Annotated in this window: 207 protein-coding genes, 6 tRNA genes, 6 rRNA genes and 1 pseudogene (2 of these 220 only partly in view); 76 read left to right on the top strand and 144 right to left on the bottom strand. The window is 41.5% G+C overall.

Annotated elements, in window-relative coordinates:
- From F887_RS16530 to F887_RS16565, 8 genes are all read right to left on the bottom strand, one after another.
- Positions 1-1,441 carry the 5' portion of a hypothetical protein gene (locus F887_RS16530; protein ID WP_005291237.1) on the bottom strand. The gene continues 47 nt to the left of window position 1, outside the view, so 1,441 of the gene's 1,488 nt are visible here — the first part of the coding sequence; it begins with the start codon at positions 1,439-1,441; its stop codon lies beyond the left edge, outside the window.
- 115 nt (positions 1,442-1,556) lie between these two features.
- Positions 1,557-3,641 carry an AAA family ATPase gene (locus F887_RS16535; protein WP_005291234.1) on the bottom strand — a complete coding sequence of 695 codons (2,085 nt, stop codon included), beginning with the start codon at positions 3,639-3,641 and terminating at the stop codon, positions 1,557-1,559.
- A 72-nt stretch (positions 3,642-3,713) separates the two neighbouring features.
- On the bottom strand, positions 3,714-5,579 hold the full coding sequence (locus F887_RS16540; protein ID WP_228129819.1) for a hypothetical protein: 1,866 nt from the start codon (positions 5,577-5,579) through the stop codon (positions 3,714-3,716).
- A 27-nt stretch (positions 5,580-5,606) separates the two neighbouring features.
- Complete coding sequence (locus tag F887_RS16545) at positions 5,607-7,052, bottom strand: hypothetical protein (RefSeq protein WP_005291228.1); 1,446 nt, start codon at positions 7,050-7,052, stop codon at positions 5,607-5,609.
- Entirely contained in the window at positions 7,022-8,077 is a 1,056-nt protein-coding gene (locus F887_RS16550) for a TniQ family protein (RefSeq protein ID WP_005291226.1), read from the bottom strand. Before F887_RS16550 ends, F887_RS16545 begins: the two co-directional genes overlap by 31 nt.
- Positions 8,074-8,985: a TniB family NTP-binding protein gene (locus tag F887_RS16555; RefSeq protein WP_005291222.1), complete on the bottom strand. Its 912-nt coding sequence runs from the start codon at positions 8,983-8,985 to the stop codon at positions 8,074-8,076. The genes F887_RS16550 and F887_RS16555 overlap by 4 nt, the downstream gene beginning before the upstream one ends.
- A gap of 10 nt (positions 8,986-8,995) precedes the next feature.
- Positions 8,996-10,900: a Mu transposase C-terminal domain-containing protein gene (locus tag F887_RS16560; RefSeq protein ID WP_228129818.1), complete on the bottom strand. Its 1,905-nt coding sequence runs from the start codon at positions 10,898-10,900 to the stop codon at positions 8,996-8,998.
- Complete coding sequence (locus tag F887_RS16565; RefSeq protein ID WP_005291218.1) at positions 10,897-11,598, bottom strand: heteromeric transposase endonuclease subunit TnsA; 702 nt, start codon at positions 11,596-11,598, stop codon at positions 10,897-10,899. The genes F887_RS16560 and F887_RS16565 overlap by 4 nt, the downstream gene beginning before the upstream one ends.
- Positions 11,599-11,751: 153 nt before the next feature.
- Here F887_RS16565 and F887_RS16570 point away from each other — a divergent pair.
- Positions 11,752-12,402 (top strand): annotated as a pseudogene (locus F887_RS16570) (ATP-binding protein); the annotation flags it as partial.
- A 40-nt stretch (positions 12,403-12,442) separates the two neighbouring features.
- Here F887_RS16570 and F887_RS16575 read toward each other — a convergent pair.
- Positions 12,443-13,231, bottom strand: coding sequence for a TorF family putative porin (locus tag F887_RS16575; RefSeq protein ID WP_005291212.1), 789 nt, complete (start codon positions 13,229-13,231; stop codon positions 12,443-12,445).
- Positions 13,232-13,625: 394 nt separating this feature from the next.
- Here F887_RS16575 and F887_RS16580 point away from each other — a divergent pair, with 394 nt between their 5' ends.
- Positions 13,626-14,390, top strand: coding sequence for a sulfite exporter TauE/SafE family protein (locus F887_RS16580; RefSeq protein ID WP_032862701.1), 765 nt, complete (start codon positions 13,626-13,628; stop codon positions 14,388-14,390).
- A gap of 115 nt (positions 14,391-14,505) precedes the next feature.
- Here the strand turns inward: F887_RS16580 and F887_RS16585 are convergent, their stop codons facing one another.
- The gene (locus tag F887_RS16585; RefSeq protein WP_005291206.1) at positions 14,506-15,279 is read right to left on the bottom strand and encodes a TorF family putative porin; all 774 of its coding nucleotides are present in this window, start codon (positions 15,277-15,279) and stop codon (positions 14,506-14,508) included.
- Between the two features lie 740 nt (positions 15,280-16,019).
- Here F887_RS16585 and F887_RS16590 point away from each other — a divergent pair.
- On the top strand, positions 16,020-17,291 hold the full coding sequence (locus tag F887_RS16590) for an OprD family outer membrane porin (protein ID WP_005291202.1): 1,272 nt from the start codon (positions 16,020-16,022) through the stop codon (positions 17,289-17,291).
- A 101-nt stretch (positions 17,292-17,392) separates the two neighbouring features.
- Here F887_RS16590 and ppa read toward each other — a convergent pair whose 3' ends face one another.
- Positions 17,393-17,920, bottom strand: coding sequence for an inorganic diphosphatase (gene ppa, locus F887_RS16595; RefSeq protein ID WP_004656389.1), 528 nt, complete (start codon positions 17,918-17,920; stop codon positions 17,393-17,395).
- 114 nt (positions 17,921-18,034) lie between these two features.
- Positions 18,035-18,433: an MAPEG family protein gene (locus F887_RS16600; protein WP_005291200.1), complete on the bottom strand. Its 399-nt coding sequence runs from the start codon at positions 18,431-18,433 to the stop codon at positions 18,035-18,037.
- A 150-nt stretch (positions 18,434-18,583) separates the two neighbouring features.
- Here F887_RS16600 and F887_RS16605 point away from each other — a divergent pair, with 150 nt between their 5' ends.
- Complete coding sequence (locus F887_RS16605; protein WP_005291197.1) at positions 18,584-18,976, top strand: hypothetical protein; 393 nt, start codon at positions 18,584-18,586, stop codon at positions 18,974-18,976.
- Between the two features lie 76 nt (positions 18,977-19,052).
- Here the strand turns inward: F887_RS16605 and F887_RS16610 are convergent, their stop codons facing one another.
- From F887_RS16610 to F887_RS16635, 6 genes are all read right to left on the bottom strand, one after another.
- On the bottom strand, positions 19,053-20,732 hold the full coding sequence (locus F887_RS16610; protein WP_005291193.1) for a long-chain-fatty-acid--CoA ligase: 1,680 nt from the start codon (positions 20,730-20,732) through the stop codon (positions 19,053-19,055).
- A gap of 156 nt (positions 20,733-20,888) precedes the next feature.
- A complete protein-coding gene (gene parC, locus F887_RS16615; RefSeq protein WP_005291190.1) occupies positions 20,889-23,108 on the bottom strand; it encodes a DNA topoisomerase IV subunit A in 2,220 nt (739 codons plus the stop codon).
- 115 nt (positions 23,109-23,223) lie between these two features.
- A complete protein-coding gene (locus tag F887_RS16620) occupies positions 23,224-23,862 on the bottom strand; it encodes a tetratricopeptide repeat protein (protein ID WP_005291188.1) in 639 nt (212 codons plus the stop codon).
- A 102-nt stretch (positions 23,863-23,964) separates the two neighbouring features.
- Positions 23,965-24,609 (bottom strand): trimeric intracellular cation channel family protein, encoded by a 645-nt coding sequence (locus F887_RS16625; protein WP_004802075.1) that lies wholly within the window; start codon positions 24,607-24,609, stop codon positions 23,965-23,967.
- Positions 24,610-24,661: 52 nt separating this feature from the next.
- Positions 24,662-25,132 carry a YchJ family protein gene (locus F887_RS16630; protein WP_005291185.1) on the bottom strand — a complete coding sequence of 157 codons (471 nt, stop codon included), beginning with the start codon at positions 25,130-25,132 and terminating at the stop codon, positions 24,662-24,664.
- Positions 25,133-25,218: 86 nt separating this feature from the next.
- On the bottom strand, positions 25,219-26,796 hold the full coding sequence (locus F887_RS16635; RefSeq protein ID WP_005291182.1) for a TerC family protein: 1,578 nt from the start codon (positions 26,794-26,796) through the stop codon (positions 25,219-25,221).
- A gap of 325 nt (positions 26,797-27,121) precedes the next feature.
- Between F887_RS16635 and F887_RS16640 the strand changes: the two genes are divergently transcribed.
- Positions 27,122-27,748: an LOG family protein gene (locus F887_RS16640; protein ID WP_005291180.1), complete on the top strand. Its 627-nt coding sequence runs from the start codon at positions 27,122-27,124 to the stop codon at positions 27,746-27,748.
- 53 nt (positions 27,749-27,801) lie between these two features.
- On the opposite strand, the gene F887_RS16645 is transcribed toward F887_RS16640, so the two are convergent.
- Positions 27,802-29,589, bottom strand: coding sequence for a choice-of-anchor I family protein (locus F887_RS16645; protein WP_005291178.1), 1,788 nt, complete (start codon positions 29,587-29,589; stop codon positions 27,802-27,804).
- Positions 29,590-29,753: 164 nt separating this feature from the next.
- Between F887_RS16645 and mdtD the strand changes: the two genes are divergently transcribed.
- The 9 genes from mdtD to F887_RS16690 all read left to right on the top strand — a co-directional run bounded on the left by mdtD (position 29,754) and on the right by F887_RS16690 (position 38,634).
- Positions 29,754-31,142: a multidrug transporter subunit MdtD gene (gene mdtD, locus F887_RS16650; protein ID WP_005291176.1), complete on the top strand. Its 1,389-nt coding sequence runs from the start codon at positions 29,754-29,756 to the stop codon at positions 31,140-31,142.
- Positions 31,143-31,185: 43 nt separating this feature from the next.
- Complete coding sequence (locus tag F887_RS16655; RefSeq protein WP_005291174.1) at positions 31,186-32,154, top strand: hypothetical protein; 969 nt, start codon at positions 31,186-31,188, stop codon at positions 32,152-32,154.
- A 10-nt stretch (positions 32,155-32,164) separates the two neighbouring features.
- Positions 32,165-32,926: a glycoside hydrolase family 25 protein gene (locus F887_RS16660; protein ID WP_005291172.1), complete on the top strand. Its 762-nt coding sequence runs from the start codon at positions 32,165-32,167 to the stop codon at positions 32,924-32,926.
- Entirely contained in the window at positions 32,916-33,983 is a 1,068-nt protein-coding gene (gene dinB / locus F887_RS16665) for a DNA polymerase IV (RefSeq protein WP_005291167.1), read from the top strand. The genes F887_RS16660 and dinB overlap by 11 nt, the downstream gene beginning before the upstream one ends.
- A gap of 304 nt (positions 33,984-34,287) precedes the next feature.
- Entirely contained in the window at positions 34,288-35,007 is a 720-nt protein-coding gene (gene creB, locus F887_RS16670) for a two-component system response regulator CreB (RefSeq protein ID WP_005291164.1), read from the top strand.
- A 3-nt stretch (positions 35,008-35,010) separates the two neighbouring features.
- Complete coding sequence (gene creC, locus F887_RS16675) at positions 35,011-36,477, top strand: two-component system sensor histidine kinase CreC (RefSeq protein ID WP_005291161.1); 1,467 nt, start codon at positions 35,011-35,013, stop codon at positions 36,475-36,477.
- Between the two features lie 77 nt (positions 36,478-36,554).
- Positions 36,555-37,943 (top strand): cell envelope integrity protein CreD, encoded by a 1,389-nt coding sequence (creD, locus tag F887_RS16680; protein WP_005291158.1) that lies wholly within the window; start codon positions 36,555-36,557, stop codon positions 37,941-37,943.
- 59 nt (positions 37,944-38,002) lie between these two features.
- Entirely contained in the window at positions 38,003-38,206 is a 204-nt protein-coding gene (locus tag F887_RS18750) for a hypothetical protein (RefSeq protein WP_005291155.1), read from the top strand.
- 74 nt (positions 38,207-38,280) lie between these two features.
- Complete coding sequence (locus F887_RS16690) at positions 38,281-38,634, top strand: RidA family protein (RefSeq protein ID WP_005291153.1); 354 nt, start codon at positions 38,281-38,283, stop codon at positions 38,632-38,634.
- Here F887_RS16690 and F887_RS16695 read toward each other — a convergent pair.
- The 6 genes from F887_RS16695 to F887_RS16720 form a co-directional block, all read right to left on the bottom strand.
- Positions 38,631-39,173: a DUF2726 domain-containing protein gene (locus F887_RS16695; RefSeq protein WP_005291150.1), complete on the bottom strand. Its 543-nt coding sequence runs from the start codon at positions 39,171-39,173 to the stop codon at positions 38,631-38,633. The two genes, F887_RS16690 and F887_RS16695, sit on opposite strands and share 4 nt — an antisense overlap.
- Positions 39,174-39,479: 306 nt before the next feature.
- The gene (locus F887_RS16700) at positions 39,480-41,861 is read right to left on the bottom strand and encodes a YgiQ family radical SAM protein (RefSeq protein ID WP_005291147.1); all 2,382 of its coding nucleotides are present in this window, start codon (positions 41,859-41,861) and stop codon (positions 39,480-39,482) included.
- A gap of 167 nt (positions 41,862-42,028) precedes the next feature.
- The gene (locus F887_RS16705; protein WP_005291145.1) at positions 42,029-42,538 is read right to left on the bottom strand and encodes a hypothetical protein; all 510 of its coding nucleotides are present in this window, start codon (positions 42,536-42,538) and stop codon (positions 42,029-42,031) included.
- An 84-nt stretch (positions 42,539-42,622) separates the two neighbouring features.
- On the bottom strand, positions 42,623-43,846 hold the full coding sequence (locus tag F887_RS16710; protein ID WP_005291142.1) for an MFS transporter: 1,224 nt from the start codon (positions 43,844-43,846) through the stop codon (positions 42,623-42,625).
- 79 nt (positions 43,847-43,925) lie between these two features.
- Positions 43,926-45,179 (bottom strand): esterase-like activity of phytase family protein, encoded by a 1,254-nt coding sequence (locus tag F887_RS16715; protein WP_171067379.1) that lies wholly within the window; start codon positions 45,177-45,179, stop codon positions 43,926-43,928.
- A gap of 153 nt (positions 45,180-45,332) precedes the next feature.
- Positions 45,333-45,737 carry a helix-turn-helix domain-containing protein gene (locus tag F887_RS16720; protein ID WP_005291137.1) on the bottom strand — a complete coding sequence of 135 codons (405 nt, stop codon included), beginning with the start codon at positions 45,735-45,737 and terminating at the stop codon, positions 45,333-45,335.
- Positions 45,738-45,818: 81 nt separating this feature from the next.
- Here F887_RS16720 and F887_RS16725 point away from each other — a divergent pair, with 81 nt between their 5' ends.
- The 5 genes from F887_RS16725 (at position 45,819) to F887_RS16745 (ending at position 48,902) form a co-directional block, all read left to right on the top strand.
- Positions 45,819-46,310 (top strand): DUF2938 domain-containing protein, encoded by a 492-nt coding sequence (locus F887_RS16725; RefSeq protein ID WP_005291133.1) that lies wholly within the window; start codon positions 45,819-45,821, stop codon positions 46,308-46,310.
- A 9-nt stretch (positions 46,311-46,319) separates the two neighbouring features.
- Positions 46,320-46,895, top strand: coding sequence for a flavodoxin family protein (locus F887_RS16730; protein WP_005291130.1), 576 nt, complete (start codon positions 46,320-46,322; stop codon positions 46,893-46,895).
- On the top strand, positions 46,892-47,110 hold the full coding sequence (locus F887_RS16735) for a DUF2798 domain-containing protein (protein WP_005291128.1): 219 nt from the start codon (positions 46,892-46,894) through the stop codon (positions 47,108-47,110). Before F887_RS16730 ends, F887_RS16735 begins: the two co-directional genes overlap by 4 nt.
- Before the next feature lie 346 nt (positions 47,111-47,456).
- Positions 47,457-48,020, top strand: a complete 564-nt coding sequence (locus F887_RS16740) for a lytic transglycosylase domain-containing protein (RefSeq protein ID WP_005291127.1) — start codon at positions 47,457-47,459, stop codon at positions 48,018-48,020.
- Between the two features lie 402 nt (positions 48,021-48,422).
- The gene (locus F887_RS16745; protein WP_416201962.1) at positions 48,423-48,902 is read left to right on the top strand and encodes a lytic transglycosylase domain-containing protein; all 480 of its coding nucleotides are present in this window, start codon (positions 48,423-48,425) and stop codon (positions 48,900-48,902) included.
- 64 nt (positions 48,903-48,966) lie between these two features.
- Here the strand turns inward: F887_RS16745 and cysK are convergent, their stop codons facing one another.
- The 12 genes from cysK to F887_RS16805 all read right to left on the bottom strand — a co-directional run bounded on the left by cysK (position 48,967) and on the right by F887_RS16805 (position 63,619).
- A complete protein-coding gene (gene cysK, locus F887_RS16750) occupies positions 48,967-49,968 on the bottom strand; it encodes a cysteine synthase A (RefSeq protein ID WP_005291122.1) in 1,002 nt (333 codons plus the stop codon).
- A 114-nt stretch (positions 49,969-50,082) separates the two neighbouring features.
- Positions 50,083-50,781 carry a hypothetical protein gene (locus tag F887_RS16755; RefSeq protein ID WP_005291119.1) on the bottom strand — a complete coding sequence of 233 codons (699 nt, stop codon included), beginning with the start codon at positions 50,779-50,781 and terminating at the stop codon, positions 50,083-50,085.
- 10 nt (positions 50,782-50,791) lie between these two features.
- Positions 50,792-51,148, bottom strand: a complete 357-nt coding sequence (locus tag F887_RS16760; protein WP_005291116.1) for a 4-fold beta flower protein — start codon at positions 51,146-51,148, stop codon at positions 50,792-50,794.
- Positions 51,149-51,310: 162 nt separating this feature from the next.
- Positions 51,311-51,425 (bottom strand): 5S ribosomal RNA (gene rrf, locus F887_RS16765).
- Positions 51,426-51,630: 205 nt separating this feature from the next.
- Positions 51,631-54,523: ribosomal RNA gene (locus tag F887_RS16770) — 23S ribosomal RNA — on the bottom strand.
- Positions 54,524-54,913: 390 nt separating this feature from the next.
- Positions 54,914-54,989 (bottom strand) — tRNA-Ala (locus F887_RS16775).
- A 55-nt stretch (positions 54,990-55,044) separates the two neighbouring features.
- Positions 55,045-55,121: transfer RNA gene (locus tag F887_RS16780), tRNA-Ile, on the bottom strand.
- A gap of 59 nt (positions 55,122-55,180) precedes the next feature.
- Positions 55,181-56,718: ribosomal RNA gene (locus F887_RS16785) — 16S ribosomal RNA — on the bottom strand.
- Together the 16S, 23S and 5S rRNA genes with 2 tRNA genes alongside form the textbook arrangement of a ribosomal RNA operon.
- A gap of 712 nt (positions 56,719-57,430) precedes the next feature.
- Positions 57,431-59,407 (bottom strand): BCCT family transporter, encoded by a 1,977-nt coding sequence (locus tag F887_RS16790; protein WP_005291113.1) that lies wholly within the window; start codon positions 59,405-59,407, stop codon positions 57,431-57,433.
- 220 nt (positions 59,408-59,627) lie between these two features.
- Positions 59,628-60,851 carry a CaiB/BaiF CoA transferase family protein gene (locus tag F887_RS16795; RefSeq protein WP_005291109.1) on the bottom strand — a complete coding sequence of 408 codons (1,224 nt, stop codon included), beginning with the start codon at positions 60,849-60,851 and terminating at the stop codon, positions 59,628-59,630.
- Positions 60,852-60,866: 15 nt separating this feature from the next.
- Entirely contained in the window at positions 60,867-62,183 is a 1,317-nt protein-coding gene (locus F887_RS16800) for an MFS transporter (protein WP_005291105.1), read from the bottom strand.
- 227 nt (positions 62,184-62,410) lie between these two features.
- A complete protein-coding gene (locus F887_RS16805; protein WP_005291102.1) occupies positions 62,411-63,619 on the bottom strand; it encodes an acyl-CoA dehydrogenase in 1,209 nt (402 codons plus the stop codon).
- Between the two features lie 229 nt (positions 63,620-63,848).
- Between F887_RS16805 and F887_RS16810 the strand changes: the two genes are divergently transcribed.
- Positions 63,849-64,799, top strand: coding sequence for a LysR family transcriptional regulator (locus tag F887_RS16810; RefSeq protein WP_005291100.1), 951 nt, complete (start codon positions 63,849-63,851; stop codon positions 64,797-64,799).
- Here the strand turns inward: F887_RS16810 and F887_RS16815 are convergent.
- Both F887_RS16815 and F887_RS16820 read right to left on the bottom strand, forming a co-directional pair.
- Positions 64,793-65,476 (bottom strand): ion channel, encoded by a 684-nt coding sequence (locus tag F887_RS16815; RefSeq protein ID WP_005154496.1) that lies wholly within the window; start codon positions 65,474-65,476, stop codon positions 64,793-64,795. The two genes, F887_RS16810 and F887_RS16815, sit on opposite strands and share 7 nt — an antisense overlap.
- 45 nt (positions 65,477-65,521) lie before the next feature.
- On the bottom strand, positions 65,522-66,118 hold the full coding sequence (locus F887_RS16820) for a TetR/AcrR family transcriptional regulator (RefSeq protein ID WP_005291095.1): 597 nt from the start codon (positions 66,116-66,118) through the stop codon (positions 65,522-65,524).
- Positions 66,119-66,203: 85 nt separating this feature from the next.
- On the opposite strand from F887_RS16820, the gene F887_RS16825 reads away from it, so the two are divergent.
- Positions 66,204-67,412 (top strand): oxygenase MpaB family protein, encoded by a 1,209-nt coding sequence (locus tag F887_RS16825; RefSeq protein ID WP_005291092.1) that lies wholly within the window; start codon positions 66,204-66,206, stop codon positions 67,410-67,412.
- Positions 67,413-67,462: 50 nt separating this feature from the next.
- Here the strand turns inward: F887_RS16825 and F887_RS16830 are convergent, their stop codons facing one another.
- Together F887_RS16830 and F887_RS16835 are read right to left on the bottom strand one after the other, a co-directional pair.
- Positions 67,463-69,178 (bottom strand): cation acetate symporter, encoded by a 1,716-nt coding sequence (locus F887_RS16830; protein WP_032862696.1) that lies wholly within the window; start codon positions 69,176-69,178, stop codon positions 67,463-67,465.
- Between the two features lies 1 nt (position 69,179).
- The gene (locus F887_RS16835; protein ID WP_005291085.1) at positions 69,180-69,512 is read right to left on the bottom strand and encodes a DUF485 domain-containing protein; all 333 of its coding nucleotides are present in this window, start codon (positions 69,510-69,512) and stop codon (positions 69,180-69,182) included.
- A gap of 185 nt (positions 69,513-69,697) precedes the next feature.
- Between F887_RS16835 and F887_RS16840 the strand changes: the two genes are divergently transcribed.
- Positions 69,698-73,192, top strand: a complete 3,495-nt coding sequence (locus F887_RS16840) for a hybrid sensor histidine kinase/response regulator (protein ID WP_171067378.1) — start codon at positions 69,698-69,700, stop codon at positions 73,190-73,192.
- Between the two features lie 315 nt (positions 73,193-73,507).
- The gene (locus tag F887_RS16845) at positions 73,508-74,269 is read left to right on the top strand and encodes a hypothetical protein (protein ID WP_005291079.1); all 762 of its coding nucleotides are present in this window, start codon (positions 73,508-73,510) and stop codon (positions 74,267-74,269) included.
- 46 nt (positions 74,270-74,315) lie between these two features.
- Here F887_RS16845 and F887_RS16850 read toward each other — a convergent pair whose 3' ends face one another.
- From F887_RS16850 to def, 3 genes are all read right to left on the bottom strand, one after another.
- On the bottom strand, positions 74,316-76,403 hold the full coding sequence (locus F887_RS16850) for a TonB-dependent copper receptor (RefSeq protein WP_005291076.1): 2,088 nt from the start codon (positions 76,401-76,403) through the stop codon (positions 74,316-74,318).
- Positions 76,404-76,476: 73 nt separating this feature from the next.
- Positions 76,477-76,914, bottom strand: coding sequence for a DUF2946 family protein (locus tag F887_RS16855; RefSeq protein ID WP_005154486.1), 438 nt, complete (start codon positions 76,912-76,914; stop codon positions 76,477-76,479).
- Positions 76,915-76,933: 19 nt separating this feature from the next.
- Complete coding sequence (gene def / locus F887_RS16860; protein WP_005154485.1) at positions 76,934-77,464, bottom strand: peptide deformylase; 531 nt, start codon at positions 77,462-77,464, stop codon at positions 76,934-76,936.
- Positions 77,465-77,588: 124 nt separating this feature from the next.
- Here def and F887_RS16865 point away from each other — a divergent pair, with 124 nt between their 5' ends.
- The 3 genes from F887_RS16865 to F887_RS16875 are packed head-to-tail and all read left to right on the top strand — an operon-like array spanning position 77,589 to position 80,484.
- On the top strand, positions 77,589-78,737 hold the full coding sequence (locus F887_RS16865) for a LysM peptidoglycan-binding domain-containing protein (protein ID WP_005291072.1): 1,149 nt from the start codon (positions 77,589-77,591) through the stop codon (positions 78,735-78,737).
- A gap of 10 nt (positions 78,738-78,747) precedes the next feature.
- The gene (gene dprA, locus F887_RS16870; protein ID WP_005291069.1) at positions 78,748-79,878 is read left to right on the top strand and encodes a DNA-processing protein DprA; all 1,131 of its coding nucleotides are present in this window, start codon (positions 78,748-78,750) and stop codon (positions 79,876-79,878) included.
- 36 nt (positions 79,879-79,914) lie between these two features.
- Positions 79,915-80,484 carry an L-threonylcarbamoyladenylate synthase type 1 TsaC gene (locus tag F887_RS16875; protein ID WP_005291067.1) on the top strand — a complete coding sequence of 190 codons (570 nt, stop codon included), beginning with the start codon at positions 79,915-79,917 and terminating at the stop codon, positions 80,482-80,484.
- A 394-nt stretch (positions 80,485-80,878) separates the two neighbouring features.
- Here F887_RS16875 and F887_RS16880 read toward each other — a convergent pair whose 3' ends face one another.
- Together F887_RS16880 and F887_RS16885 are read right to left on the bottom strand one after the other, a co-directional pair.
- Positions 80,879-81,799: a DMT family transporter gene (locus F887_RS16880; protein WP_032863041.1), complete on the bottom strand. Its 921-nt coding sequence runs from the start codon at positions 81,797-81,799 to the stop codon at positions 80,879-80,881.
- Between the two features lie 103 nt (positions 81,800-81,902).
- Complete coding sequence (locus F887_RS16885) at positions 81,903-82,556, bottom strand: TetR/AcrR family transcriptional regulator (protein ID WP_416201957.1); 654 nt, start codon at positions 82,554-82,556, stop codon at positions 81,903-81,905.
- Between the two features lie 138 nt (positions 82,557-82,694).
- On the opposite strand from F887_RS16885, the gene F887_RS16890 reads away from it, so the two are divergent.
- From F887_RS16890 to F887_RS16910, 5 genes are all read left to right on the top strand, one after another.
- Positions 82,695-83,918: an MFS transporter gene (locus tag F887_RS16890; RefSeq protein WP_005291059.1), complete on the top strand. Its 1,224-nt coding sequence runs from the start codon at positions 82,695-82,697 to the stop codon at positions 83,916-83,918.
- Positions 83,919-84,192: 274 nt separating this feature from the next.
- Positions 84,193-85,407: an MFS transporter gene (locus F887_RS16895; RefSeq protein WP_005291055.1), complete on the top strand. Its 1,215-nt coding sequence runs from the start codon at positions 84,193-84,195 to the stop codon at positions 85,405-85,407.
- A gap of 14 nt (positions 85,408-85,421) precedes the next feature.
- Positions 85,422-86,195, top strand: coding sequence for an AraC family transcriptional regulator (locus tag F887_RS16900; RefSeq protein ID WP_005291053.1), 774 nt, complete (start codon positions 85,422-85,424; stop codon positions 86,193-86,195).
- A gap of 117 nt (positions 86,196-86,312) precedes the next feature.
- The gene (locus F887_RS16905; protein WP_005291047.1) at positions 86,313-86,858 is read left to right on the top strand and encodes a glutathione peroxidase; all 546 of its coding nucleotides are present in this window, start codon (positions 86,313-86,315) and stop codon (positions 86,856-86,858) included.
- Positions 86,859-87,030: 172 nt separating this feature from the next.
- A complete protein-coding gene (locus F887_RS16910) occupies positions 87,031-87,636 on the top strand; it encodes a hypothetical protein (protein ID WP_005291044.1) in 606 nt (201 codons plus the stop codon).
- An 87-nt stretch (positions 87,637-87,723) separates the two neighbouring features.
- Here the strand turns inward: F887_RS16910 and F887_RS16915 are convergent, their stop codons facing one another.
- From F887_RS16915 to F887_RS16965, 11 genes are all read right to left on the bottom strand, one after another.
- Complete coding sequence (locus F887_RS16915) at positions 87,724-88,209, bottom strand: DUF2846 domain-containing protein (protein WP_005291041.1); 486 nt, start codon at positions 88,207-88,209, stop codon at positions 87,724-87,726.
- A gap of 145 nt (positions 88,210-88,354) precedes the next feature.
- A complete protein-coding gene (locus F887_RS16920; protein WP_005291039.1) occupies positions 88,355-88,774 on the bottom strand; it encodes a F0F1 ATP synthase subunit epsilon in 420 nt (139 codons plus the stop codon).
- Between the two features lie 27 nt (positions 88,775-88,801).
- Complete coding sequence (gene atpD, locus F887_RS16925) at positions 88,802-90,196, bottom strand: F0F1 ATP synthase subunit beta (protein ID WP_004801985.1); 1,395 nt, start codon at positions 90,194-90,196, stop codon at positions 88,802-88,804.
- Between the two features lie 27 nt (positions 90,197-90,223).
- Complete coding sequence (gene atpG / locus F887_RS16930; protein ID WP_005291036.1) at positions 90,224-91,093, bottom strand: F0F1 ATP synthase subunit gamma; 870 nt, start codon at positions 91,091-91,093, stop codon at positions 90,224-90,226.
- 89 nt (positions 91,094-91,182) lie between these two features.
- Positions 91,183-92,727 (bottom strand): F0F1 ATP synthase subunit alpha, encoded by a 1,545-nt coding sequence (gene atpA / locus F887_RS16935; protein WP_005186634.1) that lies wholly within the window; start codon positions 92,725-92,727, stop codon positions 91,183-91,185.
- A 42-nt stretch (positions 92,728-92,769) separates the two neighbouring features.
- Positions 92,770-93,306 carry a F0F1 ATP synthase subunit delta gene (locus tag F887_RS16940; protein WP_005291031.1) on the bottom strand — a complete coding sequence of 179 codons (537 nt, stop codon included), beginning with the start codon at positions 93,304-93,306 and terminating at the stop codon, positions 92,770-92,772.
- An 11-nt stretch (positions 93,307-93,317) separates the two neighbouring features.
- Positions 93,318-93,788, bottom strand: coding sequence for a F0F1 ATP synthase subunit B (locus tag F887_RS16945; protein WP_004801977.1), 471 nt, complete (start codon positions 93,786-93,788; stop codon positions 93,318-93,320).
- A gap of 39 nt (positions 93,789-93,827) precedes the next feature.
- Positions 93,828-94,073 carry a F0F1 ATP synthase subunit C gene (atpE, locus tag F887_RS16950; RefSeq protein ID WP_000424060.1) on the bottom strand — a complete coding sequence of 82 codons (246 nt, stop codon included), beginning with the start codon at positions 94,071-94,073 and terminating at the stop codon, positions 93,828-93,830.
- A gap of 82 nt (positions 94,074-94,155) precedes the next feature.
- Entirely contained in the window at positions 94,156-95,031 is an 876-nt protein-coding gene (gene atpB / locus F887_RS16955) for a F0F1 ATP synthase subunit A (RefSeq protein ID WP_004801976.1), read from the bottom strand.
- A 99-nt stretch (positions 95,032-95,130) separates the two neighbouring features.
- Positions 95,131-95,529 (bottom strand): ATP synthase subunit I, encoded by a 399-nt coding sequence (locus F887_RS16960; RefSeq protein WP_005291028.1) that lies wholly within the window; start codon positions 95,527-95,529, stop codon positions 95,131-95,133.
- Positions 95,530-95,699: 170 nt separating this feature from the next.
- On the bottom strand, positions 95,700-96,539 hold the full coding sequence (locus tag F887_RS16965; RefSeq protein ID WP_005291026.1) for a metal ABC transporter substrate-binding protein: 840 nt from the start codon (positions 96,537-96,539) through the stop codon (positions 95,700-95,702).
- Positions 96,540-96,759: 220 nt separating this feature from the next.
- Between F887_RS16965 and F887_RS16970 the strand changes: the two genes are divergently transcribed.
- The 3 genes from F887_RS16970 to znuB are packed head-to-tail and all read left to right on the top strand — an operon-like array spanning position 96,760 to position 98,831.
- On the top strand, positions 96,760-97,257 hold the full coding sequence (locus F887_RS16970) for a transcriptional repressor (RefSeq protein WP_005291024.1): 498 nt from the start codon (positions 96,760-96,762) through the stop codon (positions 97,255-97,257).
- Positions 97,230-98,018, top strand: coding sequence for a zinc ABC transporter ATP-binding protein ZnuC (znuC, locus tag F887_RS16975; RefSeq protein ID WP_005291019.1), 789 nt, complete (start codon positions 97,230-97,232; stop codon positions 98,016-98,018). The genes F887_RS16970 and znuC overlap by 28 nt, the downstream gene beginning before the upstream one ends.
- Before the next feature lie 3 nt (positions 98,019-98,021).
- A complete protein-coding gene (gene znuB / locus F887_RS16980; RefSeq protein WP_005291015.1) occupies positions 98,022-98,831 on the top strand; it encodes a zinc ABC transporter permease subunit ZnuB in 810 nt (269 codons plus the stop codon).
- Positions 98,832-98,840: 9 nt separating this feature from the next.
- Here the strand turns inward: znuB and F887_RS16985 are convergent, their stop codons facing one another.
- Positions 98,841-99,464 (bottom strand): LysE family transporter, encoded by a 624-nt coding sequence (locus F887_RS16985; protein WP_005291013.1) that lies wholly within the window; start codon positions 99,462-99,464, stop codon positions 98,841-98,843.
- 157 nt (positions 99,465-99,621) lie between these two features.
- Here F887_RS16985 and F887_RS16990 point away from each other — a divergent pair, with 157 nt between their 5' ends.
- The 3 genes from F887_RS16990 to F887_RS17000 all read left to right on the top strand — a co-directional run bounded on the left by F887_RS16990 (position 99,622) and on the right by F887_RS17000 (position 103,407).
- Complete coding sequence (locus F887_RS16990; RefSeq protein ID WP_005291010.1) at positions 99,622-100,542, top strand: Dyp-type peroxidase; 921 nt, start codon at positions 99,622-99,624, stop codon at positions 100,540-100,542.
- 172 nt (positions 100,543-100,714) lie between these two features.
- A complete protein-coding gene (argS, locus tag F887_RS16995) occupies positions 100,715-102,520 on the top strand; it encodes an arginine--tRNA ligase (RefSeq protein ID WP_005291007.1) in 1,806 nt (601 codons plus the stop codon).
- A 275-nt stretch (positions 102,521-102,795) separates the two neighbouring features.
- Positions 102,796-103,407: an SPOR domain-containing protein gene (locus F887_RS17000; RefSeq protein ID WP_005291004.1), complete on the top strand. Its 612-nt coding sequence runs from the start codon at positions 102,796-102,798 to the stop codon at positions 103,405-103,407.
- A gap of 51 nt (positions 103,408-103,458) precedes the next feature.
- Here F887_RS17000 and F887_RS17005 read toward each other — a convergent pair whose 3' ends face one another.
- From F887_RS17005 to guaA, 10 genes are all read right to left on the bottom strand, one after another.
- Positions 103,459-104,112, bottom strand: a complete 654-nt coding sequence (locus F887_RS17005; protein WP_005291002.1) for a glutathione S-transferase family protein — start codon at positions 104,110-104,112, stop codon at positions 103,459-103,461.
- Between the two features lie 97 nt (positions 104,113-104,209).
- Positions 104,210-104,608, bottom strand: a complete 399-nt coding sequence (locus tag F887_RS17010; protein ID WP_005291000.1) for an OsmC family protein — start codon at positions 104,606-104,608, stop codon at positions 104,210-104,212.
- Complete coding sequence (locus tag F887_RS17015; RefSeq protein WP_005290997.1) at positions 104,605-105,552, bottom strand: pirin family protein; 948 nt, start codon at positions 105,550-105,552, stop codon at positions 104,605-104,607. The genes F887_RS17010 and F887_RS17015 overlap by 4 nt, the downstream gene beginning before the upstream one ends.
- Before the next feature lie 169 nt (positions 105,553-105,721).
- Complete coding sequence (locus F887_RS17020; RefSeq protein ID WP_005290995.1) at positions 105,722-105,991, bottom strand: DUF2798 domain-containing protein; 270 nt, start codon at positions 105,989-105,991, stop codon at positions 105,722-105,724.
- A gap of 51 nt (positions 105,992-106,042) precedes the next feature.
- Entirely contained in the window at positions 106,043-106,339 is a 297-nt protein-coding gene (locus F887_RS17025; RefSeq protein ID WP_005290992.1) for a DUF3861 domain-containing protein, read from the bottom strand.
- A 21-nt stretch (positions 106,340-106,360) separates the two neighbouring features.
- Positions 106,361-106,750: a transcriptional repressor gene (locus F887_RS17030; RefSeq protein WP_005290990.1), complete on the bottom strand. Its 390-nt coding sequence runs from the start codon at positions 106,748-106,750 to the stop codon at positions 106,361-106,363.
- Between the two features lie 13 nt (positions 106,751-106,763).
- Positions 106,764-107,291 (bottom strand): PadR family transcriptional regulator, encoded by a 528-nt coding sequence (locus F887_RS17035; RefSeq protein WP_005290988.1) that lies wholly within the window; start codon positions 107,289-107,291, stop codon positions 106,764-106,766.
- Positions 107,292-107,609: 318 nt separating this feature from the next.
- Entirely contained in the window at positions 107,610-107,843 is a 234-nt protein-coding gene (locus F887_RS17040; RefSeq protein WP_005290986.1) for a hypothetical protein, read from the bottom strand.
- Complete coding sequence (locus F887_RS17045) at positions 107,843-108,118, bottom strand: hypothetical protein (protein ID WP_005290985.1); 276 nt, start codon at positions 108,116-108,118, stop codon at positions 107,843-107,845. Before F887_RS17045 ends, F887_RS17040 begins: the two co-directional genes overlap by 1 nt.
- A 274-nt stretch (positions 108,119-108,392) precedes the next feature.
- On the bottom strand, positions 108,393-109,961 hold the full coding sequence (gene guaA, locus F887_RS17050) for a glutamine-hydrolyzing GMP synthase (protein WP_005290983.1): 1,569 nt from the start codon (positions 109,959-109,961) through the stop codon (positions 108,393-108,395).
- Between the two features lie 444 nt (positions 109,962-110,405).
- Here guaA and F887_RS17055 point away from each other — a divergent pair, with 444 nt between their 5' ends.
- The gene (locus F887_RS17055) at positions 110,406-111,632 is read left to right on the top strand and encodes a DUF445 family protein (RefSeq protein WP_171067418.1); all 1,227 of its coding nucleotides are present in this window, start codon (positions 110,406-110,408) and stop codon (positions 111,630-111,632) included.
- A gap of 49 nt (positions 111,633-111,681) precedes the next feature.
- Here the strand turns inward: F887_RS17055 and F887_RS17060 are convergent, their stop codons facing one another.
- Positions 111,682-112,053, bottom strand: a complete 372-nt coding sequence (locus tag F887_RS17060) for a NirD/YgiW/YdeI family stress tolerance protein (RefSeq protein WP_005290979.1) — start codon at positions 112,051-112,053, stop codon at positions 111,682-111,684.
- Positions 112,054-112,198: 145 nt separating this feature from the next.
- Complete coding sequence (locus F887_RS17065; protein WP_005290978.1) at positions 112,199-112,615, bottom strand: DoxX family protein; 417 nt, start codon at positions 112,613-112,615, stop codon at positions 112,199-112,201.
- 240 nt (positions 112,616-112,855) lie between these two features.
- Between F887_RS17065 and F887_RS17070 the strand changes: the two genes are divergently transcribed.
- Positions 112,856-113,494 carry a DedA family protein gene (locus F887_RS17070; RefSeq protein WP_005290976.1) on the top strand — a complete coding sequence of 213 codons (639 nt, stop codon included), beginning with the start codon at positions 112,856-112,858 and terminating at the stop codon, positions 113,492-113,494.
- Between the two features lie 9 nt (positions 113,495-113,503).
- On the opposite strand, the gene F887_RS17075 is transcribed toward F887_RS17070, so the two are convergent.
- The 5 genes from F887_RS17075 to F887_RS17095 all read right to left on the bottom strand — a co-directional run bounded on the left by F887_RS17075 (position 113,504) and on the right by F887_RS17095 (position 116,338).
- Positions 113,504-114,094 carry a LysE family translocator gene (locus tag F887_RS17075; RefSeq protein ID WP_005290973.1) on the bottom strand — a complete coding sequence of 197 codons (591 nt, stop codon included), beginning with the start codon at positions 114,092-114,094 and terminating at the stop codon, positions 113,504-113,506.
- Positions 114,095-114,303: 209 nt separating this feature from the next.
- On the bottom strand, positions 114,304-114,693 hold the full coding sequence (locus F887_RS17080) for a hypothetical protein (RefSeq protein ID WP_005154404.1): 390 nt from the start codon (positions 114,691-114,693) through the stop codon (positions 114,304-114,306).
- A gap of 9 nt (positions 114,694-114,702) precedes the next feature.
- Complete coding sequence (locus tag F887_RS17085; RefSeq protein WP_005290971.1) at positions 114,703-115,545, bottom strand: ParA family protein; 843 nt, start codon at positions 115,543-115,545, stop codon at positions 114,703-114,705.
- An 82-nt stretch (positions 115,546-115,627) separates the two neighbouring features.
- The gene (locus tag F887_RS17090; RefSeq protein ID WP_005290968.1) at positions 115,628-116,020 is read right to left on the bottom strand and encodes a SirB2 family protein; all 393 of its coding nucleotides are present in this window, start codon (positions 116,018-116,020) and stop codon (positions 115,628-115,630) included.
- 9 nt (positions 116,021-116,029) lie between these two features.
- Positions 116,030-116,338: a BolA family protein gene (locus tag F887_RS17095; RefSeq protein WP_005154402.1), complete on the bottom strand. Its 309-nt coding sequence runs from the start codon at positions 116,336-116,338 to the stop codon at positions 116,030-116,032.
- A 190-nt stretch (positions 116,339-116,528) separates the two neighbouring features.
- On the opposite strand from F887_RS17095, the gene F887_RS17100 reads away from it, so the two are divergent.
- A tRNA-Gly gene (locus tag F887_RS17100) sits at positions 116,529-116,601 on the top strand.
- 41 nt (positions 116,602-116,642) lie between these two features.
- Positions 116,643-116,718 (top strand) — tRNA-Gly (locus F887_RS17105).
- Positions 116,719-116,810: 92 nt separating this feature from the next.
- Here the strand turns inward: F887_RS17105 and F887_RS17110 are convergent.
- The 4 genes from F887_RS17110 to F887_RS17125 all read right to left on the bottom strand — a co-directional run bounded on the left by F887_RS17110 (position 116,811) and on the right by F887_RS17125 (position 122,013).
- Positions 116,811-117,647 carry a TorF family putative porin gene (locus F887_RS17110; RefSeq protein WP_005290966.1) on the bottom strand — a complete coding sequence of 279 codons (837 nt, stop codon included), beginning with the start codon at positions 117,645-117,647 and terminating at the stop codon, positions 116,811-116,813.
- Between the two features lie 197 nt (positions 117,648-117,844).
- Positions 117,845-119,245 (bottom strand): aminotransferase, encoded by a 1,401-nt coding sequence (locus tag F887_RS17115; protein WP_005290962.1) that lies wholly within the window; start codon positions 119,243-119,245, stop codon positions 117,845-117,847.
- 28 nt (positions 119,246-119,273) lie between these two features.
- Positions 119,274-120,677 (bottom strand): APC family permease, encoded by a 1,404-nt coding sequence (locus tag F887_RS17120; protein ID WP_005290959.1) that lies wholly within the window; start codon positions 120,675-120,677, stop codon positions 119,274-119,276.
- Between the two features lie 46 nt (positions 120,678-120,723).
- Positions 120,724-122,013 (bottom strand): flavin-containing monooxygenase, encoded by a 1,290-nt coding sequence (locus F887_RS17125; protein ID WP_005290954.1) that lies wholly within the window; start codon positions 122,011-122,013, stop codon positions 120,724-120,726.
- A gap of 396 nt (positions 122,014-122,409) precedes the next feature.
- Between F887_RS17125 and F887_RS17130 the strand changes: the two genes are divergently transcribed.
- From F887_RS17130 to F887_RS17150, 5 genes are all read left to right on the top strand, one after another.
- The gene (locus F887_RS17130) at positions 122,410-122,823 is read left to right on the top strand and encodes a RidA family protein (protein ID WP_005290951.1); all 414 of its coding nucleotides are present in this window, start codon (positions 122,410-122,412) and stop codon (positions 122,821-122,823) included.
- A 14-nt stretch (positions 122,824-122,837) separates the two neighbouring features.
- Complete coding sequence (locus tag F887_RS17135; protein WP_005290948.1) at positions 122,838-123,509, top strand: DUF1028 domain-containing protein; 672 nt, start codon at positions 122,838-122,840, stop codon at positions 123,507-123,509.
- A 35-nt stretch (positions 123,510-123,544) separates the two neighbouring features.
- On the top strand, positions 123,545-124,531 hold the full coding sequence (locus F887_RS17140) for a LysR family transcriptional regulator (RefSeq protein WP_005290945.1): 987 nt from the start codon (positions 123,545-123,547) through the stop codon (positions 124,529-124,531).
- Positions 124,524-125,666, top strand: coding sequence for an acetylornithine deacetylase (gene argE, locus F887_RS17145; RefSeq protein WP_005290944.1), 1,143 nt, complete (start codon positions 124,524-124,526; stop codon positions 125,664-125,666). Before F887_RS17140 ends, argE begins: the two co-directional genes overlap by 8 nt.
- 164 nt (positions 125,667-125,830) lie before the next feature.
- Positions 125,831-127,312, top strand: coding sequence for an aldehyde dehydrogenase (locus F887_RS17150; RefSeq protein WP_005290941.1), 1,482 nt, complete (start codon positions 125,831-125,833; stop codon positions 127,310-127,312).
- A gap of 263 nt (positions 127,313-127,575) precedes the next feature.
- On the opposite strand, the gene F887_RS17155 is transcribed toward F887_RS17150, so the two are convergent.
- The 7 genes from F887_RS17155 to F887_RS17185 form a co-directional block, all read right to left on the bottom strand.
- Complete coding sequence (locus F887_RS17155) at positions 127,576-128,931, bottom strand: MFS transporter (protein WP_032862690.1); 1,356 nt, start codon at positions 128,929-128,931, stop codon at positions 127,576-127,578.
- A 117-nt stretch (positions 128,932-129,048) separates the two neighbouring features.
- Positions 129,049-130,074, bottom strand: a complete 1,026-nt coding sequence (locus F887_RS17160; protein WP_005290935.1) for an enoyl-CoA hydratase/isomerase family protein — start codon at positions 130,072-130,074, stop codon at positions 129,049-129,051.
- Positions 130,075-130,086: 12 nt separating this feature from the next.
- Positions 130,087-130,860: an enoyl-CoA hydratase gene (locus tag F887_RS17165; RefSeq protein WP_005290932.1), complete on the bottom strand. Its 774-nt coding sequence runs from the start codon at positions 130,858-130,860 to the stop codon at positions 130,087-130,089.
- Positions 130,861-130,881: 21 nt separating this feature from the next.
- Positions 130,882-132,009 carry an acyl-CoA dehydrogenase family protein gene (locus tag F887_RS17170; RefSeq protein ID WP_005290929.1) on the bottom strand — a complete coding sequence of 376 codons (1,128 nt, stop codon included), beginning with the start codon at positions 132,007-132,009 and terminating at the stop codon, positions 130,882-130,884.
- A 10-nt stretch (positions 132,010-132,019) separates the two neighbouring features.
- Complete coding sequence (locus F887_RS17175; RefSeq protein ID WP_005290927.1) at positions 132,020-133,669, bottom strand: AMP-binding protein; 1,650 nt, start codon at positions 133,667-133,669, stop codon at positions 132,020-132,022.
- A gap of 81 nt (positions 133,670-133,750) precedes the next feature.
- Positions 133,751-134,641: a 3-hydroxyisobutyrate dehydrogenase gene (mmsB, locus tag F887_RS17180; RefSeq protein ID WP_005290924.1), complete on the bottom strand. Its 891-nt coding sequence runs from the start codon at positions 134,639-134,641 to the stop codon at positions 133,751-133,753.
- 14 nt (positions 134,642-134,655) lie between these two features.
- Positions 134,656-136,173 (bottom strand): CoA-acylating methylmalonate-semialdehyde dehydrogenase, encoded by a 1,518-nt coding sequence (locus tag F887_RS17185; protein ID WP_005290922.1) that lies wholly within the window; start codon positions 136,171-136,173, stop codon positions 134,656-134,658.
- A gap of 165 nt (positions 136,174-136,338) precedes the next feature.
- On the opposite strand from F887_RS17185, the gene F887_RS17190 reads away from it, so the two are divergent.
- The gene (locus F887_RS17190) at positions 136,339-137,220 is read left to right on the top strand and encodes a LysR family transcriptional regulator (protein ID WP_005290919.1); all 882 of its coding nucleotides are present in this window, start codon (positions 136,339-136,341) and stop codon (positions 137,218-137,220) included.
- Between the two features lie 68 nt (positions 137,221-137,288).
- Here the strand turns inward: F887_RS17190 and F887_RS17195 are convergent, their stop codons facing one another.
- From F887_RS17195 to F887_RS17210, 4 genes are all read right to left on the bottom strand, one after another.
- Positions 137,289-138,722 carry an amino acid permease gene (locus F887_RS17195; protein ID WP_005290916.1) on the bottom strand — a complete coding sequence of 478 codons (1,434 nt, stop codon included), beginning with the start codon at positions 138,720-138,722 and terminating at the stop codon, positions 137,289-137,291.
- 190 nt (positions 138,723-138,912) lie between these two features.
- Positions 138,913-139,272, bottom strand: a complete 360-nt coding sequence (locus F887_RS17200; protein ID WP_005290913.1) for a RidA family protein — start codon at positions 139,270-139,272, stop codon at positions 138,913-138,915.
- A 9-nt stretch (positions 139,273-139,281) separates the two neighbouring features.
- On the bottom strand, positions 139,282-140,385 hold the full coding sequence (alr, locus tag F887_RS17205) for an alanine racemase (RefSeq protein WP_005290911.1): 1,104 nt from the start codon (positions 140,383-140,385) through the stop codon (positions 139,282-139,284).
- A 24-nt stretch (positions 140,386-140,409) separates the two neighbouring features.
- Positions 140,410-141,666, bottom strand: coding sequence for a D-amino acid dehydrogenase (locus F887_RS17210; RefSeq protein ID WP_005290909.1), 1,257 nt, complete (start codon positions 141,664-141,666; stop codon positions 140,410-140,412).
- A gap of 139 nt (positions 141,667-141,805) precedes the next feature.
- On the opposite strand from F887_RS17210, the gene F887_RS17215 reads away from it, so the two are divergent.
- The gene (locus tag F887_RS17215; RefSeq protein WP_005154359.1) at positions 141,806-142,273 is read left to right on the top strand and encodes an Lrp/AsnC ligand binding domain-containing protein; all 468 of its coding nucleotides are present in this window, start codon (positions 141,806-141,808) and stop codon (positions 142,271-142,273) included.
- A gap of 72 nt (positions 142,274-142,345) precedes the next feature.
- Here the strand turns inward: F887_RS17215 and F887_RS17220 are convergent, their stop codons facing one another.
- From F887_RS17220 to F887_RS17270, 14 genes are all read right to left on the bottom strand, one after another.
- On the bottom strand, positions 142,346-142,711 hold the full coding sequence (locus F887_RS17220; RefSeq protein WP_005290906.1) for a ribonuclease E inhibitor RraB: 366 nt from the start codon (positions 142,709-142,711) through the stop codon (positions 142,346-142,348).
- 136 nt (positions 142,712-142,847) lie between these two features.
- Positions 142,848-143,321: a GNAT family N-acetyltransferase gene (locus F887_RS17225; RefSeq protein ID WP_005290904.1), complete on the bottom strand. Its 474-nt coding sequence runs from the start codon at positions 143,319-143,321 to the stop codon at positions 142,848-142,850.
- A 25-nt stretch (positions 143,322-143,346) separates the two neighbouring features.
- Positions 143,347-144,012, bottom strand: coding sequence for a pseudouridine synthase (locus F887_RS17230; RefSeq protein WP_005290899.1), 666 nt, complete (start codon positions 144,010-144,012; stop codon positions 143,347-143,349).
- A gap of 98 nt (positions 144,013-144,110) precedes the next feature.
- Positions 144,111-144,563: a hypothetical protein gene (locus F887_RS17235; protein ID WP_005290897.1), complete on the bottom strand. Its 453-nt coding sequence runs from the start codon at positions 144,561-144,563 to the stop codon at positions 144,111-144,113.
- A 572-nt stretch (positions 144,564-145,135) separates the two neighbouring features.
- Positions 145,136-146,023, bottom strand: coding sequence for a DMT family transporter (locus F887_RS17240; RefSeq protein ID WP_005290895.1), 888 nt, complete (start codon positions 146,021-146,023; stop codon positions 145,136-145,138).
- 72 nt (positions 146,024-146,095) lie between these two features.
- Positions 146,096-146,797: a hypothetical protein gene (locus F887_RS17245; protein WP_005290892.1), complete on the bottom strand. Its 702-nt coding sequence runs from the start codon at positions 146,795-146,797 to the stop codon at positions 146,096-146,098.
- A gap of 41 nt (positions 146,798-146,838) precedes the next feature.
- The gene (locus F887_RS17250; protein ID WP_032862686.1) at positions 146,839-147,414 is read right to left on the bottom strand and encodes a DUF4126 domain-containing protein; all 576 of its coding nucleotides are present in this window, start codon (positions 147,412-147,414) and stop codon (positions 146,839-146,841) included.
- Between the two features lie 127 nt (positions 147,415-147,541).
- Positions 147,542-147,685: a zinc ribbon-containing protein gene (locus tag F887_RS18190; protein WP_004637424.1), complete on the bottom strand. Its 144-nt coding sequence runs from the start codon at positions 147,683-147,685 to the stop codon at positions 147,542-147,544.
- A 377-nt stretch (positions 147,686-148,062) separates the two neighbouring features.
- Positions 148,063-149,085: a hypothetical protein gene (locus F887_RS18120; RefSeq protein WP_005290888.1), complete on the bottom strand. Its 1,023-nt coding sequence runs from the start codon at positions 149,083-149,085 to the stop codon at positions 148,063-148,065.
- A gap of 30 nt (positions 149,086-149,115) precedes the next feature.
- A complete protein-coding gene (locus tag F887_RS18115; RefSeq protein WP_005290884.1) occupies positions 149,116-149,814 on the bottom strand; it encodes a hypothetical protein in 699 nt (232 codons plus the stop codon).
- A 77-nt stretch (positions 149,815-149,891) separates the two neighbouring features.
- Positions 149,892-152,510: a Fe/S-dependent 2-methylisocitrate dehydratase AcnD gene (gene acnD, locus F887_RS17255; RefSeq protein ID WP_005290882.1), complete on the bottom strand. Its 2,619-nt coding sequence runs from the start codon at positions 152,508-152,510 to the stop codon at positions 149,892-149,894.
- The gene (prpC, locus tag F887_RS17260) at positions 152,510-153,667 is read right to left on the bottom strand and encodes a bifunctional 2-methylcitrate synthase/citrate synthase (RefSeq protein ID WP_005154324.1); all 1,158 of its coding nucleotides are present in this window, start codon (positions 153,665-153,667) and stop codon (positions 152,510-152,512) included. Before prpC ends, acnD begins: the two co-directional genes overlap by 1 nt.
- Positions 153,668-153,838: 171 nt before the next feature.
- Positions 153,839-154,723 carry a methylisocitrate lyase gene (gene prpB, locus F887_RS17265; RefSeq protein ID WP_004773358.1) on the bottom strand — a complete coding sequence of 295 codons (885 nt, stop codon included), beginning with the start codon at positions 154,721-154,723 and terminating at the stop codon, positions 153,839-153,841.
- On the bottom strand, positions 154,716-155,426 hold the full coding sequence (locus F887_RS17270) for a GntR family transcriptional regulator (RefSeq protein WP_032863040.1): 711 nt from the start codon (positions 155,424-155,426) through the stop codon (positions 154,716-154,718). The genes prpB and F887_RS17270 overlap by 8 nt, the downstream gene beginning before the upstream one ends.
- A 453-nt stretch (positions 155,427-155,879) precedes the next feature.
- On the opposite strand from F887_RS17270, the gene F887_RS17275 reads away from it, so the two are divergent.
- A complete protein-coding gene (locus F887_RS17275; RefSeq protein WP_005290875.1) occupies positions 155,880-157,094 on the top strand; it encodes an amino acid aminotransferase in 1,215 nt (404 codons plus the stop codon).
- Between the two features lie 59 nt (positions 157,095-157,153).
- On the opposite strand, the gene dld is transcribed toward F887_RS17275, so the two are convergent.
- From dld to lldP, 4 genes are all read right to left on the bottom strand, one after another.
- Complete coding sequence (dld, locus tag F887_RS17280) at positions 157,154-158,860, bottom strand: D-lactate dehydrogenase (protein ID WP_005290871.1); 1,707 nt, start codon at positions 158,858-158,860, stop codon at positions 157,154-157,156.
- 295 nt (positions 158,861-159,155) lie between these two features.
- Entirely contained in the window at positions 159,156-160,307 is a 1,152-nt protein-coding gene (gene lldD, locus F887_RS17285; protein WP_005290866.1) for an FMN-dependent L-lactate dehydrogenase LldD, read from the bottom strand.
- Positions 160,304-161,056 carry a transcriptional regulator LldR gene (gene lldR, locus F887_RS17290; RefSeq protein WP_005290863.1) on the bottom strand — a complete coding sequence of 251 codons (753 nt, stop codon included), beginning with the start codon at positions 161,054-161,056 and terminating at the stop codon, positions 160,304-160,306. Before lldR ends, lldD begins: the two co-directional genes overlap by 4 nt.
- A gap of 19 nt (positions 161,057-161,075) precedes the next feature.
- Entirely contained in the window at positions 161,076-162,743 is a 1,668-nt protein-coding gene (gene lldP / locus F887_RS17295; RefSeq protein WP_171067376.1) for an L-lactate permease, read from the bottom strand.
- Positions 162,744-163,138: 395 nt separating this feature from the next.
- On the opposite strand from lldP, the gene F887_RS17300 reads away from it, so the two are divergent.
- A complete protein-coding gene (locus F887_RS17300) occupies positions 163,139-164,509 on the top strand; it encodes a phosphohexomutase domain-containing protein (protein WP_032863039.1) in 1,371 nt (456 codons plus the stop codon).
- 54 nt (positions 164,510-164,563) lie between these two features.
- Here F887_RS17300 and galE read toward each other — a convergent pair whose 3' ends face one another.
- The 17 genes from galE to wecB all read right to left on the bottom strand — a co-directional run bounded on the left by galE (position 164,564) and on the right by wecB (position 185,299).
- Complete coding sequence (gene galE, locus F887_RS17305; RefSeq protein WP_005290856.1) at positions 164,564-165,580, bottom strand: UDP-glucose 4-epimerase GalE; 1,017 nt, start codon at positions 165,578-165,580, stop codon at positions 164,564-164,566.
- A complete protein-coding gene (gene pgi / locus F887_RS17310) occupies positions 165,573-167,246 on the bottom strand; it encodes a glucose-6-phosphate isomerase (RefSeq protein ID WP_171067416.1) in 1,674 nt (557 codons plus the stop codon). Before pgi ends, galE begins: the two co-directional genes overlap by 8 nt.
- 2 nt (positions 167,247-167,248) lie before the next feature.
- Entirely contained in the window at positions 167,249-168,508 is a 1,260-nt protein-coding gene (locus F887_RS17315; RefSeq protein WP_005290849.1) for a nucleotide sugar dehydrogenase, read from the bottom strand.
- Between the two features lie 16 nt (positions 168,509-168,524).
- A complete protein-coding gene (gene galU, locus F887_RS17320; RefSeq protein WP_005290845.1) occupies positions 168,525-169,400 on the bottom strand; it encodes a UTP--glucose-1-phosphate uridylyltransferase GalU in 876 nt (291 codons plus the stop codon).
- 12 nt (positions 169,401-169,412) lie between these two features.
- Positions 169,413-171,287 carry a polysaccharide biosynthesis protein gene (locus tag F887_RS17325; RefSeq protein WP_005290842.1) on the bottom strand — a complete coding sequence of 625 codons (1,875 nt, stop codon included), beginning with the start codon at positions 171,285-171,287 and terminating at the stop codon, positions 169,413-169,415.
- 142 nt (positions 171,288-171,429) lie between these two features.
- Complete coding sequence (locus tag F887_RS17330) at positions 171,430-172,602, bottom strand: DegT/DnrJ/EryC1/StrS family aminotransferase (protein WP_005290839.1); 1,173 nt, start codon at positions 172,600-172,602, stop codon at positions 171,430-171,432.
- Positions 172,603-172,633: 31 nt separating this feature from the next.
- A complete protein-coding gene (locus F887_RS17335; protein ID WP_005290835.1) occupies positions 172,634-173,284 on the bottom strand; it encodes a NeuD/PglB/VioB family sugar acetyltransferase in 651 nt (216 codons plus the stop codon).
- Positions 173,281-173,892 (bottom strand): sugar transferase, encoded by a 612-nt coding sequence (locus F887_RS17340; protein WP_005290832.1) that lies wholly within the window; start codon positions 173,890-173,892, stop codon positions 173,281-173,283. The genes F887_RS17335 and F887_RS17340 overlap by 4 nt, the downstream gene beginning before the upstream one ends.
- Position 173,893: 1 nt before the next feature.
- On the bottom strand, positions 173,894-175,105 hold the full coding sequence (locus F887_RS17345; protein ID WP_005290829.1) for a glycosyltransferase family 4 protein: 1,212 nt from the start codon (positions 175,103-175,105) through the stop codon (positions 173,894-173,896).
- Positions 175,102-176,916: a heparinase II/III domain-containing protein gene (locus F887_RS17350; RefSeq protein WP_005290828.1), complete on the bottom strand. Its 1,815-nt coding sequence runs from the start codon at positions 176,914-176,916 to the stop codon at positions 175,102-175,104. Before F887_RS17350 ends, F887_RS17345 begins: the two co-directional genes overlap by 4 nt.
- Complete coding sequence (locus F887_RS17355) at positions 176,913-179,051, bottom strand: bi-domain-containing oxidoreductase (protein ID WP_005290825.1); 2,139 nt, start codon at positions 179,049-179,051, stop codon at positions 176,913-176,915. Before F887_RS17355 ends, F887_RS17350 begins: the two co-directional genes overlap by 4 nt.
- 8 nt (positions 179,052-179,059) lie before the next feature.
- Positions 179,060-180,184 (bottom strand): O-antigen ligase family protein, encoded by a 1,125-nt coding sequence (locus F887_RS17360; RefSeq protein ID WP_005290820.1) that lies wholly within the window; start codon positions 180,182-180,184, stop codon positions 179,060-179,062.
- Positions 180,159-181,091 carry a glycosyltransferase gene (locus tag F887_RS17365; RefSeq protein WP_005290816.1) on the bottom strand — a complete coding sequence of 311 codons (933 nt, stop codon included), beginning with the start codon at positions 181,089-181,091 and terminating at the stop codon, positions 180,159-180,161. Before F887_RS17365 ends, F887_RS17360 begins: the two co-directional genes overlap by 26 nt.
- A 9-nt stretch (positions 181,092-181,100) precedes the next feature.
- A complete protein-coding gene (locus F887_RS17370; RefSeq protein WP_005290813.1) occupies positions 181,101-182,318 on the bottom strand; it encodes a polysaccharide biosynthesis protein in 1,218 nt (405 codons plus the stop codon).
- Positions 182,315-182,881 carry an acyltransferase gene (locus tag F887_RS17375; protein ID WP_005290810.1) on the bottom strand — a complete coding sequence of 189 codons (567 nt, stop codon included), beginning with the start codon at positions 182,879-182,881 and terminating at the stop codon, positions 182,315-182,317. Before F887_RS17375 ends, F887_RS17370 begins: the two co-directional genes overlap by 4 nt.
- Positions 182,882-184,135: a UDP-N-acetyl-D-mannosamine dehydrogenase gene (wecC, locus tag F887_RS17380; protein ID WP_005290807.1), complete on the bottom strand. Its 1,254-nt coding sequence runs from the start codon at positions 184,133-184,135 to the stop codon at positions 182,882-182,884.
- Between the two features lie 39 nt (positions 184,136-184,174).
- Positions 184,175-185,299: a non-hydrolyzing UDP-N-acetylglucosamine 2-epimerase gene (gene wecB / locus F887_RS17385; protein WP_005290804.1), complete on the bottom strand. Its 1,125-nt coding sequence runs from the start codon at positions 185,297-185,299 to the stop codon at positions 184,175-184,177.
- 637 nt (positions 185,300-185,936) lie between these two features.
- Here wecB and F887_RS17390 point away from each other — a divergent pair.
- From F887_RS17390 to F887_RS17410, 5 genes are all read left to right on the top strand, one after another.
- The gene (locus tag F887_RS17390) at positions 185,937-187,037 is read left to right on the top strand and encodes a polysaccharide biosynthesis/export family protein (protein ID WP_005290801.1); all 1,101 of its coding nucleotides are present in this window, start codon (positions 185,937-185,939) and stop codon (positions 187,035-187,037) included.
- Positions 187,038-187,041: 4 nt separating this feature from the next.
- The gene (locus F887_RS17395; RefSeq protein ID WP_005290798.1) at positions 187,042-187,470 is read left to right on the top strand and encodes a low molecular weight protein-tyrosine-phosphatase; all 429 of its coding nucleotides are present in this window, start codon (positions 187,042-187,044) and stop codon (positions 187,468-187,470) included.
- 18 nt (positions 187,471-187,488) lie between these two features.
- Complete coding sequence (locus F887_RS17400) at positions 187,489-189,672, top strand: polysaccharide biosynthesis tyrosine autokinase (RefSeq protein WP_005290795.1); 2,184 nt, start codon at positions 187,489-187,491, stop codon at positions 189,670-189,672.
- 178 nt (positions 189,673-189,850) lie between these two features.
- Positions 189,851-190,558, top strand: a complete 708-nt coding sequence (locus tag F887_RS17405; RefSeq protein WP_005290792.1) for a BamJ family beta-barrel-assembly machinery protein — start codon at positions 189,851-189,853, stop codon at positions 190,556-190,558.
- A 45-nt stretch (positions 190,559-190,603) separates the two neighbouring features.
- Positions 190,604-191,287 carry a BamJ family beta-barrel-assembly machinery protein gene (locus F887_RS17410; RefSeq protein WP_005290789.1) on the top strand — a complete coding sequence of 228 codons (684 nt, stop codon included), beginning with the start codon at positions 190,604-190,606 and terminating at the stop codon, positions 191,285-191,287.
- Between the two features lie 41 nt (positions 191,288-191,328).
- On the opposite strand, the gene murJ is transcribed toward F887_RS17410, so the two are convergent.
- On the bottom strand, positions 191,329-192,879 hold the full coding sequence (gene murJ, locus F887_RS17415) for a murein biosynthesis integral membrane protein MurJ (protein ID WP_171067375.1): 1,551 nt from the start codon (positions 192,877-192,879) through the stop codon (positions 191,329-191,331).
- 62 nt (positions 192,880-192,941) lie between these two features.
- A complete protein-coding gene (ampD, locus tag F887_RS17420; RefSeq protein WP_032863038.1) occupies positions 192,942-193,535 on the bottom strand; it encodes a 1,6-anhydro-N-acetylmuramyl-L-alanine amidase AmpD in 594 nt (197 codons plus the stop codon).
- Positions 193,536-193,680: 145 nt separating this feature from the next.
- On the opposite strand from ampD, the gene nadC reads away from it, so the two are divergent.
- Entirely contained in the window at positions 193,681-194,526 is an 846-nt protein-coding gene (gene nadC, locus F887_RS17425) for a carboxylating nicotinate-nucleotide diphosphorylase (RefSeq protein WP_005290780.1), read from the top strand.
- Here the strand turns inward: nadC and F887_RS17430 are convergent.
- A complete protein-coding gene (locus tag F887_RS17430; RefSeq protein ID WP_005290776.1) occupies positions 194,523-194,717 on the bottom strand; it encodes an ABZJ_00068 family colistin stress protein in 195 nt (64 codons plus the stop codon). The two genes, nadC and F887_RS17430, sit on opposite strands and share 4 nt — an antisense overlap.
- Positions 194,718-194,912: 195 nt before the next feature.
- Here F887_RS17430 and F887_RS17435 point away from each other — a divergent pair, with 195 nt between their 5' ends.
- Positions 194,913-195,152, top strand: a complete 240-nt coding sequence (locus F887_RS17435) for a hypothetical protein (protein WP_005290773.1) — start codon at positions 194,913-194,915, stop codon at positions 195,150-195,152.
- A 68-nt stretch (positions 195,153-195,220) separates the two neighbouring features.
- Here F887_RS17435 and F887_RS17440 read toward each other — a convergent pair whose 3' ends face one another.
- The 4 genes from F887_RS17440 to F887_RS17455 form a co-directional block, all read right to left on the bottom strand.
- Positions 195,221-197,401 (bottom strand): phosphocholine-specific phospholipase C, encoded by a 2,181-nt coding sequence (locus F887_RS17440; protein WP_005290770.1) that lies wholly within the window; start codon positions 197,399-197,401, stop codon positions 195,221-195,223.
- A gap of 313 nt (positions 197,402-197,714) precedes the next feature.
- On the bottom strand, positions 197,715-198,431 hold the full coding sequence (rph, locus tag F887_RS17445; RefSeq protein ID WP_004801766.1) for a ribonuclease PH: 717 nt from the start codon (positions 198,429-198,431) through the stop codon (positions 197,715-197,717).
- A 108-nt stretch (positions 198,432-198,539) separates the two neighbouring features.
- Complete coding sequence (locus tag F887_RS17450) at positions 198,540-199,682, bottom strand: fatty acid desaturase family protein (protein WP_171067415.1); 1,143 nt, start codon at positions 199,680-199,682, stop codon at positions 198,540-198,542.
- A 33-nt stretch (positions 199,683-199,715) separates the two neighbouring features.
- Positions 199,716-200,741 carry a ferredoxin reductase gene (locus F887_RS17455; protein ID WP_005290763.1) on the bottom strand — a complete coding sequence of 342 codons (1,026 nt, stop codon included), beginning with the start codon at positions 200,739-200,741 and terminating at the stop codon, positions 199,716-199,718.
- A 313-nt stretch (positions 200,742-201,054) separates the two neighbouring features.
- Here F887_RS17455 and F887_RS17460 point away from each other — a divergent pair, with 313 nt between their 5' ends.
- Positions 201,055-201,705, top strand: a complete 651-nt coding sequence (locus F887_RS17460) for a TetR family transcriptional regulator (protein WP_004801762.1) — start codon at positions 201,055-201,057, stop codon at positions 201,703-201,705.
- Positions 201,706-201,812: 107 nt separating this feature from the next.
- A complete protein-coding gene (locus F887_RS17465) occupies positions 201,813-202,448 on the top strand; it encodes a TetR/AcrR family transcriptional regulator (protein WP_004801761.1) in 636 nt (211 codons plus the stop codon).
- Between the two features lie 51 nt (positions 202,449-202,499).
- Here the strand turns inward: F887_RS17465 and F887_RS17470 are convergent, their stop codons facing one another.
- Positions 202,500-203,120: a thiol:disulfide interchange protein DsbA/DsbL gene (locus F887_RS17470; protein ID WP_005290760.1), complete on the bottom strand. Its 621-nt coding sequence runs from the start codon at positions 203,118-203,120 to the stop codon at positions 202,500-202,502.
- Positions 203,121-203,298: 178 nt separating this feature from the next.
- Between F887_RS17470 and ubiG the strand changes: the two genes are divergently transcribed.
- The 12 genes from ubiG to F887_RS17530 all read left to right on the top strand — a co-directional run bounded on the left by ubiG (position 203,299) and on the right by F887_RS17530 (position 214,156).
- The gene (ubiG, locus tag F887_RS17475; RefSeq protein WP_005290757.1) at positions 203,299-204,015 is read left to right on the top strand and encodes a bifunctional 2-polyprenyl-6-hydroxyphenol methylase/3-demethylubiquinol 3-O-methyltransferase UbiG; all 717 of its coding nucleotides are present in this window, start codon (positions 203,299-203,301) and stop codon (positions 204,013-204,015) included.
- A complete protein-coding gene (locus F887_RS17480; protein ID WP_005290753.1) occupies positions 204,012-204,710 on the top strand; it encodes an HAD family hydrolase in 699 nt (232 codons plus the stop codon). The genes ubiG and F887_RS17480 overlap by 4 nt, the downstream gene beginning before the upstream one ends.
- A 30-nt stretch (positions 204,711-204,740) precedes the next feature.
- Entirely contained in the window at positions 204,741-205,487 is a 747-nt protein-coding gene (locus F887_RS17485; RefSeq protein WP_005290751.1) for a YciK family oxidoreductase, read from the top strand.
- A 180-nt stretch (positions 205,488-205,667) separates the two neighbouring features.
- Positions 205,668-206,051 carry an RcnB family protein gene (locus F887_RS17490; RefSeq protein ID WP_005209775.1) on the top strand — a complete coding sequence of 128 codons (384 nt, stop codon included), beginning with the start codon at positions 205,668-205,670 and terminating at the stop codon, positions 206,049-206,051.
- Positions 206,052-206,163: 112 nt separating this feature from the next.
- The gene (argA, locus tag F887_RS17495; protein WP_005290748.1) at positions 206,164-207,519 is read left to right on the top strand and encodes an amino-acid N-acetyltransferase; all 1,356 of its coding nucleotides are present in this window, start codon (positions 206,164-206,166) and stop codon (positions 207,517-207,519) included.
- Positions 207,520-207,835: 316 nt separating this feature from the next.
- Positions 207,836-208,828: a sulfonate ABC transporter substrate-binding protein gene (locus F887_RS17500; RefSeq protein WP_005290745.1), complete on the top strand. Its 993-nt coding sequence runs from the start codon at positions 207,836-207,838 to the stop codon at positions 208,826-208,828.
- Between the two features lie 12 nt (positions 208,829-208,840).
- Positions 208,841-209,827, top strand: coding sequence for an aliphatic sulfonate ABC transporter substrate-binding protein (locus F887_RS17505; protein WP_005290742.1), 987 nt, complete (start codon positions 208,841-208,843; stop codon positions 209,825-209,827).
- Between the two features lie 32 nt (positions 209,828-209,859).
- Positions 209,860-211,035 (top strand): FMNH2-dependent alkanesulfonate monooxygenase, encoded by a 1,176-nt coding sequence (gene ssuD, locus F887_RS17510; protein ID WP_005290739.1) that lies wholly within the window; start codon positions 209,860-209,862, stop codon positions 211,033-211,035.
- Complete coding sequence (ssuC, locus tag F887_RS17515; protein WP_005290737.1) at positions 211,032-211,835, top strand: aliphatic sulfonate ABC transporter permease SsuC; 804 nt, start codon at positions 211,032-211,034, stop codon at positions 211,833-211,835. The genes ssuD and ssuC overlap by 4 nt, the downstream gene beginning before the upstream one ends.
- Positions 211,836-211,848: 13 nt before the next feature.
- The gene (locus F887_RS17520; protein WP_005290734.1) at positions 211,849-212,649 is read left to right on the top strand and encodes an ATP-binding cassette domain-containing protein; all 801 of its coding nucleotides are present in this window, start codon (positions 211,849-211,851) and stop codon (positions 212,647-212,649) included.
- Between the two features lie 243 nt (positions 212,650-212,892).
- Complete coding sequence (locus F887_RS17525) at positions 212,893-213,504, top strand: TetR/AcrR family transcriptional regulator (RefSeq protein ID WP_005290731.1); 612 nt, start codon at positions 212,893-212,895, stop codon at positions 213,502-213,504.
- A 310-nt stretch (positions 213,505-213,814) separates the two neighbouring features.
- A complete protein-coding gene (locus F887_RS17530) occupies positions 213,815-214,156 on the top strand; it encodes a hypothetical protein (RefSeq protein ID WP_005290729.1) in 342 nt (113 codons plus the stop codon).
- A gap of 106 nt (positions 214,157-214,262) precedes the next feature.
- Here F887_RS17530 and F887_RS17535 read toward each other — a convergent pair whose 3' ends face one another.
- On the bottom strand, positions 214,263-214,829 hold the full coding sequence (locus F887_RS17535) for a phosphorylase family protein (protein WP_005290728.1): 567 nt from the start codon (positions 214,827-214,829) through the stop codon (positions 214,263-214,265).
- Between the two features lie 67 nt (positions 214,830-214,896).
- Positions 214,897-216,030, bottom strand: coding sequence for a TDT family transporter (locus F887_RS17540; RefSeq protein WP_005290726.1), 1,134 nt, complete (start codon positions 216,028-216,030; stop codon positions 214,897-214,899).
- A 207-nt stretch (positions 216,031-216,237) separates the two neighbouring features.
- On the opposite strand from F887_RS17540, the gene ribF reads away from it, so the two are divergent.
- The 5 genes from ribF (at position 216,238) to F887_RS17565 (ending at position 221,832) form a co-directional block, all read left to right on the top strand.
- On the top strand, positions 216,238-217,239 hold the full coding sequence (gene ribF / locus F887_RS17545; RefSeq protein WP_005290723.1) for a riboflavin biosynthesis protein RibF: 1,002 nt from the start codon (positions 216,238-216,240) through the stop codon (positions 217,237-217,239).
- An 88-nt stretch (positions 217,240-217,327) separates the two neighbouring features.
- Positions 217,328-220,165: an isoleucine--tRNA ligase gene (gene ileS, locus F887_RS17550; protein ID WP_005290720.1), complete on the top strand. Its 2,838-nt coding sequence runs from the start codon at positions 217,328-217,330 to the stop codon at positions 220,163-220,165.
- A 4-nt stretch (positions 220,166-220,169) separates the two neighbouring features.
- Complete coding sequence (lspA, locus tag F887_RS17555) at positions 220,170-220,700, top strand: signal peptidase II (protein ID WP_171067414.1); 531 nt, start codon at positions 220,170-220,172, stop codon at positions 220,698-220,700.
- 1 nt (position 220,701) lies between these two features.
- Entirely contained in the window at positions 220,702-221,184 is a 483-nt protein-coding gene (locus F887_RS17560; RefSeq protein WP_005290715.1) for an FKBP-type peptidyl-prolyl cis-trans isomerase, read from the top strand.
- A 105-nt stretch (positions 221,185-221,289) separates the two neighbouring features.
- Complete coding sequence (locus F887_RS17565) at positions 221,290-221,832, top strand: NADPH-dependent FMN reductase (protein ID WP_005290711.1); 543 nt, start codon at positions 221,290-221,292, stop codon at positions 221,830-221,832.
- 201 nt (positions 221,833-222,033) lie between these two features.
- Here F887_RS17565 and F887_RS17570 read toward each other — a convergent pair whose 3' ends face one another.
- From F887_RS17570 to F887_RS17610, 9 genes are all read right to left on the bottom strand, one after another.
- The gene (locus F887_RS17570) at positions 222,034-222,759 is read right to left on the bottom strand and encodes an AAA family ATPase (RefSeq protein WP_005290709.1); all 726 of its coding nucleotides are present in this window, start codon (positions 222,757-222,759) and stop codon (positions 222,034-222,036) included.
- Positions 222,760-222,878: 119 nt separating this feature from the next.
- Complete coding sequence (locus F887_RS17575; RefSeq protein ID WP_005290706.1) at positions 222,879-223,562, bottom strand: dihydrodipicolinate reductase C-terminal domain-containing protein; 684 nt, start codon at positions 223,560-223,562, stop codon at positions 222,879-222,881.
- A 121-nt stretch (positions 223,563-223,683) separates the two neighbouring features.
- Positions 223,684-223,798, bottom strand: a 5S ribosomal RNA gene (gene rrf, locus F887_RS17580).
- Positions 223,799-224,003: 205 nt separating this feature from the next.
- Positions 224,004-226,896 (bottom strand): 23S ribosomal RNA (locus F887_RS17585).
- 390 nt (positions 226,897-227,286) lie between these two features.
- Positions 227,287-227,362, bottom strand: a tRNA-Ala gene (locus tag F887_RS17590).
- A gap of 55 nt (positions 227,363-227,417) precedes the next feature.
- A tRNA-Ile gene (locus F887_RS17595) sits at positions 227,418-227,494 on the bottom strand.
- 59 nt (positions 227,495-227,553) lie between these two features.
- Positions 227,554-229,091 (bottom strand): 16S ribosomal RNA (locus tag F887_RS17600).
- A 422-nt stretch (positions 229,092-229,513) separates the two neighbouring features.
- Positions 229,514-230,068 (bottom strand): peptidylprolyl isomerase, encoded by a 555-nt coding sequence (locus F887_RS17605; RefSeq protein WP_212749627.1) that lies wholly within the window; start codon positions 230,066-230,068, stop codon positions 229,514-229,516.
- 149 nt (positions 230,069-230,217) lie between these two features.
- Positions 230,218-230,686: the 3' end of an alpha/beta hydrolase gene (locus tag F887_RS17610; protein WP_212749621.1), read on the bottom strand. 602 nt of this gene lie beyond the right edge of the window; the window shows 469 of its 1,071 coding nt (coding positions 603-1,071); its start codon lies off the right edge, out of view; it ends in the stop codon at positions 230,218-230,220.

The following is a 230,686-nucleotide window of genomic DNA, read 5'->3' as shown; positions in this document are numbered from 1 at the left end:
AAACTTTAATTTTAGGTAAATTTGAACATTTACCTAAAGCAGAAATCTTTATAGCGGTTAGTAAATCTTTCGAAGCTACCCCTAAGTATATATTATCAAGATAGTCACTTACATCTTTGCTATATTCAATATATGTTGAATTTAATTTCTTATCATAGGTAACACTTGGTGATGATAGTGTACCTATTGTCATCAATCTACACTCCTCTTCTTCTTTAAAAGAAAAATGTTTAAATAGAAATTTTAAAGATGTTAATATATGATCTAATATCTTTAAGAATATTTTATTTTTTGAATTATCATATATATTAGCCAAACTTTTCATTAATAAAACACCATGGCTTAAAAGCTTATTCCTTAAAGTAATACTCTTACTATATCTCCAATAAAGTCTTTCAATGTCATCTATTGACTTTGTATCCGCATATTCTTGAAAAAATGACCACTTACTTCTTTTTGCTACCTCTAGATAGCCTGTCTTTGGTTCTATATAAATACACCTATATAAGTTAAAAGAGTCATTTTCTTGAAAGAATTTATTATTTATAGTTAGACTTACACCTGAACATTCAATAAGCTCCTTCCGACCATACAATCGAAATTGATTTAAGGAATTATGATTAAACGTAAAACAAGAAAAAAAGTTAAGTTGTTCTTTACCTAAATCATCTGAGCTTTCAGGGCTAATATTCATAAATTTAAATAACATATTCCCTTCTGAAGGGTCATTCATAAATTCTGGAGATACTAGTCTTAATTTTGTATTTTTTTCTATCAGCATCATTGCAACATCAATATTAGTATAATGTGCAACTTTCCTCTCATAACTATAATTCAAAGAAATATTTAAATAATTTAATATATATATTTTTATTAACAAAAATATTAGCAAAGCTTCATATTGAAAATCCTCCTGATCCTCACCACCATTATCTCTAACCTCATAAATAAAATCGATATCATCTTTTAAAACATTAGTATATTTTTGAAATAAACTCTTTTTATTCAAAATATTACATACTATTATTTTTATTTGACTAGATACAATATTACTATCTTCATCATGATAACTATTGTTATATTCCACCGTATCAAGTGCATAATCCAAAGCTTCAATACAACAAAAATATAAAGGATACTTTTTTATATCAACTTTATTTTCAAAAGGAATATTCTCGATTCTTTTCTCACAATCCATTCTATCCAACAATTTATTTATTATATTTAGTTGTATAATATCTTCTTCATTAACAGAGTTAGAAGCTATTGACATTATTTTATTAATTTTAAAAGATAGCTCTGAAATTTTCTTGTCATTTTCAATAATCTTCGCTAGCAACGCATTTGATGGATAATGAGTTTTAATCCTCCCCAAATATAGACTGTAATTCACAGTTAGCACTTTAAAAAAAACTATTATTAAATCTGATAAAGAGTTCATTTCTATCCTAAATACTTAATATTAACAAGTGCAAGCCAAAGCAAACACTTGATTAAATAAAGAATACTACAATAAGTATAAAAATCACACTATGTCACTTAAAGTTTAAAATATCCTAAATAGATATCTTTTCGAATAGTGCCTTCCATCTCTCTAGATCATTCTGATCAATCTTGTTTTTATCTGTTTTTAATAAATTATTTTTTACCAATCTAGAAAAATCAACTTTCCATCCTTTTTCCAAAGGAATCTCATTATCTTGAGCAAATTTTTCCAATTGCTTCAAAATAGGCTTACCTTCTTCATATACATCTTCGAACTCGACATCGGGATTATTTGAACGCAACTGATATCTTGCCATTTTAATTATTACATTTGCAGGTATTAAATCCTCTATTTCAGCTTGCTCCATATCTACAATTTTTGAAACTTCTAACACATATTCTGGATTATCCTTATATAGATCTTTTCTTAAGGCTTGTACCATTTGTTCTCCTTGACTATCTGAGTCAAGAAGAATTTTAGGTAATTCTTCATTTTTACCAGTCAATAGGCTAACAATTGGTTTTACTCCTCTAGTACCACCAGCAGGAACAAAAATAATATCTTTCTTAGGCGTTAATTCACCAAATGCAATTAACAAGGTTTTTATTGCTGAGAGATATATTTGATCGGAAGGTCCTTCTACCAAAACAGGTGTGCAGTTGTTAAATAGCATCTCAGAGACACTAAGACCTAATGCAGCATGTACGGGATAAATTGATTTTGTCTGTGATGGATTAGATTCATTTGCTCTTAAATTAGAAGATACATTTGTAGTTCCATCATCTTGTATAAATACGGCTTTCACCCGATCTAAATGATTAGAATCTACCAAAAAAGGGGAATGCGTTGTATAAAGTATCAGATTAGTTTTAGATAAATTTCTAAAAAATAATGACAAATCCTTTTGAGCTAATGGATGCAAAGATAAACCTGGCTCATCTAACAATAAGATTGAATCTTTGTGAGAGTCTTTACTTTCTACTAAAAATGTCAGATAAAAGCTTAAGAACCACTGTAAACCTGTACTACGTCCCTCTAGTTCAATATCCTCAGGTCTTTTATCATCAGATACCCATATTCTAAAGTGATTACCATCAGCTTCAAATCTAAATCTATATTCACCTTGCTTCCACCAATCTCTAAACTTTGCTGTTAACTCAGTAGATGCCGATTGCAGAAGAATACTACGTTCTTTTTTTTCTTTGGATTTTAATTCAATTTCTTCATCTGACAATTCATCATCTGAATCTGAACGTCCTAAATCTAGAATATCTTGAGGTTCGAGTTTCACATAATCAAAGAGAACTTTTAATGTTTTTACTTTGGCAGACTCTTTTGCCCCCAAATCTGTTCGACTCATATTTTCAATAACGTGAGGTAAATAAATTTCAGAATCCAAATTTCCATAATTTGAGTAATATACAAAAGTTGGAAGATTTTTAACAATATAACGCCTAGACTCGGCTAGTTCATCGGCACTAGGTCTATCAATTTCAGTTGAATGATCTTTAAAAAAACTCTCTGTTTCATTTAAAGTTTTAGTGAACTCACTTGTTTTAGGTTCTTTCTCATCACGTAAATTTGATAAAAGTGAACTGGCGTTATCAATACGTGCTTTATCTATTATTGAGCTTTCAAATAAACCTCTAAGTTGATTAAAAACATCAGAAAAATTATCACGTTTCTCTTCATTTTCACTTTTTAACAATTGAAGCTCTTGTATATATTTAATTTTCTCATCTATAAATTTTTGAAAAATATCTGCTTTTAATGTTGGTAATTTTTCATCAGGAAACCTAATCAAATAGATTCCATCATACATTCTGGAAACAGATACTTTTTTGACCTCATTTGGGGGTCTTTTTCTTAAATTAGAAACATGTTGAGACTCTTCGTCATTTAATAAAAATTCAGTGCGAATAAATACTGTATCCTTATTACTAGCTCTCAATTGACTATATAGTTTACGTGGAGCATCAGTTAAAAGATTGATATCTGCATCTTTACTTGCAGGATTAAGCTTCCACAAAGCACATAATAAATTAGTTTTCCCTGATTCATTAGTACCAATTAAAGCAGTAACGTCTTCTACGTCGATCCATTCACTTTTATCAATTGATCTAAAATTTTCGACTTGAAATCCAGTTAATAACACTGTCAAACCCTCATAATATAATAAAAAATTTATAGCTTATATGTACAACTCTATAATCAGTAAAACTTAAACCTAATTATCCATCAACTTGATTTCAAACTTTTCAAGAATTGTTTTCTTCATTTTTGCGCTCCAAGTAAGACCACCTTTTGAGTGTTTAAAAGGCTTTAAAGAACCATCTTTTTTCTCTTCTAAACGACCTTGTGTATCAGCCAAATCTTTTAATAGTTCTCTAAGATGGTTACTTCCTAATTTATAAGGTACTTTTATTAAATAGCCAGTGTTACGATCTGAAGAGTTTTCGCGTCTTAATATCTCAACTAAATAATAATTCATATTTGAATCAAAATTTTCAAACTTTTTATATAAAAAATACAATTGAAGAAGTATTATTTCTCGGTATTCATCACTCTTTAAAACCCAAGCATTTTCATCAATATATCGATAATCAGAATAACTAATTTTAAAATCATCAATTAAACTTGAAACAATACCATCCTTGTTAGCTATTTTCAGAAAAAAAGAATCCTTTTCTTGATTTAATTCAATTATTGCATTAAAAACGTCAATAGGAACTGTCAGAGGGTCTTTCAAAATATTGGACTGTCTAATTTCATTCGACCACACTTTATCACCTTGATGGGTATACTTTTCTCCTGATGAAGCATTGATTAGTTCTTCTTTATCAGGATCTACAATCGTAATTTTTTCTTTACCATATGTAGATTCATTATCGTTTTCATCTTCATCTGTCTCAGTGTATTCCATCTCAACAGTTCTTATTAATGTTCCGTCTAATGCAGAAGTCTGAACTTCTGAAAGCACATAATTTTTTCTATTACCTTTACCATTTGGTCGTTTATTGGTGAGATTAATTTTCTTTTTTTTAACAACAGTTCTTATAACCTCTGTTTCTTCTTCACCCTGATTACTACCATTCGATGATCCTTTATCTTTTGGCTTTTTCAGTTTCCTTTTTTCAATAATATTCACTTGAATATCAGTTGGAAGTTGGAATGACTCTATACGAAGTACTAATAATCTAGTTTTTTCCTCATTTAACCAAATTCCCCTGCCAGTGATATTTGTTTCACCTGTAAAATAGCTTTCAAGTCTTACATTAAGATGATCATTTTCTTTAGAAGCTATACTATTTTTAAATTCATCGAATACCTTATTTGTATGATCAGACAATAATAAATGTGCAAGAAATATTGCACTACTATCCCCCAAATTTTCTTTTAGTCTCAAAGTTATTTGCTTATCAGAACCTATTTTAAAATCATCACTATCTCTATCGACATACTTTGAAATAATTTCCTCTTTCGTATGTGTCAGGATCATACGCCTTAGCTCTTTTCTCATTGGAGCATACAAAGCAGTAAAAATTTCTAGACATGGGATAACATACTCGATGCCATTATCAGTAAAGACATTACAAAAACTATTTTTAATATTTACTTGATTTAGATAATTAGCATTTTCTTTAGTTCTAGACTGACCGTTATAATTTAGAGGTAAAGAAAAATAAGAAAATGGAATAAGATAATTTCCATCATTATCCTGCGACCCAAATTTCACCATCTTGCTTTCATTGGGAATTACTTTTATTTCAAAATCTACTTCTGTTTCCTCACTACCTTTTTCCTTTGAATATTTATTAAATTCAAAAAAATCTTGATGTTGTCTACTTTCACCAACTTTTTTGTTATATAGGATTTTTTCTTTGCCACGCCAAACAGTCCCTCTTCTTACTACATCTAGCTCAGCAATCGGAATTTGAATTAGTTGTGGCTCATGTGTTTTAGAGTGCCAAGGAGCTGGTACTAGAAAAACGTTGACTAGAGGATTGGATACATAATCACTCGTAATCGGAATAGATCCTGTAGCGTAGACTATGCGTTCAATTCTATCATCTGGAAATTCTTCTACTAACACTCTACCAACCATTAAATAGTCTATAATTCAATCATTAGTAGCATTTAATTTTGTAAAGTTCAAGCTACCTAATCCAAGGTAGAAGGTTATACCTTTTAACCTAACAGAATCTTTTACGCTTACTAATCTGACAACATCCACATTCTTTAAATCATCAGGAAATTCAATATTATGCATATAAGTAAATACTTTTTGTAATAGATGATTTTTAACAGTTGATTCAGCGATTAAAAGTATTGAGATTATCTGCTGTTCCAATCGAACTTTCGATTCTCTTCTTTTTTCAAAAACAAATTTGCCTTTATCTTTAATGATGAGCTTCAAATCATAATAAATATTTAGATGATTGATAAATCCTGTTAAAGATGCACGTTGCCCCCAATGTAGCCAACAAAATTGATCCACAATTATCTGATTAATTTCTTTTTTTTCTAAAATATTGACGAATCTAACAAACATGACCGCAGATGTAATTGCTAATCTTTTGGAATGTAATTGACTGGTTTTTTTATTTATTTTTTCAACGTAACTCGTAAAACAATCGTAAAATTGATTTGTGATTGAAATTTTTAAAATTTGATTTGCAATTTTTTCTTTAATTAAAAATTCCTCATGATTTCTTGAACCTACATCATGCATCACCTTTAAAATGAGATTCGTATAATTGGCTTTAAATTTCTTCAACTCGTTTTTGAAAAGACTACTGCTGGGTAAAATTTTAAATTCAAAATAATATCTGTTCATTTGCTTAAAAACAGGACTAAGCTGCAATACCATTCTAGCAGCGATAATATAGCCTTTCTGCTCACATAAGATATTTAAAACTGCTTCATATAGACTCCTTACAAGTGGATCAAACTCTTTGACGTACTCTTCCTTTCTCTCAATAAACAGCCTCTTAGCTCCACAGCTTCGACACTCTGTTGTCCAACTACCAGCAGGAATATCTATATGACATATCCGGCAGTATTTTTTATTTAAAAAGCATTTTTTACAGAATTTATCTTGTTGTAAATTACAAGCATAAATGAAGTTTTTATTTTTACATGAGGAGCATTTTTGGTGAAATAATTTTTTGACGCATTGGGAGCAATAGATTTTCTGTGCATCAAATAATGAATAATTATGTATATATCTTTTTTCTTTCCCACATTCATCACATTTTCTAAGTTTTCTAAAAAAAACTGAGCAAGAATTACAAATGATCCCTTGTTCTGCTAATTTTCCAATTTTTCGTCCAATTCTATTACATCTTATACATGGTAAAGTCTGCACTAAACAGGTTTGGCAAGTATCATCTTGCTCAAATATCCTTTTATTGTTTTGACAAAGATTGCATGTTTTTCTAATAAATTTTCTTTGATAACAATAGTCACAAAAGACTTTACCAAAATATTTTCGTTTTGGTATATCTAACTCTACTTTACAACCAAAACAAATTTTTACTTCAATTTCATCAACAATTGATTCCATTTTTCTAATACCTGTTCTTTTGGTAAAGGTTCAACTGTATGAGTAAATTTTTTCTTTATTAGCTGTTTTTTCTTTCTAGGCAATGAAGGCAGGTGCTCTAAAAAATCTTTATTAAAACTATATCTATTCATTATTACTCTTGAAGTAAAGCTTTGTTTTGTATATCCAAATTCTTTAAAATAGAGAGCTAGTTCTATCGAAGATTTATCCTGTATCACTGACATAATTTTCATCAATTCAAATAACCACTCTGGAGACATTGTTTCAACATTTTCACTTGATCTATTTTTTTTACTTACTTCAATGTTCAGATCATTGATTAGCCTTATGTCTGAAAGAGTTTGAATAGCACAAGCATGATTCAGAAATCTTAAGAAAAAATGACATCTATCAAATACATTATTTACACTTAAATCATTATCGCTATATCTGTCACCTACTGTTATATAGCTATTCAATTTCCTTTGAACATTAAAAATTTCATTCGAGGAAATAAGACTGATCTGTGAACTCAAATCATGACCACATCTTACACAATAACGGATATCTAGCCTGTTATATGATAATTTATGTGGGCTAAAAGGTAATGAGCAATCTATGCAAATAGTTTGTAATAGACATCTATGCTGAGGACAACATACATTCCATGCTAATCTCCATGATTTCTTTAAAAATGCCTGCTGATTTAAACAAACAGGACAAAATCGTAGTCCACCTGTACGATCTAAACTACGAATCCCTAATTTAGTAATCCATCTTACCTGAGGACTTCGACTATTAATTATCTTGTTCTCATTCTTCAATGTTAAAAGTAATAACTGTTCCTGTGAAATATTATTAGATAACAATATCTCAAGATATTCAGAATCTATATTTAGATCTAAATCGCTAGTCCAAGGTCTCCAACTTCTCCCCCATATTTTGTGCGTTAAAGTTAAAGGTTGGCATCCTTGAGCAATTGCGGTACGTATTAACCATGAACTTAGTAACTCATCGTCATAAGGCTCTACAAACCACAGTTTCATACATTAATACTAAGAATTGATCTATAACTTTGATTGGTCTTGCGTTCACGAAAGTGATTGATTATAGAAATATCAATGTTTTCTTTTCCAGAATCGATAGCTTCCTTCGTACAATCCATTAATAACCGAATAATGTCTCCCAAATTCCCATTACTTATTTGATGTATAGCAATTGCTTTTTCTTTATCCGCCAACCCTGAAGGTTGCCTTAAGGGTAATAATTTTTCATAACTTGCTAACAACTTCCTAAAATTACTATCCAATGCCCATGTCGTTAATTCTGCAACATCAAAACGACTCGCATGTTGTTGATCAGAATAAAGTATTTGCACAGCTTCTTGGGTTCCCACACCAACAATGGATAGATTTAACTCATTACTTAAGTTTTTTAAAACATTCATAATCTCACGTTGCTTCAACGGTGTGCCAGTTAAAAAATTATGGATCTCATCAATAATTAGCATACGGATGTGAAATTTTCTAAACAAGTGAACAACTTGATGTTTCAACTGAATAGCAGGTGACGTGTGTTTAAAAGCCACTAAAAATTGTTCTAGGATAGCAATATAAAGCTTTTTTTCATCAGCACCAATTGGTGCATCTATTAAAAGATGATGCTTCCTCACCTCAATAATTTTATTAAATTGATCTTCAATATTTGTTTGAGGGTGTCTTTCTACAAATTTTCTTATGATTGTTGTTTTTCCAATATTAGGCTCCCCCACAATTAATAAACTTTGTGGACGAATCCTTATAGGTTGATTTAATAAATCATCTAGTAAATCTAAAATATTTTTCGCTCTGTCATATCCTATCCACTTATCTGAATAGAGGTACTTCAACCTTTCTTGATTCGACAAAGAAATAATCTGCCGTACACTTTCATGCAAATGTGAAAACTCATTCATATTGTGATACTCACTCAATATCATTGTATGGCTCTACTGATTCATTCCAAAAATCATCTTGTATAACTGGATTTGCTGAGTTTAATAATTCAAGTACAGGACTTTTGGAAGAATTAGATAGTTTTAAAGCCTGCTTATCACGTAATAAATTTTTCTCATGTTGTTTTCTTGCCTTTTTTGTTTTGCTAGAAGCATCTTTAATCATTTCTTTAGATTCCAATATCGCTTGGTAAATAAAATCTTGATTAGTTGTATCTTTTGATTGCTCTTGTAGCTTTTTTTGCACAATTTCATATTCTGCAATGCTAATAGGAGGGATCTCTTTTTTTGATGTATGTACTTTAAAATATTTTTTTAAATCAGGCTCATAAAACCAAATATAACTGACATCACGAGGATCACGTCTAAATGAAAATTTTCGTTTAACCTTATAATTGTCAGGATCACTAGAGCCAATCCATTTTCGTAGCACTTCTGAATAATACTGTAATTTATCTAACTCAATCCCATAACGCTGTATTGTCCTTTTAAATTCAGGTAAGAAATCAAGTGCTAAAGTTATTTCATCATTCACTCTTGGCTTTAATCCTGTACCAGCTTGGTCTTTTGTTCCCCATATTCCTTGTTCCCATTTTTTTATTGGGGACATGTTTAAACTAGAATGAGTTCGTTGGTGATATATTTTTGTCATCCAGAAAATTAACCATTTCTCTAATTCTTTAAGAGTAATGGCAGCTTTTTTCTCTGACTGATAGTTTCCTTTCATTTGTATATTAGAAAAAGTTGTGCCTTGTAAAAGGTGTATTTCATTATTTACAGTGCCAATCAAACGCTCAATATGTCCTCCAAAATTTGCTTTCCCAATTGGTCTGAACTCCCAGTTAATTCCATACTTCAAACAAGATCTTTGCAAGAATTCAGTGCGAAAATCTGCACCATTATCGGTATGTATCGTATCCATTACTCCCCATACATCCCAAGTAGTATTGATATCATGCTCTAAAAGAATGCGATTTTTGGGCAAAATAGAGTTGACAATACATAACCCAACAGATGTTGCACTAGGATGATCCAAGGAAAGGTAAAACCCAACAATCATCCGACTGTACACATCAATAGCCAGAGTCAAAAATGGTCTGCCTATTGGTAATCTATGTGTTTCATCAACAACAATAATATCTATGGGTGTATGGTCAATTTGAACAACAGCTAATGGATAATTGGCATTCGGGAAATGCCCTGTGGTTGGTTCAAATTTATCTTTCGCAGCTTTTTTTCCAGCTCGACTTTTTAATACAAGTTGCTCATTAATCTGACGTACTCTATATCTAACTGTATTCGGATGGGGTGGCTCAATATTATTTTTTAGACATAAAGCTTTAACCATTTCAGCTAGACTACTTAATGTAGGCTTTTGTTCTGTTAAATAATAATCTCTAATCGCCTGACGTATGATTTCCTCAGTCGTATCGTTGAGACGGCTTTTGGATTCTTTCCAACCTCTTTTATTCGGTAATAAAGCCAATATTGACTTCGATTTTCTATATGCCGATAACCAGTTATAAATGGTTGTATAGTGTAATCCCTCTTGATCAGCTAGCTGTATTACCTCAGCCTTACTCGATTTATCAACAAATTCTTGAATTATGGAATATCGCTTTATGGCCGTTTTCCAATCATCTTCTGATATTTCTGAGTGTTCAATATGGTGATTATCCTGATCAGTTTCTAACTCACTTAAACTTAGCTCATCGATGCGAAGGATTTCAGATTTGAAAGTCTTTAAATGAACTCCGATGACTTCTTCAAAACTCACAATATCTGAAATTTGGTATTCATTTTTATGATATTGAACAATTGCTCCAACTTTGAGTTGGAGCAGACGTCTATCAAGAATAATTTGCTCTTTCATCATAAGCCCTCAAAATTTATATAATTTTTCAGATCATTATTTACCCATATCACCGTTGTTGGTTTAAGTGGCTGTGTTAAATCACAACAAATGAATTTCTTTTCAATTAGAAACCAGATATGAGCTATCATTTGTAAAACTTTTTGATCAGATTTATATAGGCTACTTGCTAAGCCATTTACACAATTGACTCCGAATTCTTCCAATCTATCTAGAATCCGAATAGTTTCATCCTTAGGAAAATCTGCATTCTTATAGCGCTTAAGAAACTGAATATTTGCTAATAATTGATCTCTAATGCGTTTTTCATCATAAATTTTAAAATTCCAGCCATGCTCATGAGCATATCCAAGACCAGCTTTTAATTTTGGCTTTAAAATAGTCCAGTCTTTTTTCAATTTCTGTATAGGCTTCACTTCAATTAACAAAGGTGGTTGATAGCATTTAGTTTCATAAAATTGCACTAAAAAATCAGGCGTATACGTTGAAAGATTGTCTAAATTTGTACGATATGGAATTTCTACAGGCTGACTGACAACTTGCATAACATTTACATTAAATTCTAACTTTTGTAATAAATCTCGCTCTAACGTAGATTCAAACCAAATTGTGTCTTCACCTCTAAAAGCATAATAACCTGAGACACTGCCATAAACAGGCTTAGGTTTTCGGACGGGTTTAAAATCATCTTTAATTGGCATTTTGGCTCTCTGCAACTTTGTAGAGTCTAATTTTGGTAATATGCAACTTTGTAGGGTCTAATTTTGTAAAGATTAGAGGCTATTTTTATAAAAAGTGGCATAAAAATCCTAATTTCTAACCTCATAGTAGCTTTTTTTATTGTATTTGACAGTGGCTCACAACCCAAACCTGGTGAAATTACCCTAGCTCATTTGGGGGTATTGTTTTTGGATGAATTGCCTGAGTTTGATCGCAAAGTCCTCGAAGTTCTGCGCCAACCGCTAGAGTCCAAAGAAATTGTGATTTCTCGTGCGGCACGGCAAATGACCTTTCCTGCAAATTTCCAATTTATTGCAGCGATGAATCCCTGCCCCTGCGGTTATGCCTTTAATCAAGATAGTCGCTGCCAATGTTCTCCCGATAGTATCCAACGCTATCAAAATCGAATTTCAGGACCTTTGTTGGATCGTATTGATTTACATATTGATGTTCCACCCTTACAAGCTCAGGAACTGCAAGATCGAACGCCCGTAGAAAATTCAGACAGTGTCAGGCAACGCGTCATCACAGCGTATGAAAAACAAATTCAAAGACAGCACTGTTTAAACCAAGCACTCTCTCCCAAATTATTGGAACAACATGCACTTTTAGATGAGAGTTCAACCAAAATCATAGAAATGGCACAGCAGCGGCTCAACCTTTCTGCTCGCGCCTATCATCGGGTATTAAGAGTAGCTCGAACCATTGCAGATTTAGCTGAAAGCGAACGCATCAGTAGTAGCCATTTAACAGAAGCATTGTCTTATCGTGGCAGCCAAAGCTAAGAAGCGACCTCAAGGCCGCTTCTTTATAGATCAGTCTCCGTTAGAAGGCATAACCAAGTGCTAACACCACTTTGTTCTTTTGTTTGGTTTCATCACGCGTATAACCACCAAAAATATAATCCAGACTCCATGTTGCGCCTGTATTGCCCAAAGGATGCGATAAACCCAGTGTCGCATGACGGAAAGCAAAATCTGTTTTGGTTACATCCCCAGCTTTGGCCTCATAAGCCAGATACTCGTCGTCATCACCATAATAATAGGCTGCAACTTGCGCTTTACCTGTAAATCCACCTGCGAGTTTTGGCGCATAAGTCGCCAAGAAATACGTATCACCTTTATTTCCGAAAGTCACGTTATTCAATAAGGTTTGTGCAGTAATACTGAAATCTTTATAGCTCAATCCCAAAATGGTTTCATAACCTGTCGACTCCCAACCTGGATAATAGTAATAAACCGTTCCTCCAATTTGATAACCAAGATCTTCAGTAATTTTGCCTTTATAGCCCGCGTAAAAATCGTTTTCGAATGATTTTTTCTCTTCCTTCACATCGGTTGGTGAGGTATTAAAGTCGGCATAAGCAGCGGTTAAAGTCGAGAACCAGTAACCCAAATAAAAGCCACTGTCATGGGTATAGTCCAGCCCCCCTTGTACCGCTGGTGTATCGCTTTCTGGCGAGTTGGTCATACCGCGTAAATTGTAGCTTGATACTACATTCACATTACCTGTAATGGTTCCCGGAAATGGTAGTTTTGTTTCTTCAGCCAAACTCAACGTTGAAGCAGCAGTCACCATTCCTAGTACAGCAGCCTTGCATGCAAACTTCATCATATTGATCTCCCCCTATTTTTAGATACTCAATTGATTTTTAAGCTTTAAATTGCATCACAAGCTAATTAGCAATTGCTGTGCCAAATCATATAAATAAAAAAAGACAAATAAAATCAAATACTAACAAGAATGAAATCAATATTTTCTAGGTTCTAAAGCAAAGTTGTTCTAATCATGCAACTGAAATGAGCGGCTCCTATCCTTCATAGCGCATAAAAAGCACCTTTTTAGCCAAGCACATAATTTTTATTCATTTAAAACTTGAGCTCCTGAACAGCATAAAAAAACAGCAAGTTCAAAAGAAACGCTGTTTAATGATAGCTATCAAACAAGATTCGCCTACTGTGCTTTCAAAAGTGCGAACAACATAAAAATTTTCAGACTGGCTGATATGATGATTAATGAAACCGTCCTGCTGACTTTAGGGTTCTTTGCTTTCTGTGGTGGTCTGATTGATGCCGCAGTGGGCGGTGGTGGTTTAGTACAAATACCTGCTCTACTACATGCTTTGCCACAACACAGTATTGCCACCGTTTTCGGTACAAATAAAGTAGCGGTTTGGGCAGGTACAGCATCCTCCATTTTTAGATTTGTTCATAAAATCAAGTTTGTTTGGAAACTTTTGATTCCGACGATGCTTGCGGCATTTATATTTGCATTTATTGGTGCGATGACCACTGCTTATATTCCAAAGCAATTGATGAGCTATATCGTTTTCTGTTTACTCATCATCATGGCTGTATATACATTTTTAAAGAAGGATTTAGGTGCACAAAGTACTTATGTAAAATGTGGTTCTAAAGAAATCTTGCTCGGAATCCTTTTTGGCGGATTGATTGGATTTTATGATGGCGTTTTCGGGCCTGGCAGTGGAAGCTTTCTACTCTTCCTCTTTGTAAAAGTTTTTGGCTTTGATTTTCTCAATGCTTCTGCATCGGCCAAGGTTGTTAATCTAGGGACATTTAGCGCAGCACTCTTGTTTTTTATACCCACAGGCCATGTATTGTGGGAAATTGGTTTAGTGATCGCCATTTGTAATATTCTGGGTTCTTTAGTCGGTGTTTTTCTCGCACTCCGCTATGGCAGCCAATTTATCAGATTATTTTTTCTGATTCTTTTAATTTTTCTTATTGTAAGAATGGGATTTTCTCTATTTTGACTAAGTTATACAGCCTAATTAAAGCGAAGATCTCTCCTGTTCAGTTAACAACTTAGATCGATATGAAAAGTAGAAAAGCCAGCAAAAATGCTGGCTTTTCTTTGTTCAAAGAAGATTAGAATGCTTTAGTTAAAGTAAACACTGCACCTGTTTCAGTACCACGTTTATAGGGTTGAGCATCCGCATCAATATTGGTTCCTACAGCCGCAAGTTCAGCTGTTAAACCCGACACCGATTTCACGCTATAAGTCACACCGACTTTCCAATCGACATAGTTGTCATCTTCAGCGCCCGTGTCGCTAAAGTCGTAGTTATCTACTTTGGTATAGCCCACACTTGCGACACCGCCGAAACCAGTATCAGCGAATGGAATGTTATAAGTCGCATTTATATACCAACCGTTTTCGTCAGTACCTGCAAAATCATTGGTATAGTTCAAAGCACCTAGCAAACTATCGCCAGAAGCAAGAACGTTTTTAAAGCCTAGTTTGGCGTACAGCTCTAACCAGTTAATATCAGATGAACTTGGATAGCCGTAATACCATAAGCCTACATCCAAAGTTGGTTTGCTGGCAAAAGGAAGTTCCGTTGCATAACCGACATATGGATCAAGCTCTAAATGAGTTGGGTTGTCTGCACTGAAATGTACATTTGAAGCCCAAACACCCGCATATAGACCAGATGAATGCGTTAATGCAAAGCCACCTTGTACTGCAGGATCACCTTCAGTTTGAGTAATACCACGATAACGATAATCAGTCGTTAACGCAGCCGTTCCAGAAAAGCTAAGGCCGTATTGAGATAATGTATTTGTTTCTTCCGCCATAGCAAAAGTCGAAGTCACTGCACAAATACTCAACGCGATTGCTTTACATGCAAATTTCATCATATTGATCTCCCCCATGATGGATATTCGACTGATTTATGTTTTAAATTGCATCGCAAAGTAACTAGCAATTGCTGTGCCAACTCTAGAAAAACTATGCTAAATCTCGATTTTGTCCCATAAAAGTGCTGTGATTCAGTTCTATGTGCCTCAGAATTGGTCTTGATCAAAAATAGATCTGGTTTTTTGAACTATTTAGAAGCGACAGAAAAATAAAGACTATTTTTCGCACAAAAAAGAGGCATATTGATACTAATTCAACCAACCACAATGCTTAAAAGATAAGCATTCCCTTGCAAAAACAGACAATGTTCCATAAAAGTGCATCTACAAAAAGCTTAAGTCAGTCTGAACATCTGTAACTTTTGGATTGGTCAGTCACTGTCATTCGTCGGGATGGTATTTTTTGCAAACCGATACGCTTATTTTTTAAACAAAGAAAAAATAACTCATTAAATAAAAAGAAAAAATAATGCAATAAATCACATATTTTCGAAAAAATAAATCAAAAAATAATCAGGCTATTTTTCGATCAAAATAAAACATATTATTATTTAAAATCATATATTTAAATTTATTTTGATGCATTATTAAACGAGAAATAAATCATAAAATTATATAAGTATTTTATTTAATATTAATTAAATTATTTTAATAAAAATCTATCTTTTTTATGCATAACTTATACAATTGGTCAAAATTTCGGTTCTATCCCAAATTTATTTTTTTTAATGAGGCGAGCTATGCCAAAGGCAAATAAACTTACTTTAGCGGTTTTGATTAATGCCGCGTTAATTACCTCAACATATGCAAGCGAACAAAGCGAAGCAAAAGGACTTGTTGAAGATGCCAAAGGGGATATTTTATTCCGTACTGGTTATTTAAATCGTGACAAAAAGAACGGTGTCAAAGACACGAGCTCATACGCTCAGACGGCAATGGTGAAACTGGAAACAGGCTTTACTCAAGGTTTAGTTGGCTTTGGTGCTGGTGTGATCGGTGATGGCTCTTTTAAATTGGGCTCAAACAATAATGCCGGTAACGGTATGATTCCAAAGCATCCCGATGGTTCAGCCTATGATCATTGGGCGCGTGGTGGCGGTTTTGTAAAAGCACGTATCTCGAATACCACAGTGACTTATGGTACACAGATTTTAGATATTCCTGTTTTGGCAAGTAACACTGCACGTCTAGTACCTGAATACTTCGATGGTGTTTTGGCAACAAGCCGTGAAATTGATGGTTTAGAGTTAACTGCGGGTAAATTCACCAAAGACCAATACTCTGATCAAATCAATAGCGATGGTCGCCATTTAGATCGTGCCGTGGTTTGGGGTGCAAAATATAAATTTGATGATAACTTGAATGCCGCTTACTTTGGCTTAGACAGCAAAGATAAGTTAGATCGTCATTATATCAATTTAAATTATAAACAAGCATTAGATAAAGACAGTGGTCTGACTTACGATTTAAGCGCTTACCATACCAAGTGGGATGAAAAAGCGAGTACGTATTCTAGTACGACTGATGACTTGTCTAATCGCAAAAATACCATTTGGGCACTTTCTACGACTTATAACACTGGTCCACACAGCGTGATGTTGGCTTACCAACAAAACAATGGTAATACCGGTTATGACTACGGCGAGAACGCTGATGGCGCTCAAAGTATCTATTTGCCAAACTCTTACCTGTCTGACTTCATTGGTAACCAAGAAAAGTCTGCACAGTTGCAATATAACGTCGACTTTGGCGGCTATGGCGTTCCAGGCTTAAGTTGGACGACTGCTTTTGTTTATGGTTGGGACATTAAAGTTAAAGATGTAGCCGACACTGCTCAAGAACGCGAGTTCTTTAATCAGGTGAAATACACCGTTCAATCTGGTTTTGCCAAAGATGCAAGCTTACGTTTACGTCACTCGTACTACCGTGCTAGCGATGCTTACGATAAGCTTTATATCGGTGATACCAATGAATGGCGTATCTGGCTTGATATTCCTGTGAAATTATTCTAATTCACATTTGATCAAGCAATAAAAAAACCTCCATTCATTTGAATGGAGGTTTTTTTATAACCAAGCTTTAAATTTTTAAAACTTGGTTAAGCATTTCAAAGTTACTTTTTAGCAGCTTCGATTGCTTTCAATACTTCAGCTTTAGCAACGTCAGCACCTTCCCAACCACTGATTTTTACCCACTTACCAGGCTCTAAATCTTTGTAGTGAGCAAAGAAATGCTCAACTTGGCTGATCAATAATGGCGGAAGATCCGTATATTCTTGAACATCTTTATACAATGGAGATAATTTTTCGTGTGGAACAGCGATGAGTTTCGCGTCGATACCACCGTCATCTTCCATTTTTAATTTGCCCACTGGGCGGCAACGAATCACAGAACCAGCAGCAACAGGATGTGGAGTTACAACAAGTACGTCTAATGGGTCACCATCTTCAGACAATGTATTTGGTACATAACCGTAGTTTGCCGGGTAGAACATTGCTGTACCCATGAAACGGTCTACAAATAACGCATCTGAATCTTTATCGATTTCATATTTGATTGGCGCTGCATTTGCAGGAATTTCGATGATGACATAGATGTCATTAGGTGCGTCTTTACCCGCAGGAATATTGCTATAACTCATATCAACACTCGTTTAATATTGTGAAGTCAGATGTAAATCGGACAGATTATAACGTGAATACAATGAAAATGATGCTAGATATGCAAACAGCTGGAGAATTTTCTATCCAGTGCTTTAGCTCATTTTAATTGTGATCACGAACAGTAAAATTGGACAAAGCAGCGAGAAAAACCAAATGATTGAACGCAAAGTTGCCAAATTGGCTAGATAACAGATGCCGTAAATCACTCGGAACACAATATAGGCCCAACCCAACGTAAGAATAAATCGCTCAGGCACTACCATATACTCTGCCATCAAAATAGCAGCAATAAACAAAGGCAAGCTCTCAAAGCTATTCTGTTGCACTGCATTTGCTCGTGCCGACAGCCCTGTTGTTTTAGCCAAAAACTCACGCGGATTTTGATTATCTTTTGCTTGAAAACCACCTTTTGATTTTGCAATCAAGGTAAAAACATACGGCAACAAACATGCGACTATAATCATCAATATAATGCCGCTAATACCTTGCATGCTGACATCCATCATTTGAAGTTCTTCTGATCATGCTATCATAATCTATAATTTATTGAACTTTCATTTGTGCTTGTTCAACAAGCGTTTCTTTTACACAGCGTATTTGTGTAAAAGTTGTGTTTTTTCATACAGTTTTAAGGTGCAACCATGCAACGCCAAGATCAAAAAGAAATGTTTGATGTTCTCGCCCAACAACGACAGCATCAGCTTTTAGTGGATCGTGTGCTGAAAGTTGTCCTACCAATCGTCGCCTTTTTACTCTGTGTGATTTGTGCCAATCTGAATTGGCAATCAACTTTGGGTACCTTTGTGATTCTCACCGTGGCCTTTTATGCCGTTGGTATTTATCGCTTAACACTTTGGCATTGGCTCGTAGTGATCGTACTGTATGCTGTTGCAGATAACTATTTGAGTTTTAATGGTATCGATCCAACCCGTTTGCGGTTTCAACTGGCGACTATGCTGGTGTTTGTTGGTATCGTCGGCATCGGACGACCTTATATTGACCGTTGGTTAATGAAATCTAATCGCACCAAATAAATCCAAATAAAAAAACGCCGCGATTGCGGCGCCTTTCCAGTACCTCCCTTTTTTAAAGGGAGGCTAAGTGGGATTTTTAAGCTGGTTTACGTAAATCTTTACGTAAGATTTTACCTACGTTTGATTTTGGTAATTCTTCCATAAACTCAACATAACGTGGGCACTTATAGCCCGTTAGGTTTTGTTTTGCATAAGCAATGATTTCTTCAGTCGTTAAAGAAGGATCTTTTTTCACGATGAATAATTTCGGCACTTCACCTGATTTTTCATCTGGAACACCAATCGCAGCCACTTCCAATACTTTTGGATGCTTCGCAATCACTTCTTCAATTTCACTTGGATAAACGTTAAAGCCTGACACCAAGATCATGTCTTTTTTACGGTCAACGATCTTCACATAACCACGTGCATCCATCACACCGATGTCACCAGTACGGAAGAAATTGTCAGCGGTCATCACTTTGGCAGTTTCATCTGCACGATTCCAGTAGCCTTTCATGACTTGAGGACCACGGATCGAGATTTCACCTTGTTCACCAAGCGCAACTTCTTTACCGTCATCATCCAAAATTGCAACTTCTGTTAATGGCAATGGAATACCAATTGTGCCACTGAACTCAGTTGTTGCAGGTGGATTCGCAGTTGCAACAGGCGAAGTCTCAGATAAACCATAACCTTCGATAATAGTAGTACCTGTGATCTTTTTCCATGCTGCCGCAGTTGAAGGCAAGACAGCCATACCACCACCCATCGCCATCTTCAGATTGCTATGGTCAAGTTGTTTGAATTCTTCGTTATTCACTAAAGCATTAAACAATGTGTTTACTGCTGGGAAGAATGAAGGTTGGTATTTACGTAATTCACCCACCACTGCAGGTAAGTCACGTGGATTTGGAATCAAGATATTCGCTTGGCCTTTGTACATACCGTAAAGCGCACACACCATGAATGCAAAAATATGATAAAGCGGTAATGCACAAACGATACGATCGCCTTTCGCACTGTCAGAAGCACCAAATTTACTTGAGAAAATTGCTTCACACTGAAGTAAGTTTGCAACAAGGTTACGATGCGTCAATTCAGCACCTTTAGAAACACCTGTTGTACCACCCGTATATTGGAGTACCGCAGTATCACTTAAGGTTAAGCTTGGGCGCTTATAGTTGCTCGGATTGGCTTTGTTCAATGCCGCATTAAATTTAGTATGACCCGGGATGTTCCACGCTGGAATTTGCTTACGTACTTTACGTAAAACAAAGTTGACCAATGTACCTTTCAATGTACCCAACATGTCACCTACAGAAGCCACCACAACATGCTTCACAGGTGTTTTACCAATAATGCTTTGATAAACGCTGGCAAAGTTTTCAATGATCACCAACACTTCAGCACCAGAGTCATTCAATTGATGCTCAAGTTCACGTGCGGTATATAATGGGTTCACATTCACAAGCACTAGACCTGCACGGAACACACCTAAAGCAACCACTGGGTATTGGAAAACGTTCGGCATCATGACCGCAACACGTGATCCTTTAGCTAAACCTAAGCTCTGTAAATAAGCAGCGAATTTACGGCTAGCGACTTCTAATTCATTAAACGTTAAAACTTTATCCATGAAGATAAAGGCATCACGTGAACCAAATTTTTGGAAATTGCGTTCAAAAATATCAACAAGTGAGGTGTTTTCAGCAGGCAGTTCAACTGTTTCTGGAATTCCTGTCTTTTGGTATTCAGCAAACCAAATCTTTTCCATAATGCCATTATCTCCGAGTGGTAATCCTTAAAAATGTAACAACGTTACGTCCATGACAAAACATTTTTTTTAACTTTTTGAATTGCCCTGTCAATCTATTCAAACAATATGAATACATTGTCATATATAACGTATTTGTATCACAGAATACTAGCCTTATCTCTGAATGAAGAGTCTATTTGCTTTTTGATATCCGCGTGGTAAAAGTTGCCCCTTTGTTGCTCTTTTTCCTAGATATTTTTGGAGATCTTCCCCTTTCAGTTTTAGATGCTGTTGTCCTGCAGCGACTTGGATTATTTCATCTAACGTCAAGGTTGTCATGGATAAAATTTGCTCTTTTTCATCAAGTTGTATCAACTTGTTACCTTTACCTTTATTCAGCACTGGAAGTTCTGCTAAATCAAGAATCAGTAACCGCCCTGATGAACTCAGAATGGCAACATGGGTTGCTTGCTGAATTGGCAGCAATGGTAAAGCAAATGCTTTATCTGCCACGCTTAAAAATGCTTTACCTGCTTTCGCATTGGTATCTAACTGAGCAGCTTGCGTTTTAAAGCCATAACCCTTTGAACTGGCGACCAATAATTCCTTGTTATCGTCGTCAATAAACACTTGGGTGAAGGAAACACCACTGGCAGGTGATAGTTTTGAACTGAGCGGTTCTCCTAAACCTCGTGCCGAAGGTAGACTGCTAATTGGCAAGGCATAACTACGCCCTGTTTGATCCAAGAAATACACCCGTTGATTGGTTTTACCCACAGCATGACTTAAATACTGGTCACCCGCTCGGAAGTTAAGATTCGCAGCATCGACATCACCACCTTTGGCTGCACGCACCCACCCTGCTTCTGACAGAACAACCGTTACCGTTTCAGCAGGCAACAAATCTTGTTCTTTAATCTGTACTGCATCTGCGCGTACAACGATTGGTGAACGGCGATCATCACCGAACTTTTTCGCGTCTTCTTTTAACTCGCCAATAATAAGATTTTTCAATGATTCAGGATTTGCCAATTGCTCACGGATAATGGCTGCTTTCGCCTCCAATTCCTCTTGCTCACGACGAATTTCCATTTCTTCAAGCTTGGCTAGATGGCGCAGCTTAAGTTCTAGAATCGCTTCAGCTTGAATATCATCAATCCCAAAATGCTGCATCAATACAGGTTTTGGTTGGTCTTCTTCGCGAATAATCCGAATCACGGTATCAATATCTAAGTAGGCAATTAAAAGACCCGCCAAGATATGTAAACGTTTTTCAATTTTGGTTAAGTGATATTGCAAACGACGGGTCACGGTTTGCTTACGAATCTCAATCCACTCTAACAAAATTCGGCGAATTGATTTCACCTGTGGACGGCCATCTGCCCCAATCATATTCAGATTGACACGATAGCTAGATTCTAAATCTGTGGTGGCAAATAAGTGGCTCATTACCGTTTCTGCATCGACACGGTTCGAGCGAAGTACAATCACCAAACGTGTTGGATTTCGATGATCAGATTCATCTCGAATATCCGCAACCAAAGGTAACTTCTTCGCAATCATTTGATCGGCAATTTGAGTCACAACTTTAGAACCTGAAACCTGATACGGCAATTCGCTAATCACGATTTCATTTTTTTCAACCGTATACACTGCTCGAACGCGATAACTACCGCGACCTGTGGTTTGAATTTTCAGTAATTCTTCAGGCGGAGTAATAATTTCAGCTTTGGTTGGTAAATCTGGTGCAGGAATATACTCTGCTAATTTTTCATCTGTGGTTTCAGGATTACGAATCAGCGCAATCGTGCCCTTCACCACTTCACGTAAATTGTGTGGCGGGATATCGGTCGCCATCCCCACCGCAATCCCGGTTGTACCATTCAACAGAATATTGGGAATACGTGCAGGTAAAGTGATTGGCTCTTTCATCGAGCCATCAAAGTTATCTTGCCATTCGCTGGTACCTTGTCCAAGTTCACTCAGCAATAACTCACTATACGCTGACAATTTGGCTTCGGTATAACGCATTGCCGCAAATGACTTTGGATCATCTGGGGAACCCCAGTTACCTTGACCCTCAACCAATGGATAGCGATAGCTAAATGGCTGTGCCATCAACACCATCGCTTCATAACATGCTGAGTCACCGTGTGGGTGGTATTTACCGAGTACGTCACCGACGGTACGTGCCGATTTTTTCGGTTTGCCTGTCGATTTTAAGCCGAGCTCACTCATCGCATAAACAATACGGCGCTGTACGGGTTTTAAGCCATCACTGATATGGGGCAATGCACGATCCATAATCACGTACATGGCATAGTTCAGGTAAGCCTGCTCAGTGAATTCGGCTACGGAACGGTTTTCTGTTGCATGATGTGCAAGGCTGGTCATTTCAGCGAGTCATCCAAAATCATTTATTATCGTCAATGCTTTGTATGCTATGTGGATGCAGGCGTTGTGACAAGCCCTTGTTGTTGTTTAAACGTCAAATGGTGTCTTGTTAAGCTTAATGCAACATATTCAATAGAATTTCTGATGCTGGAAACCAGCCATTTTTCTCTGCCTTTTTTAACCACTTCCTAGCTAATTCGTCATCTTTTTCAACATAAAGCCCCTTTAAATAAAAAAGACCCAAGCTAAACTGAGATGCTGCAATTGCATGATTAGCAGCGGCAGAATAAAACTCAAAGGCTATTTTTAAATTTTTTGCAACGCCAGTACCATTTTCATATTTATCTGCAAGATTATTAATAGCAGGCGGAAACTGCTGCTGTACGGCTTTCTCATAATATTTTAATGCAAGATCAATATCCAAATGTTCATCTTCATTAGAACCTGAATGGTAAACACCTAACAAATATAAAGCCGCAGCATTACCTTGTTCAGCAAGTGCCTCAAGCTCTTCAGTATAGATCATGTCGTTTTCATTATAGATGGGTTGCGCCATCCAAGTTGAAGCCCAATTATATTCAGCAACAAGTGACTGATTATAGGTAGCCGCAATCCATAACCAATTTCGACCCAACAAGAGATTCTGAACGGCTCCATTACGCCCTAGACAATAATTAAGTCCTGTTTTTATTTGTTCACTTACATCTAACTCCATCACGTCGGGAGTCATTTCTTGCACAGATAAAAGATTCATTTTTAATTTAATAATCGTATAAAAGCTATCATATTTAAGATAAATAATTCTTAGAAGGCATTAAAAACCTTCAATAAAATAAATTGCAGGCATGCTTTCCAATCAATGCTCGTCTGTTGAGGAAGCAGACTCAGCATCATCTTCCTTATAAATAAATTTTGGCATTTCCAAACCAAAATAAATTGCGATTAAACGTAAGGTAAAACCGAACACCAACGTAAAAATCACGGTGAGATCGTGCGGCAAACCAACTTCCAAACACACCCAATAACAAATCACGGCAACAAAAGAAATACTGGCATACAATTCACGACGGAATACCAAAGGCACATCATTACATAGAATATCGCGCAGAATACCACCCGACACGCCTGTTAAGACCCCTGCCACCGCAGACACCACAAAACCATGTCCCATCGACAAAGCAATCTGACAACCAATGATGGTGAAGCCAATTAAACCTAAGGCATCCAGTACCAAGAAGATGTTGCGCAGATGACGCATCCATTTGGCAATAATGATGGTGACAAAGGCTGCAATACAGGTCAAAACCAAATATTCAGGATGTTTGACCCAAGTCAAAGGATAATGCCCGAGCAGCACATCGCGAACGGAACCACCGCCTAAAGCCGTCACACAGGCAATCAGCACCACACCAAACCAGTCCATACTGCGTCGACCTGCTGACAATGCACCTGTCATCGCTTCCGCAGTAATAGCAATAATATAAATCACGGTGAGTAACATCTGCCTACATCCCTAAATCAGGCGTAAAAGTGTGCGCTATTCTAAGACAAACTTAGATGAATTGTGCACAACATTGTTTAAATTTTTTCCCCGAGCCACAAATACACGGTTGTTTCATGGTGATCTGCATGTCTAAAGTCGGATCAAGGAAATACCATTGCTGCTGATGCAACACAAAATGTGAAATTTCATGATGAATATGTGCTTGTTTGCCATCATGATAATGTGCCTTAAACTCAACCAGCGCATGGGTTTTATCCAGCTTGGGTTGATGCTGCACCACTTCTAGTTTCAACCATTGATTCGATTGACTCCAATCGGCAATCGCTGCACGATCCAACAAAGTCTGCTGCCCCAAAGCTGTGGTTTGCAAAATATAGTCAATCTGCTGCAATGCAAAGGCACTATAACGCGAGCGCATCAGTTGCTCTGCACTTTGAGCCGTCTGTTGTTGCATATGCAAGGGCTGACAACATTCAGCATAGGAGCCATGTCCGCAAGGACAATTCTTTGACAGAATCATTTTGAATTCTCAAATAAAAATAGCCCGAGTACAACCATTACATCACAACGGTCAAACTCAAGGCTATTCAGAATAATACAGCTTAGTTATTTCTCGACAGACTTTTCTTTGGCAAGAATGCGCACTTTTTCAATTTTGTGCCCATCCATGGTGACCACTTCAAAGCGATAGCCGTCCACTTCAATCATGTCACCATTTTCAGGTAAACGACCGAGATGGAACAGGATATAGCCCGACAAAGTTGAGTATTCTTCACTTTCATCGACCAAATCTTTGCCCAATAACAAAGACACATGGCGAATATCAGTTGAGCCTTCCAGCAACATCGAACCGTCATCTAGACTTTCCGCTGTTGCTTCCAATTCGTCTTCATCTGGGAATTCACCTGCAATCGCTTCTAGCATGTCAATCGGCGTGGCAATCCCTTCAATCGAACCATATTCGTTCAATACGATTGCCATTTGCAACGGTGCTTGACGTAATTGCTCCATCACCATCAACACTTGCGCATTCTCATGCACAATCACAGGTTCACGTAAGTGCTTACTGAAATCAATCGCACCTGTTTCGATGTATTCATTCAACACTTTATGAGTGAGTACAATACCTTCAATATTATCCAACTCACCCCGCGCAATGATCAAACGTGAATGGGTCATTGCCATTAAACGTTCTTTCAACTCAGCAGGATCATCATCGAGATCTAACCATTCCAATTCTGGACGTGGCGTCATCACCGACTTGACTGGACGCTCTGATAAACCAAGCACACCTTGTACCAAGACACTGTGATATACCCCATTGTCTTCATCAAAGACTTCTTTGGCATAAGCTTGAGTCGCTAAAACATCTTCTGCTTCTTTGTCTTCATTACCATTGCCTTTACTGCCCAACATACGCAGTACGGCTGAGGCGGTGCGATAACGTAAATCAGTGGTCGTGACCAATTTCTCTTGGTTACGGCGCATGGTCTGATTGATCATTTCCACCAACACCGAGAAACCAATCGCAGCGTACAAATAACCTTTCGGAATATGGAAACCAAAGCCTTCAACCACCAATGAGAAACCAATCATCATCAGGAAGCCAAGACATAGAATCACCACGGTTGGATGCTTATTGACAAAGTCCATCAGTGGTTTTGATGCCCAAAGCATGATACCAACAGCAATAATCATTGCCAGCATCATTACACTTTGATGCTTCACCATGCCAACCGCAGTAATCACACTATCTAAAGAAAAGACGGCATCCAAAACTACAATCTGAACAATAACCATCCAGAAAGTAGCATGCACTGGATTTTCTTCTTTCAGTGTTTGATGACCCTCAATTCGCTCATGCAGTTCCATGGTGCCTTTAAATAATAAGAACACACCACCAAACAGTAGAATCAGGTCACGACCAGAAAAAGCATGATCGAAAATATGAAACAATGGTTCAGTTAATGTCACGACCCATGCAATTGCCGCAAGCAATCCCAAACGCATCAGTAAGGCGAGAATCAAACCAACTCTACGAGCTGCATTACGTTGTTCTGGAGGTAATTTTTCTGCCAAAATTGCAATAAAAACAAGGTTATCAATACCCAGTACAATTTCAAGCACCACCAATGTGGCTAAGCCAACCCAAGCAGCAGGATCTGACATCCATTCCAGAATCATTGAGGTGACTCCTCTGCAAAATCAGCAATATTGTTATGAAGTTGAGATTTTAAAAGGTCGGCACAAATAGCCAAAACATTTTTTTTAGGAAAATAGAACAATGCGGAGCGACAACAACCACTACTCATAGAGGTACATAGATTAATAAAAGGATTTTTAGTATAGGCAAGATTTCAGTGAAATTCACCCTTTTTATGTGGATGATGTTTTCAAATTCTTTCTAAGCGTTACAAAATAGCTTTGTATGTAAAGTGTGCATAAAACTGTCACAAACCTCATTTAGCCTAGACAAGCACAGTGAAAATGATAAGGTGAAAATAAACGAATGAATAGTGTATTAAGAATGACAGAGACAAGAAGCATTACTCCTACTCCCATAAAAACCACCCAATCTCTTATTGCGTTATATTGCGGTTCACGTACAGGTAACAAGCCGATTTACCGAGACAAAGCCATTGAACTTGCCCAGCATATTGCCAACCAAGGTTTTGGTATTGTCTATGGCGGAGCCAGTATTGGTCTGATGGGACAAGTGGCTGATACCGTACTTGAACATAGTGGTGAAGTGGTCGGCGTGATTCCTGAATTCATGCTGGATTACGAAATTGCTCACCATAAACTGACCGAGCTGCATATCGTCAGTAGCATGCATGAACGCAAAGCCCTGATGGCTGAACGTGCCAGTGCGTTTATTGCCCTACCAGGTGGTCTAGGTACCTTTGAAGAAATTCTGGAAATTGCCACTTGGGGACAGCTCAATCAACACCAAAAACCGATGATTATTTATAACGTGAACCGTTTTTATGATGCATTGATTGCACAACTGGATCATGCTGTGGAAGAAGGCTTCTTGCCACCGCAGCATCGCGCCAAAGTGATTATTTGCGAAACGCCTGAACAGATTTCAAATGTCATTAAAAACTTAAATGCTCCAACTCATATCGAAGTGTAAAGCATCGAAATAAAAAAGCGGATCAGATCGATCCGCTTTTTTATGGCTAACACTTACTGCACATTGACTTGATATACTGCTGTTGAACCACTGACTTCATTGCCGACCACCAATAAAGGCTTGCCATTTGGTGAGTCTTTCGCCGCAACAAAAATTAACCCTTCGGGTCCCAAGTCCCCCTGCTTGGCAGTATCAGTTTCAACAAAGTTACGCGTGGTAAAATATTCAATATATTTAGGCTTATTCGGTGTAGTAATGTCATACACCATAACGCCACTCATCCGCTCCAAGCCGATAAAAGCAAAGGTTTTCTTGCCAATGCTACCTACAGTAACCCCTTCAGGTTCTGGGCCCTTCGCAGCGCTTCGTTTATCAAACGCCACTTCTTCATGATCAGTATTAAAGTAATTCGGGAACAGTTCGGCTATTTTCTTTTCAAATTCGCTACCCGAGTCCCATACCATCTGGCCTTGGGTATTCCAGATACTGAATGAGCGTGCACCATAAGCATAAAGCTTGTCATATACCAAATAACCATCTGCATCCAGTTTTGGCGTACCATCAGCATGCATTTGGTAACCCTTGGTCCAAGTCACTTTTAAACGACCTAATTGGTTATCTTCACGACATTCTTTTGCATCTGTTGCTGTTGCACCACAATAACCAAATACTGCAGCATTGAGTCTTGCACCTTTGACACCGACAGCAATTTTCTGCAAGTGTGCTGGATACTCATCTTTCACTTTAGTGGTAAAGCCACTGCTCTTAAATAAATCTTTAACTCGAATTTCTTCCACAAAGCCTTTGCTTGTATCACCACCAAAATATGCATCTGAATCTTTTAACCATGCCCGCGCATCACCTTCATTGGCCGTGACCAAATAGGTTTGACCATTGGCTTGATAATTGGCAATCGAGTCAGGTTGATACATACCCACTAAGCCAGCCCATGTTTTGATGTCAATTTTCTTGTCTTTATCACTGACATCCAGCTCATTGCCAACGAGACCATGATCTTTATAGCCCAATGGATAGATATCGGTCACTTTCTGCTGAGCAATATCAATCCGTGCAATCGCATTGTTTTCTTGGAGTGTCACCCAAGCAGTTTTGCTGTCCGCAGAAACGGTAATATATTCAGGCTCCAAGTCTTGAGCGACAGTTGCATTTGGCCCAAAAATACGTACCCCTTTAGCCAATAAATCTGCCTTTTGTGTGTTCCATGCCTTAAAGTCTGCCACACTGGCTTTAGGCTGCTGGATATTACTGACATCGATAATACTGACTGATCCCTCAGGGTCAACTGAATAATCATCATTTGGCTCAGCTTCATTGGCCACCAAAACAGTTTTACCGTCTGGGCTAAAGGTCAACATGTCGGGTAAAGCACCGGCATTGACTTTACTGATAAAACTCAAGTCCTTGGCGTTAAAAAACACCACGATGCCAGTATCAGTTTTCTTCTCAGCTTGGACTGCGAGTGCAACAATGCCATTTTTTACCGCGACACTATTTACTTCCGAATTAGCCAAATAAGTGCGTGCGGATAACTCAGCAATATGGACTGGTTTTTCAGGTTTTGACGCATCTAGCACATCAACCAAACCCTTCTGTGCGTTGACAACAAATAGACGTTTGGTCGCAGCTTCATAAGCTGGAATCTCAGCCGCACTTTTGGCAAAAATATTGGTTTCATAGCGCCCCAACAAGCTCAACTTAATTGTTTCTGGCGTCGGCTCTACGACTTCAGGTGTTGGTGTTACGTTGTCATTATCATCATTACACGCCACTAACCCCACCGACAGCAATGCCGCCAATAAAACTGAAATCTTAAATTTCATGATCAAATTCCATACAATTTATGTTGTATGGCTAATTTAGTATTGGGTGATGCAAATTCGATGACACTTTAATGTCAGTTTCATGACCACTCTTTGACAATTTTAGTCTGTATTTCAAGCACAGTTGCATTACACTAAAACTGACTTTTTATCCGTCACGGCCCATGACAACGACAACCCATCAAGCTGTACAGCCCGAATTTCGATTGTTGGTGCTCTTGGTCTCCATTGGCTTTTTTATGCAAGCCTTGGACACCACTATCGTCAATACTGCGATTCCAGCCATGGCAGTGCAACTCAATGAAAATCCACTGCAAATGCATGGCGTCATTGTCGCGTATGTGCTGTCTGTTGCAGCCTGTATCCCTTTAAGTGGTTGGCTGGCAGATCGTTTCGGAATTCGGAATATCTATCTCAGTTCCATGGTGATTTTTAGCTTGGCGTCACTAGGATGCGGCTTATCTCAAAACCTAGAGCAACTGTTGTTTTTCCGCGTAATTCAAGGTGTCGGTGGCGCACTCCTGATGCCTGTCGGCCGTTTGGCTTTATTAAAGCTGATTCCACGCTCCCAATTCCTGTCCGCCATGAGTTTGATGAGCCTTGCTGGACTCGTCGGGCCGCTCATGGGACCGACTTTAGGGGGCTGGTTGGTTGAGGTAACGACTTGGCATTGGATCTTTTTAATTAACATTCCGATGGGAATCTTGGGAATGATCATGACCTTCAAAGTCATGCCAAACCAGAAAGAACCTACAGTCAAAGCCTTCGATTTAAGTGGTTTTATCTTATTGATGGTGGCGATGGTCGGCTTGTCCTTAGGCATTGAAAATATTGCAGCTTCACAATATTCACGCTGGGTCAGCCTCGGTTTATTAATCACAGGATTGGTTGCCGCAGTAGCTTATGCCTACCATGCACATAGTCATCAAAATGCCTTGTTTCATGGCCGCTTATTCCGCTACAAAATTTTCTCGATTGGAGTATTGGGGAATTTCTTTGCCCGTTTAGGCAGTAATGCGATCCCCTTTATCTTGCCATTGATGTTACAAGTTGCTTTTGGTTTTGAACCCTTTATTACAGGGTTAATGATGATTCCCATGGTCTTGGGTTCATTATTTTCTAAACCCATTATTCGTCCGTTAATTCAACGCGTTGGCTATCGTCGTTTTCTACTGACCAATACCGTTTTGGTGGGTTTGTGCATTGCTAGTTTTTCGCTGATGACGGCCGAGACACCGCTGTGGCTGAAAGTCGTACACCTATTTATCTTCGGAACACTCAATTCCCTGCAATTTGTGGGTATGAATACCCTAACGCTGAAAGATTTACCACAACAAGATGCTAGCAGCGGCAATAGCTTTTTATCCATGATTATGATGCTCTCCATGAGTATCGGGGTTGCTTTGGCAGGTACACTGATTAATCTGTTTGGTCAGCATTTCTCAACCGCTTCGATCAGTACCGCCTTCCATGCCACCTTGATTACACTTGGCTGTATTAACATCATTACCGCATTGGTATTTTGGCAGATTCCAAAAGAGACCACGGATTAAATTTAAAATTTTGAGCTCAACGAAAACAATAAGGAAAAATGGCATGATCGTTCCCCAACATTGGGCCGAGGCTAAAATAAAAACCAAGATTGCAGGACGTCAATACACCATCAAACGTTTTGGCTGGTCAGATCAAAGTCTAGAAGCTGCGCAGACGCATGCTGAACAGCGTGTTGCCGAAGCGATTGAAAGAATTAAGGCTGGCGAAAACATTCGCAGAATTGACCATAAAGTCCCTTATAATGGTGCTGAAGGTGTGCCGATACGCGAGCAAATTATTGCTCAGCAAGAGGATGTGGTGATCACTCGAAACGCTTATGGGGCATTATGTTTAAACACGCCAGATGTATTATTTGCAGATATTGATTTTGAATACACGCCTCCTTTTAAGTTACGTCTTGTCGCATTTTTATTGTTGCTACTCATCTCCGTCGCTAGTGCCATTTATACGGCGTCATGGATTGCCCTCGGCGTTGGATGTGTACTGTCCTTCATATTGACAGGTCTGGTGACAAAGATCCTGTTTAATCTGCACAGCAAGTTCGGTGGAACACCTGAGCAACGTGCCTTGGCATCCATTCAGAATTTTTCTAAACAGCATCCTACATGGCATTTACGCGTTTATCTCACCCCAAAAGGCTATCGGGTTTTGGTGATGCATCAAACATTTGATCCTCATAGTGATGAGGCTCAATCTCTGTTTAATGCCATCAAAGCCGATCCAAATTATGTGCGAATGTGTAAAAACCAGAATTGTTTTCGCGCCCGAATCAGCCCGAAACCTTGGCGAATTGGAGTCAATCGGTTACGTCTAGGAGTTTGGCCAGTCAGTGAGGAACGTTTAGCCATACGAGAAAACTGGGTTTTGGATTATCAAAAACGCGCTGAGAATTATGCGTCGTGTAAATTTGTGGCACAATTGGGTAGTCAGACCATTCATGCCAAGGCGAAAAGAGTACAATCTATCCATGATCAATACTGTAAATCTGACACTCGCTTAGACATCGCATAATACGAATGATATGGTAAAAAAATCTGCGAAACTTCCCCACGCTAAATATTACCCGACCTACGCCAGTATCGGCTTAGCCGTCATGCTGGGTATCGTCAGTTACTTCGGTTTGTTTTACCAGCAAAAAGCCGCCGCTCAAGATTACTCCATCCGCGGCTTTGACGTTTCACATCATCAGGGTGAGATTAATTGGAAAAAAATCTCCCCCCTGCAATATCAATTTGTGTATCTCAAAGCCACTGAAGGCGGTGACTTCAAAGATCGGAACTTTCAGCAGAATTGGTTAAAGGCGCGCGAGCAAGGCTTGCATGTTGGTGCTTATCATTTCTATCGTTTGTGTCGTGATGGGGCCATCCAAGCCGAAAATTTTATTGCAACAGTGCCAAAGAAAGCAGATGCCCTCCCTCCTGTGATCGACCTTGAATACGACAGCAACTGCATTAATGCCTATACCAAAGAGCAGTTACTCAAAGAAATTCAGCTCATGCATGATCAATTGCAAAAGCATTATGACAAACAGCCTATTTTCTATATTTCTAAAAGTTTTTATCACATTGTATTGATGGGTAATTTCAACAACACCCCATTATGGGTCAGGGACTATGACGGTAAACCTGAGCTCAAAGATGGTCGCCAATGGTTATTTTGGCAGCACAGCAGCCAGGGTAAAATCGCGGGTATTCCTAAAGCTGTGGATTTAAATGTCTACGCCGAATCGCCAAAACAATGGCGGATTTTTCTGAAAGAACAAGGCATTGACGATGCCAAATGAGCTACGCAAAATCATCCATATCGACATGGATGCCTTTTATGCTTCAGTTGAACTGAAAGATCGCCCTGATCTAAAAGATTTACCTGTGGTGGTGTCCTCACATCATCCTCGGGCAGTGATTGCCGCAGCATCCTACCCAGCCCGTGTCTTTGGACTCCGTTCCGCGATGTCGATGGGACAAGCCAAAAAACTGTGCCCACAAGTGGTGGTGATTGAACCGAATTTTGAAAAATATCGTCAGGTCTCAACTCAAATCCATCATATTTTTCAGCAGTACACCACTTTAATCGAGCCACTGTCTTTAGATGAAGCTTATCTCGACGTCACTGAAAATTTGAAAAATATTGCCAGTGCCACTGAAGTCGCGGCGCAAATCCGCGCTGATATTTTTGCAGTCACGGGACTCACTGCATCTGCAGGTGTCGCACCGAATAAGTTTTTGGCAAAAATTGCATCGGACTGGAACAAACCCAATGGCTTATTTGTAATTAAACCTAATCAGGTACTCCGCTTTATCCAAGATTTAGCGCTGAATAAAATTCCGGGGGTTGGAAAAGTCACTCAAGAACGACTCTATCAACTGAATCTGCATACCTTGGGCGATCTTCAAAAAATCGAAGAAAATGTGCTGATCCATCATTTTGGTAAATACGGCAAACAACTTTATCAATATGCTCAGGGAATTGATCATCGTCCCGTAAAAGCAGAAAGAGAACGCCAACAAATTTCCAAAGAGATCACCTTTGATGATGATTACACACTCACTCAGTGCAGCCATGCTTGGCAGCCTTTGGCCGAGCAAGTGTGGCGAAGCTTAAACAAAAAACAGCTCAGCGCACGTGGTGTCAATGTAAAACTGAAACTCAAAAATTTTCAGGTGTTACAGCATAGCAAAAGCTTTAAGCAAGCCTTACAATCACAACAGGATTTGGGACAAGTGGTTTTACAACTGCTCGATGAAATGCATATTGACCCAGATTTCCAATTTCGCCTGATTGGTGTTGGCGTTTATCAGTTACAGCCACTCCAAGAAGAATCTCAACTTTCTTTATGGTAATGCTGATTTTTTAAACAAAAGCATGCGTCTTACCAAAATTTATGTTTGCTTTTTATGCAGTTTTCAGTACTCTAAGCAACGCAGTAACATTATCCATGTTGCTTGCTTTGCTAAAGAAATCCTCACTTTTAGCATCTGCTCCTGTGGTTGGCGTGACGATCAAATCCGAATATTACAGGGCACTTCAAGTGTGATTGATCAATTTTCCCTCGTTATAAAAATTCTGAATTTAATCCTTCTCTCCGCCAAGACTTCAGTTAAACTAACTGCATAAAATTAGAATATTGCGCATTACAACGGTCTTATGAAGCAAAAACAAATTCTCTGTGTTGAAGATGAAGCCGCAATCGTACTGCCACTGCGTTATGCGCTTGAGCGTGAAGGCTGGTCTGTCAGTTGGGCCAATACAGGCACTCAAGCACTGCAGTTCCTGACACAACAAACCTTTGATTTTATTATTCTTGATGTAGGACTACCTGACCTGAATGGCTTTGAAGTCTGTAAACAACTGCGCCAAAAATACCACACCCCATTGCTATTTTTAACCGCAAGAGATGACGAAATTGATCGGGTGGTCGGACTCGAAATTGGTGCAGATGATTATTGCAGTAAACCCTTCAGCGCACGTGAAATTGTGGCGAGAATTAAAGCCATTTGGCGCAGAATGGAAGCGTCAACTCAGCCTGTGGTAGCAGTGCCGCGACTCCATGAAACAGAAGTTATTTTGCAATCTACAACATGGTCATGCAACCCACAGTCTTTGCAGATTCATTATCATCAACAAGCACTACAACTGACTCGCTATGAATACCGCTTGTTATTTTTACTGATTCAGCATCCTGAACAGGTGTTTAGTCGCCAACAGCTGATGGATCATATTTGGGAACATCCAGAGCATAGCTTAGAGCGTACGGTCGATACCCATATCAAAAGTTTAAGACAGAAACTCAAACAAGTTACCCCAAATGAAGACCCTATTCGAACCCATCGTGGTTTTGGCTATAGTTTAGTTAAATTGAGCTAAGCCATGTCGATCTTCGTTCGTATCTGGTTTTTCTTTAGCTTAGTCGTCGTACTCAGCTTAGGCTTTATCGCCTATACCCTCACCCAGCAAGTGAAACCCAATGTACGACAAGTGGTTGAAGATACACTTGCTGAAAATGCCAATATCATTGCGCAATTAATTGCAGAAGATGTCTATCAGCACCAAGTCGATACCCCAGAATTCGATCAAAAAATTCAGGCAGCTTTATCACGCCAACTCAATGCCACGATTTGGCAGCACAGAAAAGAACAAATCAATCAGCAGCTATATATCACTGACCAAAACGGTATCGTCATTTATGATTCTGAAGGTGAGGCTGTAGGACAAGACTATTCCAAATGGAATGATGTCTATTTGACGCTACAAGGAAAATACGGCGCACGTTCGACCGCAACCAATCCCTATGATCGCAATAGCAGTGTGATGCATATTGCTGCCCCAATAATTTATCAGCAACAATTACTTGGTGTGGTCAGTATCGGTAAGCCAAATCAATCGGTACAACCTTATATCGAACGTGCCGAACAACAATTGATTTACCAAGCTTTGTGGATTGCCGCGCTGAGCCTGTTACTTGCCAGTATGGTTGCATATTGGCTTAGGCATAGTATTGATAAAGTACGACGTTATGCGCAAGCATTGGCACCCGTGAATCAGGCCCCTTTCTTTTATTCTGCCAAAGAGCTTAATCAAGTGACCCAGGCCTTGAGCGAGATGCGAGAAAAACTGGAAGATCGTGGCTATGTCGAGCATTATGTCAATACACTTACGCATGAACTAAAAAGCCCACTCACCGCCATTCAGGCCAGTGCTGAGCTGTTACAAGATGATTTACCACTTGCCGATCAGCAACAATTCGCGACGCATATTGTTCAGCAAAGCCAGCGTTTGCAATCTCTGATTGAACGTATGTTGCTGTTAACACGACTCGAAAAAAATCAGCATACTCTAGAGTTTCAAACCCTCGATCTGAATACACTGATTCAGCAATGCATCCAGCAGCAACACAGCGCATTACAGCTCAAACACATTCAGCTCCACCTTGATCTTGCTCAGCAATGTACTGTATATGCAGACCCCTTCTGGCTCAAACAGGCAGTGAATAATTTACTCGACAATGCCAGAGATTTTTGTCCGCTTGATGGTCAGATCGCCATACAATTACAGCAAGATATTTCTCATCAAAACATCAGTTTATTATTTTTTAATGAAGGTGATGCAATTCCTGAATATGCCTTAGCTCGTGTCTTTGAAACTTATTTTTCCTTACCGCGTCCGCACAATCAGCAACGCAGTACAGGTATTGGCCTGAGTATCGTGAAGCAAATTATTCAACAACATCAAGGGGAGATTAACATTCAGAATATTGAAGCAAATCGCCTCGATTTCTTGGCATTCCATCAGTCGGGTGTATTGGTCACGCTTAGACTTCACACAAACTTCACTTAAGCTTCAAACTGAACTCATTCGAACTGCATATCACCTAGAGATACTGGTCTCACATCCTAACGACCAGAGAACATCTCATGCGCCGCAATTTTATTAATCTCAAAATCGGAGCCATTTTGTTCCTGATTTTGATTTTTTATATTGGTCTATTCTTTATTTCAGGTTTAGTCACTGAACGACAAAGCTATCAACAACAAGTCATTCATGACATTGCCAATGAACAAATTCGCCCACAACAAATCGTCGCGCCTTATTTAAAACTTCCCTATCAAGTTCAAACGACGTGCACCGACGAACAGAAGAAAACCTACCAATGTACTCAAACCCTTTTTGTCGCTTTAGGAGCAGAAACAACGGATTGGACGGCACAATTTAAGGTGTCGGACAGTACCTATAAACGCAATATTTATAAAGCCATCAGCTATCAAAATTCGATGTCAGGCAAAGGCCTATTTAAAGCTGTTGATAATGAGGCAAAACGTGATTATCTGTGGGAACAGGCTGAAATTATTTTCCCGATTCAAGATGCACGAGGGCTGAATGCCAAACCAATATTCAATATTGATGGTAAAGCCTATAAGTTTGATTTTTCCGAGCAAAGCCAAGGACAACGTGGTTTTGACATCATACATATTAGCGCAAAACAATATCCTGAACTGATTCAAAAGTTCCAGCAGGGTTTTAAATTTGCCTTGCAGTTTGATCTTGAAGGTCTCAGTGAGTTTAGTTTTATTCCAACCAGCTATGAAATGACCTATCAAGCCAAAGGCAACTGGGGTGATGTTAAATACGATGGGCAAAGCTTACCGTTTAAAAAGTCCAGCGCCAAACAGCAATTCCAAGCCAACTGGAAGAATATTGCGCTTGGTAAACGTAATTTAGAAAGTGTGTCACTGTGTGAAAATAGCCAATGTTTTTATCAAACCCTCAACCCACAAAATGTCCCAGCAGGCGCGGCTTATGATACGAATACACCCTCAAATATTTCAGGTATTTCGACTCAATTCTTAGAACCTGTCAATATTTATACCCAAACCGACCGTGCCATCAAATATGGCATCATGGTGATCATTATTACTTTTGGTTGCTTCTTCTTATTCGAAGTTTTAAAGCAGCTCAAAATTCATCCCGTTCAATATGCACTCGTCGCCATGGCACAAGGTGTATTCTTCGTTCTATTGCTTTCAATCAGTGAATACTATGCCTTTTCTCTGGCTTATCTGGTCGCGGCAAGTGCCTGTGTCGGTCTCATTACTTGGTATTTATACTTTGTTGTGAAGGGCATGAAAGCTGCTCTCTTCTTCGGTATTTTGCTGGGGGTACTATACGGCATGATGTATCTGTTACTGCAATCCAGCGGCAAAACTTTCCTATTTGGTTCCATCCTCTCCTTCATTCTAATTGGCTGTGTCATGTTCATCACCCGTCATGTCAATTGGTATCAATCCGAACAACAAAGCATCTAAACGGTGTTGGGGCGAAAGCTTGTCTTCGCCCCTTTTATAAAATCGACGAGGAATAAAAAATGTATCAAACCAACCATTCGACATTGAGCCAGATGAAACAACTTTGCCCTGCTCATAGTTCAATTGCCACATGCTTAAATCAATTACGCCAAGCTAAAATTCAATTTCTTAATCTGGGCAATATCATTATTTGCCCACAGTTACGCTGCATCTTATTTTTTCAACAACGCAATTTAATGGAAATAGAAACTTTTTTAGCCTGATTTATACAAAATTACACTGCGGCTGAATCGCATCAAGTACAATCCTAAACACAATTTTCGATTAGGTAGTTACTATGTCTGTGCAACGACTTCATGTCACTTCACGTTATTGCGAAGTCGCAATTTCAGGAAATCTTGTTCATTTAGCTGGTCAATTAGCAGATGATACGAGTGTCGATGTGAGTGCACAGACCCAACAAACATTAGACAATATTGATCGATTACTTGCAGAAGCAGGCACAGATAAAACTCATATTTTATCTGTCATTATCTTCTTGAAAGATATTGAAAAAGATTATGCAGCTATGAATGCAGTATGGGATGCGTGGATTGCTGAGGGACATCCCCCAGCACGTACCTGTGTCGAATCTAAACTTTACACACCTGATGTGTTAGTTGAAATGACAGTAACAGCGGTTCTCCCTTAATAGGATTTCACCGCAAATTCATTATATTTCATCATTCGATCCGCTTTCGCAATTGGCATTGATGTTGTCGTGGAAGCGGTTGAGACCGTCGCGGATTCAAACAGATCAGGAACCAAATCTTCTCTGAGCTCTTGCTCTGTTGGAATACTGCTATAACGCAATACTCGATAACCCGCCAGCTCAAGTAAACTGTCTTGATAGTGCTTTTGATGTAGGCGGTTCACATAAGATTCGTCGGCAATTTCGATAATCGCAAGCACTTGATGCTGTTGATCTAAAACCACAAAATCAGCAACCAAACCCTGATATTTACGACGTGTATGTGCAAATTTTGTGGTCAAAAGTGCATCAAAAGAAACATGTGCCAACACGGTATGACGCGGTAAAACAGCCTGTAAACGCATGAGTGTAATCTGTTCTGCGATATTCAAAATACCACGGCGTTTGAGTGGACTATCCTGACGCCTGTTTTGTTGTAGGCGGCGAAGCGCAAGTGCTGTGATCAACAGCAACCCAACTATTGTTATAAAATAATACATTTCTAACCAATCCCTTTAGATTTTTTATAATCATTTTGGCTTTATGCCAATTTTTTTAATCAATAACAGCGATAGCAAAGTCATTTTGCAGTGCAAACTTAAGTTTTTTAATCGTGTTTTCCTAGACGACCAAAGTCGTAACAGCTCTCTGCTCTTTATTTATAATCATTACACACCCAATATTCAAGTCGTTATTGTCAGTTTATGTTTCTATGACTTATAGTTTTACGGTTAATTTGTGAGCAATCGATTATTTGTAAATAAAAAAAAGCATGGTGAATTCACCATGCCTTCTTCAACCGCTCATTAACGAGGTGCTTTGCCTTTCGACTTGGGTTTGCCTGAAAATGGTCTTTTCTCGCCAGTTTCACGCGGTGGTAAACCCGTATGTTGCGTGAGCAGCTGACCTTTCTGTGGATGTTTCTGACCCGACTGCGAGCGAGACTGTCCTTGACCACGTTTTGCCGAATCTCCTGCAACAGAGGAATTCTTTTTACGCGCCGATTTATATTCACCTTCAGCAGTACCTTGTGGCTGATAGGTTGGAATCAAATGCTGCTTTGAATTTCCGATTAAATCTACGCGCCCCATTTCTTTCAAGGCTTCGCGTAATAAAGGCCAGTTGTTTGGATCATGGTAACGCAAGAACGCTTTATGCAAACGACGGCGCTTTTCACCTTTAACGATATCCACATTTTCCGTATAACGCGCCACCTTAGACAATGGGTTTTTGCCTGAGTAATACATTGTGGTTGCAGTTGCCATTGGTGATGGATAGAAGGTTTGGACCTGATCGGCACGGAAACCATTCTTTTTCAACCAAATCGCCAAATTCATCATGTCATAATCCGTGGTTCCCGGATGCGCAGCAATGAAGTATGGAATTAAATATTGTTCCTTACCTGCTTCCTTACTGAAACGCTCAAACATTTGTTTAAAGCGGTCATAGGTTCCGATGCCTGGTTTCATCATCTTCGATAATGGGCCATTTTCGGTATGCTCAGGCGCAATTTTCAGATAACCACCGACATGGTGCTGAACCAGTTCTTTGACATATTCAGGGTTTAATACCGCAAGGTCATAACGCAGACCTGAACCAATCAAAATTTTCTTCACGCCTTTGATTTCACGCGCTTTACGATAAAGCTGAACCAAAGGGGCATGGTCCGTATGCAGGTTTTGACACACCCCAGGGTAAACACAAGACGGCTTACGGCAATTCTTTTCAATTTCAGGGTCTTGGCAATGCAAACGATACATGTTTGCTGTTGGCCCACCTAGGTCTGAAATAATGCCTGTGAAGTTTGGTGCTGTATCACGAATCTTTTCAATTTCACGTAAAATTGAATCTTCCGAACGGTTTTGGATAATGCGTCCTTCATGTTCAGTAATCGAACAGAAAGTACAACCACCAAAACAACCACGCATGATATTGACAGAGAACTTGATCATATCAAATGCAGGGAAACGCGCATTGCCATAAGCGGGATGCGGTAAGCGTGCATAAGGCAAATCAAAAACGTAGTCCATTTCCTCAGTGGTTAAAGGAATTGGCGGTGGATTGATCCAGACATCACGCTCACCATGACGTTGTACCAATGCACGGGCATTACCCGGATTGGTTTCGAGATGCAAAATACGGTTGGCGTGCGCATATAGAACCTGATCATTGGCCACTTCTTCATAAGAAGGCAAACGGATCACGGCCAGTTCACGTGGTGGTAATTTATGTTTAATCGCTTTCGATGGCGCAGGTTTCAGCTGTACGATCTGCGTATCTGGATCTAAATTGTCACCTTCACGTACGATCGGATTGGCAACGAATTCTTTCTGGAAGTTCTGATATTGTGCCAGTGAGTTGCCTTTTTCTTTTTCAACTTCACAGCCATCAATATCTTCAGTCATCACATAAGGGTTGATGATCTGATCAACACGCCCGATGGTATCGACATCGTTACTGGCGATTTCAACGAATTTTGCTTTCGATTTTTTATTATGTTTATTGATAATAAATGCAGTGCCACGAACATCAGTAATCTCGTGAACTTTTTCACCTTTGGCTAAACGATGCATCACATCGATAATGGCACGCTCACCATTACCATACATCAATAAATCAGCCTTCGAATCCATCAAAATTGAACGGCGTACTTTGTCAGACCAATAATCATAATGTGCGATACGACGTAAGCTGCCTTCAATCCCACCGAGCAAAACGGGTACATCTGGAAAAGCCTCACGACAACGTTGGCAATACACCGTTGCTGCACGATCTGGACGCTTGTTTGCTTCATTATTAGGTGAATACGCATCATCAGAACGGATTTTACGATCTGCCGTATAACGGTTGATCATTGAATCCATATTGCCTGCGGTCACGCCCCATGCGATGGTCGGCTTACCTAAAACGCGGAAACTCTCTGCATTGGTCCAATCTGGCTGTGCAATGATTCCAACACGGAAGCCTTGTGCTTCAAGCACACGCCCAATCACACCTGATACAAAAGATGGATGGTCAATATAGGCATCACCACAAACCAAGATAAAGTCACATGCATCCCAGCCGAGTAGATCCATTTCTTCTCGTGACATCGGCAAAAATGGTGCGGGTTCAAAACACGACGCCCAATATTTGTCGTAATCAAACAGCGCTTTTGGCGCAGTCTGCATGGTATAGGCAGTAGACATAGCTTGCGAATCTCGGCTAGCAGATGGAGGAGAGACATCTAAAGATGAAAGCCGATCATTTTAACATGAATTTCATTCATTTTTATAGATCAAAAAACAAACAATGGCGTTTCCCCAAAAAGTATTTGTAACTTATTGAGGATAATAGCATCATAAGTTAATGATAATTATACTTTTTCGTTCAAAAAACCTTCTTTAATTTCAGCAGGTAAATCTTGATGCCACCACATATAAATAGAAGCTTTAATTTCTTCATCTTCATCAGGATCATTAAAAGGTTCATCATCTTCACGGATAAGCTCATCGCCATTAAATTTGAACCAAAACTCCCATGGATCATCATCACCACAGCCCCAAGCTTGTGCATGAATACCAGGTAATACTCCTTTTAAAAATAATAAAATATTTTCAATGTTTTCATCACCATTTGAGCCATGGGTAAAATCTAGTACAGCAAACCCATCAACATAGTACAGTGTCTCTGGTGTAAGATCATGTTCAATCGAATCGATCAAATCAACCAGCTCTTGAGTAATCTCACCTGCTTGCGGATTAATTAGTAAAGCTGTCTGAATGAACTTTTCTTCATCTCCATGATGAGTTGTAAATAAAACTTCTAATTGCCCCATGATTGTTGAATCAGGATGTTTATAATAAACGCGGCTATGTAATTCCATATTATTTTCCCCAATTTTAATATTATCTCTACACCCAAATAGGTGCTTGTTTAAATTACTAAATCTTCAGAACTTTTATCAAGTTTATGCGACTTTATTTGTCGTTTTATTTTCATTCTTCATTAAGCGTATCGCGAGCACAAAACCGATCACTAACACCACAGCGACACTCAAATTAATTCCACCCCATCCAAAACGCTCCCAAACCAAACCCGCACTACTCCCCAGTAAACTCGATCCCATGTAATAGCAAAATAAATAGAGTGAAGAAGCGACCGCACGATATTGTACAGCTTGCACTGATACCCAACTGCTGGCTGTTGAGTGAGCGGCAAAAAATGAAAAAGTAAAAATAATTAAGCCAAGTAAAATTGTCCAAAGAGATGGAATTAAAGTAATCAATAAGCCAAGCATCATCATCAGTAACAGCACTGGCAACACCTTATCTCGACCATATTTAAAGCCCCACTGTGCAGCTTTGGGAGAACTATAAATACCTGCCAAATAAGCAATTGAAACTAAACCAATCCATGTTTGCGATAAATGAAAAGGTGCTTCTAATAAGTGATAGCTAATGTAGTTGAACACCGTCACCAAGCAACCCATCAAGATAAAGCCTTGAGCGAACAAGATGCGCAATTTAGGATCTTTTAGATTTTGCTCAAAAGCAGCTTTAAAACGGGAGAATCGAAATGGATAAGGTTTAAAATGCTGAGACTTTGGCAGTAATAAATAGAATAAGCAGGCAATAATAAAATTCAGTAATCCAATCGCATACGTTGCTGCTTGCCAAGAAATAAAATCAACCAAGACCCCAGCAATCAAACGTCCGCCCATTCCCCCAATGGCTGTGCCAGAGATATACAACCCCATTGCAAAGCCAATATCTTGCTGTGCAATTTCTTCTCCAATATAAGTCATGGCCACAGCTGCAACGCCACTCACGGCTAAACCGATCAAAACACGGGTACTCAGGAAGACTTCCCAAATCGGAAAAGAGGCACTGATTAGCAGTAAGATCGACACCAGAAACAAGGCAAATACCATAATCGGTTTACGGCCAAAGCGATCAGAAATAAAGCCTGTGAACAATAGACCTATTGCCAGGGCAATAGTGGAAAATGATAAGGGAAAGCTGCTATGTGTGGGTGTGACATGAAAGAATTCTGCAAAAATCGGCATCATTGGCTGTACGCAGTACAAAGATGAAAATGACGCAAAACCAGCAAAGAACAATGACCATAAAATCGCAGTAAACGATTTCGAACCATATTCAATATGGGTTGGACGTACAGCTGACTCAGACATTGGAACTCCTTATGCCCAATCAGTATACGCCTTCGACCGAAATGAGGAATGATCATTTCGGCCATTTTTTACCTAAAGTTTAAAATAATGCTTTGGGTAAGCGAATTTGGATGATCTCGTTATCATCGGCAAGTTTGGCATTTCGACCCGATGAACCCGGAAAATTATTGTCATTCAGCACGGTGAGCGTAGTGCCATTTTCAATAATCACATCTTCAATGGTTTCAAATGGGAAGGAAAATACATTGCCCGTTCCAATATCCCCATCTCTTGCGGTGCCATACAACCCGTTTGGATTGGCAATTTTGATTAAATCGACCAAGTCTTCGCGTGCTACCACTTGCTTCGGCTCATTGAACTTAACTCGAATCAGTTTCTTATGTCCTCCAAGATTATTTTGGCTGACATCCCGTTCAATGATAATGCCTTCTTTATCATTAAATAGCTGAAAATCTCCGATATTGGTGGCTTTACTGTCAAGTACAAACCAATAATAGAGCCCTGTATAGGCTTTTTTCTGGAGGTCAAACTGAGAAATTAGCAGCCTTCCCGTCGCGTCATTGACCAGTGGCTTTTCCAGTAAAGGATATAAATACTTGCCATCTGGAGAAATCGCCATCCCTTCGAAGCCACTACTACGCCCAACCAAAGGCTCAACATAATTAATATTGGCTTTGTTGAGCTGATTTTGTGGCGAACGTAATTCTTGAGCTGGATTAAATGGATTCGGCAAGGCAATCGGCGCATCGATTAACACCCCTTCTGCGGAAAAATGCAGTAAGAATGGACCAAATTCATCGCCAATCCAATACGTACCATCTGGCGCACGTTGCATCGATTCAGGATCAAAATCAGCTCCCGTCAATAAACGTTCTGCGGTATTGCCATTCACAATCTCAAATGGAATCAGTTTATTTGGATCACGTAATTGAATAAAACTTTGCACAGTGACCTGCCCAGTGCCTTTGCTTTTGGTTCTAAAATCGGCTTTGATTTTATAAATGCGTAATAAGAAATCCGCTGAATTATCTTGTGTACCAAAGCCATTATCAGCCATCGCCATATAACTGCCATCATCATTTTTTAAAGCGGCAGAAAAGCCCTGTACAGGTTGTCCTTTAAATGGCGGATAAATGCCATTAGCACCACTGACGGCTTTACCCGAGTCAGGCCCTGCCGCATATGTTGCTACGGGCAGTTTGGCAAAAGAAACCAAGGTGGGTTCTGTCACTTTGTCTGTCGATGAAATCTGATCTTGATTATTGTCATCATTACAGGCGGTTAAACCCAAAGCGGTACAGCAGAAAAGCGCCAATACTGTTTTATTGTTCATGGTTTTATACATTTGGTAAAAAATCATGCACATTTAAACAAGCTTTGATGACGCTTTGACTGCAATAACGTGAAATCTTTATGGCGGAAAGATGACAACGTAACAGAGGGATGCCAGCCATAAATTAAGGAACTTTCATTTCACGCTGTACGGCTACAGTTTAGTCGGTGAATATTCTCCAGCAATTGCAGCCTTTAAAAAATTCTGAAAAGTCGGACACTGCATATGGTTGTCTGCGGGACACACTGCCGCATGTCTCAGTCCTTCACTAATAAAGTGCAAGCGTCGTGTCATCTGTTCCAGTTGTTCTGCCTTGTCATTCAGCATCTTACGATCCAACTCAGGTCGACCATCTTGCCCAAACATATGCGCAATTTCATCTAAAGAAAAGCCAGCCGCACGCCCCAATGCAATCAATGCCAATTGATCCAATACCTGCTTGGCATACTGTCGACGTAAGCCATGCCGACCAATCGATTGAATTAAACCTTTCTCTTCATAAAACCGCAGCGTTGATGTAGCGACATTGGCTCGTTTAGCAACTTCAGCAATATCCATAAATACCTCTTGACTTCAAGTTGACTTGAACTTGCACAATAAATTTATCACGTTTTGTACAGAGAAGATCAAGGTGGAAAAATGAAAACATTTGAACTGCTATTCCATACCTTCTGTTTAGGTGTAGGCGCAACATTCATTATCGATATTTGGGTATTTATCTTAAAACAATTCAATATCCCAACACTCAATTTTGCTCTGCTTGGCCGTTGGGTCGGTTGGATTTTTCGGGGTCGGGTTTTACATACATCGATTGCGCAAAGTCCAACCATTCAACATGAATACTGCTTAGGCTGGATTGCACATTACAGCGTGGGAATCTTATTTGCATTCGGGTTTATTTGGGTCGTGGGCGATACATGGTTACTACAACCCCAATTTTTTTCTGCCTTCAGTTTTGGACTGATTACGGTACTAATTCCATTTTTCATTATGCAGCCAGCCATGGGTGCAGGCTTTGCCTCAGCCAAAACGCCAAAACCGCTGATGAACTGCCTTCGAAGCTTGATCAATCACAGTCTATTTGGCTGTGGTTTATATCTTACTGCTCAATTACTGCAACGCTTTCAATGAGGATGAACCATGAAATCTATTGCCATTATTTATCATAGCCGCCAAGGGCATACCCAATTTATCGCACAGCAAATTCAGGTTGGTGCAGCACAGATCAAAGATATAAAAATCGATTTATTTACAGCAGAACAGTTGATCCCTCAGCCAGAATTATTGATTCAATATGATGGTTTAATCTGGGGTACACCGACCTATTTAGGTGGAGTTTCAGGCACCTTAAAGCAATTGATGGACGCCACTGGCCCACTTTGGAAAAAGCAAAATTTCAAAGGCAAATTCGCCGCAGGTTTTACCGTTTCCTCTCTACCAGCAGGCGATAAGCAATCTACACTCATTTCACTTTTCACCTTTTGTATGCAACACGGTATGATATGGGTGGGCAATCCGATCCTACCAGAGCAGCATCAAGGCATCCCTGATACACAGGCTGCCAACCGCCTAGGCTCTTGGTCAGGATTAATGGCACAAGCTGAGCATGCCAGTGCAGCCAATGCCTTTGTATTTGGCGATATTAAAACGGCTCAACTATTTGGACAAAATTTTGCATTGAGTTTAAGTGCATATCAAGGAGTGATGATCACGTGAAGGCGGCAAGTCTTTTATTTCCACTTATCCTATCCTGCATGATGTCTTTTTTGATTTCAGGTATTACCACTTTAAAAGCAGTTGGCTTTATCGATCACTTCTTTTCAATGTGGATGTCAGCATGGATTGTGGCGTGGATGTTTGCATTTCCAAGTGTATTGATCTGCGCACCAATTGCACAAAGGTTGGTGGGCTTTATCCTGAAAAAGCGTTAATCACCATAAACTTAGCTTTGATAGGCGTTGTAGGTGAAAACGTATAACTACTGCGGTCTTTGGTGAATATACAATGCAGCGTGTATGACTTACGCTATTCAACATAGAGAGACAGGATGTCTCATTCAGAATAAGAACAAACACTGGATGTGGTCGTTGACAGGAGTTGACGGCAAGAAACCCAATATGAGAAAGCCTCGACAGGATGTCGGGGCTTTTTTATGGCTCTCGAATTAAGCTTAGTATATAAAAACAAACGATTTACCCAAACAGTTAGCATTGACTCGGTGCCATTCCCTACCTACCATCCGCATGTTTTTATATATGACGGTCAAACTTTTCAACGATGATAATTTACAACAAATTTTCTTTTTCTCGCTTTCACATTACTTTTGCTAAATTGAGTCTCATTTTTTTAAGTACTTGCCTCACTGTCGCGTGTACCACAACCAAAGCACCTACAGTGAATCACTCCCAAAAATTATCTTCAGGTATTCAGACCGCCTTTTCAGTGCCTCCAACCACAGCCAATCGGGTTGCACCGATTATCCTGCAAACAGCTGAACGTCATAACATTTCACCGCATTTACTGGCAGCTGTGATTCGTCAAGAATCTAGCTATAGAACTTATGCACGCTCTTCAGCAGATGCCGTCGGTTTAACTCAAGTTCGCCCAAAGTTCTGGCAACAATTTTGTCCAGGTGATTTATATGATGAACACGTCAATATTAATTGCGGTGCCTATATCTTAGCGAATTACTATCAATCGACAGGAGATTGGGCAAAAGCACTTGGTTATTACAATGTCGGGCCAACAGGCTATAGGAGAAGTCCGTATATGCGTCAACAAGCACAACGTTATGCCAGCTCGGTCAAACGTCATGAGCAATCATTGAAAGAAGTGCTGTAAAAGGTGCTGTTGTAAGTAAAAGCGTACATCAATTCAAGTCATTTGCGAATATCCGATCATTCGGTTATCCCCTAATATATGAATCATACAGAGACAGGATGTCTCATTCAGAATAATAATAAGCACAGGACGTGGTCATTGACAGGAGTTGATGGCAAGAAACCAAATATGAGAAAGCCTCGACAGGATGTCGGGGCTTTTTTATACCCAATTTAATCCTAATCAATACAGTAAAATAACTCCTATTGACTCTGTAAAACCGAGTGCATACCATCCTTATAATTTTGGTTTTATTGGTTCTTGGTTTTGCACATTACATCGACTTACGCTGATCAACACATGGCCTTGAAAAAATTAGCATCGATTTTCTTAAAAATTAGCCTTGTGGCGCTTGCCATCAGTATGTCTGCATGTAGCAGTTTAAGTGGATCATTTGCCAATCGCTCGAATCAACTATCATCGGGATTACAAAATGCCTATTCCGTTTCCCCGAATACGGCAAATCGTTTATCCCCTATGATTATTCAAAGTGCTGAACGTTATGAGGTGTCACCCACTTTACTTGCAGCCCTGATTCGCCAAGAATCCAACTACAACAGCTCGGCACGCTCCCCGACGGGTGCGATTGGTTTAACCCAGATCATTTCCAGTCATTGGCGCCAATCATGCCCAGGCAATCTTTATGATGAAAATGTCAATATTAACTGTGGCGCACATGTCCTCTCGACCTACTACAGATCAGCAGGTAGCTGGTCTAAAGCCGTAGCCTATTACAATGTAGGACCAACCGGCTACGAACGTAGCTTTTGGACTCGTCATAAAGCCAAAAAATATGCACGTTCAGTCAAACGTCATGAAAAAACATTGAAGAAAGCTCTTTAAAAATAAGTGAATAGTAAAAAACCATGCTCGAAAGCATGGTTTTTTTATTGGATCAAGAATGAGCTTAGGCTTCTTCAAAGAGTCCTTCAAACAAGACTGAAGATAAATAACGCTCACCACTATCCGGTAAGATCACCACAATAGTTTTACCCGCATTTTCAGGACGTTCAGCAATTTGAGCTGCTGCCGCCAATGCTGCGCCACTCGAGATACCAACCAAGATTCCTTCTTGAGTTGCACATTTTCTTGCCCACTCAATCGCATCGGCACTATTCACAGGTAGCACTTCATCAACTAAATCCAAGTCCAAGTTTTTAGGAATAAAGTTTGCGCCAATGCCCTGAATTTTATGTGGTGCAGGTGTAATGCTCTCGCCACGTTTGGTTTGAGTAATAATTGGTGATTCAGCAGGTTCAACCGCAACTGAATACAGTGGTTTATTCTGAACCTGTTCAAAATAACGTGAAATCCCAGTAATGGTACCACCCGTACCTACACCAGCAACTAAGATATCCACTTGACCATTGGTTGCCTGCCAAATTTCAGGGCCAGTGGTGTCTGTATGAATTTGTGGATTTGCTGGATTCTCAAATTGTTGCGGCAAGAAATATTGTTCAGGATTTTCAGTGGCTAAACGAACTGCCTCATCAACTGCACCTTTCATTCCTTTGGCAGGATCAGTGAGTACCAAATCCGCGCCTAAAGCTTTTAGTACTTTTCTACGTTCTAAACTCATACTTGCAGGCATAGTCAAGGTAATTGGATAACCTTTTGCTGCGGCAACGAATGCTAAAGCAATGCCTGTATTACCACTGGTCGGCTCAACAATATGCATACCTGTTTTAAGCACACCACGTTTTTCAGCATCTGCAATCAACGCTGCACCAATACGGCATTTCACGGAAAATGCAGGGTTACGGCTTTCAACTTTTGCTAATACCGTTGCGCCCGTTTTGATGAGACGATTGATACGAACTAAAGGTGTATTACCAATGGCCTCAGCATTATTTGAATAAACTGCGATACCTAGGTTGGCAGGCGTTGGAAATTGCTGATCGGTTGACATGTTATTTCCTTATTAGATTTGGAATGATTCTTAATCATTATAGGCTTGTGAACTTAGGAGGAAAGTAGAAAACGTTAAGATTTATGAAAAGTTAGATTTTTAATATTTTTCAAACTAATCCATTTTAGGTTTAGTATTTTCCAGATACTCATCATTCACTTCAATCCACTTTTCTAACCTTTCAAATGCATCTACCCATTCATAATTATATTCATGCTCAAAAACGCTAAGACAAGCAAGAATTGTATTTACATGATTCTTACCATATCTATCATCCCAACGATTTTCAAAGTATGTGATTACACTTCCAGTATCATTTGTTGAATATCCCGAAAGCATTCCTTCATAGTTTGGATGAGCACTCTCAGAAAGAGCTGCATACCACTGCTCAAGCCCAGAATATCGCTTATCAGCCTTATTTAGCACCGTAAGAATATTTATAGATGCATAATCAGTAGAGTTATCTCTGGAGCCAAGTAACAGTTGACTAGTTTTTTCTGAAAAATCATGAAAATTTACCTTACCTGCTAATACACTACGCATATTTTGATTTAGGTAAATTAGTATTGCTAAAGTTTCAAATGCAGACCTTAGCAATATACGAGCCCCGAGTATTAATTTCTGATTAAATAATACACTTGATTGCTCTAGAAGATCTTGTACACGCCAAGCCACAGTTTCTCTTAATAATACAACACGCCACGGTGCTTTCCATTTATGTGCAACTTTATTACGAGTAAATAAGCTACTAGCATCAACTTCTTTGCAAAGCGAATTTTTTAATTGAGAAAGAGTATAGTCAAGGTGATTCATATAATACCAATTACCTAAAATAAGTCTCAATATGACAAGTAGACCAAGAAAGTTTTTTTAGCACTTTCAAAGGTTTGAGACTTCTCAATGATTTTAATGGCTTCAAAGTTTTTAAACTTTTTAAAGGTTTTAACCTTTTCATTGGTTTTAAAGGACCTCCTTGAGCATCAGGAGTAAACAGTAAAACATTTCCTGAATGATCCCACACCTGTCCATTTTCAAAAAAACCTAAATGTGCCCCCTTAAAACTATAAATAGAATCTTCATATAAATATGCTATTGGAATTCCATTATAAGTATATATAGTCTCACTATCATCACAATAAGCAAATGGATTCCCTTGATAATCATAAAATTCTAATGTCACTATAAGTGCCTTTTTAACTTAGTATCTATATGAATATCTCAAATTAATTAAAAATTTTACAGAACACGACAACAGAAGAACGACATAATTTGTCGCCTGATTTTCATCTATGCAATAAAAAACACCCCCTCTGCGTTAGCGGAGGGGGTGTTAGTATTTAAAAGCTGGCGATGACTTACTCTCACATGGCAAGTGCCACACTACCATCAGCGCTAAGAGGTTTCACTTCTGAGTTCGGGAAGGGATCAGGTGGTTCACTCTTGCTATTGTCGCCAGCAAACTGTTGTGGTGCTTTCGGGTCTTATTTGTAGTGTATTCACCACATGCCTTACTTACGATCCAAAGAGTTATTAACGGATTAGATTATTGAGTCGAAGTTTATTGCTTAGCAATCACTAAATCAAGTTCTTTGTTCAAGATCAGGTTCAACTGATCTTTTATGAATCGATTATCAGCTTTACATACAACTGCTTGGGTGTTGTATAGTCAAGCCTCACGAGCAATTAGTATTGGTCAGCTTCACACGTCACCGTGCTTCCACACCCAACCTATCAACGTCCTAGTCTCGAACGGCTCTTTAGAGGAATAAATTCCTAGGGAAATCTTATCTTGAGGTAGGCTTCCCGCTTAGATGCTTTCAGCGGTTATCCCTTCCGAACATAGCTACCCGGCGATGCGACTGGCGTCACAACCGGTACACCAGAGGTTCGTCCACTCTGGTCCTCTCGTACTAGGAGCAGATCCTCTCAAATTTCCAGCGCCCACGGTAGATAGGGACCGAACTGTCTCACGACGTTCTAAACCCAGCTCGCGTACCTCTTTAAATGGCGAACAGCCATACCCTTGGGACCTGCTTCAGCCCCAGGATGAGATGAGCCGACATCGAGGTGCCAAACACCGCCGTCGATATGAACTCTTGGGCGGTATCAGCCTGTTATCCCCAGAGTACCTTTTATCCGTTGAGCGATGGCCCTTCCATACAGAACCACCGGATCACTAAGACCTACTTTCGTACCTGCTCGACTTGTGGGTCTCGCAGTTAAGCGCGCTTTTGCCTTTATACTCTACGCGTGATTTCCGACCACGCTGAGCGCACCTTCGTACTCCTCCGTTACTCTTTAGGAGGAGACCGCCCCAGTCAAACTACCCACCAGACATGGTCCTCGCCCCGGATTACGGGGCAGAGTTAGAACCTCAACATTACCAGGGTGGTATTTCAAGGACGGCTCCATTGGAACTAGCGTTCCAACTTCAAAGCCTCCCACCTATCCTACACAAGTAAGGTCAAAGTTCAATGTCAAGCTGCAGTAAAGGTTCACGGGGTCTTTCCGTCTAGCCGCGGGTACACCGCATCTTCACGGCGAATTCGATTTCACTGAGCCTCTGCTGGAGACAGCGCCGCCATCATTATGCCATTCGTGCAGGTCGGAACTTACCCGACAAGGAATTTCGCTACCTTAGGACCGTTATAGTTACGGCCGCCGTTTACTGGGGCTTCGATCAAGAGCTTCGCTTACGCTAACCCCATCAATTAACCTTCCAGCACCGGGCAGGCATCACACCCTATACGTCCACTTTCGTGTTTGCAGAGTGCTATGTTTTTAATAAACAGTTGCAGCGGCCTGGTTTCTGTGGCTGCCAATAGCTCAGGGAGCAAGTCCCATCACCGTCAGCAGCGTACCTTCTCCCGAAGTTACGGTACCATTTTGCCTAGTTCCTTCAGCAGAGTTCTCTCAAGCGCTTTGGTCTACTCGACCTGACCACCTGTGTCGGTTTCGGGTACGATTCCTGTGTAACTGAAGCTTAGAGACTTTTCCTGGAAGCATGGTATCAGCCACTTCACTGTACAAGTACAGCTTGCTATCAGCTCTCAGCATAGAGCACCCCGGATTTGCCTAAGATGCATGCCTACTGCCTTCCACCTGGACAACCAACGCCAGGCTGACTTAACCTTCTCCGTCCTCTCATCGCATTACACAGAAGTATTGGAATATTAACCAATTTCCCATCGACTACGCCTCTCGGCCTCGCCTTAGGGGTCGACTCACCCAGCCCCGATTAACGTTGGACTGGAACCCTTGGTCTTTCAGCGAACGGGTTTTTCACCCGTTTTGTCGTTACTCACGTCAGCATTCGCACTTCTGATACCTCCAGCATACTTCTCAATACACCTTCATCGGCTTACAGAACGCTCCCCTACCACTTACGCTAATGCGTAAATCCGCAGCTTCGGCACATAGTTTTAGCCCCGTTACATCTTCCGCGCAGGCCGACTCGACTAGTGAGCTATTACGCTTTCTTTAAAGGGTGGCTGCTTCTAAGCCAACCTCCTAGCTGTCTATGCCTTCCCACATCGTTTCCCACTTAACTATGATTTTGGGGCCTTAGCTGGCGGTCTGGATTGTTTTCCTCTTGACTACGGACGTTAGCACCCGCAGTCTGTCTCCCGGATAGTACTCATTGGTATTCGGAGTTTGCATCGGTTTGGTAAGTCGGGATGACCCCCTAGCCGAAACAGTGCTCTACCCCCAATGGTATTCGTCCGAGGCGCTACCTAAATAGCTTTCGGGGAGAACCAGCTATCACCAGGCTTGATTAGCCTTTCACCCCTATCCACAAGTCATCCCCTGGCTTTTCAACGACAGTGGGTTCGGTCCTCCAGTTAGTGTTACCCAACCTTCAACCTGCTCATGGATAGATCGCCTGGTTTCGGGTCTATACCCAGCAACTAAACGCCCTATTAAGACTCGATTTCTCTACGGCTCCCCTATTCGGTTAACCTCGCTACTGAATATAAGTCGCTGACCCATTATACAAAAGGTACGCAGTCACCGAACAAGTCGGCTCCCACTGCTTGTATGCATGCGGTTTCAGGATCTATTTCACTCCCCTCACAGGGGTTCTTTTCGCCTTTCCCTCACGGTACTGGTTCACTATCGGTCAGTCAGGAGTATTTAGCCTTGGAGGATGGTCCCCCCATATTCAGACAAGGTTTCACGTGCCTCGCCCTACTCGTCATCATTGTGTGTGCCCTTTCGTGTACGGGAATATCACCCTCTACGTTCGCACTTCCCAGAGCGTTCCACTAGAACACACACAACTTAATGGGCTGCTCCCCGTTCGCTCGCCGCTACTAAGGGAATCTCAATTGATTTCTTTTCCTAAGGGTACTGAGATGTTTCACTTCCCCTCGTTCGCTTCATAAGCCTATGTATTCAGCTTATGATACCCGCCTTATAGCGGGTGGGTTCCCCCATTCAGAAATCTCCGGATCAAAGGATATTTGCCGCCTCCCCGGAGCTTATCGCAGGCTATTACGTCTTTCATCGCCTCTGACTGCCAAGGCATCCACCACATGCACTTAATTACTTGACTATACAACCCCAAACAGTCGTTAACACATACAAGTGAGTGTTATCGTTGCAAACTTAATTGCTACTATCTGTTGTCCTGTGAATTTAATCACCGTACAGCTTCAATCTAATTCATATACCAAAACGCTTGATTCAGTTAATTTGCTAGTTCTCAGATTAAATATGTTCTTAACAATTACTTGTTAAGCTTATATCTAATCGAGTTTGAACAATTTATTTCAGACTCAATTTTCTAATCTGTTAATGATTAACTACCACCTCGTCGGTGCGTAGTAAACTGTGATAAATCACAGAACTTAATAAACCAAGACCATGCGATCTTCTTGTTTACTAAATTCTATAAGCTATCTTTGGAATTTAACTTTAGTTTCTTACATTACTTCGTAATGTGTGGTGGAGACTAGGAGAGTCGAACTCCTGACCTCCTGCGTGCAAAGCAGGCGCTCTACCAACTAAGCTAAGTCCCCAGCTTATCATTTAATGAACGATATATCTTTCAATCTAAGCTACTGCAATCAGATTTGGTGGGTCTGACAAGACTTGAACTTGTGACCCCACGCTTATCAAGCGTGTGCTCTAACCAACTGAGCTACAGACCCTCAGATACATCTTCGAAGAACAACTTGTTGTGGATTCTTACCGGTCACCAATCTTTCGTTAAGGAGGTGATCCAGCCGCAGGTTCCCCTACGGCTACCTTGTTACGACTTCACCCCAGTCATCGGCCACACCGTGGTAAGCGTCCTCCTTGCGGTTAGACTACCTACTTCTGGTGCAACAAACTCCCATGGTGTGACGGGCGGTGTGTACAAGGCCCGGGAACGTATTCACCGCGGCATTCTGATCCGCGATTACTAGCGATTCCGACTTCATGGAGTCGAGTTGCAGACTCCAATCCGGACTACGATCGGCTTTTTGAGATTAGCATCCTATCGCTAGGTAGCAACCCTTTGTACCGACCATTGTAGCACGTGTGTAGCCCTGGCCGTAAGGGCCATGATGACTTGACGTCGTCCCCGCCTTCCTCCAGTTTGTCACTGGCAGTATCCTTAAAGTTCCCGACATTACTCGCTGGCAAATAAGGAAAAGGGTTGCGCTCGTTGCGGGACTTAACCCAACATCTCACGACACGAGCTGACGACAGCCATGCAGCACCTGTATCTAGATTCCCGAAGGCACCAATCCATCTCTGGAAAGTTTCTAGTATGTCAAGGCCAGGTAAGGTTCTTCGCGTTGCATCGAATTAAACCACATGCTCCACCGCTTGTGCGGGCCCCCGTCAATTCATTTGAGTTTTAGTCTTGCGACCGTACTCCCCAGGCGGTCTACTTATCGCGTTAGCTGCGCCACTAAAGCCTCAAAGGCCCCAACGGCTAGTAGACATCGTTTACGGCATGGACTACCAGGGTATCTAATCCTGTTTGCTCCCCATGCTTTCGTACCTCAGCGTCAGTATTAGGCCAGATGGCTGCCTTCGCCATCGGTATTCCTCCAGATCTCTACGCATTTCACCGCTACACCTGGAATTCTACCATCCTCTCCCATACTCTAGCTGACCAGTATCGAATGCAATTCCTAAGTTAAGCTCAGGGATTTCACATCCGACTTAATCAGCCGCCTACGCACGCTTTACGCCCAGTAAATCCGATTAACGCTCGCACCCTCTGTATTACCGCGGCTGCTGGCACAGAGTTAGCCGGTGCTTATTCTGCGAGTAACGTCCACTATCCTAGAGTATTAATCTAGGTAGCCTCCTCCTCGCTTAAAGTGCTTTACAACCAAAAGGCCTTCTTCACACACGCGGCATGGCTGGATCAGGCTTCCGCCCATTGTCCAATATTCCCCACTGCTGCCTCCCGTAGGAGTCTGGGCCGTGTCTCAGTCCCAGTGTGGCGGATCATCCTCTCAGACCCGCTACAGATCGTCGCCTTGGTAGGCCTTTACCCCACCAACTAGCTAATCCGACTTAGGCTCATCATTTAGCGCAAGGTCCGAAGATCCCCTGCTTTCTCCCGTAGGACGTATGCGGTATTAGCATTCCTTTCGGAATGTTGTCCCCCACTAAATGGCAGATTCCTAAGCATTACTCCCCCGTCCGCCGCTAAGTGATAGTGCAAGCACCATCACTCCGCTCGACTTGCATGTGTTAAGCCTGCCGCCAGCGTTCAATCTGAGCCATGATCAAACTCTTCAGTTTAAAATCATTAGTAGCTTATGGCTACAAATCTTGGCTCATCAATTTTCTGACTAAAAATTCGCTCAAATAAACTTCGAGAAATTTCTACCATTCAATCAATGAAATATTTTCGATTGATCAACCAGTAAAAATCCACACAAGTTGTTCTTCTATTCTCTTAATGATCTTCTCGATGATTCGTCATCATCAAGCTAGGTCGGCTATATTACTCTAAATTTCTTTAAAGTCAACAGGTAATTTAGATATTTTCAAAACTTATTCTCAAACCCAAAAATTTAACCCTTAAGCCAAATCCTTGTTTCTCAACAAGTTTTTATCTGCATCACCGCCGATGGATGTGCATTCTACAGCATTTCAGTCTAGGTGCAAGCACTTTTAAAAATTTAATAATTCGGTTGTTTTATTTTTAAACTTTAACTCATCTAATCTACTGATTTATATAATTTAAAATTTATTAATTATCTTAAAAGAGAATTTAAACACTCAATCATAGGGCTAAGATACTGTTATTTATTGGTTTTTTATGTATTCCGCTGCAATTCCAAACAAAAAACAGATTCTTTTTGATATTTTTCACCACTTCTCCATCCATAAAGCAATTCAAGAATCCTATTTATCATCCTCTGATACCCAAAACTTAATCGTATAAAAGAAAACAACGGCTTTGATCAAATCAAAGCCGTTGTTTTCTTGGCTAAGTACACTCCCCCAGTTAAGACGTTGTACCTCGAACAATATTCAAGAAGTAAAGATGGCGCTCATACTGGTCAATAATGTCTTGGATTAAATCTTCTTGGGTCCAATCCATCACATCATAGTTTTGACCGCCTTCTCTTAAGAAAACTTCTGCTTGGAAATAATTGGCTTCATCTTCATCTGCACGCCCCAACATAAAGCTTGGCGGAACAGTCGCGTGTGAAATCACTTTATAGGTAAAGTTAATCTCATGATGATGATCCACATGCAGTTGTAAACCATGTTCAATCTCACGGATATCTACTTCTAGATGACGGCGTTTAAATTCACGCTGAATACTTTCAAATGCTTTACGTACCTCAGTATTAATATACTGCTGCACTTCATCCTCAGTATGCGGATAATGCATGATCAAACCTAAACGTTGTTGCCAACTCCGTGGATTATGGATGGCCCTCGGTGTAATTCGTGCCTCCTGAATGGCATTCATCTTGGTTACATCAAGTTTCAAGGCTTTCAATAAACCCCAACTCATCAACAACATCACCAAGGTAAAAGGCAGAGCACTCATAATGATTGAGGCTTGCAAAGCAGCCAGACCACCCACTAACAGCAGAATAATCGCCAACGCGGCCATCAATACTGTCCAGAACAGTCTTTGCCATGTCGGTGAATTTTCAGATTTCGCAGTCAGATAATCTGTAACCAGTGCACCTGAATCTGCCGATGTGACGAAGAACAACATCACCAATACAGTCGCAAGTAAACTCATGACACCTGAAAACGGTAAATGATTCAGGAATTCGAATAAGGCAACCGATGAATCGCTTTGTACAGCCTGAATCAGAGTGACATTATGTTCTTGCATAATGCTAAATAACGCAGCATTACCTAAAAAACCCATCCAGATGATGGTAAAACCCGTTGGGATCAGTAATACACCGACGATAAATTCACGGATCGTTCGACCACGCGAAACTCGTGCAATAAACATCCCCACAAATGGTGACCATGAAATCCACCATGCCCAATAGAGAATGGTCCAACCACCGATCCAACCATTTGGTTGATAGGCATATAAGTTAAACGTCATGCTAAACAGGTTAGAAATGTAAGAACCCGTGTTTTGAATGGTCGTTTGCAGCAAGTAAATACTCGGACCTGCAATAAACACAAATGCCAATAACACCAAAGCCAAGATCAGATTCAGTTCAGAAAGACGCTTCACCCCTTTATCTAGTCCCAAGAACACAGATAAAGATGCCAAGGTACTGACAAAGATAATTAGAATGACCTGAACATTGCTACTTTGCTCGATCCCAAAGAGATAGTGTAGCCCTGAGTTGATCTGGGTTACCCCGAAACCAAGGGAAGTTGCAACACCAAAAACCGTACCAATAGTGGCAAAAGTATCAATACTATCGCCCCATGGGCCATAAATTTTCTTGCCAATAATGGGATATAAAGCAGAGCGGGTTTTTAAAGGTAGATTATGACGATAGGCAAAATAAGCCAAGGATAGACCAACGAGCGCGTAAATGGCCCAGGCATGTAAGCCCCAGTGGAAAAAGGTAATGCGCAATGCTTGCTGCGCCGACTCTACACTTTCAGGATCACCACTGGGCGGGCTGACATAATGCATAACAGGTTCAGCCACACCAAAGAACATCAGACCGATCCCCATCCCAGCTGTAAACAGCATGGCAAACCACGAGCCATTACTGTATTCAGGCTGACTATGATCAGGACCTAACTTGATTTTTCCACTGGCGGAGCAGGCAATGTAAATCAGTATGATCAGAAAGACCGCGACTGATAGAACGTAAAACCAGCTAAATGAATCAGTGATCCATTGTTTTAACTGCTGCGTAAGCAGTTCAAATGAACTGGGTGCGATAATGACGATTGCGAGAAAAATCGCAATGATAATCACCGTGCTTAAAAACACGTTTGGATTCACATTCGCAAAATGCGAAGATGGCTTGGAAGGCATAATTCCCTCACGTTATTCTAATGATCATGGATAGGCCATAACGGCCAAAGAAGACATTCACAATGTGAATAAAAGCGAGCTTAAAGCATGTAAAACTCGATACTAATTATAAAAAATGTGAAAAATAAAGCAGTTGTAATGCTGTAACAGAATGAGAAGATAGCTCGCAACCTTCTATAATTTTTTAAAAGCCGATCCTCAATTGAGAATCGGGTGTACTTTATAAAGGCCCAATCACCCCTTGTTCGGCTAACTCCGCCAAAACCTCTGTTGAACAATACTTTGCCAAAACCGTTTGGGTATGTTCACCCAAGCGTGGTGGCGCAAGACGATATTCCACAGGTGTTGCAGACAATTTCAGCGGCGACGCAATCATTTTAAACTGGCGATATTGTGGATGTGGAATAGAAACCACCATTTCCCGCGCTTGTACTTGCGGTTCTTGCAAGGCCTCATCCACATTATTGATCATGCCTACAGGCACTTTAACCGCATGAATCCGCTCTACCCAATGGTGTGCAGATTGCGTGAGAAAATGCTGATCCATTAAACTGGTTAATTCCCCACGATGCGCAATCCGATCCTGATTAAATCTAAACTTAGGTTGCTCTGCCCATTCAGCACGACCGATGGCCTGACACAACGCTTTAAACTGAGCATCATTGCCGCATGCAATAATAAAATCTTTATCTTTTGCCTTAAACGTTTGATAAGGGACAATATTAGCGTGTGCATTTCCCCAACGTTTTGGTGCCTGACCTGTGATTAGATAGTTCATCCCATGGTTGGCCAAGCCTGCGACCTGTACGTCGAGCAAGGACAAATCAATATGCTGCCCTTTTCCCGTCGTCTGCCGAGACCAAAGTGCGGCTTGAATCGCCACGGTGGCATATAAACCTGTTTGTAAATCGGCAACGGCTACCCCGACTTTTTGTGGACCGCCACCTGGCAGATCATCTTTTTCACCCGTAATACTCATCAATCCTGCCATTCCTTGAATGACAAAATCATAGCCTGGCTCAGATGCACGAGGTCCTGTTTGTCCAAAGCCCGTAATAGAGCAATAGACCAGTCGTGGATTGATTTCACTCAAACTGGCATAGTCCAACCCGTATCTGCGTAATGAACCGACTTTATAATTTTCAATCAGGACATCACTGTCCTTGACCATTTCGCGAACCAAGGCTTGACCTTCTTTTGATGCAATATCAATGGCGACCGAGTATTTATTCCGATTGGCAGATTGATAATATCCCGCCTCGCGTGTGGATTGACCTGCATCATCCTTCATCCACGGTGGCCCCCACATACGGGTATCATCGCCTGTTTTAGGACGTTCAATCTTGATCACTTCAGCACCTAAATCCGCCAAAATCTGACTGCACCATGGCCCTGCCAAAACCCGACTGAGATCCAGTACACGCAAACCAGTTAATGCACCCATAATATTCCCTCCTGATTATGCTTTTTGTGGATCGTATTGGCGATCTCGAATGAATAACCCTGGTAGCACCCCTGCAATAAAATAGGCGGCCCCCATGATAATAAATGCCATCGTAAATGTTCCACCAGAGGCTAAAAAACCAATGGTTGCGGGTGCGATTGCTGCGCCCACTCGACCAATGTTATAGGCCCCACCAATCGCAGTGCCACGTACATCCGTTGAAAAAGATTCCGCCATATAGGTCGCATTGACCCCATATGGAATCCCATAAAGAAATCCAAAAGTAATTAATAAATACAGAATATTGTCAGGCGTATTAAAGAAAATAATGATCGGCAAGAAGATCGCACTGGCCAAGGTCCCAAACACAAAAATGGCGCGGCGATTGAATTTATCTGCCAAATAACCCGCCAGAATTTTGCCTAAAATCATCGCAGTATAAGAGCCGACCATATAACTGGTGAGTGACTTAAAGTTCATATTCACTTCAGTCTCCAGATAACTCGGCATCCAGTTGTTAATACCGTAATAACCAAACTGTAAAAAGAAGGCTGTACTCATCCAGAGCAGGAACATTTTCCGATGTTTTAGATTGGCAAAAATCTGTTTATAAATACTTTGGCTTTTCGGTTGTTCCTGCGTCGTAACGACCTCCTGCGTCTGAGCAGACAGGGTCTTCATTTTTGAGAGCTGCCAAGATTTAGGCTCAGGCACAAAACGCTGTAAAATAATATTAATTACGGCTGGAATCACCGTAATGAAGAATAAAATACGCCAGCCATGTTCTGGAATAATGGCACCTGCCAATAATGTTGCAACAATATAGCCCACCGTTTGGCCTGTTTGTAAGGTCCCCAGTACTGTGGTGCGATAGGAGGTCGGGACATATTCCGCCATTAAGGTATTGCAGGCCATATAAAGGGCACCAATCCCTAAAGCCCCAATAAAACGTAACGACATAAATTGTTCAAAGCTGTGGGTAAAACCCAATAAACAGGTTGCCACCGAAAAGAAAGTCACCGAATGGGCAATGGTTCTCACTCGTCCAAATTTATCACAGGCCCACCCACCCAATATGCCGCCAATTCCCATCCCAGCCAAAGATGCACTGCCAAGCGCACCCGCCTGAAAGGTCGATAATCCAAATTCTGCCTTTAAACTAGTGAGACTGTATGACAGCAACATAATATCAACGCCATCCACCACCATGGCGAAATAAGCAAATAGCAATGCAAATTTCCATGTGTGTGGCGTAATTCGCTCATGGGTTCCCAAATTGGAAGGCCATTTGCTCATAGCTGAGCTTGTTACCGTTTGAACATCATTGTTCATTTGACACCTCATTTTCTCAAATGGGTCTGGTCTTTCATCAATTATTCTGGTGATGAGTACTTTGCTCTCGTTCTATTTATTGTTTTCAGCAAAGTGTCATTTTCCACCTAAAATACGCTTGATGAATCCTTGACGATTTTAATTGGTATAGGTCTATATTTTTTAGGCATGAATTTGCCTAAAGACACGCCGAAAGCGTATCTTTGTGTTCAACGAGTCATGAATTTTTAGTTAGAAAATGCAGCAATTCCTGTTTGCGCACGCCCGAGAATCAAGGCATGCACATCATGGGTACCTTCATAGGTATTCACCACTTCCAGATTGACTAGATGACGAGCCACGCCAAATTCATCACTGATGCCATTACCGCCCATCATGTCACGCGCCAGTCGTGCAATCTCGAGTGCTTTGCCACAGTTATTGCGTTTGATCAGCGACGTACCTTCGACTGAAGCAATGCCTGCATCTTTCATTTGGCCAAAACGTAAGGCGACTTGTAGACCCAGAGCAATTTCAGTTTGCATATCCGCCAGCTTTTTCTGAATCAGCTGATTGGCTGCCAACGGACGACCGAACTGTTTGCGATCCATGGTGTATTGATGTGCAGTATGCCAACAGAATTCCGCAGCACCCATTGCACCCCATGCGATACCATAACGAGCACTGTTCAGACAGGTAAACGGCCCTTTCAAACCGCGTACCTCAGGAAATGCATTTTCTTCTGGAACAAAGACCTGATCCATCACGATTTCACCCGTAATCGATGCACGGAGTCCGACCTTGCCATGAATAGCAGGTGCAGACAGCCCTTCCCAACCTTTTTCAAGAATGAAGCCGCGAATCTCTCCGACATTGCCTGCTTCAGAGACTTCTTTGGCCCAAACCACAAATACATCTGCGATTGGACTGTTGGTAATCCACATTTTACTGCCACTGAGACGATAACCGCCTGCAACTTTTTTGGCACGACACAGCATGCTGCCTGGATCAGAACCGTGGTCGGGCTCAGTCAATCCAAAACAGCCAATGTATTCACCAGTCGCCAGCTTAGGCAGATATTTCTGTTTCTGAGCTTCGGTGCCAAATTCAGCAATCGGCACCATCACCAGCGAACTTTGCACACTGGCCATAGAGCGATAGCCCGAGTCCACACGTTCAATCTCACGTGCAATCAGACCATAACTGACATAGTTCAGTCCTGCACCGCCATATTGTTCTGAAATAGTTGGGCCTAATAGACCTAGCTCACCCATTTCCCGAAAAATATGTGGATCTGTTTTTTCATGACGAAACTGTTCCAATACGCGTGGCATGAGTTTGTCTTGACAATAGGCCTGAGCACTATCACGAATCATGCGTTCTTCTGAGCTGAGTTGCTGTTCGAGTAAAAATGGATCTTGCCAGTTAAAAGAGACACGCTTTCCTTGATTTGCCATGGATTTTCACATTCCTTTTGATCAATCTAGATATCAATTATGCACTTGATGCTAGGCGAGATTGAGCCCTCAAGCAAACGATGTTTTTTCATACAGCTATGCAATTTACGCATAGCTCAATTGAAATCTGCCCCGTTATTCTGTTAAAACTAAAGCTGAGAATAATTTACAACGCCTGAGTGATCTGAACGCCATCGTTCATTTTCGCACTCAACACAAGGATGCTGTTATGCGACGTATGATTCCTTCACTGCAATCATTGATTTGCTTTGAAGCCGCAGCCAAACACAAAACCTATACCCATGCAGCGCAGGAACTCAGCATGACCCAAAGTGCTGTATCCCGGCAGATTCAACAACTGGAAGAGTTTCTCAATCTGCCCTTGTTTCATCGAGTGCGACATGGTGTAGAACTAACCGTTGCGGGTGAACAATATTTAAAAAATATCAAGACGCATTTGCTGGGACTGGAACACAGCACGCTCGACCTGATGTCACATCAAGGTTTAGGTGGCACGCTCAAATTAGGGGTGGTTCCTACTTTTGCAACGCGCTGGCTGCTGCCACGCTTGCACCGTTTTAATGAAACCTATCCTGAAATTACCATCCATCTTGAGACCAGCACCAAACCCTTTTTATTCAGTGAACAAATTTTTGATGCCGCCATCTATGCAGGCACACCTGCTCAAGTTGAAAACTGGCCAGGAACCACCGCACATTTTTTGATGCAGGAAGAAGTGGTTGCGGTTTGTTCACCAACGCTGATCAAAAAGTTCTTCCCTGATCTTGTTCAAAATGCATCGACACTGGACCTGACAGCAGCCCAACTATCACAACTACCGTTATTACAACAAACCACTCGCCCCGCGATTTGGAAAGAATGGTTCGACAGCTTAGCTTATACCGCGCCTTATGCCATGGAAGGTCAGCGGCATGAACTGTTTTCAATGCTGGCTGTTGCCGCAACACATCATCTTGGCGTGGCACTGATTCCACAAATGCTGATCGAAAAGGAACTCAGCCGAGGGGAACTGATCATTGTGTCATCACATAAACTCAGCGGTTCGCGTTGCTATTATTTTGTCTATGCTGAACAACCGCATAACCCAATTATGCTGAAATTCATCGAATGGCTGGAACAGGAAACTGCGACCCGTTCAATGTCGATATCGGATTACTGATTTTTAGGCAGATGGGCAATATATTGCAATGCAATCAAGCGAGATACCACCACGGCGAGGTACATCACCCCGCCAAACATTTGTAGCATCGCGAGAACTCTGGCCGCAGGACTAATGGGGATCAAATCGGACAGACCTGTTGCGGACTGTAGACTGAAACTCAAAAATAATAAATCAAGCCAATGCTGTAAGGCTTGGGGGTGATTGGGATTTTGAAAACTATCGGGCAATATCAACTGACAGATACTATATAAAAAGGCAAAACCCCAAGCGATAAGGGTAAATACCGCCCCTGCAGCAAACAATTCGTCTTTGGTCAGATAGCGATCTGCAAACATATAACGAAGCAAACCATAGGCCGCATAAAAATAGGCCAAAGCTTCAAAACTATGTGCAATGATTTGAATAGTCTGGTTGCTATATCCAATAAAAATTAAGATCGAAAATAAGAATGCACCACTGACAAAGACCAATCCCCAAAAGGTAAACACAGGTGTTTGTCGGATCACCTTGGCAATAATCAATAAGGCCAGTACCCCCAATGACCACGTCAAGGCACGAAACTCACTATCTCCATAGGTGAGCATTGCTAAAATCAACAAAGCCAACTGCACCAGTAACAACCATGCCGATGGCAGTAGACGAAAGCCGCTCCAAAATTGTTTTAAACTTTGCATGTTGCAGTCCTGAATCTTATTATGTTTTTCATGATGTTGAGTGCATCATACTGCATCTAAAAAAGAAACAATCATTTTAGACAGTTCTTGTTGTAGCCGCTGTTCTTCGATTAGAAACGTATTTTTACTGGCATAACGCATCATGGTAAATAAGGTACTGTTAATAATCACAAAGGACTTGTGTTTTAAGGTTTCAAAATCCCAGTGCGGATAATAACGTCCAAACAAATACATGCCGATTTCCAAGAAATGCTGCTCCAGCACTTGTGCCGCTTCCGAGTCACTATACGCATGCCAATTTTTTAAAATTTCGATAAAAAAGCCCTGATCAGACTTTAATGATTCAAAGCCAAATGCAATGCTTAATGTGATGATGTCCTGAATAGAGGTTTGTTGTTGTAACATCACCAGTTGCTTTACCGCTTGTCCCAAATTTTCACTTTTACGCAGTAACAGTTCCGCGATGATTTGCTCTTTATTTTCAAAGTACTGATAAATGGACCCAACACTCACCCCTGATTTTTCAGAGATTTTAGGTGTCGTCACCTGCAGCACACCATATTCAGAAATACATTTCTGTGCCCCCTCCAAAATACTTTCGACGATCATTTTGGCACGTTGCTGCTGTGGTCGTTTTCTCATGCTCAGCCTCAATTAAAATGCGAATTGAATGCGAATAATTATTCATATTAAGCTTTGATTAAATAACAATCAGAGGCTTTATGCAATGCAAAGCATCGTTAAACCTAAACGTTTGGCAGCGTTTGAAGACATGAGTCAATCCAATCTCAAAACCAAGATTCTCAGCTATATGACCCGACAGGAAGTTCAGCCGAGTTATCAGGAATATCTTGCATTGAATACCGCCCTGCAAAGTGGTGATGAACCCATGGATCAAGTGCTGCTTTGGGTGCTACAAAACCCTAAATTACATCGTAAATATTTTGAAACGGCGTTATATGAAGGTTTAGATAAACTACCGCATCAAATTCCTGAACTCACTGCCTTCTTCCAATTCGTTGAACAAAAACCTGCGTGGTACGAGCAAACCAAAGTCGATGAGGCACTTAAATTTACTTATCGTTTAGGCATCAATAACGGACTGATCCTGCGAGATTTATCATTAATGACAGGCTATATGTACCCTGGTTTTAATCAACCTTTGGTGCTGACAGGCGCATTAAAAAAACAGGCGGGAACACGTCTCGCTGAAACCACCAAATGGTGGGTCGACATCACCGAACAAGATGGTTTTGAACGTTTTAGCAAAGGTTTTACCTCTACGATTTTTGTACGATTCATTCATGCCTTGGTCCGTCATCAACTGCAAAAATCAGAGAAATGGGATGCCAAGACTTGGGGACTTCCCATTAACCAGTATGATCAGGCCATGACCAATATTGCCTTTAGTGGCGTAGTCCTGATTGGTATTCGTGCTCTGGGGATTTTTCCGAGTAAACAAGAAGTCGATAGCTTTTTACATTTCTGGAAATATGCAGGTTGGTTGATGGGCGTTGAAGAAAAATGGTTAGTCGATCATGAAGCAGATGGCTGGAAACTGATTTACTGGATGCAATTTGCACATCCACAATCGGATGCCAGTAGTATCTCGCTCGGCTCCAGCCTTTCCAAAGAACCATTCGAACGAAAGTACCGTTATCTACGTTCTTTCCAACAAAAACTGGCTTATAAACAGCATTTAGAAATTACCCAGTTCTTTATTGGTCGCAAGAAAATGCAGAAGTTAGGTTTAGCTCCGCAATCGGCATCATGGTTTGCTTATTATTTAATTGGTCGAAATTTAGCGCTGTATACCGGTGCCAAACATATTCCAAAACTAAACAGCTTCCTTGAACAAAATGGACGTCATCTGCAACGGATCGGCTTGTCGCTGTATCGCAATCAGCCACAACAACTGGCCAGTATGCATCAATAAGCCATAAAAAAAGCCCTCAATCAATGAGGGCTTTTTACAATCTATTTTAATTAGTGATCTGACGCGCCAGATGCACCGATACCTGTCATTGAACGAACAAACTGAGCATCAAACGCTTTACGCTCTTTCTCTGCGCGTGCTGACTTGTCTGTTACAGAGAAGAACCAGCAGCAAAGGAATGATAATGGCATTGCAAATAATGCTGGACCATTGAATGGGTTTGGCGCAGTTTCAGAAATCGCCAATGTATCGACCCAAACCGCTTTAGACAGAATAATCAAGCTCACGGCACCGACTAAACCAACCACACCACCAATCACCGCGCCACGAGTGGTCAAACCTTTCCAGAACATAGATAACACTAACACTGGGAAGTTTGCACAACATGCTACCGAGAATGCCAAGCCAACCATGAAGGCAACGTTTTGTTTCTCGAATAAAATACCCAAGATCATGGCAAAGATCGCTAAACCTAAAGTTGCGATTTTTGACATCTTCAATTCAGACTCAGGTGTGGTTTTACCTTTTTTGAATACATTGGCATATAAGTCATGTGAAATCGCTGAAGCACCTGAAAGGGTTAAACCAGCCACTACAGCAAGGATTGTTGCAAATGCCACTGCTGAGATAAAGCCCATGAACAAGTCACCGCCAACAGCATCACTTAAGTGAACCGCAGCCATGTTGTTACCACCGACTAATTCTAATTTACCTGTGACCGCTGCTTTTGCTACATCAAGGAATTGAGGGTTATTTGCAACAAATAGAATCGCACCGAAACCGATAATAAACGTTAATAAGTAGAAGTAACCGATAAAACCTGTCGCAACTACGACTGACTTACGTGCTTCTTTCGCATCTTTCACGGTAAAGAAACGCATCAAGATATGAGGTAAGCCTGCTGTACCAAACATCAAGGCAAGACCAAGTGATAACGCATCAATTGGATTGGCCGCGAGTTTACCTGGCCCCATGATTTTTGATGCTTCTTCCCAGCTCATGCTATGCGCTTGGCTATACACACCAATCGCTTGGTTAAACATATTGGTAAAGCTAAAGCCAACCGCTTTCATCACCATAAAGGCCATAAAAGTAGCACCACTGAGTAGCATCACCGCTTTGATGATTTGTACCCAAGTCGTTGCCAACATTCCACCGAAGATCACATACGCCATCATCAATAGACCGACAATCACCACGGCAATGTTGTAGTTCAAACCGAATAACAGTTTGATCAACTGACCTGCACCAACCATCTGGGCGATCAAGTAAAAGGCGACCACGACAAGTGAACTGAAGGCTGCCAAGGTACGCACAGGCTTTTCTTCCAAGCGGAATGACACCACGTCTGAAAGGTTATATTTCCCTAAGTTACGTAAACGTTCAGCAACAAGGAAAAGTACGATTGGCCAACCCACCATGAAACCCAGTGAATAGAGCAAGCCATCGAAGCCCGAACTAAACACGAGTGCGGAAATACCTAAAAAGGATGCAGCTGACATATAGTCGCCAGCAATGGCTAAACCATTTTGGAAACCACTGATCCCGCCACCAGCAGTATAGAAATCTTGTGCAGATTGAGTTTGCTTTGCCGCCCATTTGGTAATGAACAAGGTAAAACCGACAAAGATCGTGAACATAATGATCGCATGCCAGTTGGTCGCCTGCTGTTCAGCAGCACCTAGGTCTGGCCCTGCAAATGCGACACTCGAACAACAGAAACTTAGCAGTGCGAATAATTTCGCTTTGAATGATGTCCCTTTCATCTCAGTGCATCCCTTTTTCATGTGCAATGGCCTCAACTTCCTTGAGGGCTTCTTCATTCAGTTGGTCAAGTTTAGTATTGGCAATATATGAATACACACCACATAATAAAAAGGACAATACGATAATGCCTAAACCAAGAGGAATTCCCCACGTGGTTACACCGCCGCTGAATGAACTTGCTAAAAACTCTTTGTTATAGCCAACCAAAAGCATAAAACCAACGTAGATAAACAGCATAATTGCTGTTAATGTCCAACTTAAGGTGCGTTTTTTGCTGACCATCTCTTGAAACTTAGGATTATGTAGAATTCGATCTACCTGTGAATCATCCATAACCAACTCCTTATTTTTGTGTCCAACCGTGGACCCCTTTTTCACATGGGATTTTTCATTATTCAAATTAACAAGATTATGCTTGACTCGTAACTTAGACTTTGGTCTCTAAATGCAAATCTCTACTCCTTGCTCTACCTGTGCTTCGGGTATGATAGAAAATGGAAGTTGATCACGTGAGCAATATGAACAGTTGGCTTATTCTTGGGGTACTGGCCCTGTACATTGTGCTGTTATTCGGCTGTGCTTTTTTTGGTGAAAAGCATGCGAGTCGACTAAGTACGCGCGGTCGTATGCTGCTGTTCAGCTTAACCTTGGGTGTGTATTGTTCTTCGTGGACCTTTTATGGCGCAACTGGCGCCGCGGTTCGTCAAGGTGTGATTTTCCTGCCGATCTATCTGGGCCCCCTGTTATTTATCTGGTTCGGCTATGACATCTGGAAACGCTTAGGTCGGATTCGTCAGCATCATGCTATTTCTTCAATTGCCGATTTTGTGGCTGCCCGTTATGGCAAAAGTGGTAGCTTGGCTGCACTGGTCACGATTCTTGCGGTCATTGCGATTGTGCCTTATTTGGCGTTGCAATTACGTGCAATTGCCCTGAGTGCATCGGTGATTCTTGAGCAGAATGCCCATATTCATACCACCACCAATAGTGTGTTGGTACTGACCGCGGTACTGGCAATTTTAGCCATGATTTTTGGTACACGACATATTGCCAATACCGAACAACACGGTGGTTTAATGCTGGCCGTGGCATTTGAATCATTTGTCAAACTATTCGCCCTGCTCTGTGTGGCTGGATTCTTTTTATTACAGTCACCAGATAATATTAAACAGGTCAGCAGCGACGTTCATCAACATTTCCATGACCTACAACAACTCGGTGTGCCTGAAACATTTTGGGTTCAGACGCTGCTCGCAGGATTAGCGATGATTTGTTTACCCCGCCAATTTCATGTGGCCGTGGTGGAATTACGCGATGAAAAACATATCCGCGGCGCGCGCCGCTGGTTCGCTGCTTATCTGATTCTTACCGTTATTGCGATCATTCCAATTGCCAGTTGGGCATTACACTCCTTACCCGAATCACTGGGTACACCAGATATTGCCGTATTGGCACTGCCTCTAAGCTATCAACAAGAATGGCTGGCTTTACTGGCATTCTTGGGTGGTTTTTCAGCCTCGACGGGCATGCTTTTGGTTGCCTCTGTGGCATTATCGATTATGCTCAGTAATGACCTGATCATGCCTGCCCTGTGGCGCTTTAAAATCATTTCCCGCCATGATCAGCATTTGCCGCGTGTGCTCAAACTGACCCGTCGCATTAGTATTGTCAGCGTGATGTTGCTGGGTTTTTTATTTTTCCACTTTTTTAATGATATCAATCAGCTATCCGTATTTGGTTTATTGGCTTTCAGTGCTGTCGCACAATTCTCTCCAGCTTTAATCGGCGGACTTTATTGGCGTGGTGCAAGTCGCCAAGGGGTTTATGTTGGCTTACTCATGGGTTTTGCCATGTGGAGTTATACACTTTTATTTCCAACGGTATTACGTAGCTTACCTGATCATTATCAAGAATTTGCACAACACCTATTACTGTTTGGTCCCTTTGATATTAATGGTCTACGTCCAGAGGCGTTGCTTGGGTTTGAATCGTTTGCCCCGCTTACCCACGGGGTATTGTGGTCTTTAGGTCTGAACGTGGTGCTGTATATCTGGGTATCTCGTCTGTATCGTCCCAGCGTGGCTGAACAAATTCAGGCCGAGAGCTTCTTTTATTATGAAAGTAAACCGCTGCCATCGGCTCAGTCCAATAATGATCTGACCGACCTGCACCTCAATGCAGCACGTCTCAAAGTCGGTGACTTACTCGCCTTAGCCAAACGTGTCACTGGTGATAAACTGACAATTCAGGCATTTCAACAGTTTTGTGAACAAAACCATATTGTGTTGAATGAAAATCATGTCGCCAATGGCATGTGGTGGCGTTTTACCGAGCAATATTTGGCGGGGATTATTGGTGCAGCCTCTGCCCGTACTTTGCTCACCACTGCCATGATTAATAACGGTCTGGCACTCGGGCAAGTCGCAAATATTCTCGACCAAGCCTCACAATGGCAACGTTTCAATCAAAATCTCCTCATGACCATGATCGACCATATGACCCAAGGGGTCAGTGTGGTGGATAAAAATATGTGTCTGGTGGCGTGGAACAATCAATACCTGAAGCTATTTGATTATCCGAAAGATCTGGTTTATGTCGGCTGTCCAATTTCTGATTTGATTCGCTATAACGCTGAACGGGGCGAGTGTGGTCCAGGCCCCGTCGAAGAACATGTACGTAAACGACTGCATTGGATGAAAGTGGGGAGTGCCCATGAGTTCGAGCGGATTCGTAAAGATGGTCTGGTCATTCAGATGCGTGGTAATCCGATTGAAGGCGGTGGCTTTGTCACCACTTTCGCCGATATTACGGCATTCCGTGAAAATGAAGCTGTGTTGGAAGAACGTGTCAGTGACCGCACCCAACAGCTGGCGAATGCGCTGACCGAACAACAATTGGCGTTGGAACAGGCTGACAAAGCCAACCAATCGAAAAGTCGCTTCTTGGCCGCAGCCAGTCACGATTTACTTCAACCGATGCATGCGGCTCGCTTATTTAGTACCGCCCTAGAGCAAAGTGTGCATGCAACAGAAGATCAACAGACCTTACAACAGCTGGATCGAGCACTATACGGTGCAGAAAGTATGCTCTCAGCCCTGCTCGATATTGCCCGTTTAGAAGGTGGCACCATTCAGCCTAAACGCCAAGCCTATTCATTACACGATTTATTGAATGACTTGGAGTTGCAGTTCAAATCGATTGCTGCACAGCGCGATATCCAACTGTCCGTGCACGATACCAAGTTCTGGGTCGATACCGATCCACAATGGATGCGACGGATTATTCAGAACTTTGTCAGTAATGCACTCCGTTATACTGCTCAAGGGCGTGTGGTGGTCGGTGTATTACGTTCAGCGCAACGACCCAATCATATTCGTATCGGTGTTTGGGATACGGGACCGGGCATTAATGAACAACAACGCGTCAAACTGTTTCAGGAGTTCGAACGTTGCGGGCATACCTCACCGTGGGGCGAACAAGGACTGGGGTTAGGCCTTGCGATTGTGCAACGTATGACCAGCCTGTTGGACTTTCCTGTGCATGTTTATTCTGAACTGGGTAAAGGCTCTTGTTTCATGATTGAAGTCCCACTCGCGGAAGCACCTAAAGTTCAAATGGCAACACCACACATTACGGCACTGCAACATACGGCTTATAAAGTGTTGTGCTTGGACAATGATGAAACCATTTTAGAAGGTATGCGAACCTTATTGAGTAAATGGGGTTATCAGATTTTCACAGCCACCGAGCCTGAACAAGCATTGCAATTGATTGAACAAGAAGATATTCAGGTCTGGCTCATCGATCAGCATTTAAATCATGATCAACGTGGTTTAGATTTTATCGAGCAACATCGTCCCGCACATATTCCAGTGGCATTGATTACTGCAGACTCTGATCCAGAGCTACCGCAGTATCTAAAACAGCAGAATATTGTGTTACTGAAAAAACCACTGAAACCTGCTGGCTTAAGGGCATGGTTATCTGGTCTAAAAATTATGCCAATGCAATAACTAGCAAAATATTTTGCAACATAGGCCAAAATGATCAAAACAATGCTATTTTTTTGCTGCTAAATTAACCAAAGTGCTCAAATGATTTTTGGCTATGGCAAAAACGTTCACTTACATTAGTGAACGTTTGTACACTTACTTACAATTTACTAAGCACCTGTTTTTATTGTTGAATTTTACCCCAAAAACCACATCTACAACTTTAGTCGTATTCTACTTGTTTTCCTGATACCGCATAAATTGATCAAGTTAATAGAGACCTAGATCTACTCCTTTTGGGTTTCTCATCACAAATTGTCAAAAAGGACATTGATCATGAATAACAGTCACCCCACCACAGACCATAGCTCACAACAGTTCTATCGCCAATACAGCGCCAATGCCCTCTTACCCGAATTGGACTGGCAGAATATCTTCTTTCATAGCAAACTGGATGAAACACATTTACGTGCACTGAATACGCTTTACCAAGCTGCTGTTCCGCTGGCACTCAATGTATTTAATCAACTGAATTTTGATGTGTTTGCACCTGCTGCTTATCACCCACAAGGTCTTGGCTTATTTGAAAAACTGGCAGAGCAAGAAGAGACTTTTTTAGAAGCACTCGAAACAGAATCATCTCATCTTGACCATGAAACACGTCATCAAATCTGGAGTATGCTGTTACGTGGTGGTGCGGTGTTGGTCTTCAAAGCATGGCTGGCACATGCCAAAGGCGGTGAAAACCAATTGGATAAAACCCAGTTTGATGAACTGTCAGATTTACTGTTTATCAAAACACGTCCTGAGCAATTGGCACAGCGCTTAAAAGTCGATGCCAATGCAGTACTCACCCATATTTTCCTGATGTATGAAAATGATGTGTTTTTAGATCACTTTAATAGCTTGGAAACCGCCGCTTTATTTGTCGATTTAGGCGTATATGATGCGGCGTTTTTGAGTCTACGTGATGATCGCGTAGCAGAATACTTAAAAGCCAAAGGCTATGTGACCCAAGAACAGATTGATGATTTGCAATGTGCTTTAAATCCGTTGTATTGCGATAGCTTAATGCCAAAACAAGACTGCTTGGCTTAAACCCAAAATGAAACAAGGTGGACATTTCCACCTTGTTTTTTATCGCTTAGAACTTCATGCTCATGCGCATCCAGTAGTTTCGTCCAATATTATTGAACTGCTCACTGGCGCCATAACCAAACATCGAAGCCCCTGCTTTATTGAGATGCTCGGTATAGGTTTTATCCAAAACATTATCGACACCAACAGAAACATCAACGGCATCTGTTAATTTGTATGTTCCATTCAATGCTAACGTATTAAATGCTTTGCTTTGGTTCATATCATAGCCAACCACATTCCCTTCATTCAGGCTGACGCGATTTTGCTTTGCAACCGTACGCCACAATAAGCCCAAGCTATATTTTTCTTCGACATAACGGAGATTAATACGTCCTTCTAACGGTGCAATCTGCGGTAAAGCACGACCATCTGAGGTATTTTTACCCCATGCATACATGGTTGAAACATCTGCTTGGAGATGATCTGTAAATTGATAACCGACACCTGCTTCTGCACCAGCAATAGTTGCATCCACATTACGAGCCAAAGGTGACCGATCACTTGAACTATTGTATTGCAGCAGAATAAAGTCTTTGATTAAACCTGCATACGCAGATGCCCATGTACTCCATGCACCATGTTCAGCCTGAAAACCCATGTCTAGCTGAGCTGTACGTTCTTTTTGCAGATTATCTAAATTATCAATCATGCGATAGGTAGTTTTACCCATCATATCGGTTGAACCCACACCATGATCGGTTGATGTGCTATAGAGTTCCCAAAAATCTGGGGTACGTTCCACATAGCCCAGACCTGCATAGGTTTTTAAGCCATGTTCAGGTAAGGTTTTTTCGATACGGATAAAACCGCTTGGGTTGGTATCACTTCGATTTTTACCATTTTCCAGACTGTCAATTTTGACTTGATCCACACGCGCACCAGCGACCCATTTTTGATTCGCGTCAGTGTTATAAGTCCATTCACTAAACGCGCCATAAGACTGGAATTTGAGATCATTGCTAAATGGTGAGTTCATGCTTGGCATTGCATACATGATCATATTGCCGCCATGCTTGTTGTGCTGGGTATCAACCCCAGACACGACGCTGAACTTGTCCCAATCAGTGGTAACAGCTAAACGGGTGTTCAAGGTACGGCGAGCAACTTCCATTTCCATTTTATTCGGTACCGTCATGTCCATTCCATGCATCTTCATGGTTGTCATTGGCGGGGTACGTAAACGGAAATTATCCATGATGTGATTGTTATAGCTATAGTCCACCTGTGCTTCGACTTTCTTAATCACATCGGTCAGGTTTTTATGCTCAGCATGTAGGCCTAAACTTTCACGTTTAAACTGTGAACCATCCATGCCTCGGCCTGCATAAGCGGCTTCACCATCGCCTTTACCTGCACGCAGTTCTAACCATGAATCATCTGTCGGCTTCCAACCTAAAGCAAGGTCAGCATTCCAGCGTTTCCAATTCGAATGAACAGATTGATCATCGCCATCTTTATAATCATTCGCTTCTGAACGATTGGCGTTAAGACGGGCATATTTAGTTTCATCACCCACCGCTGCTTCAACATTATGATCAAGACGACCATAAGAGCCCATCACCACACTGGCCTGTCCTCGATAGGGCTGATCTTTGCTCAGGTTCTCAGGTTGACGCTCAAAAATCACCGTTGCCGCAGAACCTGGCGTTGCATATTGAACCGTTTGCGGCCCTTTTATCACGGTGATTTTGTCAAAGCTTTCAGGCTGAATATATGAGGTTGGCGCATCCATTCGAGATGGGCATGCCCCAAGGTTTTCACTACCATCGACCAGCATTTTAATGCGTGAACCAAACATGCCGCGGAACGTGACATCACCATTGGTTCCCCCATTTTTAATGGCATTAAAGCCCATAATACTTTGTAAGTAATCTGCCCCATCGGTTGCAGGGACTGGTTGGATCGGTTGTTTAGGATCCGCTTGCACTACCAAACCATTGTTCTCATTGGGTTGTTGTGCCGTCACAACAATTGGTGCAAGTGAGACATGTGTCTGCTCATGCTGAACAGGTTCTGCCCATGCCATTGCGGTATTTGAGGTAGCCAAGATCGCAACCGTGAGCGGTTGTAATAAAAATTTAGGTTGAGCCATGATTGGTCTCTCTTAAAACATAAGTAAAACTAAGCTAGAGTTTTGAAAACCCTAATGAAATTGACGTTTTAATTTATGCAAAGAGTGGTGGGGCTCGCCCTTGAGGTAATAAGAACAGCCGCTGTAGTGCAAAATAAACATGCTTAAACGCTTGCTGATAAGCAACCAAACGGATTTGGATTCGAACTAAAACCTCTTTCACACCCAATTCAGGCGGTAATACCAGATTGGCATAGACCGTACAGTACTGACATTGATGATTCAGATCGTGATGGTCATGTTGCGGCATCGAAACTTGCGTTTGTTCAAGTTGATGGCTGTGATGCTGCGACCTGTGTGCCGAGTGACTATGTGCTGTTTCTGCTTGAGGCAAAAGTAAGGCCTTAGTAATCGTTTCACATACAGGCGCGATTTGATATTGCTTCGGTAGTAACGGCTGCAAGAAAACCGCAATCTGTAAACAGACCGCGGTTAACGCAAGTAGCAGGCCACAACGAAACAAAGAAAACATCTTTAAATGATTTTAAAGCTTAACGTTTGACTGCAACTTTTTCTTTTTCGCGTTGGCGAACCAATTTTTCCACTTTTTCACGGGCACGTTGGCGCTTTAATGGCGATAAATAATCAACAAAAAGCTTGCCATTTAAGTGATCCATTTCATGTTGAATACAAACAGCGAGAAGTTCGTCAGCTTCTAACACAAATGCTTGACCTTCAAGGTTAATTGCCTCGATTTTTACACGTGACGGACGCTCAACTTTGTCGTATATTTGAGGCACAGAGAGACAGCCTTCTTCATAAGGCTGAGTATCTTCGGTCAGTGGAGTGACTTTGGGGTTAATGAACACCATCGGTTGGTTTTTCTCTTCAGAGATGTCCATAACAATAAGCTGAATATGATGATCAACCTGAGTTGCCGCTAAACCTATACCCGGTGCCTCGTACATGGTTTCAAACATATCTGCTGCAAGCTGACGAATATCATCAGTGACTTCTTCGACTGGCTTGGCAATGGTACGAAGGCGGGAATCAGGAAAACTTAGAATAGGTAATAAGGCCATACTGTCGTCCTCACTTAAGCCATTGATCAGAAAACCAACTGAAGGGAATGCTTGATCAAAAAAAATTGTGTGTAAAGTCGTTATTATAGCGCAACTACACACATAATTTTTAGGAATTATGATAATGAAAAAGGTTTTAAACGGCATACACTCATTTCATGCCTTGGGGTTAAAAAAACAACTGATTGCCGCTGCGATTTGTGCGGGATTGGGTATGAGCGTGAATTTTGCTCATGCAGCAAGCCCGAATGTCAGCCCACCATCGGTAAAAGTGGGGGCACCACATGTCTATGTGGTGAAAAAAGGCGATACGCTTTGGGATATTTCAGGTAAGTTTTTAAATAAGCCTTGGCGCTGGCCAGAAATTTGGGCAAGCAATAAACACGTGAAAAATCCGCATTGGATTTATCCAGGGGATCGCTTACTGCTTTGTAGTTTGAACGGCAAACCTTTAATCGGTAGAGATGAAGGTGATGGCTGTGACGGTATCATTCGCCGCTATACAGGCAATACTTCAAACTTACGTCCGCAAGTTCGCGTCGAAGCATTGAATAATAGTGTTCCAGTGATTCCATTGGCTCATATTCAACAATGGCTAGAACGTACTTCAGTTCTGCCAGCAGATGCGATTGCCAATACCCCTTATATTTTGGGTACAGCAGATAACCGCGTACTCGCAGGTAAAGGTCAAAGCGTTTATGTTCGCGGTAAAGGACTTGAAAACGGTCAACGTTACGGCGTATTCCGCGAAGGCGAACCTTATGTTGTAGTGGAAAATGGCAAAAAGCAGATTCTTGGTGTTGAACTGACCCAAGTCGCGTCAGGCGTTGCGATTCGTAACGAAAATGACATCACTACAGTTGAGCTGACAGATAGTTATAACGGTGAAGTTCGTCGTGGCGATCGCGTCATGGCTGAACAAGATGCCATGTTACCGACGTTGTTCTATCCAATTGATGCCAATCAAGTGAAAGACGGTGGCAAAATCATTCGTGTGATGGGATCGATTGGTACAGCGGCCAAAAATGGCGTCGTCACTGTGGATCGCGGTACTGTCGATGGTGTAGAAACGGGGCAAGTGTTCAGCATTTACCAAGATGGCGAAGTTGTACGAGATCCGAAGACCAAAGAGCAAGTAAAACTACCTGGGCAATATTTGGGTAGCGTCATGGTCTTTAAGAGTTTCGATCGAATCAGCTATGCCTATGTACTCGAGAGCGAGTTACCAATCAAGATTGGTTCAGATATTAAACCACCTCGTCTTGATGACTAAGTAATTACCTATGTTGAATCAGCTATCGCCTCATCACTATCACACGGTGTTGGTGTGGTACTTGGTTCAACATTCACTCTCAAGTTTTGCCAAAATTCAGCAACATTTTGGCAATTGTGAACAAGCGACGCTACCACAGCGTTTCTCTGAATGGTCTCAACTTGGCTTACATGCCAATCATTTAAAACGTTTAGCAGAATTCCAAACGCAGCAAGGTCAACAACAGTTTGAACAACAGATTCATTTGATTTGCAAACATAGCGACTTTATTTTAACGCCTGATGATATTGGTTACCCGACTCAACTGCTGCCTTATGTAGATCGTCCACCGATTTTATTTGGACAAGGTCAGGCACAGGCATTATTACAACCTCAAATTGCCATGGTGGGCAGCCGTAAACCGAGTCCACATGGACGGCAGGTCGCCTATGACTTTGCTTATTATCTAAGTGAAAAAGGCTTTTATATTAGTAGCGGACTCGCACATGGGATTGATCAAGCCGCACATCAAGGTGGATTGGCACATCAGCGCACAATTGCCGTTACGGGTACAGGTTTGGATACGGTTTATCCATCACAACATACTCAACTGGCACAACAAATTGTGCAATCTGGTGCGATTGTCACCGAGTTTCTCCCCACCACGATGCCCTTACAACAACATTTTCCAAGGCGGAATCGCATTGTCAGTGGTCTTAGTCTCGGTGTCTTAGTGGTAGAAGCAGCACTCAAAAGTGGTTCTCTCATCACCGCCAATGAAGCGGCAACACAAGGTAAAATGGTGTTCGCAATTCCTGGACATATTTATAGTGAGCATCATCAAGGCTGTCATCAACTGATTCGAGAAGGTGCGATTCTGGTCGATCATCCCGAACAAGTCATCGAAGATCTTGCATTACCAACGCAATGGCAAACCCAGCAACACACCACCGAACAAGCACCCGCCTCCCCTCCAAGCCTGCCCAATCATCTGATTGCACTTTATCAAGTTTTAGATTGGGTCGGACAAGACTTAGATCAGTTGATCCAACGTCACCCGATGCCAATTGCAGAACTGACTGCACAATTGATGGAGTTAGAATTACTCGGTTTATGCATGCAACAGGCAGGACGCTATTTACGTTGCCGCCCAATGCATTAAACTAGTCACACCCTCTCTTGTTTTCACATGCATCCCATGATTACTTCCTCGATTTCTGAAGCAGCTCAACTTTTAAAACAAGGACAAGTTCTGGCTTATCCAACAGAAGCCGTCTGGGGATTAGGCTGTGATCCATTTAATGAGCAAGCATTTCAAGACATTTTAGAGCTAAAACATCGTCCCGTTGAAAAAGGGGTGATTTTATTGGCAGGACATTTAGATCAAGTCGAACATTTACTGCAAAGCTTAAACGCTGATCTGCGTCAGCAAGTCATCGCCAGTTGGTCAAACCGTCTTCCGACAGAGCGGGCCACCACTTGGTTACTCCCTGTTGATCAATACATCCCAACATGGATTAAAGGCCAGCATCCTTTGGTTGCAGTTCGAGTGACTATGCACCCTCTGTGTATGCAACTCTGCCAACAATTTGGTGGCTTCATCGTCTCTACCAGTGCGAACCCCGCAGGTCTCACCCCTGCCCATAGCCTAGAAGATGCTCAAGGTTATTTTGACAATAAATTAAATTATCTCGAAGGTGCTTTAGGATTGAGCCGAGAACCAAGTCGCATTTTGAATGCACTGACAGGTGAAGTTGTTCGTGCCTAATTAGGTGAATAGCGGACAAAAAAAAGCTCAGTTATATAGGGATAACTGAGCATAAAAAGGATGTGTATAATCACATCCAGAGGGTTCGTAAATTTGGTGAGCAACTTATTCATTCTAAAAATGAATCATCTTGCTGTGGTTGCTATTATGAGGGAATCGTCCCATTTATACAAATATATTATTTATCTAACAAAAAGTGTGAAAAGCGTACCAATTTTGTCACTTGCTTATTTTCAATAAAATTATATTGATATTTTTATTCAGCTTTTTTTTGATCATAAATTTAGTAAATCTTAAAAATATATTTGCAAATCATATAGAAAGCACAGTCATAAAAAAATATTTTTGGTGCGTTTGTTGTTATTTTGAACAAACACACCACCCATTTTCACATTTAAGATGCAGACTCAGCCAGTGGAGCTGATGCTTTAACGATTTTCTTCTGCGCCATAATAATCCCCATCAGGATCATTAGACCCCCAATAGTGTGGTAAATGGTCCAGTGCTCTGACAACCAAAAACTAGCAATAATCGCAGTGAATACAGGCATTAAGTTCATAAAAATACTGGTTCGGTTTGGGCCAATCGCCTGTACTGCCACCATCCACAATAACGGCGCGATCAGCGAAGGGAACATGCCTGCATAGAGAACACTTGCTGCATTCTGTGCATTAATTCCATCTAGGCCAAACCAAAGTAAGAATGGGACGTGATACAACAACGCAAAACCGATTTGTACATACAAGCTGCTCATTAAAGGAAGCTGTAATTGCCATTTCTTCAAAAACACGCCATAAAAAGCATAGAAACCAACGGCCAATACCATCACCGCATCGCCCCAATGCCCACCCTGATCAAATAGGTTAGACAGGTGGCCTTGACTCATCACATAAATCAAACCAGCAAAGGATAATAAACTGCCAAAAATAGCAAAGCGATTTGGTGCATCTTTTAGAATAAAATAAGAAATAAAGATAGTAAAAATTGGCACAAAGGCATTCACAATGCCCATATTGGTCGCCGTGGTATAGTGCGCAGCGGTATAAGATAGACCTTGGTACAACACCATCCCAAAAGCACTGAGTACTGCTAATTTAGGAATGAATGGACGAATCAAATCACGCTGCTGCCACACTTTCGGCAACATAAACGGCGTTAAAATAAGAAAGGCAACCAACCAACGATAAAAACTAATACTGACAGGTGAAATGTAGTCCGCCACATAGCGTGTCACTGCAATATTCAAAGACCAAATCAATACCGCAATCAAGGGCAATACGAAGGCCCATTTTTGGTACTTACTCAACTGACCCATCATTTTCTCACTCTATCTCGGCAATGTGAGTATTGTGAAAGATGTCCAAAATAATTGAAATATCGTATTTCAGACATTTATATCGCAGTCACGACATCACAGTCTAGAACAACTCCCAAGCTCGCATGGCATGCTCAACCACTTTGTGCAATTGTTCCACTGTTGCGCCATCTCGTGCTTGGATAGTCAGGCCCTGTACAACCGTTGCATAGAAGTCTGTCATTTCCTGTAAAGGCGCTGTTGCTGACAAATCACCGTTGGTAACTCCCTGCTCTAAACGCTCAAACAGTTTTTGCTTGGTCTGCAAACGTTTTTCCAGAATATTGTGTTGTACCGCCTGTGCATTGTCGGAACAGCTCATGGTCGCAACAACCAACATACAACCTGCTGGTTTATTGGGTTGAGCCAAACGTTTAACGTTGTCATATAAATAAAGCTCAAATGCAACTTTAGCGGTTTTGGCTTCTAAAAAAATAGGAACAATCGGACAAGCTTCATGTGCCAAATAATAATCAATGCATTTATAAAACAGCCCAGCTTTATCACCAAAGCTACTATATAAGCTCGGTGCAGTCAGCTCTAGCGCTTGCGTTAAATCACTGATCGATGTGGCTTCATAACCATGCTCCCAAAATAACAACATGGCTTTTTCCAAAGCCTGTTGCTCGTCAAAGCACTTTGGACGGCCACGCTTTTTTTTCAAGCTGTCATCACTCGGTGTTGGCAGAGGCTCATGTGCATTTGTCATAAGAGTCACAAATATTTTCATAACGATCATTACTAAATTAATTGACGCAGCAACTTTTATCAACTATTTTATTTTATATCGATCGTTATAAAAAATTCATTTATTCTTCACCCTTTTGTCATCTTAATGACAAATAAGGAAATTCATATGGAAAACCCATCTTCAACCGAGATACTCCCCATTGAATCAAGTCCCGCTCAAGGCAATTGGTTTGCACTTTTATCTGTAACTCTCAGCGCTTTTGCTATGGTTACGGGTGAATTTCTTGCCGTTGGTGTTCTCAACGAAATCGCACGGGACTTTCAAATCTCAGTTGGCACAGCAGGTCTAACCGTGTCTTTAACCGCAATCGTCGGGATGTTTGCCGCAGTACTTATTCCTATTTCTGCCAAGACGCTTGATCGGCGTTCTTTGCTGCTGATTTTAACCCTGTTGATGATTGTTGCGAATTTGCTCACCGCATTTGCACCTAATTTCATCACGTTATTAATCGGTCGTATTATTTTGGGTGTCGCAATTGGTGGTTTTTGGGCAACAGCTGTCGCCTTGAGTGGCCGTCTTGCACCACCCCATTTACCCATTGCCAAAGCGACTGCATGGGTGGCCTTTGGGGTAACTTTAGCCAGTGTATTGGGTGTCCCAATGGGAACATGGCTGGCTCAATATAATGGTTGGCAGACTTCTTTTACCGTCATTGCACTGTTGGGCGTGCTACTGTTTATCTTCCAATATCTGTACCTTCCCTCATTAAAACCATCCTCTTCACTGCGTTGGAAAGAGCTTCCAATCCTGGTGCAACATCCCGCTGCCCGTAAGGGTCTTATTATTTTTATTTTTATGGGCTTTGCCCACTTTGCCATTTATAGTTATTTTTCTGCCTTTTTTAAACATCAGATGGATTTCTCTGACAATCTGATTAGCCGTTTATTGTTGGTATATGGCATTGCAGGAATTTTTGGCAACATTTTTGCGGGCTACCTCGGGCAAATCAATATCCGTTATACATTTGCAGTGAGTGGTATTGCCTTCTTCCTTGCATTTTTAACTCTGCCCTTGTTTGGTACGCATGTCATGCTTGCCATTGTGTTAACTGCTTTATGGGGCTTCGCTTATGGCATTATCCCAACTGCGGTAAATATCTGGATGTTTACGCACGCACCTGAAGCGGTTGAAAAAGGGATGCCAATGGTCACCTTGACTTTTTTAATCCTGATTGCTTTAGGTAGTATGTTCGGTGGGATTATTGTCGATCACTTTAATGGCACAATCTTATTTTTTGCGATGTTACCTCTGGTGCTCTGTTCTCTCATCTTGATCTTTACATTGGCGCGTGGCTTGAACAATCCTAAAACCCGTTATGAAAACTCATAATGGCGACTGAATAGATCATTTTTCTATCTAAAGCATGCGCGCTCTATCCTATTCAACTCTTCGGGACGGCTGTTTTTTCAGAATCGTCCCCCTAGCTCTGACACGAAAGACTCATGTTGATTTGTCATAAGAGTCACATATATTTTCATAACGATCGTTAATAAATTAATTGACGTCGCAATTTTTATCCTCTATTTTATTTTATATCGATCGTTATAAAAATTCATTTATTCTTCACCCTTTTGTCATCCTACTGACAAATCAGGATATTCACATGGAACAATCCACCTCTTCAGACGCACGACCCATCGAAACCACGCAAGGCAGTTGGTATGCGATTTTAGCTGTTGCCATTGGTGCTTTTGCACTGGTCACCAGTGAATTCTTACCCGTTGGCGTACTCAATAGTGTTGCAGCTGACTTAAATATTTCCGTCGGTACAGCGGGTTTAATCATTACTTTACCAGGCGTTATGGCTGCTATTGCTGCGCCACTATTGCCGATCTCTGTCAAGCAGCTAGATCGTCGCTATGTATTGATTCTCCTCACCGCGATTATGGTCATTGCCAATACCATTACTGCTTTTGCAGATAGCTTCAATGTGTTACTGCTGAGCCGCTTAGTCCTTGGTATCTCAATCGGTGGTTTCTGGGCAACTGCAATCGCCTTAAGTGGCAAGCTTGCGCCACCACATTTACCCATTGCCAAAGCCACCGCGATTGTGATGGCCGGTGTTACATTTGCAACTGTTTTAGGTGTTCCAATCGGGACATGGTTGAGTGAATTCTATGGCTGGCGCAGTGCTTTTGGAATTACCGCAGTCATTGGACTACTAGTTTTAATCCTACAAGTGATTTTCTTACCTGAGCTGAAACCTGAGTCTGCTATTCATTTACGCGATCTACCTGCATTATTACGTACACCCAAAGCACGTAGCGGGATGCTGATTGTCTTGCTCATCGGCCTAGCTCACTTCTGTGCCTATAGCTACTTGGCACCTTTCTTTAAAAATATCGCTGGCTTTGATGGCACCACCATTAGTTCACTGCTGTTGCTTTATGGTATTGCAGGTATTTTTGGTAATGCATTTGCAGGCTATAGCGGTAATTTAAATGTACGTTATACCCTTGCCTTTGTGGGAATCTGTTTTGCCATTGTGTTCTTTGGCTTCCCGATCTTTGCAATTCACGAACTCGGTGCAATTATCCTCACCGCGTTATGGGGCTTTGCTTTCGGTGCTTTCCCAACCTCAGCCAATATCTGGATGTTTGTACACGCACCACATGCCGTAGAGAAAGGTATGCCATTGTTCGTCGGCATGTTCCAAGTCATGATCGCAACTGGATCATTACTCGGTGGTTACGTAGTTGATCATTTCAATGAAAATATCTTAATTTATGGTGTAATTAGCTTTGTTGCCTTAGCTTTAATTAGCATCTTCACTTTAGCCAAAGGCTTAAACAATCCTAAAGTGAGTTACGAAAACTAAAATGAGTCCCCTGAATGAAGCATGCTGCGACTGAACAATTCCCATTTTTACATGGTATCGAAGTACATGAATTTCTATATCAAAAAGATGATATTGTCACGCCACATTCTTCACTTTGGGGGGATTTCAATTTTAGTTTAAATGGCACTTTAGAATTTGATATTGAAGGAAAATATTACCTTTCCCCACCGAGTTATGGGCTGTGGCTGCCGCCACGAACTGAACACCAATCGCTACCTGTTGAGCATGAAATCCATTATATTTGTATTCGCTTGCATCCTAACTTTGGTGCATTTTTAGGTGATATCTGTCGTTGCTTTAGTATTGAACCTTTTTTCCGGGCTTTGGTACTGCAAATCCTAGAACAGCAAAAACATCAAGCTGCACCTGAATATCTTGAGCATCTACTGCAGGTTTTATTCGATCAGCTCAAACAAGCACCAGCTTATTCACATTATTTACCACAAACGACCCATCCAATTTTGTCGCCAATCTTAGAAAAATTGTCTGACCCCAATTTATTTAATGCCAGTCTACAACAAGTTCTACATGGCTTTTCTGTCAGTGAACGTCATGTATTGCGTCTGAGCCAGCAAGAGCTGCAACTGTCACTGTCTGAATGGCGTAATCGAGCCAAAATTATTTTTGCGATCAGCCAAATTCGCCAAGGAATGACCATTAAACAGTTGGCTTTTGCGTTGGGTTATCATCATAGTTCTAGCTTTATTGAGTTTTTTAAACGCTATACTGGACAAACCCCAATTCAACTCAAAAATGCTGCGCTTTAAACAAAGGATTGGTTTTGCTCATTATTTGCATGGATTGAGAGGAAGAGGATTGCACTCTGACGCAATTGCAGTTAAAACAAACAAGTCTTGTCACAACAACAAATTAGGACGTATCCCATGAGCCAGTCGGTTTATCATATTCCCGTAAAGGACATTAAAGGTCAAGATGTTGATCTTGATCAATATCAAGGCAAAGTACTGCTAATCGTTAACGTCGCATCAAAATGTGGCTTAACACCACAATACGAAGGTTTGGAAAAACTCTATCAAGCCAAAAAAGATCAAGGCTTGGAAATTCTAGGTTTCCCTGCGAACAACTTCTTAGAGCAAGAACCAGGCAGTAACGATGAAATTCAACAATTCTGTTCGCTGAATTATGACGTCCATTTCCCACTATTCGCCAAGATCTCGGTTGCAGGTGAGGATAAGCATGCCTTATATCAAACCCTGACCCAAGCGATTCCAGAACGTCAGGGTGAAGGCCCATGGTGGAAAGATCTGGTTGATTATGGTTTAACGCCAAATAATCCACCAGAAGTGTTATGGAATTTTGAAAAATTCTTGGTGAATAAGAACGGTGAAGTTGTTGCGCGTTTTGCACCAGACATTACTGCGGATGATGAACGTATTGTCAGCGCGATTGAAGCTGAATTAGCAAAATAAACATGATCAAACAATAGAAAAGAGCAGTTCATCTGTTCTTTTCTATTACAAACCAAGCAGGTCCTTCCCTTCCCGACTTTCATCAAACTGTTGCTGAATTGCAAAAATTACTTTTTTCTCCATATTTTCTCATTATAGTGATTTTCCTCTCATAATCTGGTGTCGTTCAGCCATGATGGAAAATTTCTCTATCAAAGCCATTCTCTCTACTTCAGCACTTGCGACAGCATTAACGCTCACGGGCTGTGATCAAACACCACAGGACAATGAACAGGCAGAACAAACAACTGAGTTGGAACAATCAACAACAACATCTGAAGATCAACAAGCTGACACAACGACCGTTCAAGAAACTCAGAACTTAAGTCGTGGCAATATGTTAAACATTGCCCGTGATATCGCTAAATTACAGATTGAGACGGATGACTACGTCACTGTGCTTAAACAATCACAAACTAACCTTGAACAAGCGATTCAAGATAAAAATGTCCAAACTTTACAAAGCACCACCACTACACTCAGCCAAGAATTGAATGGTTTACATGATGCCTTGCTGTCACTCAATTTAAAAAGTACGGAAGTGGATCAAATTCGCCAAAGTTTATTGGCTGCAAATCAACAATTACTCAATATGCCGTTGTTGCATGGTCAAACCGATCTTTCAAAAATTGATTTTGCCAAGATTGAAAAGCAGTTCAATACCATTCAGATGGATATGGTGAAATTGGCAACTTTGGTCTTGGGAAATAAAGCAGAGACTGAACAGCCCGCAAGTTAATTTTGGCAGTTTTTATCCCAACGATTCAAACTTGATATTTTATGTATTCTTTAGATAAAAAAAGCCACCTTTCGGTGGCTTTTGCTGTTATTTCTTATCAAGTGAAATTGTCGCTTTACTGCATTTACCAGATTCTGCGAGTTGATATTCAGCCACAGCCTTTTCACCTGTGGTTGTATCGACTTGTTTTAAATTTGCCCCACCGACAAATACGCCTGGTTTAATAAATTGCTGGATAAAATAACGTTTGCCCGCTTCAGTCTTAAGGACTAAATGGTTTGGTGAAAATTCAGACTCAGTAGAAATCGTATGTTCTTGATTACCTGTAACTTCTTTTAAGAAGAATGTGCCACGTGCGGTCTCCCCTAAACATTCACCATCCACCCAAACATCTTTCTTGATTGCTCCGCCGACCACGCTATTTGAACGATAAACATAAATTGCGGCATTTCCATCAGCAGGATTGGATAACTGTTTTGCTTGCTGTGAAAGTTGTGGGTTAGCTTTTGGAACAGAAGCACAGCCAACAAATAGACTTGAAATAATAAGTGGAAGAACGATTTTAAATTGCATTTTTAAGTTCCCTTGGACTTTACAATAATATAAATAAGCACAACAAATTTATATGATAATGAGAACTATTTAAATACATTTAAACTTTTTATTTCCATAAAAAAAGCCACCTTTCGGTGGCTTTTTTGAATGTCAAACCTGCAAATTACAATGCGCGGTTCTTCATCTTACGGATCGTTTCTAACTGAGCAGCAGTTTCTGCAAGCGCAGCTAGAGCAGCAGCCGAGTCCAAATCACTCTTTTGATTTGCTAGCAATTGTTCAGCTTGTTTACGAGCTTCTACAATCGCAGCTTCATCCAAGTTGTCGGCACGGATTGCAGTATCTGCAAGAACCGTAACAACATGAGGCTGAACTTCTAACACACCGCCTGATACATAAACAATTTCTTCTGTACCATTTTCCAACTGAACACGGATCGGTCCAGGTTGGAGTAAGGTTACAAGTGGTGCGTGTCCTGGCAAAATACCAAGCTCACCACCCGCACCTTTAGCGATTAACATCGTTACTGTACCAGAGTAAATTGACTCTTTAACACTTACGACATCACATTGCATAGTCGCCATGAGAACCTCCTAAATTAGAGTTGCTAATTAAAGTTTCTCGGCTTTAGCAATCACTTCGTCAATACCACCAACCATATAGAACGCTTGTTCTGGGATGTGATCGTATTCACCAGCTAATAGACCTTTAAAGCCACGAATCGTTTCTTTAAGTGGTACTAATTTACCAGGAGCACCAGTAAATACTTCAGCTACGTGGAACGGTTGAGAGAAGAAACGTTGGATTTTACGCGCACGGTAAACAACCAATTTATCTTCTTCTGCTAACTCGTCCATACCCAAGATTGCGATGATGTCTTTAAGCTCTTTATAACGTTGCAATACGTTCTGTACAGAACGTGCAATTTCATAATGCTCAGCACCAACAACCAATGGATCTAACTGACGTGAAGTTGAGTCAAGTGGATCGATCGCTGGATAAATACCAGAAGATGCGATGTCACGGCTCAATACAACTGTTGCGTCTAAGTGAGCAAACGTTGTCGCAGGCGATGGATCTGTTAAGTCATCGGCAGGTACGTATACTGCTTGGATCGATGTGATCGAACCAGATTTAGTAGACGTAATACGCTCTTGAAGAACACCCATTTCTTCTGCAAGTGTCGGTTGGTAACCTACTGCAGATGGCATACGACCTAACAATGCTGATACTTCAGTACCCGCAAGTGTATAACGGTAGATGTTGTCGACGAATAATAATACGTCACGACCTTTACCGTTTTCGTCTTTTTGATCACGGAAATATTCAGCCATAGTCAAACCAGTCAACGCTACGCGTAAACGGTTACCTGGTGGCTCATTCATCTGACCGTAGACCATTGCTACTTTGTCAAGAACGTTAGAATCTTTCATTTCGTGATAGAAGTCGTTACCTTCACGAGTACGCTCACCAACACCAGCAAACACAGATAAACCTGAGTGTGCTTTCGCAATGTTGTTGATCAACTCCATCATGTTAACGGTTTTACCAACACCCGCACCACCGAATAAACCAACTTTACCACCTTTCGCAAACGGGCAAAGTAAGTCGATGACTTTGATACCAGTTTCTAAAAGATCAGTAGAAGCTGCTTGTTCAGCATAAGAAGGTGCTTGACGGTGAATCGGCAAACGCTCTTCAGTTGCTACAGGACCCGCTTCATCAATCGGGCGACCCAAAACGTCCATAATACGACCAAGCGTAGCTGGGCCGACTGGAACAGAAATTGGTGCGCCTGTGCTGGTTACGTTAAGACCGCGTTTAAGGCCTTCTGTAGAACCCATTGCGATAGTACGAACTACACCATCACCAAGCTGTTGCTGAACTTCCAAAGTCGTTTCAGTACCATCAACTTGGAGAGCTTCATAGATCTTAGGAACGCTATTACGTTCAAACTCGACGTCGATAACCGCGCCGATGATCTGAATGATACGACCGCTACTCATTGCTGTCTCCTCAATTCAAAAATAATGTTAAACGGCAGCGGCACCACCAACGATCTCGGAAATTTCCTGAGTAATCGCGGCTTGACGCAGCTTGTTATAAATGAGTTGTAGGCTCTTGATGAGATCGCCTGCATTGTCAGTCGCTGCTTTCATAGCGACCATACGTGCAGATTGCTCACAGGCGATGTTTTCAATCACACCTTGATAAACCATAGACTCGATATAGCGGACCAACAAACCATTTAACAATTCTTCTGCTTCTGGTTCATAGAGGTAATCCCAACCATAAGTACGGTTAAGGTCATCACTCTCTTCTGCTGGTGCTAAAGGAACGAGTTGTTCTACTTTAGGCTGTTGTGTCATTGCATTGATGAAGCCATTTGATACGAGGTAGATACGATCTAATTCGCCCTTATCAAATGCATCAAGCATAATTTGCACTGAGCCCGTTAACTGTTCCAAACTTGGTGTATCACCCAACTGAGTGGTCACACCGAGCACTTTACCGCCGTAGCTCTTAAAAAACGAAACCGCTTTTTGACCAATCAAAGCAAATTCAACTTCAATTGACTGCTCTTGTTGTACTTTGACATGCTGCACAACTTTCTTAAACAAGTTAATGTTTAAGCCACCAGCCAAGCCACGATCTGAAGACACCACAATATAGCCAACGCGCTTAACAGGGCGATCAACCATATAACGGTGTTTGTATTCAGGGTTTGCTTGGACTAAGTGAGCAATTACACGGCGCATATTATCGGCATACGGACGGCCCTGAGCCATGCGCTCTTGCGCACGACGCATTTTAGAAGCAGCTACCATTTGCATCGCGCGAGTAATCTTCTGCGTGCTCTTGATACTAGCTACTTTGGCGCGAATTTCTTTTAAATTTGCCATACGCTTAACCTAGTATTCGAAAGCTCTTGCGAGCTTCCGAAGGTTGATCCGTGAACCAAACTTAACTAAAGTTCTAGCTATTGCTAAAATTAGTAAGTTTGAGTCGCTTTGAAGCTTTCAATACCTGATTTGATTGCTGCTTCGATGTCTTTGTTGTAATCACCAGTTTCATCGATCTGTTGCATTAACGCAGCTTGTTCAGAACGGAAGTAAGAAATTAACGCAGCATCAAAGTCTACGATTTTCTTCACTTCTACGTCAGCCATATAGCCTTCGTTAGATGCATAAACAGAAACAGCTTGGTCAGCAATTGAGTAAGGAGCATATTGTTTTTGCTTCATTAACTCAGTTACACGTTGACCATGCTCAAGTTGCTTACGAGTTGCTTCATCAAGATCCGAAGCGAACTGAGCAAACGCAGCCAATTCACGGTATTGCGCTAAAGCGGTACGGATACCACCAGACAATTTTTTGATGATCTTAGTTTGCGCAGAACCACCAACACGCGATACAGAGATACCCGCGTTCACAGCAGGACGAATACCTGCGTTGAATAATGATGTTTCTAAGAAGATCTGACCGTCAGTAATCGAAATTACGTTGGTTGGTACGAATGCAGATACGTCACCAGCTTGAGTTTCAATGATCGGTAACGCAGTTAAAGAACCAGTTTGACCAGTTACTGCACCGTTCGTGAATTTCTCAACATAATCAGCTGAAACGCGCGAAGCACGTTCAAGAAGACGCGAGTGAAGATAGAATACGTCACCTGGATACGCTTCACGACCTGGTGGACGACGTAAAAGTAATGAAATTTGACGGTAAGCAACAGCTTGCTTAGACAAATCATCATAAATAATTAACGCGTCTTCACCACGATCACGGAAGTATTCACCCATTGTACAGCCAGAGTACGGAGCTAAATACTGCATTGCTGCAGGATCAGCGGCCGCAGCTGCGACAACAGTTGTATACGCCATAGCGCCAGTTTCTTCTAGCTTACGTACAACGTTTGCAATTGTTGATTGTTTTTGACCAATCGCAACGTATACACATTTAATGCCAGAATGTTTCTGAGCGATGATCGCATCGATCGCCATTGCTGTTTTACCAGTTTGACGGTCACCAATGATCAACTCACGCTGACCACGACCTACAGGGATCATGGTATCAACTGATTTATAACCAGTTTGAACAGGTTCGTCGACAGACTGACGCCAAATTACGCCTGGTGCTACTTTTTCAACAGCATCAGTTAATTTTGCATCAATTGGGCCTTTACCATCAATTGGGTTACCCAAAGCATCTACGACACGGCCAAGAAGTTCAGGACCAACCGGAACTTCTAATACACGACCTGTACAACGAGCTTTTTGACCTTCTTGAAGGCTTAGGTAGTTACCTAAAACAACGGCACCCACTGAATCCTGTTCTAGGTTCAGTGCCATACCAAATAAGCCGCCGTCGAATTCGATCATCTCACCGTACATTGCATCTGCAAGACCGTGAATGCGCACGATACCGTCAGATACCATGACGATGGTACCTTCATTCTTCGCGGTCGCGCTGGTGTCCAGATCGCCGATACGCTGTTTAATGAGCGCACTGATCTCGGATGGATTCAGTTGTTGCATTGCGCTATTCCTCAATCTTTTTTAAGTTCAGTCTTTTTGCTATTACGCAAGAAGACGAGTCCGCATTTTTTCAAGCTTGTTAAGCGCAGAGTCATCTATCACTTGGTCGCCTGCACGAATCACAACACCTGCGATCAACGCTGGATTAACGTTAACAGTGACATGAACTGTTCTGTTAAAACGTTTTTCAAGCGCATGAGCTAAAATATGCTCTTGTGTCGCATCGATTGGAAAAGCAGATTCAATCTCTACTTCCAATGTGTTGTTGTTCTGCGATTTAAGTAGTTCGTATTCTGCTGCGATTTCAGGCAATAAAACTAAACGATCGTTATCCGCAAGCAATGTCAAAAAGTTAGACACTGATGCAGTTTGATCTTCACCTAAAACTTTAGCAAAAAGACCTACTTGTTCCGCAGGAGTCAGCTCAGGGCGATTTAAATAAGCGGAAAATGCTTCATCTTGCACCGCAGCACTGAGCAGTTGTAATGCATTCGACCAATTGTCAGTTGCACCTTGCTCAGAAGCATAAGCAAATGCTGCTTTGGCATACGGGCGTGCTAACGTCAAGAGTTCAGCCATATTCGCCTCGCTTAAAGTTTAGCAGCCAGCTGATTCAGCATGGCATTATGAGCTTCTGCGTCAACTTGTTGGTTCAGAATTTTCTCTGCACCAGCAACTGCCAAAGCAGCAACTTGTTGACGTAATTCTTCGCGAGCAGAATTGATGTCTTGATCAACAGTTTCTTTCGCCTGTTGACGAATACGCTCACCTTCAGCAGATGCTTGGGTACGCGCTTCTTCGATCAATTGTGCTGAACGACGGTTCGCTTGTTCGATCAATTGAGCCGCTTGTGCTTTCGCTGCGTCTAATTCTGCCTTAACTTGTGCTTGCGCATCAGCAAGGTCAGCTTTTGCTTTTTCAGCAGCGTTTAAGCCATCAGCGATTTTACGCTGACGCTCACTAATCGCATTGATTAGTGGAGGCCAAACAAACTTCATGCAGAATGCGACAAAGATCGCAAATGCAATTGCTTGGCCAATCAATGTGAGGTTGATATTCATTTCGCTATTCCTCAATATGTGGATTTAGGAATTAAGCTATTAACCTACAAATGGATTAGCGAAGATGAAGAACAAGCCAATACCAACACCGATCATAGGCACAGCATCAAGAAGACCCGCAATTAAGAACATACGAGTTTGAAGTTGTGGAGCCAATTCTGGTTGACGAGCAACAGCTTCTAAGAAGCGACCGCCTAAAAGACCAAAACCAATCGCAGTACCTAAAGCACCGAAAGCGATCAAGATAGCAGATGCAATTGCAACTAGACCTAAAGTGAGTTCCATGAAAAATTCCTCAGAGGTTAGGTTATTACCAAATTAAACTAAAATTTAAGCCCAACGATCAGGTGATAGTTAGGCAATACCATTAATGCTTTTCGCTTGCCATGCTCAAGTAAACGATGGTCAGCATCATAAAGATAAATGCTTGCAGCGTGATTACAAGAATGTGGAAAATAGCCCAAGGCACAGATAACGCCCACTGGATCCAGAACGGCAATAATGCGATCAAGATGAAGATCAACTCACCCGCATACATGTTACCGAACAGTCGTAGAGCCAACGAAACTGGACGAGCAAGGAAAGTTACTAATTCCAAAATTAAGTTCACTGGAATCAATAACGCTTTTGCAAATTTGTTACTTGGGTTGAATGGGTTAAGTGCCAATTCACCGACGAAACCGCCGATCCCTTTTTCACGAATACTATAGAACAAAATTAAAACAAATACAGACAACGACATACCAAGGGTAATGTTCGGGTCAGTAGATGGAACAACTTTGAAGTAAACGTGGTGAGGGTCCATACCAAATACGTTTGCACCAATCAATTGAGCTGTATACGGGATCCAGTCAACAGGGATTAAGTCCATTGCGTTCATGAGGAAAATCCACACGAAAATGGTTAATGCCAATGGCGCAATTAAACGTGATTTGCCGTGGAAAGTATCACGAACACTTGAGTCCACAAACTCGATAATCATTTCAATCGCTGATTGGAATTTAGTTGGAACACCTGCATTCGCAGCTCTCGCAACTGTCCAAAACAACAAACAGAAAATCACACCAAGTCCGATAGACCAACCCATTGAATCCAAGTGAATTGCAGTGAACCCCATCGAATGAGCTTCTTCAGCAGTCTCAGCCAATTTCCATGTACCATCAGGCATTTTGCCATAGGTCATATTGGTCAAGTGATGCTTGATATACTCGGTCGAAGTCAGGGCATGTTCTTCAGCAGCCATAAATCACACCTGGTCAATGTCAATCATTAAAAAGAAGAGAAACGAATCAAGCGGATGGCAAAGATCCCGCCTCTACTTCCAAAAATCTCAAAATGTGCCTTATCCTCGTTTTTGTAGTCGTGCCACCCAAAATGGCGCGACCCACGACATCGCTTGTACGAGAATAAATCCACAAAACAATGCAACCGGTGACAGCGGTTTAACATTGCTCAAAATTAATATAAAACCCACGATCACAATCGCAAACTTACCGAGCATTCCTCGGTACATATTCAGCATGACTTGTTTTGATGCTCTTGCGCCTGCCGTTCTAAACGACTGCCAAGCAAAATAACAATGTGCCAACCAACATACCAAAGCCCCAAGCGCAGCACTCAAAGCAGCAGTTGTATCTTTCATTACCCATGCAAGCAAAGCTGCAACAGGAATCATACAGGCTTGTAAGAAGACCAAAGCTTTTGCTAATCGTCGGTCAATCATGCGACTAGTTTGGCTCATTTTTTACCCACTTACAGCATAACTGCTTGACAAGTTTTAATCATGATCGTTTCGAATCGCAGGCATTATAGAGTTACACCCCTGAACATGCAATCTTTTCTCGACTTAAGTCTGCTTTTTTCGTTACCATATTTTTTGACGCTAGAGTCAATTGATTTTTATTTTTTTGATCAATTTTGTGCACTTATTACGCATTTATCAGTTTTTAAAGCCAATTTTTTCCATGCTGTTACAAAATTGTCTTCACCACGCATGCTCTCATCGACGGATTGGAAAACTACTGGGTTCATTTTTTGGTACTGACTGGCACTTGCTGTCGTTTCGGCCAATAAGCACATTTTATTTTGCGGACGGTTGTCTCTTAAGTACTTAATTTGAGCTGCAGTCGGTGCGATATGCGGGTCATCGGTCAATGCCCCTGCAAATTTCAGGTTCAATGCTCTTTCTAGATATTGATAGGCATCATGATAAGACCAATAGTTCTTTGCCTTGTTTGAGCTTTCATACTGTTGCGACGCTTGTCGCATTTGTTGAGAAAACTCTTTGGCATTGGCCATATATGTGGCTCTATTTTCTGGATATTGCTGCGAACGCAAGGTTGCAATAAAGAAAGCGATACGTACCGCGTTATTTGGATCTAACCAAACATGACTATCAACAGTGTTCGCCAGAGAAGCACCACGTAAATTACGCAGTGGCAAGGTCGTTAAAATGCCTGAATCTAAGATTGCGATTGCTTTACGGTTCTGACTGAGCATTTTTTCGAGCGGCGCTTCATGCGCTTTCCCAAGCCAAATCACCAAAGAGGCATCTTGAATTGCTTTACGGTGTGCGGGTGTCAGTTGTACGTCATGACCACTTTGGTCTTTTAATAACAGAATCGGTTCCTCTACCCCCTCTGTTACTTGTTTGGCAATTAGATAAATTGGGTGTGTTGAAACCACCAAGCTTTGTGTCCAGCCCCATGTGCTTAACATCGAAAACAAGACAAAAACAAATAGGCGAGACATCTCAACATTACTCAATTTAGCGAAGCATGTTATAATATAACAAAAGTTAAAAAATGCCTATGTCTATTTTTAGATTCGCTGCACTATCCGTCGTGCATTTAACTTATATAGATAGTTATCATAAATAGCATGTTATGATAACGGGGCGATTGAAGCACAACTCAGACACTTCATGTCAGTGAGAATTCAATCCGCTCTACAAAAACAATGAGGTCAATCTATGAGTTCTTGTTCACATGAACATGACAATGCTTTACATGGTGTTCACGGTCATCACGATATTAAAGCGCGCCTTGCCGAAGCAGAAATTTTATGTACTGCGACTGGCGCTCGCCTCACACCTTTACGTAAAGAAGTACTTGAACTCATTTTAAATGCCTCTGCACCAATGGGTGCGTATGATTTATTGGCTAAAATTAAAGGTCAGGCAGACCGCCCTGCTGCGCCTCCTACGGTATACCGTACCTTAGACTTTTTATTAGAAAAAGGCTTAATCCACAGACTGACCTCTATTAATGCCTATATCCCTTGTTGCCATCCACGTGAAGGCCATCAGGCGGCATTCCTGATTTGTACGGAATGCCATTCTGTCAAAGAGGCATCCGCACAGGGTTTGATCCAACAACTTGATCAACTTGCGGCTTCAGACCAATTTTCCGCTCAACACAGCATTATTGAAATTTCTGGAAAATGTCATCAGTGCAGAACCCGTCAGTAAGCACTCCACTTATTCAACTGGAGAATATTTCGGTTCGACGTGATGAACTGGATATTTTAAGAAATGTAGATTTTGCCTTGCAAGCAAAAGAGATTGTGACGCTGATTGGTCCCAATGGCGCAGGCAAATCGACATTAATCAAAGTGCTATTGGGTATCATGCCGCCGAATAAAGGCAAAGTTCATTTTTCTAAAAAATTAAAATTGGCTTATGTGCCACAGAAGTTCAACCCTTCTGCCAGCCTACCTTTACGCGTACAAGATTTACTAGATCTAGAAGTCTGTGAAACAGTTTTACGTGAAGAGATTATTCGCGATACAGGCATTCAAAAATTACAGTCATCTAAAGTACAGCAACTTTCTGGCGGTGAACGGCAACGGGTTTTACTGGCGCGTGCTTTATTACGTCAGCCAGATATTCTGGTACTGGATGAACCCATGCAAGGTCTAGACATTCAGTCTGAGGCTGAACTGTATGAATATGTACGTAGTTTGCCTGAGCGCTATGGTTGTGCCGTCCTGATGGTGTCACATGATCTACAATGGGTCATGCAAGGTACACATCGCGTGGTCTGCCTCAACAAACATATTTGTTGCAGTGGCTTGCCTGAAAGCATTCAACAACATCCTGAATACCAAGCGATTTTTGGCACTCAACGCATGTTCTATCAGCATCATCACAATCACTGTGGACACAGTGACCATGCCGAACCTTGTTCGCACGATCCACGCCCACACATTCACCCTGAGCCAAAGGTCTAAGCCATGATGGAATGGTTACAACTCCTCCTCCCTGCTTGGATTATGGGGTCACTTCTGGTTTTTCTGACTGCCCCTCTCGGCTGCCTGATGCTATGGCGTAGAATGTCTTTTTTTGCGGATACCATGGCACATGGCACCTTACTTGGCGTAGCTGTTGCAGGGATTCTGAATTTACCTTTCTGGCTGGGTGTTGCTTGCCTTGCGCTGTTGCTGGTGGCTCTTCTTTGGGTTTTACACGATTCGCGTCTCCCAAATGATGCATTACTGGCTTTAAGCTCCGCCACCTTACTCTGTTCTGGTCTATTACTGATTCAGCAAGTACCTAGCTTACGCCCCGAACTGTTAAGCTATTTGTTTGGTGACCTGCTGAGTATCGAGTGGACTGATCTACCGATGTTTGCGGTTGTCATTGCAGCGGCATTAATCGTACTTTATCGCTCGTGGTCCGCGCAGATTCAAATTGCGATTGATCCAGATATCGCCATGAGTGAAGGCGTCAGTGCCAATTGGCAACGTTTAATCTTTATGTTGTTATTGGCATTATTTACCGTATTGGCATTACGTGCTGTCGGTTCATTATTGATGGGTGCTTTACTGGTAATTCCAGCCCTGAGCGCACGCTTACTGGCGCACTCGCCCAAACAAATGGTGGTCTGGGCATTTGTATTGGCACAGTTCGGTGTTACGGTTGGCCTATGGTCAAGTGCCGCACTCAACATTTCCACAGGCTTAAGTATTGTACTGTGTATGGCGCTTTGCTTTGCCGCTATTTTCATCGCGCAGAAATTAAAAAGCCAAGCTCAATCTGCCTAATCAGGGCAGTTAGCTTGACTGTTGGATCGCACTGAGTAAAAGCGCTGCACCACTAAACATCACTGCAAAACCACGATTTAAATATTTTTGCTGTGTCGGGGAACGAAGCAGTCTTAATACTTTCGATGCAAGCCCAGTATAACCCGCCATCACAATCAGATCGATTACCACCATCGTGATCGCCATGATCAGGTATTGCAGCCATTGTGGTCGGCTCAAATCCAGAAACTGCGGTAAAACAGCCAACAAGAATACAATCGCTTTAGGGTTACTCATATTCACCACAAAGCCTTTGAATATTAAGGCGATCGCTGATTGAGGTTGTTCCTGCTGAATCTCAATGGTTTGAATGGGTGCAGTCCATTGCTTATAGGCCAAATAAACCAAATAAGCGACACCAAACCATTTCACTATCTGAAAAGCCCAAGGTGTTGTCGCAAATAGCACACCAACCCCTGCGGCCACAATCATGAACTGAAGCATCAATGCGAGCTGCAGACCTATGACATTCCAGTAACCATGCCGAAAGCCATAATTAAGACCACTCGACATGGATGCAATTGCGCCTGCGCCTGGCGAGATGCTAATCACCCAGCACGCCAACATAAAAGCAAACCAAACCTGCAAAGACATAACGACAGCGTCAAACAATAAAAGATGAATTATACCGTTTTATTGACCACTTACGATGCATTTTTAGGCAATAAAATTTCACAAATAAGCTACTCAGCCTAAGCAACATCAGGCACAATTATTGTTTTCCCCCTTAAAAATAACTAAGGAGTTTTTAATGACTGCGCAATCTGTCATTCTTCCATTACCTTCTGACCATGCCCGCTTTATTGTTTTACGTTTAAAAGATTTAACGATTGCCGAATTAAAACAACAGATTGAAGCTCTCCTTTCAACACGTGACCGCCTGATCACACAGCATCCAAATGACCAGATTAAAACAGCCATCGCTTTTGGTCCCGAACTTTGGGCACAACTCAACTCACAAACACCTGAAGGATTTAAACAGCTCGACCCGCAACGGGGCGCATTTAACATGCCTGTAGTGCCAGCCGATGTATTTATTCATCTTGCCAGTGCGCGTGCAGATATTTGTTTTGCCATGAGCCAAGCTTTTTTTACAGGAATTCAAGACAAAGTCGAGGTCTTGGATGAGCGCGCCTGTTTCCGCTTCTTTGACGGTCGTGACATGACTGGCTTTATTGATGGAACAGAGAATCCGCAATTTCCAGATGACCGTGCAGAAGCAGCATTACTGCCAGAAACAGCAGGTGCCTTTGCCGATGGCAGCTTTATCTTTGCACAGCGTTATATTCACGATCTGACAAAATGGCAAATGCTGAAAGTCGATGCACAAGAACATGTGTTTGGCCGTACCAAACTTGAGTCAATTGAGCTGGATGACGATGTAAAACCAGAAAACTCACATGTGGCACGTACAGTTGTTGAAGACGATGAAGGCGAGGAAATGGAAATCTTGCGCCACAGCTTGCCTTATGGCGATGGCAAAGGTGAACAAGGCTTATTCTTTGTCGCCTATACCAACAATTTAAGCATTATTGATGAGATGCTAAAACGTATGTTTGGCACCACGGGTGATGGCATTCACGATCGTTTGCTGCATTTCACCACTGCCATTGACGGTGCTTATTATTTTGCGCCAAGCGATGAATTATTAGAACAAATTTTAGAAGACTAAAACCGTCAGATGCTATGTTTCTCAATAACATAGCATCTGCCTCATCACAGCATTCCAACTCACTCAGAAAAGATTTTTGCGAATATGTTAATTCCGCACAAATCCCACTCCCCTTAAGTCGACAAAATTTGCTATATTGGTCGTTTTTCCGCGACATTTATTTTCGGTAACTATGAATACGGCAATACAAGCAGCTCTCGATCATGCGGTACAAACCCTGCAACAACAAGGTGTACTTCCTTCCGATTGGACCAACACGAGCCATTTAACCCGTACCAAAGACCGAAGTCACGGAGACTTTGCTTCAAATATCGCCATGATCGGCTCAAAAGTGGCAGGTATGAAACCTCGCGATCTTGCTGAAAAAATCTTGGCAGCATTGCCTGAAGTGGCAGATATCAGCAAAGCAGAAATTGCAGGCCCTGGATTTATTAACTTCTTTTTAAATGCAGACCAACGCTACGCGGTACTCGATCAAATCCAAGCACAAAAAAATGATTATGGTCGTAGCCAAGCTAATGCAGCTAAAAAAATCCAAGTTGAATTTGTCTCTGCCAACCCAACCTCTAGCCTGCATGTCGGTCATGGGCGTGGTGCAGCGTATGGCATGACTGTTGCGAATCTATTAGAAGCAACAGGTGCAAAAGTTGACCGTGAATACTATGTCAATGATGCTGGCCGTCAAATGGATATCTTGGCGACTTCAACTTATTTACGTTATTTAGAATTAACCGGTCAGACACTGGTATTCCCTAAAAATGCCTATCAAGGTGACTACGTTAAAGAAATCGCACAAAGCATTATTGATAAAGATGGCGATGCACACGTTCGTGCCGTTGCTGACATCTATAAAGATGTACCAGAAGACGTTCAATATGCAGAAGAACTCGATGCTGAAGGCAACAAAGTCGTACTTTCTGGCGACAAAGAAAAACACATCGATGGTCTAATCGCAAACTCACAACAACACTTAGGTGCAGCTTATCGTGTGTTCCATCAAGCAGCCCTACACGCCATCTTGGATGACATTAAAGATGACTTGGCTGACTTTGGTGTAACTTTTGACAAATGGTTTAGCGAAGACTCTTTAACAGACAAAATTGACGAAGCACTTGAGACACTGGATCAACGTGGCTTCCTGTATGAAAAAGAGGGTAACATCTGGTTCAAATCCACTGAGTTTGGTGATGAAAAAGACCGTGTGGTAAAACGTCGTAATGGTCAAACCACTTACTTTGCCTCTGACATCGCTTACCATCTAAATAAGCTACAACGTGGTTATACCGATCTAATTGATATCTGGGGCTCAGACCACCACGGTTATATCTCGCGTGTAAAAGCGGCCATTGATGCAATGGGCTATGATTCGAAGAAATTGACTGTACTTTTGGTTCAGTTCGTCAGCTTATGGCGTGGTGGCGAGATGGTACAGATGTCATCTCGTTCTGGTCAGTTCGTGACGTTACGTGACTTACGTAAGGAAGTCGGCAATGATGCCGCACGTTTCTACTATGTGATGCGTAAATCTGAACAACACATCGACTTTGACTTAGACCTTGCAGTTTCACAAAGTAAAGACAATGCGGTGTATTACATTCAATATGCACATGCGCGTGTCAATCGTATGGTAGATATTCGTGCACCAGAAAAGAATATTCCATTTGATCGCACTGCTCTTCAAAATTACGATGCAAAATTGCTAACTTTAGAAGCAGAATTTGAAATATTAGCTAAGCTCGCAGCTTATCCAGATATTTTAGTTCGTGCAGCAAATGTGTATGAACCACACCAGATTGGCAACTATCTGAAAGAATTAGCTGCGTTATTCCACGGTTGGTATAACTTGGATAATGTTCGAATTCTAGATGAAACAAATATCCCATTGTCACAATCGCGTTTATTGCTTTCAATCAACGTACAGCAAGTTTTACGCAATGGTTTAGAATTACTCGGCGTATCCGCTCCTGAGGCAATGTAAGCAAAGTAACACTCTTACACAGCGTTGCTGCTCATGCCGCAAGATGGAGGGCTCTGCCCGAAGTAGCCATGTAATATAAGTGAAGCGATAGCTAGCTTCACACATGGCTAGGCTATGCCTGAGGTGAACGGTAATCAGCAAAGCTTAAACACATGTAATCTTAAGCCATAATTGTTAAACAATATGGTAAACAAAGCATTATTTTTAAACATAATGCTTTGTTTTTAAGTAGATTCAAGTTACAACTAATCTAATAGGATCAAGAGGAATTTCTGGTGTTTGGAAAAACGCAACGTGGTGTATCTGAACGACCAAACAAGCCCAAAAAACCACTCATTCCAAAGTGGTTAGGAATGCTTGTCGCAATTCTTGCGATCCTATGTGCTGCCGTGATGCTCATGCTTTGGCAACCATGGCAGCCTGTTCCTGCAAAAAATCAGGTAACGTCTGAACACTATGAAGAAGAAAACACCAATAAAGACTACCGTTTTTATGACCTACTTCCGCAACAGCAAGTGACGCCAATTCCTGAACAAGCTGTACCTGAGGCCAAACCTCAAGGCAACGTGGTGATTATTGAATCACCAAAGCCTGAAACCACAACCACAGAAGATCCAGCAAATAGTGCATCAGGTGAACAAACGACTGCTCCTGCACATGCCACCTATATTTTACAAGTCCGTAGCTACCCTGACCCTGACAGTGCAGACGCACGTCGTGCAGAAATTATTTTGAATGGTTTATCAGCGGATGTGGTGAAAAGCGTTGAAAATGGTCAAACATGGTATCGCGTTTTCTCAGGACCGTATGATAGCCAAGAATCGGCTCTTGCAGCGCAGCAAACTTTACAACATAGCGGCATTGATTCTATCGTGATTAAGCGCTAACGAGATCGCACAAAAAAGGGGAACTTCTCGTTCCCTTTTTTATGCTCAAAATTATGCACACTGAGAATGCAAAGTCCGTTGCTCCGCCCTTTGAAACGCTGGACGTTGCTGAACACGTTGTACAAAAGCCTGAATATTTGGATATTTACCATGTAAACGGTTTTGAATGGCAATTAATGGAAATGCCATTTGAATATCGGCAAAAGAAAAATCTCCTGCGAAATAATCATGTTCGGATAAGTATTGCTCCAGATACAGAATATGCTCTTTAACCCGTGGACGAACAAAACTTGCCTTAACACCATCGGTAATTTTTTCTGCAATTGGACGAATTACCCAAGGGACATGTTTACTGACACTATTCATCACCAAAGTCATGACCAATAGAGGCATCAATGAACCTTCGGCATAGTGCATCCAATACGAATATTGACGTTGATCAGATGCTTGTTGAGGTTTAAATTTGTTTTGAAGATCATACTGTTGCTGTAAATAATCTAGAATCACAGCAGATTCAACAATCACGTCATCCCCATCGACCAAAATAGGCGCTTTACCGAGAGGATGAATTTGTTTGAGGCTTTCTGGTGCTGCGTAACTGGCTGACCTTTGGTAATACTCAACTTGGCAATCCACACCAAGTTCTTCTAACGCCCACAATATGCGGAACGATCGTGAGCATTGTAGGTAATGTAAGGTAATCATTTTTGTGCCTGCTTTTTAGCTGCGTAACTATGGTTTTAGTCCCTCTCACAGTTACGCTTAGAATTATGTTTTGCCCAAGCACAATAGCACTTTAGTCTTAAAGAATCATGGTGTGAATGTCTAAACTACGTAACAAAGTTTTAGTGACAGGCGTTTTGCTACACACATTAAGAAGTTTTTCTTGTAAATCTTGTGAAACAGGTTGTTTAAATATTACCCGACGCTCAATATGTTCCTGTTGCTCACGATTGGTATGAAAATCGACTTCTACCGAGAACTCACCCAAATCGATTTCCTTATGTTTGGCATACATGCGCAAGGTAATCATGGTACAGGATGCCAAACTCGCAGTAAGAAAGTCATAAGGCGCTGGTCCCGTATCATGCCCACCAAATGCTTCAGGTTTATCAGTTAGAAATTGATGCGTACCACTACTCACCTCACCCTTCCACGGTTCGGGTAAAGTCTGAACTGCCGCGTTCGCGATAATACTCATTTTGATGCCCTCATTTGATCTGGTAATACAGGTGCTTCCAAACGCTTGCCTTGGTAATCTGGAATTTCCCCAAAACGTGCATCATGATTAATCCAGTCTTCACGTGCCTGTTTTAAACCGTCCATAGTACGACCTACGAAATTCCACCATAACAGGATTGGAGATTCAAACGGTTCACCACCAATCAGCAATAAACGATGAGCTTGTGTTAATTCGACTTCAATTTCGGTTAAACCTGTTTCCAATACCACCATATTATCAGCATTGAGTTCATGACCATTGACTCGGGCGGTCCCCTCTAGTGCCATGAAGGCATATTCAAATTTGGGGTTCAATGGAATACGGGTCTTGGTATCGGCTTGTGCAGTGAGATCGACACCGACCAAAGGCGTATGTACTTGAACTGGTGAGGTTGTTTCCAAGAAATCACCGACCAACACAGTAAACTCAACCTGATCCTTACTCACCACAGGCAATTCTGGATAGTGCTCAAATTTAGGATCTATGTTGAGCTTGTCATCTGGCAAAGCAATCCATAGCTGCGCCGCATGCATTTTCGTTTCACTATCTGGCGCAACTTCGGTATGTGAAATTCCTCGTCCTGCAGTCATCAAGTTCACTTGCTTAGGGCGAATCAGTTGCTTTGAACCCAAGCTATCGGTATGCATCATGGTGCCTTCAATCATCCAGGTGAAGGTCTGCAAACCAATGTGTGGATGTGGTCCCACATCTAAGCCATCACCCGCAGGAAAACTTACAGGTCCAGCATGATCCAGAAAACACCATGCTCCCACCAAACGCTTCTGACGGCTAGGTAAAGCACGCTTAATGATCGTTCCCCTACCAATTTCTGCCGAACGAATGGTGAATTCTTGAATAAATTGATTGATGTAAGTTTCGCAGTCTTTTGAATCAGAAATATCGTAATCGTTATTATTGCTCATGATATTGCTCTCTTTTACCTATGCTATTGCAATGAGTTGATTTATTGATCTTAACAATACAATCACTCATCAATATAGTCTTTTAGTAATACACAGAGTGTTATCAATGAGACAATCTCAATTCAAAATGAAATGAGAGCACCTTTTTAAAATATCAGCCCATAAAACGTTATTTAGGCTGCATATCGACAATCAAACCTGTTAGACGGCGAACCAATGGCAATAAAACCAGAACCAATGGATAAGCAATCAACCAAGAGAACATCCATGTCGCCAACCACTTGTGCAAAAATTCTGGAATAAAACCAAGGCTCATCCACATATTCACAAACGACAAGGATCCGCTCATTAAAAAAGATAAAATCAGCGGCAAGATCCAAGCCGCATATTTGGCAGGCAATTTGGTAATAAGACGTGGTGTTATTTTTAATTCCTGCATGTTAAGCGCGTTTCCATAAAATCAGATCAATTGGGTTGTGCAGTTTCATCTCTACTTTTTCACCTGCTGTTTTAGATTTTTCATAAACTGACCGAACTGAGGCAAAAACTCTTCAAACAACGGGTGATCACGATTCTCCAGCATCACTTCACTAAATAGTTTCAAACCGACTGCGAATGACTTGGTGGTTTGGTCATCAAAAAATGCTGCCATTTTTAAACGTTCCACGATCTCAAAAATATCATCATGATTTCCTGTATAAAATTCTAAACGCTCGGTATAGGTCGAGACTTGCCCCTTCGCATCTTTTAAATGTTGCACTGTGACATGATATTGATGTTGTTTCATAAGGTTCTCCAATATGCCTTTCTAAGCACTTTCTTTAATTTCGACCTGCATCAGGTCAACTTGATATTGATTAAACAAAACTTTCAACGACTGTAAAAATTGTGTTTGTTTTTGGGTGGTTAAGTCTGAACAACGAATTTGTAGCAGTTGGATCTTAGACAAATTCGGGAAGTTAAATTTTGTCTCAGCACGATGAAATTGATAACTGGCAAGCAAACCTGCAACCACCAGATCACTAACCACACGATAGACCGTAGCTAGACTTAATTGCTGTTGCTGTAAGTTAAGCTGCTGATAAATCTGTTTTACCGTAAGATCATCTGACTGCTGCGCCAAGATGGACAATACAGCCATACGTGGGTGCGTGACTCGCAAGCCTGCCTGTTTAATTTTCTGTTGTAGCTCTAACATACTCGCCTCCAACTTATAAACGCCCAATCGCAATAGCCGCTTGATCAATTTTTTCAGCAATTTGATGGATCTGCTCTTGTTGCAAATCAGCGATATTGAGTTTTAGACGTAGTGCTGTTTTTAAGTTTTCCATAGCACGATGAATATCAATCAACTGATCATTATTATGAATTTCGCGTCTCAATCGCAGCTTTTGCAGCAGCGCCAACAACATATCTTGCTGTTCTTTTAAATAGGCTTCGCCATATTCAGTCACTTGATATTGCTTGCGTTCAACATCCAGCAAAGTAATCAAATTCATTTCTTCTAGGCTGGTCAGCGTAGGATAAATCGTACCCGCGCTTGGGCTATAGCCATCACCGACTAAATCACTGATTTCTTTAATAATTTCATAACCATGTTTGGGACTTTGCTGAATTAGATGCAGCACCAAAAGTTTCATACGGCCTGATTCGAATAAGCGTCCACGACGACCCGAGCGATGATGCTCTCGATGCTGGATATCACGTTCGTGTTCTTGATGATCTGATGCATGTTTCATCTTTATTTTTCTCATATTGCTTAATTTATGCATATTAAGATATATCTTAAATGATCTTATGGCAAGCCAAGATATATCTTCAAATTTCATGATATTGATATTGAATGGATTATTTATTCTTTAGACAGAGTTTTAGAAAAGTTAAGTAATAAATAAGAGCGACTAGGTACTTGTTAATGAAAATAAGTATCAAATATGTTTAAGAAACAGGCTACCTGTTTCAAATGCACCCTCTCTATTTTTTATAAAGTACCAATATTATTTATAACTATTTGAAAATAAAATTTTTAAAATTAATTTCACATAACACCCATTATGTTAAATAGAGGATTTTTTGTAATGCCAGTTTCCAGCCCAAAGGTCATATACATCAAAATTTTCAAGGGCGGCCCAAATATTATTCTCACCAACAAAATCAAGAATATCCGTTGGAATTGATAAGCCAAATAAATTTTTATCTATAAAAAAGCCTTCGCAAGAGTCAAGAGCACCTTTCAAAGAGTCAATTATTTCATTCTCATTCTCACAACGGACTATGACCTGTAATCCCATTACTCTTTAAACTCCACAGAAGCGACTAGGCTTAATTGATTAACTATTTTTTCCTGTACATGGACGTCTATCAATTGTCCTCTAATATCATAAATAATTCGACAATTTGAAAGATGTGATGGTAATTGTGATCGAGTAAAGTTAACTCTCGAAAGGTTGTATTGGATGCTCATAGCTACTTGTTCATCCGCTTCCAAAGCATGATTGCAAACAAAAATAAATTCTCTATTTTTTTCATCTATAAATTCAGGAGTAGAAGACCAATAATCATACATATGTTAAATATCCAATTTATTTATTATTTCTAAAATTAACATAATACAGCTTATCCGAAATCAAGTTTTACTATTTAATAAAATCAAATATGTAAAACTTGATTTTATGATAAACAGCAAAAAGCCGACTTTTCCAAGCCGGCTTTTTTGATCTATTTTAGAGGTTTTGAAATCCCTCTGCCACGAGCATCTTGCACTTCATTTTAAAGTTTCACTTTAAAACTCGTTCATGGCGTAATTCAGGCAAGAAGCGAAGCTTCTTGAAAGCCCTGAATTACTCCCATTCAATCGTTGCTGGTGGTTTAGATGACACGTCGTAAACAACACGTGAAACATCTTTAATTTCATTCATGATACGGGTTGAGATTTTATCAACCAGTTCATATGGTAAGTGCGCAAAACGAGCTGTCATAAAGTCAACCGTTTCAACCGCACGAAGCGCAATCACCCATGCATAGCGGCGACCATCACCTACAACACCAACTGATTTTACAGGTTGGAATACTGCAAATGCTTGAGCAGTTTTGTCGTACCAACCGCTGTCGCGAAGTTCTTGCATAAAGATGTCATCAGCAAGACGAAGAATATCTGCATATTCTTTTTTCACTTCACCCAAGATACGCACGCCCAAACCTGGACCTGGGAATGGATGACGGTAAATCATGCTATGTGGCAAGCCAATGGTGGTACCCAATTTACGCACTTCATCTTTAAACAAGTCACGTAAAGGCTCAACCAATTCAAATTCTAAATCTTCAGGTAAACCACCCACGTTGTGGTGTGATTTAATCACGTGCGCTTTACCATTTTTAGTAGCGGCAGACTCGATCACATCTGGATAAATCGTACCTTGTGCCAAGAATTTCACGCCATCAAGTTTACGTGCTTCTTCTGCAAATACTTCAATAAATTCACGACCAATGATTTTACGTTTTTTCTCAGGATCAACTTCACCAGCCAATGCAGACAAGAAACGCTGTTCAGCATCAGCACGGATCACACGAATACCCATGTTTTCCGCAAACATTTGCATCACTTGATCGCCTTCGTTCAAACGAAGCAAACCATTGTCTACAAATACGCAAGTTAACTGGTCGCCAATGGCTTTATGTAACAATGCAGCCACAACTGAAGAGTCAACACCACCAGACAAGCCTAATAGAACTTTTTCATCACCGATTTGCTCACGTAACTGCTCTACACGTAAATCGATAATGTGTTCAGGTGTCCAAAGACCACGGCAACCACAAATCTGATGTACAAAGTTAGACAGTAATTCAGCACCTTTTGCTGAGTGAGTCACTTCTGGATGGAACTGCACACCATAGAAACGACGTGCTTCATCACTAACTGCAGCGAACGGGCAGCTTGGTGTGCTCGCAGTCACTTGGAAACCTTCTGGAATGGCACTGACTTTATCACCATGGCTCATCCATACATGAAGTTGGTTTTCGCGATCTTGTAAATTGCCAATCAATTTATCGCGGACCAGAATATCAACTTCTGCATAACCAAACTCATGTACTGTGCCTGGCTCTACTTTACCGCCAAGTTGCTCAGACATGGTTTGCAAACCATAACAGATACCCAACACTGGTACGCCCAATTCAAATACAACTTGTGGCGCGCGTGGGCTTCCTTCTTCATGTACGCTCTCAGGGCCACCTGATAAAATAATCCCGTTCGGATTAAACGCACGAATGTCTGCTTCAGACATATCGAATGCATACATTTCAGAATAGACACCCGCTTCACGCACACGACGTGCAATGAGCTGGCTATATTGAGAGCCGAAATCCAGAATAAGGATACGATCTTCAGTAATTTGAGTATTGGTCGTCATGGTTCATCTTAAAGGCAAATGAATTAAGCGCCACATTCTAACATTTTTCACGCTTTGACGCACCGCAATTCATCATCTATCTGATTTTTTAGTTGGGCTGGCGAATAAGCGCTGATATTTAAACTAAAATTTCACAATCAAGCTGCGAATAAGGAGAGTTAAATCAACAATTGTTGCCTATTCTGCTCAACACAAAACAAAAATTGGTGCTAAGATAATGAGTCGAAATGAGCATTACCATGGAAAGGTATTCAATCGACAGCATCGTTCCCTTTTTATGCGATTGCGATGTCCTTGATCAAAGGAAAAATAAAAAGGTAACTAAAAAACCTAAAGGTATGGGTACATCACCAATATCTTAAAATATTTAACTATCATCTAGCGCTTGCCCGACCACGAGCAACAATTAGGACTTGAAGGACCAATAAAATAATGTTTCAAGAAATGATTGCGGATTTTCAACAGAATTTCTGGTTATACATCTCAATCCCATTTATCAGTGGCTTTATTGGTTATGTAACCAAAGTCATTGCAATTCAAATGATGTTTTCACCACTTGAATTTAAAGGATTGCGATTATTTGGTCTTCCACTCGGATGGCAAGGGATTGTTCCTCGCAAAGCAGAGAAAATGGCCACCACTGCGGTGGAATTGATGACTTCCAAGCTCATCAAACCTGAAGAAATTTTTGCCCGACTCGACCCCAAGCGTATTGCCCAAGAAATTGAAAAACCTTTGTTGGCGGCAGCTGAAGACATTACCCGAGAAGTCGCGCAGCAATATCAGCCAGGCTTATGGGAAGGTATGCCCGAGTTTGCAAGACAAAAGCTAATTAAGCGGGTTCAGGCCAAAGCGCCTGAAATCGTTGAACACATCATGAGTGAAGTACAAAAGGATGTGACCAAGTACTTCGATATCAAACATATGGTGGTCAACAATCTACTGAAGGACAAACGCCTCCTCAACGAAATTTTTAAGAAAGTCGGCAAACAGGAATTCAAATTCTTTAGTAATGTCGGCTTTGTTTTTGGCTTCGCGATTGGTGTGGTGCAAATGTTGTGCTGGATCGTGACCCAAGGCAAATATCCATGGATGCTACCGATGTTTGGCGGCTTTGTCGGCTTCTTTAGCGACTGGATGGCCTTGCAGATGATGTTCCGACCGTTATACCCAAAAAAGATCATGGGTTATACCTGGCAAGGTTTATTCATTAAACGCCAAAATGAAGTCGCGGCTGATTATGCAGCGCTCATCTCCAAGCAACTACTCACCTCACGTAACATGATGGAAGAGCTTTTCTCAGGCACACATTCCGATAAAGTCATCGAGTTAGTGAGTCGCCAAGTCAAGCAAGAAATTGATTTACAAGCGGGTATTGTCCGCCCGTTGGTGGTCTATGCCATTGGTGGTGAAAAATATCAAAATCTGAAGACAGAAGTGGCAGAACGCATTTTAAAACAACTTCCAGATACCATGCGTTATGTTGAATCTTATGCTGAAGATGCGATGAATGTACGCAATACATTAGTTGAACGCATGCAGAAACTGAGCCCTGAAGAGTTTGAAGGCATGCTACGCCCAGCCTTTAAAGAAGATGAGTGGTCATTGATTATTGTCGGTGCTGTGCTCGGTTTTCTAGTCGGGGAAATGCAAATTCATTTTATGCTTTGATCATTTCAACGATAAAAAAAGGAAGCCTCGGCTTCCTTTTTTAATGGCATTATTTATGCGCATGCTTTTCGATTTTAATCACTTCAATATCCGTCGGTTTATAACGATGCGTATCGACTTCACCAACTAAACGCACGTGATCGCCCACTTTAATTCCTGCTTGGCGCCAAATATCATCATCAATTTCAACACCAATGGTGCCACTCTGGTCTTTAAACTCATAATGATCACTTTGCAAATGCTTGGTGATTTGACCTGTCAGCGTCACGCCAGTTTCATCTTTCAGTTTGGCAACCTGACTCACTGTCACCACATTCTTTGCGGCCTCTTGCACAATCACATGGTCATCTTTACCTGCCCATGTCACAGTAGACAATCCCGTTAAAACCACCATCCCAAAAGTTGCAATCGTTCTTTTCATTTCATGTCCTATTTTGTTCTAACACCTGATAATCTAAACAGAAATAGCCGATGATGTCGGCTTAAGTTTGTAATCAAGCGTAATTTATGTAATAGATACATGCGCTTAACCCCGCCGATTAAAGCGGGGTTCTTGGTTGCAATGATTATTTTTCAATCAAATGATCAAGACTAAAACGGCCTGCACCATAGAGCATCAAGGCGAAGAAACCACCTGCCATGGCAAAGTTCTTCATAAAGTTAATGGCATCTTCTGCACCAGCATGGAAGATAAAGGCTGTAATAATACTGAAAAGCCCTAAACCCAAAGAAGCAAAACGTGTTTGGAAACCAAACAATAGCGCTAAACCACCACCAAATTCCATCAGAATCACCAATGGCAATAGCGCACCAGGAACACCCATTGATTCCATATAGCCTGCGGTACCCGCATAACCTACGATCTTGCCCCAACCAGCAACAAGAAAGATATAAGCCATTAATAAACGCGCAACTAAAATGACACCATTTGCGATGCCAGATTGGGTTACGATATTTTTTACAACAACATTCGGATTAAACATGGTTGATTCCACACTGTTTGTTTTTTAACTTGTTAACAAGTTTATGTATATTTAATTTTGCAATAAACACTAGTTTAGTTAACACATCGTTCCTTATTTGAAACAATAAAACTCGTTTCGCCCTAACCCTTTGTTTTTAATTTCCCATCTCTGAGAGTTACCAATTAATTTGCTTTTTATACTGACATTCTACAGATGCACTGCTAGGATTTAGCTCACATTTATAGTGTTAACATCTTCATGGAACTCATTGATTTTATTCTGCACGTTGACGAACACCTTTTAGAGTTTATTACCAATTATGGCGTATGGATCTATGCCATTTTATTCTTAATCATTTTTGTTGAAACTGGTTTAGTGGTGATGCCATTTTTACCAGGCGATAGCTTGTTATTTGCTGCAGGTGCATTGGCAGCTTCAACAGGTGCAATGGATCCATGGGTATTGGGTGTCTTGTTGTTTATTGCAGCAGTACTCGGTGACACCTTGAACTACCATATTGGTCGTTATATTGGTCCACGTGTTTTTGAAACCAATTCTCGTTTTATCAATAAACAGCATTTGATTAAAACCCAGCAGTTCTTTGAACGTCATGGCGGTAAGACCATCATTTTTGCCCGCTTCGTTCCTTTTGCCCGTACGTTTGCCCCATTCGTTGCAGGTGCAGGGAGCATGAATTATAAATTCTTCCTCACTTATAACGTGGTGGGTGCATTTTGCTGGATTGCATCGTTCATTACACTGGGTTATTTATTCGGCAATATGCCAATCGTGAAAGATAACTTCACTCATTTAATTTTCGGTATCATTATTATCAGTGTCTTACCGGGTGTGATTGGCTTTATTCGCCAAAAAATGAGTCATCGTAAAGCACAATAGTTTCTGTTTTTAAAACAACCGAAAGATCATTGGCAACATACAAATCAGCAATAACATTGCCGATCCTTTATATAAATGGTCGGCTTTGATTCCAACCAAACTTCCCGCCAATAACGCACGTCCAAACAGCATCCAAAAGATACTCACAGGGATCAGGATTAAGCTAAACACCGCAAAAACCAATGCAGCCTGCTCAATCGAATTCCATGTTTCACTCGGGAAAATTCCTGAAGCCAATAATACCGTCTTAGGGTTTTTTAAAGTCGAGATAAATAATTGTCTTTTACGAATATGCTGGTGATGTTGATCGAGTTTTTGTAGATGTGAGCCTTTCCAAAGATGAAAAGCCATCCAAAGTACATAGAGCAAGCTCAGCGTATGTAGAATCGCGCCAATTGCAGGCCAAATCGGGTCAAACAAATGAATGAATAATGCCCATAAACTCACACCATAGAGGTATCCCAACCATTCAATCGGGATAAATGTCATGGTTTTAGCGACACCGTGTTGATGTGTTGCACTGGCAAGCAAAGCATTGGTCGGACCAGGGATTAGTAATACTGCCAACATTGCCAAAACAAAAAACCAACTCTCAATCATACACATACCGAACGACTATACATGGGCGCCACCTTAAACGAATTTAGGGCAAAAACACAAATTTTAGCAGTGTGGGTGAGCGAGATAAATCAATAAGTTGCGGAGTAATTTATTTCAAACCTATGATTTTTATCATTATATTTTGAAACATTTTGCTATAATTTAGTTGCTGACCGCCATCGCGAACCATGACGATCAGTTTTCAAGATTTATGATTTTGGACGTTGCTTCACAATAATTGGGCAACCTTTGAATTTTGCTGCTTGTACAATAGCGTCTTGTTGTCCGAGTACATTGGCAAGTTCAGTATTTTTGGTATTCATCGACTGTCCCATATTGACCGAGATGGATGGACCAAAGCCCCAACCGCCTCTACCCCAGCCGCCACCAAGTCCAAGTCCAACCCCGACACCAGTACGTTTTGGCGTCTGTACACCATTTTCGACGTATTGCTGAATACGGTTGTACTCTGCTTGCAACTGCTGGCAGCCGAGTGCTTGATATTGTGTAGGCGACACATAGGTAGGCTTAACCGTTGATGCACATGCACCCAATAACATGCTCGCTGCCAAAACAGGCATCCAATATAAGCGTTTCATAAGATTCTCTTATTTCTTTGATTCAATCTCATTGAACAGGGTCACATAAGCGACGGTCAATTTGTGGTCAGATGCCAAATGAATCAAGGGTAAATTCTTTTGATGTGATTCTTTCATCAAGATCGATGGCGGCAACATGCTATCGAGCACAGGCAGGCCTTCATCTTTTAACTGTTGAACCACTTCACGAGGTAATTTTGCTTGAGATTGGAACTGATTGACCACAATTCCCTCAATCTCCAAGCGATCATTATGATCATCTTGGGTTTCGAGCACATTTTCAATCAAAGTTTGTAACGCACGTTTTGAAAAGACATCACAATCGAATGGAATCAGTACCCGATCTGCTGAAATTAATGCAGATAAAGTAAAGAAGTTAAACGCTGGTGGCGTATCAATAAAAATACGGTCATAACGTGCACTGAGAGATTGAATCGAATCACGTAATTTATAAATTTTGTGCTTACTTTCCAGTGCATGCTCCAATGCACCGAGGCTTGGGCTTGCAGGAATCACATCAAGATTGTCAAAAGAAGAACGGTGCACATAACTGTCCAACCCTTTGCCACGTGGTGCTTTCAGGATTGAACCAATGGCATTTCCGATCAGACCCTTTTGCTGCGTAGTCCCTAAAATATCATCAAAGAAATTTTCTATGTTTGGCTCTAATGCTGCCTTGTCAGCAGAATAGGTCGCATCTTCACCCAAAAGGTATTGGCTTGAATTCGCTTGTGGATCAAGATCAATCACCAAGGTTCTGAATCCCTGTTTCGCGCTAATCGCAGCGAGATTGACAGTAATACTTGATTTCCCCACACCACCTTTTTGGTTAAACACCACACGCGTTAACATGATTTCCCTCTATAATATTTTTGTAAACTGCACGCAGTTTAACCTAGTGCCAAAACAAATACTCAAACAATGTGTCAAACAATCAGGCAAAAACTGGCTTAATCATCACTAAGCCGAGAATCCCCACCATAGCCACTGTACCGATGAGTAACCCTGCACGGCGTTGTTCCAATAAAATGCTGCTGTCCTTTTTATAGGTTTTGATCAAAGAAGACCACAACACAAAGAACAGAATCACTTTGGCATAAAACCAAGGCTGCACATCAAAGTTGTTCATGCTAAGTAAAACAACACCTGTCACAATAATTAAGGTCAAAGATAGATGTTGTAAACCAACGAGGCCTTTACGTGCTTTGGGATTCGGTTGCTGATCGTGTACACCCACGAATAACGTTGAACCACGTAATACAAAAGCAATGATCAGTAGGCTCACTGCCGACATATGCACAATTTTAGTGAGTAAATGTAAGTCCATCATTGATCCTTAGCTTTTTGGCGCATGTGCACATTCAGGGCTCGCAGGTGCTTCACCTTGCCATTCACTCGGTACATAGGCATGAATCGCAAGCGCATGGATGCGACCAGGACTCATCAGCTCCGCCGCAACGGCATAAATTTTTTGATGACGTTGTACTAAACGCAGTCCTTGAAATTCATCACTTACCACGATGACTTTAAAATGTGATTCTTTACCTGGGAAATATCCACCATGCCCTGCCGACTCATTGATCACTTCAAGATGGGTAGGTGCTAGCGTGTTTAAACGTTCAATCAACTGTTGTTCTAAGTTCATCAGTCACTCTGTAAGGTCAGATTGAGATAGCTCATTAGTATACATGAGCGGAATCTGAGAGAAACTTTTGTACAAAAATTTGCTTTCCCATGCTGTTTTAGCCTGAAAGTGCTTTAATTTTATGCAAATAATCAATTTCTTTGCATAAAATTATTGACCCTATTTTTGCATAATGTATTATACACGGCATGCGGGAATAGCTCAGTTGGTAGAGCATAACCTTGCCAAGGTTGGGGTCGGGAGTTCGAGTCTCCTTTCCCGCTCAAATTTTTTAGTGTAAGTTTTAGTAAAAACTGCTCAATTAGCGGGAATAGCTCAGTTGGTAGAGCATAACCTTGCCAAGGTTGGGGTCGGGAGTTCGAGTCTCCTTTCCCGCTCCAGATTCAAAAAAGCCCTAGTCGAAAGATTAGGGCTTTTTTCTGCTTCAATATTTGTATCATCAGCAAGCTTTTTAAACAAAGGCCAATACACTTTAAAAATTATAACTTACACTAAAAACAGGCATATTCTTCTGCGCTTCTCCAGAGCGATTTTCACCACCAAACATATACTTCATTGATACCAAAGCACTCTGCTCTTTTAAAATTGGTCGAGATAACTCAATAGCACTAAATCTCCATGCAAAATCTTCAGTCGTATTCAGAAATAAACCACCTTCATATTTCCCATTATCACTAAAATATGAAAATGCGCTAGAAAGACCGAGACTAAAATTATTGGGCAAAGGATGCAGATAGCTCAAGGTTAAGTAGGTATCCAATTGATTTGCATAAACAACATCATTTAAATAAGTTTGAAGGGTAAAATTTATGCTATTCCCAATACTGTCACTTAACAACCGATTCAAAAAGATACCCATCTCGACACTGGTTGTATTTTCCCCACCAGGATATAGATAGGTCGCCATATTAAAATCTAAGTCCCATTTATCTAAGCTAGTTTTATAGCCTAAAATAAGATCATGCTCATAGTAATCCGATGATGGCTTGGTTAATGCATCTATACCTGCTGTTTTCTCACTATCAGTTAATTGAGGATCGTTTAAAATTTTATTTTTATGCTGCAACTCAGAAAAAGAATAACCCAACTTAGAGCCAAAATAACTCACATAGATATTGTCATAACTCAGTGTTAAGACACCCTGTAAAGTCGCATCTGATTTCTCAGGATAATTGGTCGCACCACGCAGAACATAATCAGAAACGAATGTTAATGAACCAGAAATATTCATTTTTTTATTACTATCTTCTGCATAAACAGAACTAGAAAACAGCAGCATTGCCATCAAGCCTTGATGAAATCTCAGCATGTAAAATTCCTTTTTTAAAAATTTAGAATGTGACTTCCTCTGCCTCTATTAAAAAAGCAAGTCGTTCAATTGCGGTTAGCGTTAACTATTCAGAGATATAGAAAATTCGAAACAATCGTCGTGATCAAGATAAGAACTTAATTTGAAATGAAAAGTAAGATTCAAATACTTCTGCTTTGAATCTTACTTTTCAAAATCTAAGCAGCTAAATAACCTTCGCCTTTAAGATCAGCGATTGTGCTTAAAATTGCTTTACGCAATGTTCTGACTATAAAGTCTACATGCGCTTTATTCAGGATTAAGGGTGGAGACATAATATTCATATGACCCACAGGGCGAATAATGAGACCGTCTTTTTGGCAATAATCTGCAATACGAGATCCGACATTGACTGAGCTCGGGAAAAGTTCTTTGGTTCTCTTATTGGCCAAGTTTTCAATACACATCATAAATTTCTTACCACGCACCTCACCCACAATGTCCAAGTCCACCAAGGTTTTTAGCTGGTCTTCAAAATATTGACCGACATCATTCACATGTTGAAGTAAATTTTCGCGTTCGATAATTTCAATATTTTTTAAGGCTGCGGCACAAGAAACAGGATGACCAGAGTAGGTAAAACCATGCGTAAATAGCGCACCATCTGCCTGAGGCTTACTAATGACGTCATAAATATCATCAGAAATAACGGTTGCGCCCAAAGGCAAGTAGCCAGAAGATAAACCTTTGGCACAGGTAATAATATCTGGAACAATCCCGAATTCAGACTCCGAAGCGAAAAAGTGTCCTAAACGACCAAAGGCAGTAACGACTTCATCTGATACATACAGCACACCATATTTACGACAAACTTCTAAAGTTTTCTTATGATAGCCCGCTGGTGGCACGATGACTCCACCTGCCCCCATGATCGGTTCAGCAAAAAAAGCCGCGACATTGTCTGGGCCTAATTCCAGAATTTTGTTTTCCAACTCCTGTACCTTTTCATCACAGAACTCCTCCAAGCTTTGACCTTCTGCCCGACGATATGGATTAGGACATGAAATGTGATGGACCAATTCACGCTCGATATCAAAACCGATATGGTCAAACTCGACCCCAGTTAATGACATACTGATGTATGTACTGCCGTGATAACCATCTTTTCGAGAAATTAACTTTTTCTTCGTTAGTTTACCCAGTTGATTAAAATAAAAGTGAATGACTCGCACGGCGGTATCGTTTGCAACTGAACCACCACAGCCAAATAGCACATGATTAAGATTTCCTGGTGCCAGTTCTGCTATTTTTGCTGATAATTTTGCGGCAGGAATAGAAGTGTGATGTCCAAATGCAGAATAATAGGGAATTTGCATCACTTGTTCTGAAATAGCATCTGCTATTTCTTGGCGCCCATACCCCACATTGACGCACCACAAACCACCAATACCATCGAGATATTTATTGCCTTCAGCGTCAAAAACATAGCATCCTTCGCTTTGTGCAAGGATCATGGCGCCTTCATCTTTAAATGTAGAAAAGTCAGTCCATGGATGAATATGGTGGTCTTTATCTTTTTGCCAAATTTCAGTGATTTGTGTTGTTGATAACTGATTCATGTTCTTACTCCTTGTTAAAATTCTAGTTTCATTTCATTAAGCTTTCGATTGATTCAGGTTTAAAAAGCTGTTTCTTCATGACCAATTTGATCCAAAAAATGCTGATGATCGTCGTCAAACCAATAACAATACCGACCCAAGTAAATACTTTGACTCTCAAATCTGGTGCAGGAACGGCATAGAAAATCGTCAGGATCATCCCAATAATCCCAATAATCTGAAGGAATGGATAAAAAGGTGCCTTATAGGGACGAACCATCTGCGGGTAACGTTTCCGTAAAACAATCACATTCGTATGTGCAATCACATAGGCAATTAACCAAGAGATACAAGCTGCTACGAGAAGGACTTTGATCACTTCTGTTTCACTGTGTGAGAACAGCATCGGTATCATAATGATGAAGGCAATAAACAACACACCCACCCACGGCACATTATTTTTCTTATTCGTGTGCGCAAAAACAGATAAAACCTGTTTATTTACGGCCATGCCCTGCAACATACGTGGTAAGGCAGCCAGCGTCGTATTTAAAGTACTTAGAGTTGCAAATACAGCACCCACAGCGATAAATAATAAGCCTGTCTGTCCAAATACAGCGGTTGCATATTCAATGTGGGGAGTTAGAGAATTAACCAACTGTTCTTTGGGCAGAAAATAAAGCGCCCCAAGTCCATATAAAGAAATGGTTATAAAAATTATTGTTAAGCCGATATACATTGATTTTGGGATATTCGTACTCGCGTTTTTGGACTCCTCGATCATCGGAACAACAAACTCTGCCCCCACAAATCCCCAGAACGCCAACGCAACCAACGCCATCGTATTGCCATCAACATTAAATTTATAATCAACCACTTGCGTATGCGGATAGAACCAACCGCTAATGGCACAGACCCCCAGCAAAAGCAACAAAAGCACCATGACAAAGGCCAAGGTATTCTGCACTTTTGAGAAAATGTCGATTTTGAGTAGATTTAGGCCGACTGACATAAATAAGATAAGAAAGCCAATTCCAAAATATGGAACCTCAACCTGAAATATTTTTTGTACAACACCATCTATTAAAATGAGCTCGGCTGAAACAGCGAACATCGCAACTACGATATAGCCGCAGAAGACCGAAAGCATTGCAGGTAAGTGCCCTGTTGCAACCAGACTATAATCACTAATGCTGCCATTTTTAGGGATTAACAACGCCAACTCCGCAAAAGATGCAGCATAGGTGAGTGCTAAAAGAAACCCAATGATGAGTGGAATAAAAAAACTGATGCCACTGAGTCCAAATCCTTGCAGAATAACCACCATCACACCTTGTGATAGCACTAAGCCAACCGCAATAGCGATTAAATTAAACAAGCTTAATTGTTTCTTACTCACCACTTTGACCTGATGAATTGAGCTGCTTCCCTGCTTATTATTTTTTACCGTCATGTGCCCCTCCTCGTGTGGAGATTGAACGTTTTAATTTAGTGCTTATTCATGCAGTTTTTTCTTGTTTATTGATTGCACTTCTTTGATTTTTATCTCGATAATCTAAATAATTACGTTGAATATCAATATGTCCTGCAATCCGTTTTGCATCATGCCAGACGCCCCAAATAAAGCTTGAACCACGGCCATATAAATAAGGCAGACCAATAAAATAAATCCCAGGTTCAGTGGATACGCCAAGCTTATGCTGTGGTTTACCGTCAAGATCAAAGGCATTCACTTCTAGCCAGCTATAATCAAAACCAAAGCCTGATGCCCAGATGATTGAAGTAATTTCCTGTTGAGCTAAATCAAGTTCCAAAATTGGTCGCTGAATGCATTCCACATCATTTAAAACAATCCGGGCTTCGGGCTCTTCAGGTAAATCAATCCCCATACGTTGCACATAGGCATCCGCAGCATCCAAAAACTCAAAATAAGCCTGATCACTATCTTGTAAGGTCTTTTGCAAATCATTTTGGAAGCTAACTTTTTCACCTTCGAATTGCTTGGTCATCCCCAACAGCGTGATGCCCTCTAACGCCAAACGTCTAAAATCAATGGAGTGTCCACCATGTGCACCACTGACAGCCAATCCCTTCAAAGGCCCCGTATCTGCCTTACTGCTATCCCAACCTCCCAACACACCTAACCACCAAACGTTGTCACGTTGGCGATAAACTCGTGGTGGGCGTTCATGTGCGCCGACCGATAAATACACTTTTTTACCCGCGCGATTTAACTCATCAGCGATTTGTACGCCAGAGGAACCTGAACCAATAACTAAAACAGCACCTTCAGGCATCTGTTTTGGATTTTTATATTGATCTGAATGGATTTGGTATAAACCATCATTCTTAGGTGCAATCGGGGGAATAATGGCTTTTTGGAAAGGTCCAGTAGCGACAACAACACGTTGTGCCTGCAAAGTACCTGCAGACGTTTCAACAATAAAACCAGCACCTTGCTTATTTAATTGGACTTTTTTAACTTCAACATTGGTATGAATTGGAGCATTAAATCGCTTGGCATATTTTTCAAAATATTCAGCGACTTGATCGTGATGCACAAAAGTATCTGGATCTGCATCAAATTCCATATTCGGAAATCGATCATGCCAACAAGGTCCATTCGCCACCAATGAATCCCAGCGACGCGTACGCCATGCTTCCGCAATACGATTTTTTTCTAGCACTACATGTGGAATTTTAAGTTCGGTCAGGTGCTCACTCATCGCAACTCCCGCCTGACCTGCGCCGACAACCACCGTATCTATTTCTAAATTATCTAAGCTCATCATTTTTCCTTGTCGAATGGTTTAAGTTGTTCAAAACAACTTTTGTGAACGTTTAAATAGGTTCACTTTCAACTATCGATTTCATGTTGTTTGGGTTTCCTTGATATTCCTGTTTTAGGAAATGAAATATCAAAACGACACACAACGCTTTTAAGGAAAATATAGGTAGGCAAAAAGCAAAGGGAAAATAGGATATTCAAAACAAATGAATCAAAAAACCTGAAGCCACGGAATAAATAATTGAAATAAATAGAATTATTTACTCTATTTAAAAAATAAATTTTGATTTTTTGATTAATACGGAAAAAGTAAATTAATAGAAAGGAAAACAAAAATTGTGACTACACACGAACTGCGCATACTAGATAAACATAATTATTCACCTAGGATTATGCCGTGAAACATACTCGTATTCGTACATTCAACACAAAAAAAACCTACCCAGAGCAGAACTTAGATAACGATCTTTGCCAAGCTGTCGTTGCACGTGGTCGAACTGTTTTTCTTCGCGGACAAATCGGACAAAACCTCGATACCTCTGAAAGTGTTGCTCTTGCTGATGTCATCGGTCAAACCGAACAGGCAATGTATAACATTGACATGCTGCTCAAGGAAGCAGGTGGAGAATTGGCTGATATTTGTAAAATTACCATATACATCATTGATCCGCGTTATCGTGAAGATGTGTATCGCGTAGTCGGAAAATGGCTCAAAGGTGTTTATCCAGTCTCAACAGGTATCGTTGTTTCAGCTTTGGCACGTCCCGAATGGCTTGTAGAAGTTGATGCAACAGCGGTTATCCCAGACTAAAAAACGAGAGCAACATGACATTTTCAATCATTGCTAGATGTAGTGAAACAGGACAATTCGGTGCAGCGATCAGTTCATCCTCTCCTGCTGTCGCATCGAGATGTATACGAGCCAAGGCTGGTGTCGGTGTCGCAGCCAGTCAAAATATCACGGACCCCCAATTGGCCAGCATTTTACTTGAAATGGCCAAATATAATATTTCACCCGAAAATGCGATCACTGAATTAACTAAAAATACTGATTTTATTGAATACCGCCAATTAAGTTTACTTGATACGGTGAATACACCCTTTGCATTTAGCGGGAAAAATACATTAGGCATATATGCTCAACACATTGGGACACATGTGGTTTGTGCAGGTAATTTACTTGATAATGATCATGTTACACGCGCTATGCTAGAACAGTTCGAGCAAAGCAAAGGCTCTTTAGCTGAACGCCTGCTGTATGCCCTACAAGCTGGGGAACAGGCAGGTGGTGAAGCAGGAGATGTACATTCTGCTGGTCTCTTAGTTGTTGACAAGCTGGAGTGGCCAATTATCGATTTGCGAGTGGACTGGTCAGATCAACCCATTTCTGAACTGATAGCACTATGGCAAATATATGAACCTCAAGTTGATGATTATGTTTTAAGAGCTTTGGATCCAACAAGTGCTCCAAGCTATGGTGTTCCAGGAAATGAATAAACCTTTTTGGGGTATACAATGGAGGTGTATCCAAAGTGTTAAATCGAATTTCTTTAAGACAAATGGAATACTTTGTTGCAACTGCTGAATGTGGCAGCATTATTATTGCTTCGGAGAAGATACATGTATCTTCTCCGTCAATCTCTGCTGCAATCGCACATATTGAATCAGAATTACAAACCCAATTATTTATTCGCCAACATGCTAAAGGCTTAATTCCAACCCCTGTAGGTAAGAATGTCATGTTGGAATGTAAACACATTCTGAACCAAGCTTCAGGCTTATATTCTCTCGCTGCAGAATTTTCAGGCTCAATACGTGGACCATTAAAACTAGGATGCTTTCCCGCTTTTGCACCAATGGTCTACGCAGATATCATCCATGGATTTTCCAATTTATATAAACAGGTTTCGTTAGATCTCTATGAAGATGATCAACAAGCTCTTCTAAGTTCCCTTATACGGAATGATCTTGATGTCGCTTTAACTTACGATCTTAATATTGATGAACATCTTATTCATTTTGAGTCTTTAACTAAACTGCCACCGCATGCACTGGTAAGTGAGGAACATCCTTTAGCAACATTGCCAGCTGTAACACTAGAAGAGTTATCACAATACCCAATGATTCTTTTAGATATGCCCCATAGTAATGAATACTTCTTATCGCTATTCCGCACCCAAAACCTAAATCCAAACGTTGTACGATCTTCAAAGAATATTGATGTTGTACGCTCAATGGTTGCCAATAATATTGGCTACACAATTTTAAATGTCCGCCCTAAAAACAATTACAGCCTAGATGGTAAACGCCTAATCCGTATTCGTATTGCCGATGAGCATCGACCTATGCATATCGGTATTGCGACACCCAAAAATGTACCAAAAAATATTGTCGTACAGGCTTTTATTAGTCGTTGTAAAAGCTTTATCTCGGATCACTTTATTCCCGGTATGAGTTCTGCTCATTTCTATGATCCACATATTAAAACCCAAACTCACAAGGATTCTTCAGATGTCTAATCTGTCGAGTATTGACTTACTCAAGCAACTTGTTGCTTTTGATACAACTTCCTATAAAAGTAATTTGGAGTTAATCCAGTTTGTAAAAAATTTACTTGAACCCGAAGGAATTCGAATTACTTTAAACTTTAATACAGAGCAGACCAAAGCCAACTTATTGGCAAGTATAGGTCCTAAAGACCAAGCAGGTATCTTATTATCTGGGCATACAGATGTGGTACCCGTTGCAGGGCAAGCGTGGAGTACTGAGCCATTTCAAGTATTCATCAAAGATAATAAAATTTATGGACGCGGCACGGCGGATATGAAAGGTTTTATCGCCTGTGCGATGCATGCCATGCTTAAAGCAGCACAGACCCAACCATTGATTAAACCGCTACATTTGTGCCTTTCATATGATGAAGAGATTGGCTGTATTGGAGTTCGAGGGATTCTCAGTCAACTCTCTGAATTAATTGTTCAACCAGAGCTATGTATTATTGGCGAACCCACCAGTATGAATATTGCGACAGGCCATAAAGGTAAAGCTGTATTCAAAGCAATTTGTCAGGGGCAAGAAGGCCACTCCGCCTTAGCACCCTTATATGTAAATGCAATTCACTGTGCACAAAGCGTTATTGATGCAATTACGTCTACTCAAAAACAGCTTGCCGAAGATACCATTTCAGATCCTGCTTACGATGTCCCTTTTACCACGGTACATATTGGAAAAATTCAGGGAGGGAAAGCTTTAAACATTGTCCCGAACGAATGTATTTTAGATTATGAAATTCGTAATATCGCTGAACAAAATACAAACTCGGTTCAAGAGAAAATTTTTAACTATATTGAGCAAAGCCCCCATGCAAAATTTGTGAGCTTTCAGGAGATCAATCAATATCCAGGATTGAATACGTCAACAACAATTCAAGCCGTTAAATTCTTACAAACCCTACTTGATCCGGCAGCAGAGCTTCAGAAAATTTCATTTGGCACTGAAGGCGGGCTGTTTCATCAACAATTGAATTCCGCAGTGTTAGTGTGTGGCCCCGGCTCTATTCAAGTTGCACATAAACCAGATGAATATATAGAGATCTCGCAAATGCAGGAATGCGATGATTTCTTTGACCGCTTACTCAATGCGATTCGTTGTTAGTATTTGAAATTTTTCTCATTAAATAATGCGTTAGGCTCTAAAACCGACGTTAAATATCTAATTTGTTTTTTCTTAACCCAAGGCTTATATAAAGCGAATTCACAAAATGAGCTAAAAATAATACGGTTAAATATTCTATGTAGCTAGAATTCTAGGGAAATTCAATGAAATTAAAACAGGATTGGTTAAATCAATTTAGTCAGATAAAACTTCCCTCTGCTTATTTTATGGCTGGAGGATATGTGAAAAGCAAGCAGAGCTATGGCGTATCAAACCCTGCTACAGCTGAACATTTAGTTGATATGTCTGCATGTGATATGGATGAAGTTGATCAGGTTGTTCAATGTGCCAGAAATGCGTTTAAAAGCGGTGTATGGTCTTGTTTATCGCCCCGCGAACGTAAAGAAAAGCTAAAAAAACTTGCTGACCTTATTCGTGAAAATGCGGAAGAACTCGCTTTACTTGAAACATTAAATGTTGGTAAACCGATTCAAGATTCACTCCATGTTGATATTCCTGGTGCTGCATTCTGTTTTGAATGGTATGCAGAGAGTATTGATAAAATTTACGATGAAATTGCCCCTACAAGTAAAGATCAACTGGCAATGGTCAACCGTGAACCTATTGGTGTAGTTGCTGCTGTTGTACCTTGGAACTTTCCACTTGATTTAGCCAGTTGGAAGCTTGCACCCGCTCTAGCTACAGGGAACTGTGTGGTATTAAAACCAGCAGAGCAATCGCCATTTACCGCATTAAAACTTGCAGAGCTCGCAAAACAAGCAGGCATTCCAGATGGTGTTTTCCAAGTTGTTACAGGCTTGGGACATATTACGGGTCAAGCATTAGGACGCCACCCTGATGTAGATTGTTTAGTATTTACGGGTTCAACCGAAACAGCAAAAAAGTTTTTGGCGTATTCAGCAGAATCCAATATGAAACCCGTCTGGCCTGAAACAGGTGGCAAAAGTGCTAATATTATTTTTGCTGATGCTGATTTAGACAAAGCAGTTGATAAAGCGATTTTCGGTGCTTTTTATAATCAAGGTGAAGTTTGTTCTGCGAATTCACGCATCTTATTAGAAAAAAGTATTGCTCAACAATTTACAGAAAAATTTATAGAAAAAGCCAAGACTCTCGTAATTGGAGACCCTTTGGATCCCAATACCAACATGGGATGTTTGATTGATCGTCAACATGCCATGAATGTACGAGCAGCCATTGCTCAAGCCAAAATGCAAGGTGCACAATCCCATACTATTGAGTTACATCTAGATGCACATTTAGATGTAGATAGCTATGTCGCACCTACAATTTTGACTGATGTAAATCCTGATTTTAATATCTTTCACGATGAGGTTTTCGGCCCTGTAGTCGCAATTACAACGTTTGAAACAAAAGAAGAAGCCGTAGAACTGGCTAATCACTCGATTTATGGCTTAGCCGCCTCAATTTGGACAAAAGACATTCAGAAGGCGATCATCCTTGCTCAACAGCTTTTGGTCGGTACAGTATCTATTAATACCGTGGATGCTTTGGATGTCAGCACGCCATTCGGAGGGTATAAACAATCTGGTTATGGACGTGATTTATCTTTGCATGCAATTGATAAATACACTCAACTGAAAACGACTTGGATTCAATTATAATTTTATAAATTTGTTCATGTTTATTCGATCTTAAAGTGCACTAAATACGTCAAAATGATTTAGTGCACTTCTTCAAATACTAGATCTCTTCATTAACAAAATTAATGCTCCACGTGGAACATAACAACTCAATATTTATGGAAGCGTCCGCCCATACTTCGCTTTCTTAACATTCACTACTATATCTTTAAAAATAAAAAAGATGTTTCCAATTGCCCAGAAACACCTTTTCTCACTGTGCATTACATAGCTTGAACTGAAAACTAATCTGTTAGCTTTGTTTTCAAATTTATGCTCTGCTTCTTGGCATAAGCTTCATCCGATCGTTGTCTTTGATCTCGTGGCATAAATGTGGTTGCAATAATCGCAACTATAGCCATCGAACCAATGTACAGCATAATCAAATATGGATTGCCTCCACCAACACTGAGTAATTTTGTCGCGATCAACGGTGCGATACCACCACCCAATACCCCAGCCAACTGTACCGAAATCGAGATACCGCTATAGCGAATTTCTGCGGGAAACTGGCGAGCAAACAATTGAGCCTGTGGCGCATACATAATCGGGAAAACCACGCCAATCGCCAACACAATTGCAGTCCAGACCAAAACAGGGTCTTTGGTATTGAGCATGCTAAAGAAAGGATAGCTATACAGTGCCAGCACACATAAGCCAAACATAAACATATTGCGCTGCCCGACTTTATCGGACAAATGTCCACATAATGGGGTCATAAATAGAATCACAGCTGCCCCGCAAATGGTGGCAAATAGAATTTCTTGTCTGGCAATACCCAATTGTGTGGTGGTATAGGCCAAGGTAAAAGTTGAGGCAATATAAAACCATGCATTCTCTGCCGCACGTGCCACAATAATACTAATCAATTGCTTTGGATGTTGCTTAAATACTTGTAAGGCAGGAACTTTAACTTCTTCAGCTTGTTGTTTCACTTTTTCAAAGTCTGGCGACTCTGGCACTTTCACTCGAATATACCAACCGACCGCCAGTAAAATAATGCTCGCTAGAAAAGGAATTCGCCAACCCCAACTAAATAAAGCCTGTTCTGGCAATAAAGATACCAGTCCGAGTGCGATAGAGGCCAGCATCAAACCACCGCCCGTACTGGCTTGAGGCAGACTGCCCCAAAATCCTTTTTTGCCTTCTGGTGCATGTTCTACCGCCATCAGCACTGCACCACCCCACTCACCACCCATTGCCATCCCTTGAATAAATCGCAGGATCACCAAACCAATTGCTGCCCAATAACCAATCGATTCATAGGTAGGCAACAGACCGATCAGGACTGTTGGAACTCCCATCAACATTAGAGTCAGCAACAACATCGATTTTCGACCAATCTTGTCACCAAAATGTCCGAATACCAGTCCACCGAGTGGTCGCCCAATAAATCCCACCGCATAGGTGGCAAATGCAGCAAGCACACCTGTCAGTGGATCTAAATTAGGAAAAAATAATTTATTGAAAATTAAAGCTGCTGCTGCACCGTAGATAAAAAAGTCATACCACTCAATGGTGGTCCCCACCATACTGGAGATACCTGCCAATCGATGGGATGACTTTTTAGGAGATGAACCGTTTCCATGTATTGTTTGCATCATTCTGTTCCTTTCTTGGATTTTCTTGTTTTATATTTTTGGCTGATCATCAATCCTGACCATCAGCATTTCTGACGATGTGATACTCCTTTAATTCATGGTGATAGATGTTTTGATTTAACTGAGTTTTTCTAGAATTTGCTCGAGTTCAACATTCCGTTGTTGCCATTGCGGTTGTTTGTCTTTATCAACAATTAAGGCACGGACACCTTCAATAAAGTCACCATGTTCAAACCAGATATCTTGCAGATCACGCTCCAGTTGCATACATTGCGGCAAGGAAAGACCACGACCTAAATGCTGGAGTTTCAAGCTGGTTTGTTTGGCAATAAACGAACGTTGCTGCAAAATGCCGAGCATCTTGTCCGCCCACGCTTTGAACTGATCATCTTGTTCATGTTCAAGACTCTGCTCAATTTCATCCAAATGCTGAAAACCAAAATGTTTACGAATACCTTCGGTCAATTGCTGAAGTTCACTTTCAGCAGGACGGGTAATAAAACAGCTGACAATATGCTCAATATTCTGTTTATTCAGGTGAGGTTCATTAGCCAAAGCGTCTTGTAGGGCTTGCAGCTTGTCACTGGGTACGTGATAGTCGATTAAATCTAAATACAGTGCATCACTACTGCTGATCTGCTCGCCAGTGATTGCCAGATAAACCCCGATATCATCGAGTCGAGACAGGAAATGAGTCGCACCGACATCTGGGAAAAAGCCGATCGCAGTTTCAGGCATGGCAAATCTGGACTTTTCGCTACTCACCACAATGTGACAGGCCTGTGCCAAGCCAAAACCACCACCCAGCACATAGCCATCCAGCATCACAACGACAGGCTTTTCATATTCGCGCAGTAGGTTCAGCATCTTATATTCGGCACTAAAATAACCTTTATAATCAGCGGTATCATTTTTATAACTGTCATAGAGATAGCGAATATCTCCACCTGCACAGAAGGCTTTGGGGCTGTTCGATTTGATCAAGACCGCTTGAATGGCAGCATCATAACGCCACAGTTCCAATTGACTACAAATGCCCTCAATCATATCAAGAGACAGTGCATTTAAATGCTTCACTCGATCCAAGCTGATCAGACCCAATGCACCTTTTTGCTCAATCATTAACTGATTTTCGATATTCATTTTATTGGTCTCTTATCGATGATTAAATTTGGCCTGACGTTTTTCAACAAAGGCCTGCATACCTTCTTTTTGATCCGATGTCGCAAAAATCGAATGGAACATCCGGCGTTCAAAACGCAGCCCCTCTGTAAGATTGACTTCAAAGGCACGATTGATGGTTTCTTTTAGCATCATATTGGCAGTTAAAGATCGCGCTGCAATTTTTTCTGCGGCTTGCAGGGTCTGTTCCAGTAATTCTTCTTTGCCAAAAATACGCGCTACCAAACCACTTTGTTCTGCCTCTACTGCACCCATTTGCCGTGCAGTGAGACACATTTCCATGGCTTTGGCTTTGCCAATTGCGTGAGTTAAACGCTGTGTGCCACCAATGCCTGGAATCACACCTAATGTCACTTCTGGCAAACCAAACTTGGCATTGTCTGCACAATAGATAAAGTCACACATCAGTGCCAATTCACAACCACCACCAAGCGCATAACCACTGACAGCAGCAATCAATGGTTTCCGACGTTGGGCAATCCGATCAGCAAGATGAAAAAAATCATCAAAGTAAATATCAGGAAAACGAAGATCAACCATTTCCTTAATGTCTGCACCTGCAGCAAAAGCTTTTTCCGAGCCTGCCAACACCATACAGCCAATCTCGCGATCTTTCTCTAACGCATCTAAGGCCTGATTAACTTCGCTAATTAATTCACTATTCAGCGCATTTAAGGCTTGAGGGCGATTCAGAGTAATCAACCCTACGCCATTACGCTTTTCTAATAAAATACTGTTCCACTGCATCATAAATTCCTTGCTTTGCTTTTATAGACTACGTGCGATCACTAAACGCTGAATATCGCTAGTACCTTCATAAATCTGACAAATACGCGCATCACGATAGATCCGTTCAATCGGGAAATCTTTCAGATAACCATAGCCCCCAAATACCTGTAAGGCGTTTGAACAAACACGTTCTGTCATTTCCGAGGCAAATAACTTGGCCATGGAAGCTTCATTGAGACAAGGCTGCCCTGCTTCTTTAAGACGTGCAGCATAGTGAACCAGTTGTCGAGCCGCTTCGATCTCGGTTGCCATACTGGCAAGACGAAAAGCCAGCGCCTGATGCTCAAAGATGGGTTTACCAAAGGTCAGCCGCTCTTTGGCATAGCGCGTGGCTTCTTCCAGTGCAGCACGTGCCAGACCCACCGCCTGTGCTGCAATACCAATACGACCACCTTCCAGATTGGCAAGCGCAATTTTTAAACCTTCACCCTCTTTACCCAGCATCAAACTTTTATGCAGACGAACATCCGTCAGGGCAATCTGGCAGGTATCCGAAGCGTGCAAGCCAAGTTTTTCTTCAACCCGAATCACTTCATAACCCGCTGTCTCGCGTGGCACAAGGAAAGCGCTCATGCCCTTTTTACCCGCGCTTGGATCAGTCACGGCAAACACAATAATCACACCTGCGTTATCACCCGAGGTAATAAATTGTTTGGCACCATTCAGAATGTAGTCATCACCATCTTTTACTGCACGGGTCTTGATCGCTGCTGCATCTGAACCTGTATGCGGTTCAGTTAAGGCAAAAGCACCGATCATTTCACCCTGTGCCAACGGTTTTAAAAAACGCTCTTTCTGTTCATCTGTACCAAATTTTAAAATCGGCACACAGCCCACCGAGTTATGTACACTCATAATGGTTGAGGTCGCGCCATCTGCCGCTGCGACTTCTTCAAGCGCCAAGACATAGGCCAAATTACCCGTGTCGGAACCGCCCCATTGCTCTGGGATCAGCATGCCCATAAAACCGAGCTGCCCCATTTGTGCCAATGCCGCTTTTGGAAATGTGCCATGTCGATCCCAATCACTGGCATTGGGTTTAATCTGTTCTTGGGCGAAACTTTTCGCCATATCACGGATTAAGACTTGTTCTTCGGTCAATTGCATCTTGTGTTCCTTACCCTGCTTTTGCTTGCTGTTTCGCAATTTCCTGATTACGCAATAAAAAGCGCTGAATTTTGCCACTTGGTGTTTTTGGAAGTTCAGTCACGAACTCGACCAGCCGTGGATAAGCATGGGCAGATAAGCGTTTTTTCACAAATTGGCTCAACTCTTCCGCCAACTGTTCCAAAGGTTGAATACCCTCAGCCAAAATCACGAAAGCCTTCACCACTTCAGTACGGTCTGGATCAGGCACACCCACCACGGCTGCCTCTACCACAGCATCGTGCTCAAGCAACGCACTTTCCACATCGAAAGGCCCAATCCGATAACCCGAGGTGGTGATCACATCATCACTGCGCCCGACAAAACTCATGCTGCCATCGGCATGTAACTCGGCGGTATCACCTGTCAAATAATAGTGCCCGACAAAAGGGGATTTACGGCTTTCTTTATAGCCACCAAACCACATCATCGGTGATTGATGAATATCCACGGCTAAAATTCCGGGAGTATCTGCTGGAAGCTCCTCGCCTTGTTCATTGACCACCGCAACACGATAACCTGCACTCGCAAAACCAGCTGAACCTGCACGGATGTCATGACTTAAACCATGATGATTACACACCACCATGCCTACCTCAGTCTGTCCATAATGATCATAAATCGGGGCATCCAAAACCTGCTTAAACCAACGAATAACTTCAGGATTCAACGGTTCGCCAGCACTGCTGACCACACGGAACTGGCCTTTTAACGGCGTCATTTGCGTAGGGTCAGCAGCCATCATCATGCGATATGCCGTTGGTGCTCCCGCCAGATTGGTAATCTGATAATCCTTGACGATCTGACACAGGCTATCGGTACTAAAGCCCCCTTCATAGAATAAGGTGGCATGACCCAAGAACAATGGCCCTGTAATGGCATAGTACAAGCCATAAGCCCAACCTGGATCAGCAATATTCCAGAACGAATCTTCTTCTCTCAAACCAATGGCATCTTGCATATAACGACCAAAAGCCAGCAAGGCTTTTAGCGGCACCTCCAAGGGTTTGGCAGGTCCTGTAGTGCCAGAAGTAAACATCAGTAAAAAAGGATCTTGGATGTTTCGCATGACCAATTCACATTGGCCAGATTGTTGTTTCACTTCATCCCAAAAATTAAAGTCACCTGACTTAAGCGATGTGCCTTGTGGATCAGCAACCGTGACAATTGCGGGGCAGTGTTCAATCTCATCGAGTTTGCTGCGGTTCGCCACATCGGTCACCACCAGCTTACTTTGTGCCAATTGCAGACGATGCTCGATTGCCTTGGGTCCAAATGCGGTAAATAAGGGCTGATAGACAGCGCCAATACGCCAAGCCGCGAAAATCGTCACCAGCAGTTCAGGCGTTCTCGGCAATAGACCTGAAATACGGTCGCCTGCTTCCACACCTTGCGACTTTAAAAAGTTGGCAAATTGACTCGACCATTGCTGCAACTGGCGAAAAGTATATTGCGCCTTACGACCATCTTTGCCTTGCCAATACAAGGCAATTTTGTCGCCTTGTGCATGGCGATCACAACATTCATAACAGGCATTCAGTGCATCCATTGAACCGGATAGCATTTGTTTTGCAGTGCTTTCCAGATCGAAAGCCTGAACCGTCTCTTTATAATTCAACATCTGTGTTCCCTCAGTCTGGATTGATTGTTCTTCATGACAGGGTTTAATTTTTTGATAAAAGCCATCCTTTGGCTTTAGTTTTTATGCCTCTGGCGACAGGTATTGCTGAATAATGCTGGAAAAATCAAGGTGTGCATTACCACGCATGCACATTTGCTGATAAAGCTGCTGCACCATACCACCCAAGACCACAGGCTGCTTCACCTGCCCTGCGGCTTCAACTGCAAGACCCAAATCTTTCAGCATCAACTGCGTGGCAAAGCCATCCTGATAGCCACGAGAGGCAGGTGCATTTTCATTAATATGCGGCCATGGGTTACAGACTTCAGAACTCCAGCAACGACCGCTTGAGGTGTTGATCACGCCCGCCAATGCCTGCGGATCAATGCCAAGTTTCGCACCCAGTGCCATCCCTTCGGCCACCGCAGCCATGGAAATCCCAAGGATCAGGTTATTACAGATTTTGGCAATTTGACCTGCGCCCACATCGCCACAATGCACCACATTCTTACCCATGTGATTGAGTACAGGCTTCACTTCATCAAAGGTCTGGTCATTGGCACCGACCATAAAGGTCAACGTACCCGCTTGTGCGCCAATGGTGCCGCCTGAAACAGGCGCATCGCAAATGTGAATATTTTTACTTTGGGCAACCGCTGCAATGTCTTTAATGGTTTGTGGGTCAATGGTACTGCTATCAATGCATAAGCTGCCTGCTTTCAGCACTTCCAACACACCATCTTCGCCCAGATACACCTCTTTGACATGTTTTGCCGCAGGTAACATGCTAATCACCACGTCAGCTTGTTTCGCCGCTGCCTGCGGACTGTCGCAAACCACACCACCTGCCTCGGCAAAGTGCTGAATCGCCACTTCGCTAAGGTCATAACCATATACGGTGAGTCCGGCTTTGAGCAGATTTTGGGCCATTCTGCCGCCCATGTTACCTAGACCGATAAAGGCGATATTCATCCGTGATCCCCTTCTTAACGTAAACTGATGGTGGTATTTACACCGCCTACTTCGTGGCTGTCTTCAAACCAGCGACTGGTAATGGTTTTGGTTTGGGTATAGAACTGTACCGCCTGTTTGCCATAAGGTCCTAAATCACCAAGTTTTGAACCACGGGAACCGGTAAAGCTAAAGAATGGTACAGGCACTGGAATTGGAATGTTGATCCCGACCTGACCAATATCAATCAGATTTTGGAAAGTACGCGCAATCGCACCACTTTGCGTGAATAATCCCACACCGTTACCAAATGGATTGGCATTGATTAGCGCAATTGCTTCTTCAAGTGTATCGACACAAATAATCGACAGCACAGGACCAAAGATTTCTTCCTTATAAATGCGCATGTCGGTATTTACACCACTAAAAATCGTCGCGCCGACAAAGTTGCCGGCTTCATAGCCTTGCACCTGAACATCACGACCATCAAGTAGCAGTTCTGCACCTTGCTCAACACCGCTATCAATTAAGTCCAACACCCGCGCTTTAGCACGTTTTGAAATGACTGGGCCGATATCAGTATTTGGTTCATGACCTGCATTTACTTTTAAAGTCTTGGCTTTTTCAACCAATTCTGCAATCCAGTGCTTACTGTCACCAACCATGACCGCCACCGATAGCGCCATACAGCGTTGCCCTGCTGCACCAAAAGCCGCACCGACCAAGGCATTCAGGGTTTGTTCCTTATTGGCATCTGGCATCACGGCGACGTGATTTTTGGCACCCATCATCGACTGCACACGTTTGCCATGTTGCCCTGCAAGGTTATAGACATGTGTGCCGACCGCAGTGGAACCAACAAATGAAATGGCTTTAATATCAGTATGGGTACATAGGCGATCCACTACCTCTTTACCACCGTGCACAACATTGAGTACACCAGCAGGAATACCAGCCTGAATCGCCAGTTCCACCAGCATCATGGTTGACAGCGGATCTTGTTCAGATGGCTTTAGAACAAAGGTATTGCCACATACGATCGCCATTGGAAACATCCACAACGGGATCATGGCAGGGAAATTAAATGGCGTAATGCCCGCGCACACACCCAACGGTTGCTGCAAGGTGTAGGTATCGACACCACGTGCCACACCTTCAACATACTCACCCATTTGCAAGGTGCCGACTGAACAGGCATGTTCAACCACCTCTAAACCACGTTGGATGTCACCTTCCGCATCGGCAAGCGTTTTACCTTGTTCCGCAGTCAGTACCTGTGCAATCTCCTTCATATTGACGCGAATCAAATCTTGCAGCTTCAGCATGATGCGCATACGTGCCTGAATCGGGGTTTGACGCCAAGAAGCAAAAGCTGCTTGCGCAGATGCAATTGCCGCATCGACTTCCTGCACCGTAGCAAATGGCACACGACCAATCACCTCTTGCGTTGCAGGATTAATAATGTCTTGCCATTGTTGGGTTTCAGATTCGATAAAACTGCCATTAATGAGTAACTTGGCTGTTTCCAATTGAATATTTTGGATTGTGTTCATAACCTCTCCATAGGCCGTATTTTTATTGTGTTCAGTGTTCAGAAAATATCGATCGTCGTATTTTCTTTATTCAGGTTTTATTCGAGACTAACAAAGAAAGCTTTGACCACCAACGCAAATTAATGCACGATCATTGTGCAAATATGCACAAGGAAGATCATAATAATGAAAGTGGATTGGGATCATCTACAGTTTTTTTTAGTGTTGGCGCGGACCAAAACTTTAACCAATGCCGCCCGTATTATTGGCGTGGAACATAGTACCGTGGCGCGACGGATTCAGGCTTTAGAACAAACTTTAGGAATTACCCTGTTTAAACGCGAAGCCTCTGGCTATGAGCTGACGATGGAAGGTTTGGCACTGGTTCCTCGGGTTGAGCAAATGGAATATGCTTTCTTGCAAATTGAAAAACCGCATCAGCCTTTGCAAGGCCGTGTGCGAATTGGCACACCTGAAGGCTTTGGCACTGCATTTTTGGCACGCTTATTAGCGGAGTTTTCCATACAATATCCCTCGCTCACCATTGACCTGATTCCAGTACCGAAAATGATCAAGCTGTCGCATCGCGAAGCCGATATTGTGGTCTCCATTGAACGACCAACCTCAGGTCCTTATATCATTACGCGGCTGTCAGATTATTGTTTAAAAATTTATGGCAGCAAAAAATATCTGGCACTCAACCCGCCAATTCGTGAGTTACAGGATCTCACCCCGCATCGCTTCGTCAATTATATTGATGATCTGGTATATAGCCCCGAGCTGTACTGTCTGGAACGCTTACCTTTAAAACTTAATGCTAATTTTCGTAGCAGCAGTATTTTGGCACAGCAAATTGCGGTCAGTTCAGGTGCAGGACTGGCCATTTTGCCCAAGTTTCTCGCCGATGATAAGCCTGAACTTGAAACGGTATTAGAACAACAGGTGCGCTACACCCATACCTTCTGGATGCTGACCTTTGTCGATTTGCAGCATGAACCTCGTATCAAGTTGGTCTGGGACTATTTACGCAAACAGGCCGATCAATATCAGCATTTATTGGTGGATTAAACAGAATGACTCGACCATAAAAAACCGATCAATCTAGATCGGTTTTTTACTCATATCGACATAGGCTATTACGCCAATTCACGCCCCAATTTTTTCATGCGGGGTTTATACATCAGCTGATAGGTCACGGCCAAAATAATTAACCACAATGGGCTGACATAAAGTGCTTTTAAGGTATCTGGCTCTAGTGCCAAGATCACCAAAGCAAACAACAAGAAAGCAATAACGATATACGACATAAACACGCCGCCTGGCATTTTGAACTTGGATTGAGCATGCAGTTCTGGACGTAATTTACGGTAGCGGATATAGCACACCATGATCAGACTCCAGACACTAATGAATAGAATCACACAAAGCGCACTTGCCAAAGTGAAAGCTTCAAGAGTATTCGGTACAAAGTATTGCAGCACCGCCCCACCCATGATGAACACACACGAGAAAATCAGACCATTGGCAGGTACTGCACTTTTCGATAAACGACCAAAAGCATTTGGTGCCTGACCATCTTTAGATAAACCGAACAACATACGGCTGGTTGAGAATACCCCACTGTTCATGGAAGACATCACTGAAGACAGTACCACCAAATTCATAATAATGGCCGATGTTACAATCCCTGCATTCATGAACAATTCCACAAATGGACTCTTGTCCGCACGAATAATATTCCATGGCGTGACCGACATTACCACCAATAAGGCCAACACATAGAATAAGATGATACGAATCGGAATCGCATTGATGGCTTTTGGCAGATTCTTGTGTGGATCTTTGGTCTCAGCAGCAGTGGTTCCAATCAGTTCCACGCCAACGAAGGCAAACACGGCGATTTGGAAACCTGCCAAGAAACCATCCAGACCTTTTGGAAACATACCACCATGTGACCAGACATTACTAAGCGATGCCACAACACCATGAGGTGCTTGAAAATGGCTAAAAATCATATAGCCGCCAACGCCAATCAGACCAATAATCGCTAGAATCTTGATCAGGGCAAACCAAAACTCAATTTCACCAAACAGGCGTACCGTAAGCAGGTTCAAGAACAGCACGAATAGTACACAACCCGCACTAATCGCTGCCTGACCAATTGGGGTAAACATGGTGCCTTCAGGCAGCCAAAAAGTGAGATAGTTAATGACAGCTGCCAAATCGGCAATACCGACCAGTACCCAGCCTAACCAATAGGTCCAACCCATGTAATAGCCTGCCCACGGCCCAATCAGGTCATGCGCCATGTCGACAAAAGATTTGTAGTGTAAATTTGCCAGCAACAGCTCACCGAGTGCTCGCATTAAGAAGAAAAACATCCCACCAATAATCATGTAAATAAACAGAATCGATGGGCCTGCCAAGGAGATGGTTTTGCCTGAGCCCATAAAGAGGCCCGTACCAATAGCACCGCCGATTGCAATCAACTGCAAGTGGCGATTTGAAAGTTTTCTTTGTAAGTCTTGGGGCGATTGTTCGCCTTCTGACTGATGCTGTGTAACCGTCATCTTAAGTTCCTTTTACTCTTTCCTCAATGAGTCAGCCTTGATTTATCTGCCATACCCTAGCTGTCCTTTTAAGACTGCTGACTCATCTTCGATTGCAAGAAAATACGTATCTGACTACGTTTTATCTACTGCAAATACGTTACTTTTCTTCTTTTTTTATATTTTTTAAACAAAAATAAAGCGGATCGCTTTATTTTTGTGCTGCAACAACTGCAATTTCGATCAACCATTTCGGATTGACTAAATCGGCCTGAATGGTGGCACGTGAAGGTGCAACATGACCTTTCAACCAATCAATCCAAATGGTATTGACCACAGGGAAGTCTGAAAGATCTTTTAAAAATAATTGTGCTGAGAGTAGACGAGATTTATCCGTCCCTGCTGAAGCAAGTAGCTGTTCGATGGTTGCAAGTATTTCCCGGGTTTGCCCTTCAATATCTAGGTCCGCATTTTTAGGCACCTGACCTGATAAATACACCACCTTATTGAATACCGTTACAGCACTCATCACTTCGTTAGTATTGATCTTTTGAATATCCGAATTTGACATAATGAATCCTTATTCCTGAGTAATAAATGAAACGCGTGCAGTCACGCCACACATCAGTTCATAACCAATGGTGCCTGAGGTTGCTGCGACGTCGTCAATGGGTAAAATTGTTCCTGTACTTGATTTGCCCCACAGCACCACTTCACTGCCGACTTCAGCATCATGGATCGGGCTAAGGTCTACAGCCAACATGTCCATGCTGACCCGTCCAATGGTTTGGGTCCGAATTCCATTCACCAGAACAGGTGTGCCCGTGGCTGAAATCCGTTGATAACCATCGGCATAGCCACATGCCACGATACCGATTCTGATTGGCTGCTCGGCCACATAGCTGGAGCCGTAGCCAACACTTTCATGGGCATTAAGTTCTTGCACGGCAATGATTTCACTGCGCAAGCTCATGCTTGGCGTAAGACCCCAGTCCTGAATACGATGTTTGGGATAATCGGGAGAACTGCCGTACAGCATGATGCCGCCACGCACGTAATCCGATTGCAACTGTGTTTGATATCTTAAAATTGCAGCACTGTTACTGACCGATCGTTCCCCTGGCAAGCCCTGAATGGTGGCTTCAAACGCTTTGAGTTGATAGTCAATTCCAGTCTGGCCAAAACGATCACCATCGGCATCAGAGAAATGCATCATATGGGTAATACTGGAGATCTGTTCCAATTGGTTCAATTGCTGCCAAATGTCACGGTATTGCTGTGGTTTAAAACCTAAGCGGTTCATACCACTGTTCATTTTCAGAAAAATATCAAACTGCGCGGGATAGCCATATTGTTGTATCCATTGCAGTTGTTGCTGATTATGCACAGTAAAACTGAGTTGGTATTGCGCACAGTCAAACAGGTCCTGCGGTGAAAAAATTCCTTCAAGCAGCAGAATAGGCCCAGTCCAACCTAAAGCACGTAAGCGTTTTGCCTCATCGATATCAAGTAAGGCAAAACCATCTGCACTTCTAAAAGATTCATAGACACGTTCAATCCCATGCCCGTAAGCATTGGCTTTGACCACAGCAAACACTTTGCTGTTGGGCACCGACTGCCTGACGACCGCTAGATTTTGGCGTAAGGCTTGGGCATGGATCACCGCAGTAATCGGACGAGGCATACTAAACTTCCTTGTAAACCGTGATTATGCGGCGTGTGAATAACGCTGAATGGATAAACCATCTGTACTGATGTCTGGACGATGATTCATGACCAAATCACTGATCAACTTGCCAGAACCACAGGCCATGGTCCAACCTAAAGTGCCATGTCCAGTATTCAGGAACAGGTTCTTGTATTGCGTTGCACCAATAATCGGTGTGCTGTCTGGGGTCATCGGACGTAAACCTGTCCAGAACGATGCTTGTGCAAGATCGCCACCCGGGAATAAATCTTGAGTCACCATTTCCAAAGTCGCACGACGGTCCTGATTCAATCCAAGATTAAATCCACTGAGCTCTGCCATACCACCCACACGGATACGCTGATCAAAACGGGTAATCGCAACTTTGTAAGTTTCATCCAATACCGTTGATTGTGGTGCAAATTTTGGTTCCACAATTGGAATCGTGAGTGAATAGCCTTTCACTGGGTAAACAGGCAAATTCAATTCCAGTGGTTTAAGGAAATCACGTGAATAACTACCAAATGCCAGTACAAAACGGTCAGCTGTTAAAATCGCACCATTGACCATAACGCCTTTGATTTCATCGCCTTCAACAATCAACTTTTCAACATTTTGATCAAACTTGAATTCCACACCCAAGTCTTGAGCAAGTTTTGCCAAAGCATTGGTAAACAAATAACAATCACCTGTTTCATCATTCGGCAAGTGTAAACCACCCACCAATTTATCAGTGTGTGCTAATGCAGGTTCTACACCACCTAGCTCTTGAGCATTCAATAAATCAAAGTCAACGCCACATTCTTTGAGTACTTGAATATCACGCTGCACGGCTTCAAGTTGCGCTTCACTACGGAACACTTGTAGCGTCCCCTTGGCACGATTTTCGTAATTGATCCCTGTCTGTGCTCTTAAATCACGTAGGCAGTCACGGCTGTATTCTGCAACACGCATCATGCGTTCTTTATTCACCGCATAGCTTTGTGGATTACAGTTTTTCAACATCTGTGCCATCCACTGCAACTGCCACATACTGCCATCAATGTTAATGGCTAACGGTGCGTGATGCTGGAACATCCATTTTACGGCTTTGAAAGGAATACCGGGTGCTGCCCACGGTGTTGAATATCCTGGGGAGATTTGGCCTGCGTTACCAAAACTGGTTTCTTTTGCAGGTCCTGACTGACGGTCAAGCACCGTCACTTGCGCACCTTGTTGTGCAAGATAATAGGCACTTGCCACACCAATGACGCCACTTCCTAAAACGATTACGCGCATAATAGATCCCTCACGCACACACTAGGTTATTTAACTAGTATATTTTTGGATCAATAGTTTTTTTCACTGATTTTCTGACTATAATCTAGGTAATTTAATATTTTTATCGCGAAAAAATTAAAATAAAAGGGAATCTTCTATGCGTAAATTAGACCGGATTGATCGCCTGATTTTAGATATTTTGCAACGTGAAGGTCGAATTGCGATCAGTGAACTGGCATCACGTGTGAACTTATCCACCACCCCTTGCTCAGAACGAGTGAAGCGCTTGGAGCGTGAAGGCATCATTGTCGGCTACTATGCCCGACTCAACCCCGCTTATGTCGACCGTAGCCTGTTGGTGTTCCTCGAAATCAAACTTTCCGCCAAATCTGGCGATGTATTTGATCAAGTGGCGCGCGATTTGGTGGATATTCCTGAAGTGTTGGAATGCCATCTGATTTCAGGTGAATTTGATTATCTGGTGAAAGCGCGTTTAAAAGAAATGAGTGCCTATCGACGCTTATTAGGCGATTTATTAAAAAAACTGCCTGCCTCTGCCTCTTCACATAGCTATATCGTGATGGAAGAAGTCAAAGAGTCTTTATATTTAGATATGGGCGTATAACCTATAATCAGATACCTCATAACAAAAAAGCCCAGATTGAAGGGCTTTTTTGTTTGATCAGACTGAGAAGGTTTACTCATCTTCGTCGTAAATATAGCTCATACACCCCCAGCCATCATATTCACCATTGAATTCTTTGGCGATCTTGGTCATCCATTCTTCCAAATCGGCAATATCTTCATATTCCAAAATCATGTTGACATGAATATTCAACACCCAAAGGTCTGATCCATCGGAATGTACTTCTTCCTGAAAAAGTGAAATTTTTTGTTCTTGATGTAAAAGATGCAAGGCACATTTTTCAACCTGTTCTTGTTTTTCAAAAACAATCGAAAATTCGACTTCATGTGGCTCGTTGAGTTCATTGCCATCTTCAACCATCTGCCATAGCACGTTGCCATTATCATTGTCTGGGAATTGGTCATAATCGCGAGTCATATAAATATCCTTTGTTGTGTTTTGGACTTGATATTTGGCTATAGATTAGCCGATTTTTATGTCATTTTTTAGATGGATTAATAGCAATATTGTAGTCAAAAAATGATCAAAGTAAACGTCCTGAGACTACTGTGTTTCAGCTTAAGACAATGCCAAGCACCACTTGATCAAGGCACGCTATTCCATTTTCATAGATGGGTTCTGGATAGTCTTTAAACACATCACGCTCAATATGCGACAGACGAAATCCACATTTTTGATAGAGTGCCAATTGATCCAGACTTGAGTTACCCGTCTTCACCCATAAATGATGCAGATTTAACTGTTTGGCATACTCAATCGCATGCTGAATCAATGCTTTAGCCAAGCCCTGTCCTTGATAGCTTTCGGCCACTGTCAAATTCTTAATTTCAGCTTGATCATCCGTTTCGAGTAAACAAAGCTGAGCAATGATCTGTGCTTGGGCATTCAGCATCACAAAAAGCTTTGCGTTAAATAAATATGTTTCGATCTCCACCCAACTTGGATCAGCCACCAACAACATTGGCTTTAATTGTGCTTGTTGTAAGTGTGACAATGTGCTCCAGAGAACGGGTTGAATTGAATACATGATCTTGCCTGTTTATTGTTGTCTTTTAGAATCTTACCTCAGAATGGATTTCAACGGCATGCCGCTTAAGTGGATGCTGAAATGCCAGATAAGCAGCATGCAAGGCCATACGTTTTAAATGAAACTTGGCAGGTTCAGGATGATAGAGCTTATCTCCCATGATCGGATGGCCAATATGCATCATATGCACCCGCAGTTGATGCGAACGGCCTGTGACAGGCTCCAAACGCACGCGGCTTTGATCACTTACTGCATCATATGCCATGCATTGAAACAAGGTTTTGGCTTGCTTCCCCAACTCAAAATGGACGATCTGACGTGGACGATTTTCCCAATCGGTAATCAATGGTACTTCAACACTGCCTTCTGACTGAATGTGCCCCTGTACCAATGCCACATAGTATTTCTTGACGGTTCGTGCCTGAAACATTTTACTAACGGCAACTTCTGCTTCTCGATGCTTGGCAAACATCAATAGCCCTGAGGTTGCCATATCCAGACGATGGGTGACTTTGGCCGCAGCATATCGCTCCAGTACCCTTAAATAGGCACTGTCTTGATGCTCAGGTAGACGCCCCATCACGGACAATAAACCTGCAGGCTTATTGATCACCAGCAAATCCTCATCTTCATACACGATGTCTAAAGGATCTTGCGGCGGCGCATAAATAAAGTTGTCATTTAAAGGCATAGAGAGCTAAACAAATCAAGCAAAGACAAAAACAGCAGCGATTATAGGCGTCCCAAATAGTTTCGCAAACATTGATTTATCCTATTCCCTTAAACGAGTTAAGATAAGGTTTTGAGCGCTTTAGTTAACCTTTCTTTGTAGCGTTGTTCCAAGCTTTCAATATCCCGATTGAGAAAGGCAATCAGGTAATCTTTTACCCGAGCAAGGCTGAGCTGTTTAAATGAAATGCTGTCTTTGCTTTTACGTGTCACCAAACCAAATAAGTCTTTTTTGGGAATGATCACAGCAATATCACTGTCCAGTTTAAACTCCAGTTGTTGTGATTTGGCATAGGCATCGAGGGTAATTGAAATCGTCTGCTCTGTACGATGATCACTGACAATAAAACTGGTATCCGCCCCATTGAGTTGTAATTGACGAATGAGCTGCTGACGCCAAGCCATCTCGTCAAATTTACTTAAAATCGTTGCCAAATCAAATGTACCAATATGATCGATTTCATTTCGATTCATCTGATGCGGATAGCGGATTTTAAGCTCGAACTCATTCATACGGGTACTGACCTATTGCTGTAATTTTTTTGATTTTTTAAATATGGAAATAATTATATCATTTTGTTTTTTAATATAAAAATATCGATTTCTATTCGAAATATTGAGATTACAGGATTTATTTCACATTCAATTTTAACTTTCTTGATCTAGTTTTTATTTTTTCGATCTGATTATTATTTTCTATTTGGTTAAATTTTTTAGGGTATCAAGGGAAAACAGAAGGTTGTTTACTTCAACACCTATGACTTTGTAAGCCATAACCTTTGCCTATAAACTTTTGATCTATAGCGTCCTAAGCCGAATCGAGACCTTTTGGGTTGATACACACTTGCTTTGTAAGCATCGGTGCATGCTGCTCTTTTCGATCCCTTTCACACCCTTGAGACATAGTTTAGGCAGATCGCGCTGGGATTGTTTTCCTAAAAACAGCTATTTTTAGCCATCAATGAAATAATTTTGCATATCTAATTAAAAAATGTAAAATATCTTCCATATTCAGTAAAAAAATACGATTTATATTCTGATAAATTCAAAATTACATGTGTATTTTTTCAAATACAGCTTTTGATTTAAGCCCAAATCACCATAATCGCGGCGACAATCACCAGCCACAGGCCTAAATGATCAGTTTTGGCGAGTTTCTCTTTAAAAAAGAAAGCTGAGATCAATAGACTGAATAGAATTTCTACCTGACCCAGTGTTTTGACAATCGCCACGGTTTGCATACTCATGGCACTAAACCAGCCGACTGAAGCGAGAAAACTACAGATACTCACTCTCAAGGTCAGCCCAACACGCTGCCACATTTTATACAGCGTCGGTCGGCTAAAAAATCCAAGGTAGATCAGTAATACGATGCATTGAAAACTAATCAGACTGCACAGTACCCAAGCCGCACGATGTAAGAATGGCAACATACTCAGCTCTAAACTGGCTTCACGCACCAATAAAGAGGTAATGGCAAAACACAGACCGCTACCGAGTCCAATCATTAAGGTTTTTAGGGAAAGATCGGACTGTTGCTTGCCTTTACTGAGTAAAAATACCGCCAGTGCCCCAATCACCACTCCAACCCAACCCCAAGTACTGAGATATTCCTGTAAGAACAGCACACCGACTAAGGCTGCCAAGATCGCTTCACTTTTGGCGAGCCCCACGCCAATAGCATAGTTCTTTTGCTGAAAAAGTTTCACCATCAAGGCAGTGGCATAGATCTGGCTAATGCCGGCAATCACGATATACAGCCAAAATTTATCGGAAAAATGCACGGAAGCGGTGACGGGCTGATGCAGATAGAGAAAAGCCAAATAGCTAAAGGCAAAAATGGGTGAAAAGATGAATCGGGCCAGTGTGGTGCCATAGACATCCACGGTGGTACTGAGTTGTTTTTGAAATGCATTGCGCCAAGCCTGCATAAATGCAGCCATGAGAGTGAACAGAATCCAAGTGATCATCATAAGCTTGAACGCAATACCAAAAGTGAAGCTAATTTACGCTGTTCTGACTGGTTTTTCGATAGTCGTCAGTGCTTAAAAACTTAAATCATCAAAGTCTTTCACTTTAGACAGATAGATCGGTGCCTGATTGATTTTGCTCCATGTTTCTTTAAATCTCGGCTCCGCTTCTTCATCTTCACTCATATTTTTCCGTATCACTTTTTTGCCTGTTAAAAAGTTAATACTGGTTTGGCTTTGAATGAGGGGGCCATGATTGCTTGAATCATCATAGCCAATCAGACGCAGATCACTGCCTTCTAACCGAAACAGATAACTCCAATAACCATAACGTCCATGCGAATAATAAACACTCAATAGATTATTTTTAATTTCCATCCATAACTCAGGTGGGAAATAGACGCCACCATCTTCATTTTCTGAGCTAAAACAATTGAGGTTGCTGACAATAGCTTTGTATTTGCCTTTTTGATTCAGCAATACAATTACACCACGGCGGTTGCGGTCTAAATGTCCACGATATTCATCATGTACAAAGGCTTTGGGATCAGTGGCTTTGACGATCAGTACCACATCCTTCAAACCATCTTTATTGAGGTCGCCTTCAATGGCTTGAAAGAGTTGATATTTCGCTGGGATATAGGCTTTATAGGTGACTTTATCTTTGCGTAGTTTCAGTTCTTCTGCTGTCGGTTGTTGTTGAGCAAAGGTTATTTGCGGAAGTATAGATAGGCTTGAAAATGCTAATAATGCGGCAATAAGTTGAGTCTTTATCATCTTTTTATTTCATCATTCAGGTTGTTATGGGTGCTATTTTTTTATAAAGAATGGCTGACTTGCTCTTGGCGTTTTGCATGAATCCAACGTGCGGCAACAATAATAAGAATAATCACCGCGACTGTAATCACCACAGGCATGATAAAGGCCAAAATCGATAACACGACCGAACCAATCAATTCACCTGTCGAGATCACAAAATTACCCAGTCCACCCGTGGTTGCCGTCGAGACACCCCGTGCTGCTACGGTACTCATTTGCACCACGCCTGCTGTTCCACCACCGACAATCAATGCCGCGGCCCAAGTCGCAAACTGGGACATTTCTCCACTACTGACCGCCATTGTGGTCAGTGTTCCTGCCACCACAGCCGCAGGTGTAGCAATGGTATCTAATAGGTTATCTACCCATGGGACATAATAAGCTGCAATTTCACAGATCGTAGCAAAGCCCAGCGCCATACACACCGATGGAAGTGCCAGCCATTCAAAGCCTTGGGCAGGTTGATACCATCCCATGAGGGTAGCAATGCTCATCGCCAATAGCGGCACAAAGACACGAAAACCACAGGCTGCGCTGAGTCCAACGCCAATACAGAGTCCTAAAATTGTTTCCATCATGGATTACCTTTCTATGCCTATGACAGGTCTTGTTATTTAAATCTTATTTTTAAGGTAACAAAAAGCCCTATCAAGGGATAGGGCTTTTATTCAAACAGTGGGTAACTGTTTGGTATTTTGCGGCTTAGGCATTCTTACTGTTGAATTGATTGCCAAGGCATTTGGTACACGGAGGTAAACGATCAGTACCAATTTCTAAATAGGTGCGGTGTCCGCATTGAACACAAAAATAGAAGCCTGTTCCAGGTTTTTCGCCAGCAGTTACCATCTTTGCTCTCCATAGATTTTAGAAATGGTACATATACTATAACGTGATAGTTTTGATTATTTATTGACCTTTCCGACGGGTGGTGATGGCGGAAAGGTGAAGAGTGAAATTTGAATGTTTCTCTCTAGAAATCTTGAAAGCTGTTTGAGAACAGAACATATTCAGACATAAGCAGTCTAAGATATAAAGAAGCTCAAATATAATTAGTGACTTAAATTTAGATTGGATACCATGGTATCTGACTGCCTATAGATTCACTTGCTAGTCGCTCTAGACATTCATATCCATCAATTTCCATATTAAAAAAACAGCAAAAAGACATCATTAGAATTATTGAAAAATAATAAAAGCTCCATTTTAGAATGGAGCTTAAAAAATCAAGCAACACAATAAATTTCAGGAATAATATTTATTTCTTTAGCAGCGTGAACAAAAGAAGAGATTATCCAAAAAATTTGAGGAATTTGCGCCCCTACTTTATTTCCATTTTTTATCTTTTCAAACTCAACCTCAAGTTGACTTTTTGATAAAAAAGTACAGCAAATCACACATTTTCTAATTAAATGAGGATCTTTCTGCAATTGAATAATAAACTGCATTAACTCATTCATATTACCTTTTCGGCAACGAGGTACTGAACTTCTTACATTTGGACCATTGTAAGTCCTAGAAAATTTATCTTGTTTAGTCTCAAGTAGAGTATTAGTAAACCACATATAACCTAGATTCTTAATAGCTTGTCCAACCACCTCATGTAAATCACTAGCAGAATTTGCCACTTGTTTATATTTAGAATGTATAAAAATTACCGATTTATCTTGCTCATCAAAGATTATGTGATCTGCCCATTCTCCTCCTAGGTCATCACATAGAATAAAATCAGCTGTAGAATGTATGTTCTCTACTATCTTGAACACTGACGTATCTTCGAAATCTGTTGATGAACTAATCAAATTACCTTTTTCTGAGGTAGCATTACTCAACTCAGTTTTTACCTTGAATATTTCCAGTAAGCTATCAATTTGATTAATTCCAGATGTATCTTTATAACCCCTACCTCTAGAATACATATATGAGTAATCATCAAAGCAAATACTAAATGCTTTTTTCTTCATTATTATTTGCTGAAATGTTTGTTCAACATTACTTGAATCGGCAACAATAAGTTTTTTTAAAAAATCAGAGTCTAAAGTTATAGACTTATTATTAATTTTTAACAATTCTCCTTTTTTAGCATTAAGATTTAAATTTTGATCAATCTCATATACTTCCGAAATTTTTTCTGCAATGTAATTTTTAGCTTTACTATTTAATGGTTGTTTACCACCTTTTTTTAATATTTTATGTATAACTATTGAGTCATCTAAAAAAATACTTTCCAAGTCAGAGAATTCAATCATAAAAGATATTGGTTTTTTATCTTTAAGATCTTAAAATCCTACTGCTTTAGCAAAATTATTTAAGAAATTTACTGTATTTCCCGTCTTAAAATTATGTATTTGTGCTTTGGCCCATAAAGCTAAATCCTTTATACTTTCTCTTTGGCTAAATTCATTTATCCTTCCACTTGATAAGTTAATTGACTGTATCACACCTTTGCTCTGTACCTTTACATAATAAGGTATAGATCGTCCCGCAGTATGTATTGACATAGCTCCATTTAGATTCTCAGCTTCATAACTACGTGACCTAATAGCTTTACTAGAAACTGTCATAGAGCGCGTGGCTAGCTTTTGAAACTCTGTACTATTGTCAAATGTATTTACTAGAGTATCAAAACTAATTAATGACATTTTTTCATTAACTAGTTCTTCGATTGGAGCACATGACTTTTTAAAAATAGCTATATATCCATCAACCTCAATTAACAAAAGGTATGCATGTATAATATCTTTTAAACTAGAATCATTAAAAAAATAGACTGGCTTTTCAGTACAAAACACTATTACAGAATAATTAAAATCTACATCATCATTATTTACTTTCTTTACTTCTTTAACTATAAATCGTGAATTACTCCTTTTATTCTTAGAAGCCTCCACAAATAAATCATTAATAAATTTTTTTGTTAATTTTACTTTAGGCTGGTAAAAGTGACAATTTCTCGTTAACTGTATTCTATGCGTCATAAATCTTACTCTAAAAAAAACCCCACATAAATGTAGGGTTTTCTTTAAACAGAATCAATCACTTTCAGATCAAAGTATTACGCCACTTGACCTTCTAGAAAGTCTTGTGCAAAACGCTGTAATACCCCACCCGCTTCATAAACAGAAACTTCTTCTTCTGTATCTAAACGGCAAGTCACAGGCACTTCAACAATCTCTTCCTTACCATCCGCTGTGGCACGCTCAATCACCAAAGTTAAAGTCGAACGCGGTGCAATATTACCAATCACGCTATAAAGCTCCGTACCATCCAGCTTTAAGGTTTTACGGTTCACACCCGGCTTAAACTCAAGCGGTAAAACACCCATACCCACCAAGTTAGTACGGTGAATACGCTCAAAACCTTCGGCAACAATCGCTTCAACACCTGCAAGACGAACACCTTTCGCTGCCCAGTCACGGCTTGAACCCTGACCATAATCCGCACCCGCCACAATGATCAACGGTTGCTTACGGTTCATGTAGGTTTCAATCGCTTCCCACATACGCATCACTTCGCCTTCTGGCTCGACACGCGCTTTTGAACCCTGCTTAATGGTGCCGTCTGAACGAACCACCATTTCATTAAACAATTTCGGATTCGCAAATGTTGCACGTTGCGTGGTTAAGTGATCACCACGATGGGTTGCATAAGAGTTAAAGTCTTCCTCAGGCACACCCATTTTCGCCAAATATTCACCAGAAGCACTGTCTAACACAATCGCATTCGATGGAGACAAGTGATCGGTGGTAATGTTGTCACCCAAGATCGCAAGCGGACGCATATTGGCTAAAGTACGTGGTGCAGCCAATGCCCCTTCCCAATATGGTGGACGGCGAATATAGGTACTCATCGGACGCCAATCATACAGTGGGCTTGCCGCTTCTTCATTGACACCCAAATCGAACATCGGAATGTAGATTTTACGGAACTGCTCAGGCTTCACTGCTTCTTTCACAAGCGCATCAATTTCAGCATCAGAAGGCCAGATATCTTTCAGATAAATTGGATTACCGTCTTTGTCATTTCCGAGCGAATCTGTTTCGATGTCAAAACGAATGGTTCCTGCAATCGCATACGCTACCACAAGTGGCGGAGATGCCAAGAACGCTTGTTTTGCATATGGATGGATACGACCATCGAAGTTACGGTTGCCCGAAAGCACGGCAGTCGCATACAAGTCACGCTCAATGATTTCTTGTTGAATCACTGGATCAAGTGCGCCCGACATCCCATTACAGGTGGTACATGCGTAGGCAACGATACCAAAACCAAGTTTCTCCAGATCGCCTAATACGCCTGCTTCTTCAAGATACAGCGCAGCTGCCTTAGAACCCGGTGCAAATGATGATTTCACCCAAGGTTTACGTACCAACCCGAGTTCATTGGCTTTACGTGCCAATAGACCTGCGGCAACAGTGTTACGTGGGTTAGAAGTATTGGTACATGAGGTAATTGCAGCAATAATCACGGCACCATCAGGAATTAAACCTTCTGCTTCTTGTGCTTTGGCAAGATCCAAATTCCCTGCAATGCCTTTTGCTTTCAAATCAGCCGTAGAAACACGTGCATGCGGATTTGATGGGCCTGCAATGTTACGGGTCACTGTTGAGAGATCAAAACGAAGTACACGTGGGTACTCAGCTTGAGTCATATCTGATGCCCAAAGACCAATTTCTTTGGCATATTGCTCAACCAATAGCACTTGCGTATCTTCACGACCCGTCAGACGTAAATAGTCGATGGTGTTCTGGTCGATATAGAACATCGCAGCAGTTGCGCCATATTCAGGCGTCATATTTGAGATGGTGGCACGGTCGCCCACAGACATGCTGTCAGCACCTTCACCGAAGAACTCTAAATATGCACCGACGACACGCTCTTTACGTAAGAATTCGGTTAATGCCAAGACGATATCCGTTGCAGTAATACCAGCTTGACGCTGACCTACAAATTCAACACCAATGATGTCTGGAAGACGCATCCAAGACGCGCGACCGAGCATGACGTTTTCAGCTTCTAAACCACCTACACCGACTGAAATGACGCCAAGTGCATCAGTATGTGGCGTATGTGAATCTGTACCGACACAAGTATCTGGGAATGCCAAGCCATCACGGTTTTGAATCACTGGAGACATTTTCTCCAAGTTGATCTGATGCATGATGCCGTTACCCGCAGGGATCACGTCGACATTTTTAAAAGCGGTTTTAGTCCATTCAATAAAGTGGAAACGGTCTTCGTTGCGACGGTCTTCGATTGCACGGTTTTTCTCAAACGCGTCTGGGTCAAAGCCACCGAATTCGACTGCCAAAGAGTGATCCACGATCAACTGGGTTGGTACCACAGGATTGACCTTGGAAGGATCACCGCCTTTGTCGGCAATCGCATCACGCAAACCAGCAAGGTCTACCAATGCGGTTTGACCCAAGATGTCATGACAAACGACACGTGCTGGATACCAAGGAAAATCGAGATCCTGACGGCGTTCGATCAACTGGGTTAAATAGGCTGTTAAATTCTCGGCATCAGCTTTACGCACCAGCTGTTCAGCGAGCACTTTCGAGGTGTATGGCAGCTTTTCGTATGCGCCTGGCTGAATATCTTCAACGGCTTGACGCACGTCATAATATTCGAGCTGGGTACCTGCCAGCGGTTTACGATATGTTGTGTTCATTAACCACGCTCCGCCAATGGTTTAAATTCAAGATTTTCAGGACCGGTATAGTTCGCGCTTGGACGAATGATCTTGCCGTCTTGACGTTGCTCAATCACATGTGCAGACCAACCCGCAGTACGAGCAATCACGAATAATGGGGTAAACATCGCAGTTGGCACGCCCATCAAGTGATAGCTCACCGCGCTGAACCAGTCGAGGTTCGGGAACATGTTCTTCACTTCTTTCATCACGGCTTCTAAACGTTCAGCGATCAAATACATCTTGGTATTTTCTTGTGCTTCACCAAGTTCACGCGCCACTTTCTTGATCACTTCATTACGTGGATCAGAGATCGTGTAAACAGGATGACCAAAGCCAATAATCACTTCTTTTTTCTCAACACGGCTACGGATGTCTGCTTCTGCTTCATCTGCATTGTCATAACGTTGTTGAATCACGAACGCAACTTCATTGGCACCACCATGTTTAGGACCACGCAGCGCACCAATACCGCCTGTGATTGCTGAGTACATATCTGAACCTGTCCCTGCCACCACACGAGAGGTAAATGTAGATGCGTTAAACTCATGCTCTGCATACAGAATCAATGAGGTGTGCATGGCTTGAATCCATTCTTCCGATGGCGCTTCGCCATGAAGGAGATGCAAGAAATGTGCAGCAATCGAGTCATCATTGGTTTCAACTTCAATACGACGACCGTTGTTGCTGAAGTGATACCAGTACAACAACATTGAGCCTAGGCTTGCCATTAATTTATCAGCAATGTCTTTTGCGCCGGCTTCGTTGTGGTCTTCATGTTCTGGTGTTAAACAACCGAGCACAGATACACCCGTACGCATCACATCCATTGGGTGTGCAGATGGTGGCAGTTGCTCAAGCGCAGTTTTCAATGCTGCTGGTAAGCCACGGAGTGCTTTTAATTTTGCTTTATAGGCTTTGAGTTCTGCTTTGTTTGGAAGTTTGCCGTGTACCAGAAGGTGTGCCACTTCTTCAAATTGGCTGCCGACTGCAAGGTCAAGAATGTCATAGCCACGGTAGTGTAAGTCGTTGCCGCTGCGGCCTACGGTACAGAGTGCAGTGTTGCCTGCAACTTGTCCGCTGAGTGCAACTGATTTTTTTGGTTTGAAGCCTGTTGGCGTTTCATTACTGCTCATAAGATTGTCCTTTTTATATCCTTGGGTTAAAACTTATAAAGTTCTTAATCTCCCTAAATCCCTCTTTCCAAAGAGGGACTTTCCACCAACCCTAGATCATCCAAGATTTAGGTGATTCCCTTCTTTTTCAAAGATGAGGAACGCGGTTCCGCAAGGGGGAGATTGTTTGACTTATTTATTCTTCGCAAAAGTTCCATCAAGATACTGTTCAAACGCATGGTAGTTAATGCGTTCATACAATTCTTGGCGGGTTTGCATGGTATCGACCACATTCTTTTGCGTGCCTTCTTTACGCAATGTCTCATAGACATTTTCTGCGGCCTTGTTCATGGCACGGAATGCAGAAAGTGGATAGAGTGCGATACTGACATCGGCAGAAGCCAGTTCTTCAGTGGTAAATAATGGCGTAGAACCAAATTCAGTGATATTGGCTAAAACAGGCACTTTGGTCGCATTTGCAAATTGCTTATACATTGCCAATTCAGTGATTGCTTCTGGGAACAGCATGTCTGCACCTGCTTCGATATAAGCACCCGCACGGTCAATTGCAGCTTGTAAGCCTTCAACCGCAAGCGCATCAGTACGTGCCATGATCACAAAGCTGTCATCGGTACGTGCATCGACTGCGGCTTTGATACGGTCTACCATTTCTTGCTGGGTCACGATGGCTTTATTTGGGCGATGACCACAACGTTTAGCGCCAACCTGATCTTCGATATGCATCGCAGCAGCACCGAACTTGATCATCGACTTGGTGGTACGTGCGATATTAAACGCAGATGCCCCAAAACCTGTATCCACATCGACCAACAATGGCAGATCACACACATCGGTAATACGGCGTACATCGGTCAATACATCATCAAGGTTACTGATACCCAAATCAGGTAAACCCAAAGAACCTGCCGCAACACCACCACCAGACAAGTAGATCGCTTTATAACCTGCACGCTTTGCCAATAAAGCATGGTTGGCATTGATCGCACCCACCACTTGTAATGGTTTTTCATTTGCGACCGCGTCGCGGAATAGCTGACCAGCAGACTGTTTAGCCATGTTGTTGTTCTCCTTGATTTTGTAGCAATGTTTGCTCAACAATTTTGTAGGATGCATTGATGTGACGGTGCATCAGCATTTCAGCCAGCTCACCATCACCTTCGGCAATCGCATCTAAAATGCGGATATGTTCGTCCCAAGCTTTGCTCGGGCGATCTGGGGTATTTGAAAACTGGATTCGATACATACGGATGAGGTGATAGAGCTCATCGCATAACATTTTTTCTAGGGTTTTATTGCCACTGCTTTTGATAATGCAGTAATGGAAATCGTCTTGGCCTTCTTGCAGATAGTAGCCTTTACCTGCTTTAAAATTTTCATCTTCGGCATGCATACGCAATACATCACGCAAGGCCAGAATCTGTTTTTTATCAATATGCTGAGCGGCCAACTTGCAGGCCAAGCCTTCTAAAGAAGCGCGAATTTGATAGAGTTCTTGAAACTGTTGCAGTGACAATGACACTACACGGGCACCGACATGGGCAGTACGCTCCACCAGTTTCTGTCCTTCCAGACGATGAATCGCCTCACGTAAGGGGCCACGGCTAATGCCATACATCCGTGCCAATTCTGGTTCTGATATCTTGCTGCCCGCAGGGATGTGTCCCAACACAATTGCCGATTGAATTTGCTTAAATACGTGTTCCGTCAGGGTCATTCCCAGACTTGTGCTGAGGGCTTGAGGAACAAGTGTATCTTGCATATTGTCGACAATCTCTACGGTTTTGATGATTTTATAACGAGATAAAAGAAAAAATGCAATAGGATTGTCGACAATAAATCCGACTGATACTGTCAATCCCATTCACTTGATAAGCTTCGACTGTCGGTGGAAATACCGCCTCAAAATTCAAATAAAAATAGATAAAACAATAGTTTAAATACGTCATTATTTATCATTCAGCAGTGAGCTTTCATATATTTAGCCATCTTATACTTTTAATGCTACGACCATGGTATGACAGCTTGATTGTAGACAATCCTTATAATGGATTCATCCCGACAAATTTTGTAAGTAAATACTGCACCAAAATGTAAATAACTGCGTGCTTCATGCAGTCTTTATTGATACATTATTGGGCATCAAAGGTTCCGCTCCTGAAGCGCCAACCTCCCCAGACATCTATGCACTTTGTTGAAGAAAAGGACATTGTTAATGTTTCAACATATCCCACCTTATGCAGGCGATCCAATCCTTTCACTGATGGAACAGTTCAATGCTGATCCACGCGCTGAAAAGGTAAACCTCAGTATTGGTTTGTACTATAACGAAGACAGTATCGTTCCTCAGCTTGATACCATTATCGAAGCACAAAAACGTATTGCCCCTAAAAACACACAAACCAAGCTTTATTTACCAATGGAAGGTTTCAAACCTTACCGTGATGCGATTCAAGCGTTATTGTTTGGTGCAAATAGCCCTGCAATTCAACAAGGTCGTGTTGCAACAATTCAAACGCTTGGTGGTTCTGGTGCATTAAAAGTCGGTGCAGACTTCTTAAAAACCTACTTCCCGAATTCAGAAGTTTGGGTAAGCCAGCCAACTTGGGATAACCACGTTGCGATCTTCAATGGTGCAGGCATCAAGAGCAACTTCTACCCGTACTTCGATGCTGAAACACGTGGCGTTGATTTTGACGGGATGTTGTCTACTTTAAAAACATTGCCAGAACAAAGCATTGTGTTATTGCACCCATGCTGCCACAACCCAACAGGTGCAGACTTGAACCCAGCACAATGGGATCAAGTGATTGTGGTATTAAAAGAACGTAACCTCATTCCATTCCTCGACATCGCGTACCAAGGTTTTGGCGATGGCATGGAACAGGATGCCTATGCCATTCGTGCTTTAGACCAAGCGGGTCTGAACTTTATTGTCAGCAACTCGTTCTCTAAAATCTTCTCACTTTACGGTGAGCGTGTTGGCGGTTTGACTTTCGTATGTGACGATGCTGAAGCAGCAAAATGCACATTCGGTCAGTTGAAAGCAACAGTACGTCGTATCTACTCTAGCCCACCAACAACAGGTGCATGGTTGGTTGATCAAGTGTTAAATGACGCTGATCTCAATCAACAATGGCAAGGCGAAGTGAAAGAGATGCGTGAGCGTATTATCAAAATGCGTAGCATCTTGAAAGATGAGTTGACTAAAGCACTTCCTGAGCGTGACTTTAGTTACCTTGTGAACCAAAAAGGCATGTTTAGCTACACAGGTTTAACGGGCGAGCAAGTCGATACATTGCGTGAAGAATATGCAATCTACTTGGTACGCAGTGGTCGTATCTGTGTTGCAGGCCTCAACATGAACAACGTTTACAAAGTTGCGAAAGCAGTGGCTGAAGTTTTAGCAAAATCTGCTGCAACAGCTTAAGTTGTAACGCATAAAGAAGGCGCTTGAAGCGCCTTTTTTATTTCCTGTTTTATTTAAAGTCAGGACTTGGCCTTGCCCCAATACTTCAATTTAGAGGTCTGTCCAATCCCGACATTAAAACAATTATTCGGATCAAGTTTCTGGTAGAAATTGGCCAATGCAGGCTTGGCAATATACAAATGACCGACATTATGCTCGGCTGGATATTCAGCGCGGCGAGCATCCAGCAAATGCCACATTTTGTGCTCCATCGCTAAAGGATCATTGCCTTTTTTAATGATGTAATCCTGATGAAAGACATGACAGAAAAAGTGCCCATAATAAAGCTTATGAATAATTTGCTGTTCCATCTCCGCAGGCAATTGCTCGACCCATTCACGGTCATTGCGACGTAACGCGATGTCTAATGCCACAATATCTTCAACCTCATCCCGATGGGTATCACGATAACGAATCGCTGCGCCTGCCACCGCAAAACGATGCAAAAAGGCTTTACGCCCTTCATCCGCATCACAGAGAAAGAAATTACCCGAAGCATGCACCGCAAAATAGTCTTGTAAAAATTGCTCGGTCTGGGCTTTGCAGTTATTTTCAACGCGTAACATCAAATGATGCTCATAACGATCGCGATATTCTGTCATCCGTTTCGGTAAATGACTCGGTAGCAAGGCCGTGATCGCTTGTAAAATATGATCGGTCAGCCCTTTGATTTTAAATTTTTCTAAAAAACCATCGACCTTATCTTTCAGTGCGAAGGCCTTCGGCACATTGGCTGTGCCAAATTTTTCAATAAAAAGAAAGGTATCCTTACCGTATTTTTCACCAATATGATACGCATCGCGGTGAATGTATTCCCCTGCGATCGGTAAGCTTGGCAATGAAGTCAGTAAATAACGACGGATCGCGGTCAGGTCGTCGGCATCATTTGTGCCAATATAAAATACGCTGCTCTCCACCTTTTCATAGGTATCCAGACGTACCGCAAACACGCAGACTTTCCCTGCTGAACCTGAGGCTTCAAACAGGCGCGATGGATCAGCATTAAAACGAGCAGGGCTATCGGCATCGACTTGGGTGACATCTTGCGCATAACGCTGATCGGATGCCTGTTTTTCTGCATCATCTAAAATATCTGTGGTTTGATATTGTTGTTGCTCTAAACGGGTCAGGATTTCTTCAGGACTCGAACCTAAATTTACACCTAGATGATTCACCAATTCCAACTGACCTTGGGCATTGACCTGTGCATACAGTGCCAACTCCGTATAAGCAGGTCCACGACGCACCAAGGCACCGCCTGAGTTATTACACACCCCACCCAATACCGAAGCACCAATGCAGGAAGAACCAATCACCGAATGTGGTTCCCGATCATAGCCTTTCAATAGCTGTTCCAGATTATCCAAAGTCGCCCCAGGCAAACAAATCACTTGTTTACCGTCATGAATCACTTGAATGCCCTTTAAACGGCGCGTACTCATCACCAACACAGGCCGGTCATAATCATCGCCATAGGGTGTTGAACCACCGGTCAGCCCTGTATTGGCGGCTTGCATGATGACAATACAATCTGCATCAATCGCCGCTTGCAGCACCTGCCACTGTTCCAGCAAGGTACCCGGGATGACCACTGCAAATACTTTGCCTTCACCAAAACGACGACCTTGACGATACTGCCGTGTACTTTGATCATCACTCAGCACATGCTGACGCCCAACGATCTGCTGTAAACGATCAATCACCGTTTTTGGGGAAAATGCTTGCACGATGGCTCCTTTAGATCATCCATTTATAAAATTAGACCAACACGACGGAGTCTTACCGTTTGTCATTTATCATTTGAATAGCTCATTCTCTAATTTGAATCAGCCTTGTATTTACTATCGCGGTTGGCGGCAAGGATGCCGCCTGCTTCGATGCGGTAGCAAGGACGTACCGTCATCGCAGCAAAGGTTTTTAGTTACTTTTGACCTTTCAAAAGTGACAAACGCCTCTACACTAGAAATATGCAAGTCACCCAATGATGAGGCAGTGATAACTGCATCACTTAGAAAATTATTCTTAAAAACTTTGTTTAATTGCCTGTACCAAACAATCTGCATTAATCTCCTGAATCGACTTAGCACCCGTCAACGTCATCGCCACCCGCATTTCCTTATCAATCAGATCGAGCAAGTTTGATACCCCTTGCCCGCCTGCCGCCGCCAAAGCATAGATAAAGGCACGGCCCAATAACACCGTATCCGCCCCAAGTGCCAACATCCGCACCACATCCAGACCATTACGAATGCCAGAGTCCGCCAAAATCGCCAGATCACCCTTCACTGCGTCAGCAATCGCAGGCAAAGCACGTGCAGAAGACATCACGCCATCGAGCTGACGACCACCATGATTGGATACTACGATGCCATCTGCACCAAAGCGCACAGCATCTTTAGCATCTTCAGGGTCCAGAATGCCCTTGATCACCATCGGGCCATCCCAAAACTCACGAATCCACTCCAGATCTTTCCAAGAAATCGACGGATCAAAGTTAGAGCCTAGCCAGCCGATATAATCCTCAAGCCCTGTCGGTTTGCCTAAATACTTAGAAATATTACCCAAATCATGTGGACGGCCACACATGCCGACATTCCATGCCCAATGTGGATGCAACATCGATTGTAGATAACGACGCATGGCCGCATTTGGACCGCTCATACCTGAATGTGCATCTCGATAACGCGCCCCTGGTACAGGCATATCCACGGTAAACACCAATGTCGAACAACCTGCGGCTTTAGCACGTTCCAAGGCATTACGCATAAATCCACGGTCACGCAACACATAGAGCTGGAACCACATTGGGCGATTAATGGCAGGTGCAACTTCTTCGATTGGACAGACCGAAACCGTCGACAAGGTGAATGGAATGCCTTTTTGATCTGCTGCCACTGCCGCCTGAACTTCTCCGCGACGCGCATACATACCCGTTAAACCCACGGGTGCCAATGCCACAGGCATCGACAAGGTTTCATTAAACAGTTTGGTTTCCAAACTGAGTGTAGACATATCGTTCAGCACCCGTTGACGCAAAGAGATGTCAGAAAGGTCCTGTACATTGCGTTTTAAGGTATGTTCCGAATAGGCACCACCGTCGATATAGTGAAATAAAAATGGCGGTAAACGACGTTGTGCCACAACGCGATAATCATTGCCAGAAGAAATAATCATTTTGAGTCAACTCTTGTTAAACGTGTTGCACGTTTCTGGCGAGCTTCATCTTCGTCCAGAGCACGTACATGATTAATCACAAATTCAATATGACCACACACCGCTTGGCGTGCAGCCTCTGGATCTTTACGATCAATCGCATCCATCACCTGAAAATGCTGCTCACTGAGCAAATCACCATTGACAGGATCGTTATAAACTTTCTTGCGTCCAAGTAAGACGTTGTATTGCAACAAGTCAAACAAGCCGCGCATCATCTGAATCAGCACAAGATTGTGTGAGGCTTCTGCAATCGCCAGATGAAATTCTGCATCTGCAACGGCAGCCTGAGCTGAATCTCCCGCATTTTGATGGCGGCTAATCTCATCAAAATAATGATGGATTTTGGCACGATCTTCAGGCGTAGAACGTAATGCTGCATACCACGCAGTTCCACCTTCCAGTAACAATCGGGCTTCTTGTACATCAAAACGGTACAGCGGATCTTCTTCAATCAAGTTACTGATTGGATTCACAATCAACTGTTGTGACCATTTTTCTGGCAATTGCTGGATATAAGTCCCATCACCACGGCGGCTACTGAGCACACCCTGACTGTTCAACTGCTGGATCGCTTCACGTAAGGATGGACGAGACACTCCCAAGCTGGTTGCAAGCTGACGCTCAGCAGGCAAACGATCACCTTTTTTCATCTGGCGCTGCTCAATGAGTGCCTGTAACTTCATGACCACTTGATCGGAGATTCTCATCACATTTCCTTGATTAGCGTTATGGAATCATCCACGGTACCAGATAAGCCTGAACCGTGACGATGATGCCAACAAAGACAGTAAATATGATGCTATGTTTTACCGTGAAACGGAACAAGTCAGATTCTTTTCCAACCAATCCCACCGCGGCACAGGCAATCGCAATCGACTGAGGTGAAATCATCTTGCCCGTCACGCCACCACTGGTATTGGCTGCCACCAATAAGACTTCTGGAATCCCAATTTGTTGTGCTGTGGTCGCTTGTAAAGCCGAAAACAAGGCATTCGATGAAGTATCTGAACCCGTCAGAAATACACCCAGCCAGCCCAAGAATGGCGAGAAGAAAGTAAAAGCATGACCTGTATGCGATAAAGCTAAGGCTAGCGTCGCAGAAAGGCCTGAATAATTGGCAATAAAAGCAAAAGCCAACACCATCCCAATCGAATAAATTGGCGTTTTTAATTCATTCAATGTTTCGCCAAAGGTGGTGACCGCCTCACGCGTTTTCATTTTTAGGAAAATGATGGTGATGATGGCTGCAATGAAAATAGCCGTACCTGTGGCAGAGAACCAGTCAAATTTATAGACCGCTTCATAGGCTGTGGTTTCAGGCACAATCGGGGCCATTTTTTCTACCAGCTTATGCAGATAAGGCACTTCAATTTTAAAAATCCAGTCCGCCAATGCCCCATGTTTGGCAAACAAGGCCTTAAATGGTTGCACACTCCAGATGGTCACCATCACGGTTAAAATCATAAACGGTGACCATGCTTTGGCAATCTGCGCGACGCTATAGCGTTGTGGGGTATGCTCTGCTGAGGTTGTATTTTGTGGCTCCACACCCTCAAAACGGAAAATATGCTTCGGCTTCCAGACGCGGAATAACAGGGTGAGACTGACCAGTGACGCAATCGCAGCGGTAATATCAGGCAGTTCTGGCCCTAGAAAATTCGAGGTCAGGTATTGTGCAATGGCGAAGGCGCTCCCACCAACCAGTACCGCAGGCCACGTCTCTTTCACGCCACGCCAGCCATCCATGATCGCCATAATCCAGAACAGCACAATGATAGTTAGAAAAGGCAACTGGCGACCCACCATTTGGCTAATTTCCATGGTATCGACACCAGATACCTGCCCTGCCACAATAATCGGAATCCCCATCGCACCAAAGGCCACAGGCGCAGTATTCACAATCAGACATAGCCCAGCCGCATAAAGCGGCTTAAAACCTAGTCCGACTAATAATGCCGCGGTAATCGCAACTGGTGCACCAAAACCTGCCGCACCTTCAAGGAAGGTCCCAAAGGCAAAACCTACCAGTAGCATTTGTAAGCGTTGGTCTTCGGTAATCGATAAAATACTGGAGCGAATGACATCAAATTGCCCTGTTTTTACTGAAATTTTATACAGAAAAACGGCACCGATAATAATCCACGAAATCGGCCACAAACCGTAAATAAAACCATAAACAACAGAAGCAAATGCCATTTCAACGGGCATTTGATAAAAGAATAAAGCAATCAGCATGGCAATAATCACGGTACAAGTTCCCGCAACACTGCCCTTCATACGGAATACGGCCAAAGCCAAAAAGAAGAAAATAATCGGGATCAACGCAACTGCGCTGGATAACCAAATATTATTTAAAGGATCATAAATTTGTTGCCACACATTTAGCATTCTCATCTCCTTGAAATGCTGGGCGTCATTTTGTTTTCACTTCGATGTTTAACGAATTTTCTCAATATTGGTATGACCAATATTTAATAAAAAAAGCAAATCACACTTATTTGCAATATTTACGCATCTTAATTACATGAATTATCAGGATCAACCCTACTAAAATGAAAATAATTGGTATTACCAATAATAATTAAGCTAAATCAAACCTGTTCCGTTACTGTACTTATTTCACATTCGACTAAAGTCTGATAAAACATCTGCCTTCACGGCCCTTTATGGCAACTATTCGGGGTCAAACTCAGCTCAGATCACCCGATAAAGAACTATAAATATGACTTCTTGGCGATATCTGTATAATGTGTTCACAACTCAAATCACATCACTATGAATTGAACAATATGACTCAACTGACTTGTTTTAAAGCCTACGATATTCGCGGCAAACTCGGTACAGAACTGAATGAAGAGATTGCCTATAACATTGGTCGTGCCTATGGGCAGATCTATCAACCCAAAACCGTAGTGATTGGCTGTGATATCCGTTTGAGTAGTGAAGGTTTAAAACAGGCAACCATTCGTGGTTTGAATGATGCAGGCATCAATGTGCTTGATTTGGGTATGACCGGTACAGAGGAAGTATATTTCGCTGCCTTCCATTTAGATGTACAAGGTGGTATTGAAGTGACTGCCAGCCACAATCCAATGGATTACAACGGGATGAAACTGGTGCGTGAAAATGCCCGTCCCATCAGTGCGGAAACAGGCTTAAAAGAAATTCAGGCACTAGCTGAATCAGGCCAGTTTGTAGAGGTGGCGCAAAAAGGTACAACGCAAAACTACAATATTTTGCCTGAGTTCGTGGATCACCTACTCACTTATATTGACCCACAAAAAATTAAACCACTCAAACTAGTGGTCAATGCAGGCAATGGTGCGGCAGGTCATGTGATTGATGCAATTGAACAAAAATTCCAGCAACTGAATATTCCAGTTGAGTTCATTAAAATCCACCATGAAGCTGATGGCAACTTCCCAAATGGTATTCCTAACCCGATCCTGATTGAGAATCGTGACAGCACTCGTGATGCAGTAATGCAACATCAAGCTGATATGGGCATAGCTTGGGATGGTGACTTTGACCGTTGCTTCCTGTTTGATGAAAAAGGTCAATTCATCGAAGGCTATTACATCGTTGGTTTATTGGCGCAAGCCTTCCTGATCAAACAATCAGGTGAGAAGATCGTGCATGATCCACGTCTGGTCTGGAATACCTTTGATATTGTCAATCAATATCAAGGTGTTGCGGTACAGTCAAAATCTGGGCATGCTTTCATTAAAGATGTGATGCGTGAACATAATGCAGTTTATGGCGGTGAAATGAGTGCGCATCATTATTTCCGTGATTTTGCCTATTGCGACAGCGGCATGATTCCATGGTTACTCACAATCACCCTGCTTTCTGAAACAGGTCAATCGCTTTCAACTTTAGTGGAAAACATGATTGCTAAGTTCCCATGTAGCGGTGAAATCAACTTTAAAGTGGCTGACACCCAAGCTACAGTACAAAAAATCTTTGATCATTATGCAGATCAAAATCCTCAGGTTGATCGCACCGACGGTGTCAGCCTCGATTTTGGTGCTTGGCGTCTGAATGTGCGTTCATCAAATACTGAGCCATTACTGCGCTTAAATATCGAAAGCCGTGCTGATAAAAATCCGCAGCCAATGCAGGATTATGTGGATGAATTGACTGCTTTGATTCAGGGCTAAAATATTCATGCAATAAAAAAGGAGCGCAAAGCTCCTTTTTTATTGGGATTCGATTCAGTTAAAGCCGTTTGGATTTTGCTTTTGCCAGTTCCAGCTGTCTGCCAACATATCTTCTAAGGTATATTGTGGCTGCCAACCGAGCTCGACTTTAGCTCGTGAAGCATCTGCATAAAATGCGGCTAAATCTCCTGCTCTCCGCTCAGCAAATTCTGTTGGAATCTCAATCCCATTCACTTTTTCAAAAGTGTCTTTAATTTGCAGAACTGAAATCGGAGTTCCAGTACCAATATTCCAAGCTCGACACCCTAGATTGTTTAAACGATTCGTTACTGCTAAAACATGAGCCTGAGCCAAATCCACCACATGAATAAAGTCTCGTTCACAAGTACCATCATTGGTTGGATAGTCATTGCCAAAAATCGACAGTTTTTCACGCCGCCCCACAGCCACCTGTGTGACATAAGGCATTAAATTATTTGGAATACCTTGAGGATCTTCTCCTATCTGTCCACTTTTATGTGCACCGACTGGATTAAAATAACGTAGCAAAGCAATCGACCATCTTGAGTCTGCAAGCGCCATTTTCTCTAACATCTGCTCAATAATCAGTTTGGTATAACCATAATTATTATTTGGCAAACTCAATGGCATCTCTTCCTGATAAGGAGATGGATTCAACTCACCGTACACCGTCGCGGATGAGCTAAACGCCAAGGTAAATACACCTGCTTTCTCCATTGATTTGAACAATTGAACACTACCCGCAATGTTGTGATCAAAATACACCAAAGGAATTTGCTGGCTCTCTCCTACAGCTTTTAGACCCGCAAAATGGATCACCGCATCAATCTGATGGTTGTAAAAAACCTGATCTAATTCGGCTTGATGACGAATATCACCCTGCACAAAGACTAAGCTTTTATTTGCCAGTTTTTCTACACGGCGTAAAGCTTCTTCCGAACTATTGGACAAATTATCAAATACAACCACGTCATGACCCGCATGGAGCAATTCTAAACAGGTATGCGAACCAATATAGCCAGCGCCACCGGTCACTAGAATTTTAGCCATTTGTCTTCCCTAACAATATTTTAAGCAGGCCTTGGGTTGATGCATCAAATGCAGATAAATCTTCTTGCTCACGATTTAAAATCGGTAATAACTGATTGGCAATTTCTTTACCTTTCTCAACACCCCATTGATCGAAGGGATTGATATTCCAGAGTACAGATTGCACAAACACTTTATGCTCATACATGGCAATCAACATCCCTAAGCTATAAGGATTGAGCTCTTTGAGTAAAATGGTTGAGCTCGGTTGATTGCCTTCATATTGCTTATATGCGGGCAAATCTTTAAGTTCATCAGCTGCTAGAGCCTGATTTCCAAAAGCCAATAAACGTGACTGAGCTAAACAATTCGATAAAGCCAGATGATGTTGCTCGACCAGTGCCTCTGCGCTTTCTGCATAGGTAAACTGGTTTGCGTTATAACGTTTTACTGGGGCAATAAAATCACAGCTTACTGAGTGCGTTCCTTGATGCAATAGCTGGTAGAAGGCGTGTTGGGCATTAGGTCCCACTTCTCCCCAAACAATTGGACACGTTGCTGACTTTACCTTCTCACCATTACGCTGAATCGATTTACCATTCGATTCCATTTCTAGCTGCTGCAAATAGGCCGCAAAATATTTAAGCCGCCCGTCATAAGGCAAGACTGCATGGGTTTGAATATCCAGAAAATTATTATTCCATGCACCTAATAAGCCCATCAACACCGGAATATTCTGTTGAAATGGCGCGGTTTGGAAGTGTTGATCAATGGCATAAGCGCCTGCTAACAATTGCTTAAAACCGTCAACCCCAATGGTCAGTGCAATCGGCAAACCAATACATGACCAAAGTGAATAACGACCACCCACCCAATCCCATAACAACAGCTGCTTATCTGGTGCAATCCCCCACTCTGTCATTTTTTCAGGTTTGGTCGAGACCCCAATAAAATGATTTTTTAGAATTTCCGCATTTGTACCCAAGGCCTTTTCCAACCATTGACGCACAGTTTGCGCATTTGAAAGCGTATCAATAGTGCCAAATGACTTGGAAGAAATAATAAATAAAGTCGTTTCAGGTCGAAGCTGATGTAGTAACTCAGATAACTGACTGCCATCCATAGTCGAAACGAAATGTACGTCCAGAGGTTTTGCCGTGGCGATCTTGAAATCAGACAAAGCATGGGTAACCATAACAGGTCCCAGATCAGATCCGCCAACCCCAATATTCACCACATCCTGAATGACTTCACCCGTTGCACCGCGGTATTGACCCGCATGAATTTTATCAACCAAGCTATACATGCGTTCAAGCTGCTGGTGCACAGCTTGATTAATCTCAGTAAAATCCGAATGAGATTGAGGTAGGCGTAATGCCCAATGCATCGCGGCCCGATGCTCGGTATAATTAATCTGTTCAGAAGAAAATAATGTCTTGATCCATTGTTTTAAATCTTGTGCCTGAGCCAAGTCAACCAAACTATTTAAAATATTCTGATCGAGGCGATGCTTACTAAAATCTAAAACAATCTGATCAAATTCAACCGAAAAATGTTTAAAGCGTGCAGGATCAGCTGCAAATAATTCTTTGAGATGGATATCTTTAATTTGCTTTTGCAAAGATGATAACTGCTCAAGTACTGATGCTGGCTCCTTAACGGTAAAGGGCTGAATCTGTTTTATCATCATTAACGCCCCACTCCCATATATGCAAAGCCTTGTAATTTTACATAGTCTGGGTCATAAATATTGCGACCATCCAAAATTAAAGGATGCGCCATCAGCTGTTCGAGTTGTTTGAATTCTGGGCTCCAGTATTGTTTCCATGCGGTTAATACACACAGACCATGCACATTTTTCACTGCATCATACTGATCATCACAGAGGACTAAATCATCACGCTGCCCATACATCTGTTGAATTTCATCCAAAGCCTGCGGATCATGTAGATGAACCGTCACCCCTTGAGCCCACAATGCTGCTAACATTTGATGAATAGGCGATTGCTGAATACTTGATGTATTTTCTTTAAAAGAGGCCCCCCAGATCGCGACTGATTTACCCTGTAAATCACCATGATAGTAATTCCAGAACTTACGAAATAGGATTTCTTTTTGTTGCTCATTGATGTCCCAAACTTGAGCAAGTAGCTGGCTTTTCACGCCTGTATTTGCAACTGTATTCGACAAGGTCAAGATATCATGAGAAAAGTTTTCACCGCCGAAACCTGCACCTGGCGCTAAATAAGCCGAGCCGATACGGCTATCAGCAGCCATACCCTGACGGACTGAAGCAATATCAATCCCGAGCTTCTCTGCCACAACAGCCAAATCATTAATGTAGCTGATCCGTGTCGCTAACATGCCAGAAATGCTGAGTTTGGTGAACTCAGCATCTAAAATTGGCATAAACAAATATTGTTGTTCCAAAGGGAAAAATGGTCGCAGCAATTCTTTCACTTTGCTTTGAACTGCAACTTGAGTGCATCCCACAATCAGTTGCTTAGCTTGGGTCAGACTATGTAAAGCATTCCCCTCTTGGATGGTATCTGGTAAATAAACCCAGTCATCCTCAGACAGGATTTGCTTAAAGTGCTCAGTACCCTGCAAACCAAAAGTGGATGCATTGATCATCAGCTTAGGATGAATGATTGGGCGTAGTTTCAACGACTGCAATAATTGAAAAACTTGCTGTTCTTGTGTTTGGTTAAAACTAAATAAGTAAGCATCAATATCTAAAGGAATACCCTCTAAATCTCGATAATTTAGAAAACCACTATTACGCTGTTTCTCTAATAAACGACTGACATTTTCATCATGAAATGCATATTGTTGATCAGCAGAATGATCATCGAGATGGGAACACCAATAAACAAAATGCCCAGATTCAGACAATAATGCAGACATCACGCCTGCATATAAAGTATTTCCAAAGATTGCAACTTTCATAACCACATGCCCTAAACTACAGGGCTAATTCTTGGATTAAGCCCTTAAAATCTGCGCCCAATTTTGGATGCTCAATACCATAGTGTAATACAGCCTTTAAATAGCCCAATTTACTACCACAGTCAAAAGTTTGCCCTTTCATTCTATACGCTTCAACAACTTCCGATTGTTGTAATGCTGCGATTGCATCAGTGAGCTGAATTTCATTGCCCGCGCCGCGTGGCGTATTTTCTAAAAGTGCCATGATTTGAGCAGGTAAAATATAACGCCCAACAACGGAAAGATTTGAAGGCGCTGTACCCACAGCAGGCTTTTCAACAATGCCTTGCATTTTGATACTTTCACCCTCATTCGGCGTAACTGCAACATCAACAATACCATATTGATCAACGAGATTGTCAGGCACCGCTTCAACCATAATTTGCGCAGCTTGCGACTGTTCAAAACGCTGGATCATGAGTGACAAATCGTTGTCACTGGTTTGGTTCTTGACCAGCACATCGGGTAATAACACTGCAAAGGCCTCATCACCCACAATGTCTTTTGCACATAGCACTGCATGTCCAAGTCCTAGCGGTTGTGGTTGACGCACACTCACAACACTGACATGCTTTGGTAAAATATCGGTAATTTCTTTGAGTAGATCAAATTTCTTTTTCTGCTCTAAAGTGGTTTCCAACTCAAAGTTGCGATCAAAGTAATTTTCAATCGACGCCTTAGATGAATGGGTGACCAAAATAATTTGTTCAATGCCAGCTTCAACTGCTTCACGCACTACATACTCAATCGCAGGGCGATCTACAACCGTCACCATTTCCTTCGGAATTGACTTACTTGCTGGTAAAAAACGTGTACCTAAACCTGCGACAGGTAAAATTGCTTTTTTGATCATTTCTTTCTCAGATTAATTAACTCTAACTTCACCGCTACGTTTATAGCCATCTACATAATGTTCAAGCTGGGTTAGGGCCCAGTCCACGTCATGATCGATAGCTGTCATTTGACTGATTTTACCAAATACGCACTCAATTTCATGTAATGGAAAATGTTTTTCAAACGAACGTAAGATACGGGTATGTTCAGTATATTCGGTATTATCCTGATCAATCAGCAATTCTTCATAAAGTTTTTCACCTGGACGCAAACCACTATAGGCAATCTCAATATCACCGTCCAGTGAGCCAGTTTCTCTCACTTTCAAACCGCTCAGCTTAATCATTTGACGTGCAAGGTCCTGAATTCGAACAGGCTCACCCATATCAAGCAAGAACACATCACCACCAGAACCTAATGCGCCCGCCTGGATCACCAATTGAGAGGCCTCAGGAATGGTCATAAAATAACGGGTTACATCAGGATGCGTCACGGTAATCGGTCCACCTTTTGCGATCTGTTGCTTAAATAATGGAACAACAGAGCCAGAAGAACCTAACACATTACCAAAACGCACAATACTGATTTGTGTAGCTGGTTTGGTTTCAGCTACAGCTTGGCAATAGAGCTCAGCCATACGTTTTGAGGCGCCCATCACATTGGTCGGTCTAACTGCTTTATCCGTTGAAATTAAAACAAAAGTTTCAACACCTTTTCCAACTGCAGCATTCAAACTATTTGCGGTACCAATGGCATTGTTTTTTAGCCCAGCAATCGGATTACATTCCACTAACGGGACATGCTTATAGGCTGCAGCGTGATAAACCGTTTGTATATGATATTGTTCAATAATACGTTCAAGCTTTTGCTGATCTTGTACAGTTCCTAAGATCGGCACAATCTCGCAGGTTGCGGTTTGTCTCAGCTCTTTATCAATATCATATAAAGCAAATTCTGTGAGCTCATACAGCACCAACATCTTTGGTTGATTCTTGATAATTTGTCGACATAGTTCTGAACCAATTGAACCACCCGCACCTGTCACCATCACTACTTTATTCTGGATGTTTTTAGCAATCAAATGTGAAATAGGAGGAATAGGATCACGTCCTAATAAATCAATAATATCAACTTCTTGTATATCTGAAACTTGTATTTCACCATCAACAAGACGGGTTAAACCCGGCAATTCTGTAATTTTTAAGCGCGCAATTTCAAACTGTTGAATAATTTCTGTTTTACGTACTCTCCCAACTGAAGGAAGTGCGAGTAAAATTTCTTCTATACGATCTTTCTTAAAGCGTTGCAGTGCCTTTTCAACAGAAAAAACCTTTAAGCCGCCAACGGTTTGCCCTTGTAATGATGCATAATCATCAATAAAGAAAACAGGTAAGTGGTCATCCGAACGATGTAACGCAGCTGCGATTTGCTGTCCAGCATCACCCGCTCCATAAATTGCAATTCTTTTTCGCCCAATCTCTGAGTAAAAAGATGCCTTAATGATAAAACGAATAACGGCGCGACTAATCCATACCCAAGCAAATACCATAAATCCATACATAAATGGAATCGACATTGGGATGTAAGCTGGCGTGAGAACATTCAAAATGTATAGTGCTATCATTGTCAGTGAAACAGCAATCGCTAATTTAACAATAAAGACTTCGTTAAATGTTCGAACAATAAAATGATAAACACCTGTTAAGGCCAAGCATAAGACTGTAATCAGGCTGACCAGCACAATCCCATGATCAATCCCAGGAATAACATCTGCGCCTAAATCAAATAAACGGATGACATAGCACAACCATAAAATCACGGGAAAAGCGAAAGCATCCAAAAAAATCAGAAAAATCTGTTTAAATAGCCTTGGTGCCGAGGCGAATTGATGAATAATCTTTTTCACAATGCTCTTCTAATCATCCATTTTACAGTTTGATCTTTATACGCATTTCTTATAGAACTAGAAATGACTTTTACATACTGATTACATAATCATAAAAGCAAGAGTTTGACCTTATATCACGCTCTTGCCGTTGTTTCTACACTTATTGAATCGTACTTTTCACGTTTTGAATGGCACAAATTGTTTTGGCTATACTATCTTGGCTTAATGTTGGATGTACCAAAAACATAAGACTGGTTTCACCGAGTTGTTGTGCATTCTGCAAACGCTGTTCAGGACGCCATACTGTCCCATCAAAGGCGTGCTCTAAATACACTTCTGAACATGAGCCACTAAAGCAAGGTACATTTTGCGCAATAATCTCTTGCATGATTCGGTCACGTGACCAACCTTCAGGTAAGGTAGCTAGATTCACCTGTACATAACACTTATAGTGAGCATGTACATAATCATTCGAAGGCAAGTGAACCGTAAAATAAGGAGAATCAGCAAAAGCTTTCAAAATGTGTTCAGCATTCTCCGTACGCTTTCTTGTCCACTCCGCCATACGTGTTAGCTGAATACGGCCAATTACTGCCTGCATTTCCATCATACGCCAGTTGGTTCCAAAAGAATCGTGTAGCCATCGGAAACCTGGCGGATGTTGCTTGTTATAAACGCTGTCGTAACTTTTACCATGATCTTTATAAGACCACATTTTTTTCCAAAGGCTCTCATCATTGGTGGTGACCATACCGCCCTCACCACCCGTGGTCATAATTTTATCTTGGCAGAAAGACCAAGCCGAAATATGCCCAATTGAACCCGCTGGTTTACCTTTATATTGTGCACCATGCGCTTGCGCACAGTCTTCAATCACATACAGCCCTTTCTCGTTAGCAAGCTGCATAATTGGATCCATATCACACATCCAACCTGCCAAATGCACACAAATAATCGCTTTGGTTTTTGGAGTCAGTACCGCTTCAATGGTACGACGTGAAATATTCTGAGAATCCAGCTCAACATCAGCAAAAATAGGATTAGCCCCAGCCGTTACAATTGAACTTGCAGAAGCGAGGAAGGTGCGTGAGGTGACAATCACATCATCACCAGCCCCTATTCCCAAAGCTTTTAAAGCCACATCTAGGGCAACTGTACCGTTGGTTAAAGCCACTGCATATTGAGTGCCCGCAAATGTTGCGAACTCTTTTTCAAACTCTCGGCATTCTTGCCCTGTCCAGTAATTTACTTTATTTGAAAGTAATACATCTTTAACCGCGTCTGCTTCTTCTTGCGTAAAACTTGGCCATGGTTCGAATGCTGTGTTCAACATTGTAATTTCCTGATCTATAAAATAATACGGCTTACTTCTTTTCTAAAATTCTTGCTGGGTTACCAATTACAGTTACGCCTGCTGGCACACTCTTAGTTACAACTGCACCCATTCCAACTACAGCACCTTTACCAATCACCAATGGCTTGTCTGGTGTTCCTTGTTTGATCACTGCACCTGTACCAATATAGGCATGGTCCTCAATATGAATATTACCATTACATTTCACCCCTGGTGCAAAGGTAACGTAATCACCAATCACACAGTCATGGGCAACGTAACTATAGATATTAGCGTGGAAAAACTTGCCAATTTTAATATTTGAGGTCAAACAAGTGAATGGGCAAAGTAGACTCCCTTCACCGATCTCTACCTCATCTAAAACCACTGTATTGTCTGCTTGTATCGCTAAATGTTGAACTCCATCCTCATTTAGACGCACGACTAGTTTTTCACGAACAATACTGTTAGCGATCGCAATCGTTACAGCCTTATGTATAGCAGTGTTATTAATAAAATCTTTGTAGGTTAAAACAGAATAACCATTCAGGCTTCCACCTGCTTGGCCATCATCAATAAAAACAAATTGTTCTTTTTTCAAAGTTGGAAATTTTTGGCGGACTAATGGCATCACTTCTTTACCAAAACCACTCGCACCGTAAACACCAATAAATTCTGTCACTTATTTAACTCCTTATTATTTGTTCCTGTAAATTTACTCATCGTCGCTTCTCCAGTTTCACTGATATCATCTTTAGCAATGACCTTCTTCACTGTCTGCAACATAATTTTAAAATCTAACCAAAGCGATCTGTTTTCCACATACCAGGTATCAAGTTTAAATTTTTGTTCCCAACTAATCGCATTACGCCCATTGACCTGCGCGTGCCCAGTCATACCTGGACGTACATCATGACGTTTGGCTTGTTCTTTGTTGTATAGAGGTAGATATTCCATCAGTAATGGACGTGGACCTACAACACTCATATCCCCTTTAATCACATTCCAAAGCTCAGGCATTTCATCCAGACTGGTTGAACGTAACATTTTGCCAAAAGCTGTTAAACGCTCACTATCTGGTAAGGGATTGCCCTGTTCATCCAGTGCATCCTTCATGGTACGAAACTTAATCATTTCAAACGGTTTACCATGCAAACCTGGACGAACCTGACGAAACAAGACTGGCGAGCCTAGGTTCTTTTTTACTTTATGAGCCACATAAAAATATAAGGGTGAAAGTAATACCAAAGCAATTGAAGCAATAACGATATCCAGTAAACGTTTAAGCATATTACGCTCCTGCAACCCAATCAGAAAACTTCTGCGAAAGAATAGAACGATTAAACTGTTCTCTGGCAACCTGCTGACCATTTCTGCCCATTTCAATCAGTTTTTCGCGCTGATTTGCTGCCTGTTCCAAGGCATCAGCAAACGCTTGAGGATTCTCTGGGGGTACAGCAAAACCACATTGTTCTTTAGTAATTAACTCTGCTAACCAACCCGGATAATTATTTAAAACCGGCAAGCCTGCTGAAATATAATCAAAGAATTTATTCGGTGACGTTCCATAATAAAAGGCTGGAACATTGGCTAAAATTTGTAAACCAATATCTGCACTGGCCATAAGACCTGCTAACTTTGCTTTATTAACAGGATCATGAAAAATCACATTATCCAATTGAAACTCGGCCGCTCGTTCAAGCAATGCTTTTTTCTGCATGCCATCCCCAACCAGAACCAATTTAATGTCCGTTCTTTGACGTTTTTTCAATTCAACTGCTGCGTCTAACACGGCATTAAGACCATTGGCCAAGCCATGTGTCCCAGTAAAAATTGCCATAAGGTCTGTTGGTTGAACGCCCTCAGGTCGCCATGCTTGATGTTCAGATGCAAAAATATCTAAATCACAACCATTTGGAATAGAGGCTACTTTTTCAGGGGCAATCCCTCGTTTAATAATGCCGTCCACAATACCTGGAGACAATCCCACTAAACGATCAGCTGAATGATAAGAGGTCCACTCAAGCACAGACATCATCCATAAAACAATTGGGTTTTTGATCACCCCCATCGCTTTAGGCAACTCTGGCCATAGATCCCTGACTTCGAAAACAAAGGGTTTACGTCGAAACCACTTGGCAAAAATACCTGGGATACCAGCCGTTAATGGAGTCGTTGTCGCAAATACAACATCGTACTGTTCAGTCAAAGCAACTTTAATCGATTTAAAAGCAAAACTTAAAAAAATTAAAATACGCTTGAGAAAAGAAAGCGCATTTGAATAAGGCAATTCAAATTCTATGATATCGATGCCATCGACCATACCACGGCGCATTCCTTTATTAAAAGGCTGGGTTAAACCCGTTTGACCTGCACCAAAAGAACCACAAACCATCGTCACCTGATGGCCATTACGAATGAGCGATTGAGCCATAGCATAGGAACGGATTCCTGCTGACCCTTTAGGTGTCGAAAAATGCTGATGGAAATATAAAATTTTCATGTTAAATCTTTAATTACAGTAAAAATTGTAGTCGCTTGTATAGCAATCACTTCTAGAACAGGCACTTTGCTCTTTTGATAGTAGTACCTAGACTCCTCTCCTTCACTCCAACGAAGAGTTATCGGATGCTCAGCCTCTAAAATAATCTCTATTTGACCATTACTTAGAACATTGTTCTCAAGAGTCCAATGATCTGGCTGTAAACGCCAACGTAAGACCGCTTGTTGCTGAAAACCAGAGATATTATCTGCTATTTTAATTGCATTATCTGTTAATGAAATTTTACGGTGGTGGGTACACCCCCAATGATCTTGATAGGCACAACCAAACTCATCACTGCTATACGTTAATTCTTTTGGTGTCAGCCATGCACCGAATAAAAAGCGACTTAAACGCGGCATTTGTTGATGTTGATCAAACTCAACAGTATTGTGACTGGCAACGCCAGAAAAGTAATTTAAATCTTCTACGGTGGAATTATAACTATAAGTTCCGCCATCACGTACAAGGTTTTGTCCTTTAAACCAAACATCCAGATGCAAAGCATCACATTGACTTGGACGAAATTTGAATTTCGGCAATTTGAGTGCAATAAAGAAATTATTATTTTGAGAACTAATCAAACCGCTTTCATTAAAAAATTGATTTCGCGAAGGCAGCTCAAAGTTTTCTTGCTTCACTTTTTGTATTTGAAAGAACGTTAGACTTTCATCATATGAATCTGGTTCTGGATAATAACTGTGTTGATGGAATAAGGTACTTGCCAACTGAACTGTTGGTCTAAAATCACGATAATCCGTTTGGCTTACAGGAATCAGTCGCGCACCATCATTGGCACCTAAATTAGGCACATCCCCATCAGCTTGGGTTAATACATATAACCAGTCTGTCGCTTTCTGCAATTGACGGTATAGTTGTCCTGAAAAAGGCTTCAATTCGAATTTTTGGCGGACGATTTCAGCTAAGCAATAAGAATCCAGCATCACGCGATGGTAATTAATCGAATATTGACTAAAACCACCATCTTGCATAATGAGCTTGCTTGCACGGTTCAGCAACCATTTCTCACCCAATGCCTGCCATTGCTGATATTGAGGCTTAGGTTTCCAAAGATTTAGAACAGCCCCACCGATATACAATGCCGCTGCCTCAGATGTCCCATGATTATTATCCTGAGCAATGGCATAATCAATTGTAGGTTCAATACGCTTTAAATGTGCCTCGATAAATGCACAGACATTGTCATGCGGATGCTGCTCTTGCTCTAAACCGATGAGTGCAGTAATGATATGCATGACACGGATGGATGCTTCCTGCCCACATTTCCAATTCGGCCCAAAATAAGCAGGGTTCTTCTCACACCAATCATTCAACCATAAATCAAGCTGAACCAATGCTTGCCCATCTCTCACTTGACGCTCGTGTAGCACAAGGTCTATTAGCCAGTCAAAACGAGAAGCCTCCCAGATGCCTTTAATATCACCAACATTCCCATCAAAATCTGGAATTTGATACCATGCCTTCTCTGTATTTTGAAAGGTATGTTGGGTTAAAGGGCTATAGAACCAATTCGGCAGCTGTCCAGCCACTGGATACTTGAGGTATCCAAAGGCTGTTAACGTTGAGTTTACTGGCACATTCATTGTGCCAGTGGGTGCACTCTGACTAAAGAAGTAACCCGCTGGCAATTGTGCAGACAGCTTTTGTACAGGGTTTAAACCTGTTTTTACGCCCACACGATATTTAAACACTCTGAACAAATTAAACAACCCTAATGCAAGCGCTGTTTGACCTTTCATGACTAAACTCATGTTTGTGCTCTTAAAATTTCGGCAACCTGAATGGTCACTCTAGCAACTTCAAAAATTTCATCTGCTGGAATCGGTGCTTCTTTTCCATCTCGGATACTGTCAACAAAAACAGCAGCGCAAGCATCTTGACCTTTATCTTGTCGCCAAAGATTCATTTTATTAAATCCAGGCCAGCCAAATGCTTTTAGCTTTCTGAAATTATCTAATTGTAATACTCGACCTGCTGTAAAGACTTCTACACGCTCTTTAGGGAAGCTTGAGGCGCCATTTGCTAAGTAGAAAATGGTGCCAAATGACCCATCTTCAAAACCAAGCGTAATTGAAGCCTTATCTTCTAGAACCTGTACTGCATCAGTTTCGCCCATACGTCGAGCCTGAATAGAAACAATTTTTGAACCTGCCAAGAAGCGCATCAAGTCGATAAAGTGGCATGCTTCTCCAATAATACGCCCACCACCAACAGCATTATCTTGTGTCCAATGATCTGCTGGTATCGCACCTGCATTCATGGTCATGATAAAGCTTTTCGGCTCTTTCACTGTATCCAGCAAAGTTTTCATTTTTTGCACTTGTGGGGAGAAACGACGGTTGAAGCCGACCATGACTCGTGCATATTGATTATTCTGGATATTTTGATTGTAGACCGTTTCAATTTTTTCAATTTCTTCGACAGTCAGAGCCAATGGCTTTTCAACAAAAACATTCTTACCTGCCGTTAAAACTCTTTCTACAAAGTATGCATGGCTATTATGGCGGGTCGCGATCGCGACGGTATTGATATCTTTATTATTTAATAAACCATCCAGATCTGTCGAAGCTTCGGCAAATCCTGTTTTTTCTCCATGAATAACCCCATTAATGCCGCCAGAGGTTACGATAGTATGTAATTGAGAAGATGCTTTTTTGAAAGCTGGTATCAACACACGTGAAGCATAGTTACCTGCCCCGATAAAACCAACCACAGCATTTTTTGGCTCAATAGAAATGGGACGTAATACCACTCGCTTTTCTAAACGGGTTTCGACTGGGGAGTTATATTTAAGTAATAAACCCAAACCTGATTTATCTTCTGTCAACGCATTATAAGCGCTTGGCGCATCTTCAAATTCAAATCGCTGCGTAATTAATGGTTCTACATTTAAGGTACCCGCAGCCATCATATCCAAAACGGCAACAAAGTTACGTTGCTCAGTCCAGCGAACAAAGCTAAGTGGATAGTCATTACCCTTGTCTTCATATCCAGTATCATAACGACCTGGACCATATGAACAAGAAACTTGGAAACTGAGTTCTTTTTCATAAAAATCTGCGCGGTTTAACTCTAAGCCTGTTACACCGACTAGAATAATACGACCACGTTTTCGACTCATTCGTGCTGCTTGAATAACAGGATCACTGACCTTGGTTGACGCGGTAATAATGACACCATCTACACCCACACCACGACTAAATGCCAGACCCACAGCAACTGGATCTTCACCTTTACCAGGATTACAGATCTCTGCACCGAATTGTTTTGCCAAATCTAATTTACTTTGATCAAAGTCAATGGCGAGAACTCGACAGCCGTTTGCTCTTAGCATCTGGATGGTGAGTAGACCAATAAGACCCGCACCTGTCACGACAAAGCTTTCACCCAAAGTCGGTTGAGCAAGACGGATACCTTGCAAGCCAATACTTGCTACGACAGCAAAAGAAGCAGATTCATCACTGACATTATCTGGAATTTTTGCACAAAGGTTTTTAGGTACTTTTACCATATCAGCATGGGGGCCATTTGACACAACACGATCGCCAACTTGGAAATCATCTACATTAGCACCTACTTCATGCACGATACCCACATTGCAATAACCTAATGCAAGTGGTTGGGCCAACTTAGACTTTACAGCATCGTAAGTTGTTAAGAGACCATCTGTTTGTACTTTTTCCAGTACCATTTTCACTTTTTCAGGTTGCTGGCGTGCTTTATCAATTAGAGACGCCTTACCAAAACCAACTAACATACGTTCTGTACCAGCAGAAATAAGCGAAGTTGTTGTGGAAATCAGTAAATGACCTTTTGAACATTGTGGTACTGGAGCTTCGGTCACAGTCGTACCACCATTTGCCATATCTTGAAGAATTTGTTTCATAAATTACCTTAATCTTTTACTGTGCCTGAAGAAAGTCTATAGAGTCTTAACTGGTCTAAATAGCCGTTTGATAAAAAAGCCCAAAAAAACAATGCAATGGGAAAACTATTATGTAGTAAAGTAACTTCAAAGAATTCACGGAATAAAAGAGCTACAAATAATAAAAAGGAAAAATAATATCCTTTTTTAAATAGTCTAATAATAGAAAATATACTAGCCATGGCAAATAGAAATAGGCCAACAATGCCATAAGAGGAAATAATATATACATAGCCGGAGTGGGCACTTAATTTACTACCAATTATTGCCTCGTAATCAGTTCCTCCTCCCAGTCCAATTATATAGTTAGAAAAACTCATATTCGAAAAAATGAGATCCCAAATTTCAAAACGGCCTGACTCTAGACGTTTACCTGTTTTATCAATAACCAGTTGGGCAAAATCATCAGAGTTTAAATAGTCATAGAGCCCAGATTTAAAGAATAAAATAGCTAGTACAGTAAATCCAATGAGAGATAGGATTCTTAATGAAGTCCGTAAATTAAATATCTTAAATAATAAATATCCGACCACTAAACCTAATATTGCTGAGCGCGTTCCAGATAAAACAATAAAAACCAAGCATAGCAAAGAAAAAAGATAATATATTTTGGTTTGTTTTGAAAAAAAGACAACAAGGAAAATTAGACCACATACACCGATATAATTGCTATTACCAAAAATAGGAGTTATAAAAAAATGTACAAAAGCCATTAATAAATAAAAGAAAGCACCTATTAATATTGCTTTATCCACCTTAAAGCTAAAATTTAAATTCCTCAAAACAAAGGTACTTAGAAAAAGTAATATTGTTTGCAGCAACAACCCCAAACCATAAAAATTTTTGGCACGAACACCTACCCAAAATACTAATAAAAGAAAGAAAAATAGAGATTTTTCTAGTTTTACAACTAAGCCTCCTTTAAACAAATAACATAAAACAAGAAAACCTGCTAATGAATATGTCATCCCTCTTGCTAGCATAACAATAGGTTCATAATCTAAGCCAACTAATGTTATTGCAATAGTTAGAAAACTTAATATCAGTAGAACTATAACATTTGACGAACTATAGAAATTTTTTTGATAGCTCATAGAATTCCTGATCCGAATTTAACTCATAAGTGTGGACACCTGAGTATCTTTTACAAACATTTGAGGCAATTACTGGTATACCAAACTCTACAGCATCAGCACATGCTATTCCGAAACTATCTTCTAAGGTTGGTCTTAAATACAGATTTGATTTAGAAAGGTAAAAATTAAAAATATCTTCATCTTTATCGAAGAAAACCACTATCCTAGGATGGTTAAGCTTTAAAAGCTCATCCTTCAGCTCACCTTCGCCATATAGAAAAAGAAATAAAAAAAGGTTCTGATTTCTAGTAACTAGATCAATCAGTAAATGATGCTGATATAAGGGCCTAGGAAAACCCGAACCCACCAGTATTTTATAACCTTCATTAATTTTATCTAACAGAACTTCTTTTTCAACATTTTCAATGTCAACAAGAGTTGCAGGAACATAAGAAGTTTCTTGAATTATATTGAGATCTGACTTAAACCTCCTATAAAACTCCTCTTGCCTCTGATTCAAAGCATATATTCTATCAAACTTCATTAGAATAATTTTGGTTATAAACCTCGGCAATTTGCTTGATAAATGACCATGATGTAGCATCAAAGACCATTCATTATTCATTTTTGGCAGAAAGATAAAAAATGCCAGACTATTCCCAGAGGAAAAATTAAAGAAGAAATCCTTATTTCTATATTTTAACTGGGCTAAAAAAACCAGAAAAACAGCGATAATTTTATTTTTAGCTAACTTATAATGACCAGAAAAATTCTTAGGAATTCTTTTATCTTCACTTGGATACAAGTCCAATAGCATTACAACATATTGAGAGTAAGCCTTAATTAATCTACTCAAAAAAGTAGTTACTCCACCAATTGGATTTGGTATTCCACCGATAATGATCGTTTCTTTATTAATTTTCATAGGCACCCCTCATTTCTCTTCCAAACTTGAATGAAGACTGAAAATTTTATAAAAAATCATCAGATAGACACACAACATAATTAAAATATATATTGTTAGGAAAATAACAAAATCAAATTTAAAAATATAAATTAATACTGGAAGTATAATCACTAACAGGAAAAACCTAACTCCTTCGTACAACAAAGAAATGTTCACTTTATTCCACAATGGTAAAAGTGTTGTGAAAGGTTGTAAAAGGCTGTCAAAAACAAAATAAAACACTAACGGCAACAGCAAATAAGCGTAAGGTGACCACTGGCTTCCTAGAACTAAAAGTGTTAACTCATCTTTAAAGAAATAAGTTATTAGTAGTAGGACAGATAAAACACCTAAAAAGAGAAAAAAACGGGTTAGAGAAAATACTTTAGAAAAAGCGTGATAAAATTTTTCTCTGGAAGAAAATTCCCCATTGAAATATATAAGTAAATTTCGTCTTACAACACTTAGAGGTGCACTAATCATTTGAGAAAATACGAAATATGCTCCTATGATTTTTTTATCATAGAACATTCCACCAACAAACACCGGAATAAGGGGTGTACTATACTGCATGAAACTTATTAAAGAGTTTTTTCCAGCTTCAAAAATATTTTCCTTATAACATTTATGAAGAGATGCTAAATCAACCTCAACCCATTTATTTTTTAAGAGAAAACCAAGCCCCATTAAACCTAATAAAAATTGAGACCCACCATATGCCCACAACAACCCTTTTAATTCATATGAGGAAGCGTAAGCTAAAATAGCAATAACAAATACAGTTATTACCTGAATAAATCTCAAAGTTATAAAGTAATTATATTTCTTTTGCGCCACAAAAAATTGGGTGAGATTATTAAAAAGACTAAAACCAAAACCAAATAAAAATAAAATCAATAAGTTATAGTTCAACAATTGAAAGAAATATTGGATAACAAAGAAAATCAACAAGATGATTAAATTTAAAAAAAGACTCAAAATATTAGATAAAAAATATGCTCCAACTTTATCCGATATACTTTCTTTTAATAAAATATAATCAAAACGCAATCCCCCTATAATTGCCATTATTGAACCAAAGCTTGCATAAAATGCAAGCTCACCAAAATCATCCACCAAATAAATACGAGAAAAAACTAAAGTCGACAGCAACATCAATACCTGAACAAGAATTCCACTGCTCATCAACTTTATAAAAATTCTCATCTACTAGTCCTTTCCTTAATTTTTTTCAAAGGAAGACCAGCATATACACCGTAATTATCTGTTGTTTTGCTTTTGACTATAGAGCTGGCGCCAATCACACATCCTTTATTAATGACAGTATTGAGTAAAATCATACTATTTTTACCAATCCACACATCATCCTTTATTTCTATTTCACCAACCTCCAAACCTTGCTGTGATATTAACTCTTCAGAATTTAAGTAATTATGCTGCGAGTCTCTAATTGAAACTCCTTCAGCAATAAGTACATTATTCCCTATTCTTACTTTATTGGATACGGCAATATTTATTGTGTTCGTTAGTTTAAGATTATCTCCAATTTCGAGCACACCACCTGGTGGTATATCAAATTGTATAAAAGAGCCTATATCACATTTTTTACCAAACTTAATACCTTTATGCGGTGGGTATTTGAAAATGACACTTTTCCCAACTTTAGGAATTCCTTTACAGATCCCGCCACATAAATTAATTAACAAAAATAATTTTAGACCACGATAGTAATCACCTAGTCTAAAAAAAAATTTGAATAGGCTATACATTTATAAAATGCCTTTCGTATCGACTACATAAGAAAAAGAGAAGTTCATATCTTTAAACTGTCTATGATCAACCAAAATCAGATGGATATCTGCTTGTTGATGTTCTTCAAGAGCAATCAATTTAATATTTGAAGGGAGCTTGGCAGGAAGTTCATGAATATTCGGTTCTATTGCAAGAATATTTAAACCTTGTTCAGCCAATTTTTTCGTGATTTCAAGTGCTGGGCTCTCACGTAGATCATCAATATCAGGTTTAAAAGCCAAACCATAGCAAGCGATCGTGACATCTTGAATCGTCTTATTTGGATTTGCTTGTAAGAAATCCGCAATTTTAATTTTAACCTGATCAATCACCCATTCAGGTTTGGCATCATTCACTTCACGTGCAGTACGAATCAAACGAGCTTGTTCTGGTGTCTTTGCCACAATAAACCAAGGATCAACCGCAATACAGTGACCACCGACCCCAGGTCCTGGCTGTAAAATATTGACGCGCGGGTGACGATTCGCCAGTGAAATCAACTCCCAAACATTGATATCTAACTTGTCACAAATAACTGAAAGCTCATTTGCGAAAGCAATATTGACGTCACGGAAAGAGTTCTCTGTCAATTTGCACATTTCTGCGGTACGAGCATTGGTTTCAATACATGCACCTTTTACAAAAATTTTGTATAAATCACATGCTGCTTTTGAACAACGTGGTGTCATTCCACCAATAATACGGTCATTACTGATCAATTCTTGTAAAACTTTACCTGGCAACACACGTTCTGGGCAGTGCGCGACTAAAATATCAGCCTCTTCACCCTTTTGTTGCGGGAAGCTCAGATCTGGACGTGCTTCGCTCAACCAAGCTGACATTTGCTCAGTTGCCTCTACAGGCGATGTCGACTCTAAAATAACCAAATTACCTGGCTTTAAAAAAGGTGCTAAAGCCTTAGCAGCAGATTCAATATATTTTAGATCTGGCTGATAATCATCTTTAAAAGGTGTTGGAACTGCAACAATATAAGCATCTGCTTCAGTCGGCGCCAATTGAGCAGACAATTTACCCTGAGCAACGACATCACGGACCAAAGCATCTAAATCAGGTTCAACAATATGAACTTTACCTTGATTAATCATATCTACCGCATGTTGATTCACATCAACACCCGTCACTTTTACCCCATGTGCAGCAAATGTCGCAGCTGTTGGTAAACCAATATAACCTAACCCTATAACGCAGATATGCTTGAATGAATTGCTCATACTCTATACTTTTAAATCAAAATAAATGGAAATTTCGGCTTAGTTCGCTTTAAGAAAATCAATAATTTGCTGACATGAATCACCATCTCCGTACGGATTATGGGCTTCAGCCATCTCAGCATAAATATTTGGATTTTCAAGTAACTCTATGACTGAACGCTCAATAGTTTCTGTATCTGTACCAACTAAACGTACCGTTCCTGCATGAACCGCTTCAGGTCTTTCAGTGGTATCTCGCATAACCAGCACGGGCTTACCCAATGATGGTGCTTCTTCTTGAATACCACCAGAATCGGTTAGAATCAGATAACTACGATTCATCAAATACACAAAAGGCAAATAATCTTGTGGGGCGATCAAATGAATATTGGCGATACCCGCTAACAGCTCGTTAACAGGTTGTTGTACATTCGGATTTAAATGTACAGGATAAACAATTTGAATATCAGGATATTTTTTAGCTAAATTCGCCAATGCTTTGCAGATATTTAAAAAGCCCTGCCCAAAATTCTCACGACGGTGTCCTGTGACTAATATGAGTTTTTTATCTGCATCAAGGAATGGAAATTCTTGCTGAAATTGCATGACCAGTTGTTGGTCTTGTTCTACTTTTTGTTTGACTTGTAGTAAAGCATCAATCACGGTGTTTCCTGTCACGACTATATTTGCAGGATTCACATTTTCTTTAATTAAATTGTTATATGATGATTGAGTCGGAGCAAAATGATAATTTGCAAGTACACCGGTTAATTTTCGATTGGCTTCTTCTGGCCAAGGGGAATATAGATCACCTGTGCGCAAGCCCGCTTCGACATGACCTACTTTTATTTTGTGATAATACGCAGCCAATGAAGCAGCAAAGGTCGTAGCGGTATCACCATGCACCAAAACCACATCGGGCGTCCATGCGTCAAAAACCTGTTCTAGCCCTTTAAGTACCCCAGAGGTCACATCTGAAAGTGTTTGCCCTGGTTTCATCAAATTCAAATCAAAGTCTGGTGTTAATTCAAATAAACTCAACACCTGATCCAACATTTGACGATGTTGACCTGTCACACAGACTTTAGTTTCAAAGTCTTCATTAAACTGTTGTAACTTTAAGGCCAAAGGGGCCATTTTTATCGCTTCTGGTCGAGTACCAAATACTAATAAAACTTTTTTCACCCAATTCACCCTTTTTATGTATGACGTTCTATCTATTTATGAGTTTAAATCAAATTAACCCATAAAATATTTCATTCTATTTGCCAATTTTGTCGTGTCATATAGTGCGAAAGAATGATCGCCGCAAGATGAACTTAAATCAATAAATTCAATCAAACACAACCTAAAATGGCAACAAATAACAAGTAATTCTGATCTCTTATTTAAAGCAATCCAACATTGTTTTTGCCACTACAACTCTTTACCACTTCAATGTGTCAAAGCAAAACTCTTTAACTTTTCTAATACATTGTAGTGACTCAGATTTTATGCATCAATGTCACAAATGCTCCATCTTCCAATCCTTTCGAATACCCTCATCGCTTTCATGGGAACTATGCTATCCCTTTACTACTGCGAAACGGGCGTACTATAGCAGATTTTTAATTTAGCCCCCATTTGAATTGTATGATTGTTTTTAACAACCCAATTCTAAGCATTCCAAATGCTAACTTCTATATTATTCAGATAAACTAAACATACAAACCGAAATGATTCTTTTATGCTTTTTTGATCTTTTTCAGCTAGAATTAGCCCAATTCTAAGTCCAAAGATATGTTGTTGTGTAACAACAGATATAACTATTCAAGGGTCGAGTGTGAAGCATTATCAACTTTTTTCCATTCTTGCGATTAGTCTTAGTGCTACAGCTTGTGCTGTTACTTCTGGCTTACAAACATACGATATTCCGAGTGAAGGCGTTTACACCACAGACCAAGGAACTGATGTTAATGTTATAAAAATTACGCAGGACAATTTACCCGCGATTCAGCCCGCTCAAATCGATTATCGAAATAATTACACCGCACTTTTTAAACAACAGCAACAAGCCTACCGTCTGAGCTCTGGGGATGTGCTCTCTATTCAACTTTGGGCGTATCCCGAAATTACTCCGCCAGTCAACAACCTCACCAATGATCAATCAATTCAAGCCAATGGCTATCCAATTGATTATAATGGTTTTGTTCAAGTTCCTTTGGTTGGCCGCTATAAAGCTGCAGGCAAAACACTCGCACAACTCAACACTGACCTACGTAGTCAATTTGCGCGTTATCTAAAAAACCCTGATGTGATTGTGCGAGTACTATCTTATCAAGGTCAACGCTATTCGGTTCAAGGTAGTGTCATTAAGGGCGGTCAATTCTTTCTGAATGACCAACCAATTAGTATCTATACCGCTCTAGGAATGGCTGGAGGTGTCACAGATAAAGGTGATAATACCTTTATCCAACTCATTCGCAATGGTATTACTTATGACCTTAATACCATTGCACTAGAAAAATCTGGCTATTCACTACATAAACTATTGGTACAACCCAATGATACGATTTATGTCAGTTCAAGAGAAAATCAAAAAATTTATGTGATGGGTGAGTCTGGTAAAAACCAAGCCTTGCCAATGCGCGACCAAGGCATGACCTTAAGTGATGCTTTAGGTGAAAGTTTAGGTCTCAACCCACTTTCGGCCAGTGCTAGTCGTATTTATGTACTTCGCACTAATCCCCAAGATCGTCACACTGAACTGTATCACTTGAATTTAGTAAGTTTGGGTGATTTTGGTCTTGCCAATCAGTTTAGACTACGTAGTAATGATATTGTCTATGTTGACGCAACTGGCCTGACTCGCTGGCAACGTGTTATCAACCAAGTTATTCCGTTCTCTAGTGCGTTATACAATTTTGATCGTCTAGGGCAATAATTGAATGGATATTAAAACTGTTTTAGTCGTTTGCGTCGGCAATATTTGCCGCAGTCCAATGGCAGAGTATTTACTCAAACAGCAACACCCTGACCTGCAAATTGAATCCGCAGGTATTTCTGGGTTGATTGGACATGCGGCTGATGATAAGGCACAGCTGTGTATGCAGCGTTTGAATATTGATATGAGTGCGCATATTGCCAAAAAACTCAATGCTGGTCACCTTAAACAGGCAGATCTGATTTTAGTGATGAGCAATAATCAGCAAAAGCATATTGAGCAAACATGGCCATTTGCGAAAGGGAAAGTTTTCCGTCTAGGACATTGGCAAAACAAAAACGTACCTGATCCCTATCAACACGATCAGACTTTTTTTGATAATACCTGTCAGCTGATTCAACAGTGTGTGACTGACTGGAAAAATTATATTTAACTTTTTTAGATTAAGATTATGAGCCAAAATACCAATACTGAAGATACGATTGACCTAAAAGAGCTGTTCTTTGCTTTGATTGCACAATGGAAGCTTATTGCGCTGTGTATTATTCTAAGCTTGGTGCTTGCTTTACTGTACCTACGTGCTACCCCAGATACGTATTCAGTCGATGCTTTGGTTCAAGTGGAAGACAGCAAAGGTGCATCTGCGGCACTGCTTGGTGATCTTTCACAAATGATTGAGCAAAAATCGCCCGCTCAGTCTGAAATCGAAATTTTAAAGTCACGTTTAGTTTTAGGCTCAGTGATCCAAGCACTCCATCTAGACCTTGAAATTGCAAGTTCAGAAGATACTTTTTCACATCGTTTATTTAATAAATCAGATTATGCCACCGAATATACCCCTAAAGGTGTCATTTTTAACGATGAGCAAAAAGCTTTTGATATTAAACAATTCGATGTCCCAAATTATTACCTAGATAAAAAACTTAACTTAAGTTTTAAAGATCATAGTTTTAGCTTAACTGATCCAAAAACTGATGAAGTACTTTTAACCGCACCGCTAAATAAGCTTAATCAACTCAGCACACGAGCAGGCGTTTGGAAGATTGCGATCTTTAGCAATGATACCTTTGATACGCACTATTTCGTGCAAAAGAATTCTTTACCTGCTGCCGTCCAAGCGATCCTTTCCAACTACTCTGTAGCTGAAAAGGGCAAACTGACGGGAATTTTAGGACTAAATTATCAAGGTCAAGATAAAGAACATATTTCAAAGGTTTTAAATGCGATTTTAGCGGCATATAGTGCACAGAATGTAGAACGTCGTTCTGCTGAAACGGCACAAACCTTAAAATTCTTAGATGAACAGCTACCAGACCTGAAAAAGCAACTGGATGATGCGGAACGCGAATTCAATAAATTCCGTCAAAAATATAATACAGTGGATGTGACCAAAGAATCTGAACTGTATTTAACCCAAAGCATTACCTTAGAAACCAAAAAGATCGAGTTACAACAACAACAAGCCGATCTAGCAGCCAAATACACGGCTCAGCACCCTGCTATGCGTGAAATTAATGCTCAAATTGGGGCTATTGATAAACAAATTGCAGATCTAAACAGTACCTTAAAGCAACTGCCTGATGTGCAAAGACAATATCTACAACTTTATCGGGAAGTTGAAGTTAAGGCGCAGCTTTACACTGCATTATTAAACTCTTATCAACAGTTACGTATTGCTAAAGCAGGTGAGATTGGCAATGTACGTATCGTAGATACCGCGGTGGAACCTGTCGAGCCAATTAAACCGAAAAAATTGCAAATCCTGATTTTATCAATTTTCTTGGGCGCTTTTTTAGGAACTTTAATTGCGCTAATACGTAATATGCTTCGTACAGGCGTGAAAGATTCGACGCAAATCGAAACCGAGTTTGATCTACCAGTTTACGCTACGGTCCCACGCTCTCCAGTGCAAGAAACACGTATTAGTATCTTAAAGAAGAAGAAGTCTATTCCTATTCTTGCGGTTAAACATAATGATGATATCGCCGTAGAAAGCTTACGTAGTATTCGAACGGCGATTCATTTTGCACTCGCAAATGCCAAGAACAATATCATCATGATTGCAGGTCCTTCACCTGAAGTTGGTAAATCATTTATCTCGACCAACTTAGCTACGATTTTTGCTCAAAGTAATAAAAAAGTACTCATCATCGATGCCGATATGCGTCGTGGGTATCTGCATAAATATTTTAATGTAGAGATCAAGCCTGGTTTATCAGAATATTTAAGCCATCAGGCTGACCTCAATCAAGTGATACACCAAACTGAGATCTCAGGTTTAAGTGTGATTACACGAGGAAAAAACCCAACCAATCCTTCTGAAATGCTCGGTTCAGAACAGTTTAAATTGTTATTGGAACAGCTGAGTCAACAATACGATCACATCATTATTGATACACCGCCAATCTTGGCTGTTACCGATGGTATTATTATTTCTCAATACGCGGGTGTAAATTTAATCATCGCTCGTTATGCCAAGTCACAAATGAAAGAGCTTGAACTGAGTTTAAATCGTTTTGAGCAAGCCAATGTAAAAGTCAATGGATTTATCTTAAACGATATTCAACGCTCAAGTGCAGGTTATGGCTATGGCTATAACTACTCATATGCCTATAAAGCGCATAAAGATGATTAAACCGAGTACAATTTAATTGTTCAAAAAACCAGATCATGTGATCTGGTTTTTTTATGCTTAAACACATAAATATTATAAAAAACACACGCATTTTTGCTGTTAATTATTCAATGCTTCAACGCATACATGCTAAGATCAATGCCATATTTTTTATTCAAATCTCGCTTTGGGACATCTCATGAGTAAAGCTTTACCTTTCGTTGTCGCAGCTGTTTTAGGCGGTGCAGCGCTCGTTCCTATTTACTACGCTACCAAGAATCCAACCACTGAGCTTGGTGCCAAGGCTGACAAAAATGCAGCACCTGTTGCAAAAATCAGTTATGCATTAGGCTATGAAGTGGCGAAACAAACACCACCAGAATTAGAAACCAGTGCATTTATTACAGGTTTCCGTGACGCACATGCGCAGAAACCTGCTGCCTATACAGAAGAAGAGTTACAAGCAGCGTATGTCGAGTTCCAAAAACAGCAACAACAGAAACAAGTCGCTGAAACCAAAAAAACTGAAGCAACCAACAACAGTTTCTTAACAGAAAATGCGAAAAAAGAAGGCGTGAAAACCACAGCTTCAGGCTTGCAATACAAGATCACCAAAGAAGGTACAGGTAAGCAACCTGTCGCGACATCTGTTGTAAAAGTTCATTACAAAGGCCAACTTGCTGATGGTAAAGTCTTTGACAGCTCTTATGATCGTGGTGAGCCAATTGAGTTCCCATTGAATCAAGTGATTCCAGGTTGGACTGAAGGCTTACAGCTAATGAAAGAAGGTGGTAAAGCAACTTTCTATATTCCAGCAAACTTAGGTTACGGTGAACAAGGTGTACCAGGTTCGATCCCACCGAATAGCACATTAATTTTTGATGTAGAATTAATCGCTGTAAAATAATGATCTAAGGAGAGCCTGTGCTCTCCTTTATTTTTGGAAGAAATAATGAAAAGATTAGGTCTCATTTTAATTGCTTCAACCATCGGAACGGTTCAAGCAGCACCTATTACACAAAAAAGCCCACAAAAAGATCAACTCGGATATAGCTACGGTTATCTGATGGGCAGAGGCAATGCTGAAACTTTAAAAGATTTAAATATTGAAACCTTTGTGCAGGGTTTACAAGAAGCTGTACAAGGTAAAGCTGCATCCTTGACCGACGAAGAAATGGCCAATGTTCTGAATCAATATAAAAAGCGCTTAGAAGCCAAACAATTGGTTGAGTTTCAAGAACAAGCGCAAAAAAATGATCAAGCAGGAAAAGCTTTTTTAGCTGAAAATAGCAAAAAGGCGGATATCGTCAGTACAAAATCAGGCCTACAATATCAAGTTCTAGAACAAGGTAAAGGTAAGTCTCCAAAAGCAAGCTCTACCGTTAAAGTCAATTATGAAGGTCGTCTACTTGATGGCACCGTATTTGATAGTTCAATTGCACGAAACCACCCGCTTGAATTTAAGCTGAGCCAAGTAATTGCAGGTTGGACTGAAGGTGTTCAAACCATGAAAGAAGGTGGTAAATCACGTTTCTTTATTCCAGCAAATCTGGCCTATGGCGATGTCGGTTCTGGCGATGCGATTGGCCCAAATAGTACATTGATTTTTGATATTGAATTACTTGAAGTGAAATAATAAAAAACCCTCCATTCGGAGGGTTTAATTTTTCAATGCGTTTAAGCTTTCAAATGTCTTGGACGGAAGCCCATAACCAACAATCCAATCACATAAGCCACCACCCCGATCACACATAAACCCGTCACTTCAGCAATACGTAACCATTGCGAAATATCGCCTTGGTACCAAGTTAATCCGTACCAAAGCGCAGCAATCATAACGATATTGGCAACCGTATATTGCACTGCAAGTTTCTTCCAATGCGCACCAAAACGATAGATATTACGTTTATGTAAATAGAAGTACAGCATACCCGCATTCACCAAAGCCGAGCCCGATGATGCTAAAGCGAGTGCCATATGTTCAGCATGCCAATCGATCAACTTAAACAAGCCAATAAAGACGACGTTTAGAATCGCATTGGCTGCCACTGCCATTAAACCGACACGGACAGGCGTTTTGGTATCTTGTTGTGCATAGAAGCCTGGTGCAAACACTTTAATCAACATAAATGAAATCACACCTGCACTCATACATTGCAGTGCCAAGGCTGTCATTCGTGTATCTTCCACGGTAAATTCACCACGTTGGAACAGCGCTTGAATAATCGGTGTCGACAGCATAAATAACGCAATACTCGCAGGAATCCCCACCAGCATAATAATCTTCGCGGCCCAATCAATCATCCCTCTAAATTTGGCTTGATCTTGCTCTGCATGGCGTGCGGACAGCGAAGGTAAGATCACCGTACCAATCGCCACACCAATCAATCCCAATGGTAACTCAGTCATACGCTCTGCACTATATAGCCATGACACCGAACCATCTTGCATGAATGATGCCCAGATCGTATTGAGTAGTAAGTTAATCTGAGTCACTGACACCCCAAATAAAGCAGGCAGCATCAACTTTAAAATACGATCCACACCTTCATGTTTGAAGTCCACTTTAGGTGGAATCAATAAGTTCTTCTTCCATAATTCAGGAATCTGAATCGCCAACTGTAAAACACCTGCTGCTACCACGGCCCAACCCAAGGCCATAATTGGCTCAGCCATATACGGCGTCAGCCACCATGCCCCTGCAATCATTGCCACATTCAGCAGTACTGGAGAAAAAGCAGGTGAAGCAAATGAACCATAGCTGTTGAGGATACTGCTGGCAAAGGCCGTCAACGACATAAACATCAGATACGGAATAGTCAGGCGGAACATATCCACGGCGAGGTCAAACTTCGCAGGGTCGTTATGAAAACCAGGCGCATACAAATAAATAATCGCGGGAGCAGCCACCATTGCCACAAAGGTCAATAACGACATAGCCGTAAGTAAACAACCAAACACCCGACTAATGAGAATCTGGACTTCGGCATGCGCACGGCTGGTTTTATATTCTGTTAAGACAGGAATAAAAGCTTGAGAAAATGCCCCCTCAGCAAACAATCGTCTGAAAAAGTTGGGAATACGAAAGGCAACAACAAAGGTATCGAAGTCCTTACCTGCGCCAAACACATTGAGCAGTACAACATCACGTACCAAACCCAATACTCGGGATAACATCGTCATTGCACTGACAATTACAGTCGATCGCCACAATGCCATCGCATTCACCTACGGCTTATATTTTAAAAAGCGTTATTGTAATGAAAGTCCAAATAGATTGCGTTGTGAAATTATAAATCTGACCATGTTTTTTGGGCGAATTTCTGTTGAGACAATAAGTTCCGAAACAATTGCCAATCAAAATATTCACCTGGATCGGTTTTACGTTTTGGCGCGATATCCGAATGACCTGCAATATGATTTTGAATTTTTGGATATGCTTGGCGTAAAGTGTTCACAACTTCAACCAATGCTTGATATTGCTCAGGTTCGAAAGGTAGATCATCACTGCCCTCCAGTTCGATGCCAATCGAATAATCGTTGCATTCTTTCAAGGCCAAATAGCTAGAACGGCCTGCATGCCACGAACGGTCCTTAAAATTAACAAACTGAATCACTTCACCTGTACGCAAAATCAATAGATGCGCTGAAACCTTCATCCCCTCAATGGTTTGGAAATAAGGATGTAATGACCAATCCAGCTGATTCTGAAAGAATTGTTGAATATAGCCTCCACCAAACTGTGAAGGTGGCAAACTAATATTATGAATAACAATCAGTTGAATATCAGTATAGGCAGGTCGCGCATTAAAGTTGGGCGATGAAATTTGTGTCGCATCTTCCAAGATTCCATCTTGAACTTGAGTAAATCTAGATTGTTGCATGGTGACCCGAATCAGCAATTTAATATTTATCTTGCCCATTCTGACATGCTTTATCATGAATAATCGAGATGAAATACTTATTTTTTATGAGTAGAGTGCTAATATAACGCACAAGTTTTTTAGTCAAAAATACACTGGAAATGGTATGAGTATCCCTCAATCTTTGCTTGAACAATCTATTCAAATCAATATTCAACAAGCATTACAAGAAGATATCGGGGACGGCGATATTACCGCCATGCTCACACCTGAAGATGAACAAGCCACTGCAACCATTATTACACGTGAAGATATGGTGTTGGCGGGCCAGCCTTGGGTCAATGCCTTAATTCAAGCCTATGACAGTTCTGTTCAAATCACATGGCTCAAACAAGAAGGTGAGCATGTTGCAGCAAATGAAGCATTCTTAAAACTTGCTGGCGCTGCACGTAGTTTACTCACCGTAGAACGTCCTGCTTTAAACTTTGTGCAAACACTCTCAGCAGTCGCAACTAAAACCGCCAGCTATGTGCAACAGCTTGATGGTTTACATACTCAACTACTCGATACCCGTAAAACCTTGCCCGGCCTACGTATTGCACAGAAATACGCGGTTGCTATCGGCGGCGGACAAAATCATCGCTTAGGTCTATTTGATGCATTTTTGATTAAAGAAAATCACATCATGGCTGCAGGTGGAATTGCTCAAGCAATTGCCAAGGCACATACCATTGCACCCGGCAAACCTGTAGAGGTTGAAGTAGAGACCTGGGATGAACTGAATCAAGCACTTGAAGCGGGTGCTGATATTGTGATGCTGGACAATTTTAGCCAACAACAAATGATTGATGCGGTCAAGCATGTGGCTGGTCGTTGTAAATTAGAAGCCTCAGGTAACATTACCATTGAGAATCTACGTGAAGTGGCCACCACTGGCGTGGATTACATCTCAATGGGTGTATTGACCAAAGATGTGAGAGCAGTTGATTTATCTATGCGTTTTAACGGCTAAGTCTGATCAGACTCATTGTCCAGACCTCGAGATTTTTGTGCAGCGGGAATCTCTGTTTTGGTTGTCATCTGAGCCGTTTCAATTTGTTCACTCCACGCTGATTTGGCTTCGGTTGAATCAGTGGGTCGTGGATCTGCCGCCATCAAGACAAAAGTCACGGCGGTCAGTAACACTAGAAAAACTTGTAACATCGTGATCCCCTAAAAACGCTTAATTTCAATTTGTGTTCAATCTATCAAAGCAACATGAGCCAAATCTGAGGGCTTTGTTACAACATGCAAATGCTCAGTGCGCTATTTGTTGACGATGATGTATTTGTGTCTACTTTCATTTCAATCTATGTAAGCTTAAAATGCTAAGCAGCTCAATTTATTAAAATAATAAGTATGGATACCGTATTCGAAGCCGTGTTTCATGTGCTGTTTAAGCTGTTCCGTTTTCTAATCATTGACCTGATTTTTGAGATTATTATTGAAGGTGTGGTTCGTAGCATCGGCTATGCGGTTGTACGTTGCTATCGCCTCGGGCAGCAGGTAGATTTTGACAGTACTGAAGTATTTGTTGTCGGTTTTATCACGCTGCTCATGTTGATTTTTCTCTGTATCTACTGGTTTTTACTACGATAATTTTCAGCCTATAAAAAGCAGTTTAAGCGTTCACTTAAACTGCTAATTTAACTTGTGTATGAAAAGCTTTAGCTGCCCGAGAAACCCATATAAGGATCAGAAATGGAGTCCTCATTAGTCTCAATACGACCTGCAAAACGGCGGCTATAGCTTGGATCATTTTCAATAGTGACGGTAAAATCATACCAGCCACCAAACTGACTCATATCCCAACTGAGTTCTGTTTCAGTCGCTGCTGTTTCAATTTGCCAGCTCTTATTCGGTAAATAGGCATTGGCCTTCACCACCAGTTTCGCTGTTTGTGCAGCGTCATTACGAACTTTTAGGAAAATTTTTGGATCACACTCTTCCATACAGACACGAACTTCTGGCAGTGCTTGAATTTGTGCTGTCTGAGCCAAATTTCCCTTAAAACCGCGATGGAAACCATTTGGGCCCAGTACCCATAAATCATATTGATTATCTTTACTTTGCCAAACATCATCCAGTTGCTTACCTGCTTCCACCATATAACGGCGCGGCACATCATCCAGATTCAATTTGTCATAGACATGAAAAACTGCGGCATGGCTCCCTGTATTCGCGAACATCAATTTGACCGTTTTCGCGGTGGCATCGACTTTGGCACTGGTATGCAGGATATAAGGCAGCGCACGCGATGGACGGATCCCCATCTCCTGAACTGGATCAGTCTGACTCAGCGGACGACTGACTGGTTTCAAGTCAGCCTGTGCTTTACGAATGGCATCAGCCTCTGCTTTGCTCTTCTTACCTGATAAATCAGGTATAGGGAGTAAATTAGGGGTTTTAAAATTAAAGGCAGTGGTTAAATCACCACACACCGCGCGACGATACGGACTGATATTTGGCTCTTGTACACCAAAACATTGTTCCAAGAATCGGATCACTGAAGAATGATCAAACACTTGTGAATTGACCCAGCCACCGCGACTCCACGGTGAAATAATATACATCGGCACCCGAACCCCTGGCCCATAGACCCCAACGCCATTACTCACTTCAGGATCGGTAAAATTTGGCTGTCCATTCGAAGCTTTGGCATGTGTTGCATATTCATAAGACATCTGTTCTTTGCTGAGCGTTGATTTGCCATATACCGTGCCAGATGCATCCATTGAAGGTGCACTTGGTGAAGGTACATGATCAAAGAAACCATCATTTTCATCAAAATTGATTAAGAAAACGGTTTGGCTCCACAGTTCTGGACGTTCAGTCAGCGCACTGAGAACCTCTTGGATATACCATGCTCCCTGCACTGGGCTTGATGGCCCTGGATGTTCACTATAGGTTGCAGGTGCGACCAACCAACTTACTTGCGGCAATTGTCCTTTGGCAATGTCTTCTTTAAATGTTCCCAAAAAGCCACCATCTGGCATGGTATTGGCAATGCCTTTATAGAGTGGCTGGGTTGCATCAATAGCGGGGTCATAGGCTGGACAGATGGTGCTGTTATTGACGGGTTTACCTGATAACTCATTGGCACGGCGATACTTTTTAAATCCTGCTAATGGATTATCGGTAAAGTTATCAGGCATGTTTTGATAAACTTTCCAGCTTACACCTGCTTGTTGTAAACGCTCAGGATAGGTGGTCCAGTCATAACCTGTGGTCGATGGACCAATCGCATCCAGATCGTTGACTACACTGGCAACATTCGCTCCTGTTGGACCATTGGTGCCCGTCCAGATAAACATACGGTTTGAGTTGGTACCCGTGTGCATGGCGCAGTGATAAGCATCGCACAGGGTAAAAGCATTGGCTAAGGCAAACTGGAATTCCACTTCCTGTTGCTTATAATAGCCCATTGATTGTGGCTCCTTGTATTGCACCCAACTACCCATCCGCCCATGATCCCAAGCATATTGACCATCTGTCCACGAATGTGGCGTACCTCTGACACGCTGCGCATTGCCGCGGCTGCTGTCTAAATGATAGGGATAGACCTTATTCTTATTGGCATCATACTGCTCCCATACTTTACGCCCTTGGCTTAAAGGAATAGTAAAACGGTCACCAAAACCACGCACTCCCTTCAAAGTCCCGAAATAATTATCAAAAGAACGATTCTCTTGAGTCAGAATCACCACATGTTTAACGTCTTTGATGGTGCCTGTTTCTACCTTAGCATCAATCGCAAGGGCTTTTTGAATACTCATGGGGAAGCTGGTCAGTGCAGCTGTACCAAACAAGGCTTTGGTTGAATTTAATAAAAAATCGCGACGATTCATTGGTTTATTTCCTTATTATTATGTTTATGGCGCACAGTGGATTTTGCAGGTAGATGTTGGCGGCTTTGGATTTGGCGTAGGATTATTATTGTTATCGCCATCACTGTCGTTACAGGCACTGAGTAACAAGCAACTGCTGCTAAGCAACGCTAAAAGGAAATTTCGCATTTTACTATCCGTTAAATATCAGTGCAGATAGTCAATACAATATAAATGACAATTGAATGATGATTTGATCGCAATTCAATGACAAAAAATGGATAAAAAAAAGGCGGTCTAAAAAAACCAGACCGCCCGCACTATCAACTGGAACTTACCAACCGAGTGCCTGCTGTTGCTTCTGAATCAATTCCGCGATTCCTTTTTCTGCAAGCTCTAACATGGCATTGCACTGCTGACGGGTAAACGGTTTATCTTCTGCCGTTCCTTGAATTTCAATAAATTCGCCAGCCTGTGTCATCACCACGTTTAAATCGGTTTGGCAATTTGAATCTTCTTCGTAGCATAAATCGAGTAGCACTTCGTCCTGATACATCCCGACTGAAATTGCTGCGACTAAGCTTTTTAATGGATCCTGTTTAATTTTCTTGTTGCTGAGCAATACGTTCATCGCATCAACCAAAGCCACCGCTGCGCCTGTAATCGCCGCAGTACGGGTACCGCCATCCGCTTGAATCACATCACAGTCAATCGTAATGGTGTTCTCGCCTAATTTCTTCAAATCCACCATGGCACGTAAGCTACGACCAATTAAACGCTGAATTTCTTGCGTACGTCCCGTTTGCTTTCCACGTGCTGCTTCACGATCACTACGAGTATGGGTTGAACGCGGTAACATGCCATATTCAGCAGTCACCCAGCCTTGTCCCTGACCTTTCAAGAACCGTGGTACTGAGTTCTCAATACTTGCGGTACACAACACTTTAGTATGACCAAACTCAACCAAAACTGAGCCTTCTGCGTAACGAGTAAAGTTACGGGTAATTTTGACCTCACGTAATTGGTCTAATGTTCTTTGGTCAATACGCATAACGATTCCTTAAAACTATGGCACAAATATCATTGCGCCATAGTATATCTCAATTACACGTGCTTCCAGTTTTACTTATTCGTTACAATTCACAGAATTAGTCATCGCTTAAGCAAACTTAAACTTCGATTTGAAATTCGCCCAAGTTTGAGTCACTTGTGCAGCCATGTCATTCGGCAAAGAACATCTTGCTAAACGAACCCAAACCGTCCAGAACTGCTTCATAAAGTTGGCTTCGTTATAATTCACGCCATACTCAGCACATAAAGCTCTGATTTGTGGTGCAACTTGCTCATAACGATTGGCAGGCATATCTGGGAATAAATGATGCTCAATCTGATGGCTCAAATTACCGCTCATGAAGTGCATCCACTTCCCACCTGTAAAGTTACTCGAACCACGAATCTGACGCAGATACCACTGTGCTTTGGTCTCATTCTCTGTGTTGTCTGCTTCAAAGGTTTCCGCATCCTCAGTAAAGTGACCATTAAAAATCACCGCTGACGACCATAAATTACGCATGATGTTCGCAACCGCATTTCCCGCTAAAACAGGAATAAAGTTAATCGTTGCAATTGCAGGGAAAAAGACATAATCCTTTAACACCTGACGCGTTGCTTTTTTACGGAAATCAGACGCATCCGCCCAAACCTGTTTCCAAGTTTTGGTTTTATAAACCAATGCATCTTCCAAATGCAGGTTTTGTACCCCGACATACCATTGGAAAAAGAACATCAATTGTAAAGCCAATGGGATATTAGCCAAATGGCGTACTTCCCATTTTTGGTCTTCTGTCACCCGTAAAATGCCATAACCGACATCATGGTCTTTACCAACAATATTGGTATAGGTGTGATGCATATAATTGTGTGTGAAGCGCCAATCATTGCCTGAACAGGTGTTATCCCAATCGTAGTCTTCACCACGTAAGCTTGGGTCATTTAACCAGTCAAACTGACCATGCATCACATTATGTCCAAGCTCCATATTCTCGACGATTTTAGACACACCCAGCATGGCGGTTCCCAACAACCATACGGGTGGAATCCAACCACCGAACATCAACATGCCACGTGATGCAATTTCGGTATAACGTACAAAATTACGCACGTTATAAATATATTTTGAATCCTGCTCACCGAGGTTTTGCATCACGTCTAGGCGTATTTGCTCGACACGACGACCAAACTCTTCGACTTGTTCTGGGGTTAAATGTGCTGACTTTGATACGGTTTTAAATTCTAATGCCATATTCATTGTGTTGATCCTCAAATATCTTTGTTTTTATAGGTCAATCGTGACTGGGCTTAAGGCCTGGCTCACACATAACTTGATTGGACGATTCGGTTGATCATCAATTTCGCCAGTGATCACGTTCTGCGTCACACCACTGACCTTGGTACAGCTACAGCGGTTACACACGCCCATACGACACCCATGTTGTGGACGTAAACCTGCTTGTTCTGCACTGCTGAGTAGATTGGTCGTTGCAATAAAATTCTGTTGTGCACGACGGAAACTAATCGGTTGAGCTGCATTTGAATGCTCAATCTGGATCGGTTGGAAAAACTCTTGATGAAAATTTCCAGCTGCATCCTGTTGCATATACATCTTTTGCGCTTGGCGCATCATGCTGTGGTGACCACAGGCATAAGCCTGCACATCTTTATAATTGGGTACTAATTTCTCTAACAATGCGGCATCTAAATGCTGTTTTTGCTCTGCCGTATTAAAGAAATGATAATTTAACTGTGGATATTGCTCAGCCAAAGCCAAGATGTCCTGATGCAACACCTCTGCACGGTTAAAATAAACCACATGAATTTGTTCAAGCTGCTGTTCTACTGCTTGTTTCAATAAAGAATAAATGGCAGTAATACCTGAACCTGAAGCAATCAGTAATGCAGGTTGCTGACCTTGATGTAATACAAAGTCACCTTGTGCCTGTGAAATCTCGAAGCTGTCCCCAACACGCAAGTGTTGTGCTGCTTTAGACACTACACCCTGAACTTTAATCCCAAAGCGGATTTCACCTTGTGGCGTGACATCGATAATTGAATAACTACGTTGTTGATATACCCCATTGATCATCAAGGTAATCAAAACACTTTGACCTGCTTTGACTTGGCTAAAATCAAAATTATGATTTGGCTTTACGGTCAATAACACCATATCCGAGCTGAGTGGCTGTACGGCGGTCACTTCTGCAAGAATGCGTTTCCAAGCAAAGGTTGGTTTTATTTTTTGCAAAATAAAATCAACAAAATCTTCTCGAATCCAATGTGGCTGATAACTTAACTCTGCGTTCATACGTTCCTCGTTTTGTATCTGGCTATTTATTTTGAGTGAACAAATGTTCGTGTAGTGAACATGTGTACACTATATTTATTTGTGTTCACTGAGTCAACACTTGTTCACTAATTTTTTGAATAATTTTTATACTTTTTTATAAGCCTTTCAAAATGAGGAAAAAATTAAGAAATCGTCTTATACATTCAGCTCACACTATCCATGTGCGAATGGATGAAAGATCTAAAACACTTGCATTTAGCAATGGACAAAGACTAAAAATTTTCTGTTTTTTTTGCTAGACTCTATCGTATAGTTTTAATGGAACGTATTCATGTCGATTAGAGATGAACGAAAACAACAGAGTCGGCAGGCTCTACTGGATGCGGCACTTCATCTCAGCACCGCTGGGCGCTCATTTAGTAGTATTAGTTTGCGTGAAGTTGCTCGCGAAGTTGGTTTAGTACCAACGGCGTTTTATCGTCATTTCCAAGATATGGATACACTGGGTCAAGAACTGGTTGATCAAGTCTCTTTGCACTTAAAAAGCTTGATCCATCAATTAGGACAAAGCTATTTGAAACATAGCGGCAGTGCCAAAACCCGTACCAGTATTGAGCTGTTTGTACAGGCAGTGAATCATAGCCCGCAACAATGGCAGTTTATGATTGCAGAACGCTGGGGTGGCTCAGAAACAGTACGCATCGCGATTGCACGTGAAATTGAGTTTCTGATTGAAGATCTCGCCATTGATCTGTGCAAACTCGAAACCTTCAAACACATTAAAGAAGCCAAAGACTTGCAAGTCTTATCTACGATTTTGATTAATATGTCGTTTACATGGGCAATGACGTGGATCAATTTACCCAAACAATTTACGATTGATCATTTACTCGAACAACAAAACCTGTTCATTGACAATGCAGCGACTCAAGTCCGTTTATTATTCAGTGGCATCTCCAATTGGGAACCACAAAACGCTTGATCATATCCAAACCAAAGTTTGATATATAAAAGCATTGCTTAGCGTTATGATGCATTAGACACTAATGCAAATGCAGTGTAGAACACTATGAGGAGCTTATAAGCATCATGAATCCTGATCGTCATACTCAGTTCTTAATTCGTAAAGAAAAAATTTTGCAGGTTGCGGAAAAGCTATTATTAGAAAACAACCAAGAAATGACCTTAGATGAACTGGTTGCTGAACTGGATATTGCCAAAGGTACGTTATACAAACATTTCCGTAGCAAGAATGAACTGTTGCTGGAACTGATTATTCAAAATGAAAAAGAAATTTTAAAAATTTCAGATAAATACAACACCGATGTCAAAGAATATGCACCGCGTTATATGCTTTATCATTTAACTTCACCGAGTCGTACCATTCTGCTGCATCAGCTAGAAGAACATCTCACCATGACTGAGTCGAAGTTAAAGCACTTGTTTGATGAGCTGTATGCGATTCGTCAGCAACGCATTGTTTCATTGAAAGATATGACTGAAAAATATTTAAAATCACAGAATTACGATATGTCGATTCGTGACTACCTGTCTTATATCTGGTCTCTGACCTACGGTGCGGCATTACTGTTGAACTCAAGCTATTACCAGCGCTCGATTGGTTCGCGTGAGAAGTTGATTAATCTCTATGTCAATCAAGCCTTGTCTCTACCGACACAGAAAGTTCAGATTGATTTAAAAGATCTACAGATAGACCAAAACTAAATGAAAAAAGGACTGTCACTACAGTCCTTTTTTATTACAGATCGACGTAAATTACTTTGCTTTACGCTCTTTTTCTAGCAAATAATCAACTACTTGGGTTACTTTTCCATCTTCACCCTGCACCACATATTTACCATTCACCACAACTGCTGGCACACCAGTCAACTGATACTGCTGCGCCAATTTATTTGACTCAGCAATTTTTGCCGTGATTGGGAATGAGTTAAACATACTGTTAAATTTCTGCTCAGGTACACCGTAGCGCGCAAAGAATTTTGCTTGAGAGGCTTGATCAAAGATTTGCTGACCACCTTCATGAATGGCATGGAAGAGTGGGATATGGGTTTTCTTGCGCACACCGAGTGCCTCAGAAACATAATATCCACGCGCACCTTGTTCCCATACTTTGTTCATTGCTGCAGGCGTACGCAGGAAATAAACGTCTTTTGGAATTTGTTTTAACCACGTTTGCATATGTGGCTCAAGCTTGAAACAGTGAGGGCAACCGTACCAGAAGAACTCACGCACTTCGAGTTGTCCCGCAGGTGCTGATGTCTTACCTGGATTGGCAATCACGGTATAGTCTTTACCCGCCACAAAATCTGCTGCCATCGCATTCATTGAGAATGCCAACGCAGCTACACTCAAACCACTTAATACGAACTTTTTCATTGGCTTTGCTTTTCCTCTAAGCATTTTTCGTAAGTTTATATGCTAAATATAAAACAAACACGAGCAATTCGTTTTGCTTCTGTGAAGTTTTTTATTGGATTTATCGCTTTTTTTGCCAGAATCGCTACACTACCAACAGATTAAACCTAAATAATCATCCTAATATAGAGGTGACACCATGTCGCAATTGAATGTTGACCCACAAGAAATCGCAAAATTTGAAGCATTGGCTGCCAAATGGTGGGATCAACATTCAGAATTCCGCCCGCTGCATCAAATCAATCCCTTACGTTTAAACTGGGTCGATGAGCGCGTGGGTGGCTTGGCCGGCAAGAAAGTGCTTGATGTCGGCTGTGGTGGTGGCATCTTGGCTGAAAGCATGGCACGCCGTGGGGCTGATGTACTCGGCATCGATATGGGCGAAGCGCCCCTTGCAGTGGGTCGTTTGCATGCAGAGCAAGACAATGTAGAAAACATTGAATATCGTCAAATCCCCGTTGAACAGTTGGCACTAGAACAAGCAGGTCAATACGATGTGGTGACCTGTATGGAAATGATGGAACACGTCCCAGATCCAGCTTCAATTGTGAAAGCCTGCCAAACCTTGGTGAAACCAGGCGGTCATGTGTTCTTCTCAACCATTAACCGTAATCCTAAGTCTTATTTATTCGCGATTATTGGGGCTGAATACATCCTGCGCTTACTGCCAAAAGGCACCCATGATTATCATAAATTCATTCGTCCTTCTGAAATGGCACATGATATTCGCAATGCAGGTTTAACGCTGAAAGAAATGATTGGCTTACATTACAACCCAATCACCAAACACTATTGGTTAGCACCCAATGTTGAAGTGAATTACATGGTTCATACTACCAATACAGGTGCTCAATGAAAGCTGTTTTATTTGATCTCGATGGCACATTGATTGACACCGCTGCAGACTTCATTCGTATCATTCAACAAATGTGTCGCGATGAACAACGTCCTGTCGTCGATGCCGATACCATCCGTACTCAAGTCTCGGAAGGTGCGCGCGCCATGGTGAAGCTGGTTTATCCTGAATTAGAAGTGACAGACCCTGTCTTTTTGGCACATCGGCAACGCTTTTTAGATGTATATGGTGACAATATTGTGGTCGATACCGACCTATTTGTCGGCATGTACCCATTACTTGAAGAGCTGGAAGCACATCAAATTCCATGGGGAATTGTCACCAACAAACCTCGTGGTCTAAGTGAATCTCTATTGGCAAAGCTGGATCTGACTGAACGCTGTGCAGTCTTGGTTTGCCCAGAAGATGTCAGCAAAACCAAACCTGATCCAGAACCGATGTATCTGGCAGCAAAGCAACTCGATATCGATGCCAAAGAGATTATCTATGTCGGTGATCATCCACGAGATATTGACGCAGGCCGTCATGCAGATATGTATACCATCTTGGCTGCTTACGGTTATTTGCCAGTAGAATCACGTGATGATCTTGCTGCTTGGCAAGCCGATGCCATTATTCAAACCATTCCTGAACTGCATCAACTGATCAAACAGAAAATCACTGTATTGTCAGAAAATCAGGGTATGATGAATTAAATTTGTAAGATAACAATAGGAGGCATAACAATGAAATACTCAGAATATCAACCTCGCCCAGATTTATTGAAAGATCGTATCATTCTGATCACAGGCGCTGGCGATGGAATTGGGCGCGCTGCCGCCATGAGTTATGCCCTTCACGGTGCAACAGTAGTGTTGCACGGCCGCACCCTAAACAAACTTGAAGTCATTTATGATGAAATTGAAGGTCTAGGCGCACCACAACCTGCAATTTTACCGTTACAGCTGTCTACAGCATCAAGCCATGACTATGAGCTGTTAGTGAGTACACTGGAGCAACAATTTGGTCGTCTTGATGGCATTTTGCATAATGCAGGCATGTTGGGTGATCGTGTAGAACTGGCTCACTATCCTGTTGATGTCTGGGATGATGTTTTAGCCGTGAATCTACGCGCTCCATTTGCACTGACTCAAGCCCTGTTGCCATTGCTGGAGAAATCTGAGCATGCATCCGTGGTCTTTACCAGTTCAAGCGTGGGTCGTGAAGCGCGTGCGCTTTGGGGTGCTTATTCAGTGTCTAAAGTTGCAACTGAAGCCATGAGCAAAATTTTTGCGGCAGAAAATACTTATCCGAGCATCCGCTTCAACTGCATCAACCCAGGCGGTACCCGTACCGCGATGCGTGCCAAAGCCTATCCAGAGGAAGATCCAAAAGTCTTGCCGACGCCAGACAGTATTATGCCTGCTTACCTTTATCTAATGGGTGATGACAGTTTGGATATGAATGGGCAAAGTATTGACGCACAAGCTTAATTTAGTCATTACAATAATTCTAAATAACATTGGACACTGACCTTAAAGCTGCTTTTTTGAGAGAAATGTGTGGTGTATCTTCATTTTTTTAATGGAATAATGAATCGATCTTCACAGTTTCTCTGCATTTTTAAGGTACAGTTTTCACATGAGAGACATCCGAAGTCAATAAGGTGCATCATGAAAAATTTTTTCATTATCTTGGTTTTAGGTTCGACAGTCCTGTTTAGTAGTATGGGAAGTTTTGCGGGCCCGCATGATCGTGACGATGATTCGCGCGGTGGCGGCTGGCAAGGTGGTCGTAACTTTGATCGCCCAGATGGTGAGAATCGTCAACGTGAACGTCGTATGCGTGAAGAGCGTGGTGTAGAACGTTTGAAGCAGCACCGCTGGCAGGAAGGCTATGTGATGCCACAACACTATCGTGGCAATGGCTATAAAGTAGATTATAAAGACAGTAACCTACCTCGCCCTGGCCGTAACGAACAGTGGTACAAAATCAACAATGACTATATTTTAGTCAACTCAGATGACAACAGTATTATCCGAATCATGGGCTTCTAAGCCCTTTTTGATCATTCATCAGCATAAAAGTTGAATGGTTGGTTTAGGAATAGATTTATCTTTTGATTTTTTTCGTTAGAATCAGAGCAAGTGCTGCATATCTGAGATCACCATGGCGAAGCAAATGACTGAAAATTCACATAGTACAACAAAAGATTATGTGCATTGGTTTCGCCACTCCGCACCCTATATCAATGCACACCGTGATAAGACCTTTGTTTTGATGTTCTCTGGCGAAGCCGTTCAACATGAAAATTTCCAACATATTATCCACGATATTGCCCTATTACATTCTTTAGGGATTCGGTTAATTTTGGTCTACGGCGCACGTCCGCAAATTAATCAAAATCTGCTCGAACGCAATATCGAAACGCCCTTCCATCAAAGTCGTCGCATTACAACACGCGAGTCTTTACGCGGTGTCATGAATGCGGTGGGTTCTATTCGTCTAGAAATTGAAGCCCTACTCTCCATGGGTTTGGCCAATTCACCGATGTATGGTGCTCGCATTGATGTGGTGTCGGGCAATTTTGTCACAGCAAAACCTTATGGCATCCGCGATGGCATCGACTTCCAGCTGACAGGCGAAGTACGTTCAATTGATACGGATGCCATTCAACGCCATTTAGACAATCACAATATTGTCTTGCTTGGACCAACAGGTTATTCAACCACAGGTGAAGTCTTTAATTTGCTGGCTGAAGACGTGGCCACCAAAACAGCGACAGCCCTAAAAGCAGATAAACTGATCTTCTTGGGTGAAAAACAAGGTTTGATGAACAAGCAACAGCAGTTATTGCGCGAGTTAAACCCTCACCAACTTGAACCTTATATTCAACAGAACCAACAACAATATCCAGAATTTGCTTTACACCTCAAACAAGCTCAACAAGCGTCCTTATCGGGTGTGCATCGCGTGCATCTGATTTCTTATGCCTATGACGGCGCACTGATTGAAGAGCTATTCACTCGCGATGGTATTGGTACTTTGATCACCGATGCCCACTATGAAGAAGTTCGTATTGCCAATATTCACGATGTCGGTGGCTTGATTAATCTTTTGCGTCCGCTGGAACAGGAAGGCATTCTGGTTTATCGCTCACGTGAACGTCTTGAAAGTGAGATTGAGCACTTTGCAGTGATTGAGCGCGACGGGATGATTTTGGCTTGTGCAGCCTTGTACCCAATTCCCGCAGGATCAGATGAAATTCGTTCTGCTGAAATCGCCTGTGTCGCAGTGGATTCAAGCTATCGCAAATCCAATCGTGGCAGCCAAATTTTGCAATTCTTGGAAAGCAAGGCCAAACAGCAAGGGATTCAACGACTGTTTGTGCTCACCACTCGAACTGCACATTGGTTCTTAGAGCAAGGCTTTACTCCCGCGAGTGTGGATGATTTACCCAATGCACGCCAAGCCCTGTATAACTATCAGCGTAATTCGCTGGTCTTTAAAAAAGCGTTACGCTAATCAGAGCTCACGTTGCAGGAGATATTTTTATTTTTGATAAAGATATCTCCTCATCATCATGATCTCTGCTTAAGTCAGTGTGAAGAAGAAATTAACCAAGCGATAAAATAAAAATTAATCCAATTAAAAACAATATCTTATTCAAATTAAAGTGTTCTGTGCTTATTCAACCTATAGATAAGATTATGCAATTTTCTATTTTGCACTTTTCATCATAAGCAAAGCCCGATTACTTATTTTTTATGCAATAAAAAAAGTTTTAGTTTAGTTGCTCATCTTATTTAAATCTTTTGATTTGTCGGGGAGCACAACCAACATGGCTATTTCAATCAATCGTTCATGGGCAACATATACCATCATCGCAGCAAGTCTTGCCAGCCTGATGGGTGTTGCAGGTTGTGCAAAAAAACCAGAGCAGCAAGAGACAACAAAACAAGAAACCACAACATTAAATATCGGCTTTCAAAAGTATGGCATCTTGCCGATTCTCAAAGCAAAAGGTGAATTAGAAAAAAATCTTGCTGCTCAAGGTGTAAATGTTAAATGGGTCGAATTCCCTGCAGGTCCACAGCTGTTAGAAGGCTTAAATGTCGGCAGTGTGGTCTTTGGTGAAGCAGGTGAAGCACCACCAATCTTTGCTCAAGCTGCCAATCCGAACTTGGTTTATGTCGCCAACCAACCGCCTGCGCCGACCGCAGAAGCTTTAATTGTACAAAAAGATTCTCCGATTCAATCCATCCAAGATCTCAAAGGCAAACGGGTCGCGCTGAATAAAGGCTCAAATGTTCACTATCTATTACTCAAACTATTAGAAGCAAACAATCTCAGCTTAAAAGATATTCAACCTGTTTACCTGCCACCGTCAGATGCACGTGCTGCCTTTGAAAAAGGTGCTGTGGATGCTTGGGTGATCTGGGATCCATTCTTCGCAGCAGCAGAGCATCAAATCCATGCGCGTGTGATCGCTACGGGTGAACATTTGGTCAGCAATCACCAATTCTATTTGGCCGATCGCCAATTTGCTGAAAGCCATCCTCAGGTTTTAACCACCTTGGTCACGACACTCAATCAAACGACGGAATGGGTCAAAGCCCATCCTGACGATGCAGCAAAATTATTGGAAAAGCCAACCGCACTTGAGTTTGATGTCCTAAAAAGTTCAATTTCACGCATGGGTTTTGGGGTTCAACCAATTTCTGAAAAAGTGGCAAAAGAGCAGCAATATGTAGCTGATGCTTTCTTTGCCCAGAAACTGATTCCGAAGCAGCTTGTGATCCAAGATGCCGTATTAAAGAACCAAGTTAAATAATTGAGGATCACTATGAAGTTGTTAGCTAAAGTTTCTGTTTTGGGTTTGCTGATCTCCACATTCTCACTCAGTGCTTGCCAGAAGCCCGAACAGAAGACGGAGAAAACAACTTCAGCAACTGAAAATACGGCGGTCAAAACCCTGTCTATCGGTTTCCAGAAATCCTCGCTCAATTTATTGGTTGCTAAACAGCAAAAGCTATTTGAGCAAGAATTTCCGAATGCCAAAATTGAATGGCGCGAATTCCCTGCTGGCCCACAGATGCTTGAAGCCCTTGCTGTCGGAGCAGTTGATTTTGGTTATGTCGGCAATACCCCTCCGATCTTTGCCCAAGCTGCGGCTAAACCGTTGAGTTACGTGGCTTATGAAGTGGTTCCACCAACAGGACAGGCTGTTTTAGTACATGCCAATGGCAAAATCAGTACCCTTCAAGATTTAAAAGGCAAACGTATTGCAGTACAAAAAGGCTCAAGTGCACACGAATTGCTAGCAAAAACCTTGCAGAAAGCAGGTCTTTCTTGGCAGGACATTCAGCCCATCTGGTTACCTCCTGCCGACGCACGCGCAGCATTTGACAAGCAGGCCGTTGATGCATGGGCAATTTGGGAGCCCTACTTAGGCACAGCCGAACTCCAAGGCCATACCAAAACCTTGGTGGATGGCTCTGCTTTTCCAACCACTTATTCTTTTTATATCGGTAATCCTGACTTTATTAAAAAGCATCCTGATTCTGCATCAAAGCTGATCAAGAGCATCAACATTGCTGATCAGTGGATTGTGCAACATCAAGATCAGTCACTACAGATTTACGCACAAAGTACGGGTTTAAGCCTTCCCGTGGCGCAACGTGTTTTAGACAAACGACCAAAACCATCCCCTGTACACATCCTTACACCTGAGGTGATACAGAGTCAGCAACAAATCGCCGATTTATTTAAACAAGATCAGCTCATCCCTGTGCAAATTGATATTCAGCATAGTGTCTGGTCTGCCCAATAAACATTGATTTCATTTTCATAAGGAACATCGACATGAATATTTTCTGGTTTATCCCCACTCATGGTGACAGTCGCTATTTAGGCACCAGCAAGGGCGCTCGTCAGGTCGATCATGCTTATATGAAACAAATTGCGGTTGCCGTAGACAATCTGGGTTATGCAGGCGTACTTATTCCAACTGGACGTTCTTGCGAAGACCCTTGGATCACGGCTGCCAGTTTGATTGATGCAACTACACAACTTAAATTTTTAGTGGCACTCCGTCCAGGACTGACCACACCAGCACTGGCTGCACGCATGGCAGCAACTTTTGATCGGCTCTCCAACGGCCGTATTCTGCTCAACCTTGTCACAGGTGGCGATGAACAAGAATTAAAAGGTGATGGACTCTATGAAGATCATAGTACCCGTTATCAAACTGCTTCTGAGTATGTCAAAATCTGGCGTGAAATTCTCACTCGCTCACATACAGGTGAACCGTTTAGCTTTCACGGTGAACGTCTCAGTGTCGATGATGCCAAACTGCTGTATCCACCCGTACAAAAACCTTATCCACCGCTGTGGTTTGGTGGCTCATCAGAAGCCGCAACTGAACTAGCAGCTGAGCAAGTCGACACCTATTTGACTTGGGGTGAACCTCCAGCAGCAGTGAAAGAAAAGATTGAGCATTTACGTGGCAAAGCCGCAGCCAAAGGTCGTACCCTGAATTATGGCATTCGCTTACACGTGATTGTGCGCGAAACCAATGAGCAGGCTTGGGCAGCTGCGGATGAACTGATTCAGTACCTGGATGATGCAACTATTGCCGCAGCGCAGAAAAAATTTGCACAAATGGACTCTGTCGGTCAGCAACGTATGGCCGCATTGCATGGCGGGCGTAAAGATCAACTCGAAGTATCACCAAACCTATGGGCGGGCATCGGCTTAGTCCGTGGTGGCGCAGGAACTGCTTTGGTAGGTGATCCAGAAACCGTTGCTGCACGAATTCAAGAATATGCAGATTTAGGCATTGATACCTTTATTTTCTCAGGTTACCCACATCTGGAAGAATCGATCCGTTTTGCTGAACTGGTGTTCCCTTTGTTGCCGCTGAAAACACGTGAAAAACTGGCGCAACCACATTTAACTGGTCCTTTCGGGGAAATCATTGCCAATAATTATGTCCCTGAGACCAAGGAAGCAAAAACCTTGATCAAGGAGACTGTATGAATGCAAAGGGTGTTTTAAATGATGTTTCACGTGGAACACAAAAAATAGGTAAAGGGCTGCTGCCTTGGCTATTTCCAATTCTGCTGGTTCTGATTTGGCAAGCAGCTTCGAGCTCTGGCTTATTGCAAAGCAGAGTATTGCCAGCCCCAACTGCTGTCGTGAGTGCCTTTTGGCACTTACTGATCAGTGGGGAGCTTTGGCAACATGTCAAAGTCAGCGCAGGCCGTGCTTTGCTTGGTTTATTGATTGGTGGTGGTCTAGGTTTGGTCTTGGGACTATTGAATGGTTCATCTCGTATTGCCTCAACTTTACTCGATACCACCTTGCAAATGATCCGTAACATCCCTGCATTAGCACTGATTCCACTGGTGATTTTATGGTTTGGGATTGATGAAACAGCCAAACTCTTTTTAGTCGCTGTCGGTGTATTTTTCCCAATCTATATCAACACCTATCACGGTATTCGCTCTGTCGACCCACAATTGATCGAAATGGGAAAAAGTTACGGTCTCAATCGTTGGCAACTGTATAAAGACATTATTTTACCTGGTGCAATGCCCTCTATTCTGGTCGGACTACGTTTCTCTTTAGGTCTGGTTTGGGTACTGTTAATTGTGGCAGAAACCATTTCTGCACAAGCAGGTATTGGTTATATGACTATGAATGCACGCGAGTTTTTACAAACGGATATCGTCTTGGTGGGTATTTTACTCTATGCCCTGCTCGGGAAATTAGCGGATGTATTGGCTCAAGTTCTGGAACGTTATCTACTGCGCTGGCATGCAGGTTATCAAAAATAATAAGGATATCAAGATGAGTAATTTAAATTTAAACTTCTACGATAACAATCTGGTTCAGCCTGTTACTGAACCAGAAACTACAACCTCGCCAGACAATGGTGCGCATATTCTGATTGAGCAACTGTATAAATTTTATGGTGAAGTGAAAGTCCTCGAAGACCTCGACCTGAATATCCAAGCAGGTGAGTTTGTCGCGATCGTTGGGCGTAGCGGTTGCGGTAAAAGCACCCTGCTCCGTTTGATTGCCCAATTGGAAAAAGCCAGCTACGGTGAAATTAAATTCCAGTCAGCACGTCATTTCCGTGAAGGCATCACCAACCATGACATTCGTGTCATGTTCCAAGACCCGCGCCTGCTCCCATGGAAAAGTATTATACAAAATGTGCAATTGGGTTTGCCTAAAAATCAGCATCAGCTTGCAGAAGCATTGCTAGAAAAAGTCGGGCTTAAAGACAAAGCGACGCAATGGCCAGCTCAGCTCTCAGGTGGGCAACGCCAACGCGCTGCGCTTGCACGGGCCCTTTCCCATACACCCCGTATTTTGCTGTTAGATGAACCGCTTGGCGCATTAGATGCACTGACCCGTTTAGAAATGCAGAACCTGATTGAACGCCTCTGGAAAGAACAAGGTTTTACTGCCATCTTGGTCACGCATGATGTCAGTGAAGCAGTCCAACTTGCCGACCGGATTATCCTGTTGGATCAAGGGCATATTGCCCATAGCTTTCAAGTCAACCTGCCACGCCCGCGTAAAAAAAGTATCGCGTTCGCTCAACTCGAACAACAAGTTCTCGATGCGGTTTTAGCCACCTAAAACCGCATTAATGTGCACTAAAATGTGACCAAAACAATAAAAATATGGCGCTCATTTCCCCTGCTAAGAAAAAAATTATTTACAAAATATGTATGCATTTTTTCAGATTTCAATAATTATCAAATACATCGTTAGCACTGGCCTAAAAAGTATATTTTTTTCGATAAAAAAATTGCGTAATTGTGCACAAATCGGACAATTTATCTTACAATGTCAATGACATTTTTTGAATCAAGCTCGCAGATGGAACAGAAGAAAAGTACACAAAAGCGCAATCAACTGCTGAATGCTGCCCTAGATGTTTTTTCCGTCTATGGGTTTAGTGGTGCCAGCCTCGATGAGATTGCGCAACTTGCAAATATGCATAAATCGAATATTTTCTATTACTATGAAAATAAAGAATCGCTTTATGTCGAAGTGCTTACCACGGTGTTGCAAAAGTGGCTTGCACCCTTACAAACCTTAGAGTCTGAGCTTGAGCCAACTGAAGCACTCACTCACTATTTGATTCAAAAAATTGAAAGCTCACGTGATCAGCCAAAAGCCTCACGTTTATTTGCCCTCGAAATTATTCAAGGTGCCCCGCATATTTTGCCGATCTTAAAAGGTCCTTTGAAAAAGCTATTTAAGCGTAAAACCAAGGTGATTCAAACTTGGCAAGAACAAGGCAAATTGTCGGCAGAAGTCGATCCAGAACTATTGATTATCAACATTTGGGCGATCACCCAAAACTATGCTGATTTTTCGACACAAATGGAAATGGTCACAGGTAAAACGTTGCGTAATCGCAGTATGTATCAACGGACCATCGAACATACCATTCATGTGATGTTGTACGGCGTATTACCACGCTAAATTGTCTTCACTAACCTTAATTTTAGCGATTGAAATACAATAAAAAAGCGACGTTGTGAGTCGCTTTTTTATTGTCAAATGGTTAAGGCGATTATTCAACTGAGCTAATCAAAAATGTGGAACATTGATTAAGAAACATACTTGGAACGTGAATAATCACAAAAAAGCCGTTCCAGTGCGCTGAACCCTAGAACGGCTTATTTTAAGATATTGATGCTAAAGAAGAAATTTCAAGCATTACGCATAAGCCGTATTATGTTAATTTTATAATGTATAGTACTTCCACTTGATAATAGGAGATTTAAAAATAATGAGTTTTTTCAAAGAATTACAAATTCGACATACTGACTTTGATGAGTTGGACCTTTCGTCAGAAAAGCAAAGAATTTTGGAAATATTGAAAAATGATGGAATTCATGAAGATGTCTATAGCAATTTAGCCACAGCCTTTGCTAATGGTAAAGATAGTCTTAATGTTGATCCTATTTATTGTTTTGAGCTAATAGAAAAAATAATAAAGCTATTTCCTAATTCTAATTTTGAATGTCGTGGACTTGGTGAAGAGTATTTTTATACATGGATCATTTGTGTTGAAAATGGCCAAATTATTTTTAAGTATGAGCCATGGGAAAGTGAAAACCCTTTCATTTAATATAATTGCCACCACTCGAATTAAATAAAAAATAATTATTTTATTTCAAAAGCTTAATTATAATTTAAAATTTAGCCATACATACTACAGCATGAAACCTTTGCATTTAAAAATGAGCTTGATAAAGTGCCAACAGCTTTTGCGCGCCAACTAACAGATTTTCCTCCCAGTCCAGATGCGCAGTATCATTGGCACCATCAGTAATATATTTGACCGAGATTAAACGCACTCCTAGCTTTTGACAGACTTTGGCTAAAGCATAGGCCTCCATATCCACAAGATTACAGCTCACTTTCGGCACGCCTGTTTCGAAGGAATCACCTGTGCCACAGATCCCTTTGGGTAAAAGCTCAAAATGTGGCTGGATATGGATCTCTGCAGGAATCTCATCATCCATTGGTGTCACGCCCACAGCAAAACCTAAGGGAGGCACATCCATATCACGTTGCACGAAAGTAATGACTTCAACCAGACTGTGTGCATCAAAGTGAGAACTTCCTGCACTACCCAAGTTGATTAGTGTCTTACAGCCCGTTTTTTGAATCACCTCAAAGGCTTTAAATGCTGCATTAATTTTGCCGATTCCACTGTAATGAACGTCAATACCAGCTTGCTCAAATAGACCTTTAGATTCATTCGGCAAAGCCATAATCAGAGCAATATCAGCATTCATAAAAAAGACTCGTTCAGATCAAAGTAGACGCATATATAAAAAGGTGTGCTCAAGCACACCTTAGATATTATTGCATCTTCTGCTGTAAGGCGACCAAACAAGGAGAGAAAAATAATTGGCCGCTATACGCCCCTACGACTGTTTTTTTCATCACCAAAGCCCATAAAGCAACCAAGAGTAGGCTGAGTACAACCGCAATGTAGTGTAAAGCGTCCATATGTAATTGGTGTGCTAAATTAAAGATCGCCAAAATAAACACACCGAATGGGAAAGTCAGCCCCCACCAACCCAAGTTAAATGGAATGCCTGTACGCACGTGACGTAGGGTGGTCAAGATCGCGATACCGAACCACCAGACACCAAAGCCCAATAGTACCAAACTTGCCACAATACCTAGAGCTGGAAGTAACATTGCTAATCCTTCAAACCCCATTGCTTGCATGATCCGTGGTGCTTGCTCACCCAATAGTAATAACGCTAATGCACCAGTTCCAATCGGTCCTAAGCATAACCAGCTAGAAATCGCGACCTCTTTCTCAGGCAATTGGTGCAATGCCAAACGTAGCATCAAAATGGTTAAGATCGCAAAAGCAGGTAAAACTGAAATGCCCCACAACACATAACCCGTGATCAAGATATACAGTGCGTGTTGATCCGCCGCTAAATGTTGCAATAACAGCCCTGCTGAACTTGCAGCAACCTCACACGCCACAATCGGCAACAACCAAACCGCAGTCATGCGATGTAACTGGTGATCTTGGCAGCTGAACATACAAAATGGCACTACCCACGCGATCAAAACAGCAAGAACGACATCGATGTACCAAAGATATTCGGCTATTTGAATGGCAATATCACCATATAAATGCGTGCCAAAACTGAGAAAACCATTGGCAATGGTAGCAAGCCCCATCGGAATCGCACCGAGAAATAAGCTCATATTGGGGTGCGTAAAAATCTGCTTGGCTTCAGCTGGAAATAAAATCCAGCGTAAGAGATAAAGCACACTAAACGTACTAAATAGCAGAATATTGAATTGCCATAATTTAGTCGCTAGCATAAATAACAGAGATGAGGCGAAAGGCAACTGTGCTAAGATCATGGCAACAACACCCGTTCCCATGGTTGCAGTGAACCAGTTCGGGGTAAAATGACGAATCACATCTGTGCTCTGTTCTAGCTGGTAAAATGGCTTTTTCATCTCTATTTCTATCTAAAGCGACAATGTTGTTATTTTAATAGAACCCTTAAATAAGAAAAATTGATTTATTTTTATTTAACGAATCAATTAAATTGATATAAAACGATTAATTATTGAAATTTTTCTGTGTAAAAACACAACAACAAGACGAAACGCTGAGAATATGGCAATATATAGCCTTTGCAAAAATCACTGTATTTAACGCCCATGAAGTTGCTTCGTCTCAACGCATTATCGCCAGATTTTCAGTTACCTCCAACTGCGGTAACGATTGGCAATTTTGATGGTGTCCATCTCGGCCATCAAGCGATGATTGCTCGGCTCAAAACGTTGGCTGAAGCGCAAGGCTTAAAAACATTGGTGATGATTTTTGAGCCACAACCACTTGAATTCTTTAAAGGTTATGATGCTCCACCGCGTATTAGCTCGCTCAGAGAAAAAGTAGAATATTTAACAGAGCTGGGTGTGGACTACATTGCTGTCGCGAAATTCGATCAGTATTTTAGAAGCTTAAATGCCACCGAATTTGCAGACCTACTCAAATTAAAACTCAATGCACAAAGCTTGGTACTCGGTGATGATTTCCATTTTGGTAAAGACCGCCAAGGTAATAGCGAATTCTTACGTGATTACGGTTTTGATGTCATCAATTTAAATACTATTGCTTTAAATGGTGAACGTGTCAGTTCAACCCGTATTCGTCAAGTCTTACAAGCAGGTGATTTGGCTTTGGCGGCAAAATTATTAGGTCGTCCTTATAGCATCACAGGTCGCGTGCAATATGGCGATCAGATTGGTCGCACCCTGGATTTTCCAACCATTAATGTCCGTTTGAACCGTCATAAACCCTGTTTAAATGGGATTTATGCGGTGGATGTGGTCTGTGAAAATGCCTCACTGACAGCAAAAGTAAAACATGCAGATCCTGCCCTCAACGGCATCACAGGATACCAAGCTGACAGTTTATTTGGCGCAGGCCATGTGGGGACACGCCCAGCCATCAAACAAGACCACCCAGAATGGCGATTAGAGGTACATTTCCCTGATGTTTCTGCTAATCTGTATGGCTTATTGATGCGGGTAACCTTCCTTCACTATTTACATGGTGAACTGAATTACCCTTCGCTTGAAGCCCTCAAAGCTGGAATTCATGATGATGTGCAAAAGTTACGAGACTATCGTACCGACACAACAGAATTTCCTTTTTAAATTTAATTAGTAGGGTTTGTTAATACTTCACAAATCCTAAAGTAATACATGTCAGTTTACAAACTGATCAAACTGGAAGAAAACTTGCATGAGCGATAAGCAAACTCCTGAAAATGCAGTGGATTATAAAGCCACACTCAATTTGCCAGCGACTGATTTTGCCATGAAGGCAAACTTGGCTGTGCGTGAAGCCAAATGGTTAGAAGAGTGGTATGCCGACAACATTTATCAGCAGATTCGTGAAGCGCGTATTGGCAAGAAAAAATATGTACTGCATGACGGCCCTCCATATGCCAATGGTCAAATCCATTTAGGCCATGCTGTCAATAAAGTATTAAAAGACATCATTGTTAAAAGCCGTGTCATGGATGGTTTTGACGCACCGTATGTGCCAGGTTGGGACTGCCACGGCTTACCAATTGAACTCAAAGTTGAAGAAAAAGTCGGTAAAGTCGGTGTTAAAGTTGACGCATCAACCTTCCGTAAAGCATGCCGTGAATATGCCTACACACAGGTTGAATTACAGAAGAAAGACTTCGTGCGTATGGGCGTGTTTGGGGATTGGGATAATCCTTATCTCACCATGAATTTCAAACAAGAAGCAGACATCGTGCGTTCGCTGGGTGCCATTGCGAAAGCAGGTCATATTGAACCAGGTTTAAAACCTGTGAACTGGTGTTTAGATTGTGGTTCTGCACTCGCTGAAGCAGAAGTTGAATACGAAGATAAAAAATCTGATGCGATTGACGTTGGCTTTACCGTTGTAGATCTCAAAGATTTAAGTGCCCGTCTTGGTGTTGATGTTCAAGACGTGACTGATATTGTGATCTGGACAACCACACCTTGGACACTGCCTGCCAACCAAGCTGTTGCCTTACATGCTGATATTGAATATCAATTGGTACAAGTTACGACTGAACGTGGTATGCAAAACTTTATCCTTGCAAAAGACTTAGTTGCATCCGCAGTTGAACGCTATAAGCTTGAAAATCCAGTGGTACTTGCTGATTTCACAGGCTCAGCAATCGAAAATCTCTTATTGCAACATCCACTACTTACAGACCGCCAAGTCCCTGTGATTTTAGGCGAGCACGTCATTGCCACCAGTGGTACGGGTGCTGTTCATACCGCTCCAGGTCATGGTGTGGATGACTATAAGGTCGGCTTACAATACAACTTAAAAGTTGAAAACCCAGTCGGTGGTAATGGTGTTTATTTACCAACTTCACCAATCTTTGCGGGTGAGCACATCTATAAAGCCAATCCAAAAATCATTGAAGCTTTAGGTGCAGTGGGTCGATTATGGGCACATCAACCAATTAAACATAGCTATCCGCATTGCTGGCGCCACAAAACTCCAATTATCTTCCGTGCGACCCCACAATGGTTTATCAGCATGGATGCAAAAGGCTTACGTCAAACCGCATTAAATGCGATTGAAAATGACATCGACTTCGTGCCAGATTGGGGTAAAAATCGTATTCAATCTATGATTGAAGGGCGTCCTGACTGGTGTATCTCACGCCAACGAACTTGGGGCGTGCCAATTCCATTTTTTGTGCACAAAGATACCAATGCATTGCATCCTCGTACGCCTGAATTGATCGAAGAAGTCGCTAAACTGATCGAGCAAGAAGGCATTGACGGTTGGTACAATCGCGAAGCAAGTGAATTCATCGGTGCTGATGCAGAGCAGTACAATGCAGTACGTGACACCTTGGACGTTTGGTTTGACTCAGGCACTACGCACTACGCAGTATTGCGTGAACGTGATGATCTACAAGATCCAGCAGACTTATATCTTGAAGGTTCAGATCAACACCGTGGTTGGTTCCAATCGTCATTATTAACCTCAATTGCAATCAATCAACGTGCGCCTTATAAAGGCCTACTCACCCACGGTTTTGTGGTCGATGAGAAAGGTCGTAAGATGTCTAAATCATTAGGCAACATCATTACCCCACAAGACATTATCAAAGATATGGGTGCTGATGGCTTACGCTTCTGGATCGCATCGGCGGACTATCGCTATGAAATGACGGCTGGTAAAGAAATCTTTAGCCGCGCATCAGATGGTTATCGTCGTATCCGTAACACCTTGCGTTTCTTGTTGGCCAACTTGAATGGCTTCAAACCATCAACAGATGCGTTACCAGTCGACCAACTGATTGCATTGGATCAATACATCTTGCAACGTGCTGCTGAGGTTCAAAAAACCATCCAGCAAGCCTATGAAGAGATGAACTTCCATATTGTGACCAATGCATTGACCAGCTTCTGTATCAATGACTTAGGTGGCTTCTATCTCGACATCATCAAAGATCGTCAGTACACCACCAAAGCAGACTCACAAGCACGTCATTCTGCACAAACTGCGTTGTATCATATCGTACAAGCTTTTGTTCGTTGGATGTCACCAATCCTCAGCTTTACAGCACAGGAAGCTTGGCCGTTGATTCCAGAACAATCTGGAAAATATGTATTTACCGCTGAATGGTATGACATTCCAACTGCATCAACAGCAAACTTGTTGTCTGAAGCAGATTGGCAAACATTGATTAGCGTAAAATCAGCAGTAAATAAACAGATTGAAGCAGCACGTAACGCTAAACTGATTGGTAGTAACCTGTCTGCTAAAGTTGAACTTTGGGCAGATGAAGCATTACAAACATTGTTAAACCAATTGGCTGATGAATTACGTTTTGTCTTGATTACCTCTCAAGTCATCGTTCACCCATATGCAGAACAAGGCGAAAGCACAGACCTCGAAGGTCTGCGTGTCCAAGTTTCAGCGGCAGACGGTGAAAAATGTGTACGTTGCTGGCATGTATTGCCTGACGTAAATACACACGTTGGTCATGCTGGTTTATGCGCTCGTTGTATTATCAATGTCACTGGCAGTGGCGAAGTGAGAAAATATGCATAATTCTGTGCAAACAAGCCCAGCAAAGAAAGGCTTATTCCAGTTTTACCCACACAACGTGCTCTGGCTTGGACTTTCTGTCCTTGCCATTGTGTTGGATCAATGGACCAAATGGATAGCAAGTTCGCATTTAAACTATGCGGACCCTGTTCCGGTGCTGCCTTTTTTAAATTGGACACTGCTGCATAATTATGGCGCAGCATTCAGCTTTTTGTCTGATGCAGGCGGCTGGCAACGCTACTTTTTCACCTCATTAGCAGGTTTTGTCTCGGTGATTTTTGTTTTCTGGCTCATGCGTATGCCTAAGAAAATGATTGTATTACCGATGGCAATTGCGTTGATTCTTGGCGGAGCAATAGGCAATTTGATTGACCGTGTTAGCTTAGGCTATGTGGTCGATTTTATTCATGTTTACTATCAAAACAGCCATTTCCCAGCCTTCAATCTTGCGGATAGTGCCATTACCTTAGGGACTATTTTGCTATTGATCGATACTTTCTTCTTAGAGAAGAAACGCAACCAAAATGCGGATGCATAAGATGAATGAAATTATCCAACCAAACGAAGAAATCCGTATTCAAGAAGGCTCAAAAGTCGACTTACATTTTTCTGTATCGGTTGAAAATGGTGTTGAAATCGACAATACCCGTGGTCGTGAAGAGCCAGTCAGTCTCGTGATTGGTGATGGTAACCTGTTACCTGGGTTTGAAAAGGCTTTATTTGGTTTACGTGCAGGCGATCGTCGTACTGTACATTTACCCCCTGAAGATGCGTTTGGACCTTGGAACGCTGAAAATATCCAAATCTTCGATACGGTTAAATTTGAACAACGTCCAATCGTGGGTCATATGATTGAGTTCGAAGATAAAGCTAAAGCAACCTTATTTGGGATTGTAAAATCGGTCAATGATGACACCACAGAAATCGATTTTAACCATCCACTTGCAGGAAAAAATATTACCTTTGAAGTGGAAATCTTCAAAGTCACCCCTGCGGGTCAGCAAGGTATCAAATTGATGTAACAAAAAAGCTCTCAAATGAGAGCTTTTTTTTACGCTGAAGAAAAGTATAAGATCATTAATAACTATTCATTTTTAAAATCAAAGCAATAACACAGGAATTTCAATATGCTGATTTATATTATTGTTGGTAGTGTTCGCGAAGGCCGAACTGCAATTAAAGTGGCCAATTGGGTACAACAAGCAACGACTGAACTCAGATTAAAAGATATTCAAACAGAAATCGTCGATCTTAAAGAGTGGGGCTTACCTTTATTTGCAGGTTCTCATCCCCCAGCGACAGGTATTTATGATCAACCCAAACAACAGCAATGGGCAGATAAAATTGCACAGGCACAAGCATTTATCTTTATTAGCCCTGAATATAACCATGGCTATAGTCCAGCGCTCAAGAATGCCTTGGATTACGTCGGTAAAGAATGGCAAGGCAAACCCGCGGCTTTTATCGGCTACGGCTCCACTAATGGTTCACGTTCAATCAGCCAAATTCGCCAAGTGACCTCTAGCTTAGGCCTTGTTGATCCAAATGCCGTCATTGAAATTCGAGACATTTTTAAACGTAATAAAGACGATAACTTTGAAGCCAATGAATTTGAAGTGAAGGGCTTAACAGGACTGATTAGTAAACTACAGAAGTATCATATCGCCTAGTTGTACGTCTAGGCGTACATTGATCAGGGAGATTGACGTCTGTTCGACTTCCGACTTGATCGCTAATATATCAATCATAGAGAGACAGGAAGTCTCATTGAGAATAATAAAACACACAGGACGTGGTCGTTAATAGGATATCAACGACATAAACTGAATATGAAGAAGCCCCGTCAGGATGATGGGGCTTCTTTTTTATATCTATTCTTTCTCTAACAACTGCTGGATTCTCTTTTGATAATTATTCAGAAAATCCTTTGTTACCCGAAAATGCTCAGTTTCTTCATAAGATATCTCTTTAATCCCCATATCCGAAAACTGATAAATTTTGGCATTGGGATAAGCCAATAAAATAGGAGAATGGGTGGCAATAATAAATTGGGATTGCTCCCGACATAAACGATCCAAAACCGATAAAGTTGTCATCAGCATGGTTGGAGACAAGGCTGCTTCTGGTTCATCCAAAAGATATAAACCCTTCCCTTTGAGTTTCAGAGTTAATAACGTTAAGAAAGCCTCTCCATGTGAGCGTAAATGGATATCTCCCCCATACTCCACCAGATAATTCACTTGCTTCATATAGGTTGCAACGTTATAGAAGCTCTCAGCACGCAAAAAGTAATAATCTTGGGGCTTCTTATAGCTTTTTATCGTTCGAATCGCCTGATGCAAATCAGAAGCCGTTGTTGCTGTATTCAATTGTACATTACGCGTTCCACCTTCTTCTGAAAAACCCAAAGCAAGCGCTAAAGCTTCGAGAATGGTCGATTTCCCTGAACCATTCTCCCCGACAAAGAAAGTGACTTCTGGATGAAACTCGATGCTTTCTAAATCGTTAACAGCAGGAACAACATAAGGATAACTGGCCCAATCCAAGGACTCTGGTGATTTAAACTTTACCGCTCGAATATAAGGTCTTTCTTGCATAAAACATTGGCACATCTATTTGTTATAGCATGCTAGATTTTAAGTTTGAAAAACACCTTAATTCATTTAGGTACGTCTTGAGTTGTCGCTTTGCTTAAACGATCTCTTTAATACTTATATTAGATCCAATGATTATCAATAAATTCCATGACGTCATATAACCTCTTTTCTAAGTGATTTTTTCCTACAGCGCAAATAATTTCTTTAACACCATCAACATATGCTGAATCACCTAAAACTTTTGTCTCAAAAATAATTGAACAAGATTTACCATCTGATATTTGAATACGATGATATGCATGTCGAGCTAGATTCTGTTCAGGAATCGCAAGCTCAAACTGTTGTCTTTTAACATCGCGTACTGATTCAATTACATGATTCTGCACACGGAGTGACTTGGCCATCGCCACAGCTGTTCCAGATACAGAAGTCTTATTTGCTTGATGCGATTCGATCATACTTATTTGATATTGACTGAAATTTTGTCCACTTTTTTCAATCATATTCATAAATTTAAGCATTAATATGTTGGTATTTGGGCATAAAACAACTGGAATATCCCAATTTTCTTGCTTGTAATCAAGATCCGTTGACAGTTCAATCAGACTAGAACCTGTTTGTTTACAATATGAAATTGCCTCTTTTAGCTCTCTCCCAGAACCAGCATGTATAACAATAGCAGTTTCAGTTTCATTATTATTTCTGTCAGCCCAAGCTAAGACTGTATACTGTTGATTAAAATCTAATCCTCTGAGTAATTCATTCGCTAATTTACCAGAGCCAATAATAAATACATTAGTCATAAGTTAAAGTTTTTAGAAGATTTCCTTTATATTAATCGATTTCCCTTCATTATATTTTCTTTTCATCTATGCAATAAAAAACACCCCCTCTGCGTTAGCGGAGGGGGTGTTAGTATTTAAAAGCTGGCGATGACTTACTCTCACATGGCAAGTGCCACACTACCATCAGCGCTAAGAGGTTTCACTTCTGAGTTCGGGAAGGGATCAGGTGGTTCACTCTTGCTATTGTCGCCAGCAAACTGTTGTGGTGCTTTCGGGTCTTATTTGTAGTGTATTCACCACATGCCTTACTTACGATCCAAAGAGTTATTAACGGATTAGATTATTGAGTCGAAGTTTATTGCTTAGCAATCACTAAATCAAGTTCTTTGTTCAAGATCAGGTTCAACTGATCTTTTATGAATCGATTATCAGCTTTACATACAACTGCTTGGGTGTTGTATAGTCAAGCCTCACGAGCAATTAGTATTGGTCAGCTTCACACGTCACCGTGCTTCCACACCCAACCTATCAACGTCCTAGTCTCGAACGGCTCTTTAGAGGAATAAATTCCTAGGGAAATCTTATCTTGAGGTAGGCTTCCCGCTTAGATGCTTTCAGCGGTTATCCCTTCCGAACATAGCTACCCGGCGATGCGACTGGCGTCACAACCGGTACACCAGAGGTTCGTCCACTCTGGTCCTCTCGTACTAGGAGCAGATCCTCTCAAATTTCCAGCGCCCACGGTAGATAGGGACCGAACTGTCTCACGACGTTCTAAACCCAGCTCGCGTACCTCTTTAAATGGCGAACAGCCATACCCTTGGGACCTGCTTCAGCCCCAGGATGAGATGAGCCGACATCGAGGTGCCAAACACCGCCGTCGATATGAACTCTTGGGCGGTATCAGCCTGTTATCCCCAGAGTACCTTTTATCCGTTGAGCGATGGCCCTTCCATACAGAACCACCGGATCACTAAGACCTACTTTCGTACCTGCTCGACTTGTGGGTCTCGCAGTTAAGCGCGCTTTTGCCTTTATACTCTACGCGTGATTTCCGACCACGCTGAGCGCACCTTCGTACTCCTCCGTTACTCTTTAGGAGGAGACCGCCCCAGTCAAACTACCCACCAGACATGGTCCTCGCCCCGGATTACGGGGCAGAGTTAGAACCTCAACATTACCAGGGTGGTATTTCAAGGACGGCTCCATTGGAACTAGCGTTCCAACTTCAAAGCCTCCCACCTATCCTACACAAGTAAGGTCAAAGTTCAATGTCAAGCTGCAGTAAAGGTTCACGGGGTCTTTCCGTCTAGCCGCGGGTACACCGCATCTTCACGGCGAATTCGATTTCACTGAGCCTCTGCTGGAGACAGCGCCGCCATCATTATGCCATTCGTGCAGGTCGGAACTTACCCGACAAGGAATTTCGCTACCTTAGGACCGTTATAGTTACGGCCGCCGTTTACTGGGGCTTCGATCAAGAGCTTCGCTTACGCTAACCCCATCAATTAACCTTCCAGCACCGGGCAGGCATCACACCCTATACGTCCACTTTCGTGTTTGCAGAGTGCTATGTTTTTAATAAACAGTTGCAGCGGCCTGGTTTCTGTGGCTGCCAATAGCTCAGGGAGCAAGTCCCATCACCGTCAGCAGCGTACCTTCTCCCGAAGTTACGGTACCATTTTGCCTAGTTCCTTCAGCAGAGTTCTCTCAAGCGCTTTGGTCTACTCGACCTGACCACCTGTGTCGGTTTCGGGTACGATTCCTGTGTAACTGAAGCTTAGAGACTTTTCCTGGAAGCATGGTATCAGCCACTTCACTGTACAAGTACAGCTTGCTATCAGCTCTCAGCATAGAGCACCCCGGATTTGCCTAAGATGCATGCCTACTGCCTTCCACCTGGACAACCAACGCCAGGCTGACTTAACCTTCTCCGTCCTCTCATCGCATTACACAGAAGTATTGGAATATTAACCAATTTCCCATCGACTACGCCTCTCGGCCTCGCCTTAGGGGTCGACTCACCCAGCCCCGATTAACGTTGGACTGGAACCCTTGGTCTTTCAGCGAACGGGTTTTTCACCCGTTTTGTCGTTACTCACGTCAGCATTCGCACTTCTGATACCTCCAGCATACTTCTCAATACACCTTCATCGGCTTACAGAACGCTCCCCTACCACTTACGCTAATGCGTAAATCCGCAGCTTCGGCACATAGTTTTAGCCCCGTTACATCTTCCGCGCAGGCCGACTCGACTAGTGAGCTATTACGCTTTCTTTAAAGGGTGGCTGCTTCTAAGCCAACCTCCTAGCTGTCTATGCCTTCCCACATCGTTTCCCACTTAACTATGATTTTGGGGCCTTAGCTGGCGGTCTGGATTGTTTTCCTCTTGACTACGGACGTTAGCACCCGCAGTCTGTCTCCCGGATAGTACTCATTGGTATTCGGAGTTTGCATCGGTTTGGTAAGTCGGGATGACCCCCTAGCCGAAACAGTGCTCTACCCCCAATGGTATTCGTCCGAGGCGCTACCTAAATAGCTTTCGGGGAGAACCAGCTATCACCAGGCTTGATTAGCCTTTCACCCCTATCCACAAGTCATCCCCTGGCTTTTCAACGACAGTGGGTTCGGTCCTCCAGTTAGTGTTACCCAACCTTCAACCTGCTCATGGATAGATCGCCTGGTTTCGGGTCTATACCCAGCAACTAAACGCCCTATTAAGACTCGATTTCTCTACGGCTCCCCTATTCGGTTAACCTCGCTACTGAATATAAGTCGCTGACCCATTATACAAAAGGTACGCAGTCACCGAACAAGTCGGCTCCCACTGCTTGTATGCATGCGGTTTCAGGATCTATTTCACTCCCCTCACAGGGGTTCTTTTCGCCTTTCCCTCACGGTACTGGTTCACTATCGGTCAGTCAGGAGTATTTAGCCTTGGAGGATGGTCCCCCCATATTCAGACAAGGTTTCACGTGCCTCGCCCTACTCGTCATCATTGTGTGTGCCCTTTCGTGTACGGGAATATCACCCTCTACGTTCGCACTTCCCAGAGCGTTCCACTAGAACACACACAACTTAATGGGCTGCTCCCCGTTCGCTCGCCGCTACTAAGGGAATCTCAATTGATTTCTTTTCCTAAGGGTACTGAGATGTTTCACTTCCCCTCGTTCGCTTCATAAGCCTATGTATTCAGCTTATGATACCCGCCTTATAGCGGGTGGGTTCCCCCATTCAGAAATCTCCGGATCAAAGGATATTTGCCGCCTCCCCGGAGCTTATCGCAGGCTATTACGTCTTTCATCGCCTCTGACTGCCAAGGCATCCACCACATGCACTTAATTACTTGACTATACAACCCCAAACAGTCGTTAACACATACAAGTGAGTGTTATCGTTGCAAACTTAATTGCTACTATCTGTTGTCCTGTGAATTTAATCACCGTACAGCTTCAATCTAATTCATATACCAAAACGCTTGATTCAGTTAATTTGCTAGTTCTCAGATTAAATATGTTCTTAACAATTACTTGTTAAGCTTATATCTAATCGAGTTTGAACAATTTATTTCAGACTCAATTTTCTAATCTGTTAATGATTAACTACCACCTCGTCGGTGCGTAGTAAACTGTGATAAATCACAGAACTTAATAAACCAAGACCATGCGATCTTCTTGTTTACTAAATTCTATAAGCTATCTTTGGAATTTAACTTTAGTTTCTTACATTACTTCGTAATGTGTGGTGGAGACTAGGAGAGTCGAACTCCTGACCTCCTGCGTGCAAAGCAGGCGCTCTACCAACTAAGCTAAGTCCCCAGCTTATCATTTAATGAACGATATATCTTTCAATCTAAGCTACTGCAATCAGATTTGGTGGGTCTGACAAGACTTGAACTTGTGACCCCACGCTTATCAAGCGTGTGCTCTAACCAACTGAGCTACAGACCCTCAGATACATCTTCGAAGAACAACTTGTTGTGGATTCTTACCGGTCACCAATCTTTCGTTAAGGAGGTGATCCAGCCGCAGGTTCCCCTACGGCTACCTTGTTACGACTTCACCCCAGTCATCGGCCACACCGTGGTAAGCGTCCTCCTTGCGGTTAGACTACCTACTTCTGGTGCAACAAACTCCCATGGTGTGACGGGCGGTGTGTACAAGGCCCGGGAACGTATTCACCGCGGCATTCTGATCCGCGATTACTAGCGATTCCGACTTCATGGAGTCGAGTTGCAGACTCCAATCCGGACTACGATCGGCTTTTTGAGATTAGCATCCTATCGCTAGGTAGCAACCCTTTGTACCGACCATTGTAGCACGTGTGTAGCCCTGGCCGTAAGGGCCATGATGACTTGACGTCGTCCCCGCCTTCCTCCAGTTTGTCACTGGCAGTATCCTTAAAGTTCCCGACATTACTCGCTGGCAAATAAGGAAAAGGGTTGCGCTCGTTGCGGGACTTAACCCAACATCTCACGACACGAGCTGACGACAGCCATGCAGCACCTGTATCTAGATTCCCGAAGGCACCAATCCATCTCTGGAAAGTTTCTAGTATGTCAAGGCCAGGTAAGGTTCTTCGCGTTGCATCGAATTAAACCACATGCTCCACCGCTTGTGCGGGCCCCCGTCAATTCATTTGAGTTTTAGTCTTGCGACCGTACTCCCCAGGCGGTCTACTTATCGCGTTAGCTGCGCCACTAAAGCCTCAAAGGCCCCAACGGCTAGTAGACATCGTTTACGGCATGGACTACCAGGGTATCTAATCCTGTTTGCTCCCCATGCTTTCGTACCTCAGCGTCAGTATTAGGCCAGATGGCTGCCTTCGCCATCGGTATTCCTCCAGATCTCTACGCATTTCACCGCTACACCTGGAATTCTACCATCCTCTCCCATACTCTAGCTGACCAGTATCGAATGCAATTCCTAAGTTAAGCTCAGGGATTTCACATCCGACTTAATCAGCCGCCTACGCACGCTTTACGCCCAGTAAATCCGATTAACGCTCGCACCCTCTGTATTACCGCGGCTGCTGGCACAGAGTTAGCCGGTGCTTATTCTGCGAGTAACGTCCACTATCCTAGAGTATTAATCTAGGTAGCCTCCTCCTCGCTTAAAGTGCTTTACAACCAAAAGGCCTTCTTCACACACGCGGCATGGCTGGATCAGGCTTCCGCCCATTGTCCAATATTCCCCACTGCTGCCTCCCGTAGGAGTCTGGGCCGTGTCTCAGTCCCAGTGTGGCGGATCATCCTCTCAGACCCGCTACAGATCGTCGCCTTGGTAGGCCTTTACCCCACCAACTAGCTAATCCGACTTAGGCTCATCATTTAGCGCAAGGTCCGAAGATCCCCTGCTTTCTCCCGTAGGACGTATGCGGTATTAGCATTCCTTTCGGAATGTTGTCCCCCACTAAATGGCAGATTCCTAAGCATTACTCACCCGTCCGCCGCTAAGTGATAGTGCAAGCACCATCACTCCGCTCGACTTGCATGTGTTAAGCCTGCCGCCAGCGTTCAATCTGAGCCATGATCAAACTCTTCAGTTTAAAATCATTAGTAGCTTATGGCTACAAATCTTGGCTCATCAATTTTCTGACTAAAAATTCGCTCAAATAAACTTCGAGAAATTTCTACCATTCAATCAATGAAATATTTTCGATTGATCAACCAGTAAAAATCCACACAAGTTGTTCTTCTATTCTCTTAATGATCTTTTTGCTACCTCGTCAGTAGCAAATCAACGCAATAAATATTTAACAACTTAACCAGTAAAGCTAAGTTATTTTTGCTTCATCGCGTCGGGATGTGTGCATTATAGGAGATTTTTTTTGGTGTGCAAGCTTTTTTAAACCCTTGTTTTATCGAGTGTTCTTTTTTTACACACCAACATGTTTAACAAAGCAGCAATATTGCCGTAAGCATATAAAATTAAAGCAGAAATATTTTATACATATTTCTGCTTTGCTTTTTACTTAGTGCTTTTTATCTGTACACTGATAATTTTAATCGGCTGTTTTGGTACATTTTGATGCATCCCAAAGTTAGCTGTCGGTACTTTTACAATTTTATCGACAATATCCATTCCTTTCGTCACCTTACCAAAAACGGCATAGCCTGCATCCATCGGTGATTTATTTAAAAAGTTATTATCTGCGACATTAATAAAGAATTGGCTACTTGCAGAGTTTGGATCTTGGGTCCGTGCCATTGCTAAAGTACCACGGGTATTTTTCAAACCATTATTGGCTTCATTCACAATCGGTGCTTTGGTTGTCTTCTCAACCATATTTGCATCGAGACCACCGCCTTGAACCATAAAACCAGGAATCACACGGTGGAAAATGGTACCTGTATAGAAGTTACTTTTTACATAGCTTTCAAAATTCTTTGCAGACACAGGTGCTTTATCATCAAAAAGTTCGATTTCGATATTCCCCATACTGGTTTTCATATCAATCATGGTATTTGCAAATAAATGGCTGCTTGCCAAAATTAAACTGGTTGCCATGAACAACTTTTTCATCATTGCTTTTCTCGACTTGAACATAGATTTGTTGTGAAAGTTCATCTTAGTTTTGCAAATCCAATTTTGCTATTTCTATTTGTTATCTTTGATAAAGAAAACCGATGTTTCACGTGAAACATCGGTTCAAGGATTTTGTTAGCCCGTCATTAACTATGTTTATCCCAGAACTTTCTAAAGTTCTTGGCCATTTCAATGGTATTGCGTTTGGCCTTACTTGAGACAGGCGTTAGGTTAATAAAGCCATGTGTTTGGTCTGGATAATCAACATATTGGACTTTGACCCCATTCTGTCTCAGCTTATGACTATAAATCGCCCCTTCATCATGCAGTAAGTCATGTCCCGCAGTAATGACATAAGCAGGTGCTAATTTTCTAAGACTTCCATAGGTCGGTGAGATCAATGGATCATCGAGCGCAACATTATGCTGTGCTGCATAATAGTCTGTCACGTAATCCACATCTTTACTGGTCAGCACCAAACCCTCTCCATATGCATAGAAAGATGGATGGCGGCTTTTAAAATCAACCGCTGGGTAAATCAATAGTTGTGCTTGCGGTGCGTAAGCTTTCCCCACGGAGTGCTGCGCAACCACCGTACTAATATTGCCACCAGCA

This window comes from Acinetobacter sp. NIPH 2100 (assembly GCF_000369805.1).
Lineage (GTDB): Bacteria > Pseudomonadota > Gammaproteobacteria > Pseudomonadales > Moraxellaceae > Acinetobacter.
This window is presented reverse-complemented; position numbering and strand designations above follow the sequence as displayed.

Coding starts and splice junctions, on each gene's coding strand:
- mmsB (WP_005290924.1), bottom strand. CDS start 134,641: ATGAATATCGCCTTTATCGGTCTAGGTAACATGGGCGGCAGAATGGCC.
- F887_RS16585 (WP_005291206.1), bottom strand. CDS start 15,279: ATGATGAAATTTGCATGTAAAGCAATCGCGTTGAGTATTTGTGCAGTG.
- pgi (WP_171067416.1), bottom strand. CDS start 167,246: ATGATAAAACAGATTCAGCCCTTTACCGTTAAGGAGCCAGCATCAGTA.
- F887_RS16880 (WP_032863041.1), bottom strand. CDS start 81,799: ATGGGTCAGTTGAGTAAGTACCAAAAATGGGCCTTCGTATTGCCCTTG.
- F887_RS16970 (WP_005291024.1), top strand. CDS start 96,760: ATGAGTTCTTGTTCACATGAACATGACAATGCTTTACATGGTGTTCAC.
- F887_RS16695 (WP_005291150.1), bottom strand. CDS start 39,173: ATGTATTATTTTATAACAATAGTTGGGTTGCTGTTGATCACAGCACTT.
- F887_RS16945 (WP_004801977.1), bottom strand. CDS start 93,788: ATGAATATCAACCTCACATTGATTGGCCAAGCAATTGCATTTGCGATC.
- F887_RS16960 (WP_005291028.1), bottom strand. CDS start 95,529: ATGAGCCAAACTAGTCGCATGATTGACCGACGATTAGCAAAAGCTTTG.
- F887_RS16820 (WP_005291095.1), bottom strand. CDS start 66,118: ATGAGAAAACGACCACAGCAGCAACGTGCCAAAATGATCGTCGAAAGT.
- F887_RS17405 (WP_005290792.1), top strand. CDS start 189,851: ATGAGTAAAGCTTTACCTTTCGTTGTCGCAGCTGTTTTAGGCGGTGCA.
- F887_RS16795 (WP_005291109.1), bottom strand. CDS start 60,851: ATGGGTGCATTAACTGGTTTGCGTGTACTGGATCTCAGTCGGGTTTTG.
- F887_RS16830 (WP_032862696.1), bottom strand. CDS start 69,178: ATGAAAGGGACATCATTCAAAGCGAAATTATTCGCACTGCTAAGTTTC.
- F887_RS16730 (WP_005291130.1), top strand. CDS start 46,320: ATGAAATCTATTGCCATTATTTATCATAGCCGCCAAGGGCATACCCAA.
- F887_RS17470 (WP_005290760.1), bottom strand. CDS start 203,120: ATGAAAAAGTTCGTATTAAGTGGTTTGAGTGTAGCTGCGTTGGCATTC.
- prpB (WP_004773358.1), bottom strand. CDS start 154,723: ATGGCTAAACAGTCTGCTGGTCAGCTATTCCGCGACGCGGTCGCAAAT.
- F887_RS17040 (WP_005290986.1), bottom strand. CDS start 107,843: ATGGGATTACAGGTCATAGTCCGTTGTGAGAATGAGAATGAAATAATT.
- guaA (WP_005290983.1), bottom strand. CDS start 109,961: ATGACGACCAATACTCAAATTACTGAAGATCGTATCCTTATTCTGGAT.
- F887_RS17030 (WP_005290990.1), bottom strand. CDS start 106,750: ATGTTAGAGCTACAACAGAAAATTAAACAGGCAGGCTTGCGAGTCACG.
- rph (WP_004801766.1), bottom strand. CDS start 198,431: ATGCGTATTGACCAAAGAACATTAGACCAATTACGTGAGGTCAAAATT.
- F887_RS17135 (WP_005290948.1), top strand. CDS start 122,838: ATGACATTTTCAATCATTGCTAGATGTAGTGAAACAGGACAATTCGGT.
- F887_RS17170 (WP_005290929.1), bottom strand. CDS start 132,009: ATGCAATTGACCGAAGAACAAGTCTTAATCCGTGATATGGCGAAAAGT.
- F887_RS16725 (WP_005291133.1), top strand. CDS start 45,819: ATGAAAACATTTGAACTGCTATTCCATACCTTCTGTTTAGGTGTAGGC.
- F887_RS17195 (WP_005290916.1), bottom strand. CDS start 138,722: ATGACGGTTACACAGCATCAGTCAGAAGGCGAACAATCGCCCCAAGAC.
- alr (WP_005290911.1), bottom strand. CDS start 140,385: ATGCCTCGTCCGATTACTGCGGTGATCCATGCCCAAGCCTTACGCCAA.
- F887_RS16560 (WP_228129818.1), bottom strand. CDS start 10,900: ATGATGAAAGAGCAAATTATTCTTGATAGACGTCTGCTCCAACTCAAA.
- F887_RS17075 (WP_005290973.1), bottom strand. CDS start 114,094: ATGATTGAGAGTTGGTTTTTTGTTTTGGCAATGTTGGCAGTATTACTA.
- F887_RS16710 (WP_005291142.1), bottom strand. CDS start 43,846: ATGTCTGAGTCAGCTGTACGTCCAACCCATATTGAATATGGTTCGAAA.
- F887_RS16625 (WP_004802075.1), bottom strand. CDS start 24,609: ATGTTACTCACCGTGATTTATATTATTGCTATTACTGCGGAAGCGATG.
- F887_RS17560 (WP_005290715.1), top strand. CDS start 220,702: ATGAATGAAATTATCCAACCAAACGAAGAAATCCGTATTCAAGAAGGC.
- F887_RS16915 (WP_005291041.1), bottom strand. CDS start 88,209: ATGCAATTTAAAATCGTTCTTCCACTTATTATTTCAAGTCTATTTGTT.
- F887_RS17065 (WP_005290978.1), bottom strand. CDS start 112,615: ATGTTTAATCCGAATGTTGTTGTAAAAAATATCGTAACCCAATCTGGC.
- F887_RS17360 (WP_005290820.1), bottom strand. CDS start 180,184: ATGAGCTATCAAAAAAATTTCTATAGTTCGTCAAATGTTATAGTTCTA.
- F887_RS16800 (WP_005291105.1), bottom strand. CDS start 62,183: ATGAACAATGATGTTCAAACGGTAACAAGCTCAGCTATGAGCAAATGG.
- F887_RS17355 (WP_005290825.1), bottom strand. CDS start 179,051: ATGAAACAAATTCTTCAAGATATGGCAAATGGTGGTACGACTGTGACC.
- F887_RS17525 (WP_005290731.1), top strand. CDS start 212,893: ATGGAACAGAAGAAAAGTACACAAAAGCGCAATCAACTGCTGAATGCT.
- F887_RS17430 (WP_005290776.1), bottom strand. CDS start 194,717: ATGTTACAAGTTTTTCTAGTGTTACTGACCGCCGTGACTTTTGTCTTG.
- F887_RS17460 (WP_004801762.1), top strand. CDS start 201,055: ATGTCGATTAGAGATGAACGAAAACAACAGAGTCGGCAGGCTCTACTG.
- F887_RS17025 (WP_005290992.1), bottom strand. CDS start 106,339: ATGAAACAACATCAATATCATGTCACAGTGCAACATTTAAAAGATGCG.
- F887_RS17070 (WP_005290976.1), top strand. CDS start 112,856: ATGGAACTCATTGATTTTATTCTGCACGTTGACGAACACCTTTTAGAG.
- F887_RS16890 (WP_005291059.1), top strand. CDS start 82,695: ATGGAAAACCCATCTTCAACCGAGATACTCCCCATTGAATCAAGTCCC.
- dinB (WP_005291167.1), top strand. CDS start 32,916: ATGCCAAATGAGCTACGCAAAATCATCCATATCGACATGGATGCCTTT.
- F887_RS16835 (WP_005291085.1), bottom strand. CDS start 69,512: ATGGATGATTCACAGGTAGATCGAATTCTACATAATCCTAAGTTTCAA.
- F887_RS17020 (WP_005290995.1), bottom strand. CDS start 105,991: ATGCAGGAATTAAAAATAACACCACGTCTTATTACCAAATTGCCTGCC.
- F887_RS17055 (WP_171067418.1), top strand. CDS start 110,406: ATGATTGCGGATTTTCAACAGAATTTCTGGTTATACATCTCAATCCCA.
- atpB (WP_004801976.1), bottom strand. CDS start 95,031: ATGGCTGCTGAAGAACATGCCCTGACTTCGACCGAGTATATCAAGCAT.
- atpD (WP_004801985.1), bottom strand. CDS start 90,196: ATGAGTAGCGGTCGTATCATTCAGATCATCGGCGCGGTTATCGACGTC.
- F887_RS17465 (WP_004801761.1), top strand. CDS start 201,813: ATGAATCCTGATCGTCATACTCAGTTCTTAATTCGTAAAGAAAAAATT.
- F887_RS16715 (WP_171067379.1), bottom strand. CDS start 45,179: ATGAACAATAAAACAGTATTGGCGCTTTTCTGCTGTACCGCTTTGGGT.
- F887_RS17485 (WP_005290751.1), top strand. CDS start 204,741: ATGAAATACTCAGAATATCAACCTCGCCCAGATTTATTGAAAGATCGT.
- F887_RS17340 (WP_005290832.1), bottom strand. CDS start 173,892: ATGCTTAAACGTTTACTGGATATCGTTATTGCTTCAATTGCTTTGGTA.
- ampD (WP_032863038.1), bottom strand. CDS start 193,535: ATGCAACAATCTAGATTTACTCAAGTTCAAGATGGAATCTTGGAAGAT.
- ubiG (WP_005290757.1), top strand. CDS start 203,299: ATGTCGCAATTGAATGTTGACCCACAAGAAATCGCAAAATTTGAAGCA.
- F887_RS17060 (WP_005290979.1), bottom strand. CDS start 112,053: ATGAAAAGAACGATTGCAACTTTTGGGATGGTGGTTTTAACGGGATTG.
- F887_RS17520 (WP_005290734.1), top strand. CDS start 211,849: ATGAGTAATTTAAATTTAAACTTCTACGATAACAATCTGGTTCAGCCT.
- F887_RS17395 (WP_005290798.1), top strand. CDS start 187,042: ATGGATATTAAAACTGTTTTAGTCGTTTGCGTCGGCAATATTTGCCGC.
- F887_RS16865 (WP_005291072.1), top strand. CDS start 77,589: ATGAAAAAGGTTTTAAACGGCATACACTCATTTCATGCCTTGGGGTTA.
- F887_RS17250 (WP_032862686.1), bottom strand. CDS start 147,414: ATGGAAACAATTTTAGGACTCTGTATTGGCGTTGGACTCAGCGCAGCC.
- F887_RS17110 (WP_005290966.1), bottom strand. CDS start 117,647: ATGCTGAGATTTCATCAAGGCTTGATGGCAATGCTGCTGTTTTCTAGT.
- F887_RS16600 (WP_005291200.1), bottom strand. CDS start 18,433: ATGCAAGGTATTAGCGGCATTATATTGATGATTATAGTCGCATGTTTG.
- F887_RS17045 (WP_005290985.1), bottom strand. CDS start 108,118: ATGTATGATTATTGGTCTTCTACTCCTGAATTTATAGATGAAAAAAAT.
- F887_RS18750 (WP_005291155.1), top strand. CDS start 38,003: ATGTATCAAACCAACCATTCGACATTGAGCCAGATGAAACAACTTTGC.
- F887_RS16565 (WP_005291218.1), bottom strand. CDS start 11,598: ATGCCAATTAAAGATGATTTTAAACCCGTCCGAAAACCTAAGCCTGTT.
- F887_RS17315 (WP_005290849.1), bottom strand. CDS start 168,508: ATGAAAGTTGCAATCTTTGGAAATACTTTATATGCAGGCGTGATGTCT.
- F887_RS16855 (WP_005154486.1), bottom strand. CDS start 76,914: ATGTTTTCTTTGTTTCGTTGTGGCCTGCTACTTGCGTTAACCGCGGTC.
- F887_RS17220 (WP_005290906.1), bottom strand. CDS start 142,711: ATGACTCGCGATTATGACCAATTCCCAGACAATGATAATGGCAACGTG.
- F887_RS17565 (WP_005290711.1), top strand. CDS start 221,290: ATGCTGATTTATATTATTGTTGGTAGTGTTCGCGAAGGCCGAACTGCA.
- F887_RS17570 (WP_005290709.1), bottom strand. CDS start 222,759: ATGCAAGAAAGACCTTATATTCGAGCGGTAAAGTTTAAATCACCAGAG.
- F887_RS16920 (WP_005291039.1), bottom strand. CDS start 88,774: ATGGCGACTATGCAATGTGATGTCGTAAGTGTTAAAGAGTCAATTTAC.
- F887_RS17230 (WP_005290899.1), bottom strand. CDS start 144,012: ATGCCTTTAAATGACAACTTTATTTATGCGCCGCCGCAAGATCCTTTA.
- F887_RS16895 (WP_005291055.1), top strand. CDS start 84,193: ATGGAACAATCCACCTCTTCAGACGCACGACCCATCGAAACCACGCAA.
- F887_RS17215 (WP_005154359.1), top strand. CDS start 141,806: ATGCGTAAATTAGACCGGATTGATCGCCTGATTTTAGATATTTTGCAA.
- F887_RS18115 (WP_005290884.1), bottom strand. CDS start 149,814: ATGACGCATAGAATACAGTTAACGAGAAATTGTCACTTTTACCAGCCT.
- ppa (WP_004656389.1), bottom strand. CDS start 17,920: ATGAGTTATAGCAATATTCCTGCGGGTAAAGACGCACCTAATGACATC.
- F887_RS16875 (WP_005291067.1), top strand. CDS start 79,915: ATGATTACTTCCTCGATTTCTGAAGCAGCTCAACTTTTAAAACAAGGA.
- F887_RS16655 (WP_005291174.1), top strand. CDS start 31,186: ATGATCGTTCCCCAACATTGGGCCGAGGCTAAAATAAAAACCAAGATT.
- dprA (WP_005291069.1), top strand. CDS start 78,748: ATGTTGAATCAGCTATCGCCTCATCACTATCACACGGTGTTGGTGTGG.
- F887_RS17015 (WP_005290997.1), bottom strand. CDS start 105,552: ATGAGCAATAATAACGATTACGATATTTCTGATTCAAAAGACTGCGAA.
- F887_RS17440 (WP_005290770.1), bottom strand. CDS start 197,401: ATGAATCGTCGCGATTTTTTATTAAATTCAACCAAAGCCTTGTTTGGT.
- mdtD (WP_005291176.1), top strand. CDS start 29,754: ATGACAACGACAACCCATCAAGCTGTACAGCCCGAATTTCGATTGTTG.
- F887_RS17375 (WP_005290810.1), bottom strand. CDS start 182,881: ATGTATAGCCTATTCAAATTTTTTTTTAGACTAGGTGATTACTATCGT.
- znuB (WP_005291015.1), top strand. CDS start 98,022: ATGATGGAATGGTTACAACTCCTCCTCCCTGCTTGGATTATGGGGTCA.
- F887_RS17120 (WP_005290959.1), bottom strand. CDS start 120,677: ATGACGGTAAAAAATAATAAGCAGGGAAGCAGCTCAATTCATCAGGTC.
- znuC (WP_005291019.1), top strand. CDS start 97,230: ATGTCATCAGTGCAGAACCCGTCAGTAAGCACTCCACTTATTCAACTG.
- F887_RS16905 (WP_005291047.1), top strand. CDS start 86,313: ATGAGCCAGTCGGTTTATCATATTCCCGTAAAGGACATTAAAGGTCAA.
- creB (WP_005291164.1), top strand. CDS start 34,288: ATGAAGCAAAAACAAATTCTCTGTGTTGAAGATGAAGCCGCAATCGTA.
- F887_RS17165 (WP_005290932.1), bottom strand. CDS start 130,860: ATGCAGTGGAACAGTATTTTATTAGAAAAGCGTAATGGCGTAGGGTTG.
- F887_RS17190 (WP_005290919.1), top strand. CDS start 136,339: ATGAAAGTGGATTGGGATCATCTACAGTTTTTTTTAGTGTTGGCGCGG.
- F887_RS17365 (WP_005290816.1), bottom strand. CDS start 181,091: ATGAAAATTAATAAAGAAACGATCATTATCGGTGGAATACCAAATCCA.
- F887_RS17330 (WP_005290839.1), bottom strand. CDS start 172,602: ATGTTGAACACAGCATTCGAACCATGGCCAAGTTTTACGCAAGAAGAA.
- F887_RS16985 (WP_005291013.1), bottom strand. CDS start 99,464: ATGTCTTTGCAGGTTTGGTTTGCTTTTATGTTGGCGTGCTGGGTGATT.
- F887_RS16850 (WP_005291076.1), bottom strand. CDS start 76,403: ATGGCTCAACCTAAATTTTTATTACAACCGCTCACGGTTGCGATCTTG.
- F887_RS17275 (WP_005290875.1), top strand. CDS start 155,880: ATGTTTCAACATATCCCACCTTATGCAGGCGATCCAATCCTTTCACTG.
- lldP (WP_171067376.1), bottom strand. CDS start 162,743: ATGAGAATGCTAAATGTGTGGCAACAAATTTATGATCCTTTAAATAAT.
- F887_RS17150 (WP_005290941.1), top strand. CDS start 125,831: ATGAAATTAAAACAGGATTGGTTAAATCAATTTAGTCAGATAAAACTT.
- F887_RS16815 (WP_005154496.1), bottom strand. CDS start 65,476: ATGCAAAGTTTAAAACAATTTTGGAGCGGCTTTCGTCTACTGCCATCG.
- F887_RS17175 (WP_005290927.1), bottom strand. CDS start 133,669: ATGTTGAATTATAAAGAGACGGTTCAGGCTTTCGATCTGGAAAGCACT.
- F887_RS17535 (WP_005290728.1), bottom strand. CDS start 214,829: ATGAATGCTGATATTGCTCTGATTATGGCTTTGCCGAATGAATCTAAA.
- F887_RS17235 (WP_005290897.1), bottom strand. CDS start 144,563: ATGAATGAGTTCGAGCTTAAAATCCGCTATCCGCATCAGATGAATCGA.
- F887_RS17500 (WP_005290745.1), top strand. CDS start 207,836: ATGGCTATTTCAATCAATCGTTCATGGGCAACATATACCATCATCGCA.
- F887_RS16635 (WP_005291182.1), bottom strand. CDS start 26,796: ATGATTCTGGAATGGATGTCAGATCCTGCTGCTTGGGTTGGCTTAGCC.
- lldR (WP_005290863.1), bottom strand. CDS start 161,056: ATGAGAATCTCCGATCAAGTGGTCATGAAGTTACAGGCACTCATTGAG.
- F887_RS16805 (WP_005291102.1), bottom strand. CDS start 63,619: ATGGCAAATCAAGGAAAGCGTGTCTCTTTTAACTGGCAAGATCCATTT.
- F887_RS17095 (WP_005154402.1), bottom strand. CDS start 116,338: ATGAACTTAGAACAACAGTTGATTGAACGTTTAAACACGCTAGCACCT.
- parC (WP_005291190.1), bottom strand. CDS start 23,108: ATGACCAGCCTTGCACATCATGCAACAGAAAACCGTTCCGTAGCCGAA.
- lldD (WP_005290866.1), bottom strand. CDS start 160,307: ATGATTATTTCTTCTGGCAATGATTATCGCGTTGTGGCACAACGTCGT.
- F887_RS18120 (WP_005290888.1), bottom strand. CDS start 149,085: ATGATTGAATTCTCTGACTTGGAAAGTATTTTTTTAGATGACTCAATA.
- atpA (WP_005186634.1), bottom strand. CDS start 92,727: ATGCAACAACTGAATCCATCCGAGATCAGTGCGCTCATTAAACAGCGT.
- F887_RS17005 (WP_005291002.1), bottom strand. CDS start 104,112: ATGATTACCTTACATTACCTACAATGCTCACGATCGTTCCGCATATTG.
- F887_RS17085 (WP_005290971.1), bottom strand. CDS start 115,545: ATGTTAACGCGTGTGGTGTTTAACCAAAAAGGTGGTGTGGGGAAATCA.
- F887_RS16550 (WP_005291226.1), bottom strand. CDS start 8,077: ATGAAACTGTGGTTTGTAGAGCCTTATGACGATGAGTTACTAAGTTCA.
- F887_RS17530 (WP_005290729.1), top strand. CDS start 213,815: ATGAGTTTTTTCAAAGAATTACAAATTCGACATACTGACTTTGATGAG.
- F887_RS16620 (WP_005291188.1), bottom strand. CDS start 23,862: ATGAATCTTTTATCTGTGCAAGAAATGACTCCCGACGTGATGGAGTTA.
- F887_RS17155 (WP_032862690.1), bottom strand. CDS start 128,931: ATGCAAACAATACATGGAAACGGTTCATCTCCTAAAAAGTCATCCCAT.
- F887_RS16705 (WP_005291145.1), bottom strand. CDS start 42,538: ATGGAATTACATAGCCGCGTTTATTATAAACATCCTGATTCAACAATC.
- F887_RS16990 (WP_005291010.1), top strand. CDS start 99,622: ATGACTGCGCAATCTGTCATTCTTCCATTACCTTCTGACCATGCCCGC.
- F887_RS17505 (WP_005290742.1), top strand. CDS start 208,841: ATGAAGTTGTTAGCTAAAGTTTCTGTTTTGGGTTTGCTGATCTCCACA.
- F887_RS16825 (WP_005291092.1), top strand. CDS start 66,204: ATGCAAAGCATCGTTAAACCTAAACGTTTGGCAGCGTTTGAAGACATG.
- galE (WP_005290856.1), bottom strand. CDS start 165,580: ATGGCTAAAATTCTAGTGACCGGTGGCGCTGGCTATATTGGTTCGCAT.
- F887_RS16810 (WP_005291100.1), top strand. CDS start 63,849: ATGCGACGTATGATTCCTTCACTGCAATCATTGATTTGCTTTGAAGCC.
- F887_RS16660 (WP_005291172.1), top strand. CDS start 32,165: ATGGTAAAAAAATCTGCGAAACTTCCCCACGCTAAATATTACCCGACC.
- F887_RS16630 (WP_005291185.1), bottom strand. CDS start 25,132: ATGATTCTGTCAAAGAATTGTCCTTGCGGACATGGCTCCTATGCTGAA.
- F887_RS17090 (WP_005290968.1), bottom strand. CDS start 116,020: ATGGACTTACATTTACTCACTAAAATTGTGCATATGTCGGCAGTGAGC.
- F887_RS16590 (WP_005291202.1), top strand. CDS start 16,020: ATGCCAAAGGCAAATAAACTTACTTTAGCGGTTTTGATTAATGCCGCG.
- F887_RS17605 (WP_212749627.1), bottom strand. CDS start 230,068: ATGAAAAAGTTGTTCATGGCAACCAGTTTAATTTTGGCAAGCAGCCAT.
- F887_RS16605 (WP_005291197.1), top strand. CDS start 18,584: ATGCAACGCCAAGATCAAAAAGAAATGTTTGATGTTCTCGCCCAACAA.
- F887_RS16580 (WP_032862701.1), top strand. CDS start 13,626: ATGATTAATGAAACCGTCCTGCTGACTTTAGGGTTCTTTGCTTTCTGT.
- F887_RS16840 (WP_171067378.1), top strand. CDS start 69,698: ATGAACAGTTGGCTTATTCTTGGGGTACTGGCCCTGTACATTGTGCTG.
- F887_RS17035 (WP_005290988.1), bottom strand. CDS start 107,291: ATGAAACATGCATCAGATCATCAAGAACACGAACGTGATATCCAGCAT.
- F887_RS17450 (WP_171067415.1), bottom strand. CDS start 199,682: ATGGCATTAGAATTTAAAACCGTATCAAAGTCAGCACATTTAACCCCA.
- F887_RS16690 (WP_005291153.1), top strand. CDS start 38,281: ATGTCTGTGCAACGACTTCATGTCACTTCACGTTATTGCGAAGTCGCA.
- F887_RS16965 (WP_005291026.1), bottom strand. CDS start 96,539: ATGTCTCGCCTATTTGTTTTTGTCTTGTTTTCGATGTTAAGCACATGG.
- F887_RS16740 (WP_005291127.1), top strand. CDS start 47,457: ATGATAATTTACAACAAATTTTCTTTTTCTCGCTTTCACATTACTTTT.
- F887_RS16940 (WP_005291031.1), bottom strand. CDS start 93,306: ATGGCTGAACTCTTGACGTTAGCACGCCCGTATGCCAAAGCAGCATTT.
- argS (WP_005291007.1), top strand. CDS start 100,715: ATGAATACGGCAATACAAGCAGCTCTCGATCATGCGGTACAAACCCTG.
- creC (WP_005291161.1), top strand. CDS start 35,011: ATGTCGATCTTCGTTCGTATCTGGTTTTTCTTTAGCTTAGTCGTCGTA.
- F887_RS18190 (WP_004637424.1), bottom strand. CDS start 147,685: ATGGTAACTGCTGGCGAAAAACCTGGAACAGGCTTCTATTTTTGTGTT.
- ileS (WP_005290720.1), top strand. CDS start 217,328: ATGAGCGATAAGCAAACTCCTGAAAATGCAGTGGATTATAAAGCCACA.
- atpE (WP_000424060.1), bottom strand. CDS start 94,073: ATGGAACTCACTTTAGGTCTAGTTGCAATTGCATCTGCTATCTTGATC.
- galU (WP_005290845.1), bottom strand. CDS start 169,400: ATGATCAAAAAAGCAATTTTACCTGTCGCAGGTTTAGGTACACGTTTT.
- F887_RS17010 (WP_005291000.1), bottom strand. CDS start 104,608: ATGAGTATTATCGCGAACGCGGCAGTTCAGACTTTACCCGAACCGTGG.
- F887_RS17270 (WP_032863040.1), bottom strand. CDS start 155,426: ATGCAAGATACACTTGTTCCTCAAGCCCTCAGCACAAGTCTGGGAATG.
- F887_RS16610 (WP_005291193.1), bottom strand. CDS start 20,732: ATGGAAAAGATTTGGTTTGCTGAATACCAAAAGACAGGAATTCCAGAA.
- argE (WP_005290944.1), top strand. CDS start 124,524: ATGTCTAATCTGTCGAGTATTGACTTACTCAAGCAACTTGTTGCTTTT.
- F887_RS16845 (WP_005291079.1), top strand. CDS start 73,508: ATGAATAACAGTCACCCCACCACAGACCATAGCTCACAACAGTTCTAT.
- F887_RS17245 (WP_005290892.1), bottom strand. CDS start 146,797: ATGATAAAGACTCAACTTATTGCCGCATTATTAGCATTTTCAAGCCTA.
- F887_RS16555 (WP_005291222.1), bottom strand. CDS start 8,985: ATGAATGAGTTTTCACATTTGCATGAAAGTGTACGGCAGATTATTTCT.
- F887_RS17435 (WP_005290773.1), top strand. CDS start 194,913: ATGGATACCGTATTCGAAGCCGTGTTTCATGTGCTGTTTAAGCTGTTC.
- F887_RS17345 (WP_005290829.1), bottom strand. CDS start 175,105: ATGAAAATTTTATATTTCCATCAGCATTTTTCGACACCTAAAGGGTCA.
- atpG (WP_005291036.1), bottom strand. CDS start 91,093: ATGGCAAATTTAAAAGAAATTCGCGCCAAAGTAGCTAGTATCAAGAGC.
- F887_RS17115 (WP_005290962.1), bottom strand. CDS start 119,245: ATGAATCAGTTATCAACAACACAAATCACTGAAATTTGGCAAAAAGAT.
- ssuC (WP_005290737.1), top strand. CDS start 211,032: ATGAATGCAAAGGGTGTTTTAAATGATGTTTCACGTGGAACACAAAAA.
- F887_RS16700 (WP_005291147.1), bottom strand. CDS start 41,861: ATGTCTACTGCCTATACCATGCAGACTGCGCCAAAAGCGCTGTTTGAT.
- F887_RS16640 (WP_005291180.1), top strand. CDS start 27,122: ATGAATAGTGTATTAAGAATGACAGAGACAAGAAGCATTACTCCTACT.
- F887_RS16900 (WP_005291053.1), top strand. CDS start 85,422: ATGAAGCATGCTGCGACTGAACAATTCCCATTTTTACATGGTATCGAA.
- F887_RS17410 (WP_005290789.1), top strand. CDS start 190,604: ATGAAAAGATTAGGTCTCATTTTAATTGCTTCAACCATCGGAACGGTT.
- F887_RS17540 (WP_005290726.1), bottom strand. CDS start 216,030: ATGAAAAAGCCATTTTACCAGCTAGAACAGAGCACAGATGTGATTCGT.
- F887_RS17210 (WP_005290909.1), bottom strand. CDS start 141,666: ATGCGCGTAATCGTTTTAGGAAGTGGCGTCATTGGTGTGGCAAGTGCC.
- F887_RS17240 (WP_005290895.1), bottom strand. CDS start 146,023: ATGATGATCACTTGGATTCTGTTCACTCTCATGGCTGCATTTATGCAG.
- F887_RS17225 (WP_005290904.1), bottom strand. CDS start 143,321: ATGTATTCAATTCAACCCGTTCTCTGGAGCACATTGTCACACTTACAA.
- wecC (WP_005290807.1), bottom strand. CDS start 184,135: ATGAGCAATTCATTCAAGCATATCTGCGTTATAGGGTTAGGTTATATT.
- def (WP_005154485.1), bottom strand. CDS start 77,464: ATGGCCTTATTACCTATTCTAAGTTTTCCTGATTCCCGCCTTCGTACC.
- F887_RS17480 (WP_005290753.1), top strand. CDS start 204,012: ATGAAAGCTGTTTTATTTGATCTCGATGGCACATTGATTGACACCGCT.
- prpC (WP_005154324.1), bottom strand. CDS start 153,667: ATGAGCAGTAATGAAACGCCAACAGGCTTCAAACCAAAAAAATCAGTT.
- F887_RS16910 (WP_005291044.1), top strand. CDS start 87,031: ATGATGGAAAATTTCTCTATCAAAGCCATTCTCTCTACTTCAGCACTT.
- creD (WP_005291158.1), top strand. CDS start 36,555: ATGCGCCGCAATTTTATTAATCTCAAAATCGGAGCCATTTTGTTCCTG.
- F887_RS16755 (WP_005291119.1), bottom strand. CDS start 50,781: ATGAATCACCTTGACTATACTCTTTCTCAATTAAAAAATTCGCTTTGC.
- F887_RS17370 (WP_005290813.1), bottom strand. CDS start 182,318: ATGAGAATTTTTATAAAGTTGATGAGCAGTGGAATTCTTGTTCAGGTA.
- acnD (WP_005290882.1), bottom strand. CDS start 152,510: ATGAACACAACATATCGTAAACCGCTGGCAGGTACCCAGCTCGAATAT.
- F887_RS17455 (WP_005290763.1), bottom strand. CDS start 200,741: ATGAACGCAGAGTTAAGTTATCAGCCACATTGGATTCGAGAAGATTTT.
- F887_RS17350 (WP_005290828.1), bottom strand. CDS start 176,916: ATGAGTTTAGTCATGAAAGGTCAAACAGCGCTTGCATTAGGGTTGTTT.
- F887_RS17400 (WP_005290795.1), top strand. CDS start 187,489: ATGAGCCAAAATACCAATACTGAAGATACGATTGACCTAAAAGAGCTG.
- F887_RS16575 (WP_005291212.1), bottom strand. CDS start 13,231: ATGATGAAGTTTGCATGCAAGGCTGCTGTACTAGGAATGGTGACTGCT.
- cysK (WP_005291122.1), bottom strand. CDS start 49,968: ATGTCAACCGATCAGCAATTTCCAACGCCTGCCAACCTAGGTATCGCA.
- F887_RS17160 (WP_005290935.1), bottom strand. CDS start 130,074: ATGAATATCGAAAATCAGTTAATGATTGAGCAAAAAGGTGCATTGGGT.
- F887_RS17575 (WP_005290706.1), bottom strand. CDS start 223,562: ATGACTAATGTATTTATTATTGGCTCTGGTAAATTAGCGAATGAATTA.
- F887_RS16645 (WP_005291178.1), bottom strand. CDS start 29,589: ATGAAATTTAAGATTTCAGTTTTATTGGCGGCATTGCTGTCGGTGGGG.
- argA (WP_005290748.1), top strand. CDS start 206,164: ATGGCGAAGCAAATGACTGAAAATTCACATAGTACAACAAAAGATTAT.
- F887_RS16745 (WP_416201962.1), top strand. CDS start 48,423: ATGTCTGCATGTAGCAGTTTAAGTGGATCATTTGCCAATCGCTCGAAT.
- F887_RS17080 (WP_005154404.1), bottom strand. CDS start 114,693: ATGAAACGCTTATATTGGATGCCTGTTTTGGCAGCGAGCATGTTATTG.
- F887_RS17125 (WP_005290954.1), bottom strand. CDS start 122,013: ATGAGCTTAGATAATTTAGAAATAGATACGGTGGTTGTCGGCGCAGGT.
- F887_RS17300 (WP_032863039.1), top strand. CDS start 163,139: ATGACTCAACTGACTTGTTTTAAAGCCTACGATATTCGCGGCAAACTC.
- F887_RS16545 (WP_005291228.1), bottom strand. CDS start 7,052: ATGGAATCAATTGTTGATGAAATTGAAGTAAAAATTTGTTTTGGTTGT.
- F887_RS17490 (WP_005209775.1), top strand. CDS start 205,668: ATGAAAAATTTTTTCATTATCTTGGTTTTAGGTTCGACAGTCCTGTTT.
- F887_RS16720 (WP_005291137.1), bottom strand. CDS start 45,737: ATGGATATTGCTGAAGTTGCTAAACGAGCCAATGTCGCTACATCAACG.
- ssuD (WP_005290739.1), top strand. CDS start 209,860: ATGAATATTTTCTGGTTTATCCCCACTCATGGTGACAGTCGCTATTTA.
- F887_RS16790 (WP_005291113.1), bottom strand. CDS start 59,407: ATGCCTTCCAAGCCATCTTCGCATTTTGCGAATGTGAATCCAAACGTG.
- ribF (WP_005290723.1), top strand. CDS start 216,238: ATGAAGTTGCTTCGTCTCAACGCATTATCGCCAGATTTTCAGTTACCT.
- F887_RS17200 (WP_005290913.1), bottom strand. CDS start 139,272: ATGTCAAATTCGGATATTCAAAAGATCAATACTAACGAAGTGATGAGT.
- nadC (WP_005290780.1), top strand. CDS start 193,681: ATGAGTATCCCTCAATCTTTGCTTGAACAATCTATTCAAATCAATATT.
- F887_RS17185 (WP_005290922.1), bottom strand. CDS start 136,173: ATGAACACAATCCAAAATATTCAATTGGAAACAGCCAAGTTACTCATT.